At 73.8% G+C, this 228,267-nt stretch carries 195 protein-coding genes, 1 tRNA gene, 1 pseudogene and 1 riboswitch (1 of these 198 only partly in view); of the genes and pseudogenes, 119 read left to right on the top strand and 78 right to left on the bottom strand.

All coding sequences use genetic code 11. The features are described 5' to 3' along the window. Positions 1-852 carry the 3' portion of a cystathionine gamma-synthase gene (locus tag ACWDD9_RS19720; RefSeq protein WP_387968501.1) on the top strand. Its footprint begins 303 nt before the window's first position, so only the last 852 of its 1,155 coding nucleotides appear in the window; its start codon lies beyond the left edge, outside the window; it ends in the stop codon at positions 850-852. Positions 853-875: 23 nt separating this feature from the next. Here ACWDD9_RS19720 and ACWDD9_RS19715 read toward each other — a convergent pair whose 3' ends face one another. Continuing rightward, on the bottom strand, positions 876-1,361 hold the full coding sequence (locus tag ACWDD9_RS19715; protein WP_049654708.1) for a MarR family winged helix-turn-helix transcriptional regulator: 486 nt from the start codon (positions 1,359-1,361) through the stop codon (positions 876-878). A 122-nt stretch (positions 1,362-1,483) separates the two neighbouring features. Between ACWDD9_RS19715 and ilvA the strand changes: the two genes are divergently transcribed. The 3 genes from ilvA (at position 1,484) to ACWDD9_RS19700 (ending at position 4,778) form a co-directional block, all read left to right on the top strand. Beyond that, positions 1,484-2,698: a threonine ammonia-lyase gene (gene ilvA / locus ACWDD9_RS19710; RefSeq protein WP_074001308.1), complete on the top strand. Its 1,215-nt coding sequence runs from the start codon at positions 1,484-1,486 to the stop codon at positions 2,696-2,698. Positions 2,699-2,851: 153 nt separating this feature from the next. Next, the gene (locus ACWDD9_RS19705) at positions 2,852-3,919 is read left to right on the top strand and encodes an ATP-binding cassette domain-containing protein (protein ID WP_079271856.1); all 1,068 of its coding nucleotides are present in this window, start codon (positions 2,852-2,854) and stop codon (positions 3,917-3,919) included. Between the two features lies 1 nt (position 3,920). After that, a complete protein-coding gene (locus ACWDD9_RS19700) occupies positions 3,921-4,778 on the top strand; it encodes an ABC transporter permease (protein ID WP_049654712.1) in 858 nt (285 codons plus the stop codon). Between the two features lie 128 nt (positions 4,779-4,906). Here ACWDD9_RS19700 and greA read toward each other — a convergent pair whose 3' ends face one another. Both greA and ACWDD9_RS19690 read right to left on the bottom strand, forming a co-directional pair. Then, positions 4,907-5,407, bottom strand: a complete 501-nt coding sequence (gene greA / locus ACWDD9_RS19695; RefSeq protein ID WP_049654713.1) for a transcription elongation factor GreA — start codon at positions 5,405-5,407, stop codon at positions 4,907-4,909. A 388-nt stretch (positions 5,408-5,795) separates the two neighbouring features. Continuing rightward, a complete protein-coding gene (locus ACWDD9_RS19690; RefSeq protein WP_049654714.1) occupies positions 5,796-6,209 on the bottom strand; it encodes a DUF4307 domain-containing protein in 414 nt (137 codons plus the stop codon). A gap of 244 nt (positions 6,210-6,453) precedes the next feature. Between ACWDD9_RS19690 and mca the strand changes: the two genes are divergently transcribed. The 4 genes from mca to ACWDD9_RS19670 all read left to right on the top strand — a co-directional run bounded on the left by mca (position 6,454) and on the right by ACWDD9_RS19670 (position 10,345). After that, positions 6,454-7,359 (top strand): mycothiol conjugate amidase Mca, encoded by a 906-nt coding sequence (gene mca / locus ACWDD9_RS19685; RefSeq protein ID WP_449812158.1) that lies wholly within the window; start codon positions 6,454-6,456, stop codon positions 7,357-7,359. A 49-nt stretch (positions 7,360-7,408) separates the two neighbouring features. Continuing rightward, positions 7,409-7,600: a hypothetical protein gene (locus tag ACWDD9_RS19680; RefSeq protein ID WP_049654716.1), complete on the top strand. Its 192-nt coding sequence runs from the start codon at positions 7,409-7,411 to the stop codon at positions 7,598-7,600. A gap of 165 nt (positions 7,601-7,765) precedes the next feature. Further along, positions 7,766-9,112 (top strand): sensor histidine kinase, encoded by a 1,347-nt coding sequence (locus ACWDD9_RS19675; RefSeq protein ID WP_449812157.1) that lies wholly within the window; start codon positions 7,766-7,768, stop codon positions 9,110-9,112. A gap of 315 nt (positions 9,113-9,427) precedes the next feature. Then, entirely contained in the window at positions 9,428-10,345 is a 918-nt protein-coding gene (locus ACWDD9_RS19670) for an ArsR/SmtB family transcription factor (RefSeq protein ID WP_449812156.1), read from the top strand. 41 nt (positions 10,346-10,386) lie between these two features. On the opposite strand, the gene ACWDD9_RS19665 is transcribed toward ACWDD9_RS19670, so the two are convergent. Beyond that, the gene (locus tag ACWDD9_RS19665) at positions 10,387-11,034 is read right to left on the bottom strand and encodes a response regulator (protein ID WP_049659617.1); all 648 of its coding nucleotides are present in this window, start codon (positions 11,032-11,034) and stop codon (positions 10,387-10,389) included. Between the two features lie 214 nt (positions 11,035-11,248). On the opposite strand from ACWDD9_RS19665, the gene lanKC reads away from it, so the two are divergent. The 9 genes from lanKC to ACWDD9_RS19620 all read left to right on the top strand — a co-directional run bounded on the left by lanKC (position 11,249) and on the right by ACWDD9_RS19620 (position 23,668). After that, positions 11,249-13,816: a class III lanthionine synthetase LanKC gene (gene lanKC, locus ACWDD9_RS19660; RefSeq protein WP_380778080.1), complete on the top strand. Its 2,568-nt coding sequence runs from the start codon at positions 11,249-11,251 to the stop codon at positions 13,814-13,816. A gap of 2 nt (positions 13,817-13,818) precedes the next feature. Continuing rightward, entirely contained in the window at positions 13,819-13,908 is a 90-nt protein-coding gene (locus ACWDD9_RS19655; protein WP_220450056.1) for a class III lanthipeptide, read from the top strand. A 51-nt stretch (positions 13,909-13,959) separates the two neighbouring features. Next, complete coding sequence (locus ACWDD9_RS19650) at positions 13,960-14,049, top strand: class III lanthipeptide (RefSeq protein WP_198959315.1); 90 nt, start codon at positions 13,960-13,962, stop codon at positions 14,047-14,049. Positions 14,050-14,440: 391 nt separating this feature from the next. Further along, complete coding sequence (locus tag ACWDD9_RS19645) at positions 14,441-16,390, top strand: FtsX-like permease family protein (protein WP_449812155.1); 1,950 nt, start codon at positions 14,441-14,443, stop codon at positions 16,388-16,390. After that, positions 16,387-17,661 carry an MFS transporter gene (locus tag ACWDD9_RS19640; protein ID WP_449812154.1) on the top strand — a complete coding sequence of 425 codons (1,275 nt, stop codon included), beginning with the start codon at positions 16,387-16,389 and terminating at the stop codon, positions 17,659-17,661. Before ACWDD9_RS19645 ends, ACWDD9_RS19640 begins: the two co-directional genes overlap by 4 nt. After that, positions 17,654-19,750 carry a prolyl oligopeptidase family serine peptidase gene (locus ACWDD9_RS19635; protein ID WP_449812153.1) on the top strand — a complete coding sequence of 699 codons (2,097 nt, stop codon included), beginning with the start codon at positions 17,654-17,656 and terminating at the stop codon, positions 19,748-19,750. Before ACWDD9_RS19640 ends, ACWDD9_RS19635 begins: the two co-directional genes overlap by 8 nt. A gap of 35 nt (positions 19,751-19,785) precedes the next feature. Then, positions 19,786-20,613: an ABC transporter ATP-binding protein gene (locus tag ACWDD9_RS19630; protein WP_079271858.1), complete on the top strand. Its 828-nt coding sequence runs from the start codon at positions 19,786-19,788 to the stop codon at positions 20,611-20,613. A gap of 41 nt (positions 20,614-20,654) precedes the next feature. Beyond that, the gene (locus ACWDD9_RS19625; protein WP_449812152.1) at positions 20,655-22,697 is read left to right on the top strand and encodes a thioredoxin domain-containing protein; all 2,043 of its coding nucleotides are present in this window, start codon (positions 20,655-20,657) and stop codon (positions 22,695-22,697) included. A gap of 110 nt (positions 22,698-22,807) precedes the next feature. Further along, the gene (locus ACWDD9_RS19620; protein ID WP_449812151.1) at positions 22,808-23,668 is read left to right on the top strand and encodes a GNAT family N-acetyltransferase; all 861 of its coding nucleotides are present in this window, start codon (positions 22,808-22,810) and stop codon (positions 23,666-23,668) included. Between the two features lie 5 nt (positions 23,669-23,673). On the opposite strand, the gene ACWDD9_RS19615 is transcribed toward ACWDD9_RS19620, so the two are convergent. Next, positions 23,674-24,003, bottom strand: a complete 330-nt coding sequence (locus tag ACWDD9_RS19615) for a hypothetical protein (protein ID WP_380737559.1) — start codon at positions 24,001-24,003, stop codon at positions 23,674-23,676. 107 nt (positions 24,004-24,110) lie between these two features. On the opposite strand from ACWDD9_RS19615, the gene ACWDD9_RS19610 reads away from it, so the two are divergent. Both ACWDD9_RS19610 and ACWDD9_RS19605 read left to right on the top strand, forming a co-directional pair. Next, positions 24,111-25,838, top strand: a complete 1,728-nt coding sequence (locus ACWDD9_RS19610) for an alpha/beta hydrolase (protein WP_388044454.1) — start codon at positions 24,111-24,113, stop codon at positions 25,836-25,838. Continuing rightward, positions 25,835-26,455, top strand: coding sequence for a hypothetical protein (locus ACWDD9_RS19605; RefSeq protein WP_375874173.1), 621 nt, complete (start codon positions 25,835-25,837; stop codon positions 26,453-26,455). Before ACWDD9_RS19610 ends, ACWDD9_RS19605 begins: the two co-directional genes overlap by 4 nt. Before the next feature lie 12 nt (positions 26,456-26,467). Here the strand turns inward: ACWDD9_RS19605 and ACWDD9_RS19600 are convergent, their stop codons facing one another. Further along, entirely contained in the window at positions 26,468-27,400 is a 933-nt protein-coding gene (locus ACWDD9_RS19600; RefSeq protein ID WP_449812164.1) for a hypothetical protein, read from the bottom strand. Between the two features lie 283 nt (positions 27,401-27,683). On the opposite strand from ACWDD9_RS19600, the gene ACWDD9_RS19595 reads away from it, so the two are divergent. The 3 genes from ACWDD9_RS19595 (at position 27,684) to ACWDD9_RS19585 (ending at position 30,260) form a co-directional block, all read left to right on the top strand. Next, positions 27,684-28,406: a papain-like cysteine protease family protein gene (locus ACWDD9_RS19595; RefSeq protein WP_449812150.1), complete on the top strand. Its 723-nt coding sequence runs from the start codon at positions 27,684-27,686 to the stop codon at positions 28,404-28,406. An 8-nt stretch (positions 28,407-28,414) separates the two neighbouring features. Continuing rightward, entirely contained in the window at positions 28,415-29,335 is a 921-nt protein-coding gene (locus ACWDD9_RS19590) for a hypothetical protein (protein WP_449812149.1), read from the top strand. 283 nt (positions 29,336-29,618) lie between these two features. Next, a complete protein-coding gene (locus ACWDD9_RS19585; protein ID WP_074001321.1) occupies positions 29,619-30,260 on the top strand; it encodes a hypothetical protein in 642 nt (213 codons plus the stop codon). Between the two features lie 90 nt (positions 30,261-30,350). Here ACWDD9_RS19585 and trhA read toward each other — a convergent pair whose 3' ends face one another. Beyond that, positions 30,351-31,025 (bottom strand): PAQR family membrane homeostasis protein TrhA, encoded by a 675-nt coding sequence (gene trhA / locus ACWDD9_RS19580; protein WP_049659028.1) that lies wholly within the window; start codon positions 31,023-31,025, stop codon positions 30,351-30,353. Positions 31,026-31,309: 284 nt separating this feature from the next. On the opposite strand from trhA, the gene ACWDD9_RS19575 reads away from it, so the two are divergent. Further along, complete coding sequence (locus tag ACWDD9_RS19575; protein WP_049659026.1) at positions 31,310-33,136, top strand: phosphoenolpyruvate carboxykinase (GTP); 1,827 nt, start codon at positions 31,310-31,312, stop codon at positions 33,134-33,136. Positions 33,137-33,326: 190 nt separating this feature from the next. On the opposite strand, the gene ACWDD9_RS19570 is transcribed toward ACWDD9_RS19575, so the two are convergent. After that, positions 33,327-34,541, bottom strand: a complete 1,215-nt coding sequence (locus ACWDD9_RS19570; RefSeq protein WP_074001322.1) for a pyridoxal phosphate-dependent aminotransferase — start codon at positions 34,539-34,541, stop codon at positions 33,327-33,329. 249 nt (positions 34,542-34,790) lie between these two features. Here ACWDD9_RS19570 and ACWDD9_RS19565 point away from each other — a divergent pair, with 249 nt between their 5' ends. Continuing rightward, positions 34,791-35,510, top strand: a complete 720-nt coding sequence (locus ACWDD9_RS19565; protein WP_079271861.1) for a hypothetical protein — start codon at positions 34,791-34,793, stop codon at positions 35,508-35,510. A gap of 242 nt (positions 35,511-35,752) precedes the next feature. Here the strand turns inward: ACWDD9_RS19565 and ACWDD9_RS19560 are convergent, their stop codons facing one another. Beyond that, positions 35,753-37,366 (bottom strand): chitinase, encoded by a 1,614-nt coding sequence (locus ACWDD9_RS19560; protein ID WP_449812148.1) that lies wholly within the window; start codon positions 37,364-37,366, stop codon positions 35,753-35,755. Positions 37,367-37,787: 421 nt separating this feature from the next. On the opposite strand from ACWDD9_RS19560, the gene ACWDD9_RS19555 reads away from it, so the two are divergent. From ACWDD9_RS19555 to ACWDD9_RS19540, 4 genes are all read left to right on the top strand, one after another. Then, a complete protein-coding gene (locus ACWDD9_RS19555; protein WP_181970663.1) occupies positions 37,788-38,582 on the top strand; it encodes an isoprenyl transferase in 795 nt (264 codons plus the stop codon). A 309-nt stretch (positions 38,583-38,891) separates the two neighbouring features. Next, positions 38,892-40,226 (top strand): PhoH family protein, encoded by a 1,335-nt coding sequence (locus tag ACWDD9_RS19550; protein ID WP_049657856.1) that lies wholly within the window; start codon positions 38,892-38,894, stop codon positions 40,224-40,226. Positions 40,227-40,675: 449 nt separating this feature from the next. After that, positions 40,676-41,416 (top strand): aggregation-promoting factor C-terminal-like domain-containing protein, encoded by a 741-nt coding sequence (locus ACWDD9_RS19545; RefSeq protein WP_049657857.1) that lies wholly within the window; start codon positions 40,676-40,678, stop codon positions 41,414-41,416. Between the two features lie 495 nt (positions 41,417-41,911). Next, the gene (locus ACWDD9_RS19540) at positions 41,912-43,456 is read left to right on the top strand and encodes an AI-2E family transporter (protein WP_449812147.1); all 1,545 of its coding nucleotides are present in this window, start codon (positions 41,912-41,914) and stop codon (positions 43,454-43,456) included. 95 nt (positions 43,457-43,551) lie between these two features. On the opposite strand, the gene ACWDD9_RS19535 is transcribed toward ACWDD9_RS19540, so the two are convergent. After that, on the bottom strand, positions 43,552-44,094 hold the full coding sequence (locus ACWDD9_RS19535; RefSeq protein ID WP_049659817.1) for an alkyl hydroperoxide reductase: 543 nt from the start codon (positions 44,092-44,094) through the stop codon (positions 43,552-43,554). Between the two features lie 3 nt (positions 44,095-44,097). Next, the gene (locus ACWDD9_RS19530; RefSeq protein WP_074001325.1) at positions 44,098-44,649 is read right to left on the bottom strand and encodes a peroxiredoxin; all 552 of its coding nucleotides are present in this window, start codon (positions 44,647-44,649) and stop codon (positions 44,098-44,100) included. A gap of 191 nt (positions 44,650-44,840) precedes the next feature. On the opposite strand from ACWDD9_RS19530, the gene ACWDD9_RS19525 reads away from it, so the two are divergent. Next, the gene (locus ACWDD9_RS19525; RefSeq protein WP_082346232.1) at positions 44,841-45,791 is read left to right on the top strand and encodes a LysR substrate-binding domain-containing protein; all 951 of its coding nucleotides are present in this window, start codon (positions 44,841-44,843) and stop codon (positions 45,789-45,791) included. A gap of 13 nt (positions 45,792-45,804) precedes the next feature. Here the strand turns inward: ACWDD9_RS19525 and ACWDD9_RS19520 are convergent, their stop codons facing one another. Next, entirely contained in the window at positions 45,805-46,464 is a 660-nt protein-coding gene (locus tag ACWDD9_RS19520) for a TetR/AcrR family transcriptional regulator (RefSeq protein ID WP_449812146.1), read from the bottom strand. Positions 46,465-46,588: 124 nt separating this feature from the next. Here ACWDD9_RS19520 and ACWDD9_RS19515 point away from each other — a divergent pair, with 124 nt between their 5' ends. After that, on the top strand, positions 46,589-48,772 hold the full coding sequence (locus tag ACWDD9_RS19515; protein WP_449812145.1) for an MMPL family transporter: 2,184 nt from the start codon (positions 46,589-46,591) through the stop codon (positions 48,770-48,772). 52 nt (positions 48,773-48,824) lie between these two features. Here the strand turns inward: ACWDD9_RS19515 and ACWDD9_RS19510 are convergent, their stop codons facing one another. The 3 genes from ACWDD9_RS19510 to ACWDD9_RS19500 all read right to left on the bottom strand — a co-directional run bounded on the left by ACWDD9_RS19510 (position 48,825) and on the right by ACWDD9_RS19500 (position 55,018). Beyond that, entirely contained in the window at positions 48,825-50,735 is a 1,911-nt protein-coding gene (locus ACWDD9_RS19510; RefSeq protein ID WP_449812144.1) for a SpoIIE family protein phosphatase, read from the bottom strand. A gap of 83 nt (positions 50,736-50,818) precedes the next feature. Then, positions 50,819-51,490, bottom strand: a complete 672-nt coding sequence (locus ACWDD9_RS19505) for a class I SAM-dependent methyltransferase (RefSeq protein ID WP_380737674.1) — start codon at positions 51,488-51,490, stop codon at positions 50,819-50,821. A gap of 573 nt (positions 51,491-52,063) precedes the next feature. Next, complete coding sequence (locus tag ACWDD9_RS19500; protein WP_380737659.1) at positions 52,064-55,018, bottom strand: AfsR/SARP family transcriptional regulator; 2,955 nt, start codon at positions 55,016-55,018, stop codon at positions 52,064-52,066. A 214-nt stretch (positions 55,019-55,232) separates the two neighbouring features. Here ACWDD9_RS19500 and ACWDD9_RS19495 point away from each other — a divergent pair, with 214 nt between their 5' ends. Next, entirely contained in the window at positions 55,233-55,517 is a 285-nt protein-coding gene (locus ACWDD9_RS19495) for a hypothetical protein (protein ID WP_117489375.1), read from the top strand. A 253-nt stretch (positions 55,518-55,770) separates the two neighbouring features. Here the strand turns inward: ACWDD9_RS19495 and ACWDD9_RS19490 are convergent, their stop codons facing one another. Continuing rightward, positions 55,771-55,974 (bottom strand): hypothetical protein, encoded by a 204-nt coding sequence (locus tag ACWDD9_RS19490; protein ID WP_049651715.1) that lies wholly within the window; start codon positions 55,972-55,974, stop codon positions 55,771-55,773. 137 nt (positions 55,975-56,111) lie between these two features. On the opposite strand from ACWDD9_RS19490, the gene ACWDD9_RS19485 reads away from it, so the two are divergent. After that, positions 56,112-56,870, top strand: a complete 759-nt coding sequence (locus tag ACWDD9_RS19485; RefSeq protein ID WP_049651716.1) for a GntR family transcriptional regulator — start codon at positions 56,112-56,114, stop codon at positions 56,868-56,870. Between the two features lie 24 nt (positions 56,871-56,894). Here the strand turns inward: ACWDD9_RS19485 and ACWDD9_RS19480 are convergent, their stop codons facing one another. The 3 genes from ACWDD9_RS19480 to ACWDD9_RS19470 form a co-directional block, all read right to left on the bottom strand. After that, positions 56,895-57,155: a Txe/YoeB family addiction module toxin gene (locus ACWDD9_RS19480; protein WP_049651717.1), complete on the bottom strand. Its 261-nt coding sequence runs from the start codon at positions 57,153-57,155 to the stop codon at positions 56,895-56,897. Beyond that, on the bottom strand, positions 57,152-57,424 hold the full coding sequence (locus tag ACWDD9_RS19475; RefSeq protein ID WP_387821751.1) for a type II toxin-antitoxin system Phd/YefM family antitoxin: 273 nt from the start codon (positions 57,422-57,424) through the stop codon (positions 57,152-57,154). The genes ACWDD9_RS19480 and ACWDD9_RS19475 overlap by 4 nt, the downstream gene beginning before the upstream one ends. A 150-nt stretch (positions 57,425-57,574) precedes the next feature. Next, positions 57,575-59,242, bottom strand: coding sequence for a fumarate hydratase (locus ACWDD9_RS19470; protein ID WP_049651719.1), 1,668 nt, complete (start codon positions 59,240-59,242; stop codon positions 57,575-57,577). 146 nt (positions 59,243-59,388) lie between these two features. On the opposite strand from ACWDD9_RS19470, the gene ACWDD9_RS19465 reads away from it, so the two are divergent. Both ACWDD9_RS19465 and ACWDD9_RS19460 read left to right on the top strand, forming a co-directional pair. Next, positions 59,389-60,159 carry a DUF1707 SHOCT-like domain-containing protein gene (locus ACWDD9_RS19465; RefSeq protein ID WP_234348375.1) on the top strand — a complete coding sequence of 257 codons (771 nt, stop codon included), beginning with the start codon at positions 59,389-59,391 and terminating at the stop codon, positions 60,157-60,159. A gap of 316 nt (positions 60,160-60,475) precedes the next feature. Beyond that, the gene (locus ACWDD9_RS19460; RefSeq protein WP_049651731.1) at positions 60,476-60,853 is read left to right on the top strand and encodes a WhiB family transcriptional regulator; all 378 of its coding nucleotides are present in this window, start codon (positions 60,476-60,478) and stop codon (positions 60,851-60,853) included. Positions 60,854-60,985: 132 nt separating this feature from the next. Here the strand turns inward: ACWDD9_RS19460 and glpX are convergent, their stop codons facing one another. Continuing rightward, a complete protein-coding gene (glpX, locus tag ACWDD9_RS19455; RefSeq protein WP_049651720.1) occupies positions 60,986-62,026 on the bottom strand; it encodes a class II fructose-bisphosphatase in 1,041 nt (346 codons plus the stop codon). Positions 62,027-62,241: 215 nt separating this feature from the next. Between glpX and ACWDD9_RS19450 the strand changes: the two genes are divergently transcribed. After that, a complete protein-coding gene (locus ACWDD9_RS19450) occupies positions 62,242-62,778 on the top strand; it encodes a DUF4245 domain-containing protein (protein WP_338016246.1) in 537 nt (178 codons plus the stop codon). Positions 62,779-62,883: 105 nt separating this feature from the next. Here ACWDD9_RS19450 and ACWDD9_RS19445 read toward each other — a convergent pair whose 3' ends face one another. The 4 genes from ACWDD9_RS19445 to ACWDD9_RS19430 form a co-directional block, all read right to left on the bottom strand. Next, entirely contained in the window at positions 62,884-63,486 is a 603-nt protein-coding gene (locus tag ACWDD9_RS19445) for a malonic semialdehyde reductase (protein ID WP_380737664.1), read from the bottom strand. A 110-nt stretch (positions 63,487-63,596) separates the two neighbouring features. Further along, entirely contained in the window at positions 63,597-63,854 is a 258-nt protein-coding gene (locus ACWDD9_RS19440) for an exodeoxyribonuclease VII small subunit (RefSeq protein WP_049651723.1), read from the bottom strand. Between the two features lie 32 nt (positions 63,855-63,886). Next, a complete protein-coding gene (xseA, locus tag ACWDD9_RS19435; RefSeq protein ID WP_449812143.1) occupies positions 63,887-65,101 on the bottom strand; it encodes an exodeoxyribonuclease VII large subunit in 1,215 nt (404 codons plus the stop codon). Between the two features lie 69 nt (positions 65,102-65,170). Continuing rightward, positions 65,171-66,547 carry an APC family permease gene (locus ACWDD9_RS19430; RefSeq protein ID WP_449812142.1) on the bottom strand — a complete coding sequence of 459 codons (1,377 nt, stop codon included), beginning with the start codon at positions 66,545-66,547 and terminating at the stop codon, positions 65,171-65,173. Between the two features lie 120 nt (positions 66,548-66,667). Between ACWDD9_RS19430 and ACWDD9_RS19425 the strand changes: the two genes are divergently transcribed. Next, a complete protein-coding gene (locus ACWDD9_RS19425) occupies positions 66,668-67,642 on the top strand; it encodes a 4-hydroxy-3-methylbut-2-enyl diphosphate reductase (RefSeq protein ID WP_049651726.1) in 975 nt (324 codons plus the stop codon). 148 nt (positions 67,643-67,790) lie between these two features. After that, entirely contained in the window at positions 67,791-68,537 is a 747-nt protein-coding gene (ppgK, locus tag ACWDD9_RS19420) for a polyphosphate--glucose phosphotransferase (RefSeq protein ID WP_449812141.1), read from the top strand. 24 nt (positions 68,538-68,561) lie between these two features. Here ppgK and ACWDD9_RS19415 read toward each other — a convergent pair whose 3' ends face one another. After that, entirely contained in the window at positions 68,562-69,227 is a 666-nt protein-coding gene (locus ACWDD9_RS19415) for a DUF6542 domain-containing protein (RefSeq protein ID WP_449812140.1), read from the bottom strand. 164 nt (positions 69,228-69,391) lie between these two features. On the opposite strand from ACWDD9_RS19415, the gene ACWDD9_RS19410 reads away from it, so the two are divergent. Both ACWDD9_RS19410 and ychF read left to right on the top strand, forming a co-directional pair. Further along, the gene (locus tag ACWDD9_RS19410; protein ID WP_375874162.1) at positions 69,392-69,781 is read left to right on the top strand and encodes a VOC family protein; all 390 of its coding nucleotides are present in this window, start codon (positions 69,392-69,394) and stop codon (positions 69,779-69,781) included. 84 nt (positions 69,782-69,865) lie between these two features. Then, positions 69,866-70,939 (top strand): redox-regulated ATPase YchF, encoded by a 1,074-nt coding sequence (gene ychF, locus ACWDD9_RS19405; RefSeq protein WP_049658400.1) that lies wholly within the window; start codon positions 69,866-69,868, stop codon positions 70,937-70,939. 78 nt (positions 70,940-71,017) lie between these two features. Here ychF and ACWDD9_RS19400 read toward each other — a convergent pair whose 3' ends face one another. Both ACWDD9_RS19400 and ACWDD9_RS19395 read right to left on the bottom strand, forming a co-directional pair. Then, a complete protein-coding gene (locus tag ACWDD9_RS19400) occupies positions 71,018-71,680 on the bottom strand; it encodes an HAD-IA family hydrolase (RefSeq protein WP_074001343.1) in 663 nt (220 codons plus the stop codon). 76 nt (positions 71,681-71,756) lie between these two features. Then, positions 71,757-72,898: pseudogene (locus ACWDD9_RS19395) on the bottom strand (dihydrofolate reductase family protein). Positions 72,899-73,063: 165 nt separating this feature from the next. Here ACWDD9_RS19395 and ACWDD9_RS19390 point away from each other — a divergent pair. From ACWDD9_RS19390 to ACWDD9_RS19300, 19 genes are all read left to right on the top strand, one after another. Next, positions 73,064-73,882: a methyltransferase domain-containing protein gene (locus tag ACWDD9_RS19390; RefSeq protein WP_449812139.1), complete on the top strand. Its 819-nt coding sequence runs from the start codon at positions 73,064-73,066 to the stop codon at positions 73,880-73,882. Between the two features lie 171 nt (positions 73,883-74,053). Continuing rightward, the gene (locus tag ACWDD9_RS19385) at positions 74,054-75,604 is read left to right on the top strand and encodes a DUF4190 domain-containing protein (RefSeq protein ID WP_449812138.1); all 1,551 of its coding nucleotides are present in this window, start codon (positions 74,054-74,056) and stop codon (positions 75,602-75,604) included. Positions 75,605-75,772: 168 nt separating this feature from the next. After that, positions 75,773-75,967, top strand: coding sequence for a hypothetical protein (locus ACWDD9_RS19380; RefSeq protein WP_049660479.1), 195 nt, complete (start codon positions 75,773-75,775; stop codon positions 75,965-75,967). Between the two features lie 101 nt (positions 75,968-76,068). Continuing rightward, a complete protein-coding gene (locus ACWDD9_RS19375) occupies positions 76,069-76,560 on the top strand; it encodes an NUDIX domain-containing protein (protein ID WP_449812137.1) in 492 nt (163 codons plus the stop codon). 139 nt (positions 76,561-76,699) lie between these two features. After that, a complete protein-coding gene (locus ACWDD9_RS19370; RefSeq protein WP_380780016.1) occupies positions 76,700-79,459 on the top strand; it encodes a SpoIIE family protein phosphatase in 2,760 nt (919 codons plus the stop codon). Between the two features lie 228 nt (positions 79,460-79,687). Beyond that, positions 79,688-82,288 (top strand): SpoIIE family protein phosphatase, encoded by a 2,601-nt coding sequence (locus ACWDD9_RS19365; protein ID WP_375874154.1) that lies wholly within the window; start codon positions 79,688-79,690, stop codon positions 82,286-82,288. A 93-nt stretch (positions 82,289-82,381) separates the two neighbouring features. Beyond that, a complete protein-coding gene (locus ACWDD9_RS19360) occupies positions 82,382-84,193 on the top strand; it encodes an ABC transporter family substrate-binding protein (RefSeq protein ID WP_449812136.1) in 1,812 nt (603 codons plus the stop codon). A 353-nt stretch (positions 84,194-84,546) separates the two neighbouring features. After that, positions 84,547-86,451 (top strand): translational GTPase TypA, encoded by a 1,905-nt coding sequence (typA, locus tag ACWDD9_RS19355; protein ID WP_049654883.1) that lies wholly within the window; start codon positions 84,547-84,549, stop codon positions 86,449-86,451. A 431-nt stretch (positions 86,452-86,882) separates the two neighbouring features. After that, complete coding sequence (locus ACWDD9_RS19350) at positions 86,883-88,526, top strand: peptide ABC transporter substrate-binding protein (RefSeq protein WP_380777417.1); 1,644 nt, start codon at positions 86,883-86,885, stop codon at positions 88,524-88,526. A gap of 140 nt (positions 88,527-88,666) precedes the next feature. Then, positions 88,667-89,593: an ABC transporter permease gene (locus ACWDD9_RS19345; protein ID WP_049654878.1), complete on the top strand. Its 927-nt coding sequence runs from the start codon at positions 88,667-88,669 to the stop codon at positions 89,591-89,593. Beyond that, positions 89,586-90,530 carry an ABC transporter permease gene (locus ACWDD9_RS19340; RefSeq protein WP_082345928.1) on the top strand — a complete coding sequence of 315 codons (945 nt, stop codon included), beginning with the start codon at positions 89,586-89,588 and terminating at the stop codon, positions 90,528-90,530. The genes ACWDD9_RS19345 and ACWDD9_RS19340 overlap by 8 nt, the downstream gene beginning before the upstream one ends. Positions 90,531-90,550: 20 nt before the next feature. Next, positions 90,551-91,600 carry an ABC transporter ATP-binding protein gene (locus tag ACWDD9_RS19335; protein WP_049654875.1) on the top strand — a complete coding sequence of 350 codons (1,050 nt, stop codon included), beginning with the start codon at positions 90,551-90,553 and terminating at the stop codon, positions 91,598-91,600. Then, complete coding sequence (locus tag ACWDD9_RS19330) at positions 91,593-92,609, top strand: ABC transporter ATP-binding protein (protein ID WP_049654872.1); 1,017 nt, start codon at positions 91,593-91,595, stop codon at positions 92,607-92,609. The genes ACWDD9_RS19335 and ACWDD9_RS19330 overlap by 8 nt, the downstream gene beginning before the upstream one ends. A gap of 203 nt (positions 92,610-92,812) precedes the next feature. After that, positions 92,813-94,438 carry a peptide ABC transporter substrate-binding protein gene (locus ACWDD9_RS19325; RefSeq protein ID WP_049654867.1) on the top strand — a complete coding sequence of 542 codons (1,626 nt, stop codon included), beginning with the start codon at positions 92,813-92,815 and terminating at the stop codon, positions 94,436-94,438. A 115-nt stretch (positions 94,439-94,553) separates the two neighbouring features. Beyond that, entirely contained in the window at positions 94,554-95,480 is a 927-nt protein-coding gene (locus ACWDD9_RS19320) for an ABC transporter permease (RefSeq protein ID WP_049654864.1), read from the top strand. A 76-nt stretch (positions 95,481-95,556) separates the two neighbouring features. Then, positions 95,557-96,471 carry an ABC transporter permease gene (locus ACWDD9_RS19315; RefSeq protein WP_074001556.1) on the top strand — a complete coding sequence of 305 codons (915 nt, stop codon included), beginning with the start codon at positions 95,557-95,559 and terminating at the stop codon, positions 96,469-96,471. 16 nt (positions 96,472-96,487) lie between these two features. Further along, complete coding sequence (locus tag ACWDD9_RS19310; protein ID WP_449812135.1) at positions 96,488-97,540, top strand: ABC transporter ATP-binding protein; 1,053 nt, start codon at positions 96,488-96,490, stop codon at positions 97,538-97,540. Then, the gene (locus ACWDD9_RS19305) at positions 97,530-98,624 is read left to right on the top strand and encodes an ABC transporter ATP-binding protein (protein ID WP_387968442.1); all 1,095 of its coding nucleotides are present in this window, start codon (positions 97,530-97,532) and stop codon (positions 98,622-98,624) included. The genes ACWDD9_RS19310 and ACWDD9_RS19305 overlap by 11 nt, the downstream gene beginning before the upstream one ends. A 157-nt stretch (positions 98,625-98,781) precedes the next feature. Beyond that, a complete protein-coding gene (locus ACWDD9_RS19300) occupies positions 98,782-99,831 on the top strand; it encodes an ABC transporter ATP-binding protein (protein WP_449812134.1) in 1,050 nt (349 codons plus the stop codon). A 13-nt stretch (positions 99,832-99,844) separates the two neighbouring features. Here ACWDD9_RS19300 and ACWDD9_RS19295 read toward each other — a convergent pair whose 3' ends face one another. The 5 genes from ACWDD9_RS19295 to ACWDD9_RS19275 all read right to left on the bottom strand — a co-directional run bounded on the left by ACWDD9_RS19295 (position 99,845) and on the right by ACWDD9_RS19275 (position 106,004). After that, positions 99,845-101,557 (bottom strand): ABC transporter family substrate-binding protein, encoded by a 1,713-nt coding sequence (locus ACWDD9_RS19295; protein ID WP_117489416.1) that lies wholly within the window; start codon positions 101,555-101,557, stop codon positions 99,845-99,847. Between the two features lie 165 nt (positions 101,558-101,722). Beyond that, entirely contained in the window at positions 101,723-104,170 is a 2,448-nt protein-coding gene (locus ACWDD9_RS19290; protein WP_449812133.1) for a peptidoglycan binding domain-containing protein, read from the bottom strand. A 244-nt stretch (positions 104,171-104,414) separates the two neighbouring features. Then, positions 104,415-104,873: a DUF6113 family protein gene (locus ACWDD9_RS19285; RefSeq protein ID WP_220450057.1), complete on the bottom strand. Its 459-nt coding sequence runs from the start codon at positions 104,871-104,873 to the stop codon at positions 104,415-104,417. After that, positions 104,870-105,778: an N-acetyl-1-D-myo-inositol-2-amino-2-deoxy-alpha-D-glucopyranoside deacetylase gene (gene mshB, locus ACWDD9_RS19280; protein ID WP_449812132.1), complete on the bottom strand. Its 909-nt coding sequence runs from the start codon at positions 105,776-105,778 to the stop codon at positions 104,870-104,872. Before mshB ends, ACWDD9_RS19285 begins: the two co-directional genes overlap by 4 nt. Before the next feature lie 31 nt (positions 105,779-105,809). Continuing rightward, positions 105,810-106,004, bottom strand: a complete 195-nt coding sequence (locus tag ACWDD9_RS19275; protein WP_049658010.1) for a DUF2304 family protein — start codon at positions 106,002-106,004, stop codon at positions 105,810-105,812. 313 nt (positions 106,005-106,317) lie between these two features. Between ACWDD9_RS19275 and ACWDD9_RS19270 the strand changes: the two genes are divergently transcribed. The 4 genes from ACWDD9_RS19270 (at position 106,318) to ACWDD9_RS19255 (ending at position 111,646) form a co-directional block, all read left to right on the top strand. Next, positions 106,318-108,471: a prolyl oligopeptidase family serine peptidase gene (locus ACWDD9_RS19270; RefSeq protein WP_449812131.1), complete on the top strand. Its 2,154-nt coding sequence runs from the start codon at positions 106,318-106,320 to the stop codon at positions 108,469-108,471. Between the two features lie 195 nt (positions 108,472-108,666). Then, complete coding sequence (locus ACWDD9_RS19265; protein WP_449812129.1) at positions 108,667-109,656, top strand: ABC transporter ATP-binding protein; 990 nt, start codon at positions 108,667-108,669, stop codon at positions 109,654-109,656. Beyond that, the gene (locus ACWDD9_RS19260; protein ID WP_049658004.1) at positions 109,653-110,375 is read left to right on the top strand and encodes an ABC transporter permease; all 723 of its coding nucleotides are present in this window, start codon (positions 109,653-109,655) and stop codon (positions 110,373-110,375) included. Before ACWDD9_RS19265 ends, ACWDD9_RS19260 begins: the two co-directional genes overlap by 4 nt. 8 nt (positions 110,376-110,383) lie before the next feature. Beyond that, positions 110,384-111,646 (top strand): sensor histidine kinase, encoded by a 1,263-nt coding sequence (locus tag ACWDD9_RS19255; RefSeq protein WP_380741173.1) that lies wholly within the window; start codon positions 110,384-110,386, stop codon positions 111,644-111,646. 17 nt (positions 111,647-111,663) lie between these two features. Here ACWDD9_RS19255 and ACWDD9_RS19250 read toward each other — a convergent pair whose 3' ends face one another. Further along, on the bottom strand, positions 111,664-113,082 hold the full coding sequence (locus ACWDD9_RS19250; protein ID WP_387968430.1) for a sensor histidine kinase: 1,419 nt from the start codon (positions 113,080-113,082) through the stop codon (positions 111,664-111,666). 3 nt (positions 113,083-113,085) lie between these two features. Continuing rightward, positions 113,086-113,751 (bottom strand): response regulator transcription factor, encoded by a 666-nt coding sequence (locus ACWDD9_RS19245; RefSeq protein WP_049657347.1) that lies wholly within the window; start codon positions 113,749-113,751, stop codon positions 113,086-113,088. A gap of 143 nt (positions 113,752-113,894) precedes the next feature. Between ACWDD9_RS19245 and murJ the strand changes: the two genes are divergently transcribed. From murJ to ACWDD9_RS19230, 3 genes are read left to right on the top strand one after another with little or no spacing between them, the layout of a single operon-like run. Continuing rightward, positions 113,895-115,499, top strand: a complete 1,605-nt coding sequence (gene murJ, locus ACWDD9_RS19240; RefSeq protein ID WP_117489426.1) for a murein biosynthesis integral membrane protein MurJ — start codon at positions 113,895-113,897, stop codon at positions 115,497-115,499. Further along, complete coding sequence (locus tag ACWDD9_RS19235; protein ID WP_049657348.1) at positions 115,496-115,816, top strand: hypothetical protein; 321 nt, start codon at positions 115,496-115,498, stop codon at positions 115,814-115,816. The genes murJ and ACWDD9_RS19235 overlap by 4 nt, the downstream gene beginning before the upstream one ends. Positions 115,817-115,830: 14 nt before the next feature. Then, on the top strand, positions 115,831-116,184 hold the full coding sequence (locus tag ACWDD9_RS19230; protein WP_117489428.1) for a hypothetical protein: 354 nt from the start codon (positions 115,831-115,833) through the stop codon (positions 116,182-116,184). 41 nt (positions 116,185-116,225) lie between these two features. Here ACWDD9_RS19230 and ACWDD9_RS19225 read toward each other — a convergent pair whose 3' ends face one another. Further along, positions 116,226-116,717, bottom strand: a complete 492-nt coding sequence (locus tag ACWDD9_RS19225; RefSeq protein WP_074001366.1) for a GNAT family N-acetyltransferase — start codon at positions 116,715-116,717, stop codon at positions 116,226-116,228. Beyond that, positions 116,714-117,655, bottom strand: coding sequence for a MerR family transcriptional regulator (locus ACWDD9_RS19220; RefSeq protein WP_449812128.1), 942 nt, complete (start codon positions 117,653-117,655; stop codon positions 116,714-116,716). Before ACWDD9_RS19220 ends, ACWDD9_RS19225 begins: the two co-directional genes overlap by 4 nt. A gap of 64 nt (positions 117,656-117,719) precedes the next feature. Here ACWDD9_RS19220 and ACWDD9_RS19215 point away from each other — a divergent pair, with 64 nt between their 5' ends. After that, complete coding sequence (locus ACWDD9_RS19215) at positions 117,720-118,349, top strand: response regulator transcription factor (RefSeq protein ID WP_074001368.1); 630 nt, start codon at positions 117,720-117,722, stop codon at positions 118,347-118,349. Positions 118,350-118,390: 41 nt separating this feature from the next. Here ACWDD9_RS19215 and ACWDD9_RS19210 read toward each other — a convergent pair whose 3' ends face one another. Further along, the gene (locus ACWDD9_RS19210) at positions 118,391-119,263 is read right to left on the bottom strand and encodes a transglutaminase family protein (RefSeq protein ID WP_074001369.1); all 873 of its coding nucleotides are present in this window, start codon (positions 119,261-119,263) and stop codon (positions 118,391-118,393) included. A gap of 97 nt (positions 119,264-119,360) precedes the next feature. Continuing rightward, the gene (locus tag ACWDD9_RS19205) at positions 119,361-120,374 is read right to left on the bottom strand and encodes a GNAT family N-acetyltransferase (protein ID WP_449812127.1); all 1,014 of its coding nucleotides are present in this window, start codon (positions 120,372-120,374) and stop codon (positions 119,361-119,363) included. 130 nt (positions 120,375-120,504) lie between these two features. Here ACWDD9_RS19205 and fdxA point away from each other — a divergent pair, with 130 nt between their 5' ends. Both fdxA and dapC read left to right on the top strand, forming a co-directional pair. Next, positions 120,505-120,831 (top strand): ferredoxin, encoded by a 327-nt coding sequence (gene fdxA / locus ACWDD9_RS19200; RefSeq protein WP_030061559.1) that lies wholly within the window; start codon positions 120,505-120,507, stop codon positions 120,829-120,831. Positions 120,832-120,851: 20 nt separating this feature from the next. Next, on the top strand, positions 120,852-122,000 hold the full coding sequence (gene dapC, locus ACWDD9_RS19195; protein ID WP_074001371.1) for a succinyldiaminopimelate transaminase: 1,149 nt from the start codon (positions 120,852-120,854) through the stop codon (positions 121,998-122,000). A gap of 124 nt (positions 122,001-122,124) precedes the next feature. On the opposite strand, the gene ACWDD9_RS19190 is transcribed toward dapC, so the two are convergent. Continuing rightward, positions 122,125-122,943 carry a hypothetical protein gene (locus ACWDD9_RS19190; RefSeq protein ID WP_074001372.1) on the bottom strand — a complete coding sequence of 273 codons (819 nt, stop codon included), beginning with the start codon at positions 122,941-122,943 and terminating at the stop codon, positions 122,125-122,127. 302 nt (positions 122,944-123,245) lie between these two features. Next, entirely contained in the window at positions 123,246-124,238 is a 993-nt protein-coding gene (locus tag ACWDD9_RS19185) for a hypothetical protein (protein ID WP_416875348.1), read from the bottom strand. Positions 124,239-124,508: 270 nt separating this feature from the next. Between ACWDD9_RS19185 and dapE the strand changes: the two genes are divergently transcribed. Both dapE and ACWDD9_RS19175 read left to right on the top strand, forming a co-directional pair. Continuing rightward, positions 124,509-125,585, top strand: a complete 1,077-nt coding sequence (gene dapE / locus ACWDD9_RS19180; protein ID WP_375874138.1) for a succinyl-diaminopimelate desuccinylase — start codon at positions 124,509-124,511, stop codon at positions 125,583-125,585. Between the two features lie 111 nt (positions 125,586-125,696). Next, positions 125,697-126,506 (top strand): LOG family protein, encoded by an 810-nt coding sequence (locus tag ACWDD9_RS19175; RefSeq protein ID WP_449812126.1) that lies wholly within the window; start codon positions 125,697-125,699, stop codon positions 126,504-126,506. 130 nt (positions 126,507-126,636) lie between these two features. Here ACWDD9_RS19175 and folP read toward each other — a convergent pair whose 3' ends face one another. Beyond that, a complete protein-coding gene (folP, locus tag ACWDD9_RS19170) occupies positions 126,637-127,449 on the bottom strand; it encodes a dihydropteroate synthase (RefSeq protein ID WP_449812163.1) in 813 nt (270 codons plus the stop codon). A gap of 181 nt (positions 127,450-127,630) precedes the next feature. On the opposite strand from folP, the gene ACWDD9_RS19165 reads away from it, so the two are divergent. Then, complete coding sequence (locus tag ACWDD9_RS19165) at positions 127,631-128,071, top strand: DivIVA domain-containing protein (protein WP_063780265.1); 441 nt, start codon at positions 127,631-127,633, stop codon at positions 128,069-128,071. After that, the gene (locus tag ACWDD9_RS19160; protein WP_380745398.1) at positions 128,068-128,661 is read left to right on the top strand and encodes a DNA-3-methyladenine glycosylase I; all 594 of its coding nucleotides are present in this window, start codon (positions 128,068-128,070) and stop codon (positions 128,659-128,661) included. The genes ACWDD9_RS19165 and ACWDD9_RS19160 overlap by 4 nt, the downstream gene beginning before the upstream one ends. Before the next feature lie 42 nt (positions 128,662-128,703). Here ACWDD9_RS19160 and ACWDD9_RS19155 read toward each other — a convergent pair whose 3' ends face one another. Continuing rightward, positions 128,704-129,504 carry an enoyl-CoA hydratase-related protein gene (locus ACWDD9_RS19155; RefSeq protein ID WP_074001375.1) on the bottom strand — a complete coding sequence of 267 codons (801 nt, stop codon included), beginning with the start codon at positions 129,502-129,504 and terminating at the stop codon, positions 128,704-128,706. A gap of 297 nt (positions 129,505-129,801) precedes the next feature. Between ACWDD9_RS19155 and ACWDD9_RS19150 the strand changes: the two genes are divergently transcribed. After that, complete coding sequence (locus ACWDD9_RS19150) at positions 129,802-129,969, top strand: DUF3117 domain-containing protein (protein WP_074001376.1); 168 nt, start codon at positions 129,802-129,804, stop codon at positions 129,967-129,969. Positions 129,970-130,109: 140 nt separating this feature from the next. Here the strand turns inward: ACWDD9_RS19150 and ACWDD9_RS19145 are convergent, their stop codons facing one another. Continuing rightward, positions 130,110-130,742, bottom strand: a complete 633-nt coding sequence (locus ACWDD9_RS19145) for an O-methyltransferase (protein WP_049655642.1) — start codon at positions 130,740-130,742, stop codon at positions 130,110-130,112. Between the two features lie 287 nt (positions 130,743-131,029). Here ACWDD9_RS19145 and sigE point away from each other — a divergent pair, with 287 nt between their 5' ends. The 4 genes from sigE (at position 131,030) to ACWDD9_RS19125 (ending at position 134,257) form a co-directional block, all read left to right on the top strand. After that, positions 131,030-131,761: an RNA polymerase sigma factor SigE gene (gene sigE, locus ACWDD9_RS19140; RefSeq protein ID WP_049655634.1), complete on the top strand. Its 732-nt coding sequence runs from the start codon at positions 131,030-131,032 to the stop codon at positions 131,759-131,761. Positions 131,762-131,883: 122 nt separating this feature from the next. After that, complete coding sequence (locus tag ACWDD9_RS19135) at positions 131,884-132,765, top strand: zf-HC2 domain-containing protein (RefSeq protein ID WP_375874135.1); 882 nt, start codon at positions 131,884-131,886, stop codon at positions 132,763-132,765. Positions 132,766-132,925: 160 nt separating this feature from the next. After that, positions 132,926-133,366, top strand: coding sequence for a sec-independent translocase (locus ACWDD9_RS19130; protein ID WP_449812125.1), 441 nt, complete (start codon positions 132,926-132,928; stop codon positions 133,364-133,366). A gap of 222 nt (positions 133,367-133,588) precedes the next feature. After that, positions 133,589-134,257: a hypothetical protein gene (locus ACWDD9_RS19125; RefSeq protein WP_049654115.1), complete on the top strand. Its 669-nt coding sequence runs from the start codon at positions 133,589-133,591 to the stop codon at positions 134,255-134,257. 68 nt (positions 134,258-134,325) lie between these two features. On the opposite strand, the gene ACWDD9_RS19120 is transcribed toward ACWDD9_RS19125, so the two are convergent. The 4 genes from ACWDD9_RS19120 to ACWDD9_RS19105 all read right to left on the bottom strand — a co-directional run bounded on the left by ACWDD9_RS19120 (position 134,326) and on the right by ACWDD9_RS19105 (position 138,155). Further along, the gene (locus ACWDD9_RS19120; protein WP_049654113.1) at positions 134,326-135,486 is read right to left on the bottom strand and encodes an Mrp/NBP35 family ATP-binding protein; all 1,161 of its coding nucleotides are present in this window, start codon (positions 135,484-135,486) and stop codon (positions 134,326-134,328) included. 56 nt (positions 135,487-135,542) lie between these two features. Continuing rightward, positions 135,543-136,199 (bottom strand): DUF1003 domain-containing protein, encoded by a 657-nt coding sequence (locus tag ACWDD9_RS19115; RefSeq protein ID WP_375874133.1) that lies wholly within the window; start codon positions 136,197-136,199, stop codon positions 135,543-135,545. After that, positions 136,189-137,487 (bottom strand): magnesium transporter MgtE N-terminal domain-containing protein, encoded by a 1,299-nt coding sequence (locus tag ACWDD9_RS19110; RefSeq protein ID WP_049654112.1) that lies wholly within the window; start codon positions 137,485-137,487, stop codon positions 136,189-136,191. The genes ACWDD9_RS19115 and ACWDD9_RS19110 overlap by 11 nt, the downstream gene beginning before the upstream one ends. A 128-nt stretch (positions 137,488-137,615) precedes the next feature. Beyond that, positions 137,616-138,155 carry a hypothetical protein gene (locus tag ACWDD9_RS19105; RefSeq protein WP_049654123.1) on the bottom strand — a complete coding sequence of 180 codons (540 nt, stop codon included), beginning with the start codon at positions 138,153-138,155 and terminating at the stop codon, positions 137,616-137,618. A gap of 85 nt (positions 138,156-138,240) precedes the next feature. Between ACWDD9_RS19105 and ACWDD9_RS19100 the strand changes: the two genes are divergently transcribed. Then, positions 138,241-139,209: a DMT family transporter gene (locus ACWDD9_RS19100; protein ID WP_049654111.1), complete on the top strand. Its 969-nt coding sequence runs from the start codon at positions 138,241-138,243 to the stop codon at positions 139,207-139,209. 61 nt (positions 139,210-139,270) lie between these two features. On the opposite strand, the gene corA is transcribed toward ACWDD9_RS19100, so the two are convergent. Further along, the gene (gene corA / locus ACWDD9_RS19095; RefSeq protein ID WP_049654109.1) at positions 139,271-140,392 is read right to left on the bottom strand and encodes a magnesium/cobalt transporter CorA; all 1,122 of its coding nucleotides are present in this window, start codon (positions 140,390-140,392) and stop codon (positions 139,271-139,273) included. A gap of 484 nt (positions 140,393-140,876) precedes the next feature. Here corA and ACWDD9_RS19090 point away from each other — a divergent pair, with 484 nt between their 5' ends. Continuing rightward, positions 140,877-141,518 (top strand): suppressor of fused domain protein, encoded by a 642-nt coding sequence (locus tag ACWDD9_RS19090; RefSeq protein WP_416875332.1) that lies wholly within the window; start codon positions 140,877-140,879, stop codon positions 141,516-141,518. 89 nt (positions 141,519-141,607) lie between these two features. On the opposite strand, the gene ACWDD9_RS19085 is transcribed toward ACWDD9_RS19090, so the two are convergent. From ACWDD9_RS19085 to ACWDD9_RS19065, 5 genes are all read right to left on the bottom strand, one after another. Further along, complete coding sequence (locus ACWDD9_RS19085; protein ID WP_449812124.1) at positions 141,608-142,468, bottom strand: PHP domain-containing protein; 861 nt, start codon at positions 142,466-142,468, stop codon at positions 141,608-141,610. Positions 142,469-142,524: 56 nt separating this feature from the next. Beyond that, positions 142,525-143,163 carry a DUF6758 family protein gene (locus ACWDD9_RS19080; RefSeq protein WP_063780222.1) on the bottom strand — a complete coding sequence of 213 codons (639 nt, stop codon included), beginning with the start codon at positions 143,161-143,163 and terminating at the stop codon, positions 142,525-142,527. Between the two features lie 308 nt (positions 143,164-143,471). Next, the gene (locus ACWDD9_RS19075) at positions 143,472-143,630 is read right to left on the bottom strand and encodes a hypothetical protein (RefSeq protein WP_158077673.1); all 159 of its coding nucleotides are present in this window, start codon (positions 143,628-143,630) and stop codon (positions 143,472-143,474) included. A gap of 396 nt (positions 143,631-144,026) precedes the next feature. Further along, positions 144,027-144,908 (bottom strand): alpha/beta fold hydrolase, encoded by an 882-nt coding sequence (locus ACWDD9_RS19070; RefSeq protein WP_449812123.1) that lies wholly within the window; start codon positions 144,906-144,908, stop codon positions 144,027-144,029. A 128-nt stretch (positions 144,909-145,036) separates the two neighbouring features. After that, positions 145,037-147,124, bottom strand: coding sequence for a DEAD/DEAH box helicase (locus tag ACWDD9_RS19065; RefSeq protein ID WP_449812122.1), 2,088 nt, complete (start codon positions 147,122-147,124; stop codon positions 145,037-145,039). Positions 147,125-147,817: 693 nt separating this feature from the next. Between ACWDD9_RS19065 and ACWDD9_RS19060 the strand changes: the two genes are divergently transcribed. After that, positions 147,818-148,546 (top strand): ferritin-like fold-containing protein, encoded by a 729-nt coding sequence (locus ACWDD9_RS19060; RefSeq protein ID WP_049660234.1) that lies wholly within the window; start codon positions 147,818-147,820, stop codon positions 148,544-148,546. 24 nt (positions 148,547-148,570) lie between these two features. Here ACWDD9_RS19060 and ACWDD9_RS19055 read toward each other — a convergent pair whose 3' ends face one another. The 3 genes from ACWDD9_RS19055 to ACWDD9_RS19045 form a co-directional block, all read right to left on the bottom strand. Next, a complete protein-coding gene (locus ACWDD9_RS19055) occupies positions 148,571-148,897 on the bottom strand; it encodes a hypothetical protein (RefSeq protein ID WP_117489446.1) in 327 nt (108 codons plus the stop codon). Between the two features lie 171 nt (positions 148,898-149,068). Next, positions 149,069-149,296, bottom strand: coding sequence for a DUF3107 domain-containing protein (locus ACWDD9_RS19050; protein ID WP_049660675.1), 228 nt, complete (start codon positions 149,294-149,296; stop codon positions 149,069-149,071). 131 nt (positions 149,297-149,427) lie between these two features. Then, a complete protein-coding gene (locus ACWDD9_RS19045) occupies positions 149,428-150,090 on the bottom strand; it encodes a TetR/AcrR family transcriptional regulator (RefSeq protein ID WP_049660673.1) in 663 nt (220 codons plus the stop codon). 221 nt (positions 150,091-150,311) lie between these two features. Here ACWDD9_RS19045 and ACWDD9_RS19040 point away from each other — a divergent pair, with 221 nt between their 5' ends. From ACWDD9_RS19040 to moeZ, 5 genes are all read left to right on the top strand, one after another. Beyond that, positions 150,312-151,214, top strand: coding sequence for an alpha/beta fold hydrolase (locus ACWDD9_RS19040; protein WP_117489448.1), 903 nt, complete (start codon positions 150,312-150,314; stop codon positions 151,212-151,214). Between the two features lie 526 nt (positions 151,215-151,740). Further along, positions 151,741-153,351: a DUF3492 domain-containing protein gene (locus ACWDD9_RS19035; protein WP_449812120.1), complete on the top strand. Its 1,611-nt coding sequence runs from the start codon at positions 151,741-151,743 to the stop codon at positions 153,349-153,351. Then, complete coding sequence (locus ACWDD9_RS19030) at positions 153,351-154,430, top strand: hypothetical protein (RefSeq protein ID WP_449812119.1); 1,080 nt, start codon at positions 153,351-153,353, stop codon at positions 154,428-154,430. Before ACWDD9_RS19035 ends, ACWDD9_RS19030 begins: the two co-directional genes overlap by 1 nt. A 142-nt stretch (positions 154,431-154,572) precedes the next feature. Next, a complete protein-coding gene (locus ACWDD9_RS19025) occupies positions 154,573-155,562 on the top strand; it encodes an NAD-dependent epimerase/dehydratase family protein (RefSeq protein ID WP_074001385.1) in 990 nt (329 codons plus the stop codon). Between the two features lie 230 nt (positions 155,563-155,792). Further along, positions 155,793-156,971, top strand: coding sequence for an adenylyltransferase/sulfurtransferase MoeZ (moeZ, locus tag ACWDD9_RS19020; protein ID WP_074001386.1), 1,179 nt, complete (start codon positions 155,793-155,795; stop codon positions 156,969-156,971). A gap of 78 nt (positions 156,972-157,049) precedes the next feature. Here moeZ and ACWDD9_RS19015 read toward each other — a convergent pair whose 3' ends face one another. After that, positions 157,050-159,788, bottom strand: a complete 2,739-nt coding sequence (locus ACWDD9_RS19015) for a lysylphosphatidylglycerol synthase transmembrane domain-containing protein (RefSeq protein ID WP_234348593.1) — start codon at positions 159,786-159,788, stop codon at positions 157,050-157,052. 135 nt (positions 159,789-159,923) lie between these two features. Here ACWDD9_RS19015 and ACWDD9_RS19010 point away from each other — a divergent pair, with 135 nt between their 5' ends. The 4 genes from ACWDD9_RS19010 (at position 159,924) to ACWDD9_RS18995 (ending at position 168,455) form a co-directional block, all read left to right on the top strand. After that, on the top strand, positions 159,924-160,277 hold the full coding sequence (locus tag ACWDD9_RS19010) for an MGMT family protein (RefSeq protein WP_049657293.1): 354 nt from the start codon (positions 159,924-159,926) through the stop codon (positions 160,275-160,277). A gap of 92 nt (positions 160,278-160,369) precedes the next feature. Then, positions 160,370-163,786 carry an ATP-dependent helicase gene (locus tag ACWDD9_RS19005; protein WP_449812118.1) on the top strand — a complete coding sequence of 1,139 codons (3,417 nt, stop codon included), beginning with the start codon at positions 160,370-160,372 and terminating at the stop codon, positions 163,784-163,786. Positions 163,787-163,818: 32 nt separating this feature from the next. Further along, positions 163,819-167,052: a UvrD-helicase domain-containing protein gene (locus ACWDD9_RS19000; RefSeq protein WP_449812117.1), complete on the top strand. Its 3,234-nt coding sequence runs from the start codon at positions 163,819-163,821 to the stop codon at positions 167,050-167,052. A 191-nt stretch (positions 167,053-167,243) separates the two neighbouring features. Beyond that, positions 167,244-168,455 carry a PP2C family protein-serine/threonine phosphatase gene (locus ACWDD9_RS18995; RefSeq protein WP_143204490.1) on the top strand — a complete coding sequence of 404 codons (1,212 nt, stop codon included), beginning with the start codon at positions 167,244-167,246 and terminating at the stop codon, positions 168,453-168,455. A 13-nt stretch (positions 168,456-168,468) separates the two neighbouring features. On the opposite strand, the gene ACWDD9_RS18990 is transcribed toward ACWDD9_RS18995, so the two are convergent. Next, the gene (locus tag ACWDD9_RS18990; RefSeq protein WP_375874125.1) at positions 168,469-169,440 is read right to left on the bottom strand and encodes an endonuclease/exonuclease/phosphatase family protein; all 972 of its coding nucleotides are present in this window, start codon (positions 169,438-169,440) and stop codon (positions 168,469-168,471) included. A 79-nt stretch (positions 169,441-169,519) separates the two neighbouring features. Here ACWDD9_RS18990 and ACWDD9_RS18985 point away from each other — a divergent pair, with 79 nt between their 5' ends. From ACWDD9_RS18985 to ACWDD9_RS18960, 6 genes are all read left to right on the top strand, one after another. After that, a complete protein-coding gene (locus ACWDD9_RS18985) occupies positions 169,520-170,146 on the top strand; it encodes a PadR family transcriptional regulator (protein WP_049656855.1) in 627 nt (208 codons plus the stop codon). A gap of 202 nt (positions 170,147-170,348) precedes the next feature. Next, positions 170,349-171,086, top strand: coding sequence for an ABC transporter ATP-binding protein (locus ACWDD9_RS18980; RefSeq protein ID WP_380742220.1), 738 nt, complete (start codon positions 170,349-170,351; stop codon positions 171,084-171,086). Continuing rightward, complete coding sequence (locus ACWDD9_RS18975; RefSeq protein WP_449812116.1) at positions 171,083-173,950, top strand: FtsX-like permease family protein; 2,868 nt, start codon at positions 171,083-171,085, stop codon at positions 173,948-173,950. Before ACWDD9_RS18980 ends, ACWDD9_RS18975 begins: the two co-directional genes overlap by 4 nt. A gap of 134 nt (positions 173,951-174,084) precedes the next feature. Beyond that, the gene (locus ACWDD9_RS18970; protein ID WP_449812115.1) at positions 174,085-175,488 is read left to right on the top strand and encodes a dipeptidase; all 1,404 of its coding nucleotides are present in this window, start codon (positions 174,085-174,087) and stop codon (positions 175,486-175,488) included. A 70-nt stretch (positions 175,489-175,558) separates the two neighbouring features. Then, positions 175,559-176,500, top strand: coding sequence for an NAD(+) diphosphatase (gene nudC / locus ACWDD9_RS18965; RefSeq protein WP_049656848.1), 942 nt, complete (start codon positions 175,559-175,561; stop codon positions 176,498-176,500). 210 nt (positions 176,501-176,710) lie between these two features. After that, on the top strand, positions 176,711-177,550 hold the full coding sequence (locus tag ACWDD9_RS18960; protein ID WP_074001394.1) for a GntR family transcriptional regulator: 840 nt from the start codon (positions 176,711-176,713) through the stop codon (positions 177,548-177,550). A gap of 101 nt (positions 177,551-177,651) precedes the next feature. Here the strand turns inward: ACWDD9_RS18960 and ACWDD9_RS18955 are convergent, their stop codons facing one another. After that, positions 177,652-177,909 carry a mycoredoxin gene (locus tag ACWDD9_RS18955; protein WP_049660517.1) on the bottom strand — a complete coding sequence of 86 codons (258 nt, stop codon included), beginning with the start codon at positions 177,907-177,909 and terminating at the stop codon, positions 177,652-177,654. Between the two features lie 263 nt (positions 177,910-178,172). Here ACWDD9_RS18955 and ACWDD9_RS18950 point away from each other — a divergent pair, with 263 nt between their 5' ends. From ACWDD9_RS18950 to ACWDD9_RS18935, 4 genes are all read left to right on the top strand, one after another. Next, entirely contained in the window at positions 178,173-180,341 is a 2,169-nt protein-coding gene (locus ACWDD9_RS18950) for an ATP-dependent DNA helicase UvrD2 (RefSeq protein WP_259316914.1), read from the top strand. 259 nt (positions 180,342-180,600) lie between these two features. Next, positions 180,601-181,056, top strand: a complete 456-nt coding sequence (locus ACWDD9_RS18945) for a hypothetical protein (protein ID WP_449812114.1) — start codon at positions 180,601-180,603, stop codon at positions 181,054-181,056. Between the two features lie 170 nt (positions 181,057-181,226). Continuing rightward, positions 181,227-181,595 (top strand): WhiB family transcriptional regulator, encoded by a 369-nt coding sequence (locus ACWDD9_RS18940; RefSeq protein ID WP_369808359.1) that lies wholly within the window; start codon positions 181,227-181,229, stop codon positions 181,593-181,595. Continuing rightward, a complete protein-coding gene (locus ACWDD9_RS18935; RefSeq protein WP_063780373.1) occupies positions 181,592-181,990 on the top strand; it encodes a hypothetical protein in 399 nt (132 codons plus the stop codon). Before ACWDD9_RS18940 ends, ACWDD9_RS18935 begins: the two co-directional genes overlap by 4 nt. 194 nt (positions 181,991-182,184) lie before the next feature. Here the strand turns inward: ACWDD9_RS18935 and ACWDD9_RS18930 are convergent, their stop codons facing one another. Continuing rightward, entirely contained in the window at positions 182,185-183,612 is a 1,428-nt protein-coding gene (locus ACWDD9_RS18930) for an ABC1 kinase family protein (protein WP_416875341.1), read from the bottom strand. A gap of 671 nt (positions 183,613-184,283) precedes the next feature. Next, positions 184,284-185,372, bottom strand: a complete 1,089-nt coding sequence (locus tag ACWDD9_RS18925; RefSeq protein ID WP_449812113.1) for a ThiF family adenylyltransferase — start codon at positions 185,370-185,372, stop codon at positions 184,284-184,286. Between the two features lie 255 nt (positions 185,373-185,627). On the opposite strand from ACWDD9_RS18925, the gene ACWDD9_RS18920 reads away from it, so the two are divergent. Continuing rightward, positions 185,628-186,365, top strand: coding sequence for a M48 metallopeptidase family protein (locus ACWDD9_RS18920; protein WP_259316727.1), 738 nt, complete (start codon positions 185,628-185,630; stop codon positions 186,363-186,365). Between the two features lie 136 nt (positions 186,366-186,501). On the opposite strand, the gene ACWDD9_RS18915 is transcribed toward ACWDD9_RS18920, so the two are convergent. Continuing rightward, positions 186,502-187,101, bottom strand: a complete 600-nt coding sequence (locus ACWDD9_RS18915; RefSeq protein WP_449812112.1) for an NUDIX hydrolase — start codon at positions 187,099-187,101, stop codon at positions 186,502-186,504. Beyond that, positions 187,098-188,621, bottom strand: a complete 1,524-nt coding sequence (locus ACWDD9_RS18910) for a zinc-dependent metalloprotease (protein ID WP_449812111.1) — start codon at positions 188,619-188,621, stop codon at positions 187,098-187,100. The genes ACWDD9_RS18915 and ACWDD9_RS18910 overlap by 4 nt, the downstream gene beginning before the upstream one ends. Positions 188,622-188,819: 198 nt before the next feature. On the opposite strand from ACWDD9_RS18910, the gene ACWDD9_RS18905 reads away from it, so the two are divergent. The 4 genes from ACWDD9_RS18905 (at position 188,820) to ACWDD9_RS18890 (ending at position 192,210) form a co-directional block, all read left to right on the top strand. Then, positions 188,820-189,980, top strand: a complete 1,161-nt coding sequence (locus tag ACWDD9_RS18905; RefSeq protein ID WP_107086545.1) for an NAD-dependent epimerase/dehydratase family protein — start codon at positions 188,820-188,822, stop codon at positions 189,978-189,980. A 173-nt stretch (positions 189,981-190,153) separates the two neighbouring features. Beyond that, positions 190,154-190,594, top strand: coding sequence for a molybdenum cofactor biosynthesis protein MoaE (locus tag ACWDD9_RS18900; RefSeq protein WP_259316728.1), 441 nt, complete (start codon positions 190,154-190,156; stop codon positions 190,592-190,594). Between the two features lie 290 nt (positions 190,595-190,884). Next, a complete protein-coding gene (locus ACWDD9_RS18895; RefSeq protein ID WP_234348548.1) occupies positions 190,885-191,058 on the top strand; it encodes a hypothetical protein in 174 nt (57 codons plus the stop codon). A gap of 42 nt (positions 191,059-191,100) precedes the next feature. Then, positions 191,101-192,210, top strand: coding sequence for a YlbL family protein (locus ACWDD9_RS18890; protein WP_449812110.1), 1,110 nt, complete (start codon positions 191,101-191,103; stop codon positions 192,208-192,210). Positions 192,211-192,371: 161 nt separating this feature from the next. Here ACWDD9_RS18890 and ACWDD9_RS18885 read toward each other — a convergent pair whose 3' ends face one another. Further along, the gene (locus tag ACWDD9_RS18885) at positions 192,372-192,944 is read right to left on the bottom strand and encodes a PPA1309 family protein (protein WP_049655907.1); all 573 of its coding nucleotides are present in this window, start codon (positions 192,942-192,944) and stop codon (positions 192,372-192,374) included. Between the two features lie 234 nt (positions 192,945-193,178). On the opposite strand from ACWDD9_RS18885, the gene ACWDD9_RS18880 reads away from it, so the two are divergent. The 3 genes from ACWDD9_RS18880 (at position 193,179) to ACWDD9_RS18870 (ending at position 198,644) form a co-directional block, all read left to right on the top strand. Continuing rightward, positions 193,179-196,139 carry a UPF0182 family membrane protein gene (locus ACWDD9_RS18880; RefSeq protein WP_082345984.1) on the top strand — a complete coding sequence of 987 codons (2,961 nt, stop codon included), beginning with the start codon at positions 193,179-193,181 and terminating at the stop codon, positions 196,137-196,139. Positions 196,140-196,215: 76 nt separating this feature from the next. Then, a tRNA-Met gene (locus ACWDD9_RS18875) sits at positions 196,216-196,289 on the top strand. Between the two features lie 378 nt (positions 196,290-196,667). Continuing rightward, on the top strand, positions 196,668-198,644 hold the full coding sequence (locus ACWDD9_RS18870) for a tetratricopeptide repeat protein (RefSeq protein WP_449812109.1): 1,977 nt from the start codon (positions 196,668-196,670) through the stop codon (positions 198,642-198,644). Between the two features lie 49 nt (positions 198,645-198,693). On the opposite strand, the gene ACWDD9_RS18865 is transcribed toward ACWDD9_RS18870, so the two are convergent. Continuing rightward, positions 198,694-199,107 (bottom strand): Fur family transcriptional regulator, encoded by a 414-nt coding sequence (locus ACWDD9_RS18865; protein WP_049655052.1) that lies wholly within the window; start codon positions 199,105-199,107, stop codon positions 198,694-198,696. Positions 199,108-199,211: 104 nt separating this feature from the next. Between ACWDD9_RS18865 and ACWDD9_RS18860 the strand changes: the two genes are divergently transcribed. Further along, positions 199,212-200,687, top strand: coding sequence for a catalase (locus ACWDD9_RS18860; RefSeq protein WP_074001396.1), 1,476 nt, complete (start codon positions 199,212-199,214; stop codon positions 200,685-200,687). A 90-nt stretch (positions 200,688-200,777) separates the two neighbouring features. Here the strand turns inward: ACWDD9_RS18860 and hisN are convergent, their stop codons facing one another. From hisN to ACWDD9_RS18835, 5 genes are all read right to left on the bottom strand, one after another. Next, the gene (gene hisN / locus ACWDD9_RS18855) at positions 200,778-201,575 is read right to left on the bottom strand and encodes a histidinol-phosphatase (RefSeq protein WP_049655055.1); all 798 of its coding nucleotides are present in this window, start codon (positions 201,573-201,575) and stop codon (positions 200,778-200,780) included. 18 nt (positions 201,576-201,593) lie between these two features. Continuing rightward, a complete protein-coding gene (locus tag ACWDD9_RS18850; protein WP_074001397.1) occupies positions 201,594-201,917 on the bottom strand; it encodes a DMT family transporter in 324 nt (107 codons plus the stop codon). Positions 201,918-202,051: 134 nt separating this feature from the next. Next, positions 202,052-203,104 carry a ribosome small subunit-dependent GTPase A gene (gene rsgA / locus ACWDD9_RS18845; protein ID WP_049655059.1) on the bottom strand — a complete coding sequence of 351 codons (1,053 nt, stop codon included), beginning with the start codon at positions 203,102-203,104 and terminating at the stop codon, positions 202,052-202,054. 15 nt (positions 203,105-203,119) lie between these two features. Continuing rightward, complete coding sequence (aroA, locus tag ACWDD9_RS18840) at positions 203,120-204,460, bottom strand: 3-phosphoshikimate 1-carboxyvinyltransferase (RefSeq protein WP_449812108.1); 1,341 nt, start codon at positions 204,458-204,460, stop codon at positions 203,120-203,122. 68 nt (positions 204,461-204,528) lie between these two features. Beyond that, complete coding sequence (locus tag ACWDD9_RS18835) at positions 204,529-205,254, bottom strand: M50 family metallopeptidase (RefSeq protein ID WP_074001398.1); 726 nt, start codon at positions 205,252-205,254, stop codon at positions 204,529-204,531. Positions 205,255-205,404: 150 nt separating this feature from the next. Between ACWDD9_RS18835 and ACWDD9_RS18830 the strand changes: the two genes are divergently transcribed. The 8 genes from ACWDD9_RS18830 (at position 205,405) to def (ending at position 213,645) form a co-directional block, all read left to right on the top strand. After that, the gene (locus ACWDD9_RS18830) at positions 205,405-206,157 is read left to right on the top strand and encodes an SOS response-associated peptidase (protein WP_380778638.1); all 753 of its coding nucleotides are present in this window, start codon (positions 205,405-205,407) and stop codon (positions 206,155-206,157) included. A 44-nt stretch (positions 206,158-206,201) separates the two neighbouring features. Continuing rightward, positions 206,202-206,855, top strand: a complete 654-nt coding sequence (locus ACWDD9_RS18825; protein WP_074001400.1) for an alpha/beta hydrolase family protein — start codon at positions 206,202-206,204, stop codon at positions 206,853-206,855. 163 nt (positions 206,856-207,018) lie between these two features. Next, on the top strand, positions 207,019-207,924 hold the full coding sequence (locus ACWDD9_RS18820; protein WP_074001401.1) for a sigma-70 family RNA polymerase sigma factor: 906 nt from the start codon (positions 207,019-207,021) through the stop codon (positions 207,922-207,924). Continuing rightward, positions 207,921-208,331, top strand: a complete 411-nt coding sequence (gene rsrA, locus ACWDD9_RS18815; RefSeq protein ID WP_079271878.1) for a mycothiol system anti-sigma-R factor — start codon at positions 207,921-207,923, stop codon at positions 208,329-208,331. Before ACWDD9_RS18820 ends, rsrA begins: the two co-directional genes overlap by 4 nt. A gap of 422 nt (positions 208,332-208,753) precedes the next feature. After that, positions 208,754-210,193: an HD-GYP domain-containing protein gene (locus ACWDD9_RS18810; RefSeq protein ID WP_449812107.1), complete on the top strand. Its 1,440-nt coding sequence runs from the start codon at positions 208,754-208,756 to the stop codon at positions 210,191-210,193. A gap of 125 nt (positions 210,194-210,318) precedes the next feature. Beyond that, positions 210,319-211,641 (top strand): HD-GYP domain-containing protein, encoded by a 1,323-nt coding sequence (locus ACWDD9_RS18805; protein ID WP_449812106.1) that lies wholly within the window; start codon positions 210,319-210,321, stop codon positions 211,639-211,641. 326 nt (positions 211,642-211,967) lie between these two features. Then, entirely contained in the window at positions 211,968-212,960 is a 993-nt protein-coding gene (locus tag ACWDD9_RS18800; RefSeq protein ID WP_049652370.1) for a tetratricopeptide repeat protein, read from the top strand. A 109-nt stretch (positions 212,961-213,069) separates the two neighbouring features. Beyond that, positions 213,070-213,645, top strand: coding sequence for a peptide deformylase (def, locus tag ACWDD9_RS18795; RefSeq protein WP_369808303.1), 576 nt, complete (start codon positions 213,070-213,072; stop codon positions 213,643-213,645). An 84-nt stretch (positions 213,646-213,729) separates the two neighbouring features. On the opposite strand, the gene ACWDD9_RS18790 is transcribed toward def, so the two are convergent. The 3 genes from ACWDD9_RS18790 to ACWDD9_RS18780 form a co-directional block, all read right to left on the bottom strand. Continuing rightward, complete coding sequence (locus ACWDD9_RS18790) at positions 213,730-214,713, bottom strand: NAD-dependent epimerase/dehydratase family protein (RefSeq protein WP_049652368.1); 984 nt, start codon at positions 214,711-214,713, stop codon at positions 213,730-213,732. 71 nt (positions 214,714-214,784) lie between these two features. Continuing rightward, complete coding sequence (locus ACWDD9_RS18785) at positions 214,785-215,702, bottom strand: PaaX family transcriptional regulator C-terminal domain-containing protein (RefSeq protein ID WP_449812105.1); 918 nt, start codon at positions 215,700-215,702, stop codon at positions 214,785-214,787. 77 nt (positions 215,703-215,779) lie between these two features. Then, positions 215,780-216,271, bottom strand: coding sequence for a YqeB family protein (locus ACWDD9_RS18780; RefSeq protein ID WP_143204491.1), 492 nt, complete (start codon positions 216,269-216,271; stop codon positions 215,780-215,782). Between the two features lie 159 nt (positions 216,272-216,430). Between ACWDD9_RS18780 and ACWDD9_RS18775 the strand changes: the two genes are divergently transcribed. Further along, complete coding sequence (locus tag ACWDD9_RS18775) at positions 216,431-216,904, top strand: SRPBCC family protein (protein ID WP_449812162.1); 474 nt, start codon at positions 216,431-216,433, stop codon at positions 216,902-216,904. A 67-nt stretch (positions 216,905-216,971) separates the two neighbouring features. Here ACWDD9_RS18775 and ACWDD9_RS18770 read toward each other — a convergent pair whose 3' ends face one another. The 5 genes from ACWDD9_RS18770 to ACWDD9_RS18750 form a co-directional block, all read right to left on the bottom strand. After that, positions 216,972-217,967, bottom strand: a complete 996-nt coding sequence (locus tag ACWDD9_RS18770) for a ribonucleotide-diphosphate reductase subunit beta (protein WP_074001568.1) — start codon at positions 217,965-217,967, stop codon at positions 216,972-216,974. Between the two features lie 20 nt (positions 217,968-217,987). Further along, a complete protein-coding gene (locus ACWDD9_RS18765; RefSeq protein WP_049652373.1) occupies positions 217,988-220,399 on the bottom strand; it encodes a ribonucleoside-diphosphate reductase subunit alpha in 2,412 nt (803 codons plus the stop codon). 193 nt (positions 220,400-220,592) lie between these two features. After that, a riboswitch (cobalamin riboswitch) is annotated at positions 220,593-220,749 on the bottom strand. A gap of 49 nt (positions 220,750-220,798) precedes the next feature. Next, on the bottom strand, positions 220,799-222,490 hold the full coding sequence (locus tag ACWDD9_RS18760) for a glycosyltransferase family 39 protein (protein ID WP_449812104.1): 1,692 nt from the start codon (positions 222,488-222,490) through the stop codon (positions 220,799-220,801). Beyond that, positions 222,490-223,599, bottom strand: coding sequence for a glycoside hydrolase family 26 protein (locus ACWDD9_RS18755; protein WP_449812103.1), 1,110 nt, complete (start codon positions 223,597-223,599; stop codon positions 222,490-222,492). The genes ACWDD9_RS18760 and ACWDD9_RS18755 overlap by 1 nt, the downstream gene beginning before the upstream one ends. Before the next feature lie 5 nt (positions 223,600-223,604). After that, a complete protein-coding gene (locus ACWDD9_RS18750; RefSeq protein WP_107086463.1) occupies positions 223,605-225,023 on the bottom strand; it encodes a glycosyltransferase family 2 protein in 1,419 nt (472 codons plus the stop codon). A 435-nt stretch (positions 225,024-225,458) separates the two neighbouring features. On the opposite strand from ACWDD9_RS18750, the gene ACWDD9_RS18745 reads away from it, so the two are divergent. Then, positions 225,459-226,679, top strand: a complete 1,221-nt coding sequence (locus ACWDD9_RS18745) for a GH12 family glycosyl hydrolase domain-containing protein (protein WP_449812102.1) — start codon at positions 225,459-225,461, stop codon at positions 226,677-226,679. A 94-nt stretch (positions 226,680-226,773) separates the two neighbouring features. After that, positions 226,774-228,174, top strand: a complete 1,401-nt coding sequence (locus tag ACWDD9_RS18740; RefSeq protein ID WP_449812101.1) for a LamG-like jellyroll fold domain-containing protein — start codon at positions 226,774-226,776, stop codon at positions 228,172-228,174. Positions 228,175-228,267 lie beyond the last annotated feature (93 nt).

The raw sequence follows: 228,267 nt of genomic DNA, 5'->3' as shown, positions 1-228,267 counted from the left end.
ATCCCCAACGACGCCTACGGCGGCACCTTCCGGCTGTTCGCCAAGGTGCTGACCCGCTGGGGCGTCGAGTTCTCCGTCGCCAACACCCAGGACCTGGCCACCGTCCGCGAGGCGCTGCGCCCCAACACCCGCGCGGTGTGGGTGGAGACCCCGTCCAACCCGCTGCTGGGCATCACCGACCTCACCGCGCTCGCCGAGATCGCGCACGGCGCCGGCGCGCTGCTGGTGGTCGACAACACCTTCGCCAGCCCGTACCTCCAGCAGCCGATCGCGCTCGGCGCGGACGCGGTCGTGCACTCCACCACCAAGTACATGGGCGGCCACTCGGACGTGGTCGGCGGTGCGCTGGTGCTGGCCGAGGCGGGCCTCGGCGAGGAGGTCGCGTACCACCAGAACGCGATGGGTGCCGTCTCCGGCCCGTTCGACGCCTGGCTGGTGCTGCGCGGCATCAAGACGCTGGGTGTCCGGATGGACCGGCACAGCGCCAACGCGGAGAAGGTCGCCGAGCTGCTGGCGGGCCACCCGAAGGTCAGCCAGGTGCTCTACCCGGGCCTGCCCGAGCACCCCGGCCACGACATCGCGGCCAAGCAGATGAAGGCCTTCGGCGGCATGGTCTCGTTCCGGGTCGCCGGCGGCGAGGAGGCGGCCGTCGAGGTCTGCAACCGCGCGCAGCTGTTCACCCTCGGCGAGTCGCTCGGCGGCGTCGAGTCGCTGATCGAGCACCCGGGCCGGATGACCCACGCCTCGGTGGCCGGTTCGGCGCTGGAGGTGCCGTCCGACCTGGTGCGCGTCTCGGTCGGCATCGAGTCGATCGACGACCTGCTGGCCGACCTCAAGCAGGCGCTGGGCTGAGCCGGTTGGGGGCCTGAGGCCCCTCACTGCCCCTGCTGGTCCGCCGTGTACGACTCCATCGCGAGGTTGAAGCGGGCCAGCAGGGCGCAGAACGCGCGCTGTTCCTCCGGCGGCCAGCCGGCCACCAGGCGGCGGGTCAACTCGGCCCGGCCGTCCCGGACTTCGGTGAGCCGGCCGACGCCGTGCGAGGTCAGCGCGAGCCGTACGGCACGGCGGTCGGCCGGGTCCTGCACCCGGCCGACCAGCCCGGCCGCGACCAGCGGGGCGACCTGGCGGGTCACCGTGGAGGAGTCCACGCCCAGCGCCTCGGCCAGCGCCTTGACGTTGGCCGGCCCGTGCCGCTCCAGCCGGTCGAGCAGCAGGTAGGCGGCCCGGTCCAGCACCCCGACCCCGCCACCGCCGGAGGTCCGGACCTGTTCCATTCGGCGCGCGAACACCGCGAGCTGGTACTGGAGTTGGGTGTGCACGGGGTCGGTGCGGTCGGTGGCCTGGGGCGAGGTCGTCGTCATCGCGGCTCACGATCGTCGTGCGGTGAGAGAGACTCAGAAGCAGCAGCGTACGCGGGCCGGGCGGGCCCGGGAACAGGCCCGGCATGCCGGATTGCCTCTCCCCGTCCCCGTACCCTGGCGCCATGCACACCTGGCCGATCACCCTCGACGACGTCCGCGGCGCCCAGAAGATGCTCGCCGGGGTCGCCCGGGTGACCCCGATGGAGGGCAGCCGGCACCTCTCCGGGCTGATCGGCGCGCCGGTCCACCTGAAGTGCGAGAACCTCCAGCGCACCGGGTCCTTCAAGCTGCGCGGGGCGTACGTGCGGATCGCGGGACTCTCGCCGGTGCAGCGGGCCGGCGGGGTGGTGGCGGCGAGCGCGGGGAACCACGCCCAGGGGGTGGCGCTGGCGGCCGCGCTGCTGGGCGTGCGCTCCACGGTGTTCATGCCGGTCGCGGCGCCGCTGCCGAAGGTCGCGGCCACCCGGGAGTACGGCGCCGAGGTGCGGCTGCACGGGGCCACCGTGGACGAGGCCCTGCAGGCCGCGCAGCGGTACGCGGAGGCGACCGGCGCGGTGTTCATCCACCCCTTCGACCACTGGGACGTGGTCACCGGCCAGGCGACCGTCGGGCTGGAGATCCTGGAGCAGTGCCCGGAGGTGCGGACCATCCTGGTCGGGGTGGGCGGCGGCGGGCTGCTGGCCGGGATCGCGGCGGCGGTCAAGCCGCTGCGGCCGGACGTGCGGGTGGTCGGGGTGCAGGCGGCCGGCGCCGCCGCGTACCCGCCCTCGCTGGCGGCGGGGCGCCCGGTGTCGCTGGAGCACTTCGCCACCATGGCGGACGGGATCATGGTCGGGCGCCCCGGCGACATCCCGTTCGAGGTGGTCAACACGCTGGCGGACGGCGTCCGGACGGTCTCCGAGGACGCGCTGTCGCGGGCGCTGCTGCTCGGGCTGGAGCGGCTGAAGCTGGTGGTCGAGCCGGCCGGGGCGGCCCCGATCGCGGCGCTGCTGGAGCAGCCGGACTCCTTCGAGGGGCCGGTGGTGGCGGTGCTGTCCGGCGGCAACATCGACCCGCAGCTGATGCAGCGGGTGCTGCGGCACGGGCTGGCGGCGGCCGGGCGCTACCTGTCGCTGCGGGTGCGGCTGGCGGACAAGCCGGGCGCGCTGGCCGACCTGTTGGGCGTGCTGACCAGGGTGGACGCCAACGTGCTGGACGTGGCGCACGTGCGGACCGACCCGCGGCTGGGGCTGACCGAGGTCGAGGTGGACCTGCACCTGGAGACCAAGGGGCCGGAGCACTGCGCGCTGGTGGTCGGGGAGCTGCGGGACGCGGGGTACGTGGTGGTCGCCGGCTGAGCTCCCGCCCTTGACGCGATATATCGCGTGCTGGGAGACTCGCGATACATCGCGTTCGAGTCCCACGGGCCGAGAATCGAGTCGCCTGTGTGCCCAAATTCGGGGCAAAGTGGGACAGATCGCCCCATACGTCCGAGGAGATGAGGCAAGGCCATGGCGCCAGCCATCCAAGCCGAGAACCTGGTGAAGACCTTCGGCGACGTACGAGCCCTGGACGGCGTCAGCCTCGACGTCCCCGAGGGAACGGTGCTCGGGCTGCTCGGCCCGAACGGCGCCGGGAAGACCACCACCGTGCGGGTCCTCACCACCCTGCTCCGCCCCGACTCCGGCCGCGCGGTGGTCGCCGGGGTCGACGTGCTCAAGCACCCCAACCAGGTCCGCAGCCTGATCGGCCTGTCCGGCCAGTACGCGGCGGTCGACGAGTACCTGACCGGCTTCGAGAACCTCACCATGGTCGGCGAGCTGTACCAGATGAGCAACCGCGCCGCGAAGGCCCGCGCGCTGGAGCTGCTGGAGTGGTTCAGCCTCACCGAGGCCAAGGACCGCACCGCCAAGACCTACTCCGGCGGCATGCGCCGACGCCTGGACCTCGCCGCCGCGCTGGTCGTCCGCCCGCCGGTGATGTTCCTGGACGAGCCGACCACCGGCCTCGACCCGCGCAACCGGCTCGCGCTCTGGGAGGTCATCGAGACGCTGGTCGAGCAGGGCACCACGCTGCTGCTCACCACCCAGTACCTGGAGGAGGCCGACCGGCTCGCCCACGACATCGCGGTGGTCAACCACGGCCGGGTGATCGCCCGCGGCACCGCCGACCAGCTCAAGGCGCAGATCGGCGGCGAGCGGATCGTGGTCGTGGTGCACGAGCCGGGCCTGGTCGGTGACGCGGTCGCCGCGCTGTCCCGCTACGCGCTGAGCGAGCCGACGGTGGAGAAGAACACCCGCCGGATCACCGTGCCGGTCAGCGGCGGCGCCCGGGTGCTCGCCGACGCGATCCGCGAACTCGACTCCCGCGGGATCGAGATGGACGACATCGGGCTGCGCCGCCCGACCCTGGACGACGTCTTCCTCACCCTCACCGGCCACGTCGCCGAGGAGCGGCCCGAGGAGGAGGACGGCGCCGACGCCAAGGCGCGCGGCCGGGGCAGGGGGAAGGGCGGCCCGGACGGCCCGGGCGGCCCGGGGCCGGACAAGCGGGCCGTCGCGGCCGGGAAGGAGAGCTGAGATGACCACCGCCACCGAGCACGCCATCGGACCGGCGATACCCAGGCAGCGCCGGGGGATCGCCGCCTCCCTGCACGACTCCTGGGTGGTCGCCAAGCGCAACCTGCGCCGGATGACCCGCATCCCGGAGATCGTGGTCTTCGGGCTGATGCAGCCGGTCATGTTCGTGCTGCTGTTCTCGTACGTGATGGGCGGGGCGATCAAGATCCCCGGCACCGACTCCAGCTCGGACACGTACATCCAGTACCTGATGGCCGGAATCTTCGCCCAGACCGTCACCTTCGCCGTCGCCGGCGCCTCGGCGGGCATCGCGGAGGACATGAGCAAGGGGCTGGTGGACCGGTTCCGCTCGCTGCCGATGGCCCGCTCCGCGGTGCTCGTCGGCCGCACCCTCGCGGACCTGTGCCAGACCGCGTTCACCCTGGTCGTGCTGGCGGTGGTCGCGCTGCTGGTCGGCTGGCGGATCCACGAGGGCGTGCTCAAGGCGCTCGGCGCCTTCGGCCTGCTGCTCCTGCTCGGCTACGCCTTCTCCTGGATCGGCGCGCTGATCGGCCTGTCGGTGCGCAGCCCCGAGGCGGCCACCTCGGCCGGGCTGATCTGGCTGTTCCCGCTGACCTTCGTGTCCAACGCCTTCGTGCCGGTCACCTCGATGCCGGGCTGGCTCCAGGGGATCGCGTACTGGAACCCGTTCAGCGCCACCGTGCAGGCCTGCCGGGTGCTGTTCGGCAACCAGGTCGGGCCGGTGGACAGCGCCTGGCCGATGCAGCACGCGGCGCTGGTGTCGGTGCTGTGGTCGATCGTGATCACCGCGGTGTTCTCCTGGCTGGCGGTGCGCAAGTACCGCTCCTCCACCGCCTGACCGGGCCCCGGGGCTGATCGGGCCCCTGGGTTGATCGGGTCCCGTGCCCGGCCCCGCCCGGAACGCCGGAGGGCGGCCGCGGAAGTCCCTGACTCCCGCGGCCGCCCCCGTGTCGTGGCGCGGCCGGATCAGCCGGCGTGCGGCACGACCTTGACGATCTTCACCATGGCCGGCTTGCCGTTCGGCAGCTCGTAGGTGGCCTCGTCACCGATCCGCTTGCCGTCGATCGCGCGGCCCAGCGGGGACTGCGGCGAGTAGACGTCCAGCTCGTCCGAGCCCGCGACCTCGCGGGAGGCGAGCAGGAACTCCATGAGGTCGTCCTCGTCGCCGTCGAAGGCGACCGTGACGACCATGCCCGGGGCCACCATGCCCGAGTCGGCCGGCGCCTCGCCGACCTTGGCGCGCTCCAGCAGCTGGGTGAGCTGACGGATCCGCAGCTCGTACTTGCCCTGCTCCTCCTTCGCCGCGTGGTAGCCGGCGTTCTCCTTGAGGTCCCCCTCCTCGCGCGCCGCCTCGATCTTCTGGGCGATCTCGATGCGCCAGGGCCCGGTCAGGTGGTCCAGCTCGGCCTTGAGCTGGTCGTAGCCGGCCTGAGTGAGCCAGGTCACGTTCTCACTGGTCTGGGTCACGGGTGCTCCTCGTAGGTGCTGGGGCTGTGCTGAGGGTGTGAGTCGTCAGCAGGGGTCGGTGGTGATATCGGTCTCAACTACAAAGCAACGCCCGCTCCCGTACCATCCGGTGCGGAAGGGGCGAAACCACGAGCCTAACAAGTCCTGCTGACAAGCGGGAGGGGCGTTTGCGCGCCATTGACGGCGGCGTTACGCCGAGGTGTACAGCAACCGGGTGCGGGACCCTCTACGGATGCCCGTTCTCCGGATCGAATATGCGCGCCGCCCCGGTCGGGGTGCGCTGTCCGGCCCGGGCGCGCCGCCCGCCCGGGGCGCGTTGCGCGGTGCGGGTGCGCTGTTCGATCGGGCTGCGCCACCCGGCGCGGGTGCGCTACTCGGCGGGAGTGCGCTACTTGGCGGGGGTGCAGCCCAGCAGTTCGGCGGTGGTGCCGCGCGAGGTGGTACGCAGGGTGACCACCGCGTCGTAGCTGGAGCCGGCCGCCGGGACGGGGAAGTCGGCCACCCCGACCACCCCGTGGTCGTCGCCCTGCGAGCGGACCGTGCAGCTGCCGGCCTGCCCGCTGCTCTTGCGCACGGTGAGGTGCAGCTGGACCTCGGAGTCGGAGAGCACCTCGAAGGTCGGCACCGAGCCGTTGATCTTCGACTCGCGCAGCATGTAGGAGCCGCCCAGCCAGGCGATCAGGCCCAGGCCCAGCACGCCGCAGACCGCGCCGATCACCTTCAGGCGGCGGTCCGAGTCGCGGTCGCCGCCACGGCCGTAGCGCCCCTCGGGCGGTGCGGTGGCGGTGGTGTCTGCACTCATCGGACTCCGTCCTCTCCTGGGGGAGGGGCCGCCCGGGGTGGTGCGGGGGAATGCGACGCTCCTCCAGTCCGTCACTATAGGAGGGGCACGCCCGCGGCCGGTCCGGCGGGGGCAGGGCTCGGCCGCGCCGGCGACGATCCGCGGCCCGGCCCCGCGGCGACGCGGTCCCGGAGTGAGCGGTTCGTACGGTGGGCAGACCCGGACTTCGCGGAACGCCCGACAAGTGTGGAAGGAACGCAAGGCGTTGACTGAGCAGTTGCGACTGATGGCGGTGCACGCCCACCCGGACGACGAGTCCAGCAAGGGCGCGGCCACCATGGCCATGTACGTCGAGCAGGGCGTGGACGTGCTGGTGGCCACCTGCACGGGGGGCGAGCGCGGGTCGGTCCTCAACCCCAAGCTCCAGGGGGACCCGTACATCGAGGAGAACATCCACGAGGTGCGCCGCAAGGAGATGGACGAGGCGCGGGCGATCCTCGGCGTCGACCAGGCCTGGCTGGGCTTCGTCGACTCCGGGCTGCCCGAGGGGGACCCGCTGCCCCCGCTGCCCGAGGGCTGCTTCGCCCTCCAGGACGTCGAGGCGGCGGCGGAGCCGCTGGTCCGGCTGATCCGCGAGTTCAAGCCGCAGGTCATCACGACCTACGACGAGAACGGCGGCTACCCGCACCCGGACCACATCATGACCCACAAGATCACCATGCTGGCCTTCGACGCCGCGGGTGACCCGGACGCCTACCCGGAGGCCGGCGAGCCCTGGCAGCCGCTGAAGCTGTACTACAACCACGGCTTCCCGATGGGCCGCATCCGGGCCCTGCACGAGTACCTCACCGAGCACGGCCACGAGTCGCCGTACGGCGAGTGGATCGAGGGCTGGGAGAAGAGCGGCCGCAAGGAGCGCGAGATCACCACCCGGGTCCGCTGCGGCGACTGGTTCGAGACCCGCGACCGCGCGCTGATCGCCCACGCGACCCAGATCGACCCGGACGGCCCGTGGTTCCGCGTCCCGCTGGAGGTCCAGCGTGAGGTCTGGCCCACCGAGGACTACGAGCTCGCCCGTACCCTGGTCGACGTCGACCTGCCGGAGGACGACCTGTTCGCCGGCCTGCGCACCCCCACGCCGGCGGCCGAGGCCGCCGACACGCGCGACTGAACCACCCCCCGATGGCCCGGCTCCCCGTGAGCCGGGCCACCATAGAGATATGAGCGCCTCCGTGAACCTCGTCAATCTCGCCGCTGACCTCGCCGTCGACGACGCCAAGGTCACCCCCGGCCTCCTCGGCTTCGTCGTCTTCGCCGCCCTCGGCGTCGCGACCTGGTTCCTGGCCAAGTCGATGAACCGGCAGTTCAAGAAGGTCGACTTCGTCGAGGAGCCGGAGGGCCCGAAGGAGTGAGCCGTCGGCCGGTCCCCCGTGGGGGCCGGCCTTCTCCGGAACCGGCTGGGGCCCGTCTGCGGTGAGAGCCGTCCGTTGGGTCCGTCTGCGGTGAGAGCCGTCCGCGGGGCCCGTCTTCGGTGAAGCCGTCCTGGCGGGCCGTCAGGCTTCGTAGGATCCCGAACCATGACGTGGTCGTGGCACACCGTGGTGCGCAGGGCGGGGTACGGAACGGCGGCGGCGGGGGTGCTGGCGGCCGCGCTGGCCGGGTCGGGGGACCCGGGGCCGCTGATCGTCGGCTCCGGCGCGGTGGCGGTGGTGGCCGGGCTGTTCCCGGTGCTCTGGGCCCCGGGGCGGGTCGGCGCGGTGGGCCCCTCGGTGCTGGCCGCCTGCGCGGTGTCGCTGCTGGTGACGGCCGGCTACCGGGGGCCGGCGTCCGGCGGCATCGAGTTGTGGTGGCTGCTGGAGGCCGTCGCGCTGCTCGTGCCGGTCGTCCCCGCGGTGCGCAGGCTGTCCCCGGCCGCCGCCTTCGGCCACGGCACGCTGCTGGTGGCGGCGGTGGCGCTGCTGCCGCTGCGGATCGCCCTCTGGGCCGAGCCGCCGGCCCCGCCCGTGGTGACCGTCAAGCTCTGCCTGGGCTCGGCCCTGCTGGCCTGTGTGGTGGTCGGGGTCGGCCGCTACCTGCGCTCGATGGACACCCGCGCGCGGGCGGCGGTGGTGGCCGAGCGGCGGGCGCAGCGCCTGGACCTGGCCCGTGACCTGCACGACTTCGCCGCGCACGACGTCACCGGGGTGGTGGTGCTGGCCCAGGCCGCGCAGGTGCTGGCCCAGAAGGACCCGGGGCGGGTGGTCGAGCTGCTGGCGGGGATCGAGGCGGCCGGTCGGCAGGCACTGGTCACCATGGACCGGACCGTCCAGGTCTTCACGGCGGACGACGCCGATCCGGAGCCGCGCGGGTCCGGGGCGGTCGCGACGGCCGACCGGGGCGCGGGGCGGGCGGCGGCGGGGGGAGCCGGTGCGCGCAGTCTGCGCCGTGACCTGAGCGAACTGCCCGCGCTGGCCGAGCGGTTCACCCGCAGCGGCTCCGCGCGGGTGCGGCTGGAGGCCCCCGCGGAGGCCGAACTGGCGGCGGTGCCGGCGGCGATCAGCGGGCTCGGTTACCGGCTGGTGGTGGAGGCGCTGACGAACGTCCGACGGCACGCGCCCGGGGCCCGGGAGGTGGCGATCGAGGTCGGCCCGGACCGGTGCGGCGGGCGGCCGGCGTTGCGCGTCACGGTCACCGACGACGGGGCGCCGGACGGGGCCGGGGGCTCCGGCGGTGCGGACGGCGGCGTGGGTGGCACGGGCGGCGCGGGCGGTGTCGGCGTCGGGCTCGGCGGGGCCGAGCGGGAGGGCGGCGGCTTCGGCCTCGCGGGCCTGCGGGAGCGGGTGGAGGCGGCCGGCGGCGAACTGACGGTCGGGCCGGGGCCGGAGGGCGGCTGGCGGGTCGACGCGGTGCTGCCGACGGAGGGTGTGGCGGGCCTCGGGGGCTGATCGGGCGGGGTGGTTCCGTCGGGGCCGTCCGGAGGGCTGATTCGAGCCCGCTGACGGGTCCATCCAGGCCATTCGGCACATCCGGAGGCGCCGATTTCGGCGTTCTCGACGATCAAATGGGCCGATCGGCCGATGGCGACGCGCCTCGCGGGCGGGCAAGGATGTCGGTGCGGCGATCAGGGTGCGGGGTTCCCCTGGGCCGTCCCGATGCATGAACCCCGATCGGGGGATCAGTCTGTGATTCGCATTGCGATGTCCGCCGAGGATCTGGCTCGTGTACGAATTGCTGGAAATGTCGACCAGGAGATGGAGGCGGTGCTGGCACTGGAGGCGTGGCGGAGCGGCGGGGAATTCTTCCGCCCCTGGCAGCGGGCCGTCCGCGGGCAATTGGCGCGGCAGCCGGTGCTGGCCGAGCGGCTGCGGCGCCTTTCGGGAGCCAATGGTGGTTTCCGGGACGTACTGCGGGTGTGGGCGAATGGCCGGATCGTGTCGTCCGGTCGCGGCGCCGAATCGGTGGTCCAGCGGGCCGACGTCGCGGCGGCGGTCCGCGAGTTCCACCGGGTGGCGCTGCAGCCCTGCTGGGCGGACGTCCGGTCCCGGCTGGAGGCGGAGCGGGACGCCCGCCGCCAGATCGCCGGCCGCGGCGGGGTGGACGCGCTGCTCGGCACGCTGCACCCGCGGATCCGCTGGACCGCCCCGGTGCTGGAGATCCCCGCCGAGCGGGACGTCGAACTCACCCTCGACGGGCGGGGGTTGCGGCTGGCCCCGTCGCTCTTCCTGCAGGGCGCCGGGGTGGTGCTCCGGCCCCGGCACGGGGAGCCCGAGGAGGCTCCGACGCTGCTCTTCGCGATGCGTCCCGACCGGATCGGCCTCCCCGTGCCCGTGGGGGCGCGGGAGGCGGCGGAGAGCGCGGGCCGGGGCGGGGAGGAGTCGCTGGCCGCCCTGGTCGGCCGGACCAGGGCCGCGGCCCTGCAGGCCCTGCTGGACGGCTGTACCACCGGCGAGTTGGCGGGGCGGCTCGGAGTGACGGCCTCGGCGGTCAGCCAGCACACCGCCGTGCTGAGGGCGTCCGGGCTGATCGACACCCGGCGCTGCGGCAACGGCGTGCTGCACACCGTCACCCCGCTGGGTCGGGCACTGCTGCGCGGCGAGGCCCCGTCGAGCGGGGAGGGGCGGCCCCTCGGCGGCGCGGCCCCGCGGTGGATCGGGGACCGTCGGCGGGCGCTGCGATGAGCGGCCGGTGCGGCCGGCGGCGGCCGAGCGGGCGGGCCCGCTCAGCCGCGCTCGGTCAGGCCCGACTCCCAGGCCCAGGTGGCGATGCCCACCCGGTTGCGGGCCTTCAACTTGCGCTGGAGGTTGGCCAGGTGGGTCTTGACGGTGCTCAGCGAGATGAACAGCTCGGCGCCGATGTCGGAGTTGGTCAGCCCCTCGGCGACCAGGACGGCGATCTCCTCCTCGCGGCTGGTCAGCGGCTCGACGGGGGAGCGGTCGACCCGGCGCGGGCCGGTGAAGCGGTGCAGCAGGCGGGTGGTGATCTGCGGGCTGATCAGCGAGTCGCCGACCACCGCCGAGCGGATCGCCTCGGCGAGCAGCGCGGGCCCCGAGTGCTTGAGCAGGAAGCCGCAGGCGCCGTTGCGCAGCGCGGTGTGCACGTACTCGTCGAGGTCGAAGGTGGTCACCACCACGACCTTCACCTCCGGGGTGATGCCGGCCAGCCTGCGGGTGACCTCCAGCCCGTCCAGCTCCGGCATCCGGATGTCGACCAGCAGGACGTCCGGCCGCAGGGTGCGGACGGCCTCCAGGGCCTCCAGGCCGTCCGCGGCCTCGGCCACGACCTCCATGTCGGGCTGGGCCGCCAGGATGTGCCGGAACCCCTGGCGGACGCTCGCCTGGTCGTCGGCGATCACGACACGCGTCTTCATGGCGTCATGATCGCACGGGCTTTCGGCGCCCCCGAAGTGAAGGCCGGGATTCCGCCTGGTATGCGCCGGATTCAGTTTCCGCTTAACACCGTTGTCACATGACGGGGAGTCCGGGAAGGATGGTTCCTGTCGGAACGGGGAGTCGGAGCTTCGAAGGTTCCGGCGGAAACCGGAATTCGGTTCAGCGGATATTCGAAAGGGGGCGGACGGCGAAGTGGACGCGAAATACGAGTCGTATGCGATAGCCGACCCGGTGTGGTACGACGCCCTGGAGCGGTGTGACGACCGGGCCTCCCGGTTCACACCGGGCGGGGGCGCGCTGCCCGAGGGCTGGCGCGGCCGCACCCAGGGTGTGTGGGAGGTGCTGGCGCCTTCCGGCGCCCCGCAGCTGCCGGAACAGGGCTGGAAGGTCCACGTCAGCGCCACGCCCGAATCCGCCGAGGAGACGATCGAGACGGCCTGGCGCGTCTGCCGCCGGCTCGGGCTGCCCTGGAAGTACCTGCGCAGCCGGCTGGTGGTCGCGGTGACGAACGCCAAGTACGCCGACCGGTCCGCCAGCGGCAAGGTCGTCACCGTCTACCCGAGGACGGCCGAGGAGCTGGAGACCGTCCTCGCCGAGCTGGAGGAGGCGCTGGGCGGCCGCCCCGGCCCGTACGTCCTGTCCGACCTGCGGTGGAACCAGGGCCCGGTGTCGGTGCGCTACGGGGGCTTCGCCCTGATGTGGTGCGAGCTGCCGGACGGCACCAGGGTGCCCGCGGTGAAGGACCCGGACGGCCGGCTGGTGCCGGACGCCCGGCGCCCGCGCTTCACCGTCCCGGAGTGGGCCTCCACCCCGGACTTCCTGGCCGCGCGGATCGCCGCGGCCGCCGACGACGCGGGAGCCGGCCTCGGCCGCTACCGGGTGGTCAAGGCGCTGCACTTCTCCAACGCCGGCGGGGTCTACCTCGCCGAGGACGAGGGCGGCCGACAGGTCGTCATCAAGGAGGCCCGCCCGCACGCCGGGCTGGACGCCTCGGAGACGGACGCGGTGGCCCGGCTGCTGGTCGAGCGGGACGCCCTGGAGCGGCTCGGCCACCTGCCGTTCGTGCCGGAGCTGTACGAGTACTTCACCAGCTGGGAGCACCACTACCTGGTGATGGAGTACATCCCCGGCGAGTCCTTCAGCGCCTGGCTGGGCCGGGAGTACCCGCTCACCCGGCACCGGCCGGACGCCCGGGCGCTGGCCGACTTCGCGGGGCTCGCGGTCACCCGGCTCGCGCTGGTCGAGGAGTGCGTCGCGGCGCTGCACCGGGAGGGGGTGGCCTTCGGGGACCTCCACCACCGCAACATCATGATCCGCCCGGACGGCACCGTCGCCCTGATCGACTTCGAACTCTCGACGCCGCTGGACACCCCGCGCCGGCGCACCCTCGGGGCGCCCGGCTTCACCGACCCGGAGATCACCGACGCCCGCGAGGCCGACCTGTTCGCGCTCGGCTGCTGCCAGCTCGCCGCCTTCGTCGCGCTGACCACGCTCACCAGGCGCAACCCGGCCGTCGTCGGCGGGCTGCTGGACCTCGTCGCGGAGTGCTTCCCGACGGTGCCCGCCGGCTTCGCCGAACGGATGACGGGGCGGCTCGCCCTCTCCCCGGCACTGCGCCCCCACCTCGGGGCCCGGCCCGCGGCCGGCGCCCGGGCGGAGCTCACCGCCGCGGCCCTGCTGCGCGGCATCGACGCGGCGGCGACCCCGGAGCGGGAGGACCGCCTCCACCCCGGCGACGTGGCCGGGCTGCGCCCCGGCGGCGCGCTCGGGCTGGCGTACGGTTCCTCCGGCGTGCTCCTCGCCCGGCACCTGGCCGGGGCCGCACCGGGCGGGGAACAGCTGGACTGGCTCGCCGCCGCCGTGCGGCGCGCCCCCGCGGACACGCCCGTCGGGCTGTACGACGGGCTGGCCGGAGCCGGCTGGCTGTTCCACCGGCTCGGGCACCCGGACGCCGCGAACGTGGTGGACCGGCTGCTGGCCGGCCCGCCGCCCTCCTCGCTCGGCCTGTACGGCGGCCTGACGGGCGTCGCCCAGCTGCTGCTGGAGGCCGGAGCGACGGACGAGGCGCTCGCCCTGGCCGCCAAGGCCGCCGGGCGGATCGGCGAGGCCGGGCTGCTGGACCGCCCGGGTCTGCTGCGCGGCTGGTCCGGGCCGGCGGTGCTGTTCGCCCGCTGCGCCCGCCTCACCGGCGACACGGCCTGGGCCGAGGCCGCCGAACGCGCCGTCCGCTGCGACCTGCGGCACGGCCGGCTGGTCGACGACATGCTGCAGACGTACAGCTCGGGCCGGCTGCTGCCGTACCTGGCGGAGGGCTCGGCCGGAGTGGCGCTCGCCGTCCTGGCCCTGCCCGCCGCGCAGGCCGAAGCCCTCGACGCCGAGCGGGTGCTGGAGGCCGCGGCCCGGGCCGGCGCGGTCCGCGTGGTCGTCCAGGGCGGGCTGTTCAACGGCCGCGCCGGGCTCGCCTACACCCTGTTCCAGGTCGCCGCCCGCCTGCCGCGCTGGCGGGCCGAGGCGGAGGAGCAACTCCGGCTGGTGGACCTCCACCTGGCCCCCCATCAGGACGGCAGCGTCCTGCACGGGGACCAGCTGATCCGGCTCTCCACCGACCTGGCCACCGGCTCCGCCGGCGCCCTGCTGGCGCTGGCCGCCGCCAAGAGCCCCGGGCAGTGCCTGCTCCCCGGCGCCCACCCCGTCCACGGGTGGACGCCGGAGCGGGCCGAACCCGGTACCCCGTCCCGGCGAGACGACGAGGGGAGGTGACTGTGATGGCCAACATCCTGGCGCTTCAGGAGCTCGACGAGGAGATCGTCGTCGACGCCCCGTTCAGCTCGGTCAGTGCGTTCAGCTGCTGATGTCCGTGGCCCGGTGCCGCGTTCCGGCGAGGCGGTGAGGAGGAGGTGATTGTGATGGCCGACATTCTGGCGCTTCAGGAGCTCGACGAGGAGATCGTCGTCGACGCCCCGTTCAGCTCGCTCAGCTACTGGAGCTGCTGATCCCGGCAGCCCGGTGCCGTGTACCGGCGAGGCGGTGAGGAGGAGGTGATTGTGATGGCCGACATCCTGGCGCTTCAGGAGCTCGACGAGGAGATCGTCGTCGACGCCCCGTTCAGTTCGTACAGCGCGTTCAACTGCTGACCCCCGTGGCCCGGTGCCGCGTTCCGGCGAGACGGTGAGGAGGAGGTGATTGTGATGGCCGACATCCTGGCGCTTCAGGAGCTCGACGAGGAGATCGTCGTCGACGCCCCGTTCAGCTCGTACAGCGTGTTCAGCTGCTGACCCCCTGGGTCCGGCAGTACCGGGTGACAGAGAGGGGAAGGCCGCGGCACATGCGGCCTTCCCCGGCTCTGCATTCTGTTTACCGTTTTGGGGTGAGTTAACCGTGGCCGTGGCATCAGAACCGACTACCCGTCCGAGCGGACCGCTCGGCGCGCTGCGACTGTGCGTCGCCGAGGTACGGGCGTACCCGGGGCGGGTCATAGGTGTCGCGGTCGCCTGCGCGCTCACCGCCACCGGCGTGGGCGCCTGCCTGCTGCTGCTCGCGGCGGTCAGCGGCCCGTCCTACCCGGAGGGTTCGTCCGCCGCGGCGGCGGCCAAGGACGCGCAGAACCTGCTGGGCCTGCTGCTGACGATGCTGCTGATGTCGGCGGTGCTGGTGACGGGGTCGACGGTCGCGCTCTGGACCAACCAGCGGCTCGGGCAGTTCGCCGTGCTGCGCGCCCTCGGGGTGACGGCCGGCCGGCTGCGGGCCCTGGTCGTCGCGGACGTCGCGCTGGTCGCGCTGGCCCCCTCCGCCGTCGCCGCGGTGGCCGGGACGGTCCCGGTGGCCGGGTTCGGCCGGCGCCTGCTGATCGAGCGCGAGCTGTTCCCCGCCGCGGTCGACCTGCCCTCCGCCGGGCAGACCTGGGCGATCGCGGTCGGCGCCTGCCTCGGCACCTGCGCGGTCGCGGTGCTGGCCGCGCTGGCCAGCGTGCTGGCGGCCGGCCGGGTCCAGCCGATCGACCTCCTCAAGGACCAGTCGCTGGCCCTGGCCCCGCCCCGCCGCAACGTCGGCCGGCTGGTGGCGGGCATCGCCATGGTCCTGATGCTCTGCGGGCCGCTCGTGGCCCTGATGGTCGTGATGGACCTGCCGCCGGTGCTCCAGGGCGCGCTGGTGATGGGCCTGGCCACGGCCGTCATCCCCACGCTCGCGGTGCTCGCGCCCTGGTTCGTGCCGCTGCTCGTCGGCCCCTGCTGCGCGGTGCTGCTGCTGCTCGACCGCAAGGCCGGCCGGATCGCCGCCGCGGGGCTGCGGGCCGCGCCCGCCCGGACGGCCGCGATCGCGGTGCCCGTCCTGCTGGCGGTCGGCACCGTGGTCTGCCTGCTCGGTTCGGGGGCCACCATCGGGGCCGCCGTGCAGCAGCAGACCGAGCAGGCGCTGCGGGCCGACGCGGTGGTGACGGCCGAGCCGGGCCACCAGCTGCCCGCCCGGCCCGCCGGCCTGCCCGGCGGGACGGCCGTCGCGCCGATCGCGACCAAGGTGACCGCGCCGCCCAGCTTCTACGACGACAAGCCCAAGCCCACCCGCGCCTGGGGCGTCGACGGGGCGGCCCTGCGGAGCGCCCTGGACCTCGGCGAACAGCAGGGCCGGCTGGACGAGTTGGCTCCCGGCACGTTCGCCGCGGGCAGCACCGAGGCCACCGCGCGCCACTGGAAGCTCGGCCAGGACGTCACCTTCACGCTCGCCGACGGACAGCAGGCGCAGCTGCGGCTCGTCGCCGTCTACCAGCGGGACCTGGCCTTCCCCTCGTACGTCCTCCCCGTCGACCTCGCCCTCGAGCACACCCCGGCCCCGTACGCCGACCGGGTGCTGCTCCGCGGTGACCCGGGCGCCTGGGAGCTCCGGCCCGGCCAGCGGCTCGCCACGCGGGCCGACTACCTGGCCCACCTGCGGCCGCGCAACGTGCAGGACGACATGGCCTCCCGGCTGATCGTCGCCGTGGTGGGCGGGTACGCGCTGCTCGCCCTCGCCAACACCTGTGCCATCGCCCAGCGGGACCGCCGTTCCCAGCGCGCCCACCTGCGGGCCCTCGGCCTCGGCCGCGGGCAGCTGCTGCGCTGCGTGGTGTACGAGGTGCTGGCCTCGGCGCTGGTCGGGACGGTCCTGGCGGTGGCGACGGCCGGGATCTGCCTGGTGCCGCTGGCCCGGGCCGTCGGGCAGGGGGCGCTGCCCGCCCTGGACGTGCCGTGGACGGTCGGCGTCCTGGTCGGGGTGCTGGTCGCCACCGCCGTCCCGGCGGCGCTGGCGGCCCGTCCGCTGCGCGGCATCCGGCGACAGTTCGCGACGGGGTCGGCGTGAGCGCGGCGGCCGCCGGAGGGCTGGGGCGGTCGTTCTGGCTGCTCTACGGCGGCGAGTCCGCCTCGGCCCTGGGCACCGCCGCCTCGGTGATCGCCCTCCCGGTGGTCGCGCTGCGGGCCGGCGGTGACATCCGGCAGGCCGGACTGGCCGGTACGGCGCTCTCCGTCGGGGTGCTGCTGGCCAGGCTGCCGGCCGGCGTCCTCGCCGACCGCCGCGAGCGGCGGACGGTGCTGCTGACCGGCAACGCGGCCGGCGCACTCGTCCTGGCCGCGCTGGCCCTGTCGGCCTCCGGCGGCATGCCGCCGCTGTGGGCGGTGCTGGTCGCCGCCCTGCTGCTCGGCGCGGTGGGCAGCACCCTGGCACCCGCCGAGAACGTGGTGGTGCGGTGCTTCGTGCGGCCCGAGCACCTTCCCCGCGCGGTCGGCCTGCTGCAGAGCAGGCCGGCCGTCGCGGCGATGGCCGGCCCGGTGGCCGGCGGTGCGCTGCTGGCCGTCCACCCGTCCTGGGTGTTCGCCGTCGACGCCGGCAGCTACCTGGCGGCCGTCTGCTGCGTGGCACTGCTGCCGAAGGGGAGGCGGGAGCGCCCCGGGGACGAGCCGGCCGCGCCCGGCGTCCGGGCCGCGCTGGCCGAAGGCGTCCGGTTCATCTGGCGGGTGCCCTTCCTGCGCTACGCGGTGGTCAACGCGGCCGTGCTCAACCTGGTGTTCAACGGGCTGCTGATCGTGGTGGTGGCCTCGGGCGGGGGCGCCGTGCACATCGGGGTGCTGACCGCGGCCCTGGGCACCGGCGGGCTGGCCGGATCGCTGCTCGCACCGGCGCTGGTCCGGCGGCTGCCGCCCGCCCGGGGCATCGCCCTCGGCACGGCCGTGGTCGCGCTCGCCCTGCCCGGCTTCACCCTGGCCCAGGGGCACTGGGCGGCGGTCCTTCCGCTGGCCCTCGCCGCGGCCGCCGGGCCGGTGGTCACCGTGCTGATCGCGGTCACCCAGATGGAGGTGACCCCGCCGGGTCTGCAGGGCCGGGTGCACAGCGGCATCGGCTTCCTCGCCCAACTGGTCGCACCCGCCGGGCCGACCCTCGCGGGCCTGTGCGCCCACGCGTTCGGACTGACCGGCACGGTGGCCGGCGCGGCCGTGGTCGTGGTGGTCCTCGCCGCGGTCGGGCTGGCCGCCACCGCGGGTCGGACCGGCGGCGGGCCCGCCGCCGGTCCGACCGGGGCCGGGGGTGCCCCGGAACGACGGAACGACAACTCCGCGGAGGCCGTCCATGGCTGACCTCGACCACCGGGCCGCGCCCCCCGGGCCGGCGGCGCCGAACCTCACGCCGGCGGACCCGTACCGCTGGCTGGAGGAGGCGGACGCCCCGCGCACCCGGGCCTGGCTCACCGAGCAGCGGCGCCTGCTGGCCGCCCGCCCGCAGCGCTCCGACGAGCCCGCCTGGGCCGCCCTGCTCGACCGGGTGGAACGGGAGGCGCCCGACCGGACGCCCACCCCGCCTGCCGAGGCCGGCGGCCTGCTCTTCCGCCACGAACGCGGCCCGGACGGCGACGTCCTGACCGTCCGGCACCCCGACGGCACCCGCCGGACGCCCACCGAGGGCGTCATCGGCCCCGGCGACCGGATCGCCGGCTGGCAGCCCGAGCCGCACGGCCGGTTCATCGCCGTCCAACTGCACCGGGACGGAGCCGAGAACGGCGGCCTGCACCTGCTCCCCACCCGCCCGGGCGACCGGCCCCACCACCTGCCCGACGCGGCCCCGTACGCCACCCTCGCCTTCACCGGCGAGGCGCTGGTGTACACCGCCGGCACCCGCACCGAGCACACCCTGGCGGCCCGCCACCCGGGCGGCGGCCCGGCCCGCCGGCTCGCCCTGCCGGTGCCCGGCCCGGTCCGGCTCACCCTCCACGGCGGTCCCGGCGGGAACCTGCTGCTGCGCACCCGCCCGCAGCCGTCCGGCCCGGCGCGCTGGTGGGCCACCCGGTGGACCGGCCGGGCGGTGCCCGACTGGCAGCCGCTCGACCTCGACGGGCGGCGGGTCACCGCCCTGGACCTGAACGAGACGGTCTGCTTCCTCGCCGCCGACGAGCTGCTCGCGCTGGACCTGGACGAGCTGGCCCGGGGCGCCACCCGCGGGCCCGCCGTGGTCGCGCCGCTCGCCGTCGGTGAACCGCCCGCTGCCGGTGAAGCCCAGGCGGGCCCGGTCACCGCCCTGCGGGTGCTCGGCCCCGGCCGGAGGCCCGGCCTGGCGTTGCTCCGCCGGCTGGGGACCACCCACCGGCTCGACCTGCACCGGCCGGGCGGGGCGCCGGGCGAGGCACCTGGCGGCGGAGCCACCGCACTGCACTGGCCCGCCCGGCTGCGCCTCGGCGCCACCCCGTACGACCGGCACGGGCGGGTCGGCGGGTCGGTCTGGCTGCTCGCCGACGACCCCCGGTACGGCACCTGGACCAGGAACCTGGACGGCTCCGGCCCGGTCGAACCCCCCGAGCGCCGCGCCGCGCTGCGCACCCTCACCGCCGTCGGCCGGGACGGCGCGCCCGTCCCGGTGACGGTCTGCGACCCCGGGCCGCGGGACCGCGGCCGCCCCGCGCCCACCCTGCTCACCGTCTACGGGGGCTTCGGCCTCCCGCTGGAACCCTCCTGGGACCCGGCCATGGAGGCCTGGCTGCGGGCCGGCGGCCGGATCGCCTGGGTGCACGCGCGCGGCGGCGGCGAGCTCGGCCCCGCCTGGGCGGCCGCCGGCCGGGGCCCCGGCAAGAGCGCCACCGTGGACGACTTCCGGGCCGCCGCCGCGATGCTGGTCGAACGCGGCGAGGCCCCGGCCGGCGGGCTGGGCGCACTGGCCGCCAGCAACGGGGCGCTGGTGGTTGCCGCCGCGCTCACCCGGGAGCCCGGTCTGCTGTCCGCCGCGGTGTGCGTGGCCCCGCTCACCGACCTGGCCCGCTACCAGGTCGGCGGCCTCGGCCGGCTCTGGGCGGAGGAGTACGGCGATCCGGCCGACCCGCGGGCGCTGCGGGCGCTGCTCGACTACTCCCCGTACCACCGGGTGGTGCCCGGGACGGCCTACCCGGCGGTGCTGCTCGCCACCGGGGCGAACGACGCGCGGGTGCCGCCCTGGCACGCCTGGAAGCTCTGCGCGGCGCTCGGACGGGCCTCCACCGGGGCGGCGCCGGTCCTGCTCGACCACCACGACAGCGGCGGCCACCAGGGCCGTCCGGCCGCGGCCGGACGGGAGCTCGCGGTCCGCTCCCTCGCCCTGCTGGCCGCCGGCACCGGCCTGCTGCCACCCGCCGACCTGCCCGCCGGTCCGTGCGGAGCCCCGCCCGCCGGTCCGCCCGGCCCCCGGCCCAGACCGCAGTCCTGACCTCAGCCCGTGTCCAACCGAGGAGAGCACCACCGATGACCGAGCCCCAGTCCCTCGCGGGAGGCCCGTCCCGTCCCGGAGGCCCCCGGGCCGCCGCGAACCACGCCCCGGCCGCCGCGTCGGCCGTCGACCTGACCAAGGTGCACGGGTCGGGCGACGCCCGGGTGGTGGCACTGGAGCGGGTCTCGGTGTCCTTCCGGGAGGGGGAGTTCGCGGCGATCATGGGCCCGTCCGGCTCCGGCAAGTCCACCCTGCTCCAGTGCCTCGCCGGACTGGAGTCCTGCACCTCGGGCGCCGCCCGGATCGGCGACACGGACCTCACCCGGCTGAGCGACGGCCAGCTGACCAGGCTCCGCCGCGACCACGTGGGCTTCGTCTTCCAGGCCTTCCACCTGATCCCCACCCTGACGGTGTCGGAGAACATCGCCCTGCCGCTGACGCTGGCCGGCCGCACCCCCGACCGGCAGTGGCTGGACACCCTGGTCGAGGCGGCCGGCCTCGGCGCCCGGCTCGGCCACCGCCCGGCCCAGCTCTCCGGCGGCCAGCAGCAGCGCGTCGCCTGCGTCCGGGCGCTGGCCGGCCGGCCCCGGATCGTCTTCGCCGACGAACCGACCGGCAACCTGGACTCCCGCTCCGCCGCCGAGATCCTCGCGCTGCTGCGCCGGTGCGTCCGGGAACTCGGCCAGACCGTCGTGATGGTCACCCACGACCCGGTGGCGGCCTCGTACGCCGACCGCGTCGTCTTCCTCGCAGACGGCCGCATCGTCGACGAACTCCTCGGCCCGACCCCCGACCAGGTGCTCGGGCGGATGCGCACCTTCGACGCCAACCTCGGCATCAGCTACTGGTCCGGACCGGCCTGACCTGCCGCGCGCCGACCGCCGGATGCGCGAGGATGGGGGGCATGCCGAACCGTCTCGCGGACGCGACCTCGCCGTACCTGCTCCAGCACGCCGACAACCCCGTGGACTGGTGGCCCTGGACGCCGGAGGCCTTCGAGGAGGCGCGGCGCCGCGGCGTACCCGTTGTGCTGTCGGTCGGTTACGCCGCCTGTCACTGGTGTCATGTCATGGCTCACGAGAGCTTCGAGGACGCCGGGCTCGCCGAGTACCTCAACGAGCGGTTCGTCCCGGTCAAGGTGGACCGGGAGGAGCGGCCGGACGTCGACGCCGTGTACATGGAGGCGGTGCAGGCCGCGACCGGGCAGGGCGGGTGGCCGATGACGGTGTTCCTCACGCCCGACAAGGAGCCGTTCTACTTCGGCACCTACTTCCCGCCGCAGCCCCGGCACGGGATGCCGTCCTTCCGGCAGGTGCTGGAGGGTGTGGAGGCCGCCTGGCGGGACCGGCGGGAGGAGGTCGGCGAGGTCGCCGGACGGATCCGGGCCGACCTCGCCCAGCGGGCCGCCGTGTACTCGGCCGGCGCCCACAACCCGCCCGGCGAGGCGGATCTGCACCAGGCGCTGGTGGCCCTCAGCCGGGACTTCGACCAGAGCCGCGGCGGCTTCGGCGGCGCGCCGAAGTTCCCGCCGGCCATGGTGCTGGAGTTCCTGCTGCGCCACCACGCCCGGACCGGCTCGGAGGCGGCCCTGGAGATGGCCGTCCGCACCGGTGAGGCGATGGCCCGCGGCGGCATCCACGACCAGCTCGGCGGCGGCTTCGCCCGGTACGCGGTGGACGCCGGCTGGGTGGTGCCGCACTTCGAGAAGATGCTGTACGACAACGCCCTGCTGCTGCGCGCCTACCTGCACCTGTGGCGGGCCACCGGATCGGCCCTGGCCCGCCGGGTCGCGCTCTCCACGGCGGACTTCCTGCTGCGCGAACTCCGCACGCCCGAGGGTGCGTTCGCCTCCGCCCTGGACGCCGACAGCCTGGACGAGGAGACCGGGCAGTCCGCCGAGGGCGCGTACTACGTGTGGGAGCCCGGTCAGCTGGTCGACCTGCTCGGCCCCGCCGACGCGGCCACCGCCGCCCGGCTGTTCACCGTCACCGCCGAGGGCACCTTCGAACACGGCACCTCGGTGCTCCAACTCCTCGCCGACCCCGAGGACTTCGCCGAGTACGAGACGATCCGGGCGCGGCTGGCCGAGGCCCGGGCGGCCCGCCCCGCCCCGGCCCGCGACGACAAGGTGGTCGCCGCCTGGAACGGCCTGGCCGTCGCCGCGCTCGCCGAGACCGGCGCGCTGCTGGACCGCCCCGACCTGGTCGAGGCCGCCGAACGCGCCGCCGACCTGCTGCTCGCCGTCCACCTCACGCCCGACGGCCGGCTGCTGCGCACCTCCCGGGACGGCCGGGCCGGTGCCAACGCCGGCGTGCTGGAGGACTACGCGGACACCGCCGAGGGCTTCCTCGCGCTGTACGCCGTCACCGGCGACGCCTCCTGGCTCCAACTGGCGGGCGGCCTGCTCGACACCGTGCTCAAGCACTTCACCGACGAGGCCTCCGGCGCGCTCTACGACACCGCCGACGACGCCGAGGAGCTGATCCGCCGCCCGCAGGACCCGACCGACAACGCCACCCCGTCCGGCTGGACGGCCGCCGCCGGCGCCCTGCTCACGTACGCCGCGTACACCGGCTCCGACCGGCACCGCACGGCCGCCGAACGGGCCCTCGGCGTGGTCGGCGCCCTCGCCGGCCGGGCACCGCGGTTCATCGGCTGGGGACTCGCCGTCGCCGAGGCGTTGCTCGACGGGCCGCGCGAGGTCGCCGTGGTCGGCCCGGACGGCGACCCGGCCACGGCGGCGCTGCGACGGGCCGCGCTGCTCGGGACGGCGCCGGGAGCGGTGGTCGCGGTCGGCGCGCCCGGGGAACCCGAGGTGCCGCTGCTGGCCGACCGGCCGCTGGTCGGCGGCGCCCCCGCGGCGTACGTCTGCCGGCACTTCGCCTGCGACGCCCCGACCACCGATCCGGCGGAACTGGCCGGGAAGCTGGGCACGGCGGTCGAGTAGCGGGCGCCCCGGCGGGGGCGGGCAAGCCGTCGACGGTGGGGGCGGGCAGGGGTTCGACGGCGGCCGGATAATCGTTGGCGAGCGGGGTCCGGCCGGGTCCACCATGGGCCATGACCTGGACTTTCAGCACCTCCCTCGACGAGTTCCGCGACCAGGCGGGCGCCTTCCTGGCCGCCCGCCCCGCCGAGAACACCGTCCTGCTCACCATCGCGCACCGGCTGGCCGAGTCCGGCCTGACGGTGTTCGGCGAGCCGCCGGTCTTCGGCTGGTGGCGGGCCGAGCAGGGAGGTCCGGTCGCGGGCGCCTTCCTCCAGACGCCGCCGTTCGCCCCCCGGCTCTCCTTCATGCCGCCGGCCGCGGCCGCCGAACTGGCGACCGGCCTGGCCGCCGCCGGAGCCGGCTTCACCACGGTGACCGGGGTCGGCGGGGGAGCCGAAGCGGTCCGCGCCTTCGCCGCCGCCTGGACGGCGGCCACCGGCACCGAACAGTCCGTCCGTGTCGACGAACGGCTCTACCGGCTCGGCGAGTTGACCGACCCGCCGCGCCCGCCCGCAGGCCGCCACCGGCTGGCCGAACCGGCCGACCGCGAACTGGCGATCCGCTGGTACCAGGAGTTCCTGGCCGAGGTCGAGGTCGAACTCCCCGACGTCCCAAGGGCGGTGGACGAGCGGACCGCGAACGGCTGCCTGCACCTGTGGGAGGACGACGGCCGCCCGGTCGCCCTGGCCGGCAGCAGCCCGGTGCTCGCCGGCATGTCCCGCATCGGCCCGGTCTACACCCCCGCCGAAAGCCGCGGCCACGGCTACGGCACCGCCGTCACCGCCGCCGTCTCGGCCCACCTCCTCGCCCACGGCGCCACCGAGGTCCTGCTCTACACCGACCTCGCCAACCCGACCAGCAACTCCATCTACCAGCAGATCGGCTACCTGTCGGTGGAGGACTCCCTGATCGTGGACTTCCGGCCCCGGTAACGGAGTTACGCGTCCCTGGTCAGATGCACGCCCGCCACCCCGGCCACCTTCGTGCCGAAGGGATCGGTGGCGGCCGCCGCAGTGGCGGGCGCGGGCAGCCGGTCGGCGCTGAGGTACGTCTGCGCGCAGGTGAGAAGGTTGCCGCCGGCCGACTTCATGTCGCCGGCGAGCCCGTCCAGCAGCGACTTCCAGGCGGTGCCGCACCCCTGCAGCGCCGCCCCGCTCTGCCACCCCGCCAGCCCCCCGGCCGCCTTGTCGCCCGGCTCCGCGAGCTTCGCCGTCTCCTCCGGAACCTTCCCGGCCACTGCCAGCGCGTTGTTCCCGGCGGCGGTCAACTCGCCTGGTTTTACAGTGAATCCCTTGCCGTCACCCATCGCTCTTCCCCCAATGCCGCTGTGGCAGACGTGGGTTATGGTAGCGGTGAGTATCGGGGGGAGCACTCATGGCTGATCCGGATCAGCGGGCCGGCGCGGGCCGGCTCGACTTCGCGAGCCTGAAGAACGCCAGACCGGGGGACCTCCACGCGGCCGGCGACGCGTACGACGCACTCCACAAGGCGTTCGCGCAGCACACCGCCGACTGGAAGCGCGGCACCACCGACCGGGTCCACGGGTCGGGCTGGAGCGGACCGGCAGCCGACGCCGCGATCCCCTCACTGGACGGCACGACCACCCAACTGCACGCCGCCGAAACCGAACTGGCCGCACTCGGCCAGACCCTGCGGGACTACGCCGACCTCTTCGGACTCGCCCAGTCGAAACTCCGGCAGGCCGTCGTCGACGCCGGTGCCAAGGGCCTGACCGTCAGCGACAACGGCACGGTGAGCTGGCCCGCGCCCACCGGCCCGGTGGACGCGAACTGGGAGACCAAGCAGAAGGCGGCGGCCGAGGAGATCGCCAAGCGGATCACCGCCGCCCTCACCGAGGCCGGGACGGCCGACCAGACCCTCGCCGGGCTGCTCAGGGGCTTCACCCAGCACGCCACCAGCAAGTCGGGCCTGACCCTCGCGGTCGCCGAGGCCGACCAGCGGACGGCGAACGAGTCGGGCGCCCCGTACCTGAGGGACATGCCGGCCGCGGGAGCGCCGCCCACCGAGGTCAACAGCTGGTGGAACGGCCTCGACCCGGCGGGCCGGCAGTGGTTCATCGACCACCACCCGGAGAAGGTCGGGAACCTGGACGGGATCCCGGCGGACGTGCGGGACCAGGTCAACCGGAGCTACCTGGACAAGCGGCTGAGCGAGCTCAAGGGCAAGCAGCGGACGAAGGAAGAGGAGGCGGAGCTCAAGAAGCTGCAGCCCATCTGGGACCGCCTCGATCAGGACGGCGGGGCGACGGACGGTCGTCCCCGCACGTATCTGATCGGTATCGGTGCCGAAGGCCAGGGACGCGCGATCCTCTCCTACGGGAACCCGGACACCGCCACCGACATCGCCGCCTATGTTCCCGGCGTCACCACGGATCCCAGTTCTCTCGGCCCGGCCAAGCACGGGGACACGCCGGGCACCAACGAGTCGGAGAACGCGCTGAACGTCTGGCGCGAGGCCAACAAGAAGGTCAAGCCCGGCGGTTCGGTGGCCTCGATCGTCTGGCTGGGCTATGACCCGCCCGGCGAGGACCTGAACGCGGCCGACCCGAAGGCGGCGGTCAAGGGCGCACCCGACTACGCGAGGTTCGTCACCGGGCTCCGGACGACCAACAGCAGCGGCCAGTGCCCGCACATCACCTCGATCGGACACAGCTACGGCTCGGTCGTGGTCGGACTGGCGACGAAGGCGGCCACGCACCAGGGGAACTACACGCCACCGGATGATGTGGTGTTCATCGGAAGCCCCGGCACCGGTGTGGATCGCGCCTCGGAGCTCCGGCTGCCCGGGCACGTCTGGGCCGGCGCGGCGGACAACGACGTCGTCACCCACGCCTCGTCGCCCCGAGGTCTCGTCCCGTGGCCCCTCGGCGCTCACCCGGACGAGAACTGGTACGGACGGGATCCGGCGAGCGAGTCCTTCGGTGGCAAGCGCTTCACGGTCTCCGAGTACAGCCAGGGGGCGAACCTCGTGGGTGCGCACACCAAGTACCTCACCCCGGAGTTCGGTGGCCCCTCGCTGGGCAACATCGCCTCCATCGTCACGGGCAAGGGCGGCGACGTCCATGTGACGGGTGGCCGATGAGGGCCCGCTGGAAGCTGGTCGGATCGGTCGTGCTGGCCTTCGCCGTCGTGGTGACCGCCTGTTCGGTGCTGTTCTTCAACGGGTACGGACCGCTGGCGTTGGCCGATCGGCGGTCGCGGCTGTCACCCGGAGCGGCGAAGGTGCGGATCGACCATGCCCTGCGCACCACGATGGGGGCGGTCTCTCCGTCGTTGGCCTTCGCGGGTGCCTATTTCGAGGTGCGCAGGGAACGGGACCGCTGGGACGGCGAGCCGAGCATGGTGTCGGCGGTCACCGAGGTCGTCGTCGGTCGGACCGCGGTCGCGAGTACGAGGCTGCCGGCCCTGATGGACCAGGTGACCCAGGCCTGGCAGGGACTCGGAAGTACCGTGGTCCATCGGTCGAACCCCTCCGACGAGATCCAGTCCTTGCACGGGGTCGGGGAAGCGGGCGGCGAGACGTTCCTCCTGTTCCTTGCGGCGGCACAGCCGGACTCGACGTACCGGGTGAAGTTCCTGGTGGAGGCCTACGGGGTGCTGTACCAGCCCGCCCACGAATACGAGCCGGTGTCCCCACTCGCCAGGACATCGCTCGCCACGATGGGCGACCCCGTCGACGACCCGTACTGGTCGCACTGACCCCCACCCCCCTCACTCCCAGTCCCACCGGATCCCCAGGAGGCACGGCCGTACCGCCGTCGCCACCAGGTGGACGCAGTGGTGCCCGTCGAGGGTGAGTTCCTCGGTCTCGTACGGGGCGGCGCCCGGCGAGTGCAGTGCGAAGCGGTGGCAGCGGACGGGGAGGGCGGCGGGGTGGAAGGTGACCTGGAGGACGTACTGGCCGGCGCCGGAGTTGAAGCCGCGGACGTATTCGCAGCTGGGGTCGGGGGAGGGGGCGTCGTCGAAGCCGTAGCCGAGCAGGTGGGTGTCGCCGGCGCGTAGGCGGCGGTCGAGGAGGAGTTCGGCGGCGAGCAGGTGGTGGGCCTGGTCGCGGCGGACGCGGCCGGGGCGGCAGTTCTCCTCGGCGCGGACGCCGACGCGGGTGATGTCGCTGCCGGGGTCGCCCTGGTAGAGGGCGAGGTAGCGGTCGATGCCGTCGCGGTGGGCGCGCAGGGCGTGCTGGGAGTCGCGGCGGGCGAGTTGGCGGTCGGGGCCGACGCGGATGCGTTCGATGTGGGTGATGGTGTGCAGTCCGGTGTCGCGCGGGCCGGCGAGGGTGGCGAGCAGGTCGTCGACGGCGACGGCGGGGGAGATGAGGTCGCGGTAGGGGCGGACGGGCGGGCCGGCGGGGGCGGGGCCGGCGGCGCGGCGGGGGCCGAGCAGCCGGGTGAGGGAGTGCTCGGGCAGGTCGAGGACCTCTTCCAGGGCGGCGACGGCGCGCAGTGACTCGGTGCGTTCGGGGCGGCGGCGGCCCTGCTGCCAGTAACTGAGGCTGGTGAGGCCGACGGTGACGCCGCGCAGGGCGAGGTGGCGGCGGATGCGGTGGAGGGCGAGGCCCCGGGCGGAGATCGCGGTGCGCAGGGCGAGGTGGAAGGGGCCGGTGCGCAGGGCGGCGGCGAGGTCGGCTGGGTCGCTCTTGTGGATGGCGGCCTCCTGGGGGACGGGCGGACCGGCGTGCGGGCGGCTCGGACGGAGCGGCGTTTGACCGTGAATATTCACATCGGTGCGGTGGTTTGTCACCGGTCCGGGCCTGCTGCGCGGTGGTTCTCCGGGCGCCGTTCACATCCGCGTCCGCCCGTTCACACCTCGGTCGGGCCCCGCGGAGGGCCGTTGACCTGTCCCTGACGAGGCGCGATGCTCGGGGCGCGATCCGGACCGCGCCCCCACACAGCACCTCGCTCCACTCGTGCAAGGAGGCTTTCCCGCCATGCCAGTTCCACGAATACGGCTGCGCCGCGCGGTCTCGCTGCTCGCCCTCGGCGTGCTGGGCCCGGCGCTCACCGCCGCGGTGGCGGCGCCCGCGATCGCTGCCCCGGCCGGGCAGCAGACCCAGGCCCAGTACCAGGACCGGACCCAGGCCCAGACGCAGGCCCAGACGCAGACCCAGGACCGGGCCGCGCACCAGGTCCGCCAAGCCGCCGCGCCCGGCAGCACGGCCGACCTGGCCGGCACCTTCAAGAAGCTCAACATCACCATGCAGCAGCAACAGCAGACCAACTGGTGCTGGGCGGCGAGCGGGAACACCATCGCCACCTGGTTCGGCTACAACTACAGCCAGAACCAGTTCTGCAACGCCGCGTTCGGCCGCTCCGCCAACTCCAGCTGCCCCAACAGCCAGGCCACGCTGGGCGACGTGCAGAACGGGCTGAACTGGGTCGGCATCAACCCGGGCTCGTACGTCAACGGGTACCTGAACTACGGCACCGTGCAGTCCGAGGTGAACGCGGACCGCCCGATCGAGACGCGCATCCAGTGGAGTTCGGGCGGCGGCCACATGCACGTCCTGTACGGCTACGACACGTCGAGCAACTGGGTCTACTGGGGCGATCCGTGGCCCTCCAACTACCGCTACAACTGGGCGGAGTACGGGTACTACGTGAACAACAACACGTTCTCGTGGACCCACTCCCTGTACCGGATCGGCGCGTGAGGGCGGCCATGACCGAGACCAAGAGCCGCCGTCGGGCCGCCACCGCGACCGCCACCGCCCTGCTCGCCGCCGGCCTCGCGCTGGTGCTCGCCCCGGCCGCGCACGCGGACTCCCCGTCCGCCCCGGCCCCGGTGCCCGCCGCCGAGCTGGCGCAGGCCCGCGGCGCGGTCCAGGACCCGGCCGTCCTCGACAAGGTCGGCCACTTCTTCGCCCGCAAGGGCGTCCCGCCGACCCGGCAGCTGACCATCGGCGCCGCCGAGGAGGCCCGGGCGGCGGGCGAGGCCGCGCCGCGGCTGGTCGGCGACACCGTGCCGGTGTACGTCCTGGACCCCGGCTTCGTGGCCGGTACCCCCGGCGCACCGGTGGCGACGTCGGAGTTCACCGCCAGCAAGGTGGTCGCGGCGGACGGGCAGAGCGCCTCGGTCTGGACCGTCCGACAGGGCGGCGGCTGGAAGGTGGTGAACATCGCCTCGGGCGGTGACGAGAGCGACTACGCGGCGAAGGCGGCGGGCAGCGGCGGTGGCACCGCCTTCCGCGAGCCGCAGGTCAACGCCTGGTACGTGCTGCGCGACGGCCGGGTGCTGCCGCTGGACGACGAGGCCCGGCGCTCGGTGGGCGCGGGCGGGGTCACGCTGGCCGCGTACCAGCAGCTGGTGCACCAGCGGTACGGGGACAAGCTGCCCGGCTCGGCGTACGACCGGGCGGGCAAGGGCGGCGGCTACGAGGCGGACGCCGCGCCGGAACTCGCGGCCGCGCCGCGGTCCGGGACGGCACCGCAGCCCGGGGAGGGCCCGCAACTCGCGGTCGCACCGCGACCCGCGGGCGGCGGTTCGGCACTGCCGGCCGTGACGGCGGCGGCCGCCCTGGGGGCCACCGCCCTGGTGGGCGCGGGTGCCGTGCTGCGGCGGAGGGGCGTCCGCCGCGGCTGACGGCGGGCGGGGTCGCGAGAGGTTCACAGAGGCGCTCGGCCGGGTTCTCCCGGCCGGGCGCCTTGCCGTGGTCACGTTCCGTGATGTGTCCTGGAAGTGCTGCTTCCGCACAAGGAATTGACGCAACGTTGATCTGTCGTTCGCCGCCTGGGGGCGGTTGGCCATGACTGACGGTAGATACGATGTGGCAATCGGTCAGTGCTGGCCGACGCGTGCCGAGAGCGGAGAAGAGGTGGGGCGGCGGGAGCCGACCACGAGCCCGGCACCGGGAAAGGGGACCGAGGTGGCCGACGCGGACGACAAGCAGATGAGCTCCCAGGTGTGGGGCTCGGCGGTGGTGGTGGGCTCTGCGCTGGCCGTGGTGGCGGCCTATCTGATCAAGGGTGCCCCACTGGTCCTGGCGGTCGCCGGGGTGGAGACCCTGCTGCTGATGGTCTACGTCGCCCGCCGCTGGCGCGCGATGCGCGGCGGGCCGGCCCCGGTGCGGCACCGTCCGCGCCGCGGCATCCCGGACGCCGCGCACTGCGAGCGCTGCCGCCGGGCCCGTGAGGCGCTGGACGCCCGGCAGGCGCGGGGCCGTGCGGTCGGCGCGGTGCGGTGGCCCGAGCCCGAGGCGCTCCCGGCGCCGGCCTGGCCTCCGCGCGAGCCCCACCGGGAGTCGCACGGGGAGCAGCACCACGCGCACGGCGGGCAGCAGCACCACGGGTACGGCGAGCAGCACCACGCGCACGGGCCGCTGCAGGATCCGGGCCCGCAGCCGGAGGCCGGCGCGGCCGACCACGCGGCCTACCCGCGCCGCCCGCAGCTCCGGGCCCCGTACGAGCGGCCCTGGACGGCGGAACGGGCGGCCGTCCGGTCCGTGGACCGTTCGACCGCCCGTCGGGGTGCGCCGGGATCGACCGGCCGTGCCGTGCGCCACCAGTGATCACCCGACCGTGCCGTACGCCACCGGTGGCCGACCGGCCATGGCGTACGGCACCGGTGTTCACCCGGCCGTGCCGTACGGCACCGGTGTTCACCCGGTGGTGCTGTAGGCCACCAGCGAGACGCCGACGTACTGGACGATGAACGCCCCCAGGGTGAAGGCGTGGAACACCTCGTGGAACCCGAACCAGCGCGGTGAGGGGTTGGGCCGCTTGAGCCCGTACACCACGCCGCCGATGCTGTAGAGCACCCCGCCGACGATCATCAGCACCAGGACGGCGACCCCGCCGGCGCGCAGGAAGTCCGGCAGGAAGAAGGCGGCGGCCCAGCCCAGCGCGAGGTACACCGGTGTGTACAGCCAGCGCGGCGCGCCGACCCAGAACACCCGGAACGCGATCCCGGCCAGCGCGCCGCCCCAGGCCACCCAGAGCAGGACCTGCTGGTCGGCGCCCTTGAGCAGCAGCATGGTGAACGGCGTGTAGGTGCCCGCGATGATCAGGAAGATGTTCGCGTGGTCCAGCCGGCGCAGTACGGCGTCCCCGCGCGGCCCCCAGTTGAAGCGGTGGTACACCGCGCTGACCCCGAACAGCAGCCAGGCGCTGACCGAGTAGATCGCGCAGGCGATCTTGGCGGGCGTGGAGTCGGCCAGGCAGATCAGCACGATCCCGGCGGCCACCGTGGCGGGGAACATTCCGGCGTGCAGCCAGCCGCGCCACTTCGGCTTGCTCTCCGTGAGTGCACTCTCCGCGAGCGCAGCAGCAGTCATGCGCAGCATGCTACCCGTTACCTACGGCTCCGTAGGTTACTCGCGCGTAGGAAGTGGCGATCGTCACTCTTAGACGTTTTGGAGTATTTGGAGTGTGGCGCCGCGCACTCCGTCGCGGGGTCGGTCGACATGTTACCGATGGGTAATCATACTGGCTGTAGTAAAGGGTGCGTCAATTTCGACGCTTCGCCGCGTTCCGGCCTTGAGTCCGGAGCTACGCTGCAAGCACCCTCAGACCCCCGCGACGCCATCTCCACGCCGAGATGGCGTGAAACGGAGCGATCGTGTCGTACGAGATCTCTGCTCTCAGCGCATCCGCGCCCACCCGCCACAAGCAGCTGCTCGCTTGGGTGAGCGAGATCGCCGAGCTCACCCAGCCGGACCGCATCGAGTGGTGCGACGGTTCCGACGAGGAGTACCAGCGCCTCGCGGACCTGCTGGTGGCGCAGGGCACCTTCAAGAAGCTCAACGAGGAGAAGCGCCCCAACTCCTACTACGCCGCCTCGGACCCGTCCGACGTGGCGCGCGTGGAGGACCGCACCTTCATCTGCTCCGAGCAGGAGAAGGACGCCGGACCGACCAACCACTGGAAGGCCCCCGCCGAGATGCGGGAGATCTTCCAGGGCGAGCAGGGCCTCTTCCGCGGCGCGATGAAGGGCCGCACGATGTACGTCGTGCCCTTCTCGATGGGCCCGGTCGGTTCCCCGCTGGCCGCGTACGGCGTCGAGATCACCGACTCCGCCTACGTCGCCGTCTCCATGCGTGTGATGACCCGCATGGGTCAGGCCGTGCTGGACCAGCTCGGCGAGGACGGCGACTTCGTCAAGGCCGTGCACACCGTCGGCGCCCCGCTCGCCGAGGGCCAGGCGGACGTGCCGTGGCCGTGCAACAGCACCAAGTTCATCTCGCACTTCCCGGAGACCAAGGAGATCTGGTCCTTCGGCTCGGGCTACGGCGGCAACGCCCTGCTCGGCAAGAAGTGCTACGCGCTGCGCATCGCCTCGACCATGGCCCGCGACGAGGGCTGGCTGGCCGAGCACATGCTCATCCTGAAGCTCACCCCGCCGAGCGGCGAGGTCAAGTACGTCGCGGCGGCCTTCCCCTCGGCCTGCGGCAAGACCAACCTGGCCATGCTCCAGCCGACCGTCCCGGGCTGGAAGGTCGAGACGATCGGCGACGACATCGCCTGGATGCGTTTCGGCGCCGACGGCCGCCTGTACGCCATCAACCCCGAGGCCGGCTTCTTCGGCGTCGCCCCCGGCACCGGCGTGGACACCAACGCCAACGCCATCGAGACCCTCTGGGGCAACACCGTCTTCACCAACGTCGCCCTCACCGACGACGGCGACGTGTGGTGGGAGGGCCTCACCGACGAGCCCCCGGCGCACCTGACCGACTGGCGCGGCAACGACTGGACCCCCGAGTCCGGCACCCCGGCCGCCCACCCGAACGCCCGCTTCGCCGTCCCGGCCGCGCAGTGCCCGACCATCGCCCCGGAGTGGGAGGACCAGGCGGGCGTGCCGATCTCGGCGATCCTGTTCGGCGGCCGCCGCGCCACCGCCGTCCCGCTGGTGACCGAGTCCTTCGACTGGCAGCACGGCGTCTTCCTGGGCGCCAACATCGCCTCCGAGAAGACCGCCGCCGCCGAGGGCACCGTCGGCGAGCTGCGCCGCGACCCGTTCGCGATGCTGCCCTTCTGCGGCTACAACATGGGCGACTACTTCGCCCACTGGCTGAAGGTCGGCGCCCAGGCGGACGCCGCCAAGCTGCCGAAGATCTACTACGTCAACTGGTTCCGCAAGGACGCCGAGGGCAAGTTCGTCTGGCCCGGCTACGGCGAGAACAGCCGCGTGCTCAAGTGGATCGTCGAGCGCCTGGAGGGCACCGGCGAGGGCGTCGAGACCCCGATCGGCGTGCTGCCGACCGTCGAGGGCTTCGACCTCGGCGACCTGGACCTCTCCAAGGAGGACCTCGACCTGCTCTTCACCGTGGACGCCGACATCTGGCGCCAGGAGGCCGCGCTCGTGCCGGCCCACCTGGAGACCTTCGGCGACCACACCCCGAAGGAGCTGTGGGACGAGTACCGGAACCTCGTCGCGCGCCTCGGCTGAGCCTGAGCCTCAGCCGCGGTAGCGGCGGGCGCGCGGCACGAACCGCGCGCCCCGCCGAGCGGCAGGACGGCCGGAGTTCCGCCGGGCGATTTTCCCCCGACCAAGGAGATCGCCCGGGCCGGAACTCCGGCCGTAGTGTTTTCCCGGGAGCCGTCCCAGGAGCCGTCCCGGGTGTCGTCGAGCCCGGTGGCTACGGCTGGACGTAGCCGCTCAGGAAGTCGCCGATCCGGGTCACCGCGTCGGTGATCTCCTCCGGCCGGGGCAGCGTGACCAGCCGGAAGTGGTCCGGCTCGGGCCAGTTGAAGCCGGTGCCCTGGACCAGCAGGATGCGCTGGGAGCGCAGCAGGTCGAGCACCATCCGGGCGTCGTCCTTGATCTTGTGGACCTTGGGGTCCAGCCGGGGGAAGGCGTACAGCGCGCCCTTGGGCTTGACGCAGCTGACCCCGGGGATGTCGTTGAGCAGCTTGTACGCGGCGTCGCGCGAGGCGTGCAGCCGGCCGCCGGGCAGCACCAGGTCGCGGATCGACTGCCGCCCGCCGAGCGCGGCGGCCACCGCGTGCTGGGCCGGCATGTTGGCGCAGAGCCGCATCGAGGCGAGCACGGTCAGGCCCTCGATGTAGCTGCGGGCCCGGTGCCGGTCGCCGGACAGCACCATCCAGCCGGAGCGGAAGCCCGCGACCCGGTACGCCTTGGACAGCCCGTTGAAGGTGACGCAGAAGAGGTCCGGGGCCAGGGTGGCCAGCGGGACGTGCTCGGCGTCGTCGTAGAGGATCTTGTCGTAGATCTCGTCCGCGTAGACCACCAGGTCGTGCCGGCGGGCGATCTCGGCGATGCCCTCCAGCACCTCGCGCGGGTAGACCGCGCCGGTCGGGTTGTTCGGGTTGATCACCACGATGGCCCTGGTGCGATCGGTGACCTTGGCCTCGATGTCGGCGAGGTCCGGGTACCACTCGGACTGCTCGTCGCAGCGGTAGTGCACGGCGGTGCCGCCGGCCAGCGAGACCGAGGCGGTCCACAGCGGGTAGTCCGGGGCCGGGACGAGCACCTCGTCGCCGTCGTCCAGCAGCGCGGTCATGGCCAGCTGGATCAGTTCGGAGACGCCGTTGCCGAGGAAGACGTCGTCGACGGAGAGGCCGTGCAGCCCGCGGTCCTCGTAGTGCATGACCACCGCGCGGCGGGCGGAGAGCAGGCCCTTGGAGTCGCCGTAGCCGTGCGCGGTGGCGAGGTTGCGCAGGATGTCCTGGAGGATCTCCGGGGGCGCCTCGAAACCGAAGGTGGCCGGGTTGCCGGTGTTGAGCTTGAGGATGCGGTGGCCCTGTTCCTCCAGCCGCATCGCCTCGTCGAGTACCGGTCCGCGGATGTCGTAGCAGACATTGGCGAGCTTGCTGGACTGGATGACCTGCATGTCCGCCTACTTTAGGGGTACGGAGGGGCCGTGCGGCGGGTCTCCGTGGGGGTGCTTCGGAGGGTCGGAACGGCCCCCTTGGATCGGCAGGCGGGGGCGGCGGGCGGCCTTGTGAACCGGCAGTCGAATGTCCGGAATGCTCCTGTATGCGAGGAGCGCCGCCGCGCCGTTCCGTGGAACGAGACGGACGGCACACGCCCGGCGCGGGAGGATGTGGCCGGTCGTGTCGGTCGAGGAGGGGGTGCGCCGGTGGTCCCGGTCGTGGTCGCGGCGGTGCTGGTCGGTCTCCTGGCGGCTCCGCCGCTGCGCGGGCGGATCGCCCGCTTCGCGGTGCCGGAGGGCGAACCCTGGTGCGAGGCCTGCCCGTCCTGCGGGCGCGCGGTGCGGCTGCTGCCGCCGACCGGGCGCTGCCCGGGCTGCCGGGAGCGGCTGGGCGCCGGCCCCTGGACGGTGGAGGCGGTCGCGGCGGCGGTCGCGGTCGCGGTGGCGTACGCGGCGGACCGCCTGGTGGTGGTGACCCTGGCCCTGGGCTGGGCGGCGGCGCTCGGCGTGGCGCTCGGCTTCGTCGACGCGCGGGTGCGCCGGCTGCCGTACGGGCTGACCGTGCCGCTGCTCGGCGGGGTGGCGGCGCTGCTGCTGGTCGCGGCGCAGGCCGAGCGGGACCCGGGCGCGCTGCTGCGCTGCCTGCTGGTCGCGCTGGCGGTCGGGGGCGTCCTCGAACTGGCCGTCTGGCTGGGCGCGTTGGGCCCCGGGGACTCCCCGCTCGGGCTCGCCCTGGGCGGGCTGCTCGGCTGGTTCGGCTGGTCGGTGGCGCTCGGCGGGCTGTTCGCCGCGATGGTGCTCGCCGGGCTATGGGGCACCCTGCGGGCCGCCGCCGCGCTGGCCCGCCGCCGCCCGGTGCGCGGGCTCGACCTCCCGGTCGGCCCGTTCCTGCTGCTCGGCGCGCTCACCGCGGTCCTGGCGCGGTGAGCGGAGCCGTACCAGGCGACGACCGGGAGCCGCCCCGGCCTCCGGTCCACCCCGCTCCCGGCCCCCGGAGGACCCCGCCACCGCCCCTTCCGGACCCCGCCCCTAATAGAGGGGACAGGGGAAACGGAAGGGCCCGCCGTACCGGTCGGTACGACGGGCCCCGCCGCCGACGCGCAGGCCCCACCCTCAAGGAGCGGCGCGCCGGGGGAGTTGGGCTCTAGGGGGTCACGGCCTCCCGGCCGTCACGGCATCTTGTGGACGAACGGGCCGACCGTGTTGGAGAACGCGTTGCCGTTGTTGGCGTCCCAGTTGGTCGACCAGGTCATCGCGCCGCGGATGGTCGGCCACTTGGCCGGCGGCACGAAGCTGCCGCAGTTGTTACCGGTGGCCAGGCAGTCCAGCGCGTTGTTCACCACGGTCGGCGAGACGTAGCCGCCGCCCGCCGCCCGGCTGGAGGCCGGGACGCCGATGCCGACCTGGTCCGGCCGCAGGCCGCCCTGGATCTGGGTGCAGACCTGCGCGGTGATGAAGTCGATGGTGCCCTGGTTGTAGACCTTGCCGTCGCAGCCGTTCATGCCGCCCGAGTTGTAGAACTGGGTGTTGACGACGGTGAGGATGTCCTTGGTCTTCAGCGCCAGCTGGAAGTAGGCGCCGGAGGTGTTGTACATCCCGATGGTCTCGGGGGCCATGGTCAGGACGAAGCCGGGGCCGACCTTGGCCTGCAGGGCGTGCAGCGCGTCGCCGAGCGGACCGGCCTGGACGCCGTTCTCCAGGTCGACGTCGATGCCGTCGAAGCCGTAGTCCTTGATGATCGCGTAGGCGCTGTTGGTGAAGTTGGCGCCGGCGGTGGCGTCCCCGACGGTGATCGCGCCGTTCTGGCCGCCGATGGAGAGGATGACCTTCTTGCCGGCCGCCTGCTTGGCCTTGACGTCGGCGCGGAACTGGGCGTCGGTGTAGCCGCCGAGGGCCTTGGACAGGCCCGGGTCCAGGGTGAAGCTGATCGCGCCGGTCCTGGTCGGCACGGCGTCGGCGAAGGAGACCGCGATGATGTCGTACGCGCTCTGGACGTCGCTCAGCCGCTGCGCGGTCGAGCCGTTGTCGAAGTTCTGCCAGTAGCCGGTGACCGCGTGGGCGGGCAGGCCGGTGACCGGCGGGGTGGTGCTGGTCGGCGTGGCGGTGGGGGTCGCCGTCGGGGTCTGGGTGGGCGTCCCGGTGGGGGTCGGGGTCGCCGTCTGGGTGGGCGTCGCGGTGGCCGTGGGGGAGGCGGTGGCCGTCGGCGTCGGGGTCGGCGTGGGGGGCGCGGTCGGCGACGGGGTGCCGGTGCCGCCGGGGCCGACCAGTGCGACGTCGTCGGCCAGGTAGGCGCTCTGGCCGTACCAGCCGTGCAGGTAGACGGTGACGCTGGTGGCGTTCGCCCCGGTGGTGAAGGTGGTGGACAGCTGGTTCCAGCTGTTCTGGTTCGACCACGCGGACGGGTCGGTGCCGCCGGTGCCGCGCGCGCCGAGGTAGACGTACGGGCCCTGGACCCACGCGCTCAGCGTGTAGCTGGTGTTGGGCAGCACGCTGATGGTCTGGGCGCACTCGGCGGTGTCGCCGGCGCCCGGGGTGGCCTGGAGCGCGCCGGTGCCGGAGTGGACCGGGGAGGACACCGTGGTCGCGGCGCCGGTGCAGGTCCAGCCGCCGAGCCCGCCGTCGAAGCCGCCGTTGGCGACCAGGTTGCCGACCGCCGCGCTGGCGCCGCCGGCGAAGAGGGCGAGGCCGCCGCCGGCCAGGGCGAGGGCGGTGGCGCCGGCCGCGACGGCCGGGAGGGGGCTGCGCCGGCGCTTGTGCGAAGGCTGGTTCAGCGTACGGGCCATGGGGTGACGCTCCTGGGGGAGGAGCGGCCGCCGCGGTGGGGGGCGCGGCGGCCGCGTGTGGGGGAGGGGAGGTCCGAAGTGAGCCTGCGGGGCGGAGCAGGAGGATCGTTCCGTCCCGGATCAAAAGCTGGACTAGACCATTGCTGGTCGTCAAGCATCGGAAGAACGGCTTACGGTTCCGTTAAGGATTCGGAGACCGTTCCGTGTCCGCGCCCCGGAGGCCCCGCAGCGACCCCGCGGAGGCCCCGCGGAGGCCCCGCCACCCGTCCGGAGGACCCCCGACACGCCCGTCGGGACAGACTTCGTACAGGACCGTGACCAGACCGCTACCTGCGGCTTTACTGTGCACCTGCGCGCCGGAGTAGGCTGCGCCGGGGGCGGAGACGCACCAGTTGCAACGAGCACGGAGGGGCCGGGAAACATGGGTCTGCGCGATGTCGCCGAACGGACGCCGGGGCTGCGCACCCTGCTCGGCGGGATGTACGGGCTCTACGGGCGACGGGTCGAGGTCCACCTCGCGAGCACCCCGCGCCACATCGGCGTGATCCTGGACGGCAACCGCCGCTGGGCCAAGGCGGCGGGCGGCTCCACCGCGTACGGCCACCAGCGCGGCGCCGACAAGATCAGCGAGTTCCTCGGCTGGTGCGATGAGACCCACGTCAAGGTCGTCACCCTCTGGATGCTCTCCACCGACAACCTGGACCGCCCGGCCGACGAGCTCGTCCCGCTGCTCGGCATCATCGAGGACGCCGTCACCGGCCTGGCCGCCGCCCGCCGCTGGCGGGTCAACCCGGTCGGCGCGCTGGACCTGCTGCCCCAGCACACCGCCGACGTGCTCAAGCGGGCCGCCGACCAGACCGCCGACATCGACGGGATAACGGTCAACGTCGCGGTCGGCTACGGCGGTCGGCACGAGATCGCCGACGCCGTCCGCTCGCTGCTCCAGGAGCAGGCCGGACGCGGCACCTCGATCGAGGAACTGGCCGAGGTCCTGACCGTCGAGCACATCGCCGAGCACCTGTACACCCGCAACCAGCCCGACCCGGACCTGATCATCCGCACCTCGGGCGAGCAGCGGCTGTCCGGCTTCCTGCTCTGGCAGAGCGCGCACAGCGAGTTCTACTTCTGCGAGGCGTACTGGCCGGCCTTCCGCAAGGTCGACTTCCTGCGCGCGCTGCGCGCCTACGAGCAGCGCCACCGGCGGCTGGGGCTGTAGTCCCGGATCGGCCGGTTCCAGCCCGGCGTCCCCGGGGCCGGTGCCCCGCGCCCTCTGGGGCGGTGACCCCGTGTCCGGGGGCCGTCGTCCCAGGTCCGGCCGTCCGGAGGAAATGACCGCCGTAGGCCTGGCCTACCCGGCGCCCGGGCGAGGCCAAACGTTCACCGGCAATGATCCGTCAGTTCGCCGGGGGCGCGAATGCACCGTTCCCCGCCTGGGAATACTCCAGTCAGTCCGGTCCCGAGGCCACCGGGGCAGCGGGGGCCGGCTTGCCGCGGATGACGCAGGGTCATCCGCTCTGGAGGCCTAGTGGTCAGTTCCAAGAGCCGCCGGACACCAGACCGGCGCACGTACGTTCTCGACACCAGCGTGCTCCTGGCGGACCCGCTCGCCATGACCCGCTTCGAGGAGCACGAGGTCGTCCTCCCGGTGGTGGTCGTCACCGAGCTGGAGGCCAAGCGGCACCACCCGGAGCTGGGCTACTTCGCCCGCCAGGCGTTGCGGCTGCTCGACGACTACCGCATCCGGCACGGTCGGCTCGACGAGCCGATCCCGGTCGGCGAGCTCGGCGGCACCATCCGGGTCGAGCTCAACCACTCCGACGTGTCGATACTGCCGGTCGGCTACCGGGCCGGCGGCGGTGAGGCGGACACCCGGATCCTCGCGGTCGCCCGCAACCTCCAGGCCGAGGGCTACGACGTCACCGTCGTGTCCAAGGACCTGCCGCTGCGGATCAAGGCCAGTTCGGTGGGCCTGCTCGCCGAGGAGTACCGGGCCGAGCTGGCGATCACCTCCGGCTGGACGGGCATGACCGAGCTGCACGTCCCGGCCGATCAGGTGGACGCGCTCTTCTCGGTCGGCCACGACGCGGGGGTGGACGTCGACGGGGCCGCCGAGCTGCCGGTCCACACCGGACTGGTGCTGACCTCGGAGCGCGGCCGCGCGCTCGGCCGGGTCACCGGCGACGGCCGGGTGCGGCTGGTGCGCGGGGAGCGCGAGGCGTTCGGGCTGCGCGGGCGCAGCGCCGAGCAGCGGGTGGCGCTGGACCTGCTGCTCGACCCGGAGATCGGGATCGTCTCGATGGGCGGCCGGGCCGGCACCGGGAAGTCGGCGCTGGCGTTGTGCGCGGGGCTGGAAGCGGTGCTGGAGCGGAGGCAGCACCGCAAGGTGATGGTCTTCCGGCCGCTGTACGCGGTCGGCGGGCAGGAGCTGGGCTACCTGCCCGGTTCCGAGGCGGAGAAGATGGGCCCCTGGGCGCAGGCGGTCTTCGACACCCTCTCCGCCGTCACCACCCCGGACGTGATCGAGGAGGTCATCTCCCGCGGGATGCTGGAGGTGCTGCCGCTGACCCACATCCGGGGGCGCTCGCTGCACGACGCCTTCGTGATCGTGGACGAGGCGCAGTCGCTGGAGCGGAACGTCCTGCTGACGGTGCTGTCCCGGATCGGCCAGGGCTCGCGGGTGGTGCTCACCCACGACGTGGCGCAGCGGGACAACCTCCGGGTGGGCCGCTACGACGGCGTGGTGGCGGTGGTGGAGAAGCTGAAGGGTCATCCGCTCTTCGCCCACATCACGCTCACCCGCTCGGAGCGTTCGCCGATCGCGGCGCTGGTCACGGAGATGCTGGAGGACATCCACCCGTGATCCGCCCTCCGAGGGCATAGTCGGACAATACGGTCAACTCATGGCCGGGGGCCCGCTCCTGAGGGAGCGGGCCCCGTCCGTTTCATCACATCGAGTGCTTTCCGTCCGGGGAACTGCCATGCGGTGAATGTGACATGCGCCACGCGGGCGGGAATTGCGTCGACCGTACCCGGTGCGGCATGGTGAGGGTTCTGTCAGGCCCCGCGTACGGCGCGGCAGGGCTTCCGGCCACCGGAGGTCAGGCCCCGGAAGGTCCACCAACTCCGGTCGGTGGACGCACAATTGAAGAACGTTGAGCCGTACGCCGCCCGATTCCAACGCCTGGTCGACTCACCTCGGCCGGACGCCGGGCCAGCACCTCCCGTGACCAGTGCACCGTGCGGAGGTCAGTGTCAAGGGGCATGTTGCGCCCGTACGGTCACGCGTGGGCGATGCTGGAAGGAATCCATGTGACTCGGATCTCGGTCCGGGGAGTCGCTGTGGCCTCCGCCACCGCCGTCACCGCTGTCGGTGCCGTCGTGGGCATGGCCTCGGGCAGCGAGGGCAAGACGACGCAGACGGTCGACGTCGCGGGCGCGACCCTGCTTGCCGAAGTCCCCTCTGGCGCCCAGGCGCAGACCATCAGTGACAACATCGGCCAGCAGGCATCCGCCCAGCAGGCCTCCGCCGACGCAGCCGCCAAGGCCGCCGCGGAGCAGAAGGCCGCCGAGGAGGCCGCGCGCCAGCAGGCCGCCGCGGACGCCCAGGCGAAGGCCGACGCCCAGGCCAAGGCCGACGCGGAGAAGGCCGCCAAGGCCGCGGACGACAAGCGCAAGGCCGACGAGGCCGCCGCGAACCGTTCCAAGTCCCGCTCCGCGATGAGCGCGGTGGAGGACAGCGCGCCGCCCGTCTCGGTCAGCCCCGGCTCGGTCCAGGACCTGGCCCGGCAGATCGTCGGCAACGACGCGCAGTTCCAGTGCTTCAGCCAGATCGTGAAGCGCGAGAGCGGCTGGGACTACACCGCGACCAACAAGAGCTCCGGCGCCTACGGTCTGGTCCAGGCGCTGCCCGGCACCAAGATGGCCTCGGCCGGTGCCGACTGGCGCACCAACCCGGCCACCCAGATCAAGTGGGGCGTCGGCTACATGAACTCCCGCTACGGCAGCCCCTGCGGTGCGTGGTCGTTCTGGCAGGCGCACAACTGGTACTAGGAAACGGCTGCCGCTCCGGCGGCGCGGTTCCACCCGGCCCCCGGCCGTTCGCCCTCCTCGGGCGAGCGACCGGGGGCCGTGGCGTTCTCCGGCCCGGCTGTTCTCTCCGGTTCGCGGCGAGGGGGCGGACCGCGCCGCCCGGGCGGCGCTGACCAGTGCGCCCTCGGGCGGTGCGGCCCCGGTTGCGGACGCGGGGCGCGGGGAGGGGTCCTGGTTGCTCCCCGCACCGGCCGGTCCGCCGGCGGTTGGCCGTGGGGCGACCTCGGCGGCTGGGCTCCGGGGTCTCGTCCCGACTCCTCCCCGGTGAACCGTGTCCGAAACCGCATGGAACCTTGCGTTTTGTCCGGTTCATCGGGATGGACGGTTCGAGTCGAACGGACCGGCGACCGGACTCGCCGCTCCTCCGGCGGGTAGCGTCATCCCTGACGGCCGCGGCAGGACCCGCGGCGTACCGCCGGACACGGCGGGTTCGGCAGGGGAGCGGTGGTAGCGAGGATGGCGCGGGGCGGAAAGGCCTTCAAGGCCGTGGCCAAGGGCATGGCCGTGGTGGCGAGCGCGGCCGCCGTGATCGAACGGCGCCGGCGTGCCGCGATGGCGGCCGACCCGCACGAACCGGCACTGGCCGAAGGGCCGGTGCCGGCGCTCGTGGACGGGCACGTCCCGGCACTCGTCGAGGCGCCGGGCCCCGTCCCGGTCCCGCGGGCCGTTCCGGTGCCGCAGGCCGACCCGGCCCCGGCGGCCGAGCCGGTCCCGCCGTCCGCCGCGCCGGCCCCGACGGCTCCGGTGGCCCAACCGGCCCCGGCCGCCCCGGCCGCGCACGTCGGGCTCGGGCGGGAGTACCACCCCGGCCGCCCGGCCACGCCCGCCGAGGCGGTGCCGTGGGGCCTGCGGGTGGCCGCCGAGTCGACCTGGCGGCTGCTGCTGCTCGGCGCCGCGCTCTACGTCGTCTTCTACGTGGTCGACATGCTGCGGCTGGTGGCCTTCTCGGTGCTGGCCTCGCTGCTGATCACCGCGCTGCTGGAGCCCTCGGTCTCCTGGCTGCGCCGGCACGGGGTGCCGCGCTCGCTGGCGGCGGGCGGGGTCTTCCTGAGCGGTCTGGCCGGGATCGGGCTGGTCGGCTGGTTCGTCGTCTGGCAGGTGTCGACCAACCTCTCGGACGTCACCACCCAGGTGAAGACCGGCGTCAACCAGCTGCGGGACTGGCTGGTCACCGGGCCGTTGCACCTGACCCAGCAGCAGATCACCGACTTCGCCAACCAGATCACCAAGGCCATCACCACCAACACCGATCAGCTCACCTCGGCCTCGATCACCGGCGCGCAGATCGCCGTCGAGGTGCTGACCGCGCTGCTGATGACCTTCTTCACCACCTTCTTCTTCCTCTACGACGGCGCGAAGATCTGGAACTGGGCGCTGCGCGGCCTGCCCCGGCACTCCCGGTTCGCGATGGCCGGGGCCGGCCCGAAGGCCTGGGCGACGCTCACCGCCTACGTGCGCGGCACGGTGTGCGTGGCCTTCATCGACGCGCTCTGCATCGGCATCGGCGTCGACCTGCTGGGCGTGCCGCTGGCGCTGCCGCTGGCCGTGATCATCTTCCTGGGCGCCTTCGTCCCGCTGGTCGGCGCGCTGATCACCGGCACCGTGGCGGTGCTGATCGCGCTGGTCACCCAGGGGCCGTGGACGGCGCTGATGGTGCTGGTGGTGCTGGTCGCGGTGATGCAGGTGGAGAGCCACATCCTCCAGCCGCTGATCCTCGGCCGGGCCGTCCGGGTCCACCCGCTCGGCGTCGTGCTCGGCGTCGCGGCCGGCGGCATCATCGGCGGCATCGGCGGCGCGGTGGTCGCCGTCCCGCTGATCGCCGTCACCAACACCGTGGTCGCCCACCTGCGCCGCCGCAACGAGGCCGGCCAGGCCGTCTTCACAGCACTCGAAGCCGCCCGTGAGGCCGCCGAGCGTACGGCGGGGCGCGCGGCCGAACCCGCCGCCGAGCGCACTGCGGCCGCCCACCCCGCCCCGTCGGCCGCGCCCGCCACCGACTGACCCCCGCCGTGCCGGGGCGACCGGCGCGGGAGAGCGACGACGGGCCCCTCGCGGACATGGTGTCCGGGAGGGGCCCGTCGGGGTGCCGGGGTGCGTCAGGCGGTGACGTCCGCCAGGGCGGCCTCGGAGTCGAGGACGCCGGCCACGGCCTGGAGGACGGCGGCGATCTTCATCGAGGCCTGGACGACCTCGCGCTCGACGCCGGCCTTGCGCAGCACGGCCTCGTGCGAGTCGAGGCACTGGCCGCAGCCGTTGATGGCCGAGACCGCGAAGCACCAGAGCTCGAAGTCGACCTTCTCGACGCCCGGGGTGCCGATGATGTTCATCCGCAGACCGGCCCGCATCGTGCTGTACTCCTTGTCGGAGAGCAGGTGCAGCGTCCGGTAGTAGACGTTGTTCATCCCCATGATCGCGGCCGCGCCCTTGGCGGCGGTGTACGCCTCCGGGGAGAGGTTGGCCTTGGCCTCGGGCTCCAGCTCGCGCAGCAGGCCGGGGCTGCGGGTGGCCATCGCGCAGGACAGCACGGTGCCCCAGAGCTGCTGGGCGGGGAGGTCGGAGTTGCCGATGACCGAACCCAGGTTGAGCTTGAGGTCCTTGGCGTAGTCCGGGAGGGCGGCCTTCAGGTCGTCGAGAGCCATGGGTCAGCCCGCCAGCAGGGCCTGGGCGTCGAGGGTGTCCTCGCCCTTGTTCCAGTTGCACGGGCACAGCTCGTCGGTCTGCAGGGCGTCCAGCACCCGCAGGACCTCCTTGGGGTTACGGCCGACGGAGCCGGCGGTGACCATGACGAACTGGATCTCGTTGTTCGGGTCGACGATGAAGACGGCGCGCTGGGCGGTGCCGTCCTCGCCCTCGACGCCGCAGGCGCGCATCAGCTCGTGCTTGATGTCGGCCAGCATCGGGAAGGGCAGGTCGCGCAGGTCCTTGTGGTCCTTGCGCCAGGCGTGGTGCACGAACTCGGAGTCGCCGGAGACGCCGAGGATCTGGGCGTCGCGGTCGGCGAACTCGTCGTTCAGCTTGCCGAACGCGGCGATCTCGGTCGGGCAGACGAAGGTGAAGTCCATCGGCCAGAAGAAGACGACCTTCCACTTGCCCTCGTAGGACTTGTGGTCGATGTCGGCGAAGGCGCTCGCGGCATCCAGGTCGACACAGGCCTTGAGGTCGAACTCGGGGAACTTGTCACCGATCGTGAGCACGTTCGCTTCTCCTGAAGTGAGATGAGGGGAGCTTTGTCCGGAATCCGGACACCGCTCACAGTTCCACATCGTGGACTGATCAGGGAAATAGCTACACTGGATGTGTCTGATCGGAGATTGTTATCAGTAACGAATCCCCCACGTCGCGGCCGGGTTCCCGCAGGAACGGCGGCACGAAGGCCGACCCGACTGTGGCGAGCGCCACAGTCCGCAGCCCTCGCACCCCGACCGTCGCCCAGCTGCGGGCCTTCGTCGCGGTGGCCGAGCACCGGCACTTCCGGGAGGCCGCCGCCGCCACCGGGACCAGCCAGCCCGCGCTGTCCGGGGCGGTCGCGGCGCTGGAGGAGTCGCTGGGCGCACAACTGGTCGAGCGTACGACGCGCAAGGTGATTGTCACCCCATTGGGGGAGCGCGTGCACCAGCACGCCCGCCGGGTGCTCGCCTCGCTGCAGGCCCTCACCGAGGAGGTCGAGGCCGCCCGCCGCCCGTTCACCGGGCCGCTGCACCTAGGCGTCATCCCGACCGTCGCGCCCTACCTGCTGCCCACCGTGCTGCGGCTGGTCCGCGACCGCTTCCCGGACCTGGAGCCGCACGTCCACGAGGAGCGCACCCCCTCGCTGCTGGAGGGCCTGGCCGCTGGCCGGCTGGACGTCCTGCTGCTCGCGCTGCCGGCCGGCGGGACCTCGCCGACCAGGGACATCCCGCTGTTCGACGAGGACTTCGTCCTGCTCACGCCGCCCACCCACCCGCTCGCCGGGAGGATCGACGTGCCGCGCGACGTGCTGCTCGACCTGGAGGTCCTGCTGCTGGAGGAGGGCCACTGCCTGCGCGACCAGGCGCTCGACATCTGCCGCGAGGTCGGCGCCGACCCGGCGGGCTCGACCACCCGCGCGGCCGGCCTGTCCACCCTGGTCCAGCTGGTCGCCGGCGGCCTCGGGGTGACCCTGCTGCCCGCCACCGCACTGGACGTCGAGGCCGGGCGCACCGACCGGCTGGCCGCCGTCCGCTTCGCCGCCCCGGCGCCCGGCCGCCGGATCGGGCTGGCCGTCCGGCCGGGCTCGGCCCGCAGCGCCGAGTACGAGCGCTTCGCGGCCGCGCTGCGCGAGGTGCTGGTCGAGCTGCCGGTCCGGATCGTGTCCTAGGGCCAGCCCCGGCTCAGAGCCCGTCCCGGTCCCCGTGCCAGCCCGGCTCGGGGTGGGCGGCCGGGGTGCCCAGGCAGAGTCCGACCGTCGTGGCGACCAGCAGCTCCAGCGCCTCCAGGGTGTCCGGGTCGGGCCGGTCGCCGGGGTTGCGCAGGGTCAGGTGGCGGGCCGTCAGGCCGTCGAAGCCGCCGAGGAAGTGGACGGCGATCCGGCGGGCGGGCAGTGCCAGGGTCAGGCCGTGGGCGGCCGCGAGGGCGTCGAGCATCTCGACGGCGGTGCCCTCGATGTCGTGCTGCATCTCCAGCATGATCTCCCGCATGTCCGGGTCGCGCAGCGCCAGCGCCCCGAACTCGCTCAGCAGCACGCAGTGCCCGTGCTCGCCGGTGGCGGCCTCCCAGAGCGCCTGCACCAGGGTGCGGACCTGCTCGCCGAACGCGCCGTCGCCCGGGGAGGCGGCGCGCACCTCGCCGACGAAGTCGGAGGTCAGCCGCTCGACGATCGCCCGGTAGAGGTCCTTCTTGGTGCCGAAGGTGTAGTGCACCGTCGCCTGCGCCACGCCCAGCTCGGCCGCGATCGCGCGGGTGCTGCCGGCCGCGATCCCCTCCCTGGTCATCAGGTCGATGGCGGCCTGGACCAGTTGCGGTCGGCGTTCGGAGGCGGGGACGTGTGCCATCCCGCCAGGGTAGCGCCATGGTCGGGCAACTGCGTCGCACGATCTTGTCGGTCAACTTTGTCACCCGACAAAGTTCGGTCTACGGTGGGACGCGACCTGCCCTGACCGACCCGAGGGACCGCCGATGGCCACGTACCTGTACCGACTGGGCCGCTTCTGCTTCCGGCGACGGCGGGCCGTCGTCGTCGTCTGGATCGCCCTGCTCATCGCCGTCGGTGGGGCCGCGGGCGCCTTCGCCGGCAAGACCACCGACGAGTTCAAGGTCCCGGGCACCGAGGCGCAGGCCACCCTGGACCGGATCAAGGACACCTTCCCGGCGCAGGGCCACGGCTCCGCGCAGGTCGTCTTCGCCGCCGGCGCCCCCGGCGGCATCGGGACGCCCGAGGCGGGCCGGGCGGTCGGCGAGGCCGTCGCCCGGATGGCCCAGGTGCCGGGCGTGGCCGCGGTGCCCGACCCGTACGCCACCGGCGCGCTCTCGCCGGACGGGAAGGTCGCGATCGCCCTGGTCTCCTTCGACCACAAGCTCGCCGACGTCACCGACGGGCAGCGCGAGGCCGTGAAGGCCGCCGCCGAGCCGGCCCGCGCGGCCGGGCTCGAAGTGGCCTTCGGCGGCGACGCCTACAACACCATGGCCCAGATCGAGGGCGCCAGCGAGGCGATCGGCCTGGTGGTGGCCGGGGTGGTCCTGGTGGTCACCCTCGGCACGCTGGTCGCCGCCGGGCTGCCGCTGCTGACCGCGCTGGTCGGCGTCGGCGTGACGATGGCCGGCCTGCTGGCGCTCACCGGCTCCTTCGAGATCATCACCACCGCGCCGGTGCTGGCCCTGATGGTCGGCCTCGCGGTCGGCATCGACTACGCGCTGTTCATCCTCTTCCGGTACCGCCGCCACCTGGACGAGGGCCTGGCGCCGGAGGAGGCCGCCGCCCGGGCCACCGCGACCGCCGGCAGCGCCGTCGTCTTCGCCGGTCTGACCGTGGTCGTCGCGCTCGCCGGGCTCTCCGTCGCGGGCGTCCCCTTCCTCACCGTGATGGGCCTGGCCGCCTCCGCGGCCGTCGTGGTGGCCGTCCTGGTCGCGATCACGCTGCTGCCCGCCGTGCTGGGCTTCACCGGCCGCGCCATCGACCGGCTGCCGGTCTGGAAGCGGGCCCTGACCACCAACAGCCGCACCACCCTGGGAGAGCGCTGGGGCCGCTTCGTGGTCCGCCGCCCGCTGCCCGTCCTGCTGGTCGGGCTGGCCGGACTGGGCGCCCTGGCGGTGCCCGCCGCGAGCCTGAACCTCGGCCTGCCGAGCGGCGGTTCGCAGGCCGCCGGGACGGACGCGCGCAAGGCGTACGACCTGGTGGGCGAGGGCTTCGGGCCGGGCTTCAACGCGCCGCTGGTGGTCGTGGTGGACGCCCACGGCGCGCCGCGGCCCGAGCAGGCGGTGCAGGGCGTGGCCGCGAAGCTCCAGACCCTCGACGGCGTGGCGACGCTGCTGCCGCCGACCGTCGACCAGGCGAGCGGCACCGCGCTGGTGACCGTCATCCCGCGGACCGGCCCGGACCACGAGGACACCAAGGCGCTGGTCAACGAGATCCGCGGCCAGAAGGCGGAGCTCAGGGCGGCGACCGGCGCGGACATCGCCGTCACCGGCACCACCGCCGCCAACATCGACGTCTCCACCAAGCTCGGCCAGGCGCTGCCGCCGTTTCTCGCGGTGATCGTCGGGATCGCGCTGGTGCTGCTGGCGCTGGCGTTCCGCTCGGTGCTCGTCCCGCTCAAGGCGGTGGCCGGCTTCCTGCTCAGCATCACCGCCTCGCTCGGCGCGGTGGTCGCGGTCTACCAGTGGGGCTGGCTGGACGGGCTGATCGACGTGCCCAAGGTCGGGCCGGTGGTGAGCTTCGTGCCGATCCTGCTGATCGGCGTGCTGTTCGGACTGGCGATGGACTACGAGCTGTTCCTGGTCTCCGGGATGAAGGAGCAGCACGTCCACGGGGCGGCGCCGCGCGAGGCGGTCGTCGGCGGGGTGAAGAACGGGGCCCGGGTGGTCACGGCGGCCGCGCTGATCATGGTGGCGGTGTTCGGCTCGTTCGTCTTCGGCCACGACCCGATCGTCCAGCCGATCGGCTTCGCCCTCGCGGTGGGCGTGCTGGTGGACGCCTTCGTGGTGCGGATGGCGCTGGTGCCGGCCGCGATGGCGCTGTTCGGCCGGGCCGCCTGGTGGTTCCCGAAGCGGCTGGAGAAGGTCGTGCCGAAGGTCGACATGGAGGGCGAGCAGCTGATCGCCGAGCTGGAGAAGGGGCCGGCGCGGGAGCCCGCCCGGGTCTGAGACCCGGGGGCAGGTCCGGGCGTCCGGCGGGACCCGTTCCCGCCGGGCGCCGTCAGGTCTGGACGGGCAGCCGCTGCTCGAACCAGACCACCTTGCCGGTGCCCAGCCTGGTCGCGCCCCAGCGGTCCGCGCACCGGGCGACTATCTGCAGCCCGCGCCCGCGTTCGTCCTCCGGCCCGGTGCGGCGCGGGCGCGGCAGCAGCGGGCTGTCGTCGCCGACCTCGCAGCGCAGCCGGGTGGTGCGCACCAGGCTCAGGGTGACCGGCCGGGTCGCGTGCTGGACGGCGTTGGTCACCAGCTCGCTGACCATCAGCTCGGTCGCCTCACTGAGCCCGTCCAGCCCCCAGCGGCGCAGCGTGTGCGCGGCCAGCCGGCGGGCCCGGCCCGGCGTCTCGTTGCGCGGCTGGAGGTACCAGTGCGCGACGTCCCCGGCCGGGATGCCGTCGAAGCAGGCGCCGAGCAGCGCGATGTCGTCGCCCCGGTCGCCGGGCGGCAGGATCCGCAGCGCCTCCTGGCACAGCTGCTCGGGGGACTGCCAGCGGGCGGCGGCGATCCGGGCGCGCAGCACCTCCAGGCCGTCGCTGATCGGGCGGGTGCGGGTCTCCACCAGGCCGTCGGTGAACAGCAGCAGCGCCGAGCCGGGCGGCGCGGGCAGTTCGACGGAGTTGAAGTCCACCCCGCCGACGCCGATCGGCGCCCCGGAGTCCAGCTCGACCAGCTCGGCGGTGCCGTCCGGGCGGACCAGCACCGGCGGGACGTGCCCGGCGTTGGCCATCACCACCCGGTTGGCGATCGGGTCGTACACCGCGTAGACGCAGGTGGCCAGGTGCTGTTCGCGGCCGAGCCGCTGGGCCTGCTCGTCCAGGTGGTAGAGCACCTCGTGCGGCGGCAGGTCGAGGGCGGCCAGGGTCTGGGCGCTGGTGCGCAGCTGGCCCATGATGGCGGCCGAGGTGAGCGAGTGGCCCATCACGTCGCCGACGATCAGGGCGACCCGGTTGCCGGGCAGCGGGACGGCGTCGTACCAGTCCCCGCCGACCTGCGCGCCGCGCTCACCGGGCAGGTAGCGCTGGGCGATCCGGACGCCGTGCGACTGCGGCAGGCGCAGCGGCAGCATGCTGCGCTGGAGCTCGTTGGCGATCTCCCACTCGCGGGCGTAGCGCAGCGCGGTGTCCACGGCCAGCCCGGCCTGGGTGGCGAGGTGCGCCGCGGTCGCGGTGTCCGCGGCGTCGAAGACCGGGCGGCCGGTGCGTTCGGGAGGGCGGCGGATCAGTATCAGCAGCCCGAGCACGGCCTTGCGGCCGCGCAGCGGCAGGGCGAGGACGGAGGTGCCGGCGGCCAGCCGGGCCACCCCGCGGGTGCCGTACAGCTCGCGCAGCAGCGTCTCGGCGCGCTCGGCGGAGGGGGTGCCGAGGACGGCGGGGTCGGCGGGGCGGCGGCTCAGCAGGGCGTGGGCGAGCGCCCCGCCGCGGGTCACCGGGGTGGCCGGGCCGCCGTCGGCGGTCGAGCGGGCGCCGTAGCGGGAGCGGCGCCGGTCGTCCATGCCGCTCGGGCGGCCGCGGCGGCCGATCCGGGTGCCGGTGCTGTGGTGTATCCGCAGCTCCTCCGGGAACCCGGGTTCGCGTTCGACGTTGGGCAGCGGGTCGCGCAGGTGGATGACGGCGGCGTCGGCGAGCGTCGGGACCAGCACCCGGCCGATGTTGCGCAGCGTCGCGGCGAGGTCGAGGGCGCTGTTGATCCGCCGGGTCGCCGAGTCGAGGTACGCCAGGCGGTCCGCCATCTCGGTGCGCTCCGGTCGTGCGCCCGTCCGTCGCGCGGCGGCCGGGGCCACTGCCAGGGCCGGGACCGGGGCCGCCGTCAGGCCCGGGGCCGGCGGTGTCGGGCCCGCTGTCGCGGCCGGGACCTGGCGGCGCTGGCCCGGGACGGCGGGCGGCTGCTCCGCCTCGGTCTTGAGCTGGTCGCGCACGGCTGCCTGTCCTGGATTCGGTGTGGTCGGTGAGCTGTTCTGTTGCGTCGGCCACGGGTGCGGCCGGTCCTGTCCCGGTTCGATCAGCCGACGCGTCGACAGCACAGGAACAGCTGTTCCTCCGGCGGCAGCGAGGTACTGGCCGGTGCGTACGGATGCCCCGAGCACTCCTCGACGGCGAAGCCGGCCGAGACCAGAACCCGCTCCAGATCCTCCCTCAGATACCCACTGATCCGCAGCTCTCTGCCAAGGAACGGAAGCGGAACGTGATCCAGGTCCGCCTCGACCATACCGAGCGCCAGCAGTCCGGCCGGCCGCAGGAGTTCGCGCAGCTGCCCCAGCACGGTCGGGATCTCGTCCTGCGGCAGCAGGATCAGCGAGAAGAACGCGGTGATCGCGGCGAAGCGGCCCCGGCCCTCCGACCCCAGGTCGGGGGCGTTCCAGACCCGGTCCGCCCGCTCGGTGGCCAGATCGTACAGGTCGATCCGATGGAACACTGGCGCAAACCCGCCCGGGAAGACGGTCCGCCGGGCCAGCGTCAGCATCCCGTCGGAGAGGTCCGCGCCGGTCACCCGCAGACCGGCCGCGGCCAGCTGGCGGACGGTCGGGTCACCGGTGCCGCAGCCGACGTCCAGCACCCGGGCGCCCGGTTCGAGCTCAGCGACCAGCCGACGGCCGCAGGCCAGCTGGCCGTCCTTGGCCGGGAAGGCCTCGCCGTACCCGGCGCCGATGGTGTCGAAGGCGACCGCCTGCAGCGCCCGGGCCGCCCGCCGCCGCCGTACCTCGGGCTCGTCGTCGCCGGCGTCCTCGCCGACGGGGAACGGGTCGGATATCTGTCCGGTCGTCACGTTGCGAGGCACCCTTCCACCCGTGGCCTCCGGTGGCTCCTCCGCGGCCCCGGGGGCCGCTGCCGGTGGCGGTACGTCACGCTCTCCGCACCACACGGACGGACTGCACCCCGACGCGTTTCCGGCCGACACTCGTGTGCGTACTGGCATCTGAGAATATGCGTGATCACTGCGCCATGGGGTCCGTTTCCGGCCAACTCGCCGTGCTTGGGCCGTTGTGGCCCGGGTTGCGGAAGCACGAGGGTGCGGACGGGGTTGTGCGCGCGGCCCCGCACGCCGGACGATGCGCCCGGGGAAGGTCGATGACCTGCGGTTTTGTCCATCCGCGGGCTGACTATCGGACGTTTATCGAACGTCAATCGGCACGGTGCACAGTGGAGTCCAGCGCCGGGGAAGCGTTGAGGGCGCTCCCGCAGCCGGGGGGCTGCGGGGGCGCCGACGCGCGGAACGGGGGAGGTTGTCCGTGGGGGAGCGGAAGCCTTACGGCGCGGGGGGAGAGAAGGGCTCGGTGTGCTGCTGGGAGATGAGGTCCGCCACGGGGGAGGCCTCAGGCACACCGAGCCGTGTGAAGATCGCATGGGCCTCTTGGAGGCAGGCGAGTCCACGAGCCGGCTGGGCGAGCGCCAACAGGGCCTCGCCCAGTGCGGCGTTCGCCAGGCCCTGGCAGTAGGCGGAGTCCATCTCCTGCCCGAGCGCCAGTGACTCGCCGGCCGCCGAGGCCGCCTCGGCGTGCTGGTCGGCGACGAGCAGGGCAGAGGCCAGCCGGGCCAGGGTGAAGCCCTCCCAGAGGGGGTTCTGCTGCGACCGGTAGAGCCGGTGCGCCTCCCGCAGGTGCGGGACGGCCTCGCCGCCGGCGAGCACCACGCCCAGCTGGTAGAGGGTCTGGGCGAGCAGCGGGCCGCTGTTGGACTGCCGCGCGGCGGCGACGCCCTCGCCGGCCGACCGGATCGCCGTCTCGGTCATGCCGAGCCGGTGCTGCACCCGGGCCATGTTGCTGACGACCCGGGCCTCCAGGATCGGCGCGGCCACGGCCCGGCTGGTGGCACGGGCCTGTTCGAGGAACTGCAGGGCCTCGGCCGGCCGGTTGCCGAGGTTCAGGATCACGCCCAGCATGTTGGCGGTGGCCAGCAGCAGGAAGGTCGGCTCGTCCGGGGCCTGGTGCTCCAGGCTCCGGCGGAAGGACTGCTCGGACCCCTGGAAGTCGCTGGTGACGGACTGCAGGGTGCCGAGGGCGACGTGGACCCGGGCGAGCGCGGCGCGGTCGCCGCAGCGCTCCGCCTCGCCGCCGATGGTCTCCAGGATCTGCCGCCCCTGAGGGCCGTGGGTGGGGTCCGGGCCGAGACCGTACAACAGGATCATCAGGTCCATCGCCGCGTGCCGTGAGGCGCGGGGGCCGTCCGCCGCCGCGGCCGCGGCGCTGAGCAGCAGGGCGCCCTCGGTCCGGAGCCAGTCCTGGGCGGAGCCGCTGGTCGGCAGGCCGATCCCGGCCGAGACGGGGGTGGTGAGCAGCTCGGGCAGCGGGTCGTCCGGCTCGATGAGCTGGGTCGCGGTGCGGAGGGTCGGGATCAGCAGGTCGAGCAGCCGTCGGACGGCGCGCTCCTGCTCCTCGGTGTCGCCGATCCGCTCGTTCTGCCGCTGGGCGTAGAGCCGGAGCAGGTCGTGGTACCGGTAGCGGCCGGGCGTGAAGCACTCCAGCATGTTCGCCTCGACCAGCGCCTCGGCGAGGTCCTCGGCGGTGTACTCGTCCACCCCGAGCAGCGCGGCGGCGGACGCCAGCGGGATGTCGGGGGAGTCGATCAGGGCGAGCAGCCGAAAGGCGCGGGCCTCGGGCACGGACAGCTGTCCGTACCCGAGCCCGATGGTGGTCTCGACGGCGAGGTTGCCGAGCTGGAGCTCGTCCAGGCGACGGCGCTGGTCGGCTAACCGACTGGCCAGGTCGGAGACGCTCCACCGCGGCCGGCTGGCCAGCCGGGCGGCGGCGATGCGGACCGCCAGCGGCAGGAAGCCGCAGGCGGTGACGACCGCCATGGCCGCCTCCGGCTCGGCGGCGACCCGCTGCTCCCCGACGATGGCCGAGAACAGCGCCAGCGCCTCCTGCGGGGTCAGCTCCTCGACGTCGAACAGCTGGGCGCCAGGGATGCCGGCCAGCCGGGACCGGCTGGTGGCGAGCACCGCGCAGCCGGAGACCCCGGGGATGAGCGGTCGGATCTGGTCGGCGTCGCGCGCGTTGTCCAGCAGGATCAGCATCCGCCGGCTGGCGAGCAGCGAGCGGTAGAGGGCGGCGCGCTGCTCCAGCGAGTCGGGGCTCTCGGTGACGCCGAGCGCGTGCAGGAAGTCGCCCAGGACGCCCACCGGGTCGGCGGGCGAGGCACCGGCTCCGCGCAGGTCGACGTACAGCTGCCCGTCCGGGAACTCGGCGCGGACGCGGTGGGCGACGTGCACGGCGAGGGTGGTCTTGCCGACCCCGCCGATCCCGGCCAGCGAGGTCACCACCACGGCCTGGCCGGTGGCGTTCATCAGGACCGTCGAGAGGTCGCCCACCAGCTCGGTGCGACCGCTGAAGTCCGAGACGTCCGCCGGGAGTTGGGCCGGAGGCGCGGCCGGACCCTCCTCGCGGGCGGCCGGAGCGGACACCGCGGGAGGGGCCAGGTCGGGATCGGCGGCGAGGATGCGGGTGTGCATCGCGGACAGCCCCGCGCCGGGCTCGACCCCGAGTTCCTCGATCAGCAGCTTGCGGGTGTCGGTGTAGACGCCGAGCGCCTCGGCCTGGCGGCCGCAGCGGTACAGCGCCAGCATCAGCAGTTCGCGCAGCCGCTCGCGCAGCGGGTGCTCGGCCGTCAGGTTGTTGAGCTCGCCGACGATCTCGGCGTGCAGGCCGATGTCGAGCGCGGCGGCGCACAGTTCCTCCGCGGCGGCCACCTGGCGTTCGGCCAGCCGGAGCCGCTGGGCGTCGGCGTAGGGGCCCGGGATGCCGGTGAGCGGACGGCCGCTGAACAGGTCCAGCGCCCGCACCAGGAGACGGTGCGCCTCGCGCTTGTCGCCGGTGGTCCGGGCGGCCGCGGCCTCGCCGGCGAGCCGCTCGAAGACCGTCAGGTCGAGGGCCTCGCCCGGGATGCGCAGCGCGTAGCCGTCGGCGACCGAGACCAGCAGCTCGGCGGGCCGGCGCACCTCGCGCCGGGGCTCGATGACGGAGCGCAGGCGGGAGACGTACGTGCGCAGCGCCGCCACCGCCTGGGCCGGGGGCCGCTCGCCCCAGAGCGCGTTCACGAGGTCCTGGGTGGTGACCGGGCGTCCGGAGTGCAGCAGGAGCGTGGTCAGAACGGCTTGTTGCTGGGGGGATCCGAGGGACAGGGGTTTCCCGTCGAGCCAGGCCTGGACCGGACCGAGGACTTGGAAGCGCAGCGCAGGGTTCTGCGGCGTCTCCAGAAACTCCATGAAGTCCCCCGATGGCCTGTGGTGTCGATTCCGTGAAAGGGCGCTCGGCGGTCCGCCGCGGTGGTTCAGCTTAGGCGGACGCCCGACTCTGCCGGACGGTGCCGCAAGCCGCACGATGTTTATCGGACATTTAATCAACCCTACGATACTGTCCGCGCGCCCGTGCCACAGAGGTCGGGCTGAAGACAATTGATGACCGAAAGGCGGCCTCCCAATGGCCAACGACCAGAGCGAGACCCCGGCGCCGTCCACGCCCGAGAACGCGGCGAAGACCGAGGCCCCGGCCGCCGCTGTGGAGGCGGGCAAGGCTGTGGAGGGCGCGGTGACCGCGTCCTCGAACCCGACCGAGTACACGGCGCCGACCGACGCGGAGAAGGACGCGTTCGAGAACGCCGCCTTCGGTGACGAGGGCCAGTACATCGAGGAGCCCGACCACCGGGCCGGTGGCAAGCCGGGCGGCCCGTACGAGCCGGAGACCCTCGTCGGCGGCCACCCGTAAGCCGTTCCGACCGTGCGCCCCCGTGCCCCCGTCCGGGCGCGGGGGCGCTGTTGGTTATGCGCGCGCCAATTCGTGTGCGGGTGCATCGCGGTGGCCGATTCCCGCCCATGGTGCACGCATGGTGACCGGCGTTATCCGTAACGTGCCCGGCGTCGGGCGCCGCGCGTTCCGGAATTCCGGATTCACCAGGGGGATTGCCCGGTCCTGATTGTTGTGGTTTGCGTGGATTTTTCCGCAATTCCCGATGCCGATCTCAATCAGCCGAATCGCGGGTCTCGGGGGCGGGGGCGACGTGGTGCGGTTCCGCGGCCCATTCCCGGCCGCCGCCCTCGGGGCGCAGGTAGTGCTCGCCGCCGATGGTGTCCATGTAGATGCCGGTGCGTCCGGTCCTCCGGTCGAGGACGAGTTCACCCACGTGGGGCCGGTAGGCCGGGGCGTTGCGCTGTCGGGTGCTCACCGTGCTGCTCCTCGCTCTGGTCGGCGACTGGCCAGCATCTCTAGAGAAGCTAATATCTCTAGAGATGTCAACGGTCGTATCTCCTTACCGGCGACCGCGGGCACGCCTACGATTTGTCCCAGGCAGAGGGAGCGGCGATGACCGGCAGCAATGGCGACAAGCAGCCCAAGTACCAGCGGATCGCCGAAGCGCTGAAGGAGGCCATCGACACCGGCCGGTACCGCGCGGGCGACCGCCTGCCCGGCGAGAACGACCTCATGGACGAGTACGGCGTGGCCCGGATGACCGCCCGTCAGGCGCTGGGCGTGCTGCAGAGCGAGGGCATCGCCGAGGCGCGGCGCGGCGCCGGGGTGTTCGTCCGGGACTTCCGGCCGCTGCGCCGGCGCGGCATCCAGCGGCTGGCGCAGGGGCAGTGGGGGTCCGGCCGGTCGATATGGTCGGCGGACATCGACAACCGCAGCCTGGTGGTCGACCAGGTGTCCGTCACCGAGCGGGGCGCGCCCGAGCACGTGGCCCGGGTGCTCGGGGTCGACCCGGGCGCCCCGATGTGCGTGCGGCACCGCCGCTTCGTCCTGGACGGCAAGCCGGTGCTGCTCTCGACCTCCTACCTGCCCGCCGTGCTGGTCTCCGGCACCGCCATCACCCGCGAGGACACCGGCCCCGGCGGCACCTACGCCCGGCTCGCCGAGATCGGCGCCAAGCCCGTGCACTTCCGCGAGGAGGTCCGCTCCCGGATGCCCGGCGCCGACGAGTCCGCCCGCCTGGAGCTGTCCGCCGGCACCCCGGTCATCCTGATCTGCCGCACCGCCTTCGCCGACGAGGGCCAGGTCGTCGAGCTCAACGAGATGATCCTGGACGCCGCCTCCTACGTCCTGGAGTACGACTTCGACGCCTGAGCCGGGTGGGTCGGCCCGCGGTTGCTACTGGTAGTGGTAGCGGGCCTTGAGGATCTTCACCTCCTTCTCGTCCGCCCGGTACACCAGCCGGTGTTCGTCGTCGATCCGCCGCGACCAGTAGCCCGCCAGGTCGCCCTTCAGCGGCTCGGGCTTCCCGATGCCGTCGAAGGGGTCCCGCTGGATCTCGCCGATCAGGCGGGTGATCCGCTGGGCCATCTTCCGGTTCGACCCGAGCCAGAACAGGAAGTCCTCCCAGCCGTCGGGGTCGAAATGGACGCTCCTCACACCTCACCCGCCAGCGCTTCCAGTTCCTCCATGGTCCTGGTGACGCCGGAGTGGCCGGCCTTGTCGCGGGCGACGGCCTCCATGAGCCGCTGCGCGTTGGCGGGGGAGCGCAGGAGGTGGATCGTCTCCTGCCAGGAGTCGTAGTCCTCCGCGGACATCAGCACGGCGTCCCCGCCCTTGGAGGTGATCCTTATCGGCGCGTGGTCGTCGTTGACCTTCTTGATCAACGGGAAGAGCTGCGTGCGCGCCTCGCTCGCACTGATCGCCATGGGACGGCCTTCCACTCGGGTACCGGATGTCCGTACCGCAATGGTACGAGTCTCCGGTACCGGATGCCATGCGACAGGCGAACGAAGACCGCCCCGGGCGCGGGGCGGCCGGGGCGGTTCGGGGGCGTGCGGGGTTGGTCCCGCGCGGGGCTACTCCTTGGAGCGGACGCGCAGGCTGGTGATCAGCGGGCCCTCGGTGGTCTCGCGGAAGAAGTCGTTGCCCTTGTCGTCGACGACGATGAAGGCCGGGAAGTCCTCGACCTCGATGCGCCAGACCGCCTCCATGCCGAGCTCGGCGTACTCCAGCACCTCGACCTTCTTGATGCAGTCCTGGGCGAGGCGGGCGGCCGGGCCGCCGATCGAGCCGAGGTAGAAGCCGCCGTGCTGGGCGCAGGCGTCGGTGACCTGCTTGCTGCGGTTGCCCTTGGCGAGCATGACCATCGAGCCGCCGGCCGCCTGGAACTGGTCGACGTAGGAGTCCATCCGGCCGGCCGTGGTGGGGCCGAAGGAGCCGGAGGCGTAGCCCTCGGGGGTCTTGGCCGGGCCCGCGTAGTAGACCGGGTGGTCCTGGAGGTACTTGGGCATGCCCTGGCCGGCGTCCAGGCGCTCCTTGATCTTGGCGTGGGCGATGTCGCGGGCGACCACCAGGGTGCCGGTGAGCGAGAGCCGGGTCTTCACCGGGTACTTGGAGAGTTCGGCGCGGATCGCGGACATCGGCTGGTCGAGGTCGACGCGCACCACGTCGTCGTCCAGGTGCTCGTCGGTGGTGTCCGGCAGGTACTTCGCCGGGTCGGTCTCCAGCTGCTCCAGGAAGACGCCCTCGGCGGTGATCTTGCCGAGCGCCTGGCGGTCGGCGGAGCAGGAGACCGCCATCGCGACCGGCAGCGAGGCGCCGTGGCGGGGCAGGCGGACCACGCGCACGTCGTGGCAGAAGTACTTGCCGCCGAACTGGGCGCCGATGCCGATCTTCTGGGTCAGCTCGGTGACCTTGGCCTCCAGCTCCAGGTCGCGGAAGCCGTGGCCGGTCTTGGCGTCGCCCGAGGTCGGCAGGTTGTCCAGGTAGTGCGCCGAGGCGTACTTGGCGGTCTTCAGCGCGAACTCGGCGCTGGTGCCGCCGATCACGATGGCCAGGTGGTACGGCGGGCAGGCCGCGGTGCCCAGCGAGCGGATCTTCTGCTCCAGGAACGAGAGCATGCTCGCCTCGTTCAGGATGGCCTTGGTCTCCTGGTACAGGTACGACTTGTTGGCGGAGCCGCCGCCCTTGGCCATGAACAGGAACTTGTACGCGTCGCCGTCGGTGGCGTACAGCTCGATCTGGGCCGGCAGGTTGTTGCCGGTGTTCTTCTCGTCCCACATGGTCACCGGGGCCATCTGGGAGTACCGCAGGTTGAGCTTGGTGTAGGCGTCGTACACGCCGCGCGCGATGGCGGAGTCGTCGCCGCCGGAGGTCAGCACGTTCTGGCCGCGCTTGCCCATGACGATCGCGGTGCCGGTGTCCTGGCACATCGGGAGGATGCCGCCGGCCGAGATGTTGACGTTCTTCAGCAGGTCGAGCGCGACGAAGCGGTCGTTGGGGCTGGCCTCCGGGTCGTCCAGGATGCGGCGCAGCTGGGCGAGGTGGGCGGGGCGCAGGTAGTGCGAGATGTCGTGCATCGCCTCGGCCGTCAGCAGCCGCAGCGCCTCGGGCTCGACCTGGAGGAAGGTGCGACCGCCGGCCTCGAAGGTGGAGACGCCCTCGGAGGTGAGCTTGCGGTACGGGGTCGGGTCAGCGCCCAGGGGGAGCAGGTCGCTGTACTCGAAGTCTGGCGTGGGAGCCATCGGGGCGGTCCTTAGGGGTCCAGTGGTGCGGCTGCGTCGGCGAAGCACCATCCAGGGTAGGACCCGCCGGAAGTCGGCATGCGGACAGGGCAGCCTTGCGTGACCGGGCTCACTCGCGCAGGAGTGCGAGCGACTAGGCTGACCCCGTGGACAACTCGCCGTCGCACGACGATTCGGGGCAGCCGCCGGTGCCGGCGCCCGTACCGATGACCAAACCCGAACCCAAGTCAGAGAGCAGACCCGAACTCAGGCCCGAGGCCGGGGCCGCGGCGCGGCCGCACGCGCCGGCCGCGGAGGCGGAGCTGCGCGTCTCCGACGCCGACCGCGAGAAGGTCGCGGAGCTGCTGCGCGACGCCTACGCCGAGGGGCGCCTGGACGCGGACGAGCACGCCGAGCGGATCGAGGCCGCGTACGCCTCGAAGACCTTCGGCGACCTCGCGCCGCTGACCCGGGACCTGCCGGCCCGCCCGCTGTCCTTCGAGAAGCAGCCGTTGAGCGCCCCGCAGGGGCCGCCGCCGCAGCAGCCGGCGCGCCAGGAGGCCCCGACGGTGGTGGCGATCTTCGGCGGCGCGTCCCGCAAGGGCCGCTGGCGGGTGGGCTCGCACCTGAGCGCCTTCACCGCGTTCGGTGGCGTGGACATCGACCTGAGCGACGCCGTGTTCGAGTCCCCCGAGGTGGAGATCACGGTGACGGCGATCTTCGGCGGGGTCCAGATCCGGGTCCCGGAGAACGTGAGCCTCCAGGGGTCCGGCATCGGCATCTTCGGCGGTTTCGACGTCCGCGAGCAGACCGCGGCGGACCCGTACGCTCCGGTTGTCCGGGTCAAGGGCCTTGCGCTGTTCGGCGGTTGCGAGGCCAAGCCGCGCCGCGGCAAGAAGCTGAAGGAGTGGGTGCGCCGTCAACTCGGCACCGACTGACCGCCGTTGACCTGCACAGTGCCCGGCCGGGAGCCAACTCCCGGCCGGGCACTCGGCGTTGCGGCCAGTGCTCTGCGTAGTCGATTGCGTGCAGTGTGCATGAATCGCGGCCGAGCGGGGTAGTTCCTTCCGCACATCGCTTCTTGGACGGCTGCGCACCGGAGGCGGCCGAGCGGCCGTGCCGGGGTTGGACAGCGGGGGCTCGCAGCCGGCGGGGGAGCGAGGGGTCCCCGTGTCCGAGAGCCTCGTCAGGAGTACGGCCGTGCTGCATCCGATCGAGTCCCGCACCACCTCGCCAGTCGCCGCCGCGCAGGTCCTGGAGCGCCGCCCCGGCGTCCGGCCGCAGCCGCAGCCCCCGGGCGGCCCGGCGGGTTCCCCCGCGGGCGAGGACAATCCCTGGCACACCGGTGCCGCGTGTCGGCGGGACGAGGTGGGGCTGTTCTTCGCGCCCTCCAAGGAGCCGACGGCGGCCCGGCTGTCGCGCGAGGAGCAGGCCAAGCAGGTCTGCGCCCGCTGCCCGGTGCTGCTGGAGTGCCGCGAGCACGCGCTGGCCCAGCCGGAGCCGTACGGGGTCTGGGGCGGGCTGACGGCCGCCGAGCGGCGGGTGGTGCTGGCCCGGCGCCGCCGCCGGGACGCGGAGCTGCGCGAGGCGGCCCGGGTGACGGCGGCCGGTCGGCGCCGGATAGCCGGGTGAGGGCGGGCCCGAGAGCGGGAGGACGGTGCGCCGCGGCCCCGGCGGAGGGGGATTCCGCCGGGGCCGCGAAGCGCGTCGCCGTGGGGCCCGGTAGGCGGTAGCCCGGCGGACCGGGCTACCGCCTGCCCGGGCTCAGTTGGCGCGGTCGAAGTCGATCGCGCTGTACGCCCGCAGCTTCGAGAGCTTGTGGGTGGAGTTGATCTCGCGGATGGTGCCGCTCTTGGAGCGCATCACCAGCGAGCTGGTGGTGGCGGTCTCCGAGCGGTAGTGCACGCCGCGCAGCAGCTCGCCGTCGGTGATGCCGGTGGCGACGAAGAACACGTTCTCGCCGCTGACCAGGTCGTCCGTGGTGAGCACCCGGTCCAGGTCGTGGCCGGCGTCCAGGGCCTTCTGCCGCTCGGCGTCGTCCTTGGGCCACAGCCGGCCCTGGATCACGCCGCCCATGCACTTCATCGCGCAGGCCGCGATGATGCCCTCCGGGGTGCCGCCGACGCCCATCAGCAGGTCGACGCCGGTGCCCTCGCGGGCGGCCATGATGGCGCCGGCCACGTCGCCGTCCGAGATGAACTTGATCCGGGCGCCCGCCTCGCGGATCTCCCGGACCAGGCCGTCGTGGCGCGGGCGGTCGAGCACCACGACGGTGACGTCCTCGACGGCGCTGCCCTTGGCCTTGGCGACCCGGCGGATGTTGACCGCCGCCGGGGCGGTGATGTCGACGAACTCGGCCGCCTCCGGCCCGGCCACCAGCTTGTCCATGTAGAACACGGCGCTGGGGTCGAACATGGTGCCGCGGTCGGCGACGGCCAGTACGGCCACCGCGTTGTTCATGCCCTTGGCGGTCAGCGTGGTGCCGTCCACCGGGTCGACCGCGACGTCGCACTCGGCGCCGGTGCCGTCGCCGACCCGCTCGCCGTTGTAGAGCATCGGGGCTTCGTCCTTCTCGCCCTCGCCGATGACGACGACGCCGTTCATCGAGACGGTCGAGACGAGGGTGCGCATCGCCTTCACGGCGGCGCCGTCCGCGCCGTTCTTGTCACCCCGGCCGACCCACCGGCCGGCGGCCATCGCGGCCGCCTCGGTGACCCGGACGAGTTCGAGCGCGAGGTTCCGGTCCGGAGCCTCGGGCGCGACCTCCAGGGCACTGGGAAGCTGGTGCGGGTACTGCGTGGACATCGTCGTTACCTCTCTGTACGCGACGACCAGTGAGCGCCCGACTACTGCCAGGTCGAACGCCGTGGTGAGGGTATTGCGATCGTATCTGCCCACGAGATGACTGTCTGTGGCGCGGGTCGCTGCTCTGTGGCGGAAAACGCCTGTTCATCCCGTTTCACCCGGACGTGAATACCCCTGGTGACCGCCCCGGGATGTGGATGAGTCACCATGTGGGGGTGGCAGCAGACAACAAGGGCATGAGGGGCCGGCAGACCGTACGGGACATGGTCCTGTCGATGCTGGTGGTCGGTTTCGTCGTCTGGATCGGGTACCTGTTCCTCCCGCACGACGCCAACGGCGACCCGGTGCACGAGGTCGCGTACAAGGTGGAGACCTCCACCGCCAGGCGTGCGGCGCCGTACCCGGTGCTCTCCCCGGAGGGGCTGTCCGACAAGTGGCGGGCCACCTCGGTCAGCTACAAGCCGGCCGACCAGAACAACGGCAGGGGCAACGCCTGGCACCTGGGCTTCGTGACCCCCTCCGGCCAGTACGCGGCGGTCGAGCAGAGCGACGTGCCGCGCGACTCCCTGCTGGCCGCCTACGTGACGGGCGCCAAGCCGGACGGCACCGCCGAGGTGGCCGGCCGCGCCTGGGAGCGCGTGCAGGGCGACAAGGCCCGCGCGCTGACCGTGCAGACCGGCCCCGGGACCACCCTGCTCACCGGCACCGCCTCCTACGAGGAGCTGGCCGAACTGGCGCAGGCGCTCAAGTAGCCCGCCCCCGCTCCACCCCGCCCGGCACGCGCCGGAGCACCCTGGACGACGCCGAAGGGCCCCGCACCGGACGAACCGGTGCGGGGCCCTTGCGCGCGGGGCGGATCAGACGGTGGTGACGACCTCGTCGTAGGCCAGGCGCGGCGAACGCGGGAACCAGGCGTCGTCGCCCGGCTTGCCGATGTTGACCACGGCCAGCACCGAGTGCTCGCCGTCGCCGAAGAACTCCTTGTTGATGCCCTCGGCGTCGTAGCCGGTCATCGGGCCGGCGGCCAGGCCGGCGGCGCGCACGCCGATGATGAAGTACGCGGCCTGCAGGGCGCCGTTCAGCTTGGCGGACTGCTCACGGACGCTGCGCTCCGAGAAGAAGACGTCCTTGGCCTGCGGGAAGTGCGGGAACTGGGTCGGCAGCTCCTCGTGGAACTCGTTGTCCGCGGCGAGGACGGCGACCAGCGGGGCGGCGGCGGTCTTGGCCTTGTTGCCGTCCGCGAGGTGCTGGACGAGGCGCTCGCGGCCCTCGGCCGAGCGGACCAGGACGACGCGCAGCGGCTGCTGGTTGAAGGCGGTCGGGCCGTACTTGACCAGCTCGTAGATGGCCTGGACCTGCTCCTCGGTGACCGGCTCGTCGGTGAAGGTGTTCGCGGTGCGGGCCTCGCGGAACAGCAGGTCCTGGGCGGCGGCGTCGAGTACCAGGGCGTCGGTGGTCATGCTTCTGCACCTCATGCGAAAGGGGGTTCGTCGGTATGATCGGCCGCAGCCGGTCACTTCATCCAACATAGGTGAAGTTTCAACGATTCCCCAAGCGAATGTGACCTGCCTCACTCCCCGCCCGGGCCCGCGCCCTCCTCGGCGGCCAGGGCGGCGTCCAGCCGGGCCCGGGCGCCGTCCAGCCAGCGCTGGCACACCTTCGCCAGCTGCTCGCCGCGCTCCCACAGGGCCAGCGACTCCTCCAGCGACGTCCCGCCGTTCTCCAGCTGCCGGACGACGTCCAGCAGCGCGTCCCGGGCGTGCTCGTAGCCCAGCGCGTCGTCCGGGTTCGGCGCCGCCGCGTCCTGCTGCTCCTGCTGCTCTGCCATGCGTGCCAGCGTAGGGGGTGCGGGTGACAGCGTCAGCCTCCGTCGGCCGCCGTGACGTCGAAGCCGCCGCCCGCCACCCGGGCGTGCAGCCCCTCGCCGGGCGCGACCTGCGCCGGGTCGGTCACCACCGTGCCGTCCGCCCGCTGGAGCACCGCGTAGCCGCGCTCCAGGGTGGCCGCCGGGGAGAGCGCCACCACCCGGGCCAGGGTGTGGCCGAGGTCGCTCTGCGCGTGGTCCAGCCGGTGCCGCAGGGTGCGCCGGGCCCGCTCCAGCAGGCCGTCCACCTCCTGCCCGCGCCCGTCCAGCATCCGGTGCGGGGCGGCCAGCGCCGGGCGGCTGCGCACCCCGTCCAGTCCGTGCTGCTCGCGGTCGACCCGGGACAGCACGTGCCGGCGGGCGCGGTCGCGCAGCTGACGGACCTTGGCCAGCTCCTCGCCGACGTCCGGAACCACCCGTTTGGCCGCATCGGTCGGGGTGGAGGCGCGCAGGTCGGCCACGAAGTCCAGCAGCGGCTGGTCCGGCTCGTGCCCGATCGCGCTCACCACCGGCGTACGGGCGGCCGCGACCAGCCGCACCAGCCCCTCGTCCGAGAACGGCAGCAGGTCCTCCACGCTGCCGCCGCCGCGGGCCACGATGATCACGTCCACCTCGGGGTGCTCGTCCAGCTCCCGCACCGCCGCGCTCACCCGCTCCACCGCGCTGACCCCCTGCACCGGGACGTTGCGCACCTCGAAGCGGACGGCCGGCCAGCGCCGCCGGGCGTTCTCCAGCACGTCCCGCTCGGCGGCCGAGTCGCGCCCGGTGACCAGCCCGACGCACTGCGGCAGGAACGGCAGCGGCCGCTTGCGCTCGGCCGCGAACAGGCCCTCCCCGGCGAGCCGCCGCTTCAGCTGCTCCAGCCGGGCCAGCAGCTCGCCGAGGCCCACCGGGCGGATCTCCGAGGCGCGCAGCGACAGCTGCCCGCGCGCCGCGTACCACTCCGGCTTGGCGTGCACGACGACCCGCGCGCCCTCCTGCACCACCTCCGCGACCTGGTCGAACACCGAGCGGAAGCAGGTCACCGTGAGCGACACGTCGGCCTGCGGGTCGCGCAGGGTCAGGAACACCACGCCCGCGCCGGGGCGCCGGCTGAGCTGGGTGATCTGCCCCTCCACCCAGACCGCGCCGAGCCGGTCGACCCAGCCGCCGATCAGCGCGGAGACCTTGCCGACCGGGAGCGGCGCTTCGGGGGAGCTGGTGTTGGCCATGCGTACGAGGCTAGCGGCGCGGGCCGACACGGCCGAGACCGCGCCCGGCCCCGCGCGGTCCGACGGCGGTCACCGGGGAAGCCGGGGCGGCCGGCGCCCGTCGGCCCCGCCGCGGGCGGCGCCCTGGACGGCGAGCACCACCAGGCCGACCGCCAGCCAGACCAGCCCGACGATCTGCGCGGTGGTCGAGGCCTCGTACACCACCGCCCCGATCACCGCGATCCCCAGCGCGGGGACGACCACGTGCCGCAGCCACCGCCGCGAGCCGTGCCGCACCGCGTACCAGCCGATCACCGAGGCGTGCAGCAGCGCGAAGGCGGTCAGCGCGCCCACGTTGACCACCGAGGTGAGCTGGTCCAGCCCGTCGTCCCGGTCGGCCGCCCAGACCGCCGCCGCCATCGTGATCACCGCGGCCGCCAGCAGCGCCCGGCGCGGCACCGCGCTGCCCGGGTCGACGGAGCCGAGCAGCCGCGGCAGTCGGCCCTCCCGGCCCATCGCGAAGACCAGCCGCCCGGCCGCGGCCTGCCCGGCCAGGGCCGCGAAGGCCGCGCCGACCGCCTTGCTGGCCGCCACCAGCACGTGCAGCCAGTGCCCGACGCCGCTCTCCACGGTGTCGTAGAAGGCCGAGCCCTGCGCCGCCGGGTCGGCGGCCAGCTGCTGCGGGCCCAGCGGCTCCAGCAGCGCCGCCAGGTAGGTCTGGGCGACGAACAGCACCCCGGCCAGCGCCAGGCACCAGAGCACCGCCCGGGCCACCGCCGCCGAGGCGCCGACCGCCTCCTCGACGAAGGTGGCGATGGCGTCGAAGCCCAGGTAGGAGAGCACCGCGACGGACACCGCGGAGACCACCGCGGTCATCGAGAAGGCCCCGACGGCGGTGAACGGGGTGTCCCAGCCGCGCTGGGCCCCGCCCTGGGCCAGCGCCACCACGGCCGCGGCCACGAACACCGCCAGCACCGCGATCTCCATCGCGAGCACCGCGAAGCCGACCACCGCCGCCGTCCGCACCCCGACCAGGTTGAGCGCGGTGGTCACCACCACCGCGAGCGCCGTCCAGACCCAGCGCGAGACGTCCGGCACCAGGGAGTTCAGCGCGATCCCGGAGAACAGGTAGGCCACCGCGGGGATCAGGAGGTAGTCGAGCATCGCCATCCACCCGGCGATGAAGCCCGGCCCCTCGCCCAGCCCGGCCCGGGCGTAGGCGAACACCGAGCCGGTCTGCGGCACGGCGCGCACCATCTGGGCGTACGAGAAGGCGGTGAAGCCCATCGCCACCGTCGCGGCCAGGTACACCGTGGCGACGGCGCCGTGGCTCTTGGCGTCCAGCACGCCGAAGACGCCGACCGGGGCCATCGGGGCGATGAACAGCAGTCCGTAGACCATCAGATCGCGGACGCCCAGGCTGCGGCGCAGGCCGCTCGGCGTCACCTGCTCGCTCACAGAGCTCATAGACACCATATTTTGAGCGCTGTTGACCGGGTCTGCACGGAATGTGTCCGCCGTCGGCGCGGCTTCGCGCCGGGGGCCCGGCGGGCGGGCGCCGCTCGCGGCCGCCCGTACGATGGAGCCATGTCCAAGACCGCGCAGCGCCGTGTCCTGCTCGCCGCCCCCCGGGGCTACTGCGCGGGAGTCGACCGCGCCGTGATCGCCGTGGAGAAGGCCCTGGAGCAGTACGGGGCGCCCATCTACGTCCGCAAGCAGATCGTCCACAACAAGTACGTGGTGCAGACCCTGGAGAAGAAGGGCGCGATCTTCGTCGACGAGACGGAGGAGGTGCCCGAGGGCTCGATCGTCGTCTTCTCGGCGCACGGCGTCGCCCCGGCCGTCCACGACGAGGCGCGGGCCGGCCGGCTGGCCACCATCGACGCGACCTGCCCGCTGGTCACCAAGGTGCACAAGGAGGCCGTGCGCTTCGCCGACGAGGGCTTCGACATCCTGCTGGTGGGCCACGAGGGCCACGAGGAGGTCATCGGCACCATGGGCGAGGCCCCGGACCGGATCCACCTGGTGGACGGTGCCGAGGACGTCGCCAACGTGCAGGTCCGGGACGAGTCCAAGGTCGTCTGGCTGTCCCAGACCACCCTGTCCGTGGACGAGACCATGGCCACCGTCGGCGAGCTGAAGAAGCGCTTCCCGGGGCTGGTCAGCCCGCCCAGCGACGACATCTGCTACGCCACCCAGAACCGCCAGGTCGCGGTCAAGCAGCTGGCCCCGGAGACCGACCTGCTGATCGTGGTCGGCTCCAAGAACTCCTCCAACTCCGTCCGCCTGGTCGAGGTCGGCCTGGAGTACGGCGCCAAGGCCGCCCACCTGGTGGACTTCGCCGAGGAGATCCGCGAGGAGTGGCTGGAGGGCGTCACCACGGTCGGCCTGACCAGCGGCGCCTCGGTGCCGGAGATCCTGGTCGACGGCGTGCTGGAGTTCCTGGCCACGCGCGGTTACGACACGGTCGAGACGGTCAAGACCGCCGAGGAGCACCTGACCTTCTCGCTGCCCAAGGAACTGCGCCGTGACCTGCGCGCCGAGGCGGCGGGCAAGCTCTGACCCCACCCGGAAGGCCCGGTACCCCGCGCGGGGTACCGGGCCTTCCGCTGTGCGCGCCCGGGCGCGCTCTCGTAGCTTTGTGCACAGGCTGTGGACAAGGCACCGGCCGCGGACGCCCGTCCGCGGCCGACGGCGGAGGGCGGACGTGATGACGGCGGTATTCGGCGTGGACATCGGCGGCTCGGGGATCAAGGGCGCGCCCGTCGACCTCGCCCGGGGCGTGCTCGCCGAGGAGCGCCGGAAGGTGCTCACCCCGCAGCCGTCCGCCCCCGAGGCCGTGGTCGCCGCCGTCTGCGAGGTGGTCCGCCACTTCGACCACCAGGGCCCGGTCGGGCTGACCTTCCCCGGCGTGGTCGTCGACGGCCGTACCAGGACGGCCGCCAACGTGGACAAGGGCTGGATCGGCCTGGACGCGGCGGGCCTCTTCCGCCAGGCGCTCGGCATGCCCGCGACCGTCCTGAACGACGCGGACGCGGCCGGGCTGGCCGAGCTGACCCACGGCGCCGGGCGGGGCGAGTCGGGCGTGGTCCTGGTGCTCACCTTCGGCACCGGCATCGGCAGCGCCCTGTTCGTCGACGGGACGCTGGTGCCCAACACCGAGCTGGGCCACCTGGAGCTGCGCGGCAAGGACGCCGAGCGCCGGGCCTCCTCGGCCGCCAAGGAGCGGCACGGGCTGGACTGGGAGCAGTGGGCCGGGCGGGTCGACGAGTACCTGGACCTGGTGGAGATGCTCTTCTCGCCAGGGCTGATCGTGATCGGCGGCGGGGTGAGCCGCAAGCACGAGAAGTTCCTGCCACTGCTGAAGGACCGCCGGGCACGGGTGGTGCCGGCGGAGCTGCGCAACGACGCGGGCATCGTCGGGGCCGCCATGGCGGCGGCCCGGGCCGGGGGCTGAGGGGCGCTCGCGCGGCGCCGCCGCTCAGCGGGAGCGCTGGATCCGGCGCTGGGCGACGAACCGGGCGAGCACGATCAGCGCGGCCAGCCCGGTGCCGGAGAACAGCCAGCCGGCCCGCAGCGCCAGCCCGGTCGCCAGCGAAACCACCTGGGCGGTGACGCCCGGGGAGCCCACCGGTTCGAGCAGCAGCAGCGCGAGGGCGAAGGCGATCGGCCCGCTGATCGGTGCGGCCAGCAGGTCGGCGTAGCGCACCCGGACGGCGAGCTGGAAGCAGACCACCAGGTAGCCGAGGCCGAACAGCCAGCCCAGGCCGTCGAACAGCAGCCGGTCCACGCCCGCCACCGCGAGCGTCGCCAGGACGGCGACCAGCCCGGTGCCGATGGCCGTCAGCCGGGTCGGCCGGCCGGTGCGCCGCCGCCCGTACAGCGGCTCGTCGCCGCGCCCGCGCAGCGGCAGGCGCAGGCGCGGCCGGGGGGCGGTCGGGCGCGCAGCCGGGCGCGCGGCGGACGGGCCGGCCGAAGGGCGCGGGCGGGAGCCGGGGGCGGGTCCGGAGGGGGCTCCGGCGGTCTCGGGAGCCCGGCCTGGACCGGGGACGGCGGCTGCGGCCGCGCCGGTCGGCGGACGGCGTCTGGGCCCTGGCGGCTGGGTACGGATGCTCTGCTCCACCCGCCCAACGTACGGTCCGATCATCGCCACACTGTGTAATGGACCGTTCAGGTCTTGTCCCGTGTCTCCGGACGGAGTACTGATGTGATCGTCACTCAGGTCGTCACGCAGGTCGGCTGACCTGCCCGATCGAGTCGGCGCACGACGACCACCGGATCCGTTCACGGGTCTCTCCACGGGGGAACAGCATGACCGATTTCACCTTCGAACGGCTCGACCACGTCCAGCTCGACATCCCGGCCGGCGCCGAGGACGAGTGCCGCGCCTTCTGGTCCGGAGTGCTCGGCATGACCGAGCTGGCGAAGCCGCCGGTGCTGGCCGCCCGCGGCGGCTGCTGGTTCCGCGGCGGCGGGGTCGAGGTGCACCTGGGCGTGGCCCCGGACTTCCGCCCGTCCCGCAAGGGGCACCCGGGCATCCTGGTCCGTTCGCTGGACGCCCTCGCCGACCGCCTCGCCGCGCACGGCCACCCGGTGACCTGGGACGACAACCTGCCCGGCCACCGGCGCTTCTACGCCGACGACAAGCTGGGCAACCGGCTGGAGTTCCTGGAGCCCCGGGCGGCGCCGACCGAGGAGTGAGGCGGAGTGGGGGCTGCCCGTAGACTTGGGGGTCGGCCCGTACGGTGCCGACCCAACTCCTCCAAGCCCACGGGACTGCGCTTCATGTCGCTCACGATCGGAATCGTCGGCCTGCCGAACGTCGGCAAGTCGACCCTGTTCAACGCCCTGACCAAGAACGACGTGCTGGCGGCCAACTACCCGTTCGCCACCATCGAGCCGAACGTCGGCGTGGTGGGCGTCCCGGACGCGCGGCTGGCCAAGCTCGCCGAGATCTTCGGCTCCCAGCGCATCCTCCCGGCCACCGTCGACTTCGTCGACATCGCCGGCATCGTGCGCGGCGCCAGCGAGGGCGAGGGCCTGGGCAACAAGTTCCTCGCCAACATCCGCGAGTCCGACGCGATCTGCCAGGTCGTGCGCGCCTTCACCGACCCGGACGTGGTGCACGTGGACGGCAAGGTGTCGCCCAAGGACGACATCGAGACCATCCACACCGAGCTGATCCTGGCCGACCTCCAGACCATCGAGAAGGTCCTGCCGCGACTCCAGAAGGAGGCGCGCCTCAAGAAGGACACCGCCCCCGTGCTGGCCGCCGCCGAGGCCGCGCAGGCGATCCTGGAGACCGGCAAGACCCTCTTCGAGGCCGGCTTCGACACCGCCCCGATCCGCGACCTCCACCTGCTGACCGCCAAGCCCTTCCTCTACGTCTTCAACGTGGACGAGGCCGAGCTGGCCGACGAGGACTTCAAGGACGCCCAGCGCGAGCTGGTCGCCCCGGCCGAGGCGATCTTCCTGAACGCCAAGATCGAGTCCGAGCTGATCGAGCTGGACGACGCCGAGGCCCTGGAACTCCTCCAGTCCATGGGTCAGGAGGAGCCCGGCCTCGCCACCCTCGCCCGGGTCGGCTTCAACACCCTCGGCCTCCAGACCTACCTGACGGCCGGCCCCAAGGAAACCCGCGCCTGGACCATCAAGAAGGGCGCCACCGCCCCCGAGGCCGCCGGAGTCATCCACACCGACTTCCAGAAGGGCTTCATCAAGGCCGAGGTGATCTCCTTCGCCGACCTGGTCGAGACCGGCTCCATCGCCGAGGCCCGCGCCAAGGGCAAGGCCCGCATCGAGGGCAAGGAGTACGTCATGCAGGACGGCGACGTCGTGGAGTTCCGCTTCAACGTCTGACGGCCGGCCGCCGCCGCGCACCCGGACCGCCCGGGCCCCGTGTTCGTACGGGGCCCGGGCGGTGCGGTGTTTCCGGGGTCAGCCGACGGTGACGGTGAGGAGGCCGTCGGGGGCGGCGGTGACGGTGACGGTGGTGAGGGTGTCGGCGTGGGCGTCCGGGTGGTGGGGGAGGGCGCGCGGGCCGACGCCGACGACGCGGACGCCGGCGGCCTTGGCGGCGGCGATGCCGGCGCCGGAGTCCTCGAAGGCGAGGCAGTCGGCGGGGGCGAAGCCGAGGTCGGCGGCGCCCTTGAGGAAGCCCTCGGGGTCGGGCTTGCTGGCGCCGACGGACTCGGCGGTGACCAGGACGGACGGCATCGGGAGCCCGGCGGCGGTCATCCGGATCCGGGCGAGCGGCAGGTCGGCGGAGGTGACCAGGGCGTGCGGGAGGCCGGTCAGCGAGGCGAGGAAGGCGGCGGCGCCGGGCACCGGGACGACGCCCTCGGTGTCGGCGCGCTCCTCGGCGAGGATCCGCTCGTTGTCGGCCAGGTTGAGCTCGGCCGGGCGGTCGGGCAGCAGGAGGGCCATGGTCGCGTGGCCCTGGCGGCCGTGGGCGACGGCGAGCACCTCGGCGGGGTCCAGGCCGTTCCGCTCGGCCCAGCGGCTGAAGCAGCGCTCGACCACGGCGTCGGAGTTGACGAGGGTGCCGTCCATGTCCAGGAGGAGGGCGCGGGCGGTCAGCCGGACGGGGGCAGCGGTCATGGGGCGGCTCCTCGGGGAGTGTGGCGACGGGAGAGCCGGAGAATGCGAGCTCTTTGTTTCTCGATGATACAAAAGATCATCCGAGCAGGTGGGCATTGACCGCCCGGGCCTCCTCGGCCAGCTCCGACAGCTCCACCACCTCGACCCCGGCCGCCGTCAGCAGCGCGGTGCCCTGGCAGTCGGTGACGAACAGGTCCGGCTCGCGCCAGGCGACCACCACCCGCGGCACGCCCGCAGCGAGGAGCAGCCGGGCGCACGGCATCGGCCGCGAGGCGCGCTGCCCGCAGGGCTCCAGCGAGCTGTAGACGGTCGCCCCGCGCAGCCGCGGGTCGCCCGTCGGGAGCTTGGCCAGCGCCGCCTCCTCGGCGTGGTCGTGCGGGTCCGCCTCCCGGCTGTAGCCCTCCGCCAGCACCGTGCCGTCGGCGCCGACGATCACCGCGCCGACCGAGAAGGCCGTCTCGGACGGCGGGCAGCGGCGGGAGAGCTCGACGGCCCGGCGCAGGTGGTCGAGGTCGGTGGAGGCGGACTGGGTCACGGCGCGGGCTCCTTCGGGGCGTACCTGAGCAGGACGACGTCGCCCACGGTACGTGCCTCCAGCAGTCGCATCCGTCGGGCCGGACCGCCCGGGAACGCGGCCGGGCGGACGAACCGGGGCGCGTCGGCCTGGCCGACCAGCAGCGGGGCGACGGCCAGTTGGAGCTCGTCCGCCAGGCCCTGGGCCAGGAACTGGGTGTGCACGCCCCCGCCGCCCTCGACCATCAGCCGGCGCACCCCGCGGGCGCCCAGGTCGTCCAGCACCGCGCCGAGGTCCACCGCGTGGCCCAGCGCGACCACCTCGGCCAGCCCGTCCAGCCGGGGGCGCAGCACCGCCGCCCCGGCCTCCGTGGTGTAGGCGAGCCGGGCGCCGCCGGTGTGCCAGAACCGCAGGCCGGCGTCGAGTTCGCCGCTCGCGCTGAGCGTCACCTTCAGCGGGTACTCGGGCCGGCCGGCCGCCAGTCGGGCGGCCCGGCGCCCGGGGTCGTTGACCAGCAGCCGGGGGTTGTCGGCACGCAGCGTGTTGCCGCCGACCAGGACGGCGTCGGCGGCGGCGCGCTCCTCGTCGACCCGGTCGAAGTCGGCGGCGTTGGAGAGCAGCAGCCGGTCGGGGGAGGCGTCGTCGAGGTGGCCGTCGAGCGAGACGGCGGCGCTCAGCAGGACGTAGGGGCGCGGGCCGGGCATGGGCGGGGACCGTTCTGTCGGGGGCGCCTCCACGGTACGGCGGCCGGGTGCGGCCCCGGCCTGCGGTGACCGGAATGCGAGACGGATCTTCTCGCCATCCGGGACGAGGAGTAGCGTCGGAGGTGTCGCGGAGCACCGCGGCCGACCGCACCCAGGGGGGACCTCATGACCGGACCGCAGCCCGCCGCCGTCTACACCCACGGCCACCAGGAGGCCGTGCTGCGCTCGCACCGCTCCCGCACCGCCGCCGACTCGGCCGGCTACCTGCTGCCCGAACTGCGGCCCGGCCAGGCCCTGTTGGACGTCGGCTGCGGTCCCGGCACGATCACCGCGGACCTGGCCGCGCTGGTCGGCCCGCAGGGGCGGGTGGTCGCGGTGGACGCCTCCGCCGAGGTGCTGGAGCAGGCCGCCGGACACGCCGCCGGGCGGGGGCTGTCCAACGTCGCCTTCGAGTGCGCCGACGTGCACCGGCTGCCGTACCGGGACGGCGAGTTCGACGTGGTGCACGCCCACCAGGTGCTCCAGCACGTGGCCGACCCGGTGGCCGCGCTGCGCGAGCTGCGGAGGGTGACGGCGCCGGGCGGCGTGGTCGCGGTCCGCGATGTCGACTACGCCTCGATGACCTGGTTCCCGGAGGCGCCCGCGCTGGACCGGTGGCTGGAGCTGTACCGGCGGACCGCCCGCGCCAACGGCGGCGAGCCGGACGCCGGCCGGCGGCTGCTGTCCTGGGCCCGCGCCGCCGGCTTCACCGAGGTCACCGCGAGCTCCTCCACCTGGATGTTCGCGACGCCCGAGCAGCGCGCCTGGTGGGGCGGGATGTGGGCGGACCGGGTGACGGGCACCGTGCTGGGCCGGACGGCGGTCGGGCTGGGCTTCGCGGAGCAGGACGAGCCGGAGCGGATCGCAGACGGCTGGCGGGAGTGGAGCGCCGCCGGGGACGGCTGGTTCTCGATGCTGCACGGGGAGGTCCTGGCCCGCGGCTGAGCGGGCGGAGGGCGGCCCGGAAAGGTCGGGCAGGTGTTCGGAAAGATCGGGTAAAGTCGCGCGACCGTTCAGATCGGGCCCGTGAGGGTCCGTTCGGGTCCGAGCCGTGGCGCGGAGCCATGGTGCCGAGCGCCGAGCCGATGCCCGCCCCGGTGGGTTGGGGGAGTCCACGTGTCCAAGCCTGAGTCCGAGCCGCCCGTCCCGGGGCCGGAGCCGGAGCCGTCCGCGGCCACGGGAACCGACGCGGGTACGGGCGCGGATGCTGGCGCGGGTGGTACGGACGCGACGGAGGCGCCGACGGCCGGTCAGGACCCCCGGGTGGACTTCCGCAAGGCCGCCGCCGAGCCAACGGTGCCGGTCGAGCCCACGAGCCCGGCCGAGCCGACGAACCCGGCCGAGCCCGCGAGCGCCGCCGAGCCGGTGGCCCCCACCGCCCCCACAGACCCCTGGGCCGCCCCCGACCTCTCCGCCGGCCCGTCCGCCGCCCCGGCCCCGGCCCCGCAGGCCGTCCCGCCGTCGGTCGCCCCGCCCCAGCCGCCGCACCCGCTGCCCGCCGGGGGCTGGGCCTCCGTCACCCCCGCCGCCCAGTCCGGCTTCCAGCCCGGCCACCCGTACGCCCCGGCCCCCGGCCAGGGCCCGGTCGGCGCGCCCGGCCCCGGGTTCGTCGGCCCCGGGTTCGTCCCCGGCCCCGCCCCGACCAACGGCTTCGCCGTCGGCTCCCTGGTCACCGGCCTGCTCCTGGTGGCCCCGGTGGCCCTGGTGTTCGGCGTCCTCGCGCTGGTCCAGATCAACCGCCGCAAGGAGCGCGGCTCCGGCATGGCGGTGACCGGCCTGGTGCTCGGCACGATCGGCACGGTGCTGATGGCCCTGCTGCTCGGCGCGGCCGACTTCAGCTCGGCGCGGGCCGGCCGCTCCGGCCTGCCCCCGAAGGCGCCGGCCGGTTCGGTGCACTGGTCCGACCTCAAGGCCGGCGACTGCTACGACTCCCCCCAGGGCGGGTCGACGGCGGACGGGGGCGGCGACGAGACGGTGTACTGGGTGCACCGGGTGGCCTGCACCGAGCCGCACCACGGCGAGGTGGCGGGCACCGCCGACCTCCTGCTCGGCGCCGGCGCCTACCCGGGCGAGCGCGCGGCCCGCGAGTCGGCCGGCCGGCTGTGCCGCCAGGTGCTGAGCGGCTACGCGCTCGACCAGTGGGCCGTCCCCGACGGCATGGAGGACGTCTACCTCTACCCGACCGAGAAGAACTGGGCGTCCGGCTCGCGGTACGTGACCTGCGCCTACGAGGACCGCGAGGACCGGCACCGGGGCACCGTCCGCACCGACCGCAGCCACCTGACCGCGCCCCAGCTGGCCTACCTGGAGGCCGCCCGGACCTTCAACGACGACTACCTGGACCAGCCGGAGCGGGAGGTCGCCGAGGCCGAGGCCGACTACCGGGCCTGGGCGCGCCGGGTGGCCTCCGCCTCCCGCACCCAGGCGGCGGTGCTGGCCAGGACGGGGGTGGCCTGGCCGGCCGACGTCCAGCCGAGGATCGCCAAGCTGGCCGAGGCCAAGTCGCAGGCGGCCGCCGCCTGGGACGCCGCGGCCTCCGGCACCGACCTGGCGGGCGACCTCCGCAAGGCCAGGGCGCTGGAGGCCAGGACGACGCCGACGGCCCTGGAGATCCGCCGCGGGCTGGACCTGTCGACCGGGGAGCAGGCGCCCGACCTGCGGGTCTGAGCCGTCCGGAGGCGCGGTTACCGGCCGTTGACCGGGCCCGTACCTGCCGGTAACCCGCCGGCCGTACGGTCGTGGGCACGTCCCCGGCCCGACCCCCACGCGAGCCGGGGACCAGCCCGTCCGCCCCGGGGCGGGCCGGCCCGCGGGAGCCCCCGGTACCCTCCGGCCATGGGTACCCACCGGGTGATGCGGCAGGACGACAACGGCAACCGCTTCCTGGTCGCCAAGGACCTCGACCGGGCGGAGGCCCGGCGGCTGGCCGCCGAGTTCGAGGCCCGCGGCCACAAGCAGCTGTACTGGGTCGAGGAGGACGGGGAGGCGGCCCGGCCCGAACCGGCGGACGGGACGGTCCGCAACGCCTGAGCCCTCCGCGACGCCTGGGCCCTCCGTACTCCTGAGTCCTCCGCAGCGCCCGAGCCCTCTGCGGACGCCCGGGCCCGACGGCAGACCGTAGGGTCGGGCCCATGGACGCGACCCACGACCCCACCCCCGCCGACGCCCCCGCCGCCCCGCCCCGGATCGTGGTCGGCGGTGCGCTGGTCCACCGCGGCCGGGTGCTCGCCGCCCGGCGCAGCGCGCCCGAGGCGGTGGCCGGCCGGTGGGAGTTCCCCGGCGGGAAGGCCGAGCCGGGGGAGACCGAGGCGCAGGCGCTGGAGCGGGAGCTGCTGGAGGAGCTCGGCGTCCGGGCGCGTGCGCTGGTCCGGCTGCCGGGCGCGTGGGCCGTGCGCCCCGGCCTGGAGCTGCGCTTCTGGGCCGCCGAATTGCTGTCCGGCGAGCCGCGCGCACTGCAGGACCACGACGCGCTGCGCTGGCTGGGCCCGGACGAGCTGGACGCCGTGGACTGGATCGACCACGACCGTGACGTGCTGCCGCACGTCGCCCGGCTGCTCGCGGGCGCCCCGGCGGGCGCCGCCGACAGCGCGTCGGCGGTGGGCGACGCGCAGTCCGCCGGGTAGGTCAATCGGACAAGACGACCCGGGGGCCGGGATAGCCTGGATGCTGCTGGGTATGTCACTTTTCGGCACTATTCGTCACCATCGGTGAGCCGTCCCCAGCCGGCGACGCCGATCCCGACCAGAGCCGGAGGCCCCGTCGGTGTCGAGTACCGGGAACGGCGGCGGGGGAGAGCGGCGGGCAGGCTCCGCGGGGAGCGCCGCCGCCCGCGCCCGACTGCGCCGCGCCGCCCGTCCGGCCGCCCCCCAGTCGCCGGCCGCCCGCCGCCGGGGCACCGTCGAGGCCCCCGACACCGCGCGGCCCGACACCGTACGGCCCGACCAGCCGGCGCCGACCCTGGCGGTGGCCGAGCCGGGCACCCGGGGCGGCCTGCGCGGACGCCCCGCCCGGCCCTTCCCCGGCGGTCCGGCCGATGCCACGGGCACCCCCGGCACGCCCGCCGGCGGCAGCCTGCTGGACATGCTCAAGGTCGCCATCGCGATCCTGGACACCGCGGGCCGGGTGGTGCTCTGGAGCCCCGCCGCCGAGGAGCTGCTCGGCTGGCCGAACGAGCTGCTGGTCGGCCGCCGGATCGAGGAGCTGATCCCCGACCGGGAGCAGGTCGCCCGGATCCGGGGCGCGATCCAGGACACCCTGCGGCACGGCCGCTGGGCCGGCTACGCCGAGCTGCGCGACCGGGACGGCGCCCCGGTCGCCGTGGACGCCCGGATCTCCCTCCTGGTGGACGGCGACGGCACCCCGTTCCTCCAGGTCAACATGGCCGAGGCGGCCGCCGTCCAGGCCGTCGAACGGGACCTCGCGGTGCGCGACGCGCTGTTCGAGCAGTCCCCGCTGGGCATCGCCATCATGGACACCGGCCTGCGCTACACGGCCGTCAACCGGACCCTCGCCGAGATGAACGGCGTCGCCCCGGACGACCACGTCGGCCGCACCACCGGCGAGACCCTGCCGGAGCGGGCCGCCGACGAGATCACCGCCATCCAGCGCCAGGTGCTGGCCACCGGCGAGCCGGTCATCGACGTCACCCTGGCCTCCCCGGTCACCACCCGGGCCGGCTACCGCTCGATCTCCTACAGCCGGATGACGGACCGCTCCGGCCGGGTGCTCGGCATCTCCGGCACCGTGATGGACGTGACCGAGCGCTACCGGGCGGTCGCCAAGGTCGAGCACGCCCGGCGCCGGCTCTCGCTGCTCAACGAGTTCGGCTCCCGGGTCGGCGACCTGCTGGACGCCTCCCGGATCGCCCAGGAGCTGGCCGGCTCGGTCGTCCCCCGGCTGACCGACCACTCGGCGGTGGTCCTGCTCCAGGCCGTCGCGCACGGTGACGACCTGCCCCGGCACGGCCACGACCGGCGCACCTCGCTGCTCCAGCTCGGCACCGCCTCCGTCCAGGACGGCCCCGAGGTGGACGTGATGCTGCGCCGCGGCGCCCGGATCACCTTCGCCGAGGAGTCGGTCTGCGGCCGGGTGCTGCGCACCGGCGTGCCCGAGCTGCTGTCCGGCGCCGACCAGCTGGACGACGTCACCTACCCCGGAGACCCGAAGATGCAGGCCGCCCGGGACCTGGGCGTGCACTCGATGCTGGTCGTGCCGCTGCGCGCCCGCGGCATCGTGATCGGCCTGCTGCTGGTCAGCCGGGCCGGCTACCGCGAGGGCTTCGACCGGGACGACCTGGCCTTCACCGTCGAACTGGCCGACCGGGCCGGCAGCTCGCTGGACAACGCCCGCCTCTACGCCCGCGAGCGCACCGCCGCGCTCACCCTCCAGCGCACCCTGCTCCCGCAGCAGGTCCCGCAGCCCACCGGCGTCGAGGTCGCCTACCGGTACGTGCCCGGCAGCAGCGGCACCGAGGTCGGCGGCGACTGGTTCGACGTCATCCCGCTGCCCGGCGACCGCACCGCGCTGGTGGTCGGCGACGTGATGGGCCACGGCCTGCGGGCCGCCGCCACGATGGGACGGCTGCGCACCGCCGTCCGGGTGCTGGCCGCCCTCGACCTGCCGCCGGACGTCCTGCTGCGGCACGTCCACGAGCTGGCCGACGACCTCGCCCAGGGCCCGGACGAGGCGCTGCTGGCCACCTGCGTCTACGCGGTCTTCGACCCGGCGACGGCCCGGCTCACCGTCGCGAAGGCCGGGCACATCCCGCCGGTGCTGGTGGTGCCGGGCGAGGACGCCGCGGAGCCGACCCGCACCGGCGGCCCGCTGCCCGGCGGCGCCGGCCGCATCCTCGACCTGCCCTCCGGTGCCCCGCTCGGGGTGGGCGGAGTCCCGTTCGAGTCGGTCGAACTGAAGATCCCCGAGGGCAGCCTGCTGGCGCTGTGCACCGACGGCCTGGTCGAGTCCCGGGACAAGGACCTGGACGTCGGCCTCGGCCGGCTGGTCACCGTGCTCCAGGGGCCGCACGCCTCCATCCAGGCCGCCTGCGAGGCGGTGCTGGACACCATGGAGCAGGGCCGGGAGCCGGACGACGTCGCGCTGCTGCTGGCCCGGCTCGGCCACGGCCAGGCCGGCACCCCGACGGTGGGCTGGACCCTGCCGGCCGAGCCCACCGCCGTCTCCCGGGCCCGCCGGCTGGTCCGCGCCACCCTCGTCGAGTGGGGCGTCGAGGAGCTCACCGACACCGCCGAGCTGCTGGTCAGTGAGCTGGTCACGAACGCCATCCGGTACGCCAGCGCCCCCATCGGGGTGCGGCTGACGCTCGGTGAGACGCTGCTGGTCGAGATCTCCGACCCGCTGCCCGACCCGCCCCGGGAGCGGCACGCGGCCGAGGCCGACGAGGGCGGGCGCGGTCTGGAGCTGGTCCACCGGCTGGCACTGCGCTGGGGCGCCCGGGCCGAGGGCATCGGCAAGGTGGTCTGGTTCGAGCAGGCGCTGCCGGGTAGTGAGCCCGATGGATCGTGAGCGGAACGAACAGCAGGGGAGCGGGGTCGCATATGCCATCGGGCGCTCAGGGGGAGCGCGCGCTCCGGAAGGGGGCGCGAGCGTGGCATTGTGGTTGCGCGGGCGGTAGGACAAAAACCTTCGCCCGATCTGATGTTGTGATGTTGAGGGCGTGTGAACGTACCCCTCGATGATGAATACTCGGTCTTCTCGACATCCGGACGGTCGCGGGTTGGAGGGGTCGGTCCGTTGAACAGCACTCCGGCGCGGAGCGTGTCGCCGAGCAGCAGCGGTCATGCCGCTGTACCCGGGCAGGCCGGTTCCGCGCACCTGTCCGTACCGGACGGCGCGGTCGCCGGGCGCGGCCACCACCCCGTCGCCGAGGACCGCGCCTGGGGCGCCGGCGACCCCGGCTCGATCTACGACTACATCCGGGTCGCCACCTTCGCGATCGGCCCCGACGGGCGGATCAGCCAGTGGAGCGAGCGCGCCGCCGAGTTCTTCGGCATCCCGGCCGCCGAGGCCGTCGGCGCCGACCCGGTCACCACCTTCGTCCCCCGCGAGCTCTGGCAGCGCGGCCGGGCCCGGCTGGAGCGCACCCTGGCGGGCGAGGAGTGGGTCGGCACCACCCCGTACCGGGACGCCGACGGCGGCGAGGGCCTCGCCGAGCTCTACCTGATGCCCGACAGCGCCCTGCCCACCGCGGGCGCCACCTGCCTGGCCGTCGACCTCGGGCGGCTGCGCCGGATCGAGACCGACCTGGCCGCCTCCGAGGCCGTCTTCGGGCAGACGCCCACCGGCTTCGTGCTGTTCGACGACCGGCTGCGGCTGCAGCGGGTCAACGACGCCTTCGCCTCCGGGATGGGACTGGTCCCCACCGACCTGGAGGGCCTCACCCCGCACGACCTCTTCCCGCCGTCCGAGGCGGACCGGCTCACCGCCGCCCTGCGCAAGGTCGTGGCCACCGGCGAGCCCGTCTTCGACCTGCGCTTCCACGGCGCCGTCCCGACCCGCGAGGGCAACCGGCTCTGGGCCGTCTCGCTGTACCGCCTGAACGGCTCCGCCGGGCAGACCATGGGCGTCGCCGGGCAGGTCTCCGACGTCACCAGCCGGCACGTCGCCGAGCGCGAGGCCGACGGGGTGCGCCGCAACCTGGCCCTGCTCAACGAGGCCAGCGCGCACATCGGCTCCACGCTCGACCTGGAGACCACCGCCAAGGAACTGCTGGACGTCGTCGTCCCGCCGTTCTGCGACCTCGCGACCGTCGACCTCTACACCGCGCTGCTCTCCGGCGAGACCGTGCCCAGCGCCGGCCGGCTCGGCGACACCGTGCTCACCGACGGCAGCGGCGAACTGCGCCGGGTCGCCGTCTCCAGCGTGGTCGGCGGCGCCTCCTCGGTGCTCGGCTCGGTCACCGGCCTGCCGATCGCCGAGGCCGGCGGCACCCTCTGCTACCCGCGCCGCTCCCCGCACGCCCGGGCGCTGCGCACCGGCCGCAGCGTCGTCCCCGAGCCCGGGCGCGACCCGCTGCTGCGCTCCACCCTGATCGTCCCGCTGGTCGCCCGCGACCAGGTGCTCGGCCTCGTCCAGCTCTCCCGGGCGATCGGCAGCGAGCCCTTCGACGCCCGCGACGTCGCGATCGCCGAGGAACTGGTCGCCCGCGCCGCAGTCTGCATCGACAACGCCCGGCTCTACCGGCGCGAGCACGAGCGGGCGCTGATCCTCCAGCGCAGCCTGCTGCCCCCGGGCAACCCGGCCGCCAGCGGCCTGGAGATCGCCTGCCGCTACCTGCCCAGCAACAACAACACCGAGGTCGGCGGCGACTGGTTCGACGTCATCCCGCTGCCCGGCAACCGCACCGCGCTGGTCATCGGCGACGTGATGGGCCGCGGACTGCGCGCCGCCGTCGCGATGGGCCAGCTGCGCACCGCCGTCCGCACCCTGGCGATGCTCGACCTCGACCCCGCCGAGGTGCTCGGCGCCCTGGACGAGATCGCCCGCGGCCTCGGCGACGACTCGGTGCCGGCCGGCCCGCCCACCCCGTACGGGCGGCTCACCTCGACGGCCGACGAGGAGGCCCGCGAGGTCTACCTGGCGACCTGCGTCTACGCGGTCTACGACGCCGTCACCCGCCGCTGCGTCTTCGCCAACGCCGGCCACCTGCCGCCCGTCCTGCTCAGCCCCGGCGAGAGCTCCCGGATGCTCGACGTGCCGCCCGGTCTGCCGCTCGGCGTCGGCGGCGAGCCCTTCGAGGAGGTCGAGCTGACCCTCCCGGACGGAGCCGTGCTCGCGCTCTACACCGACGGCCTGGTGGAGAGCCGCAAGCACCAGCTGGACGAGGGCCTGCGGGCCTTCCGCTCCGCGCTCTCCGACGGGGGCAAGGGGCTGGAGGACCTCTGCGACCACGTGCTCGGCGAGCTCAACCCGCACCACGGCGAGGACGACATCGCCCTGCTGATGGCCAAGGTGCACGCCTTCCCCGAGGACGCCGTCGGCAACTGGTTCCTGCCGCCCGAGCCCACCTCGGTGGCCAAGGCCCGCGAGCTGGCGTGCAGCTGGCTGCTCGCCCGGGGGCTGGACGAGCTGGTCGACACCACCGAGCTGCTGGTCAGCGAGCTGGTCACCAACGCGCTCAAGCACGGGCGGGGCGAGATCCGGCTGCGGCTGCTGCGCGAGCGCGGCCTGGTCTGCGAGGTCTGGGACGACGGCTACGCGCAGCCCCGGCAGCGGCGCGCGCAGGAGACCGACGAGGGCGGGCGCGGCCTGCAGTTGGTCAGCCTGCTGGCCGAGCGCTGGGGCAGTCGGCGCACGCCCAAGGGCAAGATCGTCTGGTTCGAGCTCGGGCTGTAACGGCCCGGAGCGGTGGGCCGGACGGGTGCAGTCGCCCGGCCGCCCGCCGTGTCGGCACGGGCCGGGCGCCCTGCGCGGCGTTCGATGGCCGCCATGCGCGTCCGCCAGCTCACCGCCGCAGCCGCCGCGCTGCTGCTCGCCGCCGGTCTCGGCGGCTGCTCCGACGACCCGGGCCCCGCCCGCACCCCCGCCGCCGTGCCCGCCCCGGCCGAACCCACCGCCACCACCGGGGGCGTCGGGCCGGTCGACCGCGCCGCCGTCCGGGACGGCGGCACGCTGCGCTGGGCCCTCGACCGCGTCCCGGCCACGCTGAACGTCTACCAGGGCGCGGCGACCGCCGACTCGGCGCTGCTCGCCCACGCGCTGTACCCCTCGCTGTTCCGGCCCGACGAGCACGGCCGGCTCGCCCCCGACCCGGACTACCTGGAGGGCGCCGAGTCCACCCCGCCCGGGCAGTCGCCACAGGTGGTGACGTACCGGCTGAACCCGCGCGCCGTCTGGAGCGACGGCACCCCGGTCTCGGCCGCCGACCTCGACGCCCAGCGGACCGCGCTGTCCGGCCTGGACCCCGCGTACCGGGGCGGGCGGGCGGCCGGCTACGACGCCGTCGAGTCGGTCGCCCCGGGCGCCGACCCGCACGAGGTGCGGGTGACCTTCCGGCGGCCGTACGCGGAGTGGCGCTCGTTGTTCGGGCCGCTCTACCCGGCCGCCGAGACGGCCACCCCGGCCGACTTCGACCGGGCGCTGACCGGCGGCGACCGGCCGAGCGCCGGGCCGTACACCCTCTCCCGGTACGACGCCGAGGGCGGGACGGTCACCGTGGTGCGCAACCCGCTCTGGTGGGGCGAGCCGGCGAAGGCCGACCGGATCGACTTCCTCGCCTCGCCGCCCGAGCAGCGGCTGGACGCGCTGGACCAGGACCGGCTGGACGTCGCCCCGCTCACCGCGGCGGTGGACCGGGCGGTGCCGGCCCCGGCCGCCGATGCCTCCACCGCTCCCGCCTCCGCCTCACCCTCCGTCGCGCCGCCGCCCGAGGCCGCGCCCGAGTCGGCGGCGCTGGCGCTGCGGCGGGCCGAGTCGCTGCCCGGCGTCACCGTGCACCGGGCCGCCGCAGCCTCGCTCACCCAGCTCACCCTCAACGCCGAGCGCGCCCCGCTGACCGACCCGCTGGTGCGCCGGGCCCTCACCCGGGCCGTCGACCGGCAGCGGATCGCCGCCGCCGCGCTCACTCCGCTCGGCCTGCCCGCCGCACCGCTGGGCAGCCACCTGCTCGCCGGCGACCAGGAGGGCTACCGGGACAACAGCGGCGCGGTCGACCAGGCGGACCCGGGCCTGCTGCTGGACGAGGCGGGCTGGATGCGGCCCACCGGCGGGGGCGTCCGGAGCAGGGGCGGCAAGCCGCTCTCCCTCTCGCTGCTGCTCCCGGCCGGTTCGGCGACCGCCAAGCGCACCGCCGACGCGCTCACCGCCGGCCTCGGGGACGCCGGGATCGCGGTGCGGCAGGTGCCCGTGCCCGCCGAGTCCTTCGTCGGGGAGCACCTGGCGGCCGGGGACTACGACCTCGCGCTCTTCTCCCGGCCGGTCGGCCCCAGCCCGGCGAGCGAACAGCGCCCCGCCTACGCCAAGCCCCGGCCGGATCCCGACGGCGTGCCGGACCCGGGCGGCAACTTCGGCCGCGGCGGCACCGAGGAGATCGACCGGCTGTTCGACCGGGCGGCCGCCGAACCGGACCCGGCGGCCCGGCTCGACCTGCTCCAGGAGGCGGACGTACGGATCTGGCAGCTCGGGCACTCGGTGCCGCTCTACCAGCGGCCGGAGCTGGTCGGGGTCCGGACCGGGGTGGTCGGCGCGGGCGCGTACGGCTTCGGGTGGCCGCGCTTCCAGGACGTGGGCTGGGGCGGGTAGGGCTTCCCCGGCGGGGCGGCGCACGGCGTCGGCGGACGCCTCCCGGAGACCGCTCCGGGGGCGTCCGCCCGGTGCGTGGGCCGGGCCGTCGGAGCACGAACGGAAGGGGGCCGGAGCCCGGTCGCCGGGTGGCCGCCGTGTGATCCGCCTGTGATCTTGATCCCCTGCGACCTGCTCGTTTCTGCTCACCTGGGCGCTTCCCCGTACGATAGGAGGAAGCCGAGGCATGTCGATATGCCCGGCGGGTGGACCGGTAGTAGCAGGCGGAACGGGTGGCAGCGGCCGAAAGGGCCGCAAGTGCGCGTCTCGCGGCCGGGCGCCGTAACCCACGATTCCGGGAGAATCCGCTAGGCATGCCCACGCGCAACGACATCCGTAACGTCGCCATCGTCGCCCACGTCGACCACGGCAAGACCACGCTGGTCGACGCCATGCTCAAGCAGGCCGGCGCCTTCGCAGCCCACCAGCAGCTCGATGACCGGATGATGGACTCCAACGACCTGGAGCGCGAGAAGGGCATCACCATTCTCGCGAAGAACACCGCGGTCAAGTACCACCCCAAGGATGGTGGCGCGCCGATCACCATCAACATCATCGACACCCCGGGCCACGCCGACTTCGGTGGCGAGGTCGAGCGCGGTCTGTCGATGGTGGACGCGGTCGTCCTCCTGGTCGACGCCTCCGAAGGCCCGCTGCCGCAGACCCGGTTCGTGCTCCGCAAGGCGCTCACCGCCCGCCTGCCCGTCATCCTCTGCATCAACAAGACCGACCGTCCGGACTCCCGGATCGACGAGGTCATCAACGAGACCTACGACCTGTTCCTGGACCTGGACGCGGACGAGGACCAGATCGAGTTCCCGATCGTCTACGCCTGCGCCCGTGACGGCGTCGCCTCGCTGACCAAGCCGGAGAACGGCACCGTCCCGGCCGACAGCACCAGCCTGGAGCCCTTCTTCTCCACCCTGCTGGAGCACGTCCCGGCCCCCAGCTACGACGAGGACGCCCCGCTCCAGGCCCACGTCACCAACCTGGACGCCGACAACTTCCTCGGCCGCATCGCGCTGCTCCGCGTCGAGCAGGGCGAGCTGCGCAAGGGCCAGACCGTGGCCTGGATCAAGCGTGACGGCTCGATCCAGAACGTCCGCATCTCCGAGCTGCTGATGACCGAGGCGCTCACCCGCAAGCCGGCCGAGGTGGCCGGCCCCGGTGACATCTGCGCCGTCGCCGGCATCGGCGAGATCATGATCGGCGAGACCCTGGCCGACCCGGAGAACCCGATCGCGCTGCCGCTGATCACGGTGGACGAGCCGGCCATCTCGATGACCATCGGCACCAACACCTCGCCGCTGGTCGGCCGTGGCGGCAGCGGCAAGGGCGCGGACGCCAAGGCCGGCGTCAAGGTGGACCGCAAGGTCACCGCCCGCCAGGTGAAGGACCGCCTGGACCGCGAGCTGATCGGCAACGTCTCGCTGCGCGTGCTCGACACCGAGCGTCCGGACGCCTGGGAGGTGCAGGGCCGCGGTGAGCTGGCGCTGGCCATCCTGATCGAGACCATGCGCCGCGAGGGCTTCGAGCTGACCGTCGGCAAGCCGCAGGTGGTCACCAAGCAGGTCAACGGCAAGACCCACGAGCCCGTCGAGCGCCTCACGGTGGACGTGCCCGAGGAGCACATGGGTGCCGTCACCCAGCTCATGGGCATCCGCAAGGGCCGGATGGACAACATGTCCAACCACGGCTCGGGCTGGGTCCGGATGGAGTTCGTCGTGCCGTCCCGCGGCCTGATCGGCTTCCGTACCGAGTTCCTCACCAACACCCGCGGCACCGGCATCGCGCACTCGATCCACGAGGGTCACGAGCCGTGGTTCGGCAACCTGACCACCCGCAACAACGGTTCGCTGGTCGCCGACCGGGCCGGTGTGGTCACCGCCTTCGCGATGACCAACCTGCAGGAGCGCGGCGTGCTCTTCTGCGAGCCGGGCACCGAGGTGTACGAGGGCATGATCGTCGGTGAGAACTCGCGTGCCGACGACATGGACGTGAACATCACCAAGGAGAAGAAGCTCACCAACATGCGCTCGGCGAACGCCGACGTGGCCGAGTCGATCGTCCCGCCGCGCAAGCTCTCGCTGGAGCAGTCGCTGGAGTTCTGCCGCGAGGACGAGTGCATCGAGGTGACCCCGGAGACGGTTCGCATCCGTAAGGTCGTCCTCGACCAGAAGGACCGCGGTCGCACCGCCTCGCGCGCCAAGAAGGCGTGATCCGGACGCACTGAACGGCCATTGGCCGGAATGATTCGCCCCCCTTTCCCATGGAGAGGGGGGCGAACTTTTTCAACTACTCCAAGTTGTCGGGGCCGCTATTCACGGAATAGCGCTCATCACACCCAGGTGTCCGCTGAGCGGACGTGACAGTTCGTCATCCGTGACGACTGTCCGTTTGGTGCCTGTCTGGCTATGTCTCAAATGTCCGGTTTTCGAAACTTACCGACTGTTCATGTGACCTAATTGAGATCGTCACTGGTCACTTTCGTGTCCGTGCGTGACGGATAGTGGGTGCAGTCAGGCTCGGGTCAAGGGTGAACGCGCAGGGGTGCGCGCCGAAACCACGAGCGCGGACGGCACAGCGGGTCCGGTGGGAACCGTTCCGCAGTGCCCTCCTCGTTGCAACGTCGAATTCAGGAGGCACACCGATGCGCGGTGCGAGCCAGGCCAAGTGGGTTGTCGCAGCTGTTGCTGTCGCCCTCGCTGCGACTGCGTGCAGCAGCAGCGACTCCTCCGGGGGCAGCTCCGACAGCGCTGCGGTCGACCCGGGCGCCAGCTTCAGCTACCAGAGCGCGGAGCCGCAGCGCCCGCTCCAGCCGGCCAACGCCATGGAGAACCAGGGCGGCCGTATCGTCAAGCAGCTCTTCAAGGGCCTCGTCGACTACGACCCCGCGACCGGTGCGCTGCGCAACCAGGTGGCCGACAAGATCGAGACCACCGACGCCAAGAACTACACCGTCACGCTGAAGTCCGGTTGGACCTTCCACGACGGCACCCCGGTCACCGCCAAGTCCTTCGTGAGCTCCTGGAACTGGTCGGCCAACCCGAAGAACAACCAGATCAACTCGGACTGGTTCTCCGACATCGTCGGCTACGACGCGGTCCACCCGGACAAGGACAAGGGTGACCCGACGGCCACCGAGATGTCCGGTCTGAAGGTCGTCGACGACACCCACTTCACGATCGAACTGTCCACCCCGGTCTCGTACTTCACGTACAAGCTCGGCTACTCGGCCTTCTTCCCGCTGCCCGAGGGCTTCTTCACCGACCCGGCCGGCTACGGCCAGAAGCCGGTCGGCAACGGCCCCTACAAGTTCGTCTCGTGGGAGCACAACAAGGCCATCACGCTGGCCGCCTACGACAAGTACACGGGCATCGACAAGCCGAAGAACGGCGGCGTCGTCTTCCGGAACTACACCGCCGGTGAGGCCGCGTACAAGGACCTGATGTCCGACACCCTGGACGTCCTGGACCAGGTCGACTCGACCGACCTGCCGAAGTACAAGGACGACCTGGGCAAGCGCGCGGTCGACCAGCCGCAGGGCGCCATCCAGAACATCTCCTTCGCGCTGTACCAGGGCGACTGGAACGCCCCGGGCAAGGAGAAGGTCCGTCAGGGCCTCTCGATGGCGATCGACCGCGACACCATCACCAAGACCGTGCTGAACGGCAACCGCATCCCCGCCGACTCGTTCGTGGCGCCCGGCGTCATGGGCTACAAGGCCGGCACCTGCGGCGACGCCTGCAAGTTCAACCCGGAGAAGGCCAAGCAGCTCATCACCGAGGGCGGCGGCGTTCCCGGCGGCAAGATCACCATCCTGTACAACTCCGACGGCAGCCACAAGGAGTGGGTGGACGCGGTCTGCAACTCGATCCGCCAGTCGGTCGGCGTCGAGTGCCTCGGTGACCCGAAGCCGGACTTCAAGACCTCGCGTGACCTGGTCACCAGCAAGCAGGTCCAGAGCATGATGCGTACCGGCTGGGTGCAGGACTACCCGCTGAACGCCAACTTCCTGCGCGACGTCTACGGCACCGGTGCCGCGGCCAACGACGGCAGCTACTCCAGCTCCGAGTTCGACAAGCTGTCGAAGGAGGCGGACGCCGCCACCACGGTCGAGAAGACCGCGGAGTACTACCAGCAGGCCGAGGCCGTCCTGGCCAAGGACATGCCGGCCATCCCGCTCTGGTACTACAAGACCAGCTCCGGCTACTCCAAGAACGTCCAGAACGTGAAGTTCAACTCCTTCGGCGACCCGGTCTACACCGACGTCGAGGTCAAGAAGAAGAAGTAATCGGTCGGCACCGCCTGACCCGGTGACAACGGCCGGTGCCCGTCCATCCCCACAAGGGCGAGGACTGGCACCGGCCGTTGGCACGCCGACTTATCTCTTGCCGGGTTGACGGGCCCGGCAGAGTCATACATGGAGGCACGATGGGGCGCTTTGTCGCAAGGCGACTGCTCCAGATGATCCCGGTGTTCCTCGGAACGACCGCACTCATCTTTTTCATGGTGCACTTGTTGCCCGGTGACCCGCTGGCAGCGCTGTGGGGCGACAAGGCGCCGGACCCGGTGCAGCTCGCCGCGCTGAGGCACCAGCAAGGCTTCGACAAGCCGCTGGTCCAGCAGTACCTCGACTACATGGGGAAGCTGTTCACCGGTGACTTCGGCACCGGCCTGGACGGACGCCCGGTGCTCGACAAGATCACCGAGGCGCTGCCGGTCACGGTCCAGCTGGCGCTGTTCGCGTTCGCCATCGAGATCGTGCTCGGCATCGGGATCGGCCTGTACGCCGGTCTGCGCCGCGGCAAGCTCTTCGACAAGGGCGCCCTGGTCATGACCCTGCTGCTGATCTCGATCCCGGTCCCGGTGCTGGGCTTCATCGTTCAGACGGTCTTCGGGCAGAACCTGAAGTGGGTCACCCCGACCGTCCAGGACAGCAACGACATCACCCAGATGGTGCTGCCGGCCGTCGTGCTCGGCTCGCTCTCGCTGGCCTACGTCGCGCGCCTCACCCGCACCTCCATCGCCGAGAACATCAAGGCCGACTACGTCCGCACCGCGGTGGCCAAGGGCCTGCCGCGGCGCAAGGTGATCGGCACCCACCTGCTGCGCAACTCGATGATCCCGGTGGTCACCTTCCTCGGTACCGACCTCGGCGCCCTGATGGGCGGCGCCATCGTCACCGAGGGCATCTTCAACGTCCAGGGTGTGGGCCACGCGCTCTACCAAGCGATCAACATGAAGGAGGGCTCGACGGTCTCCGGCTTCGTGGCCTTCCTGGTGATCGTCTACCTGGCCGCCGGCCTGATCGTCGACCTGCTTTACGCGGTCCTGGACCCGAGGATCCGTTATGCCTGACCTGACCGAGAAGAAGACCGCCGGGAAGATCCCGGCCCAGGGCGGCGCCGCCACCGCGGCCGCCAAGCCCGAGAAGCCCCGCAGCCTCGGCTCCGACGCCTGGCACGACCTGCGGCGCAAGCCGATCTTCGTGATCTCCGCGCTGCTGATCCTGCTGCTGATCGTCATCGCGATCGCGCCCGGTCTGTTCACCTCGGTGGACCCGCGGGCCGGCGACCTGCGCAACCACTACCTGACGAAGCCGAACTACGGCCACCTCTTCCAGGCGGACTGGTTCGGCTACGACCTCCAGGGCCGCAGCATCTACGCCCGCGTCGTCCACGGCGCCCGCGCCTCGATCATCGTCGGCATCTGCGTCACCGCCGGTGTGACCGTCATCGGCGGCCTCACCGGCATGCTGGCCGGCTACTTCGGCGGCTGGGTCGACACGATCATCTCCCGGATCACCGACATCTTCTTCGGCATCCCGCTGCTGCTCGGCTCGCTGGTGGTCCTGAACGCCTTCACCTCGCGCACCGTCTGGAGCGTGGTCTTCGCGCTGGTCGCCCTGGGCTGGACCCAGATGACCCGTGTCATGCGCGGTTCGGTGATCACGGTCAAGCAGGCCGACTTCGTGACGGCCGCCAAGGCGCTCGGCGCCGGCACCTGGCGGATCATGTTCAAGCACATCCTGCCGAACGCGGTCGCCCCGGTGATCGTCGTCGCCACCATCGCGCTCGGCGGCTACATCGCCGCCGAGGCGACGCTGAGCTTCCTCGGCATCGGTCTGCAGGACCCGACCATCTCCTGGGGCATCGACATCTCCTCCGCCCAGAAGGTGATCCGGACGGCGCCGTTCGCGCTGTTCTTCCCCGCCGGAATGCTGAGCCTCACCGTTCTGGCGTTCATCATGCTCGGCGACGCGGTGCGCGACGCCCTCGACCCGAAGCTCCGTTGAGAGAAGAGGTGACGACCCCGATGACCACCGTGATCGAGAACGACCAGAAGAACGACCGTCTCGAAGTTGGCACTCCTCTCCTCGAGGTGAAGGACCTCCACGTGGAGTTCCACACCCGGGACGGTGTCGCCAAGGCCGTGAACGGCGTCAACTACTCCGTCGCGGCCGGCGAGACGCTCGCCGTGCTCGGCGAGTCCGGCTCCGGCAAGTCCGTGACGGCGCAGACCATCATGGGCATCCTGGACATGCCCCCGGGCAAGGTGACCCAGGGCGAGATCCTGTACCGCGGCCAGGACATGCTCACGATGAGCAACGAGGAGCGGCGGCGGATCCGCGGCCAGAAGATCGCGATGATCTTCCAGGACGCGCTGTCCGCGCTGAACCCGGTGCTCTCCGTCGGCTACCAGCTCGGCGAGATGTTCCGCGTGCACCAGGGCGCCTCCCGCAAGGAGGCGAAGGAGAAGGCCATCGAGCTGATGGACCGGGTGCGCATCCCCGCCGCCCGGCAGCGGGTGAACGACTACCCGCACCAGTTCTCCGGCGGTATGCGCCAGCGCATCATGATCGCGATGGCGCTGTCGCTCCAGCCCGACCTGATCATCGCGGACGAGCCCACCACCGCCCTGGACGTGACCGTCCAGGCCCAGGTGATGGACCTGCTGGCCGAGCTGCAGGCCGAGTACAACATGGGCCTGATCCTGATCACCCACGACCTCGGCGTGGTCGCCGACGTCGCGGACAAGATCGCCGTGATGTACGCGGGCCGGATCGTGGAGACCGCCCCGGTGCACGAGCTGTACGCGAACCCCGCGCACCCGTACACCAAGGGCCTGCTCCGCTCCATCCCGCGCCTGGACCAGAAGGGCCAGGAGCTGTACGCGATCAAGGGCCTGCCCCCGAACCTGCTGAAGGTTCCGACCGGCTGCGCGTTCAACCCCCGCTGCGACGTCGCCACCGACCTGTGCCGCACCGAGATCCCGGCGCTGCACCACGTCACGGACAAGGACGGCAAGGAGCTCACCGGCCGCCGCAGCGCGTGCCACCTCTGGAAGGAGACCCTCCATGGCTGAGAACATCCTGGAGGTCAAGGACCTGGTCAAGCACTACCCGCTGAGCCAGGGCATCCTCTTCAAGAAGCAGGTCGGCGCGGTCAAGGCGGTCGACGGCATCTCCTTCGAGCTGAAGAAGGGCGAGACGCTCGGGATCGTCGGCGAGTCCGGCTGTGGCAAGTCCACGCTGGCCAAGGTGCTGATGAACCTGGAGCGGGCCACCTCCGGCCAGGTGCTGTTCAAGGGCGAGGACATCTCCACCCTGCAGGGCGCCGCCCTGAAGGCCGTCCGCCGGAACATCCAGATGGTGTTCCAGGACCCCTACACCTCGCTCAACCCGCGCATGACGGTCGGCGACATCATCGGCGAGCCGTTCGAGATCCACCCCGAGGTGGCGCCCAAGGGCGACCGCCGCAAGGCCGTCCAGGACCTGCTGGACGTCGTGGGTCTGAACCCGGAGTACATCAACCGGTACCCGCACCAGTTCTCCGGCGGCCAGCGCCAGCGCATCGGCATCGCCCGCGGCCTCGCGCTCAAGCCCGAGATCATCATCTGCGACGAGCCGGTCTCCGCGCTGGACGTGTCCGTCCAGGCGCAGGTGATCAACCTGCTGGAGCAGCTGCAGGGCGAGTTCGGCCTCTCCTACATGTTCATCGCGCACGACCTCTCCATCGTCCGGCACATCTCCGACCGCGTCGGCGTGATGTACCTGGGCAAGATGGTCGAGATCGGCTCGGACGAGGAGATCTACGAGAACGCCACCCACCCGTACACCCAGGCGCTGCTCTCCGCGGTGCCGGTGCCGGACCCGACGGCGCGCGAGTCCCGCGAGCGGATCATCCTCACCGGGGACATCCCCTCGCCGGCCAACCCGCCGTCCGGCTGCCGCTTCCGCACCCGCTGCTGGAAGGCGGAGGAGCGGTGCTCCGAGGAGGTCCCGCTGCTCGCGGTCCCCTCGCTGCTGGAGGGCGCGGCCGCCCACGAGTCGGCCTGCCACTTCCCCGAGGTCCGGGAGCAGGCCGCGGCCTGATCCCCCGGTAGTCGCAGGAAGGGCCCGTGGCGTTCGCGCCGCGGGCCCTTCCCGCGTTCCGCCGGTCCCACGCCGCGTCGTCCGGCGCCGCGTCAACTCGGCAGGGGGTCACCGCACCCGTCCGGGTGCACCTGACGCGCGCCGTCGCCGGGGCGCGCTTCTCATGGGGTGTGATGCGAAACACACCCTGAGGAGGGACCTCCATGCCCGTAGCCGCCCGTGCTCGTTGGGTCCTCGCCGTTGCGACCTCCGTGGCCCTGGTGGCCACCGGCTGCAGCAGCAGTAGCGGCGGAGGGGGCAGCGGTTCGTCGGACGCCGGCAAGTCCTTCAGCTACCAGAGCAACGAGCCGCAGAACCCGTTGCAGCCGGCCAACGCGAACGAGGTCGGCGGCGGTCGCATCATCCAGAACCTCTTCAAGGGGCTGGTCGACTACGACCCGAGCAACGCCAAGATCCGGATGCAGGTCGCCGACAAGATCGACACCAGTGACTCGCAGACCTTCGACATCACGCTGAAGGACGGCTGGAAGTTCCACGACGGCACCCCGGTGCACGCCCAGAACTTCGTCGACGCCTGGAACTGGGGCGCCAGCCCGGCCAACAACCAGATCAACAGCTCCTGGTTCTCCGACATCGAGGGCTACCAGGACGTCCACCCGACCTCCGGCCAGCCCACCGCGGACAAGATGTCCGGGCTGACCGTCACCGACGAGCTGCACTTCACCGTCAAGCTGAGCCACAAGGTCTCGTACTTCGAGTACAAGCTCGGCTACATCGCCTTCTCCCCGCTGCCCGAGGGCTTCTTCAAGGACCCGGCCGGGTACGGGCAGAAGCCGGTGGGCAACGGCCCGTACCAGTTCGTCAGCTGGTCGCACAACAACAACGTGGTGACCAAGTCCTTCCCGGACTACCAGGGCGTGGACAAGCCGAAGAACGGCGGCATCGTCTTCAAGATGTACACCACGTCCGAGGCCGCCTACGCGGACCTCCAGTCCAACAACCTGGACGTGATGGACCAGGTGCCGCCGTCCGCGCTGGCCACCTACAAGAGCGACCTCGGGGACCGGGCGGTGGACGCTCCGCAGGGCGCCATCCAGAACATCGGCTTCACGCTCTACCAGGCCGACTGGGCGTCGCCGGACAAGGCGAAGGTGCGCCAGGGCCTGTCGATGGCGATCGACCGCGCCACCATCACCAAGACGGTGCTCCAGGGCTCCCGCAAGCCCGCCACCGCCTGGGTGGCCGAGGGCGTCGAGGGCTACAAGGACGGCGCCTGCGGCGAGTTCTGCACGTTCGACGCGGCCAAGGCCAAGCAGCTGATCCAGGAGGGCGGCGGCGTCCCCGGCAACAAGCTGCTGATCACCTACAACGCGGACGGCGGCCACAAGGAGTGGGTCGACGCGGTCTGCAACTCGATCCGGCAGAACACCGGCGTCGACTGCCTGGGCGACCCGAAGCCCGACTTCAAGACCGCGCGGGCCGCGATCACCGGGCACACCCTCAACGGCGCCTTCCGCACCGGCTGGGTGCAGGACTACCCGCTGAACGCCAACTTCCTGGCCGACGTCTACCGCACCGGTGCCGCGTCCAACGACTTCGGCTACAGCAACCCGCAGTTCGACGACGCGGCCACCAGGGCCGACGAGGCCGCCAGCGTCGCCGACACGGTGACCGGCTACCAGCAGGCCGAGGCGGTGCTGCCGAGCGGGATGCCCGCCATCCCGCTCTGGTACTACCGCACCAACTCGGGCTACTCGACCAAGGTGCAGAACGTGAAGTTCGACTCCTTCGGCAACCCGGCCTGGACCCAGGTCGAGGTCAAGGGCTGAGCCCCGAGCCCTCGCGCCGGCCCCGCCCTCCCCGCACGGAGGGCGGGGCGCGGTCTCTCGGCCGACCGGTCCGGTCGGCCGGGCACCCAGTCGGACACCTAGGAAGGAGGCTCGGATGGGCAGTTACGTGCTGCGTCGGGTGCTGCAGATGATCCCGGTGTTCTTCGGCACCACGCTGCTGATCTTCCTGATGGTCTACACGCTGCCCGGCGACCCGGTGGCGGCGCTGTTCGGGGAGAAGGCCGCCGACCCGGCCGTGGTCGCCAGCATCAAGCACACGTACTACCTGGACCAGCCGCTCTGGAAGCAGTACCTGCACTACATGGGGAACCTCTTCCAGGGGGACTTCGGCACCAGCTTCACCGGCCGTCCGGTCACCGACATCATGGCGGACGCCTTCCCGGTCACCATCCGGCTCGCCCTGATGGCCTTCGTCTTCGAGATGATCGCGGGCCTGGCCCTCGGCCTGGTCTCCGGCCTGCGGCGCGGCAGCGTCGCGGACACCCTGGTGCTGGTCTTCACCCTGGTGGTGATCTCGATCCCGGTCTTCGTGCTGGCCTACATCGCCCAGACGGTGTTCGCCACCAACCTGGGCTGGGTCACCCCGACGGTGCAGGACAGCTACGACCTGACCCAACTGGTGCTGCCGGCCGTCGTCCTGGGTTCGCTCTCGCTCGCGTACGTGGCCCGGCTCACCCGGACGTCGATCGGCGAGAACCTGCGGGCCGACTACATGCGCACCGCGGTCGCCAAGGGCCTGCCCCGGCGCACCATCATCTCCCGCCACCTGCTGCGCAACTCGCTGATCCCGGTGATCACCTTCCTCGGCACCGACCTCGGCGCGCTGATGGGCGGGGCGATCGTCACCGAAGGCGTCTTCAACGTGCAGGGCATCGGCAACGTCCTGTACCGGGCGGTCAACCAGAAGGAGGGCCCCACCGTGGTCGGCATCGTGACCGTCCTGGTGATCATCTACCTGGTCGCCAGCCTGCTCGTCGACCTGCTCTACGCGGTCCTGGACCCGAGGATCCGCTATGCCTGACATCCACGACGAGGACTCGTACGAGCCGCACCCCAAGCCCGGGGTCTCGCGCCTCGACTACGCCGGCGAGCAGGGCATGGCGGTCGAGCAGGAGACGTTAGTCGAACCGGACGTGGTGAAGCGGGAGGAGGCCCGCAGCCTGTGGGCCGACGCCTGGCGGGACCTGCGCCGGCGGCCGATCTTCCTGATCTCGGCGGTGCTGATCGTGCTGCTGGTGGTGATGGCGGTCTTCCCCTGGGCGTTCACCTCCGCGGACCCGCGCAAGGCCGACCTGGTGAACGACTACCTCAGGCGGCCGAACTGGGGCGACGTCTTCGGGGCCGGCTGGTTCGGGTACGACGCCCAGGGCCGGTCCATCTACGCCCGGGTGGTGTACGGCGCCCGCGCCTCGATCACCGTCGGCATCTTCGTGACCGCCGCCGTCACCCTGCTCGGCGGGCTGACCGGGATGGTGGCCGGCTTCTTCGGCGGCTGGGTCGACGCGCTGCTCTCCCGGATCACCGACATCTTCTTCGGCATCCCGCTGCTGCTCGGCGCGCTGGTGCTGCTGAACGCCTTCGCCACCCGCACGGTGTGGAGCGTGGTCATCGCGCTGGGCGTGCTCGGCTGGACCCAGATCGCCCGCGTGATGCGCGGGGCGGTGCTGACCGTCAAGCAGGCCGACTACGTGGTGGCCGGCCGGGCGCTCGGCGCCGGGACGGGCCGGCTGATGTTCCGGCACATCCTGCCGAACGCGATCGCCCCGGTGATCGTGGTGGCGACGATCGCGCTCGGCGGTTACATCGCCACCGAGGCGACGCTGAGCTTCCTCGGCATCGGTCTGCAGGACCCGACCATCTCCTGGGGCATCGACATCTCCTCCGCCCAGAAGGTGATCCGGACGGCGCCGTACGTGCTGTTCTTCCCGGCCGCGGCGCTCTCGATCACCGTGCTGGCCTTCATCATGCTGGGCGACGCGGTGCGCGACGCCCTCGATCCGAAGCTTCGCTGAGCGAGGGGAGCGCATCGTGAGTACAGCGGTGGACACCGCCGGGCACGAGCGGAAGGCGCCGTACCAGGGGCCGCTGCTCGACGTCCGGGACCTGCACGTGGAGTTCCACACCCGGGACGGGGTCGCCAAGGCGGTGAACGGGGTGAGCTACTCCGTCGCGGCGGGGGAGACGCTGGCGGTGCTGGGGGAGTCCGGCTCGGGCAAGTCGGTGACGGCGCAGGCGGTCATGGGCATCCTGGACATGCCGCCGGCCCGGATCCCGCGCGGCGAGATCCTCTACCGGGGCCAGGACATGCTCAGGATGGGCAAGGAGGAGCGGCGGCGGATCCGCGGCCAGAAGATCGCGATGATCTTCCAGGACGCGCTGTCGGCGCTGAACCCGGTGCTCAGCGTGGGCTACCAGCTCGGCGAGATGTTCCGGGCGCACCGGGGGGTGTCCCGCAAGGAGGCGCGGGACAAGGCCGTCGAGCTGATGGACCGGGTGCGCATCCCGGCCGCCAAGGAGCGGGTGAACGACTATCCGCACCAGTTCTCCGGGGGCATGCGGCAGCGGATCATGATCGCGATGGCGCTGGCGCTGGAGCCGGACCTGATCATCGCGGACGAGCCGACCACGGCACTGGACGTGACGGTACAGGCGCAGGTGATGGACCTGCTCGCCGAGCTGCAGGCCGAGTACAACATGGGCCTGATCCTGATCACCCACGACCTCGGTGTGGTCGCCGACGTCGCGGACAAGATCGCGGTGATGTACGCGGGCCGGATCGTGGAGACCGCCCCGGTGCACGAGCTGTACGCCCGGCCCGCGCACCCGTACACCCGGGGCCTGCTGGACTCGATCCCCCGGCTCGACCAGAAGGGCCAGGAGCTCTACGCGATCAAGGGCCTGCCGCCCAACCTGCTGCGCATCCCCCCGGGCTGCGCCTTCAACCCGCGCTGCCCGCGCGCCCAGGACGTCTGCCGGGCCGAGGTGCCGGAGCTGTTCCCGGTCGCCGAGGAGGACGGGACGCCGTTGGAGGGGCGCGGCAGCGCCTGCTTCTTCTGGAAGGAGACCCTCCATGACCGTTAACGGGTCCAGCGCACTGGGCGCGGTGGTGCCGGAGGAGGTCGCCCTCGCGCGGGAGGTGCCGCGCGGCGAGCCGATCCTCGAAGTCCGGGACCTGGTCAAGCACTTCCCGCTCACCAAGGGCATCATCCTCCGGCGGCAGGTCGGGGCGGTGAAGGCGGTCGACGGGGTCACCTTCGACCTGATGCACGGTGAGACGCTCGGCATCGTCGGCGAGTCCGGCTGCGGGAAGTCCACGCTGGCCAAGGTGCTGATGAACCTGGAGCCGGCCACCTCGGGATCGGTCCGCTACAAGGGGGAGGAGATCTCCCGGCTCTCCGGGGCGGGGCTGAAGGCCGTCCGGCGGAACATCCAGATGGTGTTCCAGGACCCGTACACCTCGCTCAACCCGCGCATGACGGTCGGCGACATCATCGGCGAACCGTTCGAGATCCACCCCGAGGTGGCGCCCAAGGGGGACCGCCGCAAGGCCGTCCAGGACCTGCTGGACGTGGTCGGGCTCAACCCCGAGTACATCAACCGCTACCCGCACCAGTTCTCCGGCGGGCAGCGTCAACGCATCGGCATCGCCCGGGGGTTGGCGCTCAAGCCGGAGGTCATCATCTGCGACGAGCCAGTGTCCGCGCTGGACGTCTCGGTGCAGGCGCAGGTGATCAACCTGCTGGAGCAGCTGCAGGGCGACTTCAACCTGTCGTACATGTTCATCGCGCACGACCTCTCCATCGTCCGGCACATCTCCGACCGGGTCGGGGTGATGTACCTGGGGAAGATGGTCGAGATCGGCAGCGACGCGGAGATCTACGACCACGCCACCCACCCGTACACCCAGGCGCTGCTCTCGGCGGTGCCGGTGCCGGACCCGACGGCGCGCGAGACGCGGGACCGGATCGTGCTCACCGGCGACGTGCCCTCGCCGGCCAACCCGCCGTCCGGCTGCCGCTTCCGCACCCGCTGCTGGAAGGCGCAGCAGCGGTGCGAGGTCGAGGAGCCGCTGCTGGTCGCGCCGTCCTGGCTGGGCGACGCGGCGCGGCACGACTCGGCGTGCCACTTCGCCGCGGAGCGGGGTGCCGAGCGGGAGACCGGCTGACACCGGCCCCCTACCAGGGCGCGTCCTCGCAGGTGGGGGCGCGCCCTTTCCCGTGACGGAAAAGAGATCTGCCGCGGGCTCGCCAAGTACCCTCCCTTCCCTGATAGTTGCTCTGCGCCCAGCGGTGGGTGCCGCGGTGCTGAGGAGGGCGGCTCTGATGGACGCGGTGGAGGTGATCGGCGGTGGCCGGGGGAGCGTGGAGCCCGGAACGCCGCTGCTGGAGGTCGACGACCTGCACGTGGAGTTCCACACCCGGGACGGGGTCGCCCGGGCGGTGAACGGGGTGAGCTACTCCGTCGCGGCGGGGGAGACACTGGCGGTGCTGGGGGAGTCCGGCTCGGGCAAGTCGGTGACGGCGCAGGCGGTCATGGGCATCCTGGACATGCCGCCGGGGCGGATCACCGCGGGGCGGATCCTGTTCCGCGGCGAGGACCTGCTGACCATGGGCACGGCCGCCCGGCGGTCCATCCGGGGCGGGCACATCGCGATGATCTTCCAGGACGCGCTGTCGGCGCTGAACCCGGTGCTCAGCGTGGGCTACCAGCTCGGCGAGATGTTCCGGGCGCACCGGGGGGTGTCCCGCAAGGAGGCGAAGGAGAAGGCCGTCGAGCTGATGGACCGGGTGCGCATCCCGGCCGCCAGGCAGCGCGTCGGGGACTTCCCGCACCAGTTCTCCGGCGGGATGCGGCAGCGGATCATGATCGCGATGGCGCTGGCGCTGGAGCCGGACCTGATCATCGCGGACGAGCCGACCACGGCGCTGGACGTGACGGTGCAGGCGCAGGTGATGGACCTGCTCGCCGAGCTGCAGGCCGAGTACAACATGGGGCTGATCCTGATCACCCACGACCTCGGTGTGGTCGCCGACGTCGCGGACAAGATCGCCGTGATGTACGCGGGCCGGATCGTGGAGACCGCCCCCGTAAGGGAGTTGTACGCCCGGCCCGCGCACCCGTACACCCGGGGCCTGCTGGACTCGATCCCCCGGCTCGACCAGAAGGGCCAGAACCTGCACGCCATCAAGGGCCTGCCGCCGAGCCTGCTGAGCCTGCCGGAGGGCTGCGCGTTCAACCCGCGCTGCGACCGGGCGCAGGACCGCTGCCGCACCGAACTCCCGGCGCTGACACCGGTCGCCAGCGAGTACGGGACGGAGCTGGCGGGCCGCCGCAGCGCCTGCCACTACTGGCGCGAGACGCTGCACGGCTGAGCCCGTCCACCCGCTACTTCACGAAGCCGACGTTCTCCCAGACGATGTCGGACAGGCCCTGCGCGCCGATGTTGGCGAGGTCGGCGCGGGCCCCGTACAGCTGTGGGCGCTGGTAGAGCGGCAGGACGCCGGCCACCTTCCAGAGCTCGCCGTCGGCCTGGTTGATCGCCTCGGAGGCGGTGCCCGCGTCGGCCGCGGCGGCGGCCCGGTCGAGCGCGGCGTCCACCGCCGGGCTGCCCGCGCCGACGTGGTTGGTGCCGCCGCTCTGGACGAAGTTGGCGCGGTTGCCGCTGGCCGGGAAGGGGGTGCCGATCAGCGAGTAGGCGGCGATGTCGAAGTCGTCGCGGTTGACGTACCGGTCGAAGAACTCGTTGGCGGGGGCGGTCACCGTGGTCACCTTGATGCCGACGTCCTTGAGCATGGCGGTGGCGTTGGCGGCCTCGCTCTGGGCCGGGGTGACGCCGGCCGGGACGACCATCCGCAGGTTCAGCTCGCGGCCGTCCTTCTTCCGTACGTCGCCGTCCAGCTTCCAGCCGGCCGCGTCCAGCTTGCGGGCGGCCTCGGCGGGGTCGTAGCGGGCCAGGCCCAGGGAGTTGTCGCGGTAGCCGTTCTGGTTGGTGACCAGCAGGTGGTTGTTGAGCGGGACGGCGGGCCAGTCCAGGCCGTTGAGGTCGGCGCGGATCACCACGTCCCGGTTGATCGCCTGGAAGACGGCCTGGCGCACGGTCGCGTCGCTGAGCGCCGGGGTGCGGGCGTTCAGGGTGAGCTGGCGGAAGTCCGGGCCGCCGGCCCGGCGCACCACGGCGCCCTTGGTGTTCCTGATGACCTGGTAACCGGCCACGTCCGGGCCGTTGTTGACGAGGTCGATCCGGCCCTGGGCGAAGGCGGCGGGCATCGCGTCGGGCAGCATCGCGTGGAAGACGATCCGGTCCAGCACGGGCTTGTCGCCCCACCAGGAGGGGTCGGCGACCAGCGTGACGGTCTGGGTGGCGCGGTCCAGCTGCTCGACCTTGAACGGGCCGGCGCTGACCGGGAACCCGTCCAGGTAGGAGCTGTTGAACAGCTCCGGGGTGGAGACCCTACTGGCCGGCAGCAGCGGGGCGTTGCCGGCGCTGTTGAACATCGACTGCCACTCGGAGAACGGGCGGTCGAAGGTCATCACGGCCTGGTAGTCGTCCTTGCCGCGCTCGACCGCCGAGACCAGCTCGAAGCCGGTGCTGCTGGAGGCCTTGTAGGCCGGGTCCTTCCCGTTCAGGGCACGCCAGTTGGCCTCGATGTCGCGCCAGGTGATCGGGGTGCCGTCGGACCAGTGGGCCTTCGGGTTGAGCGTCCAGGTGACCACCTGCCGGCCGTCCCTGAGCTCCGCGTGCGCCTCCTGCAGGTAGGCGGGGTTGGGCGTCTGGGTGCCGGCGGCGTCCGAGCGGAAGAAGGTCGGCAGCAGCGGCTTGCTGACCATGACGGTCGAGGACTCGCTGCCGTCGGCGTGGATCGGCGACCACTGGCGGGAGAACTGGGCGATCGCCAGGTTCAGGGTGCCGCCCTGGCGCAGTCGGGCCCGGTCGTGCGGGTTGATGTCGATCGCGGTCAGCTTGGGCGCTGTGGTGCCGGAGGGCAGCGCGTCGCCGCCGCCCTGGCCGGCGGTGCAGGAGCAGAGCGCCAGCGAGAGCGTGAGGGCGGTGAGACCGGCGAGCAGGGCCGTCCCGTGGCGCTGGAGGCGGCGGTGCATCGGCGTGCTCCCGGGGTGGATGTGGCGGATGGTGTGGCGTCACATCTTGCTGACCGGGAGGGGGCGTTGTCGAGGGGCGGGCCCGGATGCGGGCCCGCCCCCCGTGGGCGCGGGTTCGTCGGGAGCGGACGCGCCCGACCGTGCGGGTGTCCGACCGCGGACGGGTCAGACCACGAACTTGAAGGTGCGGTCCTTGTCGCCGGTCTTGTCGAACACCGAGGTGATGCCGTCCGCGACGTCCTGCGGGGTGATCGCGGCGACCTGGCCGTTCTTCTTGACCTTCACCTTGTCGAACGCGGTGCCCAGCTGGGCGGCGAGCGCGTCGAGGTCCCACTTGGGCACGATCTTGCCGGAGGCGTCCGGGACGAGCGTGAGCGCCTTGGCCGCGGTCTTGGGGCCGAAGTCCCAGGTCTTCGCGCCGGCCACGACGTGCACCTTGCCCGCGGCGATCTGCTTGCCGAGGCTGTCGGCGGCGGCCTGGAGGGCCTGGGTGGAGATCTTCGGCTGGGCGGCCGTGACGGCGAGGGCGATCGGCTGGTCGGGCTTGCCGTCGGCGCGGTCACGGTAGGCCTGCTCGATCGCCTCCAGGGCGCTCGCCGACTCCACCGCCTGCCCGGCCCGGCCGGGCACGACGATCGGCTCGCCGTTGACGTCGCCGAACTTGATGTAGCCCTCCTGGAGGCCCTGGCCGGAGCCGGCCGCGAGGGTGTCCAGGGCGGCCCGGAGCTTGGCCTTGTCGACCTTGACCTCCGGGGCGACGGCCTTGGTGCCGCCCTGGAGCGACTTGATGACGTCGACCGGGTTGTAGCTGTGCTGGGCCAGGCCGTCCACGGTGGCGGTGGTGTCGAAGCTCAGCCCGGCGACCGCCGGGTCGAGGTCCACGGCCTGGTCGCCGATCTTCAGCTTGAGCGGCTGCTGGCCGGCCTTGCCGACCGACTCGTCCAGCTGGTGGATCGCCTGGTCGCGGCTGCTGCCGCCGATCTCGGCGCCGAGCACCACGGTGCCCTTGGGGACGTCGGACTGGTTGAGCATCAGGCCGGTGCCGTACGCGGCCGCGCCGAGGAACAGCACCGCGACGCCGCCGTAGACGCCCAGCTTGACCAGCTTCTTGCCGGCTCCGCCGCGCTTGGCCTTGGCGGGGGCGGCGGGCTCGGCCTTCGCCTTGGCGGGGGCCGGCGCGGGGGCGGCCTTGTCGCCCTTGGCGTCCTTGGTGCCCTTTCCACCCTTGCCGCCCTTGCCCTTGCCGCCCTTGGTGTCCGTGGCGGCCTCGGGCCGGGGGCCGGGGGCCGGGGCCGGCAGCGGGGTGACCGCGGTGGCCTCCGGGCCGCCGGGCTGCGGGGCGCCGCCGGGAGCGCCCGGGAAGAGGGCGCCGGGGCCCGCCGGGGTGGCGGGGGCGTCCTGGCCGGGAGCGGTCGGGCGCTGGGCGGCGAACGGGTCGGTGCCGGTCGGGGCCGAGGCGAACAGGCCCGGCTGCGGACGGCCGTCGGCGCCGTGCGGGGCGCCGTTCCGGGGCAGGCCGGGTATCGCGGCGGGCGGCGGGGTGGTGTCGCGGATCGGCGCGAAGCCGTCGACCGAGGTGTCCTCCGGGCCCGGCTCGCCGGCCGGTCCGGCCTGCGGGTGCGGTGCGGGGGCCGGGTGGCCGTTCGCCTGGAAGTCGTTGCGCGGACCGGACTGGCGCGGGCCGCCCGCCCGGTCGTCGAGCTGCTGCCCGCCCGGCTGCTGACGGTTCCGCTGGCCGCCGCCCCGCCGGGGGAGGCCGCCCTGCTGGCCGGCGTCGGGGACGGAGGTGCCGAACGGGTCGGCGACCGGTGCGACGAACGGGTCGGCGACCGGGGCGAAGGGATCGGCGACCGGCGTGAAGGGGGCGGCGGCCTCGTACACGCCGGGCTCCTCCACCGGGGCCTCGGCCTGGAACGGCGCGGCGGGCGCGGCCGGGCGCGGCTGCTTGCCCTGGGCGGGCACCGGGCGGCCGTTCGGGGCGCCGTTGGCGCGGGCGGCCTGGCCCGCGGCCGGGTGGGCACCCTGCGGGCGCGGCTCGGCGACGGCGCCCGGCACGGCCAGGGCCTCCGCCGCTCCGCCGGCACCGGCCGGCACGGCCGCGGGCACGGCGGCCGGGGCGGGCTCAGCGACCGGGGCCTTCTTCTGACGCGGCCGGAACCAGGCGCCGGTGGACTCCGACTCGGAGGTGGCCGGCGGGATCGGCGGGATCTGCCACTCCGGCGGCAGGTTCGGCGGGGCGGCCTGGCGGCCGCCGTCCTCCATCACACCGAGGACGGGCGAGGTCGGCGCGGACCGGTGCCGCGGGCCGCCCGGTTCGGCGGCGGCCGCCGCCGGGGCGTCATCGCCGGGGCCGTCCTCGTTCTTGACGGCGCTGCGGACGACGACCGGCGGGATCGGACGCGAGCCGGGGATGTTGATCCGGACCCGGGTGGTCAGGGTGGTCTCGGTCTTCGGACCGTCGTCCTCGCCGCCCGACGCGGCGCCCGGTCCGGCGTCCGCCCGGTCGCCGCCGGGGAGCCCCGGTGTGCCGTAGGGCGGGGTGCCCGACGGGTAGGCGTCCGGACCCGTGCGCCGGGGCGTCGGGTGGGCGTTGTCAGATTCGCGGCTGCTCAATGCTGCTCTGCTCCGGGTTCGCGGGCGGGCCGTGCGGCGCGACCGCGGTTCGTGGTCGCCGGGCCTTGACGGGGGCGGGCGGCGGTCGGGTACGGCGTTCTGCGGGACCACCATACTGGGAAGAACAGAGCGGCGAACGGCTTCGGACAGATCCTGATACGTCCGGTTCCTCCGGTATGAGAGTAAGGCCGTACGCTCCTGACTGCGCGTCGTACGCGGTACGGTACGCCGTGCACGACCGGGGTCAGCGCGGGGGGCCGGGCACCCCGGGGAACCAGCTGGTGCGGGTGGGCAGGGTGGCGCAGATCACGCCCAGCACCGAGCCGGCGAACAGCCAGGCCAGCGAGGTGGCGTTGGACCACAGCACGTTGTCGCCCTCGGGCCGGGGCACCATCAGCAGCAGCATCGCCAGGAACCAGCCGGCCGCGGGCGCGCCCGCGCCGAGCCGGGTGCCGGTGACCCGCAGACCGGCGTAGAAGGTGGCGGCGGTCGCGGCGAGCGCCAACAGGACCCCCACCGGCGGCCACAGGGCCTGCACAAAGGATCCGCAGACCGACACCGCGACGCCCAGCAGGAAGAACAGGGCGTAGGCGGCGATCCGGGCGGCGCGCGGGGGCTGGGGCTCGGCCAGCCGCTCCTCGCGGGTGCCGAGCACGGCGGCGGCGAGCGGGCGGCGGGTCGGCCGGGCGGCGGGCTTGCTCATCGGGTGCCCTCCTCGGCGGGCGCGGCGTCGGGCGCGAGGCCGGCGAACAGGTCGTCCTCCGGCTCGCCCGGCCCGGCCTGGCCGCGCACCAACTGGTAGTACTCGGTGGTGAACAGCGGCTGGGCCAGGTCGTTGGAGAGCGCGAAGAAGGCGCCGTCCACGGTGATCTGGGTGGCGTGGGCGGTCATCGCGGCGGTCTTGCGCCCCGCCTGCGCGGCGCCGTCCAGCACGGTGGTGACCACCCCGTCGTCGACCACGCCGGGGACGTCGGCGGGCTGCGCGACACCCGGGAAGGACGCCTTGGCGGCGGCCTCGGCGAGCCCGGCCTCGATCACCGAGCAGGGCATCCGGTTCCAGTACACCTTGGCGATCCGCCAGGCCGGGCCCAGCTCCGGCCGGTGCGCCGGGTCGGCGGCCAGCTCGTACGCGCGCATCGCGACCCGGTGCGCCTGGATGTGGTCCGGGTGCCCGTAGCCGCCGTCCGGGTCGTACGTGACCAGCACCTGCGGGCGCACCTCGCGGACCACCGCGACCAGGTGGCCGGCCGCCTCGTCGACGTCCGCCTGCCAGAAGCAGCCGGGCACGTCGTTCTCGGGCACGCCCATCATCCCGGAGTCGCGGTAGCGCCCCGGGCCGCCGAGGAAGCGGAAGTCGGACACGCCGAGGGCGCTCATCGCCTCGGTCAGCTCGCCGATCCGGTACGCGCCGAGGGTGTCGTCCCGATCGGCCGTCAGGTGGGCCAGCTCCGGGGGGATCACCTCGCCGCCCTCGCCGAGGGTGCAGGTCACCAGCGTGACCCGGGCGCCCTCGGCGGCGTACCGGGCCATGGTGGCCCCGTTGCCGATCGACTCGTCGTCGGGGTGCGCGTGGACCAGGAGGAGGCGGCGGCCGGTAGTCGCGGTCATGGGAGGAAGCCTAACCACCGGCCGGTGGGGGTCAGAGCCTCAGGCCGTTGATCATTCCGGCGAGGTTGCTGGTGACCTGGCTGATCGACGGGGCGATCGAGCTGGAGGCCAGGTAGAAGCCGAGCAGCGCGCAGACGATCGCGTGCGCCAGCTTCAGGCCGGACCGGCGGATCAGGATCACCACGATGACCAGCATCAGCACGGCGGCGGAGATGTTCATGGCCATGTCGGCTCACACCCCTTCTCGGGCACGCCGCCTCCGGGGAGGCGGCGAGGGACGGTGCGGGACTGGGGGCTGCGGGCGACCGCGGTCCGGGACGGGGCCGGACGGCCGCTCGCGCGACAAGTCATACCCGATGGGTAAGGGTGGCATTACCCTCGGTGAGGCCACGCGCGCCGGGGCATCGTGGCATCCGAGGGGCGCATGGGCCGGTCGGAGGCGGTTTGGACCCCTTTGGGGCGTACTTGCCGACGATGCTCCGAACGAGTGATCAGTGCACGCCCGGGGGTGGTGGTCCGGCGTCATAAGGTCTGGTGCCATGACCTCCCACACCCCTGCCGACACCTTCCCACGGCAGTACGCGCGGACCCTGCGCTACACCGTCGGCGCGCCCCGCTCCTTCTCCGTCGCGCCCGACGGCTCGCGGGTCGTCTTCCTCCGCTCCGGCTCGGGTCGCGACCGGGCCAACCTGCTCTGGACCCTCGACACCGCCACCGGCGAGGAGCGGGTCGCCGCCGACCCGGCCGCGCTGCTCGGCGGCGGCGGGGAGGACCTGTCGCCGGCCGAGAAGGCCCGCCGCGAGCGCAGCCGCGAGGGCTCGGCCGGCATCGTCGGCTACGCCCTGGACGCGGCCGGCGCGCTGGCCGCCTTCGCCCTCTCCGGCCGGCTGTTCACCGCCGACCTCGGCACCGGCGCCACCGCCGAACTGCCCGCCGAGGGCCCGCTGCTGGACCCGCGCCCGGCTCCGGACGGCGCCCACGTCGCGTACGCCAACGCCGCCGGCGAGCTGCGGCTGACCCGCACCGACGGCGGCGGCGACCGGGTGCTGGCCGAGCCGGACGGCCCGAACGTCACCTGGGGCCAGGCCGAGTTCATCGCCCAGGAGGAGATGGACCGCGACCGCGGCTTCTGGTGGTCCCCGGACAGCGACCGGCTGCTGGTCGAGCGCGCCGACGACAGCCCGGTGCGCCGCTGGTGGATCGCCGACCCGGCGAACCCGGACCGCGAGCCCGCCGAGGTCGCCTACCCGGCGGCCGGTGGCGCCAACGCGGAGGTCGGGCTCTGGCTGCTCGACCTGCACGGCGGGCGCACCGAGGTGGTCTGGGACCGCGAGGCCTACCCGTACCTGGGCCGGGTGCACTGGTCGAAGGGCGGCGTGCCGCTGCTCCTGGTCCAGACCCGCGACCAGCGCGGCCAGCGGATCCTCGGCCTGGACACGGCCACCGGCGCCACCGAGGTGCTGCACGAGGAGAAGGACGGCGCCTGGCTGGAGCTGTTCCAGGGCGCACCGGCCTGGACCCCGGACGGCAAGCTGGTCCGGATCTCCGACGAGGGGGGAGTGCGGGCGCTGGTGATCGGCGACCGCGCCGTGACCGGGGCCGACCTGCACGTCCGCTCGGTCGTCGCGGTCACCGAGCGGGAGGTGTTCTTCAGCGCCGCCGGCGGCGCCGAGGAGACCGACCCCGAGCCGGGCTGGATCGGCGTCGGCCGGATCAGCCACGACGGCACGCGGCTGGGCTGGGAGTCCGCCAACGGCCGGCCGTTCACCTCCGTCACCAGCGCGGTGCACGGCGGCGGGATCACCGTCCGGGCCACCGCCGAGCCCGACCTGCCCGGCACCCTGGTCACCGTCGCCCGGGACCTGCCCGAGGGCCTGGCGGTCGACGACGTCGCCACCATCGCCTCGTACGCCGAGACCCCGGCCATCACCGCCCGCCCGGTCTTCCGCTTCGCCGGCGAGCGCCGCATCCCGTCCGCCGTCTTCCTGCCCACCGGCTACGACCGCGAGCGGGACGGCCTGCTGCCCGTCCTGATGGACCCGTACGGCGGCCCGCACGGCCAGCGCGTCCTCCAGGCGCACAACCCGCACCTCAACTCGCAGTGGTTCGCCGACCAGGGCTTCGCGGTGGTGGTCGCCGACGGGCGCGGCACCCCCGGGCGCGGGCCGGCCTGGGAGAAGTCGATCGCCTTCGACTTCGCCGGGGCCACCCTGGACGACCAGGTGGAGGCGCTGCGGGCGCTCGCCGAGGAGTTCCCGCTGGACCTCGACCGGGTCGCCGTCCGCGGCTGGTCGTACGGCGGCTACCTCTCCGCGCTCGCCGTGCTGCGCCGCCCGGACGTCTTCCACGCGGCGGTGGCCGGGGCGCCGGTGACCGACTGGGAGCTGTACGACACCCACTACACCGAGCGCTACCTGGGCGACCCGGCCGAGCGGCCCGAGGTGTACGCCGCCAACTCGCTGAGCGGGTACGCGGCCGGGCTGGAGCGCCCGCTGATGATCATCCACGGGCTGGCGGACGACAACGTGGTGGCCGCGCACACCCTGCGGCTGTCCTCGGCGCTGCTCGCCGCCGGGCGTCCGCACACCGTGCTGCCGCTGTCCGGCGTCACCCACATGACCCCGCAGGAGGAGGTCGCGGAGAACCTGCTGCTGCTCCAGGTCGACTTCGTGAAGCGCTCGCTGGGCGTGTGACACCCGTCTGACCAGCGCTTTCGGCGGCCGGTGCCCCTGACGGGGGTACCGGCCGCCGGCATGACATCCGTCATGCCGAAGGCACGACGGCGGACACTGCCGCCGCCACCCGCCCGCGCGGGACTCTGAGGTGGTGCGAACAGCACCGGTCGTGACACCACGAGCGTGACACCCTCAGGGAAGAGGAGCCGGGCAATGGTTACCGAGGTGGCCGCCTTCCGCGGCGTGGGCAAGAGCTACGGGCGGGTGCGCGCCGTGGACGGACTGGACCTCGTGCTCCGACCGGGCGAGACCGTCGCCCTGCTCGGGCCGAACGGCGCCGGGAAGTCCACCAGCCTGGACCTGCTGCTCGGCCTGCGCGAGCCCGACCGGGGCAGCGTGACCCTGTTCGGCGGCGCCCCGCGGGCGGCGATCGAGGACGGCCGGGTCGGCGCGATGCTGCAGAGCGGCGGGCTGATGTCCGACGTCAAGGTGCGCGAGCTGGTGCAGCTCGCCTGCGACGTGCACCCGCGCGGCCGGTCGGTCACGGAGGTGCTGACCGACGCCGGGATCACCGAGTTCGCGGAGCGCCGGGTCGACAAGCTGTCCGGCGGCCAGGAGCAGCGGGTCCGCTTCGCCCTGGCCATCGCGGGCGACAACGACCTGATCGTGCTGGACGAGCCCACCACCGGCATGGACGTCAGCGTGCGGCAGTCGTTCTGGGCGAGCATGCGCGCCCAGGCCGACGCCGGGCGCACGGTGCTGTTCGCCACCCACTACCTGGAGGAGGCCGACTCGATCGCCGACCGCGTCCTGGTGCTGCACCGCGGCCGGCTGATCGCCGACGGCAGCTCGGCGGAGATCAAGGCGCGGGCCGGCGCCCGCCGGATCGCCTTCGAACTCCACGACGCGGACGGCGGGTTCGAGGAGTCCGTGCTGCGCACCCTGCCCGGCGTGCAGTCGCTGGACGTCACCGCGCGGGTCCCGGGGGTGCGGACGGTGCGGATCCGGACCGCGGACGCCGACGCCACCGCGGCCGGGATCTACCGGGCGGGGCTGTACCCGCGCGGGCTGGAGGTGGCCGGCGTGGGCCTGGAGCAGGCCTTCCTGACCATCACCGGCGAACTGGACCGCCAGGACGGCGCCCGGCGCGCCGACGAGCAGAGCACCGACGAGCGGAGCACCGACAAGGAGAGCGTGCGATGACCACCCTGATCAAGCTGGAGATCCTGCGGACCCTGCGCAACCGGCGCTACCTGCTCTTCACCATCGCCTACCCGGCGCTGATGTACTTCTTCTTCATCAACGCCTACGGCTCCACCCAGCTGGCCGGCGGCCTGCCGGTGAAGACCTACTTCATGGTCTCGATGGCCACCTTCGGCGCCGTCGGCGCGGTGCTGACCGGCAGCGCGCAGCGGATCTCGCTGGAGCGCAAGAGCGGCTGGGTGCGCCAGCTGCGGCTGACCGCGCTGCCCGGCCGGGCGTACACCGTCGGCAAGATCGCGGCGACGGCGGTCACCACGCTGCCGGCGATCCTGGTGGTCTTCGCGGTCGGCGCGAGCCAGGGGGTCTCGCTGACCGTGCCGCAGTGGGCCGGACTGACGGCCGCGCTCTGGCTGGGCAGCTTCGTCTTCGCCGCGCTCGGGGTGGCGCTCGGGTACGCGGCCGCGCCGGACGCGGTGCAGCCGATCGTGATGATCACCTACATGGCGATGGCCCTGCTCGGCGGCACCTGGTTCCCGGTGAGCGGCTCGCTGGAGAAGTTCGCCCGGTTCAACCCGGTGTACCTGTACAACCAACTGGCCGGCTTCACCCGGCCCGGGCACTCCCTGGACACCGTCGCGGTCGCCGGGCTGGCCGGCTTCCTCGTGGTGTTCGCCGCCGCCGCGGCGGCGCTGTACCGCCGCGACACCCGCCAGGCATGATGACCGGCATGAGTGACGCGCGCCGGACCCACCGCACCGACGAACCGCCGGAGGCGGGAGCGGCGCGCGCCTCCTTCATGAACGTGCCCGGCTCCCCGGTGGAGACCAGGCGGCAGCTGCTGGTCAAGGTCGCCTGGATGCTGCTGTGGATGCTCTACCTGGCCTACCCGGCCGGCGACCTGCTGAGCGGCGCCCACACCACGGCCGGGACGGTGCTCGGCTGGTGCTGCCTGGCCGGGTTCGTGGGCGCCTACGTGCTGCTGGTGATCTTCCGCTCGCAGGCCGGGATGCGGCCGCGGGCCTGCCTGGCGATCGTCACGACGATGGTCGCGCTGGCCGTCGCCACCTCGGTCGTCCTCGGCTCCGCCTTCCTGACGCTGTTCATCTACGCCTCGGTGTGCGTCGCCATCATCACGCCGGCCCGGTACGCGCTGCGGGTGCTGATCGCCATGGCCGTGCTCACCGCCGTGGTCGGGGCGGCGATCGGGGCGGGCAACGACAACATCACCACCTTCGCGCTCAGCGCCTTCCTCTCCGGCGTCGCGATGACCGGGCTGCAGCGGCTGGTCGCCACCATGAAGGAGCTGCGCGAGGCCCGGGCCGCCGTCGCGCACCTGGCCGCCTCCGAGGAGCGGCTGCGGATGGCCCGCGACCTGCACGACCTGCTCGGGCACTCGCTGTCGCTGATCACCCTGAAGAGCGAGCTGGCCGGGCGGTTCATGGACGCGGGCAAGGACGAGGCGGCGCGGGCGCAGGTCGCCGACATCGAGCAGGTCGCCCGGCAGTCGCTGATCGACGTCCGGGAGGCGGTGACCGGCTTCCGCCGGCCGACCCTGCCGGTCGAACTGGCCGCCGCCCGTACCGCGCTGGCCGCCGCGCAGGTCCGGCTGGAGGCCGCGCCGGAGCTGGTGGACGCCTGGCCGTCGCTGGCCGAGGAGGAGACGGGCGCGCTGGCCTGGGCGCTGCGCGAGGCCGTGACCAACGTCGTCCGGCACGGCGAGGGCGCCACCGTCTGCACGGTCACGGCGGACGAGAGCTGGGAGGCGAGCGGCGAGCGCTACGCCGTCCTGGAGATCGTCGACAACGGGCGCGGGCCGGGCAAGTCCCAGCCGGGCAACGGGCTGTCCGGGCTGGAGGAGCGGCTGGCGCTGGTCGGCGGGCGGCTGGAGACCGGGCCGGGGGAGCGCGGGCGGGGCTTCCGGCTGCGGGCCTCGGTGCCGCTGCGGACGGCGCCCACTGCGGCGCCGGCGCCCGTGTCGAAGCCTCTTTAGGGCTGCCGCGCAGGCCCTCAGGCCAGGGGGAGCTCCAGCACGAAGCGGGCGCCGCGCGGGGCGTGGGCGACCCGCAGGGTGCCGCCGTGCCGCGTGGCGATGTCCGCGGCGATGGCCAGGCCCAGGCCGCTGCCGCCGGAGTCCCGGCTGCGGGCCTCGTCGAGCCGGGTGAACGGCTCGAAGATCCGCTCGCGGTCCTCCGGCGGCACGCCCGGGCCGTCGTCCCGGACCTCCAGGACGCAGCCGTGCGCGGTCCGCCGCGCGGACAGCACCACCTCGGCGGACGCGTGCCGCCGGGCGTTGTCCAGCAGGTTGCGCACCAGCCGGTGCAGCCGGATGCGGCTGCCGCGCACCGGCACCGCCTCGGGCGCGTCCACCCGCAGGGCGAGCCGGGCGCCGAGGCCGGGGCGGTACTGGTCGGCGAGCTCGCGCAGCACGGCGGACAGGTCGACGGTGGTGAGCCGGCCGGCCGTCGCCGGGTGCGCTCCCCGGGCCAGGAACAGCAGGTCCTCGGTGAGCTGCTGGAGCCGCTCGACCGAGGTGAGCGCCTCCCGGGTGGTGGCCGGCCAGTCGGTGCGGTCGGGGTGCGCCAGCGACACCTCCAGATTGGTGCGCAGCGCGGCGATCGGGCTGCGCAGCTCGTGCGAGGCGTCCGCGACGAAGCGCTGCTGCTGCACGGCCGAGCGTTCCAGCCGGTCCAGGGTGGCGTTGGTGGTCCGGGCCATCCGGGTGAGCTCGTCGCCGGCGGGCGGCACCGGGACGCGCCGGTCCAGCCGGTGCTCGCCGATCTCGGCCAGTTCGGCGCGGATCGCCTCGACCGGGCGCAGCGCCCGGCTGGTCGCCGCCCAGGCCGTCAGCGCGACCAGCAGCGCGGCGGCCGGCACGCCCACCTGCAGCACCGGGTCGATGGTGTGCAGCGAGGCCTCGGCGGCGAACGGCGTGGCCAGCACGTACACGGTGAACGGGCCGACCACCGGCTTGACCGGCTGGCCGTTCTCGTCGTTCTGCCGCAGCAGCGGGCTCCAGCTGCCCAGCGCGGTGAAGGTGCGCCCCGAGTAGCGGTTGGCGGCGGCCTCCCCGGCCGGGCCGATGGCGACCCGCTGGACCGACTGCCAGTCGTCCGGCGCGAGCTTCGGTACGGCGGCGGGCGGGTCCCCGGCCAGGTGCTGGGTGGTCAGCGGGCCGCCCATGGTCAGCACCCGGCCGTCGCTGTCCAGGACGAGGTACGGCAGCCGCCCGTAGTCCGCGAGCTGCTGGCCGTGCTTGTAGCCGCTGCTGATTTCGCGGGCCTGGGCCTGGGCGTCCGCCTCGGCCGCCTCCAGCTGGGCGTCGTACATGTGGCCGCGCAGCCACCAGGCGCCGACGCCGAGCAGCAGCAGCGCGGCCAGGCCGGCCGCCAGCGAGGTGCGCAGCCGGGTGGAGAGCCTGCCGGGCACCGGTCAGGCCTCCAGCCGGTAGCCGACGCCGCGCACGGTGGTGATCGAACGGACGCCGAACGGCGCGTCCACCTTGCGGCGCAGCATGCTGACGTACACCTCGACGATGGACTCCTCGCCGTCGAAGGCGATGTCCCACACCTCGTCGACGATCCGGCGCTTGGACAGTACCTCGCCGGGGTGCTCGGCCAGGCAGCGCAGGACGGCGAACTCCCGCTCGGTGAGGGTGATCTCGGCGCCGCCCCGGCCGCAGCGGCGGCCCGCAGGGTCCAGCCAGAGGTCGCCGACCCGCAGCAGCGGGCCCGGCGTCTGGCTGCGGCGGATCAGCGCGCGCAGCCGGGCCAGGAAGACCAGGTAGGAGAACGGCTTGGTGAGGTAGTCGTCGGCGCCGGTGTCCAGGCCCTCGGCCTCGTCGTACTCGCCGTCCTTGGCGGTCAGCATCAGGATCGGGGTGGTGACGCCGTCGGCGCGCAGTGCCTCGCACACCTTGTAGCCGTTCAGGCCGGGCAGCATGATGTCGAGCACGATCGCCCGGTAGGCGTGCCGCTGGGCCAGCCGCAGGCCGGTGAGGCCGTCCGGGGCGAGGTCGACGGTGTAGCCCTCGACCTCCAGGCCGCGCCGTACGGCCGCCGCGACCTGGGCGTCGTCCTCCACCACCAGAATCTCCATGCGGATCAGGATGCCACCGGCGCCGGATCCGTTCCTTAAGCCGTCTTCAGCTTTCTCAGCCCCGCTTCAGGGGCGCGGGTGCATGCTCTCGCCGTTTCCGCCGATCAGTTCGAGTCGGTGCCTGACACGGGAGGTGCCGGCGGATGACCGTACTGGAGGGTCCTCCGTTGCCCCGCCCTCCGCTGCCCGGTCCGCCGCGGCCCGCCCGCCACCGGCGGCCGCGCCGCACGCCGCCGCCCAGCCTGGTGATGGCGGCCGGGACGGTGGTCTCCCGGGCCACCGGCTTCGTCCGCTCGGCACTGCTGGTGGCGGTCCTCGGCTCGGGGCTGCTCGCGGACGGGTACAACGTGGCCAACACGGTGCCCAACCTGCTGTTCGTGCTGCTGATCGGCGGCGCCCTGAACACCGCGCTGGTGCCCCACCTGGTGCGCGCCGCCAAGGAGTCGGCGGACGGCGGGGCGGCGCACGTCGACCGGCTGGTGACGGTGCTGGTGGTCACCCTGCTGGTGCTGACGGCGGTGGTGGTGCCGGGCGCGCCGTACCTCGTGCGGGCCTACACCGCGTACGGCGGTGCGCAGTTGGACCGGACGGTGCTGCTGGCGTACCTGTGCCTGCCGCAGGTGTTCTTCTACGGGCTGTTCACGGTGCTCGGCCAACTCCTCAACGCCCGGCAGCGGTTCGCGCCGATGGCCTGGGCGCCGGTGCTCAACAACCTGGTGGTGATCGGGGTGTTCGCCGGATACCTCGGCCAACGGTCCTTCTCCACGGCCGACGTGACCGTGCTCGGGGCCGGCACCACGGCCGGGGTGGTGGCGCAGAGCCTGGTGCTGCTGCCCTGCCTGCGGGCCGCCGGGGTGCGGCCCCGGCCGCGCTGGGACTGGCGGCAGGCCGGGCTCGGCGAGCCGCTGCGGGCCGCCGGGTGGACGCTGCTGCTGGTGCTCGGCGACCAGGTGGGCTACTGGGTGGTGACCCGGCTGTCGACCTCCGTCGGCGCGCGGGCCGCCGAGGCCGGGCTGCCGGGCGTCGGGTACACCGCGTACAGCAGTGCGTACCTGCTGTGGATCGTGCCGCACGGGGTGGTCACGGTGTCGGTGGTGACGGCGGTCGTTCCCGCGCTCACCGCCGCCGCCGACTCCCCGCGGGCCGTCCGCGCGCTGCTCGCCCGCACCGTCCGCACCATCGCGGTGGTCACCGTCCCGGCGGCCTGCGCGTTCGCGGTCCTCGCGCCGCAGCTGTGCGCGCTCGCCTTCGGGCACGGGAGCACCGGCGCCGACGACGTGCGGGCCATCGCCGGGATGCTGACCGCCTTCGCGCCCGGCCTGGTCCTGTACTCCGCCGGCTACGCGCTGACCCGCGTCTTCTACGCGCTCGGCGACAGCCGTACGCCCTTCCTGCTCAACCTGCTGCCGGTCGCCGCCACGGCGCTGGGGGCGGTGCTCTGCCACCGGCTGCTGCCGCTGCGCTGGGCCGTCACCGGGATGGCCGGCTGCTACGGGGCGTCGTTCCTGCTCACCTGCGCGGCCGCCGCCCTGCTGCTGCGCCGGCGGCTCGGGCCGCTGCGGGTCCTGGGAGCCCACGGGAAGCCGCTGCTGGCGGCCCTGCCGGCCGCCGCGGGCGCCTGGTGGGCCACCCGGTACGGCCTCCTGCCGGCCGCCGCCGCCCTCGCCGTCGGCTACCTCCTGCTCGCCCACCTCCTCCGGATCGAAGAACTGTCCGTCCTCACCACACGATTGCGCAGGCGCCCATGACCCTCCTCCCCAGCGACGTCGCCCGGGTCCTCGACTTCCTCCTCCCCGAGGGCCACCCCCTGCGCGCCCAGGTCCCGCACCTGCGCGTCGAGTCCCGCTGCCGGTGCGGCTGCAGCACCGCCCTGTTCGCCGGCGTCCAGGACGGCGCCCGCTCGGAGGTGGTCGCCGAGGCGGCGATCGGCTCCGACGGCGAGATCCTGCTCTTCGCCGAGGACGGCCGGCTCTCCTGGCTGGAGGTCTGCTCCTGGACCGACCCCAAGCTCACCCTCGTCGACGCCGCCCGCTACCTCGGCGGGGAACCCGGGCGGCCGGAGTGAGCGTCGTACCGGGCATGCCCACCGTTCTCATCCTCGGCTTCGACCCGCACACCGTCCCCGGCGTGGACGGCGACGCGGTGCGGGCCCTCCTCGACGCCGAACTCGCCCGCTTCACCGAGCACGGCATCGACGCCGCCGTGACCCTGGTCGCCCCCGACGACACCGCCGAACCCGCCGTCGTGGCGGCCCTCGCCGGGCGCCGCTGGGACGTCGTCGTCATCGGCGGCGGCATCCGCAAGCCCGAACCGGCGCTGCCGTTCTTCGAGGCGGTCGTCAACCTGGTCCGCCGTCACGCCCCGCAGGCGGCCGTCGCCTTCAACACCAGCCCCGCCGACAGCGTCGAGGCCGCCCGCCGCTGGCTGCCGTAGCGGGACGCCGGCCCGGCCTTCAGCCCGCGCCGGGCCCGCGCTCAGCCGAGGTCGCCCAGGGGACGGCGGTAGGCGAGGGCGGGGCGGTCGGCGAGGAGGAACCGGTGGCTGAGCGCGAAGCCGTTGCGGGCGAGGACGGCCTGGGAGGCGGGGTTGTCGACGGTGGTGACGGCGGTCAGGACGGTCAGGCCGTAGGCGGTGGCCGCGAGGCGGCAGGCCTCGGCGACGGCGGCCTTCGCGACGCCGCGGCCGGCGGCCGACTCGGCGATCCGGTAGCCGAGTTCGGCGCTGCCGTCGGCGAGGTCGACGAGGTTGGCGCGGCCGACCAGCCCGCCGGCCGCGTCGAGCACCACGTGGAACCGGCAGGTGCCCTCGGCCTGTTCGGCGAGGAGGGCGGCGTGGCGGTCCGCGAAGCCGGCGAAGTAGGCGTCGCCGCGGTCCGGGATGCTGCGGGCGAAGTACGCGCGGTTGGCGCGTTCGAAGGCCAGCAGGGCCTCGGCGTGGTCGGGGCGCAGGGGTTCCAGGGTGATCATTGCGCCAGTCTGGCCCGCAGCGCCCCGGTGAACCACCGGAATACCCCGGCGAGGCTCTCCGGGACGGGCCAGCCGTTGATGACCGCCAGCAGCTGCCAGTAGCGCTCGGCGCGCGGGTCGTCGGCGGTCTCCAGGCGGTCGAGCAGCCAGCGCCGCAACCCGGCGTCGTCGGGACGGCCGAAGGTCTCGGCGTAGGCGGCGGTGAGGGCGTCGAGGACGGGGCCGGCCGCGGGGGAGGCGGGGTCGGTGCCGGCGGCCAGCGCCGCACCGACCAGGGACCGTACGGTCTCGGTGAGCGCGTGGTGCAGCCCGCCGCGGTCGCCCTCGGCCCGTTCGGCGGCCTGCTGTTCGGCCATCCGCCGGACGGCCGCGCGGAAGTCCGGGTCCTGGACGAGTTCACCGAGTTCGACCCAGGCCTCGACCTGCTCCGTCCGTGGCTCGTCCGGCAGTTCGGGCATGGCGGAGCGCATCATGGCGACGAACTCGGGGTTGGCGTCCAGGCCGCCGAAGGCCTCGTCGACGAAGTCCTGGACCAGTCGCCGGCGTTCGGCGTCGGAGAGTTTGGCGAGTTTGTGCATGAGTCCCATCTCCTCGGGTGTGGAAGCGCGTTGGGCGACGGCGAGCAGCACCGCCCGGCGCAGCCGGAGGGTGCGGATCTGCACCTCCAGCGCCTCGGCGTGTGCGGCGGCCACCTCGTGCAGCGGGGCCTCCCGTTCCAGCACCCGGCGGATCGCGGGCAGGTCGAGCCCGAGTTCGCGCAGGGTGCGGACGAGGTCCAGCCGGGCGAGGGCGTGCACGTCGTACAGCCGGTAGCCGGCGGCGCTGCGCCCGGTGGGCGGGACGAGGCCGGTGTCGGCGTAGAACCGGATGGTCTTGACGGTGAGTCCGGTGCGCCGGGCGAGGTCGCCGATCGGGTAGAGCGTTTCGCTGCCGTCCATGGGGACCACTCTGGACTCTCCCCTTACCGGAGACGCAAGCCCGCGGCCCTCTAAGGTCGTGGCCATGAACGACACTGACAGCGGGGCCTCGATCCGCGTGCTGCTCGCCGAGGACCAGGGGATGGTCCGGGAGGCGCTGGCCGCGCTGCTCGGGCTGGAGGGGGACATCGACGTCGTCGCGCAGGTCGGCCGCGGGGACGAGGTGGTGGCGGCGGTGCTCGCGAACGACGTGCAGGTCGCCGTGCTGGACATCGAGATGCCGGGGATGACGGGCATCGAGGCGGCCGCCGAGCTGCGCGACCGGGCGCCCCGGACCAAGGTGGTCATCGCGACGACCTTCGGCCGGCCCGGCTACCTGCGCCGGGCGATGGAGTCGGGCGCGGACGCGTTCCTGGTGAAGGACGCGCCGGCCGCCGAGCTGGCGGAGGCGATCCGCCGGGTGCTGCGCGGCGAGCGGGTGATCGACCCGGTGCTGGCCGCCGCCGCGCTGGCCGAGGGCGCCAACCCGCTGACCCCGCGCGAGCGGGACGTGCTGGGCGCGGCCGCCGACGGCGCGGTGAACGCGGACATCGCCCGGCGGCTGCACCTGTCCGAGGGGACGGTGCGCAACTACCTGTCGATGGCGATCCAGAAGACCGAGGCCCGCAACCGCACCGAGGCGGTCCGGATCGCCCGGGAGAAGGGCTGGCTGTAGGGCCCGTCTTCAAGCCCCCGGCGTCGGCCCGCAGACGGGGGTCAGTTGAGCCGGTGCCGGGCCGCCCGGGCCTCCTGCCGGACCTTGGCGGCGGTGTCCGGGTCGAAGGCGTCGAGGATCTGCGCGTAGGCGTCCATCTCCGCCGAGCCGCCGAGGAAGTCCCCGGTGCGGACGAGGAGTTCGGCCCGTTCCAGGCGCAGCTGGGCGGGGTGCCGGGGCAGCAGCAGGGCGAGTTCGGTGGCCCAGAGCTGGGTGCGGGCGTGCTCGGGGCGGTCGGCGGCCCAGAGCCGGATGTTGCCGAGCACCCGCAGCACGACCTCCAGCGGCTGGGCCGGGGTGAGCAGGGCGGGGGTGAACTCCGCCCCGGCGGCGGCGACCAGCCGTTCGACGTCCGCCGGGTCGAGCAGCCGCCCGCCGTGGAACGGGTCGGCCAGGACGTAGTCCTCGCCGCCGGCCGGGCCGCCCACCGCGACGATGAAGTGGCCGGGCAGCGCGATGCCGTGGACGGTCAGCCCGGCCCGCCGGCCGACCGCCATCCACACCAGGGAGAGCGTGATCGGCAGCCCGCGCCGGCGCCGCAGCACCTCGGGCAGCAGCGAGGACTCCAGCCGCCGGTAGTCCGACTGCCGCCCGTGGAAGCGCTCCCGCCCGCCGAGCACCGCGGCGAGCAGGGCGGCGGTCTCCTCCGGCCCGGTCGGCGCCCGCTCGGCGACGGCCGTCCGGACCGCCGCCGCGTGCCGCTCGAACGCGGCCTCGCAGGCGGCGAGCAGCGCGTCCACGCCCGGCGGTTCGCCGGGGTCGCCGGGGTCGGGCACCATGCCGTGCTCGGCGGCGGCGAGCAGGCACAGCAGCACCGGGTCGGGCTGCTCGGCGCGGGCGGCGGTCCGGAAGCGGTCTCTGCTCTGCTCGGTCACGGTGACGGCGACGGCTTTCGTACGGCGGACGGACAAGGCGGCGGACGGACGATCGGGCGGGCGATCGGACGAACGGACGGACGGTACGGCCTGGCGGCTACCCCTGGGGGAGGAGCGCGTAGTGGTAAGTGTGACTGGTCGTGAAGCCGAGTCCGTCATAGAGCGCGATCGCCCCCGCGTTCTCCGCCTCGACCTGGAGGTAGCCGCCGCTCGCCCCCTCCTCGGCCGCGCGCGAGGCGAGCACCGCCATGACCGTCGTCGCCAGTCCGGCCCGCCGGGCGTACGGCTGGACCTCGATCGCGCCGAAGCAGGCCCAGGCGCCCTCGATGACGCAGCGTCCGATCGCCAGCGGCGGCTGCCCGGGGGCGCCCGGCACGGTGGCGAACCAGACCGAGGGCCCGCCGTGCAGCACCCGCCGGGCCGCCTCCTCCACCGCCGGGTCGCCGCTCACCCGCCGGTACACCGACAGCCACCGGTCGTCCGCGGTCCGCGCGAGGCGCACCCTGTCGTGCCCGGCGCCGGCCCGGGCGAGCCCGGCCAGCGGGGCGGTGCGGACCAGGGTGGGCGCGTACCCGGCGCCGAGCCGGTCGAGTTCGGCGACCAGCGCCGGGGGCGAGCCGGGGGAGATCACCTCGACGTACGCGGGCAGTCCGCGCGCCGCGTACCAGGCGCGGACGGCCGCCAGCGCCCGGGGCAGCGGCAGTCCCGGGTCCCCGAGCGCCTGGACGGAGTTGGCCCGCCGGGTGAACCCGGCCGCGGCGCGCAGCGTCCACTCGCCGAGCGGCTCCTGCTCGACGGCCGGCCAGCCGCGGCCCGCGATCCGCTGCAGTTCGACCGGCTCGGTGACCGGCAACGGGACGCGCCGGGCCGGGAACGGCGGCACGGTCTTGCCTGCGACCAGCAGCTTCTCCGGCAAGAACACCGGATCGCCGGTTCGAGGGGCGATCGTCAACCCATGATCGTCCCACGATGTGAGCACGCCGATCGAATCCCGGAACACCGGCCGGTCGTCCACGAACTCCGCGAGGCGGCGGACGGACACGCGTCGTCCCACGTCAGAGCGGTCTATCCGGACTTCCGGACGGTCGCCGACCGGGTCGTGCGTCGCCATCTGGCCACCTCCTGTGCATTTGCGGTCTCCGACCCGCGATACTAGGGGCGGGCATCGACGACGCCGCGCTCACCGCGCACGGCAGCAGAACAGAACGGGCCACCAGGCCCTTCCGAGGAGGAACGACAGCGTGACCTACGTCATCGCGCAGCCTTGTGTCGACGTGAAGGACAAGGCGTGCATCGAAGAGTGCCCGGTTGACTGCATCTACGAGGGCGAGCGATCGCTCTACATCCACCCGGATGAGTGTGTCGACTGTGGCGCGTGCGAGCCGGTCTGCCCGGTCGAGGCGATCTTCTACGAGGACGACACTCCGGAGGAGTGGAAGGACTACTACAAGGCGAACGTCGAGTTCTTCGACGACCTGGGTTCCCCCGGCGGCGCCTCCAAGCTCGGTCTGATCGAGCGTGACCACCCGTTCATCGCCGCTCTGCCGCCGCAGAACGCCGACCACTGACGATCGGTGGCACAACAGCTGTGAGTACCAACAGCACGCGCGCGCCGTTCCCGGGTCACCCGGGGGCGGCGCGCCGCGTTTCGGACAAGCTCCCCGTCTTCCCCTGGGACAAGCTGGAGCCGTACAAGGCGACCGCCCTGGCCCACCCCGGCGGGCTCTGCGACTTCTCCGTCGGCACCCCGGTGGACCCGGTCCCCGAGGTGATCCAGAAGGCGCTGGCCGCGCACACCGACACCCCCGGCTACCCGACCGTCTGGGGCCCGCTGGAGCTGCGCGAGGCGATCGCCGGCTGGCTGCACCGCCGCCTCGGCGCGGAGACCGGCCCGCAGGCCGTGCTCCCGACCGTCGGCTCCAAGGAGCTGGTGGCCTGGCTGCCGACCCAGCTCGGCCTCGGCCCCGGCGACCAGGTCGCCTACCCGCGCCTGGCCTACCCGACCTACGAGGTGGGCGCCCGGCTGTGCGGCGCCGAGCCGGTCGAGTACGACTCGGTGGACGAGCTGGACGGCTCCCGGGTGCGCCTGCTCTGGGTGAACTCGCCGTCCAACCCGACCGGTCGGGTGCTGGGCGCGGACGAGCTGCGCCGGGCCGTCGAGTGGGCCAGGGAGCACGGGGCGCTGCTGGTCAGCGACGAGTGCTACCTGGAGCTGGGCTGGGAGGCCGAGCCGGTCTCCGTCCTGCACCCGGACGTCTGCGGCGACGGCCACGAGGGCCTGCTGGCCGTCCACTCGCTCTCCAAGCGCTCCAACCTGGCCGGCTACCGCGCCTCCTTCGTGGCGGGCGACCCGGTGGTGGTCAGGGAGCTGCTGGAGGTGCGCAAGCACGGCGGCATGATCGTGCCGGCGCCGGTCCAGGCGGCGACGGTCGCCGCGCTCGCGGACGACGCCCACGTGGCCGAGCAGCGCGAGCGGTACGCGGCCCGGCGCTCGGCGCTGCGGGCGGCGCTGGAGGCGTACGGCTTCCGGATCGAGCACTCCGAGGCGAGCCTCTACCTGTGGGCGACCCAGGACCGCCCGTGCTGGGAGACCGTGGCCGAACTGGCCGGGCTGGGCATCCTGGTGGCGCCCGGCGACTTCTACGGGCCGGCCGGCGACCGCTTCGTGCGGGTCGCGTTCACGGCGACCGACGAGCGGGTCGCCGCGGCCGTGGAGCGGCTGGGCGCGGCGAGCTGACGACGGTGCGCTGATCGCGGCGCGCCGACCGTAGCGGGCGACCGTACGGCGAAGGGGGCCGGTGTCACGGACACCGGCCCCCTTCGGGGTTCTCCCCGAGCCGGGGGTTGTGCGGCGGCGTCGGTTACAGCGGCAGGCCGCTGAGGCTGCCGCCGCTCAGGTTGCCGCCGCCCAGGCCGCCCAGCAGGCCGCCGAGCGGGCCGAGCGCGCCGGTGAGGCCGGACAGCGGGCTGTTCGCGCCGAGGTCGGCACCGCCGAGGCGGTTGGCCGACCCGTGCTCGGCCAGGCCGAGCACGTCGGTGGCGGGCAGGTCGGCGGGCAGGGCGTGCTCGACCGAGCCGAGCGGCAGCGCGCGCTGCACCGCGCCGACCGGCAGCGCGTCGGCGACGGCGGTGCCGCCGGGGACGGCGCCGGTGAGCGTCTCGGCGCCGGGCACGGCCTGGGTGACCGAGCCCGCCTGGGTGAGTCCGCCGAGCGGGCCGGTGCCGGCGGTGGCGCTGCGGGTCTCCGCGCTCTTGCCGGTGACGGCCTCGCCGAGCTTGCCGGCCAGGGACGAGGCGACCTTCGGGGTGACCGAGGAGAGCTGGCCCGCGGTCGCCGCGGTCTGGTCGACCGGGGCGGTCAGCGAGCCGGCCTTCTCGTTGGCCTCGGGCAGCTGCTGGGCGACGATGTTTCCGGCGGCGTCGGCGGAGGCCGGTACGCCGGCGGCGACGGTGGCCGCACCCGTGGTCCCGGCGGCCTGGCCGAGCTGGTGGGTGGTGTGCTGGAGGGTGGAACCGGTGTCGGTGTTGGCCAGCTGGCCCAGCGGTGCCGCGAGGTCGCTCTTGGGCAGCAGGGCGTCCCCGCCCAGGGCGGACGCGGAGCCGGCCGCGAGAAGCGGGGTCGCTCCGGCGGCCACGACGAGCGCGGCCTGGGCGATCCGGCGCGTGAGGGGGTGAGACATGGGGCTCCTCGAAGGGGTCTGGGTCCGTCCCGTCCGCCAAAGGACCGGGCGTGGACGACCGGGCGGACGACGTTGTTACCGCTTGAGAAGCCAGAAGGTTTCGGCCGACGCAAGGAATCTTCCTGGCCGACCATCGGATCGTACGACCACGGCAGCGCTGCCCGACCGGCCCGGTCGGACGCCGTCGAACCGCCCCGGTCAAGGGGAGTGACGGTTCTCCAACCGGGTTCGCCGGAGCGGGCGGCCGGTCCATCGGGGTTGACCGGAATCACCCGTCCGGCGGCAACCCGAACACCAGTGCGTCAACTCTTGTCGGCCGGGGCCAGCGTGACCTGGACGAGCTTGGTCGAGGTGCCCGAGGTCTGGTTCTGCCAGCCGTCCTCGGACTTGGACTTGCGCCAGATCTTCCCGTCGTAGGCGACCGTCGCGATGCCCAGCTGCTGGGCCTGGGCGACCGCCCAGTGGGCGACCTCCCAGCCGCTCGCCCGCTCGGCGCTCACCCCGCCGTCCGCCGCCCCCGCGTCCGGCGAGGAGGTCAGGGCGGCGGTGGCCGGGTCCGGGGTCAGCGAGACGGCGTTCTCGGCGCCCTTGATGGTCGAGGTGTAGCCGGTCGCCGGGGTCACCGTGCGGCCGAACTCCCGGCGCACCCGGTCGGACAGCACCTGGGCCCGGTCCGGCGCGGCGGCCGGGGCCGCGGTGGCGCCCGGGGTGGCGCCCGGCGCGGCCGAGGCGGAGTCCGCCGGGTCCGGCTTGGCGTAGTCGTGCACCACGCAGGAGAACGAGGCGGGCTCCCGGCCGGCCAGCGCCGAGGTGAGCAGGGTCGCCTTGGTCTCGTGCTTGGCGTAGGCCTGCGGGTAGCCGCTCTTCTGCACCGTCTGCGCGGCGTCGGTCAGCGGCATCCGGGTGTAGCCCGGGACCTTGACCAGGCCGTCCAGGAACTTGTTGGTCGCGTACACCGGGTCCGAGATCTGCGCCGGGGTGCCCCAGCCCATCGACGGCCGCTGCTGGAAGAGGCCGATCGAGTCCCGGTCGCCGCCCGCGAGGTTGCGCAGCTTGGACTCCTGCATGGCGGTCGCCAGCGAGATCGTGGTGGCCCGGTCCGGCAGCCCGCGCGAACGCGCCACCGCGGCGATCGTCGCGGCGTTGGCGGCCTGCGGCAGCTCCAGCGTGCCGTTCCCGGCCGCCGTCTTCACCGAGCACTCCTCGGACGCGCCGGGCTTGAAACCGAACCACCAGATCCCGACCACGGCCAGGCCGGCGACCATGGCCAGGCCGAGCAGCCCGACGATCACCATCAGCAGGGCGCGAAGCGGCCCGCGGCGGCGAGTGGGCTCCTCTTCGTCGCCCAGCTCTTCGCTGCTCCTTCTCCTGGCCACCGTCGCCCCTCTCGCGCCTGCACCTTGATCCGACACCGTACCCACTCGGACGGATGTGCGGCGCCTTCCGGTTGCCGTCACCCGCCCACTCGCCTCCGGGAGCCGAGGGGCGCGCCGACCGAGGCGGCCCCGGTCCGCGTCGCGGACCGCCGCACCGGCCGGACCGGGCCGCGGATTAGGCTGGCTCCCATGAGCAGCTCGAACCCGACGCCCCTGGACCTCACTCTCGACGGCGGCACGCTGACCGCCCGGCTCGTCGACATCCCCTCGGTGAGCGGCGACGAGCAGGCGCTCGCCGACGCCATCGAGACCGCGCTGCGCGGCTACCCGCACCTCACCGTGGACCGCCACGGCAACAACGTGGTGGCCCGGACGAACCTGGGCCGGGCCGAGCGCGTCGTCCTGGCCGGCCACCTGGACACCGTGCCGATCGCCGACAACCTCCCCTCGTGGGTCGAGGGCGACCTGCTCCACGGCTGCGGCACCACGGACATGAAGTCCGGCGTGGCCGTGCAGCTGCGCCTCGCCGCCACGGTGCCCGAGCCCAACCGCGACCTCACCTTCGTCTTCTACGACTGCGAGGAGGTGGAGGCCTCCCGCAACGGCCTCGGCCACCTGGCCAAGGACCACCCGGAGTGGCTGGCCGGCGACTTCGCGGTGCTGATGGAGCCCAGCGGCGGCATGGTCGAGGGCGGCTGCCAGGGCACCCTGCGGGCGCAGGTGCGGCTGACCGGCGTGCGCGCCCACTCGGCCCGCAGCTGGCTCGGGGACAACGCCATCCACCACGCCGCCGAGGTGCTCACCCGGCTGGAGAACTACCAGCCGCGCCGGGTGGAGATCGACGGCCTGGAGTACCGCGAGGGCCTGAACGCGGTCCGGATCGACGGCGGCGTGGCCGGCAACGTGATCCCGGACGAGTGCGTCGTCACGGTCAACTTCCGCTACGCGCCGGACCGCGACGAGGTGGACGCGGAGAAGCACGTGCGCGAGGTCTTCGACGGCTTCGAGCTGACCGTCACCGACTTCGCCGTGGGCGCCCTGCCCGGGCTCTCCCAGCCGGCCGCCCAGGCCTTCCTGGAGGCCACCGGCGGCCAGGCCCGGGCCAAGTTCGGCTGGACCGACGTCGCCCGGTTCAGCGCGCTCGGCGTCCCGGCGGTCAACTACGGCCCCGGCGACCCGAACCTGGCGCACAAGCGCGAGGAGTACTGCTCGCTGAGCGCCATCGCCGAGGTCGAGGACCGGATGCGCGCCTGGCTGACCAGCTGAGCCGCTGCCGGCGACGCTCGTCCGATCAGCAGTCGAACGCCACCTTCCGGATGCTCAACCGACCTTCCCCCGTTGCCTGAAAACGGGGGAGGGCGGGCGTAGGGTTCCGTCATGACAGGCACAGGAGACGAGAAGCACTACGGCCACGGCCCCGAGCAGGTCGGTGCGCCGCGGAAGAAGAAGGCCTGGCCCGAGAAGCAGAAGGGCCCGGTGCTGGTGCGCCGGGACCAGGTCGGTACGAGCACCACGGACCAGCGCCTGCTGGACACCACCGGTCCGACCGACTGGCTGCACACCGACCCGTGGCGGGTCCTGCGGATCACCTCGGAGTTCGTCGAGGGCTTCGGCGCCCTCGCCGAACTCCCGCCCGCGATCAGTGTCTTCGGCTCCGCCCGGACCCCGGTCGACTCGCCCGAGTACCAGGCGGGCGTGGCCATCGGCCGGGCCCTCGCCGAGGCCGGCTACGCGGTGATCACCGGCGGCGGCCCGGGCGCGATGGAGGCCGCCAACCGCGGCGCCTCCGAGGCGGGCGGCCTCAGCGTCGGGCTCGGCATCGAGCTGCCCTTCGAGCAGGGCCTCAACGAGTTCGTCGACCTCGGGCTGAACTTCCGCTACTTCTTCGTCCGCAAGACGATGTTCGTGAAGTACGCGCAGGGCTTCGTGGTCCTGCCCGGCGGCCTCGGCACGCTGGACGAGCTGTTCGAGGCGCTCACCCTGGTGCAGACGAAGAAGGTCACCCGCTTCCCGGTGGTCCTCTACGGCAGCGCCTACTGGGGCGGCCTGTACGAGTGGCTGAAGGACACCCTGGTCGCGCAGGGCAAGGCGGCCCCGCACGACCTGGAGCTGTTCCACATCACCGACGAGATCGACGAGGTCATGAAGATCCTCGCCGACGCCCGCCGGCCCGCGAACGAGATCTAGCGCGAGCGAGCCGAAGGGTCGCGCCGGTGCCGAAAGCGAGGAGCGACAAGCGAGGGACGAGCGCCGGAGCGACGAACGTCGGCACCGGGTCCGAGCGCCCCGGAGGCGAGCCGAGCGCCTACAGGAGGGTTCACGCCAGCCCCCGGCGGGTGACCGCCGGGGGGCGGGTGCCCCGGATCGAGGCGACCATGTCCAGCACCTGGCGGGTCTCCGCGACCTGGTGCACCCGGTAGACCCGCGCGCCCAGCCAGGCCGAGACGGCGGTGGTGGCCAGGGTGCCGAGCAGCCGCTCGTTCACCGGCCGGTCCAGGGTCTCGCCGACGAAGTCCTTGTTGGAGAGCGAGACCAGCACCGGGAAGCCGGTCGCGGTCATCTCCGGCAGCCGCCGGGTGGCCTCCAGCGAGTGCCGGGTGTTCTTGCCGAAGTCGTGCCCCGGGTCGATGACCACCGCGTCCCGCCGCACGCCCAGCTCCACCGCGCGCTCGGCGAGCCCCACGGTCACCCGCAGGATGTCCGCCATCACGTCCTCGTACCCGACCCGGTGCGGCCGGGTACGGGGCTCGGCGCCGCCCGCGTGGGTGCAGACCAGCCCGGCGTCGTACCGGGCGGCCACCTCGGCGAGCCTCGGGTCCACGCCGCCCCAGGCGTCGTTCAGCAGGTCCGCGCCCACCTCGCAGACCGCCTCGCCGACCTCGTGCCGCCAGGTGTCCACGCTGATCACCGCCTCGGGGTGGCGCTTGCGCAGCTCGGCCACGAAGGGCACGGTGCGCCGCAGCTCCTCCTCGACCGTGACCTCGTCGCCGGGCCCGGCCTTCACCCCGCCGATGTCCAGGATCGCCGCGCCCTCGGCCATCGCGCGGTCCGCGGCGGCGAAGGCGGCCTCGTCGGCGAAGGTCGCGCCCTTGTCGAAGAACGAGTCCGGCGTCCGGTTGACGATCGCCATGATCACCAGCTCGTCGTCACCGAATTCCCGCGGTCCCAGGCGCAGTGCCACCGATGTCTCCTCCAGAGCTCCTGCGGGTGCGATGATGGCCCCCGGCCTCACTAAGGGACCATGCTGTCATGATCAGTGTGGTTGCCTGCCACCACATAGCGGACCGGCCGGGAGTTCGGGAGGACAGCTCGTGTTCTGGGTGATCGTGGTCGCCATGGCCGTGGTGGTCGGCGGTGCCGCCCTGGTGGCGCTCGGCGGGGGCGGCTCGATGCCGGAGGCGGCACCGGACCGGATCTCCGCGCGGCTGCCGCAGGACCGCCCGCTGGGCCGGGCGGACGTGGACGAGCTGCGCCTGCCGATGGCGCTGCGCGGCTACCGGATGGACGAGGTGGACGACGTCCTGGACCGCCTCGGCGCCGAACTCGCCTACCGCGACGCGCGGATCGCCGAGCTGGAGGCCGCCGCCCACCTGCGCGGCGCCGTCGAGGCGACCAGCGCCCCCGACCCGGCGGCCGAACCGCTGCCCGGCCTGGAGCAGTTCGCCCAGGTGGTCGAGCCGGCCGTGGTGCTCGCCAAGCAGCCGGCCGGGGAGCACGCCCCCGAGGACGCGAAGCCGGGGACGGAGAAGTGACCGACCCGGCCGGGGGCGCGGTGCTCGGCGCGGACGGCCTGCGCCGCTGCGGCTGGGGCGACTCCACCGACGACTACCGGGTCTACCACGACACCGAGTGGGGCCGCCCGGTGCACGGCGACGACGCGCTGTTCGAGCGGGTCTGCCTGGAGGCCTTCCAGTCCGGCCTGTCCTGGCTGACCATCCTGCGCCGCCGCGAGGGCTTCCGGGCCGCGTTCGCGGGCTTCCGGATCGCCGAGGTCGCCGAGTTCGGCGAGGCGGACAAGGAGCGCCTGCTCGCCGACGCCGGCATCATCCGCAACCGGGCCAAGATCGAGGCGGCGATCGCCAACGCGCGGGTCGCCCGCGACCTGGCGGGCGGCCTGGACGCGCTGATCTGGCAGTTCGCCGCCGAACCGGGCCGGCCGGCCCCCCGCACGATGGGCGAGGTGCCGGCCGTCACGCCGGAGTCGACGGCGCTGGCGAAGGCGCTGAAGAAGGCGGGCTTCCGCTTCGTCGGCCCGACCACCGCGTACGCCCTGATGCAGGCCTGCGGGCTGGTCGACGACCACCTGGCGGACTGCCACGTCCGCACCGGCGCCAAGGGCTGACTGGCGGGTCCGGGCCGGCCGGCCCGGACCCGTGGACAGGCCCTAGCGGCCCAGGTACGTCGGCTTCTCCTTGGCGATGAAGGCGCGCACCGCGATCCGGTGGTCCTCGCTGTCGCCGGCCAGCGTCTGCAACTCGTCCTCCTTGTCGAGGAGTTCGTCCAGCGAGTGGGAGGCGCCGTAGGCCAGCGACTCCTTGATGGCGCCGTAGGCGACGGTCGGGCCCTCGGCCAGCTCGCGGGCGAAGGCCCGTGCGGTGGCGGCGAGTTCCCCGGCCGGCACCACCCTGGTGGCCAGGCCCAGCTCGGCGGCCTCGGCGGCCTTGACCGTGCGGGGCAGCATCAGCAGCTCGGTGGCCCTGGCGTGCCCGACCAGCCGGGGCAGCGTCCAGGAGGCGCCCGAGTCGGCCGTCAGCCCGATCCCGGCGAAGGCGGTGTTGAAGCCGGCCCGGTCGGACAGGACGCGGAAGTCGCAGGCGAAGGCGAGCGAGGCGCCGGCCCCGGCCGCGACCCCGCCGACCGCGGCGACGGTCGGCTTGCGCATCCCGGCCAGCGCCCGCACCAGCGGGTTGTAGTGCTCGCCGACGGTCCGCAGCGCGCCCTCGCCGGTCTCCTCGGCCCGCTTCAGCATGGCCAGGTGCTCGTTCAGGTCCTGTCCGACGCAGAACGCCCGCTCGCCCGCTCCGGTGAGCAGGACGGCCCGCACCGCCGGGTCCGCGGCCGCGGCGGTCACGGCGTCGCGCAGCGCGACCTTGGTGGCGACGTCGAGCGCGTTCATCGCCTCCGGGCGGTTGATGGTGATGACGGCCAGGCCGCCGTCCAGCTCGTACAGCACGGAATCGGACATGGGTGAGGGCTCCCGGGATCGAGGCGTTGTCGGTCGTGTGTGTCAGGATGCCGGAGCACGCGGGGGCCTGGGGAGTGTGAGGTATCGCACCTTCGGGCGGTGTCCGCACCACCGCCACGCCGGGGCTTATGACGTGGTTTGCGGCGGTTGGGGGCGGTCCGGTCGTGGTTGCACCGAGAGTGATGTTGGTCATCAGCCCGTGGCATGCGGGATAATGGCTTCCGATCAATGCGTTCGATACCGGCGGTGGACGGACTGCCGGTGCGTAGCTGAGCGGTTGCAGGAAGGGGAACGAGCATGGCGGCCATGAAGCCGCGGACGGGTGACGGCCCGCTCGAAGTCACCAAAGAGGGACGGGGCATCATCATGCGCGTTCCGCTCGAAGGCGGCGGACGCCTTGTGGTGGAGCTCACGCCGGACGAGGCCCAGGCCCTCGGCGAGGCCCTGAAGAAGGCCTGCGGCTGACCGCAGCAGGTGCTCGCCATCTCCTGGAGATGTGCTGCCGGGCCCGGGTTCGACGTCATGTCGGCCCGGGTCCGCACGTTTTCCCGGGCCCGGGCCCGAAGGGGCGCCGGGCTCGGCGCGTGACGCTCAGCGCTTGATGTTCAGCGCTTGACGGCGCAGAGCAGCCCGTCCGACACCGGCAGCAGCGCCGGCAGCAGGGCCTCGCTCTCCCGCACGTCCCGGACCAGGTCCCGGACCGCGCCGGTCTGCGGGTCCTGGAGCTCCGGCTCGGCCAGCCGGCCCTCCTGGAAGACGCCCTCGAAGCAGACCATCCCGCCCGGCCGCAGCAGCCGCAGCGCCTCCCGCAGGTACTCGCAGGACTCGACCGGGTCGCCGTCGCAGAACACCAGGTCGTACTGGCCGTCGGCGAGCCGGGGCAGCACCTCCAGCGCCCGGCCCGGTATGAACCGGGAGCGGTTGGCCGCGAACCCGGCCGCCTGGTACGCCTCGCGGGCCAGCTGCTGGCGCACCGGCTCGGAGTCGACCGTGGTGAGCACGCCGTCCGGCCGCATTCCGCGCAGCAGGTAGACCCCGGACACCCCGGTGCCGGTGCCGATCTCGGCCACCGCCTTGGCGTCCAGCGCGGCGGCCAGCAGCCGCAGGCAGGCCCCGCCGCTCGGTCCGATCGCCCGTATCCCGGTCCGCGCGGACTGCGCCCGGGCGTAGGTCAGCACGGCGTCCTCGCTCACATAGGTGTCGGCGAGGGCCGCGTGCGCGGGCCCGAACTCGCTGATGGCTGCCTCTTTCGGAGCCCCGGGCGAGGCCCGGTGCCGAAGGATGTCGATATTTCCTGGCACAGATTACTGGCCGACCGGGAACCGCGTACGGCGGCGGGCCGTTGTCAGGACGGACCGGGTGCGGAAGACCTCCCGGGCACTTTTATCCGGGCTTGACGGGTGAGGTGGATATGGTGGTGGCCCTGCTGGGCAGAAGAGCCGACCGAGGAGGTGTGGCCGAGGGCGACGTCCCTGTGCGGCGGCACTTCCGCGGCACCGCGTCAGCCCGTACGCCGAAGCCCGTGATGAACCAGCCTGCGCACTCCGACCTGGACCAGCCCGTGGCCGCGACGCCGGCCGGCGGCGCCACCGAGGCCCCCGCCCTCGCGACCTTCACCGAGGGTCCCGACGCGCAGACCTGGACTCCGCCCAGCTGGGAGGAGATCGTCGAGGCGCACAGCGCCCGCGTCTACCGGCTCGCCTACCGCCTGACGGGCAACCAGCACGACGCCGAGGACCTCACCCAGGAGGTCTTCGTCCGGGTGTTCCGTTCGCTGTCCACGTACACCCCCGGCACGTTCGAGGGCTGGCTGCACCGGATCACCACCAACCTCTTCCTGGACATGGTCCGCCGCCGCCAGCGCATCCGCTTCGACGCGCTCGGCGAGGACGCGGCCGAGCGGCTCGCCTCCCGCGAGCCGAGCCCGGCCCAGCACTTCAGCGACACCCACTTCGACGCCGACGTGCAGCAGGCGCTGGACACCCTGGCGCCGGAGTTCCGCGCCGCGGTGGTGCTCTGCGACATCGAGGGCCTGTCCTACGAGGAGATCGCCGCCACGCTGGGCGTCAAGCTCGGCACCGTCCGCAGCCGCATCCACCGCGGCCGCTCGCACCTGCGCGCCGCGCTCAAGCACCGCGCCCCCGGCTCGGCCCCCGGCCGGGAGCGCCGCGGCGGCTCGGAGGAGCCGGTGCCGGTCGGCGTCGGAGCGGTCGAGGCCGCGGTCGCGCCCGGTGGGCGCGGACGGAGGCGGTCGTGAGCGGAACCAGCCGGTCCGGTTCGGGTCGGTCGGACGCCTCCGACCGGTCCCCGAACCGACGGGGCTGGGCCCTGCCGGGCCGTCGCGGAGGCGACGAACCCGGTGAGCCCGTGCTGCCCGCGGTGGCACTGCCCGCGGACACGGCGCTGCACGCGCTTCCCGTCCGCCCCGCCGCACCCGCCGAGGACCACCACCTCGGCGAGCGCCTCTCCGCCTTCCTGGACGGCGAGCTCGGCCACGACTCGCGCGACCGCGTCCAGGCCCACCTGGCGACCTGCCCGCACTGCCTCGCCGAGGTCGACGAGGCCCGCGCCGTCAAGCACATGCTGACCCGCACCGGCACGCCCGGCCCGTCCTCCGCGCTGATGGCCCGCCTGATGGCCGTCGGCGGCCTTCCCGAGGACGCCCCGGCGGACGGCGACTGGCCGGCCGGCCGCGGCCGCCGCGATGACGACGACGACCTGCCCGGCGGCGGGGTCGCCGCCGCCGGGACGCTCGGCGGCAGCCGGCTCGACGGCGGCTCCTTCGGCCGCGGTGCCGGGGCCTCCTTCGGCGCCGGCGCGCTCGGCGCGGACACGCCGCTGCCCGGGGTGGACCCGCGCGCCTTCGGGCGCGGCGCGGTGCTGCGGCCGCTGATGGGCCGGCGCTCCGCCCGCCCCGAGCCCACCGCCGCCCCCGCCCGTCCGCAGTCCTCCGCGGCCGTCGTCCGCCCGCCCGCGCGGGGCCGCCGGCTGGTGTTCGCCGCCGCGGGCGCCTTCTCCGTCGCCGCGGTGACGCTCGGCGGTGTCGGCGGGCTCAGCACGCAGGGCGAGGAGCGCCACGGCACCACCGTCAGCCCGCCCGGCTCCGGCACCGGACGCGGCGGCGGCCTCGTCCCGATGAACGCCCAGGTCCCGGTGGACTTCCCCGGCCGCCCGGTCGCCGCGACCCGCGACGCGACCCCGCCGGGCTCCCCGGAGCGCTACCCCGGGGGCGCCGTGGCACAGCGCCAGCAGACCCGCTAGAACAACCCTCGACGGACCCGGGACGCACGCTCGATCCCCCGTCCGGACGGCCTCGGCCACCGGCAGGTCTTTACCACGGCTTCATCCCAGCGTGGACCAGGGACTCGCCGGTGGCCATTACCCTGTAGGAACCGTCGTCCGACGAGCTAGGGAGCCAAAGGTGTTCAGCGACGTGAGCGGGCTGGAGGTGCTGACCCTCGTCGTGATGGCCATCATCATCTTCGGTCCGGACAAACTGCCGAAGCTGATCCAGGACACCATGAACGTCGTCCGGAAGATCCGTTCCTTCGCCGACAACGCGAAGGAGGACATCCGCAGCGAGCTGGGCCCCGATTTCCAGGACTTCGAGTTCGAGGACCTGAACCCCAAGACCTTCGTCCGCAAGCAGCTCATGGGCGGCGAGGAGGACCCGCTGGGCCTCAAGGGGATGAAGGACTCGCTGGACATCCGCTCCGTCCTGGACGACAAGCCCGCGGCCCCGGTCAACGGCCGCAGCGGCAGCGTCAGCTTCGAGAAGTCCGCGCCGGCCCCCGCCCCCGCCTCGACCGGCGCCCCGCTGGCCCCCGGCGAGCGCCCCCCGTTCGACCCCGACGCCACCTGACCGACCCCGCGTACGGCGCCCCGGCGCCGCGCCACCGCCCCGCCCGGCCACCCGGCTGAGCGGGGCGGTGGCGTGTGCGCCGCTATTGTGCTGATTGCTCCCGCTGAGCCGTCCGTCACACCGCGCCCCGTCGCGGACCGGTAACGGCCCCGGGGAGCGCCGCGGTACGCCACCATGGGAGCGCGCCACGGCAGGCAAACGTGTGTTTGAGGAGGCCCGGGGATGGACGCGACGAGTCAGGCGGGAGGGGCGACGGCCACGGCCGGCGGCCCGGTGGTCGGCGGACAGGCGGGCCCGGCGGACCCGCTGGTGCCCTACCTGTCCGCAGACTTCCCCTGGTACGGGCTGGACGAGGGCTGGACCGGCCGTCGCTTCCTGGTGCAGGCCGGCGCCGGCCCCCGCACCGCGGGCAGCGTCGACTACGGCTCGCTCGGCCACGGCGAGGAGCCGGCCCAGCGGTACGAGCCGCGCGACGTGCGGAAGTTCGCCGTCGTGGTCACCGTGGCCCGCCGGGACAGCCGCCGCAGCGCCGACAACACCGGCACCCTGGAGGCGACCTCCGCCTCCTCCGCCGCCTGGCTGGCCGGCTCCGGCCTGCTCGCCGGCACCTGGCCCGGGCAGCTGGACCGGGCGCTGCGCCAGGACTGGCTGGACCAGCAGAGCAGCCTCGCCTGGGACCTCGCCGACGACCTGGCCGGCCCGGGCTGGTCCACCCTCAGCCTGCCGGTCAACGGCCTGCCGCAGCCCTTCCGCTACCGCGAGTCCGAGTACGGCTGGGTGCTGGCCGGCGAGGCCCCCGGCGTCCTGCTCGGCGCCTACGGCCGCGGCGTCAGCGCGTACGGCCTCGGCTTCTCCACCGTCCCGGACCTGACCGCCTACACCCGGCCGTAGGGCCCGCGGCGGTACGGCGAAGGGCCGGGTGGTCTGGTCCGACCACCCGGCCCTTCGCCGTCACCGTCTCAGAACTTGTTCCTGGGCGTCAGGCCCAGCGACATCCCGGACAGCCCGCGCTGGCGGCCGCCGAGCTTGCCGGCCACCGCGCGCAGGGCGACGCCGGCCGGGGAGTCGGGCGCGGCGAGCACGACCGGGCGGCCGTCGTCGCCGCCCTCGCGCAGCCGCACGTCGATCGGGATCGAGCCGAGCACCGGGACGGTCGCGCCGACGGTGCGGGTGAGCGCGTCCGCGACGGTCTGGCCGCCGCCGGTGCCGAAGACGTCGATCATCTCGTCGCAGTGCGGGCACGGCATGCCGGACATGTTCTCGATCACGCCGACGATCTTCTGGTGGGTCTGCACCGCGATGGTGCCGGCCCGCTCGGCCACCTCGGCGGCGGCCATCTGCGGGGTGGTGACGATCAGGATCTCCGCGTTGGGGACCAGCTGGGCCACCGAGATGGCGATGTCGCCGGTGCCGGGCGGCAGGTCCAGCAGCAGCACGTCCAGGTCGCCCCAGTACACGTCGGCGAGGAACTGCTGGAGCGCGCGGTGCAGCATCGGGCCGCGCCAGACCACCGGGGCGTTGCCCGGGGTGAACATGCCGATCGAGATGACCTTCACGCCGTTCGCCTGCGGCGGCATGATCATGTCCTGGACCTGGGTCGGCCGGCCCTCGACGCCCAGCATGCGCGGCACGCTGTGGCCGTAGATGTCGGCGTCCACCACGGCGACCTTCAGGCCGTCGGCGGCCATCGCGGCCGCCAGGTTGACGGTCACCGAGGACTTGCCGACGCCGCCCTTGCCGGAGGCGACGGCGTAGACCCGGGTCAGCGTGCCCGGCTTGGCGAACGGGATCTCCCGCTCGGGGGCGCCGCCGCGCAGCAGCTGGGACAGCTCCTTGCGCTGCTCGTCGCTCATCACGTCGAGCTCGACCTCGACGCCGGTCACGCCGGGGACCTTCCCGACCGCCTCGCGCACCCGGGTGACGATGGTGTCGCGCATCGGGCAGCCGGAGACCGTCAGGTAGACCGCGACGCTCACCACGCCGCCCTCGGCGATCCCGACCGATTTCACCATGCCGATCTCGGTGATCGGGCGGTTGATCTCCGGGTCGTTGACGGTCGCCAGCGCCTGGCGTACGGACTCCTCCGTGACGCCGGCCGCGACCTCTGTCTCGTTGGCCATGCCTTGATGGTACGGCGCCCGGCGAAGTCGTTAACCGGTCGGTAGCGTGCCGCGGGTCACAGCGGCTCGGGGGCCTCCCGGCGTTCGTCGATCTCCTTGAGCAGGGACTGGAGTTCGGACCGGATGCTGCCCAGTTCAGAAGTGATGAAGGCCCGGGTGGCGACCTCGCCGAGCCCGTGCCGGAGGGCCGCGACCTCGCGGGTCAGGTACTCGGTGTCGGCGATGTTGCGGTCGCTGCGGGCGCGGTCCTGCTCCATGTTGACGCGGTCCCGGTTGTCCTGCCGGTTCTGCGCCAGCAGGATCAGCGGGGCCGCGTACGAGGCCTGCAGGGACAGCGCCAGGGTCAGGAAGATGAACGGGTACTCGTCGAAGCGCACGGACATCGGCAGCAGGGTGTTCCACGCTATCCAGACGACCACCACCACCGTCATCCAGACGATGAATCGCCCGGTGCCGAGGAAGCGGGCGATCCGCTCGGACAGGACGCCGAAGGCCTCCGGGTCGTAGGAGGGCAGCGTGAGCAGGCCGGGCCGGGCGGTGCGCGGCTGGTCGAGCCGGGCGCGGCCGGTGCCGGTGATCGGCGCGGTCTCCGCGCGCCGGTCCCGGGCGCCCTCGCGGGTGCGCAGCTCGCGCAGCTGCCGCAGCTGGCGCAGTTCGCCCTGGAGGCGCCGGCGTGCGGAGTCGTTCGACCGTCCGCTGCGGTCACCGTCCATCGGTCACCCCTTCCGTCTCGTCGTCGCGGACCTCGTCGTGGGCGTGCAGCGCGGCGTCGCGCCAGTCGTCCGGCAGCAGGTGGTCGAGCACGTCGTCGACGGTCACCGCGCCGAGCAGGTGGTCCGCGTCGTCGACGACCGGCGCGGCGACCAGGTTGTAGGTCGCCAGGTAGCTGGTGATCAGCGACAGCGGGGTGTCCGGCGGCAGCGGGTCCAGGTCGTCGTCCACCAGCGAGCCGACCAGGACGTACGGGGGCTCGCGCAGCAGCCGCTGGAAGTGCACGGTGCCCAGGTAGCGGCCGGTCGGGGTCTCGTTCGGCGGGCGGCAGACGAAGACCTGCGCGGCCAGCGCGGGCTTGTGGTCGCTGACCCGGACCCGGGCCAGCGCCTCGGCGACCGTCGCGTCCGGCTCCAGCACGATCGGCTCGGTGGTCATCAGACCGCCGGCGGTGTCCTCCTCGTACGTCAGCAGGCGGCGCACCGGCGCGGCCTCGTCCGGCTCCATCAGCTGGAGCAGCCGCTCGGCCTCGTCGCCGGGCAGCTCGGAGAGCAGGTCGGCGGCGTCGTCCGGGTCCATCGCCTCCAGGACGTCGGCGGCGCGCTCCTCCTGGAGCTTGCCGATGATCTCGACCTGGTCGTCCTCGGGCAGCTCCTCCAGGACGTCGGCCAGCCGCTCGTCGTCGAGGGCGGCGGCGACCTCGGCCCGGCGCTTGGCGGACAGGTGGTGCAGCACGCTGGCGAGGTCGGCGGGGCGCAGCTGCTCGAAGGTGGCGAGCAGGTTGGCCGCGCCCTGGTCCTGCTCGGGCAGCGAGAAGCCGGTGACGTCCTGCCAGTCCAGGGTGAGCCGCTCGCCCTTGCCCTTGCGCAGCCGGCCGGCCCGGCCGACCTGGACGAAGACCTTGCTGATCTCCCACTCGCGCAGCCGGGTCTGCACCATGCCGACGTCCAGCACGGTGACGTCCTCGGCGGTCTTGGACCAGGTGACGGTGCGGTCCAGCAGCTCGGCGAGCACCAGGGTCTCGGACGGGCGCTGTTCGAAGCGGCGCAGGTTGATCACGCCGGTGGTGAGCACCTGGCCGGACTCCAGGCTGGTCACCCGGGTCATCGGCAGGAAGATCCGGCGCCGGCCGACCACCTCGACCACCAGGCCGAGCACGCGCGGCGGGCGGCCGCCGAGCCGCAGCGACACGACCACGTCCCGGACCCGCCCGACCTGGTCGCCGTTCGGGTCGAACACCGCGATGGCGGACAGATGGGAGATGAAGACCCGGGTGCCTGGCCCTGCCATGGACTCCCTCGACTCGCTCGACGCCGTACCGGGTGCGCCGGGGGCGCACTCGCGGCCAAGGCTACCCGCGTGTTCCGGGCCCGGCCGGGAGGCACGGTAGCCGCCGGACGCGTCCTGGGCATGAACCTTTAACGGCGCTTGAACAGCAGTTTGGGCAGGCCGGCCGGGATCGGCAGCCGGGTGGTGGCCGGGGTGGGCATCGGCTGGGCGGCGTGCGAGCCGTCCGGCATCGCCCCGGGGTGCTCGGTGAGCGGGCCGGTCGGCTCCAGCCGCAGCACCCGGCACTCGCGGGCCCAGCGCTCGGTGATGGCGTCGGTGTCGGGCGCGTTCAGCCGCTTGCCCTTGAGCTCCTCGACGGCGCCCAGCCAGGCCTCGCTGCCCGGGGCGGGTTCGACCACCCGGGCGCTCCAGCCGGTCAGCCGGCCGCCCTTGTCCTTGCTGCGGACGGTGACCACGGCCCCGGCGCCGGGCTCCAGGCCGTGCAGCGGCTGCTCGGCGCCCCCGCCGACCACCACGACCGCGCCGTCGTGCCACGCGTGCCACAGCGGCCGGGCCTGCTCCTGCCCGTCCGCGCGCACCCAGAGCAGGCCGGACTTCTTCGCGGCCTCCTCCAGCAGGGCCCGGTCGAGGAAGTCGTCGGCGGTCGCGGCGGCGGGCGTACGGTCCATGGCGGACAGCGTACGGCTTTCGGCGTCCACCGGGCGTCTCAGCCTCCGGGCGACAGTTCCATTGCGCCGCCACGGGCCTTACCGTATGACCGCCCCACCCCCGCGACCAGCAAGGAGCGCCGTGCCCGCCGCCCGGCCCGCGACCGCCCCCTCCGCCGCCCCCGCGACCGCCGACCCGGGGCCGGCGCACCCGCTGCCCACCCTCGACCTGCTGCTGCTCGCCGTCTCGATCGGCGGCATCTCGCTGTCCGGCCCGCTGATCAGCGCCACCGCCGCGCCCGCGCTGGCGATCGCCCTCTGGCGCAACGTCATGTCGGTCGGCGTCCTCGGCCCGTACGCGCTGCTGCGCCACCGCGCCGAACTGCGCGGGATCGGCCGGCGGGCGCTGCTGCTCGCGGTGGCCGCCGGGGCGCTGCTCGCCGTGCACTTCGCGCTCTGGATGCCCAGCCTGCGGATGACCTCGGTGGCCTCGGCCACCGCCCTGGTCACCACCACCCCGCTGTGGACCATCCTGCTGATGCGGCTGATGGGCGTCCGGGCGCCGCGGCTGGTCTGGCTCGGCACGGTCGTCGCCTTCGCCGGGGTGCTGGTGCTGACCGGCGTGGACCTCTCGCTCTCCCCGCGCGCGCTGCTCGGCGACGCGCTCGCGCTCGCCGCCGGCCTGGCCGCGGCCGGGTACATGCTGCTGGGCGCCGAGGTCCGCAAGACCGTCAGCACCACCGCGTACACCCTGGTCTGCTACGCCACCACGGCCGTGGTGCTGCTGGGGATCTGCCTGGTCGCCGGCACGCCGCTGGCCGGGTGGCCGGCCGGGGTGTGGTGGCAGATCGTGCTGCTGATGGTCGCCGCCCAGCTGCTCGGCCACTCGCTGAGCAACCGCGTGGTGCGCAGCCTCGGGCCGTCCGTCACCTCGACCGCGATCCTGCTGGAGACGCCGGGCGCGGCGCTGATCGCCGCCCTCTGGCTGGGCCAGTGGCCGCCGGCGGCCGCCTACCCGGCGGTGGTGCTGATCCTGCTCGGGCTGGTCCTGGTGGCCCGCGGCGGGCGGCGCTGACCGCCGGCCCCGGCCGGGGGTACCGCCCTCAGCGGGGGCCAGGGTGCCGACGCCGGCGCGGTCAGAGCCAGCCGTTGCGGCGGAAGCCCCGGTACATCCCGAAGCAGATCAGCACGATCGCGCCGAGCACCGTCGGGTAGCCGTACTTGTGGTGCAGCTCCGGCATGTACTCGAAGTTCATGCCGTAGACGCCGGTGATCATGGTGGGCACCGCGAAGATCGCCGCCCAGGCGGTGATCTTGCGCATGTCCTCGTTCTGCGCCACCGAGACCTGCGCCAGGTTCGCCTGGAGCAGCGAGTTCAGCAGCTCGTCGAAGCCGTGCACCTGCTCGGCGACCCGGGCCAGGTGGTCGGCGACGTCCCGGAAGTACTTCTGGATGTCCGGGTCGACCAGCCGCTGGAGCGGCTCGGACAGCTGCTGCATCGGGCGCAGCAGCGGCGCCACGGCACGCTTGAACTCCAGGACCTCGCGCTTGAGTTGGTAGACCCGGCCGACGTCGGCGCTGCGCCCGCCCTTGGCCGAGAAGACGCCGTACTCGATCTCGTCCACGTCGTTCTGGAGCCGCTCGGCGACCAGCAGGTAGTTGTCCACGACGTGGTCGGCGATCGCGTGCAGCACCGCCGCCGGGCCCTTGGAGAGCAGCCCGGCCTCGTCCGCGTCGGCCTCCAGCCGGTGGCGCAGCTCCTGCAACGAGCCGTGGCCGCCGTGCCGGACGGTGATCACGAAGTCCCGGCCGGCGAAGACCATCAGCTCGCCGGTCTCCACCACCTCGCTGGTGGGCGTTAGCTGGTCGTGCTCGACGTAGCGGATGGTCTTGAAGACGGCGAACAGCACGTCGTCGTAGCGCTCGACCTTGGGCCGCTGGTGCGCGTGCACCGCGTCCTCGACCGCGAGCGGGTGCAGGCCGAAGCGCTGGGCGATCCCCTCGAACTCGGCCTCGGTCGGCTCGTGCAGCCCGATCCAGCTGAACGAGCCCTCGCCCTCGGGGAGTTGGTGGGCGGCCTTGACCCGGTGGGCGGCCTCGCGCGGGCTGCACGTCTCGCCCCTGCGCTTGCCGTGCTGGTAGACCGCGCAGTCCACGACCGCCGAACCGGCGTCCTCGGGCAGGACGGCGTAGACGCCGGCCGCGCCCCGGCGGCGGTTGGTGCGGACGGCGGCGCGCAGGCTGTTGATCATCGACATGGCAGGCTCCCAGAGGCAGGAACCGTCGCGCGGCCGCGCGGAAGGAAAAACGTTCGGCCGCGGTACGACGGCGGAGAACACCGGTGAAACGGGGGATGAAAGTGCTCTCCCGGCCGGTCCGTCCGCCGTGGGGCCTGTGCCCGGGGCTACCGCGGCTGATTCAGCCGGTTGGGCCTGCGGGGCGCGGGGTACGGGGAAGTCGGGGCCGGGCAGAGCTGCCGGTACTGCATGGTCGGCCGGTATCCACCGCAACCACCTCCTTCGCGCCGCCGCCCCGGGACGAACGATCCCGGTGGCCAGTCGCTCACCCTAACATCTGACCGGGCGTCGAGGCCGAGGGGTTCCCGGAGGTTTCCGAAGGCTTTACGGGATCCTTGCCCCGCCCGGCCGTTGCCCCGCCACGGCGCCCCGCCGCACCGCCGTCGCACCGCCTCCGGCCCGCCCGCACGCGGCCCGCGAACCCCCGGGGGTTACGCTCACCGGCATGGCGCACGACTTCCCGCTCTTCGGCGACCCCCACGGCGGCAGCTCCCCGGAGCTCACCCGGGAGGCGGTGCTGGCCGCCGTCGAGGCCCGGCTGATCTCCACCTTCGGCGAACCGGGCGGCCGCGCCGCGGTCACCTTCCTCGGCGCCGACCGGATCGAGGTGCTGCGCTTCGGCCCGGACGCCGAGGGCCTGGTGCGGTACGCGACGCTCGGCATGTCCGCCGCACCGATGGCCGACCCGACCGCGCCGGTCGCCGACCAGGTGCGCGGCCCGCGCGTCGAACTGGTGCTGACGGTCCGGGGCGGGCGCGACAGCGTGCTGCGCACCCTGGCCACCTTCGCCGCCACCCCGCAGGTCGAGGGCCTGGTGGTGGCCCCGGGCGGCTCGCTGGACCTCGGCTCGCCGCTCTGGGACGGCGCGCCCTTCACCTCGGTGCTCGCGGCCGAACCGGGCGGCCTGGTCGAGGACCTGGAGCTGGCCGACCCGGCCGACCCGGTCCGCTTCCTGCCGCTGCTGCCGATGACGCCCAACGAGGCGGGCTGGAAGCGGGTGCACGGCGCGGCCGCGCTCCAGGAGCGCTGGCTCGACCAGGGCGCCGACCTGCGCGACCCGGGCCGACGCGGCGTCCGGCTGGACTGACCGCCGCCCGGCCGTACTCCGAAACTCCGAACGCCGGGCCAAGGGACTCATGATCCCCTGGCCCGGCGTTCGTGTTCGTTCGCGTCCGCTCAGCGCTCGATCGGCTTCGCGCCGGTCGCCTGCGCCAGCAGCGCCCCGTACACCTCCGGGTCGGTGGTGTGCTCGCCGAGCCGTACGGTCTTGCGGGTGCCGTGGTAGTCGCTGGAGCCGGTGGCCAGCAGGCCGAGCTCGCCGGCCAGGCCGCGCAGCCGCTCCCTGGTCTCCTCGTCGTGGTCGGTGTGGTCGACCTCCAGCCCGGCCAGTCCGGCCGCCGCGAGGTCGGCGATCACCTGGTCGGAGACCGTCCGGCCGCGTTTGACCGCGCCCGGGTGGGCGAACACCGGCACCCCGCCGGCCGCCCGGACCAGCCGGACCGCCGTGACCGGGTCGGTCTCGTGCTTGCGGACGTCCGCCCGCCCGTCGTTGGCCAGCCAGTCGGCGGTGAAGGCGTCCGAGACGGTGGCGACCACGCCGGCCTCGACCAGCGCGCTGGCGATGTGCGGCCGGCCGACCGAGCCGGCCCCGGCGATCCGCCGCACCTGCTCCCAGCTGATCTCCGCGCCGAGCTCCCGGCAGCGCTCCACGATCGCCCGCCCGCGCCGGAACCGGTCGGTGCGCACCAGGTCCCGCTCGCGCGCGAACTCCGGCTCCTCCGGGTCGAACAGGTACGCCAGCAGGTGCAGGCTGATGCCGTCCACGGCGCAGGACAGCTCGGCGCCCGGGACGACGGTCAGCCGGCTGCCCGCGGGCAGTGCGCGCACCGCCCCGGCGGCCTCGGCGTGGCCGGCCACGGTGTCGTGGTCGGTCAGCGCCACCACGTCGAGGCCCGCGGCGACGGCCGCCGCGACCAGCTCGGCCGGGCTGTCGGTGCCGTCGGAGGCGTTGCTGTGGGCGTGCAGGTCGATGCGCACGGATCGGGCTCCTGGAGGCTCGTGGGTGCCGCCCAGGATAGGCCTAGGGCCTGTCGTCAGCCGAGGAGCCGGGGGGAGAGCGCCCCGCAGGGCAGCAGGTCCAGTTCGGCGCCGGCCTCGCGCAGGTCGGTCAGCACCAGCTCGTCGTACATCACCAGCGCGGACTGCTCGGGCCAGGCGACCGCCCAGAGCCAGAGCCCGCGGGCCTCGCCGACGAACACCGCGCGGTCGGCCGGGGCGTCCGGGACGTGGAACATCGGGGTGGGCCGCCCGGCGGCCAGCAGCTTGGCGTCGGCGGGCTTGTAGAGGCCGACGGAGTCGCCCGGGTCCGGCCCGGACAGGCCCGCGTAGCGGGCGCCGAGGCCGACCCCCAGCTCCTCGGCGACCAGCACCAGCTCGCCGAAGCCGCCGAGCGGCGCGGGACCGGAGCAGGCGACGGCGGTGGCCCGGGCGCCCGAGACGTCGTCGCCGACGTGGGCGATGCCGGTGTAGAGCCAGCCGACCGGGAGCGGCCAGGGCAGCCAGACCGGGACCTGGGAGCGGGCGACGGCGACGCCGAGGGCCTCCACACTCGGGGGCAGCACGGGCTGCATCGGGTGCACGGCTCCGTGCCGGTCGCACTGCCAGGTGTCTGAGAACAGACCGGGGGCGCGGACCCGACCGGCGCACCTCGGGCAGCTGGGCTCGCCCCTCATAGCCGTCAACGCTCCTCCCTCCGGACCGCCGCGTCAAGGACGATCACCCGTACGGAGGGCTCGGCGGCACCTGTCGGTGGCGGGCGCCCGGACCGGCGCCAGGTGGGCGTGGCACGGGCGGTTCCCGTTGGGGGATGTCCCGTCCCGGGCGGCGGCAAACGTCCGGGGTGCCGACCCCGGAAACACTGACGCCCCGTCATCGGCGAATGCGGTGACGGGGCGTCAGTCGGGTATCGGAACGTCCGGATCGGACGCTCCCGGCTCGTCGGCGGCGGGTGAGGCCTCCCGGTCGGAGGCGCCGCGCCGGGTCAGACGGTCGGGCACGGACGGATGAGCAGGCGCTCGCCGGTGCGGGCGGCGGCCTGGACGACCTCGCGCACGGTGGCGGCGTCGGCGATCTGGCGGTCGGCGGCGGAGCCGTTGGTCTCGTCGAGTCGGACGATCTCGAAGCGCATGGTCTTCGTCATGGGCGTCTCCTTTCCTGGCCCCGCGGGGCGGGGCGGGGGCGGCTGAGTCGGTATCAGCTCTCTCGGGGTCTTGCGGATCCGGAGGTGAGGCCGGATCGGGCGGGTCGTCGCGCGTGTGGCGGTCTGCTGCGGCAAGGGCTCCCCCTGCTTGCCTGGTGCGTCCAGTGCCTCGTGCACCACGGTGTCGTGGCGGTGCTACCGGGCCGTTGCCCGTCCGTAAAGTCCAGGTTTCGGGTGATCGGTGCCGCGGTGGAGGCCGGCGATGATTCCCGGACAGAATCAAAGATTACCGTAACTAACGAATTTTGTCCTGTGTTGAAGCCGATCGAACTTGAAGAAGTGGTACAGACCACTTTCGGCGGACCGGGGGAACCGGCGCGGCCCCGACCGCGTCGGTCAGGCCCAGAACGCGGCCAGCGCCCCGGCCGTGGCGGCCGGCTGCTCGGCGTTGGGGGAGTGGCCGGCGTCCGCGACCACCACCCGGCGGGCGCCCAGGCGCTCGGCCATCGCGGTCTGCTCCGGGACCGGCCAGGCGTGGTCCCGCACCCCGGACAGCACCAGCACCGGCAGCCCGGCGGTGGCGGCGGCCAGCTCCGCCACCCGGTCCGGCGCGGCCACCAGGTGAGCGCCGGTGACGGACAGCGCCCGCGGCACGTTGGCCAGCCAGCGGCGGTGCAGGAACTCCGCGACGGCCGGCTCCAGGCTCGGCCGCGGCTGCCCGCTCTCCGCCTCCAGCTGCCGCATGACCTGCCAGATCTGCTCCAGGTCCATCCCCCGCAGGGCGTCCAGCAGCAGCCCGGTGCGGACCGCCTCGGCCGGGTCGATCGCGCCCGGGCCGGTGGACACCAGGGTCAGCGACCGCCAGGGCAGCGGGCCCTCCGCGGCCGCGGCGAGCACCGCCTCGCGCACCACCTGGCCGCCGAAGGAGTGCCCCAGCAGGTGCGGCGGGGCGCCCCCGGCCTCGGCCGCCAGCACCCCGGTGAGCGCCCGTACGTCCGCGCCGAGCGCCCCGACGGCGTACGGCGCAGGATCGTCCGGACCGCCGGTCTGGTACTGCCCGCGCTGGTCCACGGCCGTCACCCGGTATCCGGCGGCCGCCAGCGGCTCCAGCAGCGCGATGAAGTCCTCCTTGCTGCCGGTGAACCCCGGCACCAGCAGCGCCGAGCCGCGCACCGGCCCGGACGGCTCCGCCCGCAGCGCCGCGAACTCCCCGCGCCCGGTCACCAGCCGCTCGGCCCGCGCGCACCCGGGCAGCGTCAGAAACGGCGGCGTGCTCATGGGCTGCTCTCCCTGCTGTCCTGTCGGCGCTCCCCGACGCCCCCGAGCTTAGGAGGCGGGCGGAACGCCCGAGGGGGCGGGCCGGGCCGGGTGGCCTGGCCCGCCCCCTCGGGGGAGACACGGGGGTGTCAGCTTTCCGGGGTGGCCTCCGCGGGCGCCGCCGCCTTGCGGGTGCGGGTGCGCTTGCGCGGGGCCGGGACCTCGGTGGCGGCCTCGGCGGCCGGGGCCTCCGGGGCGGTCTCGGCGACGGCCTTCGGCTTGCGGGCCCGGGTCGCCTTCTTGGCCGGGGCGGGAGCCTCGGCGGCGGCCTCGGCGGCGGCCTCGGCGACCGGAGCCGCCTCGACGGCCTCGGCCTTCGGCTTCCGGGCGCGGGTGGCCTTCTTCACCGGGGCGGGAGCCTCGGTGGCCTCGGCGGCCGGGGCGGCGGCCTCGACGGCCTCGGCCTTCGGCTTGCGGGCCCGGGTGGCCTTCTTGGCCGGGGCCGGAGCCTCGACGACCGCCTCGGCGACCGGAGCCGCCTCGACGACCGGGGCGGCGGTCTCGACGGCCTCCGCCTTCGGCTTGCGGGTCCGGGTGCGGGTGGCCTTCTTCGCCGGGGCCGGAGCCTCCGCGATCGCCTCGACGGCGGCCTCGACGACCGCCACGGCCTCGGCCACGACGGCCTCCGCGACCGGAGTCGCCTCGACCGCCACGACGGCCTCGGCAGCGGCGGCACCGCCGCGCGAGCGGCGGCGGCGACGGCGCGGCGCGGCCTCGCCCTCGGCGCCCTCGACGGCCGGAGCCGCCGCGGCGGCCTCGGTCACGCCGGCAGCGGCCTCGCCCTCGGTGCCGACCGCCGCGCCCCGACGGGTGCGGCGGCGCTCACGGTTGCGGCGCGGCTTCTGCTCCTCGGCCTCGGCCGCGCCGGAGCCCGGACGGTCGGAGCCCGGACGGTCGGAGCCGGAGCCGGCGCCCGGACGGTCCGAGCCGCCCTGGCCGCCGCGCCCACCGCGACCGCCGCGGGGCGCGCGGGCACCGCGTCCACCGGTCTCGCCGAGGTCCTCGACCTCCTCCGCGTTCAGCCCGGCGCGGGTGCGCTCCGAGCGCGGCAGGATGCCCTTGGTGCCCGGCGCGATCTTCAGCAGCTCGTACAGGTGCGCCGAGGTGGAGTAGGTCTCCTCCGGGTCGTTGAACGACAGGTCCAGCGCCTTGTTGATGAGCTGCCAGCGCGGGATGTCGTCCCAGTCGACCAGGGTGACGGCGGTGCCGGAGGCGCCGGCCCGGCCGGTGCGGCCGATCCGGTGCAGGTAGGTCTTCTCGTCCTCGGGGCACTGGTAGTTGATGACGTGGGTGACGCCCTCGACGTCGATGCCGCGGGCCGCGACGTCGGTGCAGACCAGCACGTCGACCTTGCCGTTGCGGAAGGCCCGCAGGGCCTGCTCGCGGGCGCCCTGGCCGAGGTCGCCGTGGACCGCGCCGGCCGCGAAGCCGCGCTGGGTCAGCTGGTCGGAGACGTCGGCGGCGGTGCGCTTGGTGCGGCAGAAGATCATCGCCAGCCCGCGGCCGTCGGCCTGCAGGATGCGCGAGACCATCTCGACCTTGTCCAGCGAGTGCGCACGGAAGATGTGCTGCTCGATGTTGGCGACGGTCGCGCCGGTGTCGTCCGGGGCGGCGGCCCGGATGTGGGTCGGCTGGCTCATGTACCGGCGGGCGAGGCTGATGACCTGGCCCGGCATGGTGGCCGAGAACAGCAGGGTCTGCCGCTTGGCCGGCAGCATGGTGATGATCTTCTCGACGTCGGGCAGGAAGCCCAGGTCGAGCATCTCGTCGGCCTCGTCCAGGACCAGCGCGCGGACCTTCGAGAGGTTCAGCTTCTTCTGCCCGGCGAGGTCCAGCAGGCGGCCCGGGGTGCCGACCACGATGTCGACGCCCTTGTTGAGCGCCTCGACCTGCGGCTCGTACGCCCGGCCGCCGTAGACCGCGAGCACGCGGACGTTGCGGACCTTGCCGGCGGTCTGGAGGTCGTTGGTGACCTGGGTGCAGAGCTCGCGCGTCGGGACGACGATCAGCGCCTGCGGGAAGTCGGAGAGCTGCTCCTCGGTCGCCCGGCCCGCGTCCACGTCGGCGCGCACGATGGCCCGCTCGATCAGCGGGAGGCCGAAGCCGAGGGTCTTGCCGGTGCCGGTCTTGGCCTGGCCGATGACGTCGTGGCCGGTCAGCGCGACCGGAAGGGTCATCTCCTGGATGGGGAAGGGGTGGACGATGCCGACGGACTCGAGTGCCTCGGCGGTCTCCGGGAGGATCCCCAGGTCCCGGAAGGTCGTCTTGATGGGTTCAGCGGTGGTGGACAGGGTGCTGCCTCTTCCGTTTTCGAAAGGGCCGAGAGCGAGCGGCGGGCGGGCAGCCGCGCGGCTGTCTACGGGCCTGGACGGCCCTGGTACAGCTGCGCGGACGCACAACCGCGCCGGTCCCTGCGGCCGGCCGGTGCGCGCTGCCCGGTGCGGGGCGCGTCGCCGGCGGCGTCGGGGAGGATTCCCGTGAGGGACCTGCGCGGGACCTCCGCCTCGGGGCGTGGTCTCGGCGGCCCTCGCTCGGCCACTGATGCGGTGCCAAGGCTTGAGGTCCAAGCCATGGTCGGAGCCGATCGGCTCTCCGACCGGGCATCCGCGTACGTGAGTACCCGTGCCACCGGTGCGGACACGTCCGGTTGGACGGTGCCGCTACGGAGGGTTCGCGCGGGGTACCGAGACGGCGGTGACACCATGCGAACACGACGGGCTCCGTACCACCATACAGTCAGGCGACGACTCGAACACGTGACGCGTCTGACATTGCCCCCGGCAACTGCCACCGGAGCGGCCGGTCCGGGCGGTCACCCGGGCGTGCCTGGTGGTGGGGCGGACAGGCGGGCGGGACTAAAGTTGCGGGTCATGGAGACCCATGGTGAGACGCAGGACGCGGCGGCCGGCTCGATCGGGGACTGGGCCGCGTGCTCGGCCGACCCCGGCTACCGGGCGGCGGTGCTCGACCTGCTCGGCGCGCTCGCGTACGGCGAGCTGAGCGCCTTCGAGCGGCTCGCCGAGGACGCCAAGCTGGCGCCCGACCTCGCCGACAAGGCGGCGCTGGCCCGGATGGCCTCCGCCGAGTTCCAGCACTACCAGCGGCTGCACGACCGGCTCGCCGAGGTCGGCGCCGACCCGCAGGAGGCGATGCGGCCGTTCGTCGAGCCGCTGGAGCTGTTCCACCGGATGACGGCGCCCTCGGACTGGCTGGAGGGCCTGGTCAAGGCCTACGTCGGCGACGCCATCGCGACCGACTTCTACCGCGAGGTGGCCGTCCGGCTGGACGACGACACCCGCGACCTGGTGCTGAGCGTCATGTCCGACACCGGCCACGCCCAGTTCGCCGTCGACAAGGTCCGCCAGGCGATCGAGGCCGACCCGCGGGCCGGCGGCCGGCTCGCCCTGTGGGGCCGGCGGCTGATGGGCGAGGCGCTCAGCCAGGCCCAGCGGGTGGTCGCCGAGCGTGACGCGCTGTCCAACCTGCTGGTCGGCGGCGTCCAGGTGCAGGGCTTCGACCTGGTCGAGGTCGGCAAGATGTTCAACCGGATCACCGAGGCGCACACCAAGCGGATGGCCGCCCTCGGCCTGGCCTCCTAGCGGCCCGCGACCTACCGGGGGTGCTCAGGCCGCCCGGTGCCGCCGCGCCGCGCGGTGGGCGCCGGGCCGGTGCGGGTGGTGCCGGTGGGCCGGGGCGCGCCCCGCGGCGAGGTCCGGCCGGGCCAGCAGCGAGGTGAGCACGCCCGAGGCCACCGCCGCGGCCGCGACGGACACCGCGGGCTGGCGGCCGTCCACGCTGAAGTGCGCGACCACCCCGCCGACCAGTGCCGCCGCCAGCGCGGTGCCCAGGACCAGGGCCCGGGCGGCCCGGAAGTACGCCGGGCGGGCCAGCAGGGCCGTGCCGCCCGTGACCAGGCCGACGAGGGCGAAGACGATCGACTCGACCAGCAAGGCTGCCTCCCGGGGGGACGGGCGTGCGGCACCGGCGCCGCACCCTCGCCGTACCCCGCCCCACCCGCTCGTACACGCGACGCAGCCCCACGGGCCACAGCGCCCCCGGACACGACGGTGCCCCGCTCCCTCGCGGGAACGGGGCACCGGACGATGCTGTGCTGCGGCGCCTCAGGCGGTGCCGAAACCGACCTTGCGGGCGGCCGACTCGCCGATCTCCACGTACGCCAGGCGCTCGGCCGGGACGATGATGCGACGGCCGTGCTCGTCGGACAGCGCGAAGATCTTCTCCGAGCCCTCCAGCGCCTTCGCGACCGCGCTCTGGACCTCATCGGCAGTCTGCGAGCTCTCGATCACGATCTCGCGGGGCGCGTTCTGCACGCCGATCTTGACCTCCACGGCTTCCGTCCCTCCGGGGTTGCAGCCTCCACGCACGGGCACCGGACCGCCTGGGACAAGCGTTCGCGGCGACCGTGCCGTACGGCTTCACCATAGAGCACCGGATCCCCGGCCCGGCGAAGGTCGGCGGATCAGCCCTGGTGGGCGGTGCCCTCGCCGGACTGCTCGCCCGGGTGCATCGGGAAGCCCTTCAGACCGCGCCAGGACAGGCTGGCGACCAGCCGGACCGCCTCGTCGCGGGGGATCGCCAGGCCCTGCGACAGCCAGTACCGGGCGGTGATCTGGGCCAGGCCGCAGACCCCGGCGGCGAGCAGCTTGGACTCCGCCTCCGGCAGGTCGGTGTCCTCCTGGATCACCTTGCTGACGAGCGTCGCGCTCGCCTCGGAGGCCCGCTCGACCCGCTCGCGCACGGCCGGCTCGTTGGTCAGGTCCGATTCGAAGACCAGCCGGAAGGCGCCGGACTCGCTGGAGACGTAGTTGAAGTACGCCTCCATGGTGTTGGCCACCCGCTGCTTGTTGTCGGTGGTCGCCGACAGCGCCTCGCGGGTCGACTCGACCAGGGCGTCGCAGTGCTTGTCCAGCAGCGCCAGGTACAGCTCCAGCTTCCCGGGGAAGTGCTGGTAGAGCACCGGCTTGCTCACCCCGGCGCGGTCGGCGATGTCGTCCATGGCGGCCGCGTGGTAGCCCTGCGCGACGAACACCTCCTGGGCGGCACCGAGCAGTTGTTCACGGCGGGCGCTTCGCGGCAGGCGGGCACCGCGCGGGCGCTCCTGCGCCTCCTGGATGGCCGTCACGGCGCTCCTCACTTCGGGGTCTGTTCGCGGCTGGCAAGATGGCCGATTCTACTTTTCGGTAACCGCGTCCGCGTTCGGCGAAGGCGAGAAAAGACGATCGGCCTGGTTGTCAGGAGCCCACAATACGGCGCTGACCTCGGCCTCGGCAGTGGTGGAACGGAGGCGGCCGGCGGCCGGACCACCCCGGGGTTCCCGGGGCGGGCTCACTACCATCGTCCACCATGAGCAGCGCTGAGCAGCAGGTACGTACGGTCGAGGTCCCCGGCGCGGTGCTCGCGGTGCACCGACCCGCCGTCGACGGCGCCGCCGACGGGCGCGAGCCCGGGCTCTTCGTGCACGGCCTCGGCGGCTCGGCCGCCAACTGGGAGGCCCTGATGGACCGGCTCGGCGGACAGGTCGACGGCGAGGCCGTGGACCTGCCCGGCTTCGGCCGCTCCCACCCGCCCACCGACGGCAACCTCACCGTCTCCGGCCACGTCCGCGCGGTGATCGGCTACCTGGAGGCCTCCGGCCGCGGCCCGGTCCACCTGTTCGGCAACTCGCTGGGCGGCGCGGTCGCCGTCCGGCTGGCGGCGCTGCGCCCGGACCTGGTGCGCAGCCTCACCCTCGTCTCCCCGGCCCTGCCCGAGCTGCCCCCGCAGCACTCCGCCTGGCCGACCGCTCTGCTCGCGGTGCCCGGGGTGCCCGCGGTGCTGCGCCGGCTGTCCGCGGGCGGGCGCGACGCCGAGGCGGCCACCGAGGACCTGCTGCGGCTGGTCTACGGCGACCCGGGCAGCCTGAGCCCGGCGGCCCGGGCCGAGGCGGTGGCCGAGTACCGGCGCCGGCTGGAGGTGCCGCACGCGATGCAGGCGCTGGTCGGCTCGGCCCGCGGCATCGTCTCGGCGTACACCGAGCGCGGCGACCAGGCGCTGTGGCGGCAGGCCGAGCGGGTCGAGGCGCCGGTGCTGCTGGTGTACGGGCTGCGCGACAAGCTGGTCTCCTACCGCTCGGCCCGCCGCGCCTGCGCGGCCTTCCCGGACGCCCGGCTGCTGGTGCTGCCGGAGTCCGGGCACGTGGCGATGATGGAGCACCCCGACGAGGTCGCCCGCGCGGTGCGGGAGCTGATCGCGCACACCGCGGGCTGAGCGCGGACCACGGCCCGGGCGCACACGGCGGGCCGGGCGCGGACCAGGGGCTGAGCGCGTGCCGTGGCGGGCCGACCGCGCGCCCGGGCGGGGCCGCGCGGGCGGCCGCGCATACCGCCCGGTAACGCCCTGGTCCCGGTCGAGGTCACGTCGGTTCACTCGATCAGGTGGCAGGCAGGCATGTGACCGATGGATCGGCCCGGGCCGGTCCTACCTTTCTGCTGTCGGACCGAACAGGTGTGGGGGAGTCGCGGCCGCCGGAGGAACCGGAGGGCGGTCGCGGCCGAGGTCCCGGCGGGTCGGGCCCGACCGCCGGAGCGGGCGCCCGGGGGAACGGAACGCGGCGCGTCCGCGACCGGGCCGCCCGGAGGCACCGCGGCGCCGGCCCCGGCCGACCGGACTCCCCGGCCCCGACCGTCCCCGCCGCCGTACGGGGGCACCCCGGGCCACTGCCCGGGCCGCCCGGGCACCCGTCGGTCCGTCCGTGGTCCCGCCCAGCGAATCCGCTCTGCCCCGGAGGTCTCCCGTGCGCGTTGCCCTGCTCACCGAGGGTGCCCGTCCGCATCCCCGCCGTGGTACCGGAGGCTGGTGCGACCGGCTCGCCGAGGGCCTGCCGGAGCACGGGTTCGAGCGGTACCTGCTCACCGGCCCGGAACAGCCGGGCACGGCGGAGCGGCTGTCGCCCGCCTGGCGCGGCGCGTACGAGCTGGCGCTGTGGGGGCGCCGGCCGGGCGGCCGGGCACCGCGCGCGCCGCGCAGACGCCGGTACGCCGGGGCGTACGAACAGCTGGTGCGGGCCCTGGTGCTGCCCGGGGAGAGAGCGGGCTTCGGGCCCGGGTTGTACCGGCTCGCCGCGCTCGCCCGGGAGGACGGCACGCTGCCCGCCTTCCTGGCCTCCGCGCACGCCCGCCGGCTGCTGGAGCGGACCTGGCGGCTGCCCGGCGCGGACACCTCGGCCGGGCAGCCGCTGGTCTGCGACGTGCTGGTCGCGGCGGACCTGCTGGAACAGTGCCTGCGCCCGCTGTCCGCGCCCTGGTACGGCACCGGCCCCGGCGGCCTCGGCGCGGTCGACCTGTGCCACGTGGTCGGCGGCGGCCCGGCCGCGCTGCCCGCCCTGGTGGCCCGGCACCTGCACGGGGTGCCGTTCGTGGTCACCGAGCACGGACTGCACCTGCGCGAGCAGTACCTCGGCTACCGCGAGGCGCCGTACCGGTGGCCGGTCCGCGCCCTGCTGCTGTCCTTCTTCCGGGCGCTCACCGAGGAGACGTACCGGCGGGCCGCGATACTCACCCCGGGCAGCGCCCACGACCAGCAGTGGCAGCGCCGCTGCGGGGCCGATCCGGCGCGCACCCGGGTGGTGTACGAGGGCACCCCGGCGGTGGACCGCCCGGCCGCCGGGCCGGAACCCGCGGCGCCGACCCTGGTGTGGGCGGGCGCGCTGGAGCCGGGCCGGGACCCGGAGCTGGCGCTGCACGCCTTCGCCCGGGTCCGCGCCGACCTGCCCGGCGCCCGGCTGGTGGTGTACGGCGAGGAGGCGGCGCCCGGCTACCGGGCGCACTGCGCGGCGGTGGCCGAGCGGCTGGGAGTGGCCCCGGCGGTGGAGTTCGCCGGACGGCCCCGCTCGCTGGCCGGGGCCTGGGAGTCGGGCACGGTGGCGGTCTTCTCGGGACTCTCCCAGCGCAGCCCCCGGCTGCTCGCCGACGCGCTGCTGAGCGGCCGGGCGGTGGTCTCCACCGATGTCGGGGTGGCCCGCGAGGTGGTCGGGCCGACCGGGCTGCTGGTGCCCGCCCGCGATCCGCGCGCCCTGGCCGGCGCCTGCCTGGCGCTGCTGCGCGACGAGGAGCGGCGGGGCCGGCTCGGTCTGGCCGGGCGGCTGCGGGCGCAGGAACGCTTCGCCGTGGAGCCGGTGATCGGCGCCTTCCGGGAGATCTACCTGGAGCTGGTCTCGCAGTACCCGGCCTTCCCCGGCGGCGGGGGCGGCGGCGAGGGCGTCCCGGCGCCGCGCCCCTTCGCCCGCCCCGCCGAGTACTGGCTGGCCGACGGCCCGCGCGGCGGCACTCCGCCGGACGGCGGCGCCCGGGACGCGGACACGGCGGCCGAGGGCGTGCGGCCGGCCGAACTCGCGGAGGCCCGCTGATGTCCGGCGGCCCCCTGCCCGGCGGCAGCGCGGACCCGGTGCGCGAGGTGATGGCGGAGCACCGGGAGCTGTGCGAGCGCGCCGTCGACCCGCTGGAGATCGCCGCCGGGCTGGAGGAGGCCGGGCTCGGCCAGGACGCCGCCGCCCGCTGCCGGCACGCCGACCTGTTCTCGCTGGCCGAGGAGTTGTACGCCCGGGTGCCGCGCCGCCCGCCGCCGCCCGGGCCCGCGCAGCCGCGGTCGGGCGGGGCCGCGGCCCGGGCCGCGCTGACCGCCGCCGCGCTGGCCGCGCTGCCCTGCGCGGGGGCGGCCGCGCTCGGCCCGCGCTGGCCGGTGCTGCTGCCCGCCGCCGTCCCGCTGGTGCTGCTGCCCGCGCTGACCGCACCGGCCCCGGCCGAGCCCGGCCCGCCCTGTGCCGGGCCCGGGGTGCTGGGGCCCGGGCCGGCGCCCCGGCCGTACCCCGGCTCCCGGCTGCGGCCGGCGGCGCTGGGCCACGGGCTGGGCCTGGCCGCGCTGCTGCTGCTCCCGCCGGCCGTGCCGGGCGGGGACCGCCCGCTGGCCGTCGCGCTGGTGCTGGCGGCGGCGGTGTCGGCCGGGTCGGCCGAGCGGACGGCCCGCTGGTACCGGCAGCTCGGCCGCGGCCACCTGGGCGCGGCGGGCACCCTGGCGGAGTTCCGGGCCCGGATGCGGCCGGTGCTCCCGGTCGCGCTGGCCCTGCACCTGGCGGTGCTCGGGGTGCTGAGCTTCGCCGCGCTGGCGGTGCTGGCCGTCGTCGCCCCGCGTCCCGGGCCGGGCCACGGCGGAGGGCTGCTGCACCTGGCGGCCGAGCGGGCCGGCCCCGCCCAGTGGGCGGCGCAGGGCGTGCTGGGCCTGCTGGTGGTGCTGCCGGTGCTGCTGGCGCGGTGCGGCCGGCCGGCGGCGGCCGCGGCGGGGGCGTCGGCCGGGGCCGCCGCGGTGCTCGGCCCGCTCGCCCTGGGGCGCTCCGCCCCGGAGGCCTGGCTGCTCGGCGGCGGCACCGTCGCGGCGGCGCTGCTGGCGTACGCCGGGGCGGTGCTCGGCCGGGCCGGCTCGCACCGGTGAGCGCCGTCCGCCCGTTCGCCACCCCCCGTTCGACGTTTGTCGGGGCCCGGTTCACGGTTCCCGCTCCCGTCCCGTTCGTTGAACTTCGTTGAATCCGTTCCGCCAGGTCGTCCCGAGCTGGCTTCGTGGAAGGACGCCCCCGATGAGGGTGCTGCTGCTGGGCGCCGACGGCTTCATCGGCCGCCGGGTCACCGATCGTCTGCTGATGGACCAGGAGTTGCAGGTGACGGTGCTCGGCCGACGCGACTCGGCCGACATCCGCTTCGACCTGACCACCGGGAGCCCGGGCGCGCTGGCCCGGTTCCTGGACGCGGTCGCGCCGCAGGTGGTGATCAACTGCGCGGGCGCCACCTACGGCAGCTCGCGCACCCTGATCCGGTCGAACACGCTGGCCGTCGCGACGGTCTGCGAGGCCATCCGGCGCTGCCGGGAGCCGGCCAGGCTAGTGCACGTCGGCTCGGCCGCCGAGTACGGGCCGGTGCCCGGCGGGGTGCCGGTCTCCGAGCAGGCCGAGCCGCGGCCGGTCGGCCCGTACGGGGTGTCCAAGCTGGCCGGGACGGAGCTGGTGCTGGCCTCCGGGCTGGACGCGGCGGTGCTGCGGGTCTTCGACGTGGTGGGCCCGGGGGCGCCGACCGCCTCGCTGTTCGGGCGGCTGGCCGAGGGTCTGCGGCGGGCGCTGGAGCGGGACGAGCACCAGGTGCGGATGCCGGACCTGTCCGGGTTCCGGGACTTCGTGGACGTCCGGGACGTCGCGCGGGCCATCCAGGCGGCCGCGGTGTCGGCCGCCACCGGGGTGGTCAACATCGGCAGCGGGCACGCCGTCCGGGCCCGGGACGCGGCCCAGCTGCTGGTGCGGGCCTCGGGCTTCGAGGGGCAGATCGTCGAGGAGAACCGGCCGGTCCTGCTGCCCGCGCAGGCCGTCGGGGCGGGCGGCGACCACCTGCCGGGCCACCACCTGCCCGGGCACCGGCCGGAGGGGCACCGGCCGGAGGGCCGGCCGGTGCCGGGCGAGCCGGTGCCGTGGCGGCAGGCGGACGTGCGCACCGCCCGGGACCGTCTCGGATGGCGGACGCAGGTGCCGCTGGAGGAGTCGCTGGGCGACGTCTGGCTGGAGACGGCCTGCCGGGTGTGAGCGCCTCCCGCGCGGCGCCCCGGGCCCGTCAACCACGGGTTCGGGGCGCCTTCCGGGGGTCCGGCCGCGGGTTCCACGATCCGGTGCCGCCCGTCTCGCCCATCGGACGGGCTGTCTCGGAATACCGGGGGCGCGTGACACTGTTGGCCTAGACAGCCACCCGAGTGGCGGAGCAGCAACCCGCAGCGAGGCTGGCCCTGGCCACCCGAACAAGACCCATCGGAGTCCCCGTGTCGTTGCCACCCCTGGTCGAGCCGGCCGCCGAGCTCACCGTTGACGAGGTCCGCCGGTACTCCCGCCACCTGATCATCCCGGACGTGGGCATGGCGGGGCAGAAGCGGCTGAAGAACGCCAAGGTGCTGTGCGTCGGCGCCGGCGGACTCGGCTCGCCGGCCCTGCTGTACCTGGCCGCCGCCGGTGTCGGCACGCTGGGCATCGTCGAGTTCGACGTGGTCGACGAGTCGAACCTGCAGCGCCAGGTGATCCACGGGCAGTCGGACGTCGGCCGCTCCAAGGCGGAGTCGGCCCGCGACTCGGTCAAGGAGATCAACCCGTACGTGAACGTGGTGCTGCACGAGGAGCGCCTCGACAACTCCAACGTCATGGAGATCTTCGCCGGCTACGACCTGATCGTCGACGGCACCGACAACTTCGCCACCCGCTACCTGGTGAACGACGCCGCGGTGCTGCTGGGCAAGCCGTACGTGTGGGGCTCGATCTACCGCTTCGACGGCCAGGCCAGCGTGTTCTGGGCCGAGCACGGCCCCTGCTACCGCTGCCTGTACCCGGAGGCCCCGCCGCCGGGCATGGTCCCCTCCTGCGCCGAGGGCGGCGTGCTGGGCGTGCTGTGCGCGTCCATCGGCTCGATCCAGGTCAACGAGGCGATCAAGCTGCTGGCCGGCATCGGCGAGCCGCTGCTCGGCCGGCTGATGATCTACGACGCCCTGGAGATGAACTACCGCCAGGTGAAGGTCCGCAAGGACCCGAACTGCGCCGTCTGCGGTGAGAACCCGACGGTCACCGAGCTGATCGACTACGAGGCCTTCTGCGGCGTCGTGTCGGAGGAGGCGCAGGCCGCCGCCGCCGGTTCGACCATCACCTCGCAGCAGCTCAAGCAGTGGCAGGACGACAAGGAGGACATCTACCTCATCGACGTCCGCGAGCCCGGCGAGTACGAGATCGTCAACATCCCCGGCGCGGTGCTGATCCCGAAGAACGAGTTCCTGATGGGCGACGCGCTGGAGAAGCTGCCGCAGGACCGGAAGATCGTGCTGCACTGCAAGTCGGGCGTGCGCTCGGCCGAGGTGCTGGCCGTGGTCAAGGCCGCGGGCTTCGGCAACGCCGTCCACCTGGGCGGCGGCGTGCTCGGCTGGGTGAACCAGATCGAGCCGCACAAGCCGGTCTACTAGGACGCGCACGGGGAAGGGCCCGCCGCGCCTTGGATTCCCAAGGTGACCGGCGGGCCCTTCCACGTGTCCGGGGGCGGCTCAGAGCGCGTTCCTGCGCTGGAGCACGTTGTAGGAGATCCAGCCCGGCAGCACCGGTAGCCAGAAGGTGAGCGCCCGGTAGAGGAAGACCGCCGGGGTGGCGACCGCGGGGGAGACGTCCGCGACGGTCAGGGCGCCGATCAGGGCGACCTCGACCGGGCCGATGCCGCCGGGGGTGGGGATCGCCGAGCCGGCCGCGTTGGCGGTCAGGAAGACCACCGCGACGGCCGAGAAGCTGACGTCGCCGCCGAAGGCCTGCACCGAGAAGTCCAGGCAGGCGGTGAAGGAGAGGGTCAGCAGCAGGATGCCGCCGAAGCCGGTGACCAGCTTGCTGGGCGTCTGCATCAGGTCGAGCATCCGCGGCACCACGCCGAAGAACAGCGAGCGCAGCCGGCCCAGCACGAACCGGCGCAGCGGCGCGACGGCGGCCACCACCAGGGCGAGCACGGCGGCGGTCAGCACGCCGATGATCACCGCGCGGGAGGCGGAGAGGTCCCCGTTGGTCTGGCTGCCGGTGATCAGGCCGAAGCTGAACAGCAGCAGCAGGTGCCCGGCCAGGCCGGCCAGCTGGGAGGCGCCGACCGAGGCCACCGCCTGGCCGGAGCGGATGCCGGCCTTCTGCAGGTAGCGGGTGTTGAGCGCGATGCCGCCGATCGCGGCGGGGGCGACCAGCTTGACGAAGGAGCCGGCCAGCTGGGCGGCGACGGTGCGCCGGAACGGCAGCTTCTCGGGCACGAAGCCGGTCAGGCTCATCGCGGCGGCGACGTAGCTGAAGGCGGCGGCGAGCAGGGCGGCCGCGGCCCAGGCCCAGTTCATCTGGGAGAGCTTCAGCTGGGCCGGCTTGATGGTGGTCAGGGCCAGGTAGGCGGCGAAGGTGAGCGCGATCACCATGATCAGGCTCTTCGGCTTCAGCCGTTCCAGCTTGGCCGGGGCCATCGGGGCCTCGGGGGCGATCTGGAGGATCTGGCCGCGGATGCGGCTCAGCAGGTCCTCGCCGGCCGCCGCGATGTCCTCCTCGGCCTGCTCCTGGGTGCGCTCGCCGGCCGCGACCTGCTCCAGCGCCCTGGCCCGGGCGGCGGCCTTGCGCTCCTTGGTGAGCTTGGCGAGGTCGACCCGGGTGGAGCGGCTCATCCCGACCGGCTGGAGCAGCGGCAGCGCCTGCGCCACCCGCTCGGCGCCGAGCACCGCGTTGGCGGTGGCGACGGCGCGCTCCGGGCCGATCCGCAGGGCGAAGGTGGTGAGCAGCTGGGCGACGTCGATCCGCAGGGTCAGGTCGGTGGCGGCGATGTCGCCGCCGGAGAGGTTGACCAGGCAGCCGGTCCGCCCGTCCACCACCAGCAGGGACTCGCCGGTGAGCCGGCGGTGGGCGATCCGGCGCTCGTGCAGGGCGGTCACCGACTGCCAGATCGAGGCCATCACCGGGTCGGTGACCTCCTCGTCGGCCAGCTCGTCCAGGGTGCGGCCCTCGACGTTCTCGTACACCAGGATCGCGGCGTCCGGGCCGAGCTCGGAGGTGGCGACCAGCTGCGGCGCGCGGGCGCCCGAGGCGGCCGCCGCGTACGCGATCAGGGCCTCCTGCTCCAGCGCCTGGCGCAGCGACTGGGGGCTGCGGCGCACCGCCACCGAGCGCAGCCGCAGCCGGCGCCAGGCCCGGTAGAAGAAGCCGGAGGCCTGCTGCTCGCGGTCGATGATGTGCACGTCCAGCGGGGGGCCGCCCTGCTGGGTGACCTGGTAGCGGCGGGTGCCGCCGGGGGCGTCGGGGGCGCGCATGGCACCGGCCGGGGTGAAGCCGACCTTGCGCAGGCCGATCATCAGGTGCTGGCCGGTGGGCCGGATGTTGGGCGAGCCGATCGCGTACAGCGTGCCGTACGCGACGGACCAGCCGGTCAGCACGGTGAGCAGCAGCGACAGCGGGGTGGTGTAGCCGCCGAGCAGCTCGGTGACTCCGCTGAAGACCACCACCACCCACAGGGCGACCCGCCAGCGCGGTCTGCTCGACATGCCGACGGCGGTCATGTAGGCGATCACCGGGGCGAGGTAGCCGTGCACCGGGTCGGTGAGGGTGCCGGTGCTGTCCAGCGGCAGCTGGGTCAGCGCGTCCCGGATGTGGTCGGAGGCGCCTTCGGCCACCCACCAGTCGATGCCGAGCGAGACGCCGTACGCCAGCACCGAGGCGAGCACGCCGTCGGCGACCCGCAGGCCGTCGCGTTTGATCAGCCGCTCGACCGCGAAGGCCAGCGGCACGGCGAGCACCGCGACGCTGGAGAGCAGGCCGGTGATGGTGGAGAACACCGCGGAGAAGTGCGGTGCGTTGGAGGCGATGTCCTGCTCGATGCCGGTGGTGGTCGAGGTGGCGATGCCGGCCAGCACGAAGACGGCGACGATCCCGAGGACGCCGGCCAGGAAGCGGATCAGGTCGGACGGGCGGTGCGCGCGGGCGGCGAGCAGCGGCTCGTCGACGTCCAGGTGCGGGGCCTCGTCCGGCGGCTCGGGCTCCCCGGGCGGGGCGGCGGGGGCCGCGGGCGCCGGGGCGCCGGTGGTCTCGGCCGGGGGCGGGCCGGGCTGCTCGGGGGTCTTCGCGGGTGCGGGGGTCTTGATCGTCCGGTCCTTGATCAGGGAGACTTCCGGCGTCGGCCCGGGTTCGGGCCGACCCTCGCCCCCGCTCCCGGGCGCCGACGGCACGGCGGCAGCGGACTCGTCGGAGTCCTTGTCCACGCCCACGTCAGCCGTCCCGGTCATCTGGTCTTGTCCTCGTATCACCACTCACCGCCCCGGAAGATGGTGGCATGCCCCGGCGCCCCGTGCGGGACAGGGGGCGGATCGGGCGCGGCGGATCGTACGGACGGGGCCGCGGGCGCGCCCCCGTAGGGAAGAATGCCGCAGGTGACGGACGCAACACACGACGGCCCTCCGGATGCCCTGCCGCCGTTCGCCGAACTGGTGCTCGACCTGACCGAGCGGATTCCACCCGGCCGGGTGATGACCTACGGCGACGTCGCCGAGTACCTCGGCCAGGGCGGCCCCCGACAGGTCGGCCGGGTGATGGCCCTGTACGGCGGCCCGGTGCCCTGGTGGCGGGTCGTCCGCGCGGACGGCCGGCTGCTGCCCGGGCACGAGCACCGCGCCCTCGACCACTACGGCGAGGAGGGCACCCCGCTGCGCGAACTCGCCGACCCGCCCCGGGTCGACCTCAAGCGGGCCCGCTGGGACGGTCGGCCGATTCCCTAGGGGGGCTTGACCGACGGCCGCCGCACGGACCGGACTGACAGCGCGGGACCGTAGGCTCGATACGGGCGGGCCCGACGCGGGCCCGCCCCGCCATGCCCCCTGTTCGACCCCAGGACCCGTTCGTGACCTCCCCGTACCGGCTCGTGCGCAGCCCGCTCGTCCAGCCCGACCCACCCGTGCTGGACGCCTACCAGCGCGCCGTGGTCGAGCACCCCGGCGGGCCGCTGCTGGTGCTGGCCGGGCCGGGCACCGGCAAGACCACCACCCTGGTCGAGGCGGTCGCCCGGCGGATCGAGGACGGCACCGACCCCGAGCGGATCCTCGTCCTCACCTTCAGCCGCAAGGCCGCGACGGAACTGCGCGACCGGATGTCCGGACGGCTCGGCGGCACCGCCGCCGCCCCCCAGGCCACCACCTTCCACTCCTACTGCTACGCCCTGCTGCGCGCCCACCAGGACCCGGAGGACTACGCCGAGCCGCTGCGGCTGCTCTCCGGCCCCGAACAGGACGTCATGGTCCGCGAACTGCTGGCCGGCGGCGCCGAGGACGCCAAGCTCGGCCTCGGCCGGATCGCCTGGCCGCTGGACCTGCGGGCCTGCCTGACCACCCGCGGCTTCGCCGACGAGGTCCGCGCCGTCCTCGCCCGCAGCCGCGAACTCGGCCTCGGCGAGGCCGAACTCGAGCGCTTCGCCCAGGGCGTCCAGCGCCCCGACTGGGCCGCCGCCGCGCACTTCCTCGCCGACTACCTCGACGTGCTCGACCTGCGCGGCGTCCTCGACTACGCCGAACTCGTCCACCGCGCCGTGCTGCTCGCCGAGCGCCCCGACGTCGCCGAGCAGCTGCGGCGGCGCTACGACGTCGTCTTCGTCGACGAGTACCAGGACACCGACCCCTCCCAGGTCCGGCTGCTGCGCCGGCTCGCCGGCGGCGGACGCGACCTCGTCGCGGTCGGCGACCCGGACCAGTCGATCTACGCCTTCCGCGGCGCCGACATCAACGGCATCCTCGACTTCCCGCAGACCTTCCGGCAGGCCGACGGCAGCCCCGCCGAGGTCAAGGTGCTGCGGGTCTCCCGCCGCTCCGGCGCCCTGCTGCTCGCCGCCTCCCGGGAGGTCGCCCGCCGGATGCCGATGGGCCGGCTGCCCGCCGACAAGCTCGCCCAGCACCGCGCCCTGCTGCCCTCCCGCGAAGGCGGCAGGGTCGAGGTCTACACCTACCCGACCCCCGGCGCCGAACTCGACTCGATCGCCGACCTGCTGCGCCGCGCCCACCTGGAGGACGGCGTGCCCTGGGGCGAGATGGCCGTGCTCGTCCGGGCCGGCGCCCGCTCCATCCCCGGCGTACGGCGGGCCCTCGGCGCGGCCGGCGTCCCGCTGGAGATCGACGGCGACGACCTGCCGCTGCGCGAGGAGCCGGCCGTCGCCCAGCTGCTGCTCGCCCTGCGGGTCTGCGCCGAACAGGCCGCCCGCGACAAGCAGGCCGACCCGGACGCCCCCGACCCGCTCACCACCGACCTGGCGCACGCCCTGCTCACCGGCCCGCTCGGCGGCCTCGACGGCTCCGACCTGCGCCGCCTCGGCCGCGCCCTGCGCGAGGAGGAACGCGCCGCGCTGCGCGCCGAGGCCAGGGCCCGCCTCCGGACCCCCGAGGGCGGGGCGGACGACGGGAGCGCGACGACCGACCCCGGCCCCGGCCCCGCCGCCGCCCCCCGCCCGGCCGGCGAACTGATCCGCGAGGCCCTCGCCGAACCCGAGCGCCTCGTCGCCCTCGACCCCGCGCACGCCCGCCGCGCCCGCGACCTCGGCACCCTGCTGCGCAAGGTCCGCGAACTGCTGGCCGGCGGCTGCACCGCCGAGGAGGCGCTCTGGGAGCTGTGGGACGGCAGCCGCCGCTGGCGCGAGCGACTGGAACGGGCCGCCCTGCGCGGCGGCGCGGCCGGCCGCAACGCCGACCGCGACCTGGACGCGCTCTGCGCCCTGTTCGAGACCGCCGCCCGCGCCGAGGAACAGGTCACCGGCCACCGCAGCGCCCTCGACCTGCTCGCCGAACTCGAAGCCCAGGACATCGCCGCCGACACCCTCACCGTCCGGACCGTGCGCCCCGAGGCGGTGCGGCTGATGACCGCCCACCGCTCCAAGGGCCTGGAGTGGCGCCTGGTCGTGGTGGCCGGCGTCCAGGACGGCCTCTGGCCCGACCTGCGCCGCCGCGGCTCCCTGCTGGAGGCCGACCGGATCGGCCGCGACGGCCTCGCCGAACCGCTCTCCCCGGGCGCGCTGCTCGGCGAGGAGCGCCGGCTCTTCTACGTCGCCGCGACCCGCGCCAAGGAACGGCTGATCGTCACCGCCGTCAAGGCCCCCGCCGACGACGGCGACGAACCGTCCCGCTTCCTGCGCGAGCTCTACCGCGAGGACGTCGACCCCAGGACCGGCAGGGTCGTCCGCCGCACCCCGCCGGTCACCGTCGAGGACGTCACCCACCGGCCGCGCCGCCCGCTGTCCGTTGCCGCGCTGGTCGCCGAACTGCGCGCCGTCACCGTCGACCCCGCCCGCTCGCCCGAACTGCGCCGCGCCGCCGCCGAACGCCTCGCCACCCTCGCCGCCGCCACCGACGAGGAGGGGCAGCCGCTGGTGCCCGCCGCCCGCCCCGAGCGCTGGTGGGGCCTGGACGACCCGACCGCCGCCGCCGAGCCGCTGCGCAGCGCCGACGCGCCCGTCCGGCTGTCCGGCAGCGGGCTGGAACAGCTGGAGAGCTGCTCCCTGCAGTGGTTCCTGGACAAGGAGGTCAAGGCGCGCGGCGCCGGCTCGGCCGCCCAGGGCTTCGGCAACGTGGTGCACGCCCTCGCCGACGAGGTCGGCTCCGGCCGCACCCCCGCCGACCTCGCCGTGCTCATGGAGCGGCTGGACACCGTCTGGGACGCGCTGGCCTTCGACGCGCCCTGGAAGTCCCAGCAGGAGAAGACCGAGGCCCGCGCAGCCCTGGAGCGCTTCCTCAACTGGCACGTCCTGGAGCGCGGCCGGGACCTCGTCGCCACCGAGCACGGCTTCGACGTCACCCTCGACGTCGGCGGCGTCTCGGTGCGCATCCGCGGCTCGATGGACCGGGTGGAGAAGGACGCCGCCGGGCGCGCCTACGTGGTCGACTTCAAGACCGGCAAGCAGATACCCACCGACAGGTCGCTGCCCGAGCACAAGCAGCTCGCCGTCTACCAGCTCGCCGTCCGGGCCGGCGCCCTCAACGAGCTGCCCGGCTTCCCCGGGCACCCGCCGGACACCGGCGGCGCCGAACTCGTCCACCTGCGCGAGCCCGCCGCCAAGGCCGCCCAGGACACCCCCAAGGTGCAGCACCAGGAGCCGCCGCAGGGCGAGCCCTGGATCGAGAACCTGCTCGCCGAGGCGGCCGGGAAGGTCCTCGCCGAGCGCTTCGTCCCGCAGACCGGCGGCGGCTGCGACCGCTGCACCTTCCGCCGCAGCTGCTCCGCCCAGCGCGACGGGGCGCAGCTCGTGGAGTGAATCCTGTCCGACGCTCCGGTTACGGTTGCGGGGTGACCGCCGTGCTCAGCCATCCCGACCAGCTCAAGGAGCTGCTCGGCATCCCGTTCAACCGGGAGCAGATGGCGGCCGTCGGAGCCCCCCTGGAGCCGGCCGTGATCGTCGCCGGCGCGGGCTCCGGCAAGACCACGGTGATGGCCGCCCGGGTGGTCTGGCTGGTCGGCTCCGGCGCGGTCCGGCCCGAGGAGGTGCTCGGCCTCACCTTCACCAACAAGGCCGCCGGCGAGCTCTCCGAGCGGGTGCGCGCCTCCCTCCTGCGGGCCGGGGTCGTCGACCGGGACGGCGCCGAGCCGCTCGGAGACCCGGAGATCTCCACCTACCACGCCTTCGCCGGGCGCCTGCTCAAGGAGCACGGCCTGCGGATCGGCATCGAACCGGACGTCCGGCTGCTCGCCGACGCCACCCGCTTCCAGCTCGCCGCCAAGGTGCTGCGCACCGCCCGCGGCCCGTTCCCCGCCCTCACCGGCACCTTCGCCAACCTGGTCGCCGACCTGACCGCACTGGACGGCGAGCTCGCCGAGCACCTGGTCGAGCCGCAGGCCCTGCGCGAGTTCGACGAGCGGCTGCTGGACACCCTCGCCACCGTCAAGCTCACCAACGACGACCTGCGGGCCGTCCCGGCCACCGCCCGGGCCCGGCTGGAGCTGCTGCGCCTCGTCGAGGACTACCGGCGCCGCAAGCGCTCCGCCGGGCTGATGGACTTCGGCGACCAGATCGCCGCCGCCGCCCGCCTCGCCCAGCAGCGCCCGGAGGTCGGCGAGCTGCTGCGCGGCCAGTTCAAGGTGGTGCTGCTGGACGAGTACCAGGACACCTCGGTCGCCCAGCGGCTGATGCTCGCCGGCCTGTTCGGCGCCCCCTCCGACGGCGCCGGCACCGGCAGCGGCCACCCGGTGACCGCCGTCGGCGACCCCTGCCAGGCGATCTACGGCTGGCGCGGCGCCTCGGTGGCCAACCTCGACGAGTTCCCCCGGCACTTCCCGAAGGCCGACGGCCGCCCCGCCGACCGCTACGCGCTCAGCGAGAACCGCCGCAGCGGCGGCCGCCTGCTCGCCTTCGCCAACGAACTCGCCGCCCCGCTGCGGGAGATGCACGAGGGCGTGGAGGCGCTGCGCCCGGCCCCCGGCGCCGAGCGGGACGGCTACGTGCGCGCGGCGCTGCTGCCCACCCACGCCGAGGAGGTCGACTGGCTGGCCGACTCGATCGCCCACCTGGTGCGCACCGGCACCGCGCCCGGCCGGATCGCCGTGCTGTGCCGCGGCGGCGCGGCCTTCCCGGACATCCACGCCGCGCTGGTCGCCCGGGAGGTGCCGGTCGAGGTGGTCGGCCTCGGCGGGCTGCTGCAGCTGCCCGAGGTGGCCGACCTGGTGGCGGTCTGCGAGGTGCTGCAGGACCCGACCGCCAACGCCGCACTGGTGCGCCTGCTGATCGGCCCGCGCTGGCGGATCGGCCCGCGCGACCTCGCCCTGCTCGGCCGCCGGGCCGCCGACCTGGTGCGCACCGACCACCCCGAGGGCGTCGAGGCGCTGGCCGCGGCCGTCGCCGAGGCCGACCCGACCGAGGTGGTCTCGCTGGCCGACGCGGTGGAGACCTTCCTCGACGCCTCGGCCGGTGACGAGGGGAAGCCCGACGACCTGCCGTTCTCCGCCGAGGCGCGGGTGCGCTTCGCCCGGCTCGCCGCCGAGCTGCGCGACCTGCGCCGCTCGCTCGCCGACCCGCTGATGGACGTGCTGCACCGGGTGCTGTCCGTCACCGGCCTGGAGGTCGAACTCGCCGCCTCCCCGCAGGCCCTGGCCGCCCGGCGGCGGGAGACCCTGCACGCCTTCCTGGACGTCGCCGCCTCCTTCGCCGACCTCGACGGCGACCCGGGCCTCGCCGCCTTCCTCGGCTTCCTGCGCGCCGCCCAGGAGTACGAGCGCGGCCTGGACAGCAGCCTGCCCGGCGGCGAGGACACCGTGAAGGTGCTCACCGCGCACAAGTCCAAGGGCCTGGAGTGGGACGTGGTCGCCGTCCCCGGCCTGGTACGGGGCGCGTTCCCGTCGTCCAGCCCGCGCGAACGCTGGACGAGCACCAAGCGCGTGCTCCCACACGCCCTGCGCGGCGACGCCGAAACGCTGCCCGACGTGCGCGGCGGGTGGAACGGGAAGTCGATGACGGCCTTCAAGAAGGAGCTGGCCGACCACTCCGCCGTCGAGGAACTGCGCCTGGGCTACGTGGCGTTCACCCGCCCCCGGTCGCTGCTGCTGGCCTCCGGGCACTGGTGGGGGCCGAGCCAGAAGACCGTCCGCGGCCCGTCCGACTTCCTGGAGCGGCTGCGCGAGCACTGCGAGCGGCCCGGCGCCGGCGAGGTCGAGCACTGGGCCGAGCAGCCGGAGAAGGGCGCCGAGAACCCGGCGCTGGCCTCCCCGGTCGAGCGCCCCTGGCCGCTGCCGCTGGACCCGGCCGCCCAGCACGCCCGCCGCCGGGTCGCCGAGGTGGTGCGCGCGCGGGTGGCGGGCGCGACGGCCCCCGAGGCCGAGGAGCTGACCTCCGAGGACCAGCGCCAGGTCGCCTCCTGGGACCGCGATCTGACCGCGCTGCTGGGCGAGTTGGAGCGCTCCCGGCGCACCGCGCGGGACGTTCCGCTGCCCGCCTCGCTGTCCGCCACCCAGCTGCTGCGCCTCGCCGCCGACCCGGACGGCTTCGCGCACGAGCTGGCCCGTCCGATGCCGCGCCCCCCGCAGCCGGCGGCCCGGCGCGGCACCCGCTTCCACGCCTGGGTGCAGTCCCGGATCGAGCCGCTGCTGCTGGTCGAGCCCGGCGCGCTGCCCGGCGCCGACGACGACGGCATCGAGGACGAGCAGGACCTGGAGCGGCTCAAGGAGGCGTTCCTGCGCACCCCGTACGCGCAGCGCAAGCCCCACCGGGTGGAGGCGCCGTTCCAGCTGGTGCTGGCGGGACGGGTGGTGCGGGGACGGATCGACGCGGTCTACCGGGAAGATGACGCGTTGTCGGAATCCGGTGGTGCGTCACGCTACGAAGTGGTGGACTGGAAGACCCACCGGGAGGAGACCGCCGACCCGTTGCAGCTCGCGGTCTACCGGCTGGCCTGGGCCGAGCACGCGGGCGTCGATCCCGAGCAGGTCACGGCTTCCTTCCTGTACGTCCGCAGCGGACGAATCGTCCGTCCCGCAGGACTTCCCGACCGAAAAGAGTTGGAACGGCTCCTGATCGGGAACAGTGACTATTGAGTCACACAGAGCATCCAAGTCATCACGCCAGTGCCCGAAACCTGTGCGTCATGCACGTTTCGCGCCTATTGTGGGGTCGGTAACCGGTCAACCCCCGTGCTCCGGCCGCCAGCGAGGCCCGTATTCCCTGACCCTCAGTCATCACCGCAGGTGCCCTCGGGCATCGGCGTCTTCTGCTGGAGAGACCGAAGTTGAGCGCGACCGGATGGATCAGAGAGCGGTTCACCGGGCCGACACCGGGGCCCGCTCCGCGCGCGACCGGCACCTGGCCGAGGACGGCGCTGGCGCTGCCGTTCATCGGCATGGTGCTGATCGTCGCCCTCGACTACCTCAGCGGCACCGAGGTGACGGTCGAACCGGCCCTCACCGCCGTACCCGCGCTGGCCGCCGTGGTCAGCCGCCGAACCTGGTACCCGCTCGCCATCGGTCTGGGCACCGAGGCGGCGGCCTTCCTGATGGCCTTCCGCAGCGACACGCTCGGCGAATCCGTGCACGCCGCCAGCGTCTTCGCGATCCTGCTCGTCGCCGCGATCGGCTGGGTCAGCGCCACCCTGAGACTGCGCCAGGAACAGGCGTTGGCCGACGCCCAGCTGGTCGCCTCGATCGCCCGCCGGGTGCTGCTGCGGCCCGTCCCCGAACGGGTCGGCACCGTCCGGGCGGCCGTCCACTACGAGGCCGCCGCCGCGCACGCCCGGATCGGCGGCGACCTCTACGAGGTGGTCAACACCCGGCACGGGGTGCGGGCCGTGGTCGGGGACGTCCGCGGCAAGGGCCTCGGCGCGGTGGAGACGGCCGCCGCCGTGCTCGGCGCCTTCCGCGAGGCGGCCCACCAGGAGGCCGCCCTGGACCGGGTGGCCGGCTGGCTGGCCGTCAGCCTCGACCGCGCCCTGCACGAGAACGACCACCCGGGCGTGGAGGAGGAGTTCGTCACCCTGGTGCTGATCGGCGTCCGCCCCGACGGCGCCGCGGAGATCGTCAACTGCGGCCACCCGGCCCCGCTGCTGCTGCGCGGCGGCGAGGTCAGCCCGCTCGAACTCGCCGAGACCGTACCGCCGCTGGGCGTCCTCGACCCGGCCGACGTCCGCCCGCCGGTGCACCGGCTGCTGCTCCAGGGCGAGGACCGGGTGCTGCTGTTCACCGACGGGGTGATCGAGGCCCGCGACCGGGCCGGCGTCTTCTACCCGCTCGCCGAACGCCTCCCGCGCTGCGCCGCCGGCCGCCCGGCCGACGTGCTGCAGCGCCTGCACGAGGACGTGGTGCGCCACGTCGGGCGCCAGCTCGGCGACGACGCGGCCATGCTGCTGCTCCAGTTCGACCCGCCGCCCGCGCTCGGGCCCGGAGCACCCCGGGGCGCGGCCACCGTCCACCTCCCGCAGCAGGCCGGGGTCCTGGCGCGCCACTGAGGATCCAGAGGCCTTACAGGGACACCTCGACCAGCAGCGGGCGGTGGTCCGACACCACCGCGCGCGGCGCCGCCGCCGGGCCGACCGCCGTGCGCGGCACACCGATCGCCAGCACGTGGTCGAACTGCACCGCGGGCCGGTGCGAGGGGTAGGTCGGCGTGCGCGCCAGGTCGTACCAGCCCTGCAGGCGCGGCCGCGGCTCGCGCACCCGGCGCCGGCGCGGCTCGGCCAGCGCGGGCCGGGCCCGCCGGGCCGCCCGCAGCTCGCGCACCCGCGCCCGCGGCGCGGTGCGCTCCAGCGCCGTCGCCCCGCCGAGCACCGTCCGCGGCACGGCGCCGACCAGGTTGAAGTCGCCCAGCACCAGGTACGGCCGGGGCAGGTCGGCGATCCAGCGCCGGATGCCGGCCAGCTGCGCCATGTTCCAGCCGGGGACGAAGGACAGGTGTGCCGCCACCACGGTGAACGGCCCGTGCTCGCCCTCCAGGACGGCCGCCAGCGCCGCCCGCGGCTCGTCCGGCACCGGGGTCAGCCCGCGCCGCCCGGCCACCCGCAGCGGCAGCCCGAACGGGGCCGGGGCGAACCGGCGGGCCCGCCAGTGCCGCACCGGAAGCCTCGTCAGCAGCGCCGTCCCGTACGAGGGCGCGGCGCCGTCGCCGACCTCGTCCGGCCCGTACACCCGCAGGCCGACCGGACCGGACGGCTCCGGCACCCAGCCCGCGACCGGCGCCGGGCGGCCGTGCAGCGCGGCGGCGAAGCGCCAGTCCTTGGCGCCCATCGCCGCGGCGGCCACCGCCGCCTGGTCGGTGAGGCCGGAGCGCGCCTGGTGGCGGTCCACCTCCTGGAGCGCCAGCACGTCGGCGTCCAGCGCGGCCACCGCCTCGGCCAACGGCCCGCCGGGGTCGGACGGGTAGGGCCGCGGCGCGCCGTCCGGGGCGAGCGGCTGTCCGTGCAACAGGTTGAAGGTGGCGATGCGCAACTGGCTCACACCGCACGACGGTACCCGGTCCCCGGGGGAGGGGGGCCCGGCTTGAGGTGGTAGGGCATACCGGGTATACATACTCGGTATGTCCATCCGTCACGGTCTGCTCGCCCTGCTCGACCAGGGCCCGCGCTACGGCTACCAGCTGCGCACCGAGTTCGAGGCGCGCACCGGCGCCACCTGGCCGCTCAACGTCGGGCAGGTCTACACCACGCTGTCGCGACTGGAGCGCGACGGGCTGGTCGAGCCCGCGGGGGAGGACGGCGAGGGCCACCAGTTCTACGCCGCCACCGACGCCGGCCGGGAGGAGCTGCGGTCCTGGTTCGACACCCCGGTGCCCCGGACCAACCCCCCGCGCGACGAACTGGCGATCAAGCTCGCCATGGCGGTCACCGTCCCCGGAGTGGACGTCTCCGCCGTCGTCCAGGGCCAGCGCCGGCACAGCATCAAGGCGCTCCAGGACTACACCCGGCTCAAGGGCCGGGCCCTCGCCGGGGAGAAGCGCCCCGGCGTGGTGCCCTCCGCCAGCAACGACCTCGCCTGGCTGCTCGTCCTCGACCAGCTGATCTTCCAGACCGAAGCGGAGATCCGCTGGCTCGACCACTGCGAGACCCGGCTCGCCCAGCAGGCCGAGCTCCTGCAGGCCCGCACCGCCGAGGCCGCCCGCGACGACGGCGCGCCCGCGAAACGCGGCCGCCGCCTGCGGGCCTGAGCCCACCGCTCGAGTCCACCGCTCGAGTCCACCGCCCGAGCGCATCGCTCGAGCCCACCGCTCGAGTCCACCGCTCGAGTCCACCGCCTGATTCCGCGCGTGTGAGTCCGCGCGCCACCCGAACCACCAGGCTCGGCCCGACTCCGAGCCCACACCCAGCACAAGGGGGGAATTCGTGTCCCACACCCAAGAGGCCCGGCAGATGCCGGTGCTCCACCTGGAGAACGTCACCCGGGTCCACGGCCACGGCGCCGCCGAGGTCCAGGCCCTGCGCGGCGTCGACCTCAAGGTCCACCCCGGCGAGTTCGTCGCCGTCATGGGCCCCTCCGGGTCCGGCAAGTCGACCCTGCTCACCCTGGCCGGCGGCCTGGACACCCCGAGCGGCGGCCAGGTCCTGGTCGAGGGCGTCGCCCTCGGCGGCCTCAACCGCAAGAAGCTCGCCCAGGTCCGCCGCCGTTCCGTCGGCTACGTCTTCCAGGACTACAACCTGATCCCGGCGCTGACCGCCGCCGAGAACATCTCGCTGCCGCGCGAACTCGACGGGCTGTCCACCCGCGCCGCCCGCCGCGAGGCCCTCGTCGCCCTGGAGGAGCTCGGCATCCCCGAGCTCGCCGACCGCTTCCCCGACGACATGTCCGGCGGCCAGCAGCAGCGCGTCGCCATCGCCCGCGCCCTGATCGGCGACCGCCGCCTCGTCCTCGCCGACGAGCCCACCGGCGCCCTCGACTCCACCACCGGCGAAGCCGTGCTCGCCGTCCTGCGCGCCCGCTGCGACGCCGGCGCCGCCGCCATGATGGTCACCCACGAGGCCCGGCACGCCGCCTGGGCCGACCGGGTCGTCTTCCTGCGCGACGGCCGGATGGTCGACGAGTCCGTCAGCCAGGACGCCGCCAGCCTGCTCGTCACCGCCGCCGGCAACGCCCTGAAGGTGGACGAGTGAAGCTCAGCGCCTGGCGGGTCGCCCTGCGCATAGCCCGCCGCGACGCCCTGCGCGCCAAGGGCCGCAGCGCCCTCGTCATCGCCATGGTCGCCCTGCCCGTCCTGGGCGTCACCGGCGCCGACGTCGTCTTCCGCAGCGCCGAGCTCACGCCCACCGAACACGTGGCGAGGCTCGTCGGCCAGTCCGCCGGCGAACTGAGCCTGGTCCAAGCCGGCTCCACCGTCAAGCAGGCGCCGGACCCCGACAAGGGCTTCACCGTCAAGGACCCCAAGGACGACGCCAAGGAGGGCGAAGCCCCCGCGTACACCCCCGTCCAGCGGCGCTCCCTGGACACCGCCCCCGCCGAGCTGGCCCGCCAGCTGCTCCCGGCCGGCGCCGTCCTGGTGCCGGAGCTCTCGGGCCCGTACACCGCCGCGAGCAGCGCCCAGGGCCTGCTCAGCACCCGGGTCGGCGAGGCCGACCTGACCGACCCGGTCTGGCGGGGCCGGGTGAACCTGGTCCAGGGCCGCGCCCCGGCCGCCGACACCGAGGCCGCCGTCACCACGGACTTCCTCAAGCGCTCCGGCCTCAAGGTCGGCGACAAGACCGCCGTCCGCGGCCTGGAGTCCGCCCCCTTCACCATCAGCGGCGCCTACGAGTACCCCGGTGAGCTGCGGGCCACCGAACTGACCGCCCGCCCCGGCACCCTGCTGGAGCGGCTCGCCAAGGCCACCAAGGCGGACAACCCCCGCGAGGCCGGCACCGAGACCTCCCGCTGGCTGGTCAAGCTCCCGGCCGGGGCCGCGCTCGACTGGAACAAGGTCAAGGAGGTCAACGAGTACGGCTTCATCCTGGCCTCCCGCGCCGTCCTGCTCGACCCGCCGGCCCGCGCCGAGGTCCCCTACTACGTCGAGCAGAAGTCGAGCGGCGGCGAGGAGACCTCCTACCTCAACCGGACCGACGTCGTCATCCTCGCCACCGTCGTCGGCATGGCCCTGCTGGAGATCGTCCTCCTCGCGGGCCCCGCCTTCGCCGTCGGCGCACGGCGCTCGCGGCGGCAGCTCGGGCTGCTGGCCGCGGCCGGCGGTGAACGCGCCAACGTCCGCTCGGTCGTGCTCGGCGGCGGCATCGTCCTCGGCGTCACCGGCGCCCTGGTCGGCCTCGGCCTGGGCGTCGGCCTGGTCGCCCTGCTGCGCACCAGTGCCGAGGACTACTCCGGCAAGCGCTTCGGCCACTTCAACCTGCAGCCGCTCGACCTGCTCGGCATCCTCCTGGTCGGCCTCGTCACCGGCCTGCTGGCCGCCGTCGTGCCCGCCGTCCAGGCCTCCCGCCAGGACGTCGTCGCCGCGCTGACCGGCCGCGACACGCTCAAGCCGCCGAGCCGCAAGCTCGCCGTCCTCGGTCTGCTGATGCTCGGCGGCGGCGCCGCCCTCGCCCTGTTCGGCGCGACCAGCGGCATCGGCAACCGCAGCGTCGCCGTCCTCGGCGGCTCGGTCGTCGCGGAGCTCGGCATGGTCGTCCTGACGCCCTACCTGGTCGGGCTCTTCGGCCGGCTCGGCCGCTGGCTCTCGCTCGGCCCCCGGCTCGCCCTGCGCGACTCGGTGCGCCACCGCGGCCGCACCGCGCCCGCCGTGGCCGCCGTGATGGCCGCCGTCGCCGGCTCCGTCGCGGTCAGCGTCTACATGGCCAGCTACGAGGAGCAGAACCGGCGCGACTACGTCGCCTCCGGGCCCTCCAAGGCCGTCATGCTCGGCAGCGGCTGGATGACCGACGCCGACAGCAAGCTGCTGCCGCAGGCGCGCGAGGCCGTCGAACGCAGCATCCCCGACCTCGGCCAGCGCGCCGACGTCCAGCGCGTCGAGCCCAAGGGCAACTGCCCCGACGGCAGCTTCTGCGGCTACATCAGGGTCGAGGTGCCCAAGGCGGACCGCTGCCCCGCCCTCGACCCGACCAACGAGCTCGACCCCGCGGAGCACTACCGGATCATGGGGACGGACCCGCGCTGCAAGTCGGACAACCGCCGCAGCACCCCGTACACCGCGCTGGTCGCCGGCGACGCCACCCTGCTGCGCAACCTCTACGGCGTCACCGACCAGGGGGCCGGCCAGGCCCTCGCGGCCGGCAAGGCCGTGGTGTTCGACCCCCGGTACCTCAAGGACGGCAAGCTCGCCCTCCAGTACACCCTTCCGGTCCACCCCGATTCGAGCGGCAACTCCCGGGAGAAGCCGGTCACCACCGAGATCGCCGTGGACGCCGTCCTCGTCGACTCCTCGGAGCCCGCCCCGGGCCAGGCCGTGGTCAGCCCGGCCACCGCGGCCCGGCTCGGCTTCGCCACCGCTCCGGCCGGCTCGGTCTGGCTGCCCGCCGCGATGCCCTCCGACGGCGCCCAGCAGAAGGCCGACGGCGCGATCGCCAAGCTCACCGACCACACGATGCTCAAGATCGAACGCGGCTACGAGTCCCGGGCCGGACTGATCCAGCTCGGCCTGAACGTCTTCGCCGCGATCGTCGCCCTCGGCGCGGCCGGCATCGCCACCGGACTGGCCGCCGCCGACTCCCAGCGCGACCTGACCACCCTCGCGGCGGTCGGCGCCGAACCCCGCATCCGGCGCTCGCTGTCCGGCTTCCAGTGCGGGGTGATCGCCGCCATGGGCGCCCTGCTCGGCGCGGTCTGCGGCGTGGTGCCGGGGGTGGCGCTGCGCAAGGTCGAGGCCGCGACGGGCGGCTACCCCGGGATGAGCGCCGCCGAGCTGGCCAACAAGGCGATCGTGGTCTTCCCGTGGCCCACCATCGCCGCCACCGTGGTGCTGCTGCCGCTGCTCGCGGCCGGCCTGGCGGCCGTGATGACCCGCTCGCGGATCACCCTGCTGCGCCGCTCGGGCTGAGCCCGGCGCACCCGTCCGTCACCCCCGTCGCGCACCCCTGCCGCGGCGGGGGTGACGCATGTTACAGAGCCGGGAGCGCCCGGCAGCCGGACGGCCGGGGCGGGCACCCGCACGGGCGAACTACAGTCGTCGGTATGACGAGAACCCCGGACAGCGTCGTCCGCTCCTACATCGACCAGCACCAGGCCGCGTTCCTCGCCGACCTCTCCGAGTGGCTGGCCATCCCCTCCGTCTCCGCCGACCCGGCCCGGGCCGGCGAGGTGCGGCGCTCGGCCGAGTGGCTGGCCGCCAAGCTGGGGGAGACCGGCTTCCCGGTCGCCGAGGTGTGGGAGACCGACGGACTGCCGGCGGTGTTCGCCGAGTGGCCCTCCGGGGACCCGTCCGCGCCGACCGTCCTGGTCTACGGGCACCACGACGTGCAGCCCGCGGCCCGGGAGGACGGCTGGGAGACCGAGCCGTTCACCCCGACCGTGGTCGACGGCCGGCTGTACGCGCGCGGCGCCGCCGACGACAAGGGCCAGGTGTTCTTCCACACCCTGGGGGTGCGCGCCCACCTGGCCGCCACCGGCCGCACCGCGCCGGCCGTCAACCTCAAGCTGCTGATCGAGGGCGAGGAGGAGTCCGGCTCGCCGAACTTCGCCGACCTGGTCCGGCGCGAGGCCGGGCGGCTGGCCGCCGACGTGGTCGTCATCTCGGACACCGGCATGTGGTCCGCGACCACGCCGACCGTCTGCACCGGCATGCGCGGCCTGGCCGACGCCCAGATCGACCTGTACGGGCCGGACACCGACATCCACTCCGGCTCCTTCGGCGGCGCCGTCCCCAACCCGGCCCAGGTCGCGGCCGAGCTGGCCGCCGCCCTGCACGACGCCGACCGCAGGGTCGCGATCCCGGGCTTCTACGACGGCGTCGTCGAGCTGACCGGGACCGAGCGCGAGCTGTTCGCCGAGCTGCCCTTCGACGAGGAGCAGTGGCTGCGGGTCGCCAAGTCGTACGGCACCCGCGGCGAGGCCGGCTACTCCACCCTGGAGCGGATCTGGGCCCGCCCGACCGCCGAGGTCAACGGCATCTGGGGCGGCTACACCGGCCCCGGCGGCAAGACCATCGTCCCCGCCTCGGCGCACCTCAAGCTGTCCTTCCGGCTGGTCGCCGGGCAGGAGGTGGAGCAGGTCCGCGAGGCGGTGCGGGACTGGGTGGCCGGGCGGGTGCCCGAGGGCGTCCGGTACGAGCTGGTCTTCCCCGGCGCGACCCGGCCCTGCCTGACCCCGCTGGACCACCCGGCGCTCCAGTCCACCGTCCGGGCGATGGGGCGGGCCTTCGAGCAGAAGATCCTCTTCACCCGCGAGGGCGGCTCCGGCCCGGCCGCCGACCTCCAGGACGCGCTGGGCGCGCCGGTGCTGTTCCTCGGCATCTCGGTGCCCTCGGACGGCTGGCACTCGGTCAACGAGAAGGTCGAGCTGGACCTGCTGGCCAAGGGCGTGGAGACGGCCGCGTACCTCTGGGGCGACCTGGCCGAGAACTTCCGGCCGGGGGCATGACGCCCACCGCGCGCACCATGGCAGCCAGATCACTCATCCGGATGATTCACCACGTGGGGATGGAACAGACGTGAGCACCGTGCCTGAGACCGAGCGCCCGCTGCCCCTGGCCCTGGCCCGGTCCGGGGTGGACCGGGCGGCCGAGCACCGCCTCGACGAGCCCTGGCTGGCGGCCGCCTGGAGCCACCCGAACACCCGGGTGCTGCCGATCGCCGGCGGCGAGGCGTTCGTGGTCGACACCGCGCAGGGCACCGAACTCGTGCTGATGCCCTCCTTCGAGGCCCCGCAGACCGGCGACCGGTACTTCCTCGGCACCGACCAGGACGGCGTCTCGTACTTCGCGCTGGCCGGCGAGAGCCTGCCCGGGCGGCTGGACGGCGACGCCCGGCCGGCCGGGCTGCGCGAGGTCGGCGGGCTGCTGTCCGACCGGGACGCCGGGCTGCTGGTGCACGCCGTGGCGCTGGAGCACTGGCACCGGCTGCACAGCTTCTGCTCGCGCTGCGGGCACCCGACCGAGAAGGCCGGCGCCGGGCACGTGCGGCGCTGCACCTCCTGCGCGGCCGAGCACTACCCGCGCACCGACCCGGCGGTGATCATGGTGATCACCGACGAGCAGGACCGCTGCCTGCTCGGCCGCCAGGCGCTGTGGCCGGAGGGCCGCTGGTCGACGCTGGCCGGCTTCGTCGAGCCGGGGGAGTCGATCGAGCAGGCGGTGGCCCGCGAGGTGCACGAGGAGGCGGGCGTCAAGGTCGGCGAGGTGCGCTACGTGGCCAGCCAGCCCTGGCCGTTCCCGTCCAGCCTGATGCTCGGCTTCCTGGGCCGGGCGCTGCCCGGCGGCACCGAGATCACCGTGGACGGCGAGGAGCTGGCCGAGGCGCGCTGGTTCTCCCGCGAGGAGCTGCGCGCCGGGATGGAGGCGGGCGAGATCCTGCCGCCGTCCGGCATCTCGATCGCCCGGCACCTGGTCGAGCTCTGGTACGGGGAGCCGCTGCCCTCGGCGGCGCGCTGGTAATCCAGGACGAAAGGGGGGCGCGTGGTCAATTCCATGCGCCCCCCTTTTCCTCTCCAACCCCTTCCCGAATTCACCACGACCAGCTGTTCGTATCCGGACGGGCCAGTTCTGCTACCGGGAGGGGTCGGCGCGGGGGCGCATTCAACCCGCTCGGACGATATTGCCGGAAACGGCTGATACCGGCTCACCGCGCTCGCTACATTCACGAGGGTGACAATCCCCCGGGGCACCGCCCAATCCCCCAAATACCAGCGCCTCGCCGCCGACCTGCGCCGCCGGATCGCCGAGGGCGAGTTCACCGCCGACGCCGCCCTGCCGGTCGAGAGCGAACTGGAGCGCCAGTACGGCGTCGCCCGCAACACCGTCCGGCTCGCCGTCGACGTCCTGGTCAACGAGGGCCGCCTGGTCCGCCTCCAGGGCAAGGGCACGTACCTGCGCGAACACCCCGTCCTGGACCACCGCGCCTACGGTCCCGGCCTGACCCCCGCGCCGCGCGACTGCCTCGCCGCGCCCTCCGACGTCTACCTCGGCGAGGCCGCCGAAGCCGGGCGGGAACTCGGCACCGACTTCGAGATGATGATCGTCCGGGCCCGGGTGGACATCGCCGAACGGCTCGGGCTGCGCCCCGGCGAGGCCATCGTGGTCCGCCGCCAGCTGCGGCTGCTCGACCGCGAGCCGTACTCCATCGAGGAGAGCCACTACCGGGCCGGCCTCGCCGCCGGCACCCCGCTGATGGAGCCCGACCCCGTCGAGGGCGGCGACGAGGCGGTGCTCGCCACCCTCGGACGCACCGAGATCGGCGCGGTGGACCACCTGGTCGCGCGGATGCCGGGCCCCGAGGAGGCCCAGTGGTTCCAGGGCGGCCCCGGCGTGCCGCTGATGGTGCAGACCCGCGTCACCTACGACCGGCGCGGGCCGGTGCGGGTCATCGAGACCCGCTACTCGGCCGACCGCAGCCGGCTCGTCTACGGCGTCGGCGACCTCGGCGCCCGCACCACCCTGCCCGCGCCCGCCGCGCCCGTCGACCCGGCCCGGGCCGACGCGCCGTGACGCGCGCCGGCCCCGGCGGCCCGGGCCCCGCGGGCCCGGGTCGGGGCCGGTCGGGCCCGGGCCCGGCGGGTTCGCGCCCGGCGGGTGTGGACCCGGTGAGGTCAGGACGCCAGGGCCTTCTTGACCTGCAGCAGGCTCGGGTTGGTCATCACAACCCGCTCGCCGCCGCCCACCGGCGTCACCAGCACCGTCGGGACGGTCTGGTTCCCGTTGTTCACCGACTCGACGAAGGACGCCGACGCCGGGTCCTCCTCGATGTTGATCTCGGTGTAGCCGATGCCTTCACGGTCCAGCTGGCTCTTGAGTCGGTTGCAGTACCCACACCAGGTCGTGCTGTACATCGTCACGGTGCCGGACATCGAGGGGGCTCCTTCGAAAGAGGGGGGCGTACGGTCTCCGGCAGGAACGTCCACCGGGCGGCGGACATTCCGGAGCGCCGTCGACCGTCGCGCGGAGTGATCATCCTGCGATCGCACCGGGCCTGTGGACAACCCCGTCCGCGATGTCCCCCCGGGCTGAGAGGATGGAACGCATGCAGGAAGACCTCTTGAGCGGCAGCCCCTACGACGGCCCCCACGGCTCCCCCTGGGCCGACCCCGGTGCCGACACGGGCCCGGACGCGGTGCTCGCCGGGCTCGACCCCGAGCAGCGCGCCGTCGCCACCGCCCTGCACGGTCCCGTCTGCGTCCTGGCCGGCGCCGGCACCGGCAAGACCCGCGCCATCACCCACCGGATCGCCTACGGCGTGCGCAGCGGCGTCTACCACCCCCAGCAGGTCCTCGCCGTCACCTTCACCGCCCGCGCCGCCGGCGAGATGCGCGGCCGGCTGCGCCAGCTCGGCGCCGACGGCGTCCAGGCCCGCACCTTCCACGCCGCCGCGCTGCGCCAGCTCCAGTACTTCTGGCCGCGCGCCGTCGGCGGCCCCGTCCCCCAACTCCTGGAACGCAAGGTCCAGCTCGTCGCCGAGGCCGCCGGCCGCTGCGGCCTGCGCGTCCAGCGCACCGAACTGCGCGACCTCACCGCCGAGATCGAATGGGCCAAGGTCACCCAGATCGCCCCCGAGGACTACCCCGCGGCCGTCGCCAAGTCCGGCCGCGAGGCCCCCCGCGACCCGGCCGAGACCGCCCAGGTCTACCGCGTCTACGAGGAGGCCAAGAGCCGCCGCGGCAGCATGGACTTCGAGGACGTCCTGCTGCTCACCGCCGCCATCCTGGAGGACCGCCCGGACATCGCCGACCAGGTCCGCTCCCAGTACCGGCACTTCACCGTCGACGAGTACCAGGACGTCTCCCCGCTCCAGCAGCGCCTGCTCGACCGGTGGACCGGCCCCGACGGCGGCGCCAGCCTCTGCGTCGTCGGCGACGCCAGCCAGACCATCTACTCCTTCACCGGCGCCACCCCCGACTACCTGCTCAACTTCCGCACCCGGCACCCCGAGGCGACGGTGGTCAAGCTGGTCCGCGACTACCGCTCCACCCCCCAGGTCGTCCACCTCGCCAACGGACTGCTCGCCCAGGCGCGCGGCGAGGCCGCCCGGCACCGCCTGGAGCTCGTCTCCCAGCGCGAGGCCGGCCCCGAGCCGGTCTACACCGAGTACGAGGACGAGCCCACCGAGGCCGAGACCACCGGCCGCCGGATCAAGGACCTGCTCGCCGCCGGGGTGCGCGCCAGCGAGATCGCCGTGCTGTTCCGCACCAACGGCCAGTCCGAGGTCTACGAGCAGGCCCTCGCCGACCTCGGCGTGCCCTACCAGCTCAAGGGCGCGGAACGGTTCTTCGAGCGCCCCGAGGTCCGGGACGCCGGCGTGCTGCTGCGCGGCGCCGCCCGGGCCGCCTCCGACCCGCTCACCGACGACGCCCCCGACCTGGCCGGCCAGGTCCGCGCGGTCCTGGCCACCCGCGGCTTCACCGCCGAGCCCCCGGCCGGCTCCGGCGCCGTCCGGGACCGCTGGGAGTCGCTGGCCGCCCTGGTCCGGCTGGCCGAGGAGTTCGAGCGCACCCGCACCGCGGCCGGCCAGACCACCGACCTCGCCGCCTACGTCGCCGAGCTGGACGCCCGGGCCGCGGCCCAGCACGCCCCGGCCGTCGAGGGCGTCACGCTCGCCTCGCTGCACGCCGCCAAGGGCCTCGAATGGGACGCCGTCTTCCTGGTCGGCCTCACCGAGGGCACCCTGCCGATCATCTACGCCAAGACCGACGAGCAGGTCGAGGAGGAACGCCGCCTCCTCTACGTCGGCGTCACCCGGGCCCGCAAGCACCTCAGCCTCTCCTGGGCGCTCTCCCGCTCCCCGGGCGGCCGGGCCAGCCGCAAGCCGACCCGCTTCCTGGACGGGCTGCGCCCCGGCTCCGCCGCCCCGGGCGCGCGCACCGGCGCGCGCGGCGGGCGGGGGGGCGTCGAGCCCGGCGAGCGCTCCGCCGGGCGGCGGGCCCGCGGACCGGTCAAGTGCCGGGTCTGCGACAAGGTGCTCACCGAGGCCGTCGAGCGCAAGCTGCGCCGCTGCGAGAGCTGCCCGTCCACGATGGACGAGGGGCTGTACGAGCGGCTGCGCGAGTGGCGGGCCCGGCAGGCGAAGAAGCAGGGCGCGCCGGCCTACGTGGTGTTCACCGACGCCACGCTGATGGCGATCGCCGAGGACGTGCCCGCCGGCCGCGGTGAGCTGGCGGCCATCTCCGGGGTCGGCGCGATGAAGCTGGACAAGTACGGGGCCGCCGTGCTCTCGTTGTGTGCGGGGGAGGAGCCCGAGGAGGATCCGGACGACGTCGAGGACGGCGGTCCGGCCGATCAGGCCTGAGCAGGTCCGAGCGCGGTCCCAGGGGCCGCTCCGAGGGTTTCGGAACCCGTCGTGTGACGTGCCGAAGAACTCGCGTGAAAAATAGTTTGCGCCGCGTACCGGGAGCGCAATAGCCTGCCGGAGCGGTCAAGGGGACGCGGTCGCACGGGGTGAAACCTGTGCCGATGCCCCTCGCCCGAGAGCTTTACCGAGACAGACATCCGAACATTCGGAGCCAGGGAGACCAGGCTCCGCGAGACGCCGAGAGGAGGCGAAGACAGTGGGAAACATCATGATCACCAAAATGACTGGCCAGACCGTTGTCGCTGCCTCCCTGCGTGACGCCCGTCTGCGGGCGCTCGCCGAGCTCGGTGGAACCGGTCTGGGTCTCGACACCACCGGTGTCTCCGCTCCCGTTGTCAGTGGTCTTGGACACACTGATCTGTGCCTCACGGGCGGCAGGAGCTTCGAAGGCACCTTTGTCGAGACCGGTCTGTCCCGTGACTGGGCGTCGTTCGGTACGTCGTGCTCCCTGCGCGACGAGCGACCGACCCAGGCACCGAAGGCAGCAGTAGCCGCCGCCATGCATGGCGGCTATGCGCAGGTCGTCGGTGCCGGAAACGCCCAGAAGCAGAACGAGCAGCAGATTAACCAGGCCATGGCCGCCTTCACGGGCGCCGAGGCCATCCGGATGCAGGCCTTCCGCGGCCCTGAACCCTGGAGAGAACGAACCTGAGCCAGCCTCAGGTCGGCACCTCCAGGGCCGCGGAACCCGTCACACCGGGATCCGCGGCCCTTCTGTTTTGTCCGGTACGCAAGACCACCCAGGCCCTCCGGGGCCTCCGGCCCAGCACCACCAGTCACCTGGGCCGGAACCACTGAGAAAAGACGAGGAAGACGCCCACAGTGTCCACGGTCATCACACCGCCCACCCCGTCCGTACCGCCGACAAGCCAGATCACCAAGGCCGACCAGGCCGACCCCCCGGAGGTTCCTTCCATGCAGCTCAGCTCGATCGAGCAGGCCGAGTCCCTCGGTCTCCCCATCCCCTGCCGCGCCTTCGACCCCGAGGTCTTCTTCGCGGAGACGCCGGCCGACGTCGAGTACGCGAAGTCGCTCTGCGGCACCTGCCCGGTGAAGGAGGCCTGCCTGGCCGGCGCCCTGGAGCGGCGCGAGCCGTGGGGCGTCTGGGGTGGCGAGCTGTTCGTCCAGGGCGTCGTGGTGGCGCGCAAGCGTCCCCGTGGCCGTCCGCGCAAGACCGAGGTCATGGCATGAACCCCGCCCACGAGGCCAGGGTCGTCCGCCGGGGAGAGCAGCCCCCGCTGGACAGCGCCCTCCGCCGATCCGTGCGGATCGCCGCCGCCAAGGCCGACGCCGCAGCCCGCATCACGTCCCCGAGCAAGCACCACGAGCAGGACCACGACATGAACCCCGCCGCCGTCGATCCCACCGCCCGCGCCGAGCAGGCCACCGAACGTCAGACCCAGAACAGGATCCTCGAGATGCAACTCCTCCACGAATCCCTGGCCCGTGCCCATATGCAAGACAGGCTGCACGAGGCCGAGAACCAACGGCTCGTCAGCCGGGTGGCCCGGGCCCGCAAGCTCAGGCAGCGGGCCGAGCGGGCCTCGATGCGCGCCCGCAAGGCGCTCGCCGTCGCGCTGATGTAGCGCTGATGTAGCGCTGATACAGCGCTGATGCAGGGCCCCGCCGGCCCGGAGGGCCCGTCCTCGACAGGCCCCCGCCGGCTCCGGTCCACGGCCGGCCGCCGGTTCGCCGTCGGACCTTGAACCACCCCCGTCGTGCCGCAGGCCGCTCCCCGTCGTCGGGGGAGCGGCCTGCGGCCGTTGTCGCGGTGTGGGGGTCAGTCCTTGCGGACCCGGGCGGGTTCGGCGGTCCTGGCGGGCTTCACGGGCTTCGTGGGGGTGGCGGGGTTGGCGGGTTCCGCGCGCTCTGCCGACGGCCGCCCGGCGAACTCGGGCAGCCACTCCAGCATCTCCGCGCGGAACGGCGCCTTGGCGCCCAGCTGGCAGAGCACCCCGATGGTGCTCAGCGTCACCCGGTGGATCAGCAGGTACGCGGGCGGCAGGTTCAGCTGCTTGCCCAGGTTGTAGGCGGGCGAGCGCGGGTCGGCGATCCGGGCCGCCTGGGCCCGCATCCAGGTCCGGGTGAAGTGGAAGTTCTCCACCGCGGCCGGCTCGATGATCGGCAGCAGGTAGTCCAGCACCGCGTCCGGGTCCAGCCGGACCGAGGGCTTCACGAAGCCCTCCTCGCGCAGCATCCGGAGCACGCCCGCCGCGTCCCCGGCCAGCGCCATCCGCAGCGAGGCCCCGATCGGCGCCGGCAGCCCGCCGGGCAGCCGGTCCACCGTGCCGAAGTCCAGCACGCCCAGCCGCCAGCCCGACACCGGGCCGTCGTCCTTCAGCAGCCGGAAGTTGCCCGGGTGCGGGTCCGCGTGCAGCAGGCCGGTCCGGGACGGGCCGGCGAACAGGAACCGGGCCAGCAGCTGCCCGGCGCGGTCGCGCTCCTCCTGGGTGCCGCCTGCGATCACCTCGGCCAGCGGGGTGCCGCCCATCCACTCGGTGACCAGCACCTGGTCGGCCTGGGCCACCACACCTGGCACCACGATGTCCGGGTCGTCCGTGAACTCCTCGGCGTGGCGGCGCTGGGCCTGCGCCTCCAGCTCGTAGTCCAGCTCCTCCGAGACGCGCTCGCGCAGCTCGGTGATCAGCGGCTTGATGTCCAGCCCGGGGATCAGCGGGCCCAGCAGCCAGGCCACCCGGCTCAGCTGCGAGAGGTCCGCGAGCAGCGCCTCCCCCGCACCCGGGTACTGCACCTTGACGGCGACCGTGCGGCCGTCGTGCCAGACCGCCTTGTGCACCTGGCCGATCGAGGCGGCGGCCGCGGGCCGGTCGTCGAACTCCCGGAACAGCCCGCGCCAGTCGTCACCGAGCCGCTGGGCGAGCGCGGTGTGCACCTTGGCGGCGGGCATCGGGGGAGCGGCGTCCTGGAGCTTGGTGAGCGCCGCCCGGTACGGCCCGGCGACCTCCTCGGGCAGCGCGGCCTCGAAGACGGACAGCACCTGCCCGAACTTCATCGCCCCGCCCTTGAGTTCGCCGAGGACCTTGAACAGCTGGTCCGCGGTGGCCTGTTGGAGCTCGGCGGTGACCACCTCGGCGGAGCGGCCGCCGATCCGCTTGCCCAGGCCGAGCGTGGCGCGACCGGCTATCCCCAGCGGCAGGGCGGCGAGCCGTGCCGTGCGGGTCACTGCCTTGCGCGGAAGATCGCTCACCCCGGGCCTCCATTCCCTGGCCCCCCGGTTCCGGACGGCCGACCATCTCTACGCCATTGTGCCCGCTCCCTGCTGCGTGCCCCTCGGAATTCCGTGGGGCGGGGCGGAGAGTGGCCTCCCTTTGCGGGGAGTTGGGCGGCTTGGTCCGGGGAGGGCGGGGGGTGGGGGCAGGTGGTTGCCGCGCAGGAAGTCGGCTCGGCCGACTTCCTGCGCAGTGTTGTGATGCTGCTCGCTTCCCTCTTCCCCGGGGCCCCTCCCCCCTCCCCCCTCCCCCCACCCCACCCACCACCCACCACCCACCGCACCCACAGCCCACCCACCTCGTACCCCGAGCGGTGGCGCCCCGTCCTCTCTGCCGGTCTGTGCCCGTGCCCGGTCCGTGCCCGTGCCCGGTCTGTGCCCGTGCCCGGTCTGTGCCCGTGCCCGTGCCCGTGCCGTGCCATGGCCTGTGCCTTGCCCGGGGCATGGCACGGCAATGGGAGGCCTCGCACCCGCCCGTGGGGCTTGTCGGCCCCGGCCGGGGGCTCGTCGGGACGGTGGGCCCACCCCGGCCATCGGCTCGTACGGCCGGGTGGGTGCCCGTGGTCCCGTGGGGAGGCCGGAGGCTGCCGAGCCGTGCAGCCGCCGGGCCTGCTCCCGTCAGACTCGTTCTTCTTCTCCTCCTCCGTTCCTCACCCCGGGGGCAGCGGCTGCCAGAGGCAGCCGCAGTCCGGGTGCCCGCGCAGCCGCAGGCGCCGTGGCATGCCGTCCCCGGCCGAGACCTCGCACCAGCCGTCCACGCTCGGTGGGCGCCCGCCGTCCAGGAACACCTGGATGTGCAGGGCCGCCAGGCCGGCGACCGCCGTCGCGAGCGCCGTGTCGCAGGCCGGGGTACGGGCCCGGCCGGGCCCTCCGTCGGCCAGCTGGGCCAGGACCCTCGGCCAGGCGGCGTCCTCGTCCTCCCGCCGCAGCACCAGGCAGTGCCCGCAGGCCGACATCCCGGGGATCACCAGTGGCCCGATGACGCCGAACTCCTCGACCACGCCCACGTAGAGGTGCGGCACCCCGGCCCGCAGCAGCAGCCGGGCCTCGTACGTCCCGCCCGCGAAGGCGGCACTGCCGTCCCGGGGCGCGAGGACCACGAAGTCCGGTGGTGGGTCCCCGGGCCGGCGGCGGGGCACGGGCGCCGGTGGCCGCCCCGCCGCGCGCTGCACGGCCTCCCGGGCCGCCGTCGAGCGCAGCCGGCCGACGTCCCCGGGCGGCAGCCCGGTGGGGGAGCAGTCGCCGGGTTTCACCCGGCCGGTGTCCGCGACCGTGACCGTGCCGGTGCCGCCCGCCGCGAGCACCGCCGCCACGGCGGCGCCGACCCGGCCCGCGCCGCGCACCTCGATCCGCGCGTCGGCCCGGCGGCCCAGGACCGCCGGTGCGGCGCCCGGCCCGGAGTGGACCAGGGAGAGCGAGGCGAGGTCCGGTTCGAGCAGGTCCCGCTGCTGCGCGGGGAAGCGGGCCAGCGCGCGGCGGCCGGCCTCCGCGTCGTCCAGCAGGCCGGTCTCCTCCAGGCCGGTGAGCAGGGTGTCGGCCGGTTCGCGGCCGAGCCCGATGCGTTCTCCCTCGTTCAGGAGCTCCGGTCGGTCGCGCGTCCCGTCGAGCAGCGCGAGGAAGTCGCAGAGGGTCTTGTCGGCGTTGCCGAGCACCCCGGCGAACCGGGTGACGGTGCCGAACTGCAGGGTCTCCGAGTCCCGCCAGCTGCGGGACAGCGCGGGCTTGAGGGCGAGGCGCACGACGATCTTCCTTCCGATCGTTTCCGGACGGCTGACCGCAGCTTGCCCCATCACGCCGATGTCGTGCGCAGAGTTATCCACAGGTCTGTGCTTATGATCACCCCATCCGTTCGCACGCCCTGTGGATAACTGGCCATCCTCCCCGAGGTCGCTTTCCGGACACCCCCCGTCGACTTTTCGTTCCCGATCGCTCCATGAAAGATTCCGGCCATGGCAGCGGACTTCTGTCCGTGGTACCGGGTAACGTCGTGTGCCATGGCAGCCGAGCGGGACTCCCATCCACCGGCGTCGCGTCGGCGTGCCCCCGCAGCGTCCGGGTCGCAGGTCGCGGCGCCGAACACGCGCGGGCGCCCGGACCAGCGGCAGCAGCCGGGGCCGGCCCCGTCGCAGCCGCCGCCCGCCGGTGCCACGGCCCCCGAGGCGCACGACCGCAGCCGGGTCGAGGTGCGCCGCAGCGCCCGCCGCAGCCGTACCGTCTCCGCCTACCGCGAGGGCGACCGCACCATCGTGCTGATCCCGGCCCGGATGTCGCACGCCGAGGAGCAGCGCTGGGTCGCGCAGATGCTGGAGAAGCTCGCCGCCCAGGAGTCCCGGCGGATCCCCGGGGATGAGGCCCTGATGGCCCGGGCCCGCGAGCTGTCGGCCTCCTACCTGGACGACCGCGCCCGGCCCAGCCAGGTCCGCTGGGTCACCAACCAGAATTCCCGCTGGGGCTCCTGCACCCCCAGCGAGGGGACGATCCGCCTCTCCCACCGTCTTCAGGGCATGCCGGAGTACGTGCTGGACTACGTGCTGCTGCACGAGCTGGCGCACCTGCTGGTGCCGGACCACGGCCCGGCGTTCTGGGCGCTGCTGGAGGCCTACCCGCGGACCGAGCGGGCCCGCGGTTACCTGGAGGGCGTGGTCTCCGCGGCCCGGCTGCCGCACATCCCAGGCGCCCGGCACGCCGCCCCGGGCCCGACCGGGCCCGATCAGGCGGCCTCCTGCGACTGACGCCGCGGCGGAGCGGGAGTCGCGGTGGTGTCAGGGTCGGGGCAGCGCGGGAGCCACGGGCGGGCCGGTCCGACCGTAGGAACGACGGAAGGGGGCGCGGGCCGATGTGGCCCGCGCCCCCTTCCGGTGTCGCACCTCAGCCGGTCAGCTGCCGTGCCCGGGCCACCAGGTCGCGCACCGAGTGGTCGGTGAGCTCCGGCATCCGGTCGTAGTCGAACCAGCGCAGGTCCAGCGACTCCTCGCTGATCAGCGCCTGGGCACCGGCCGGGGCCAGCGCGATGTACTGGACGTCCAGGTGGGTGTTCTCCGGCCGGTCCTTGCCGGCGCAGCGCACCAGGTGCCGGTCCAGCTTGGCCGGCACCGGGGTGCCGCCGCTCTCCAGCAGCACCAGGTCGGGGATGCCGGACTCCTCGACGGCCTCGCGCAGCGCGGCCGAGGCGAGGTCGCGGTCGCCGGGCTCGCAGTGCCCGCCCATCTGGAGCCACATGCCGACCTTGGGGTGCAGGGTCAGCAGCACCCGCCCGGCGGCCGGGTCGACGACCGCCGCGCTCGCGGTGATGTGCGCGGGCAGGCAGGAGCGGTACAGGCCGTCGGGCCGCGCGGCGAGGTGCTCCAGGTAGTCGAGCCGCAGCCGCTCCTGGTCCTGGTCGGCGGGCCGCCACCCGCTCAGCGCGCGGACGGCGTCCGCGTGCAGGCCGGAGGAGGTCTCGGTGGCGGGCGTCTCGGTGGCCGTCATGCGGTGGGCTCGCCCTTCCCGTCGGTGCCGTCCTCGTCGGTCTTCGGCTGCTCGTCCTTCTTGGTGAGGTCGGGCTTGCCGGCCGCGGCCTCGCCGAGCAGCTTGTCGAGCGCGTCGAAGTCGATGCCGCCCTCCAGGTCGTCGGCGGAGCCCCGGTGGACGAAGGCGTCCGGGTCGTCCAGGTCGGCGGCGGTGGGCAGCATGTCCGGGTGCTCCCAGAGCGCGTCGCGGCCCTCGATGCCGCGGGCGTCGGCGAGCAGTGCCCAGAGCCGGGAGGCGTCGCGCAGCCGGCGCGGGCGCAGCTCCAGGCCGACCAGGGTGGCGAAGGTCTGCTCGGCGGGCCCGCCGGCCGCGCGGCGGCGGCGGACGGTCTCGCGCAGCGCGCCGGACTGCGGCAGGTGCGGCTCGGCGGCGGCGTGCACGACGGCGTCGACCCAGCCCTCGACCAGCGCGAGCGCCGTCTCCAGGCGGGCGAGCGCGGCCTTCTGCTCGGGGGTGTCCTCGGGCTGGAGCAGGCCGCCGGCCAGTGCCTCCTGGAGCGCCTCCGGGTTGGTGGGGTCGAGCTGGCCGACCAGCTCCTCCATCCGGGAGGTGTCGACCTTGATGCCGCGCGCGTAGGCCTCGACGGCGCCCAGCAGGTGGGCCCGCAGCCACGGCACGTGGGCGAAGAGCCGCTGGTGGGCGGCCTCGCGCAGGGCGAGGTAGAGCCGGACCTCGTCGGCGGGCACGCTCAGGCCCTCGCCGAACTCGGCGACGTTCTGCGGCAGCAGCGCGGCCTTGCCGGCCGGGGCCAGCGGCAGGCCGACGTCGGCGGAGCCGACCACCTCGCCGGCGAGCGCGCCGAGCGCCTGGCCGATCTGGGTGCCGAACATGGCGCCGCCCATCGAGCGCATCACGCCCATCAGCGGGCCGGCCATGGCCTGCATCTCCTCGGGCAGGACGCCGCCCATGGCGTTGCCGACCCGCTCGGCGACCGGGTCCACCAGGTCCTTCCAGACCGGGAGGGTGGCCTCGATCCACTCGGCGCGGCTCCAGGCGACGGCGGTGCCGGCGCCGGAGGGGAACTCGGTGGAGCCGTCGAGCCACAGGTCGGCCAGGCGGACGGCCTCGGCGACGGCGGAGCGCTCGGCCGCGCTGACCGAGCGGTCCTTGCTCTTGCCCTCGGCGGGCTCGGCGACGACGGTCTGGCGGGCGATGTTCGTGGCGAGGTCCCAGTTCACCGGGCCGCCCTCGAAGGAGAGCATCTGGCCGAGCTGCTGGAAGGCGGCGCCGAGGTCGCCCGGGTTCATGCCGCCGAACATCGCGGCGAAGGGGTTGTCGGCACCGGCGCCGCCGGGGCCGCCCGGGGCGCCGGGCATGCCGAAGAGCGCGCCGAAGGGGTTGCCGCTCCCGAAGCCGAACGGCTGCGGGCCGCTGTCGGACTGCTCCTGGTCCTTCTTCTTCTGCGCGTCGTCGGGCTTGGCCTTGCCGTCCTCGGGCTCCTCTGGCGGAACGCCGAATCCGAAGGGAAGGTCGCTCACGGGGTCCTCGATCCGGTCGGCCGTCATGCGGGTGTGGCGGGAAAGTCTGCGCCCGGGGCGGCGGCGGAGTGGGGGACTCGGGGCGGCTCCCGCGCGGCAGGCCCGCGCCGGGTGCACCACCGGGCCTTCGCCTCGGGCAGGATGGACGTACGTGACACACGTCCGTACGCACATAAAGCTAACCGTGGAGGATGGCCGGTGAGTTCCCCGCCCTCGGACGTTCGCTCTGGGCTGACCGGAGGAGAGACCGGAGGAGAGGACGCGTCGGACACCACGGCGTCGCCGCCTCCAGCCTACGGCGGACGGCCGCTGACCGTGGCGGTCACGGGCGCCGCGGGGGTGCTGGGCGAGCGGGTCGCCGCCCGGCTGGTGGCCTCGCCGCACGTGCGGAAGGTCCTCGCGGTGGACGACCGGCGCGGCGACGTGCCGGGCGTGCAGTGGCGGGTCCTCGACGTGCGCGACCCGGCGGTGGCCGAGCGGCTGGCCGGGGTCGACGTGGTGGTGCACCTGGCGATGGACTTCGGCATGGAGTCGGACGCCCGGGCCCGCAGCGCCTACAACGTGCGCGGCGCCCAGACGGTGCTGACCGCGGCCGCGGCGGCCGGGGTGCACCGCGTGGTGCTGTGCACCTCGGCGATGGTCTACGGCGCGCTGGCCGACAACGAGGTGCCGCTGGCCGAGGACTCCGAGCTGCGGGCCACCGAGGAGGCCTCGCTGGTCGGGGACCTGCTGGAGATCGAGCGGCTGGCCCGCCGGGCGCCGCGCGCCCACCCGGGCCTGCAGGTGACGGTGCTGCGCCCGGCCGTGGTGGTGGGCCCCGGCGTGGACACCGTGCTGACCCGGCACTTCGAGGCGCCCAGGCTGCTGGTGGTGGCCGGCTCCCGGCCGTGCTGGCAGTTCTGTCACGTGGACGACCTGGCGGCGGCGCTGGAGTACGCGGCGCTGGGCCTGGTCGAGGGCGAGGTGACGGTCGGCTGCGACGGCTGGCTGGAGCAGGAGGACGTGGAGCGGCTGTCCGGGATCCGGCGGATGGAGCTGCCGGCCTCGCTGGCGCTCGGTACGGCCGCGCGGCTGCACCGGCTGGGCCTGACCCCGGCCCCGGCCGGGGACCTGGCGTACACGATGTACCCGTGGGTGGTGTCCGGCAGCCGGCTGCACGAGGCGGGCTGGCGCCCGGCGCACACCAACGAGCAGGTGCTGGCCGAGCTGCTGGAGCAGGTGTCCGGCAAGCACGCGGTGGCCGGGCGCCGGCTGGGCGGCAAGGAGGCGGCGACCAGCCTGGGGGCGGCCGGGGCGACGGTGGCGCTGGTCGGTACGGCGGCGCTGGTGCGCCGGGCCCGCAAGCGGCGGCGGTTCTGAGCGGCCGGTCCCGATCGGCCGGTCCTGAGCGCCGGTTCCGATCGGCCGGTGCCGGACGGCGGGGCCCGGCCGGCGGGCGGTGCTCTCCCGCGATTTCTCACGATGCGAAATTCCGGAACCGTGATGCGGAAAGCACTTGCCCCGGAGCGTCCCGGATGGGGAATCATGGGGTCATGTCCGACAACCACGACCCCATCCGCCTGCTCGCCATCCGCGACACCCCGCTCTCGCTGGACGAGGTGTACGAGGCGGTCGGCGACGACGCGGCCGGCGGCACCACCGTCTTCGTCGGGACGGTCCGGGACCACGACGGCGGCAAGTCGGTCTCCGCGCTGGAGTACAGCTGCCACCCCACCGCCGAGCAGGAGCTGCGCCGGGTCGCCGAGAAGGTGGCCGCGGACTTCCCGGTCCGGGCGCTGGCCGCGGTCCACCGGGTGGGCCGGCTGGAGATCACCGACAAGGCCGTGATCGTCGCCGTCTCCTGCGCCCACCGCGGCGAGGCCTTCGCGGCCGCCCGCCGGCTGATCGACGACCTCAAGCACGAGGTGCCGATCTGGAAGCACCAGGTCTTCTCCGACGGCGCGGAGGAGTGGGTCGGCGCCGGCAACTGCTGAGGCCGGCCCGGGCGCGACGGAACCGGACCGGACGGCACGGCACGGCACGGAACCGGACGCGGGGGCACCGAGCCGGTCGGAACCGAACGGCACACCTCGCGCGTCCGTCGGGTCAGGCGCGCCGCGGTCTCACTCCAACGGGTCCGTGCCGGCGCTCCGGATACTCCCTGGAAGTGAGCCGATCGGCCGTCCCGTAACCCGGACGGCGCCGGCCGCGTTGTCCGCCGGAGTGGTTAATCTGCTCATAGACACGACGAGCTGGGAGTGCTGGTATGGGTGTGCTCGCCTGGTTGATCATTCCGGTTGTCGCCGTCCTGGTCGCCGCCCTCTGGGCGGGGTGGGCCCAGCGGGCCCCGCGGGCCACCGGCGATCCGGCCTCACTCGCCGAACACCGGCGCTTCATGGCCGCGATGGAACGCACCACCGCGGGCGCCGCCGCCCCGGGTGAGGGCTCCGGCCGGTAGCCCGGCGGGCGCCGCTTCAGGCACGTCCCGTACTGTCGAGGCATGCCACGCCGCTCCGCGACGATGCTCGCTGCCACCCTGCTGCTCATAGCGCTGCTCTGCGTCTCGGTGCTGATGAAGGTGCCGTACACGGAGATGAGCCCGGGGCCGACGTACAACACGCTCGGCAACCAGGGCGGCAAGCCGGTGATCAGCATCAGCGGGCACGAGTCGTACCCGACGACCGGGCGCCTCAACATGACCACCGTCCAGGTCACCGGGGCCAAGTACGAGCCCAGCCTGGTCAACGCGGTGGTCGGCTGGCTGCGGGACGACGTGCTGGTGGTGCCGCACGACAACGTCTACCCCAAGGGGCAGTCGGACGCGGACGCCAAGAAGCAGAACGCCGAGGAGTTCGCCTCCTCCGAGGACAGCGCCCGCACCGCGGCGCTCAAGCAGCTGGGCGTGCCGGTCGGCAGCGAGCTGATCGTGAAGTCGGTCACCGCGGGCGCCCCGGCCGAGGGCCGGCTGCACGCGGGCGACCAGATCGTGGCCGTGGACGGCGTCCCGGCCGGCTCGGTCGAGCAGGTGGTCGCGGCGGTCACCAAGCACAAGCCGGGCGAGTCGGCGGTCTTCACCGTCGTGCCGCGGGTCAAGGACGCGAACGGCGTCGCCACGGCGGGCGGGAAGACCGACGTCACCGTCCCGACCGTCCGGGCCAAGGACCTCGACCCGAAGGCCCCCGCCGAGCGGGCGGAGCTCGCGGTGGTGGGCATCGGCACCGGGATCCGGCACACCTACCCGTTCCAGATCGACATCGGGCTGCAGGACGTCGGCGGCCCGAGCGCCGGGCTGATGTTCTCGCTCGGCATCATCGACAAGCTCACCCCGGGCGGCGACCTCACCGGCGGCAAGTTCGTGGCCGGCACCGGGACCATCGACGACGACGGCAAGGTCGGGCCGATCGGCGGCATCTCGATGAAGCTGATCGCCGCCCGGGATGCCGGGGCCGAGTACTTCTTCACCCCGTCCTCGAACTGCGCCGAGGCGACCAAGAACGTCCCGTCCGGGCTGACCCTGATCAAGACGGACACGCTGGACAGCGCGCTGAAGTCGCTGGAGCAGGTCCGCTCCGGGCAGACCTCCGCGCTGCCGTCCTGCGCCGCCAAGTAGCGGCCGGGCAGTCGCCGAGCAGCGGCCGGGTAGTCACCGGGCAGTCGGCGAGCAGCGGCCAGGTAGTCACCGGGTAGCCGCCGGGCAGCGGTCGGGCCGTCGGCACGGGGCCTGCCGGGCAGCCGCCGGGGCGGCCGCCCGGGAACGTCGGCGGGAAGGCGTCAGGCGAAGGTCGCCAGCAGCGCGTCGGTCAGGCCGGGCACCAGGTCGGGGCCGGTCAGCACCTCGCGGGCGACGTCCTTGGAGCGCAGCCGCAGCGCGATCTCCTTCTTGCCGCCGCGGAGCACCGCGGCGGTGATCCGCACCTCCTCGCGCTTGGGGTGGTTGGCCACCCACTCGGCGAGCTGGGCGTCGGAGGCGCCGCGCGGGCGGGACTGCTCGGCGCCCGGGGGCAGCATGAGGCGCTCGACGACCAGGGCGCAGCCGGCCACGGAGTCGGGCCAGGCGATGGTGCCGAGGAACTTGTCGAGCTCCATGCCGGCCGGCAGCTCGTCCTGCTCGATCGGGGTCAGGCCGGGCTCGTCGCCGTCGGCGAGGCCGAGCTGCTTGGCGATCTTCGGGTTGGCCTTGCGCAGGGCGGCGCTGTCCACCAGGGCGAACAGCCGGGCCGGGAGGTCCCAGCCGAGGGTGGAGGCGTACTCGTCGATCTCCAGCGCGGCCCGGGTCAGCGGGGTGGCGGCCGGGAGCTTGGAGACGTCGTCGGGGGAGTTGTTCAGATCAGACGCGTCGGACATGCCTCAATCCTCACACGCCGGGCGGGGCGCGCTCGCCGGAAGGCCGCCGGGGGCGGTCGGGGGGTCGTCGCGGGCCGTCGGGAGGGCCGGGGGAGCCGTGGCGGGGACGGCCGGCGGCGGGCGGTCGTCGTAACCGTCTGCTAACGGTGGGAACTCGGCCAAAGCCTGGTTAAGTTGCTCTGACGACCGACCCCATTCAGACGACACAGCCGAGGTGCCACCGTGGTCTTCCAGATGCCCGAACGCTCAGGGCCGGGTTTCCGGCGCAGGGTAGGCCCGCCCTCCCGGCGGGCGCGGGTGGCCCTGCTGACCCTGGGCGTGCTCGCGGTGCTCTTCCTGCTGTTCGTCATGTTCGCGGGCTTCTGGACGGACTGGCTGTGGTTCAGGTCGGTCCACTTCTCCTCGGTGTTCACCACCCAGCTGTGGACGAAGATCGGCCTGTTCGGGGTGTTCGGCCTGCTGATGGCGGTGATCGTCGGCTTCAACATCTGGCTGGCGCACCGGCTGAGGCCGCCGCTGTCGGCGATGTCGGTGGAGCAGCAGAGCCTGGACCGCTACCGGTCGGGCCTGGCGCCGTTCAAGCGCTGGGCGCTGATCGGGGTCTCGCTGGTGATCGGCCTGGTGGCCGGCGCCGCGGCCTCGGGCCAGTGGCGGACCTGGCTGATGTGGACGAACGCGACGTCCTTCGGTGAGAAGGACTCGCAGTTCGGCATGGACGTCTCGTTCTACGCCTTCGACCTGCCGTTCTACGAGTTCGTGCTGGGCTTCGCGTTCAGCGCGGTGATCGTCTCGCTGCTGACCTCGGCGCTGGTGCACTACCTGTACGGCGGGCTGCGGCTGCAGGGCCCGGGGCGCCGGGCGAGCGCGGGCGCGCAGGGGCACCTGGCGGTGCTGCTGGGCGTGTTCGTGCTGCTGAAGGCCGTCGCGTACTGGCTGGACCGGTACGCGCTGGCGGTGAAGACCGGCTCGTACAAGGGCGTCTCGGGCTGGACGGGTCTGCGCTACGTGGACGCCAACGCGTTCCTGCCGGCCAAGACCATCCTGTTCTTCGTCGCGATCATCTGCGCGGTGCTGTTCTTCCTGACCCCGATCCGCCGCACCTGGGCCCCGGCCCTGATCGGCCTGGGGCTGATGGTGCTGTCGGCGGTGCTGATCGGCGGGCTGTACCCGGCGATCGTGCAGCAGTTCCAGGTCAAGCCGAACGAGCAGGCCAAGGAGACGCCGTACATCCAGAAGAACATCGACGCCACCCGCCAGGCGTACGGGATCGCGGACGCGCAGACCACCCAGTACACCCCGCAGGGCACGACCAACGCCGACGCGCTCAAGCCGGACGCGCAGACCATCGCGGACATCCGGCTGCTGGACCCGAACGTCGTCTCGCCGGCGTTCCAGTCGCTGGAGCAGCAGCGCAACTACTACGCCTTCCCGAACACGCTGGACGTGGACCGCTACGGCACCGGGCAGGACAAGCAGGACAGCGTGATCGGCCTGCGCGAGCTCGACCTCAACGGCGTGCAGCGCAACTGGATCAACGACCACTTCAAGTACACCCACGGCTACGGCGCGGTGGTCGCCAAGGGCAACCAGGTCGACGACAAGGGCCAGCCGGTGTTCACCGAGTCGGGCCTGCCGGCCACCGGCACGCTGGGCGACTACCAGCAGCGGATCTACTACGGCGAGAAGACCACCACGTACTCGATCGTCGGCGGCGCCAACAAGGAGATCGACTACACCGATCCCAAGACCGGCCAGAACGCCGAGTACACCTACTCCGGCGGCAGCGGCGTCTCGCTGGACAACCCGCTGACCCGGGCCGCGTACGCGGTGCGCTTCACGGAGCCGCAGATCCTCTACGCGGGGGCCATCACCGACGGCGCCAAGGTGATCTACAACCGCACGCCGAAGGAGCGGGTGGAGAAGGTCGCGCCGTGGCTGTCGATCGACGCCGACCCGTACCCGGTGGTGCAGGACGGCCGCGTGGTCTGGGTGCTGGACGGCTACACCACCTCGGACGGCTTCCCGTTCTCCTCGAAGACGACGCTGGGCGCCGCCACCAAGGACTCGCTGACCAACCAGCGCGGTGAGCTGCTGACCGCCGCCAACCAGGTCAACTACATCCGCAACTCGGTCAAGGCCACGGTGGACGCCTACACCGGCGAGGTGAAGCTCTACCAGTGGGACGACAAGGACCCGGTCCTGAAGACCTGGATGAAGGCCTTCCCGGGCACCGTCGAGCCGAAGGCGGACATCCCGCAGACGCTGCTGCCGCACCTGCGCTACCCGCAGGACATGTTCAAGGTGCAGCGCGACCTGCTCGGCCAGTACCACGTCACCGACGCCAACTCCTTCTTCAACGGCAGTGACATCTGGCAGGTCCCGGTGGACCCGAGCAGCGACACCAAGCAGGTCCAGCCGCCGTACTACGTGACGGTGCGGATGCCGGACACGAACACCGCGAACTTCTCGCTCACCAGCACCTTCGTGCCCAACCAGCGGCCCAACCTGGCGGCCTTCATGGCCGTCAACGCGGACCCGGGGGACGACTACGGGAAGATCCGCATCCTGAAGATGACGGGCGAGAGCGGCGCCCCCGGCCCCGGCCTGGTGCAGTCGAAGTTCAACTCCCGCCAGGAGGTGGCCAACCAGATCTTCGCCCTGAAGAGCGGCGGGGACGCCGAGCTGGAGTACGGCAACCTGCTGACCCTGCCGGTCGGCGGCGGGCTGCTCAACATCGAGCCGGTGTACGTGCGCGGTCGCGGTGCCAAGTACCCGACGATGCAGAAGGTCCTGGCGGTGTACGGGGACGACAACGTGGCGTTCGAGGACACCCTGGAGGCCGCGCTGAAGAAGGTGTTCGGCGGGGCGCCCCCGTCGACCACCCCGATCGTGCCGTCCACGCCGGGCACCGGGACCGCTCCGACCACCACCCCGACGGCGCCCGCGACGCCGGCGCCGGGCGGGACGATCTCGCCGGAGCTCCAGAAGGCGCTCTCGGACGCGGAGAAGGCGTACGGCGACAGCCAGACCGCGTTCAAGAACGGCGACTGGGTGGCCTACGGCAACGCCCAGAAGGCGCTCGGCGACGCCCTGAAGGCCGCGGAGGCCGCCCGTGGCGGCAGCCCGGCGCCGGCCCCGGCCGGCACTCCCGCCCCGGGCGCCACCGGCGGCGGATCGCCCAGCCCGCAGCCGTAGTCCGCGGAGGCGGCCGCTGAGCTGCGGTAACCGTTTTCCGTTCCACCCCGCGCCCGTGCTATGGTTTAACCACCGACGCGGGGTGGAGCAGCTCGGTAGCTCGCTGGGCTCATAACCCAGAGGTCGCAGGTTCAAATCCTGTCCCCGCTACAAAGGCCAGAGGCCCGGAGGATTCTTCCTCCGGGCCTCTGGTGTTTCCCGCGCCGCTCCCGGGCCATTCTCGTCCGGAAGTGGCGGGAACCGCTCCGGTACTATCGACCGTCGCCAAGGAGGACGGCAGCGGGGTTTGTGGGGTTGACGTGTCGGGAAATCGACAAAGCGCCGAAGCAATTTCGTCGGCTTCGGGTCGGCCCCGCCGGAATTCGGCCGGGGCAGGTGTACGCGGGTACTGGGTGATGCGACGATGGGACACATGGGGGACGGTGCGCGGCCGCTGACCGGCCGTCGGGTCCGGCGCCTCCCCTGGGAGTCCCCCCGGACGCACGCCGGGGCACGATGCCGCGACACTCTGGGGGAGCGGGAGTCGGCATGAGGCTGATCGGCAAGTCAGGCGCCAGGTCCTCGGCGGCCGCCGAGGCGGACACCGACGCCTGGGCGGAGAGCGCCGAGCGTACGGCCAACCACCCCGGAGCCCTGCCCGCCCAGCGCACCAGCGGACTGTCCGAGCGCCCCCCGACCCAGGGCTACGGGCCCGACAGCCTCGTCCACGTGTCGACCCGTCAGTTCGCCGCCGCCGTCGGCGCGTACGGGGAGCAGCCCGGCGGGGAGCCGGGCGCCGGCGCCGCGATCGACCCGGCCGGCCTCGACTCGACCAGCTTCGAGACCGCCCTCGCCGCCCGCGAGTCCGCCGCGCTGGAGGCCCGCCACCGACAGGCCGCCGACGGCGGCGACCCGGACGCCGCCTGCCGGCTCGGCACCCTGCTGCTGCGCCGCGGCGAACTGGAGGACGCCGAGCCCTACCTGCGCGCCGCCGCGGCCGCCGGGATGCGCGCCGCCGCCAACAACCTCGGCGTGCTGCTGCACCAGCAGGGCCACCGCGCCGAGGCCGGGCAGTGGTGGCGCCAGGCCGCCGTGGCCGGCAGCGCGCCGGCCGCGCACGCGCTCGGGCTGCAACTGCGCGACCAGGGCGAGGAGGAGGCCGCCGAGTACTGGCTGCACTACGCCGCCGACCACGGCCACCCGCTGGGCGCCTACGCCCTGGGCGACCTGATGGAGCACCGGCGGGACGTGCGCGCCGAGCGCTGGTTCAAGGTCTCCGCCGACGCCGGGCACCGGGAGGCCTCCTACCGGCTGGCCCGGATGCGCGAGGCCGCCGGGGACAAGGAGACCGCCGAGACCTGGTACCGCACCGCCGCCGCCCGCAGCCACGCCCGCGCCGCGCTGCGCCTGGGCGTGCTGCTGGAGGAGCGGGCCCGCACCGACCGGTCGCTGCTGGACGAGGCGGCCCGCTGGTACCGGCAGGCCGCGCAGAACGGGGAGCCGCGCGCGGCCTGCGCGCTGGGCTTCCTGCTGCGCGACTCCGGGGACCTGGCGGCCGCCGCCGAGTGGTGGCAGGAGGCCGCCGAGGCCGGGGACGGCAACGCCGCCAACGCGCTGGGGGCGCTGCACGCGAGCCGCGGCGAGGCCGCCGCGGCCGAGCGCTGGTACCGGGCCGCGCTGGACGCGGGCGACCAGAACGGCGCCTTCAACCTCGGCCTGCTCTGCGCCGGCACCGGCCGCGAGCAGCAGGCCGAGCAGTGGTACCGCCGGGCGGCGTACGCCGGGCACCGGGAGGCCTGCAACGCGCTGGCCGTGGTGCTGCTGCAGCGCGGCGACGAGTCCGGCGCCCAGCCCTGGTTCTCCAAGGCGGCCGAGGCCGGCAGCGTGGACGGGGCGTTCAACCTCGGCGTGCTGCACGCCGGGCGCGGCGAGCAGCAGCAGGCCCAGGAGTGGTACGCGCGGGCCGCGGCCGAGGGGCACGGCGAGGCGGCCCTGCAGCTCGCGGTCGTCCAGGAGCAGCGCGGCAACCTGGGCGGGGCGCTGGAGCGCTACCGGCAGGCGGCGGCCGGTGGCTCGGCCGAGGGCGCGTTCCGGCTGGCCTCGCTGCTGGACCGGCGCGGGGACGCGGACGCCGAGGCCGAGCACTGGTACGCGCTGGCGGCCGACGCCGGGCACCGCCGGGCGCAGGTGCGGATGGGCGTGCGGGCGGCCGAGCGCGGGGCGCTGGAGATCGCCGAGAGCTGGTACCGGCGGGCCGCCGAGGCGGGCAGCCGCAGCGCCGCGTTCAACCTGGGGCTGCTGCTGGCCCGGCAGGACAGCGAGGCCGAGGCGATGCTCTGGTACACCCGGGCCGCCGACGCCGGGCACGGCCGGGCGGCGCTGCGCCTGGCACTGCTGGCGCTGCGCCGCGGGGAGCCGATGCAGGCGGAGAACTGGTGCCGGCGGGCGATCGACTCCGGGCCGGCCGAGGTGGCGGAGCGGGCCGGGCGGCTGCTGGGCGCGCTGAACGCGGAGTTGAGCGCGTAGCCGGACGCCGGGCAACCGGACGGTCGGGCTGCTGCGGACAACCGGCGGGCTAGGGGCGGCAGTTCGGGCACAGGCCGCGGTAGGTGACCTCGGCGGCGGTGACGGTGAAGCCGAAGCGCTCGGCGGCGGGGAGGGCGGCGAGCGGGTCGCCCTGCGGCTGGACGTCGCGGATCGCGCCGCAGCCCGAGCAGATCAGGTGCTGGTGGGCGCGGTGGGCGTTGGGGTCGTAGCGCTTGGCGCGGCCGTCGGCGGCGACCTCCAGGACCTCGCCGAGGGCGACGAGTTCGCCGAGCGTGTTGTAGACGGTGGCGCGGCTGATCTCCGGCAGTCGGGTCGTCGCGCGGGCGTGCACCTCGTCCGCGGTGAGGTGGACGTGTTCGCCGTCCAGGACCTCGGCCACGACCCGGCGCTGCGAGGTCAGCCGCCAGCCTCTCGCGCGCAGTCTCTCCAGCAGGTCGCTCATGCCCTCCAGAGTAGGTCACCCTCCGAGATTGGTTCCAGTATTGACTTGGACAAAGTCCAAGTTAGGATCGTGTCATCACGACCGGATACCGCGGAGGCACTCCCATGACGACCCAGGACGAGCTGCGCCCGACCCTGACCACGGAGGCGGGTGCCCCCGTCGCCGACAACCAGAACACCGAGACGGCGGGCCCCGGGGGCCCGGCGCTCATCCAGGACCAGCTGCTGTTCGAGAAGCTCGCGCACTTCAACCGCGAGCGGATCCCGGAGCGCGTGGTGCACGCCCGCGGCGCCGGCGCGTACGGCACCTTCACCGTGACCGCCGACCTGACGCCCTGGACCCGGGCGGCGTTCCTCTCCGAGGTCGGCAAGCAGACCGAGACGTTCCTGCGCTTCTCCACGGTGGCGGGCAACCTCGGCGCGGCCGACGCGGTGCGCGACCCGCGCGGCTTCGCGCTGAAGTTCTACACCGAGGAGGGCAACTACGACCTCGTCGGCAACAACACCCCGGTGTTCTTCATCAAGGACGCCATCAAGTTCCCCGACTTCATCCACACCCAGAAGCGCGACCCGTACACCGGCTCGCAGGAGGCGGACAACGTCTGGGACTTCTGGGGCCTGTCGCCCGAGGCCACCCACCAGGTGACCTGGCTGTTCGGCGACCGCGGCATCCCGGCCTCGTACCGGCACATGAACGGCTACGGCTCGCACACCTACCAGTGGCAGAACGAGGCCGGCGAGCACTTCTGGGTCAAGTACCACTTCAAGACCGACCAGGGCATCCGCAACCTCACCCAGGCCGAGGCCAACACCCTCGCCGGCGAGGACCCGGACAGCCACCAGCGCGACCTGCGCGAGTCGATCGAGCGCGGCGAGTTCCCCAGCTGGACGGTGCAGGTCCAGATCATGCCGGCGGCCGACGCGGCGAACTACCGCTTCAACCCCTTCGACCTGACCAAGGTCTGGCCGCACGCCGACTACCCGCCGATCGAGATCGGGAAGCTGGAGCTCAACCGCAACCCCGACAACGTCTTCGCCGAGGTCGAGCAGTCGGTCTTCTCCCCGGCGCACTTCGTGCCCGGCATCGGCCCGTCCCCGGACAAGATGCTCCAGGGCCGCCTGTTCGCGTACGCCGACGCCCACCGCTACCGGGTCGGCATCAACGCCGACCACCTGCCGGTGAACCGTCCGCACGCCACCGAGGCCCGCACCAACAGCCGGGACGGCTACCTGTACGACGGCCGCCACGGCCGGCAGAAGAACTACGAGCCGAACAGCTTCGGCGGCCCGGTGCAGACCGGCCGTCCGCTGTGGGCCGCGACCGCCGTCGACGGCCTCACCGGCAACCACGTCGCGCCCTCGCACGCCGAGGACGACGACTTCGTGCAGGCCGGCGACCTCTACCGGCTGTTCTCCGAGGAGGAGAAGCAGCGCCTGGTCGCCAACCTGGCGGGCTTCATCGCCAAGGTCTCGGCCGACCGCGAGGACATCGTGGAGCGGGCGGTCGACAACTTCCGCAAGGCCGACGCCGACTTCGGGCAGCGGCTGGACGCGGCGGTCCGGGAGCTGCGCAAGCAGTAGCCCCGCGCACCCGGGCGAGAACGGCGGGCCCCGGTGACCTGCTCCCACAGGTCACCGGGGCCCGCGCACGCCTCGGCCCGAGGATCCGGCTCAGACGCCCAGCCGGCGCAGGGCCTCCTCGTGCAGCAGGCCGTTGGAGGCGACGGCGTCGGCGCCGCCGGGGCCGGGGACGCCGTCCAGACCGGTGAAGCGGCCGCCGGCCTCCTCGACGATGATGCAGTTGGCCGCCATGTCCCACAGCGACAGCTCGGGCTCGGCGGCGATGTCGACGGCGCCCTCGGCGACCATCATGTAGGACCAGAAGTCGCCGTAGGCGCGGGTGCGCCAGCAGGCGCGGGTGAGGTCCAGGAACGGGTCGAGGCGCCCGCGCTCCTCCCAGCCGGTGAGCGAGGAGTAGGAGAAGGACGCGTCCTCGATCCGGGAGACGCCGGAGACGTGCAGCCGGGAGGCCTTGGCCAGGCTGCGGCCGCCGAACGCCCCGAGGCCCTTGGCCGCCCACCAGCGGCGCTGGAGCGCGGGGGCGGAGACCATGCCGACCACCGGGCGCTCGACGCCGTCCGGGCCGTCCTCCAGCAGGGCGATCAGGGTGGCCCAGACCGGGACGCCGCGGATGTAGTTCTTGGTGCCGTCGATCGGGTCGATCACCCAGCGGCGCGGGCCCGAGCCCTGGAGGCCGAACTCCTCGCCGAGGACGGCGTCGCGCGGGCGGGCGCGCTGGAGCACGCTCCGCACCAGCTCCTCGGCGGCCTTGTCGGCGTCGCTCACCGGGGTGAGGTCGGGCTTGGTCTCGACCTTCAGGTCGAGGGCGCGGAAGCGCTCCAGGGTGACCGAGTCGGCCGAGTCGGCGAGGACATGGGCGAGTCGGAGGTCGTCGTGGTAATCGGCCATGCCCGAAACCCTAGCCGCTCAGTGGGCCGTGCCGCTGAGCTGGAGGCCGATGACGCCGGCGATCACCAGCGAGATCGAGACCAGCTTGAGGACCGAACTGGTCTCGTCCAGGAAGACCATGCCGTAGATCGCGGTGCCGGCCGCGCCGATGCCCGTCCACACCGCGTAGGCGGGGCCGACCGGCAGGGTCTTCAGCGAGAGGGTGAGCAGGCCGAAGCTGCCGAGGGCGAACACGCAGAAGCTGATGGTGGGCCAGAGCCTGGTGAAACCCTCGCTGAGCTTGAGGTTGATCGCGAAGCCGGTCTCCAGCAGGCCGGCCAGGACCACCAGGGCCCATGCCATCGCGTGCCCTCCCTGTCGATCGGGGGTCGGACCGGGTACGGTCCGACCTTCCTATGATCGCCAGGTGAGCCCGCTCCGACACCTCGAACGGGCCACCGGCGCCGAACCCGGGGACGGGCCCGGCGCCGCCGGGCTCAGTCGAGCTCGCCCTCCTTGCTGGCCAGCAGCCGGCGCAGCGAGTAGAGCCGGGCGGCCTCGGCGTGGCCCTCGGCGACCCAGGCGTCCAGCGCGCAGTCCGGCTCGTCGTGGCTGCACGCGCGCGGGCAGTCGACGGTGCCGGGCTCCAGGTCGGGGAAGGCGAGGATGACCCGGGACGGGTCGATGTGCGAGAGGCCGAAGGAGCGGAAGCCGGGCGTGTCGATCACCCAGCCGGGGTTCAGCGCCTTCTTCGAGCCCGGCTTGGCGCCGGGCGGCGGGGGCAGCCGCAGCGCCAGGGCGGAGACGGTGGTGTGCCGGCCGCGGCCGGTCACCGCGTTGACGCGCCCGGTCTGCCGCTGGCGGTCCGGGACGAGCGCGTTGACCAGGGTGGTCTTGCCGACGCCCGAGTGGCCGATGAACACCGTGGACAGCCCGCGCAGGTGCTCGCGGACGGCCTCGGCGCCGGTGGTCTCCAGCTCGTCGCGGCGGGTGACCACGTACGTGATGCCCAGCGGGGCGTACGAGTCCAGCAGCGTCGAGGCCGGCGCGAGGTCGGACTTGGTGAGCACCAGCAGCGGCTCCATGCCCGCGTCGTAGGCCGCCACCAGGCAGCGGTCGATCAGCCGGGGGCGCGGCTCCGGGTCGGCCAGGGCGGTGACGATCGCCAGCTGCTGGGCGTTGGCGACCACGATCCGCTCGTACGGGTCGTCGTCGTCCGCCGTGCGCCGCAGCACCGAGCCGCGCTCCTCGACCCGGACGATCCGGGCCAGGGTGTCGGCGTCCCCGGAGAGGTCCCCGACCAGGTTGACCATGTCGCCGACGACGACGCCCTTGCGGCCCAGCTCGCGGGCCTTCATGGCGACGACCTCGCGCTCCTGCTTCGTCCCAGGGTCGACCAGGCAGGTGACCCGGCCGCGGTCGACGGTCAGCACCATCGCCTCGGCGGCGTCCTCGTGCTTGGGCCGGATCCGGGTCCGCGGCCGGGACCCCCGGCGGGCGGGGCGGTTGCGGATGTCGTCCTCGTCGGCGTCCTTGCCGTAGCGGCGCATGTGCTCAGTCTCCGCTCAGACGCCCGCCGTCGCTTCCGCCGCTTCGCCGAGCAGTTCGGCCCACATCCCCGGGAAGTCGGGCAGGGTCTTGGCGGTGGTGGCCACGTTCTCGACCTCCACGCCGGGGACGGCGAGGCCGAGGACGGCGGCGGCGGTGGCGAGGCGGTGGTCCTCGTAGGTGTGGAAGACGCCCCCGTGCAGCGGGCGCGGGCGGATCCGCAGACCGTCCTCGGTCTCCGTGACGTCGCCGCCCAGGTCGTTGATCTCCTTGGCGAGCGCGGCGAGCCGGTCCGTCTCGTGCAGGCGCAGGTGCGCGATGCCGTACAGGTGGGACTCGGAGTCGGCGAGCGCGGCGACGGCGGCGATCACCGGGGTGAGCTCGCCGACGTCGTGCAGGTCGGCCTCGATGCCGTGGATCCGGCCGGTGCCGGTGAACTGCAGGCCCTCGTCGGTGAAGTCGCAGGCGCCACCCATCCGGGTGTAGATCTCGCGCAGCTGGTCACCGGGCTGGGAGGTGTGCTTGGGCCAGTCCCGCACGGTGACCCGGCCACCGGTGACCAGCGCGGCGCCGAAGAACGGCGCGGCGTTGGAGAGGTCCGGCTCGACCACCAGGTCGCGGCCGATCACGGCGCCCGGGGTGACCCGCCAGACGTCCTTCTCGCCGCCGTCCTCGGGGGCGTCGACCTGGGCGCCGGCCAGCCGCAGCATCTCCACGGTCATCCGGATGTGCGGCAGCGACGGGACCGGGCCGCCGACGTGGCGGACCTCGATGCCGTGGTTGTAGCGGGCGCCGGAGAGCAGCAGGGCGGAGACGAACTGGGACGAGGAGGAGGCGTCCAGCTCGACCGGGCCGCCGTCCAGCGAGCCGGTGCCGTGCACCGTCAGCGGGAAGGCACCGCGGCCGCCGTCCTCGATCCGGGCGCCGAGCGCGCGCAGGGCGTTGATCACGCCGTGCTGGGGGCGCTCGTAGCAGCGCGGGTCGCCGTCGAAGTGCACCGGGCCGTCGGCCAGGACGGCCAGCGGGGGCAGGAAGCGCATCACGGTGCCGGCGTTGCCGACGTCGACCGAGGCGGGGCCGAGCAGCGCGGGGGCGGGGATGATCCGCCAGGCCTCGCCGCCGCCGGTGCCGCCGGAGTCGTTGTTGACCTTCTCCTCGATGGTGACCCCGAGGGCGCGCAGGCCGTCGGCCATCAGCTGGGAGTCGCGGCTGCGCAGCGGGCGCCGCACCCAGCCCGGCCCGTCGGCGAGGGCCGCCAGCACCAGGGCCCGGTTGGTGACCGACTTGGAGCCGGGGATGGTGACGGTGGCGTCGACGGGGCTGGTCGCGACGGGGGCGGGCCACAGGGTCTCGGTCATGGGGCAAGTCTAGGGGCCGTACGGAAACGTTCTCGGCGCGCGGCCGGGCGGCGGGAGGCCCGGTGGGCTCACTGCAGGGGCTGGAGCAGCCAGGCGGCGCCGAGGGCGAGGCAGGCGAGGGCGACGAGCAGGAAGACGGTGACCCAGGCGAGGGCGGGGACGTGGGTGAGCCGGGCGAGCTGGTCGGCGTCGGAGTCGCGGGCCCAGCCGATCCGCCGCTGGTGCTGGAGCTCCAGGACGGGGCGGACGGCGCCGAGGAGCAGGAACCAGCAGCCGAGGTAGGCGAAGCCGGCCTGGACCTCGGCGCTGCCGAACCAGGAGACCAGGAAGAAGGCGCCGCCGGCGACCAGCACGGTGAGGAAGCCGAAGGCGTTGCGGATGCGCAGGAGCAGGGCGAGCAGCAGCACGATCGCCAGCCAGAGCAGCAGGGTGATCCGGTCGGCGGCGAGCAGGGCGGCGCAGCCGAGGCCGAGCAGGGCGGGGGCGGTGTAGCCGGCGGCGGCGGTGAGGACCATGCCGGGGCCGGTGGGGCGGCCGTAGGAGAGGGTGAGTCCGGAGGTGTCCGAGTGCAGCCGGATGCCGGCCAGTTTGCGGCCGGTGACCAGGGCGATCAGGCCGTGGCCGCCCTCGTGGGCGATGGTCACGGCGTTGCGGGCGACGTGCCAGAGCGGGCGGGCCAGGACGGTGAGCAGGGCGGCGGCGCCGGTGGCCAGGACCAGCCAGCCGGGCGGGGCGGCCTGGGTGCCGGTCACCTGGTTCCACAGGTCGCCGAGGGTCTGGTCGTTCGCGTTCATCGGGGTCTCTCCGCCTCCGTCCGTCGTACCGGGCCGCCGTGTGGGCCGTTCGGGGCAGCCTCCCATGCGGGGACGGGCGGGAGGCAGGGGGTGGTTCTGGTCCGTGGATGAACAGGTCCTGAGGAGCGGCGGCATGGCAAGCTGGCCCGCATGTGCGGTCGGTTCGCAGCGAGCAGCAAGCCCGGGGACGTCGTCGAGCTGTTCGGCGTCGAGCACTGGGACCCCGAGGAGACCCTGGACCCGAACTGGAACGTCGCGCCGACCAACAGCGCGTTCGTGGTGCTGGAGCGGCTGGGCCGGGAGCGGCCGCGGCCGGTGCGCCAGCTGCGGGTGCTGCGCTGGGGGCTGGTGCCGCAGTGGTCGAACTCCGCCGAGACGGCGGTGAAGATGATCAACGCCCGGTCGGACACGGTGCACGAGAAGCCCTCGTACCGGCAGGCCTTCGCCGCCCGCCGGTGCATCCTGCCGGTGGACGGCTACTACGAGTGGCAGACGGTCCCGGGGGAGCGCGGCAAGGCCCGCAAGAAGCCGTACTTCGTGTCCCGGGCGGACGGTGCCCCGCTGGCGCTGGCCGGGCTGTACGAGTTCTGGCGCAACCGGGCGGTGCCGCCGGGGCACCCGGAGGCCTGGCTGGTGACGTTCACGATCGTCACCACGGACGCCGAGGAGCTGCTGGCGCCGATCCACGAGCGGATGCCGCTGTTCCTGGACCGGGGGGACTGGGACGAGTGGCTGGACCCGCGGCTGACCGACCCGGACGGGCTGCGCCGGCTGCTGATACCCCCGCCGCCGGGCGCGCTGGTGGCCACCCCGGTGTCGCCGGCGGTCGGCAGCATCCGCAACAACGGCCCGGAGCTCAAGGAGCCGTGGGCCGAGCCCGAGTACGAGACCACCCTGTTCTGAACCGCCTGTTCCGACCTTTTGCGAACGTTCCGGGAGACGTCGAGATGAGCACCACCGAACCGGTCCGCACCGAAGCGGTCCCCACCGGGGCCGGGGAGGCCCGGATCACCTACCACCGGGCCGCGAAGCCGGTGGCCGTCCTGGCCCTCGGCCACGGCGCGGGCGGCGGGATCGAGGCCAGGGACCTGGTGGCGCTGGCCGCGAAGCTGCCGGCCCGGGGGATCACCGTGGCGCTGGTCGAGCAGCCCTGGCGGGTGGCGGGCCGGAGGCTGGGCCCGGCGCCGAAGACGCTGGACGTGGGCTGGCGGCCGGTGGCCGAGCGGCTGGCCGGGCAGGGGCTGCCGCTGGTGGTCGGCGGGCGCAGCGCGGGGGCGCGGGTGGCCTGCCGGACGGGCGCGGCGACCGGGGCGGTCGGGGTGGTGGCGCTGGCGTTCCCGCTGCACCCGCCGGGCCGGCCGGAGAAGAGCCGGGCGGAGGAGCTGCTGGGGTCCGGGCTGCCGACGCTGGTGGTGCAGAGCGCGGCGGACCCGTTCGGCGGGCCGGTGGAGTTCCCGGAGCTGCCGCAGGGGCACGAGCTGGTGGCGGTGCCGTACGGCAGCCACGGCTTCGAGGTGCCCAAGCGGGCGCCGGTGGGGCAGGACGAGGTGCTGGACCTGATCTGCTCGGCGGTGGGGGACTGGGTGCTGCGGCTGGTGTGAGGCCGTGGGGCGGTCCGGCTCCGGCTCCGGCTTCGGGGCCGTGAGCAGGGAGTTTCCATTCGCTCACTCGTGCGAGTGAATGGCGCCCGGGGACGGGAATGCGGGCGGGGCGCGTGTGGTTGTCGTCTCCGTCAGCAGGAGTCACCGGTGAGAGGCAGGGCAGATGGGTTCGATCGCGTGCCCCGAACGGCCTGAGGAGCGCGAGGCCACCGCGGCGTTCGCCCCCTCCTGGTCGGACTGGATCGACGCGGGCGAGAAGCCCGTCAGCCCGATATCCTCCATTTCTGGGCGGCCCGCCGTGGGCCGTGCCCGTCATGCCGAGGAGGTGGGTCCGGTCGTCGGGACCGAGCACGAGGCCGATCCGGGCCGTGGCCCGGGCGACGCCCTGCCCGCGGGCGAGGCGCTCACCGGTGAGGAGCTGGCCGAGGCGATCGGTGAGGACACCTACCGGGTGTCGGCGGAGGAGAGCGAGGAGGCCCGGCGGGAGCGCTTCGAGCGCGACGCCCTGGGCTACCTGGATCCGATGTACTCGGCGGCGCTGCGCATGACGCGCAACCCGGCCGACGCGGAGGACCTGCTCCAGGAGGCGTTCGCCAAGGCGTACGCGTCCTTCCACCAGTTCCGTGAGGGGACGAACCTCAAGGCCTGGCTGTACCGCATCCTCACCAACACGTTCATCAACTCGTACCGCAAGAAGCAGCGGGAGCCCCAGCGCACCGCGGCGGAGGAGATCGAGGACTGGCAGCTGGCCCGGGCCGAGTCGCACATGTCGACCGGTCTGCGCTCGGCCGAGACCCAGGCGCTCGACCACCTCCCCGACAGCGATGTGAAGGACGCGCTCCAGGCCATCCCGGAGGAATTCCGGATCGCCGTCTATCTCGCGGACGTAGAAGGCTTTGCGTACAAGGAGATCGCGGACATCATGGGTACTCCCATCGGTACGGTGATGTCCCGGCTGCACCGCGGCCGCCGTCAGCTGCGCGGCATGCTGGAGGATTACGCCCGTGAGCGCGGGCTCGTCCCGGCCGGCAGCGGGGCAGGGCAGGAAGCGAAGGGCTCGGGCTCATGAGCTGCGGCGATCCGCACGAAACCGAGTGTGGCGAGGTCCTCGACCACCTCTATGAATTCCTCGACAACGAGATGGCCGAGGGTGACTGCGCCAAGTTGCGGGTGCACTTCGAGGAGTGCTCACCCTGCCTGAAGCAGTACGGGCTGGAGCAGGCGATCAAGGCGTTGATCAAGCGTTCCTGCGGGTGCGACGACACCCCGACCGACCTGCGCAGCAAGGTGCTGGCCAGGATCGACTCGATCCGGGCCGGGCAGCGCTCGGGCGAGCAGGTGGTGGTCGCCGTGGAGACCACCGTCGAGCTGCACGTCGAGTCGGCCCGGCCGGCGCCCAGGCCGGGCGGGGCGGGCGAGGCGGAGACGGCCGGGCGCTCGGGCGCTCCGGTCGAGGCCGGCGCCCCCGCGGAGTGACGACCCGTCGGGCGAACGCCCGTACGGCGGCCGACTCCTTGGTCGACCGCCGGGGGCGGTAGCCCCGCGGCCCGCCGGTGAGGGCGGGCCGGACGGTTCGGGCACGTCCGGGCGGGTGTCGGGCGGGTTCAGGGCAAGGGCAACAGCGGCCCCGGGAGTACACACTCCCGGGGCCGCTCCCGTTCTGCTCGCATGCGCCGTCACTCGTTCGAGTGAGCTGGCGGTGCGCCAACTGCGCCATTGCGCCATCATGCGTCCCCATGTCCGGAGGGCGGCCTATTCTCCTGACGGACACTCACCGTCGGTCCGCCCGACGCGCTGAGGCAACACGGGGTCCGTACGGCGGGGAGGTCGAGATCGCTACCGACTGTGGAGGCTCGACCCTGCCGCGAGGGGCGGCGCGCTACCTGGTGGTGGTGCCGGTGGCGGCGCTGTGCTGCCTGGTGCCGCTGCTGCCCGCCGCGGCCGCCCCCGGGGGGCCGCACTGGCTCGGCGCACCGGTGGACTGGCCCAAGGTCGCGCTGCTGGCCTTCCTGCACGGCTGCTGGGAGTCCCTGGCCCAGGGCCTGCCCACGCCCTGCCTGGTGCTGGTGCGCCGGCTGCTGCGCCAGCCGGCGCTGCCCGAGCGGACGCCCGCCCGGCCCGGGGTGAACACCTTCTTCCCGGTGCTGTTCGCCGGGGTGCTGATGCTCCCGCCGGCCGCCGCCGCCCTGGTCGCCGCCCCGGCCGCGCTGCTCGGCGGGCCGAGCGGGCGCGGCTGCCGCCCGCGCCAGCTGTTCAACGGCTCCCAGCTCGCGCTGTGCGCCTTCGCCTCCTCCGTCGCCTTCCACCTGCTGCACGGCCCGCAGCTGCTGCTCGGCTCCCGCTTCCCGGCCGCACTGCTGCCCGGATTCGCCGCCGTCGCGGTGTTCTGCCTGGTCAACGGGGTGGTGGTGGGCGTCATGCTGATGCTCAGCGAGGGCCGCCGGCCCGGGGTGCTGCTGAGCGGGGCGCACGCGTCCTGCGGGCTGCCGGTGCTGGTGCACGCGGCCGGCGGGCTGATGGTCGCGGTGCTCTGGCAGGGCCCGTACGGCGCGTTCGCGGCGCTGCTCGCGCTGCTGCCGCTGTCCATCTCGGCCTGGGTGTTCGCCCAGGGCCAGCGCGAGCGGGACGCCCACCAGGCCACCGTGCAGTCGCTGGTGCAGGCCGTGGAGATCAAGGACTCCTACACCCGGGGCCACAGCGAACGGGTAGGCCGGGCCTCGGTGCTGATCGCCACTCAGCTCGGCATGGAGGCCGAGCGGCTGCGCACCCTGCGCTTCGCGGGCATCCTGCACGACGTCGGCAAGCTCGGCGTGGCCACCGAGCTGCTGCGCAGAAACGGTCCCCTGACCGAGGCCGAGCGCCGGGCGGTGGAGATCCACCCGGTGTACGGGTACGAGCTGGTACGCGGGATCGACTTCCTCGGCGAGGCGCACGCCGGGATCCTGCACCACCACGAGCGGCTGGACGGCCGGGGCTACCCGAGCGGGCTGGCCGGCGAGCAGATCCCCGAGTTCGCCCGGATCATCTCGGTCGCCGACGCCTTCGACTCGATGACCTCCACCCGCTCCTACCGGCGCGGCCGCCCGGTCGGCGAGGCGGTCGCGGAGCTGGAGCGCTGCTCGGGCAGCCAGTTCGACCCGGTGATGGTGCGGGCGCTGATCGACGCGCTGGCCGGGTACGACTGGCAGCCGGTGGTGCACTCCGAGGACTCCATCGAGGCGGTTCCGGACATCCCGCTCGGGGTGCCCGAGCCGGTCCGGGCCGCCCCGGGCCAGGCCGTCCCGGGCCGGGTGCCGCCCCAGGGCGGCGGGACCGTCCCCGCGGCCGGGCAGCCGTGAGGGCCCCCGGGCGGGCGGCTGCCGGGCGGGCGGCCTCCGGTGGCGCGGCCTCCGGTGGTGCCGGTGCCGCCGCCGGGCGGGAGCTGTTCGGGCCCGGGGTGTCCGGGCCCCGGGCACTGCGGCGCGTGGTCCTCGGCCGCGCGCCCTGCGGGCGCACCGCGCGAGCGGTGCACGCGGCGGCCGCCGCGCTGCTGGCGCTCGCGCTGGGCGCGGTCGCGCTGCGTGGGGTCGCGGAGCCCCGGGTCGCGCTGGCGTTCACCGTGCTGATCGCGCTCGGCGAATGCGTCCGCATCACCCTTCCGGGGGATCGGGAACAGGCGCCGATCGGCGCGGCCGGTGCGCTGGCGTACGCCCTGCTCGGGCCGCTGCGCGGGGTGCCGACCGCGCACGGGACGCTCCAGGTGGTCGCGGTGACCGGGGCCGGCCTGCTGCTGGGCCGGCTGGCCGGCCTCGTCCTGCCGGACCGGGCCCTGCCGGACGGCCCCGGGCGCCCGCACCGCCGTCCGCCCTGGGCCGATCCGGCCCGCCGTGACGGCGCCGCCCGCCGGGTGCTCGCCGTCGGCTTCGCGGGCGCCGTCTTCCAGCCGCTCTACAACGGCGGCATGGTCGACCGCTTCTCGCCCGAGGGCCCGGCGTACGGGGTGTTCCTGACCGCCGTCGCCGCGCTGGCCGCGCTCTGCGACGCGACCCTGGCGGCGCTGCTGCGCCGCTCCGGCGGCGGGCTGCGGTTCCCGGCGGCGCTGGAGGACGAGCTGCGCTCGCTGTTCGGCATCGGCTCGGCGATCGTCGCCACCGGGATGCTGGTCAGCCTCGCGGCCGGCGAGGTCGGGCTGTGGGCGCTGCCGCTGTTCTGCACCCCGCTGCTGCTCGCCCAGGTGTCCTTCCGGCGCGCCGCCGCCGTGCGGGCCACCACCGGACAGACCATCGCCAGCCTCGCCCGGGCCACCGAGGTGGCCGGGTACACCCCGCACGGGCACGCGCGCCGGGTCGCGGACACGGCGTGCGCGCTGGGCCGCGAGCTGGGTCTGGGCACCCGCGAGCTCGCCCTGCTGGAGTACGCCGCGCTGATGCACGACGTCGGCCAGCTGTCCCTGGTCGAACCGGTGCCGGACGGCGCCACCGCGCTGCTGCCCGAGGCCGAGCAGCAGCGGATCGCCCGCCTCGGCAGCGAGGTGATCAGCCGCACCGGGGTGCCCCGGCAGGTCGCCGAGCAGGTCGCCCGGCTGGCCGACCCGTGCACCGGGCCCGCCTCCGGCGACGGCCCGGTGCCGCTCGCCTCCCGGATCATCCGGGTCGCCAACGCCCACGACGACCTGCTCACGGCGGCCCGCGGCCGGGGCGTCGGCGAGGCCGTCGGGCGGCTGGAGGCGCTGGAGGCCCTGCGGCTGGGCCGGGGCCGGGTCTACAACGCCCGCGTGGTGGACGCCCTGGCCAGGGTGGGCGGCTAGCGCCCGTCCTCGAACTCGGGTCCGCGGGGCCCGTACGGCCGGGCGGAGCAGGGTCTGCGGGCCCGTACGGCCCGGGCCGTCGGCCGCCGCCGCGGGGCCCGGGATGCGGGTTCCGGCCGTCAGGGGTTGAGCGGGCGGCATCGGACAGGCAGGCTGGGGAGGGGCGGGCCCCAACCTCGGCGGTGGGGAGCGCGGGCGGGGGCGGGCGTGGTTGGATGCGGTCGTAGCGTGGAACACCGACCCGGGGCACCGGGCCCGGGCGCCCTCCGAGGCGGTACGGGCACGGTGGCACGGGACTTGAGCGGACGACGACGGCAGGGACGAACGTGAGGATCTTCCACCGGGCACGGCACCGGCCGTCCGCCACCTGGCGGCAGACGACCGACCGGGCCTTCACGCTGATCGGCGACGGCCGCTACGAGGACGCCGGCGCCCTGCTGGTGATGGCCGCCGACCTGGAGCCGTGGCTCTCCGACTCCTGGTTCAACCTCGCCCTGCTGCACAAGTTCCGCCGGGACTGGGAGCAGGCCCGCTCGGCCGGCCTGCGCGCCGTCGCCCTGCTGGACCGCGAGCACGGCGCCCCGGACTGGTGGAACCTCGGCATCACCGCCACCGCCCTCCAGGACTGGCCGCTGGCCCGCCGCGCCTGGCAGGCGTACGGGCTGAAGCTGTCCGGCGGCCCCGGCGCGCAGCCGGACGGCCCGGTCAGCCTGGACCTCGGCACCACCCCGGTGCGGCTGTCCCCGGACGGCGAGTCCGAGGTGGTCTGGGGCCGCCGGCTGGACCCGGCCCGGATCGAGGTGCTGTCCATCCCGCTGCCCTCCTCCGGCCGCCGCTGGGGCGAGGTGGTGCTGCACGACGGCGCCCCGCACGGCGAGCGGGTCACCGACGGCGTCGCCTACCCGGTGTTCGACGAGATCGAGCTGTGGGCGCCCTCCCCGGTGCCGACGTACGTGGTGCTGCTGCAGGCCGCCACCGCCGGGGACCGGGACGCGCTGGAGCGGCTGGTCGCCGACGCCGGCTACGCGGCCGAGGACTGGACCTCCTCGGTGCGGCTGCTGTGCCGTGCCTGCTCGGAGAGCCGGATGGCCTCCGACGACGGGGTCGCCGCCCACCACGACCCGCACGACGACGGTGACGCCGCCCACCCCGGCCACCTCAGCCACCTCAGCCAGGGCGGTGCGGCCGGGATGTCCTGGCTGGTCGAGCGCGAGTGCGGGATCGCCGCCCCGGCCCACCTGGTGCGCACCCTGCTGGACCGCTGGGTCGCGTCCGCCCCGGGAAGCCGGGCGTACCGGGACCTCGAAGAAGTGTGCTGAGTACCCTGGTGAGGTAACGCGTACACCGACGGAAGCGGAAGACATGGCGGAGCAGGCCGAGCAGCACGAGCACGAGCACGACGTGGAGGGGACGGCGGCCGAGGCGCCCGTGAAGGTGATCGGTGAGGAGCCCGACCTCAGCAAGGGCACCGCCCGTCCGATCACCGTCGTCGGCAACCCGGTGCTGCACCGCGAGGTCAAGGACGTCACCGTCTTCGACGGCGAGCTGTCCGCGCTGATCGACGACATGTTCCAGTCGATGTACGCCGCCGAGGGTGTCGGCCTCGCCGCCAACCAGATCGGCGTCGACCTCAAGGTCTTCGTCTACGACTGCCCGGACGACGAGGGCGTGCGCCACATCGGCCACGTGATCAACCCCGTGCTGGAGGAGTACCCGGCCGACCGCCGCCGCGTCCTAGACGACGGCAACGAGGGCTGCCTCTCCGTCCCGACCGCCTACGCCGAGCTGGCCCGCCCGGACTACGCCGCGGTCACCGGCGTCGACAAGGACGGTCAGCCGATCCGCGTCGAGGGCACCGGCTTCTTCTCGCGCTGCCTCCAGCACGAGACCGACCACCTCTACGGCACCCTCTACATCGACAAGCTGTCGAAGCGGGACCGCAAGGACGCCCTGAAGCAGATGGCCGAGGGCACCCCGAAGTACGCGACCGTGGCGAACGACTGACGGTCCGTCGCACGCGAGGGCCGGGACACCGCTGGTGTCCCGGCCCTCGGCGTTCCGTGGGGCGGTTTCGTGCGGGGGAGCGGCTCAGGACTCGCCGTGCTGGCCGCGGGAGAAGATGGTCGGGCTGCCGGGGAGCTCCGGGTTCGCGCCGAGGTGGTCGGCCAGGTCGCGCACCCCCTCGGCGAGCGAGACCGCCGGCCGGTAGCCGAGGCCCTGGAGCTTGGAGATGTCGCCGACCAGCCGGTAGGTGTCGTCCTCGATCTCCGGGATCACGCTGACCTCGGGGGTGACGCCGGTGGCCTCGCCGATCGTGTTGACGAGGTCGCGCATCGAGACCTCCGTACCGGAGCCGATGTTGAACACCTCGCCCAGCTCGGCCCGGTCGGCGATCGTCAGCAGCCCCTGGACCAGGTCGGTGACGTGGACGAAGTCGCGGGTCTTCCGGTCGATGTCGCCCACGATCTGGATGGGCTGGTGGTTGAGGTGCCAGCGCAGGAACCGGCCGACCTCGACCATCGCCTCGTGCGGGTTCTCACCCGGCCCGTAGACGCAGAACGGGCGGCCGACCACCACCGGCAGACCGCAGGCGCGGTGGAGCGCCAGGCAGGTGATCTCGCCGCTGAGCTTCGACGCGCCGTACGGGACGAAGGGGCGGGTCGGGTGGTCCTCGTCCATGGGGAATTTCCGCGGAGTTCCGTAGACGGACGCGGACGAGACGTAGACGACCCGGCGGACGGACGCCTTGAGGAGGGCCTCGGCGAAGATCAGGGTGCCGAGTGCGTTGATCTCGAAGTCGAGGCGCGGCTGCGTCACCGACAGCGTGCCGTTCGCGTTCGCGGCGACATGGAAGACCAGGTCGGCGTCGTCCACGGCCTCGGCGACGGCGTCGACCTCGCGGATGTCCAGCAGGTGCAGGGTGGTCCCGGACGGCGCCGAGATGCTCGTCGCGGTGCGGGCGTTGTCGATGATCGCCACCTCTTTCCCGAGAAAGAGAAGGGCGCTGGTCAGGTGCCTTCCGACGAAACCCAATCCGCCCGACACCAATACCTTGTCGTATTCTTCGAGCATATTATCGATATATCAAGCCTCGAACATATTCGCGATCCGGGAATTCGGAATCGCGTCCGTCCGGGTGAAAATCAGGCGGACAGGTGTTGTCCCGGTTCGTGTTGTCCCGGTTCCTGGCGCTCCGGCTCGGGGTGTTCCGGCTCGTGGTGCTCCGGCTCCGTGTCGAAGGCGCGGAAGAGCGAGAGGTCGGGGGTGCGGCCGCGGATCGCGGTCCAGGCCTCGTCGAAGTCGCGCCGGACCCCGGACGGCGGCCACGGGGCGGGCCGCAGCTCCGGGGGGAGGAGCGGGTCGAGCTCCAGGGCGTGGGTGAAGGCCTCGGCCAGGCGCAGCGCGGTGGCGACGAGTTCGACGGAGCCGCGGTCGGGGCCGAGGGGCTCCTCGGCCAGTGCGTCGGCGAGGGGCCGGTAGGCCTCGACCGTCCCGGCCGCGGGCCAGAGGTGCTCGGCGGTGGCGGCGGGGCCGGTGAAGCCCCGGCCGGTCAGGCGGGTGGCCTCCGCCGTGACCAGGTAGGCGTCGACGGTCGCCGCCGAGGCCTCGGCGGCGAGTTCGTCGAGCAGGTCGTGCGGGCTGACGTAGGCGCCAGGGGCGAGCGGGGCGGCGCCGAGCCGGGTCAGCGCGGTGCGCAGGGCGTCGCGTTCCGCCCGGTGCCGCTCGGGGACGGAGAAGGTGTAGAGGCGCCACAGTCCGTCCCAGGGGGCGCGCCCGGCGTCCTGGGTGTAGGCGAGCGCGACGAGCCGGACGTCCAGGTCCGAGCGGAGCCGGCCCGCGTCGGTCAGGACGAGCCGGCCCTTGCGGCCCCGCCCCTCCTGCCGCAGGACGCCCGCCGCCTCCAGCCGCCGTACGGCCAGCCGTACCGGCTGGTCCGACAGGCCGGCCGCCGCGGCGACGTCGTAGACGTAGTCGAGCGGGGCCGCGCCCTGCGGGTCGAAGCAGGCCTCGACGACCGTGCGCGGCGCGGGTCGGTACGGCGCGGCGTTGTCTGCGGACACGGGAGACCTCGGTTCTCGATCACGGGGCCCGGGGCTGGGGCCGTCCGGTCAATGTGCCACATCCGGCACGCGGGGCCTCAGGCGCCTTCCCAGGGGTAGCCGTGGCGGCGGAAGGCCGAGGCGATGGCCGCCTTCCCGCCCTCGACGTCGTCGTCGAAGAGGACCCGGCCGACCGGTGACTCGATCCGCACCTTGCCGCCGTGGCGGAAGACGCCGCCGACCTGGTCCCGGGTGATCACCCGGCTGTCGTCGCCCTCGACGACGGTGATGCTCTCGTCCGAGATGCGCAGCGTGGCGGCGTGGTAGGTGACGAACATCCCGACCACGAGCCCGACGGCGGCGAGCGCCACCGGTCGGCCGATCACCATGGCCGGGGAGGTGAACGAGCCCAGGAAGCGCACGGTGTCCGCGTAGGGGATCGGGTGCCGGGCGGCGAACTGGAGGAGCCACGGGACGGCGAAGCCGAGGCCGGCGCCGACCGCGCCGCAGAAGGCCCAGATGACCACCTTGGTGTCGAGGGGCATCCGGAGCTCGGTCACGGCGGACTGGGCGCCGGTATCTTTCGTCATGCGTACGACCGTAGCAGATTCGATAGGTTCGGGGGTGTGGCCGGAGGCGCTCCGGGGCGGGGCGGCGGCCCCGGTGTCACGTTTCCGACGGCTCCCCGGTCCATCTGTCGGGCGCGGTGGCCGCAGTCCGCGCCGCCGACCGAGAGAGGGGACATGACCATGGAGACCCTGACCGTCCGACGCGTCATCGCCGCACCGATCGAGGACGTGTTCGACTGGTGCGCCACCACCACCAACTACACCCGCTTCCCGCTCATCCTCCGGGCCCGCCTGGCCCGGCCGGGCGCCGGTGCGCCGTACGGCGTGGGGGCGGTGCGGGTGCACACCTGGGCGATCGGCTGGTTCCGCGAGCGGGTCACCGCGTACAACCGGCCGTACGGCTTCGACTACACGGTCGAGCGCAGCCTGCCGCCGTCCCGGCACGAACTCGGCCGGATGACCTTCACCGAGGTCCCCGGCGGGACCGAGGTCGCGTGGACGACCACCTTCCAGGTCCGCCTGCCCTTCGGCGCGGCCCTCACCCGGGCCCTGGCCAAGCCGGTCATCGCCCACACCTTCGGCCGCATCCTCGCCGCCGCCGACGCCGACCTCACCGCCGGCCGCCGGCGGGCCGGGAACGGCGACGCCGGGTGACGGCGCGCAACGACAGAGGTGCCCCGCACGGCCGAGCCGTGCGGGGCACCTCTGTCGTATCTGTGGCTTAGAAGTCGTCGTCGAAGGCGACGGAGCCCTCGACGGCGACCTGGTACGCCGAGACGCGGCGCTCGAAGAAGTTGGTCAGCTCCTGGACGTTCTGGAGCTCCATGAAGCCGAACGGGTTCGTCGACCCGTAGCGGATCGGCAGGCCCAGGCGGGCCAGGCGCTGGTCCGCCACGGCCTGCAGGTACTCGCGCATCGAGGCGGTGTTCATGCCGGGCAGGCCGTCGCCGCACAGGTCCTGGGCGAACTGGAGCTCGGCCTCGACGGCCTCCTCCAGCATCTCCGTGACCTGCTTGGCCATCTCGTCGTCGAAGAGGTCGGGCTCCTCCTCGCGGACGGTGTCGACCACCGACATCGCGAAGTCCATGTGCATGGACTCGTCGCGGAACACCCAGTTGGTGCCCGTGGCCAGGCCGTGCAGCAGGCCGCGCGAACGGAACCAGTACACGTAGGCGAAGGCGCCGTAGAAGAACAGGCCCTCCACACAAGCCGCGAAGCAGATCAGGTTCAGGAGGAACGCGCGGCGGTCCTCCTTGGTCTGCAGCGAGTCGATGTGGTCGACCGCGTTCATGTACTTGAAGCAGAACTGCGCCTTCTGGCGGATGGAGGGGATGTTCTCCACCGCGGCGAAGGCCGCGTTGCGGTCCTCCGGGTCGGGCAGGTAGGTGTCCAGCAGCGTCAGGTAGAACTGGACGTGCACGGCCTCTTCGAACAGCTGCCGCGAGAGGTACAGGCGCGCCTCGGGCGAGTTGATGTGCTTGTAGAGGCTCAGCACCACGTTGTTGGAGACGATCGAGTCGCCCGTCGCGAAGAACGCGACCAGCCGGCCGATGAGGTGGCGCTCGCCCTCGCTGAGCTTCGCCAGGTCGGCGACGTCGGAGTGCAGGTCCACCTCCTCGACGGTCCAGGTGTTCTTGATCGCGTCCCGGTACCGGTCGTAGAACGACGGGTAGCGCATCGGGCGCAGGGTCAGCTCGAAGCCGGGGTCGAGCAGCATCTTGCGGTCTTCGGGGGTGGTCACTGGCAGGCCTCGCAGGACTCGGGGTTCTCCAGGGAGCAGGCGATGGCGGCTTCCTGCTCCGGGGTGAGGGAGGGGGTGTTCACGGGCACCGGCGCCGGCGCGGCGGCACGGGCGGTGCCGGACGCGGCCTGGGCGATGCGGGTGGCCGGGCGCGAACGCAGGTAGTAGGTGGTCTTCAGACCCACCTTCCACGCGTAGGCGTACATCGAGCTGAGCTTGCCGATGGTCGGCGCCGCCATGAACAGGTTCAGGGACTGGCTCTGGTCCAGGTACGGCATACGGGCCGCGGCCAGGTCGATCAGCGCGCGCTGCGGCAGCTCCCAGGCCGTCCGGTACAGCGAACGGACCCCGGCGGGCAGCCAGTTCAGGTCCTGGACGGAGCCGTTGGCGTCGCGCAGGGCGTCGCGGGTCTGCTGGTCCCAGACGCCGAGCTCCTTGAGCTCGCGCACCAGGTACGGGTTGACCTGGAGGAACTCGCCGGACAGCGTCTCGCGCTTGAACAGGTTGGACACCTGCGGCTCGATGCACTCGTACACGCCGGCGATGGACGCGATGGTCGCGGTCGGCGCGATGGCCAGCAGCAGCGAGTTGCGCAGGCCGGTCTCGGCGATCCGGGCGCGCAGCGCCGTCCAGCGGTCGGCCCACTGCGGGGCGGCCGTCGGGAAGTGGTCGATGTGCAGCTCGCCGCGGGCGGCGCGGGTCTCGCCGTACGCCTCGTGGCGGCCGAGCTGCTCGGCCAGGTCGGCGGAGCGCTCGTACGCGGTGAGCATGATGCGCTCGGCGATCAGCGTGGACAGGCGGGCGGCCTCGGCGGAGTCGAAGTCGATCCGCAGCTTGAAGAAGACGTCCTGGAGGCCCATCACGCCGAGGCCGACCGGCCGCCAGCGGGAGTTGGAGGTGCCGGCCTCGGTGGTCGGGTAGAAGTTGATGTCCACCACGCGGTCGAGGAACGTCACGGCCGTGCGGACGGTGGCGTCGAGGCGCTCCCAGTCCATGGCGCCGAGCAGGTCGTCGACCGTGGCACCGGGGGCCACGTGGGCGCCGAGGTTGACCGAGCCGAGGTTGCAGACGGCGGTCTCGGAGTCGTCCGTGACCTCCAGGATCTCCGTGCACAGGTTGGAGGAGTGCACGGTGCGGCCCGGCAGGGCGGTCTGGTTGGCGGCGCGGTTGGAGGCGTCCTTGAAGGTCATCCAGCCGTTGCCGGTCTGCGCCAGGGTGCGCATCATGCGGGCGTACAGGGTCTGCGCCGGGATGGTGCGGACGGCCTTGCCGGCCAGCTCGGCCTTGCGGTAGGCCTCGTCGAAGTCGGCGCCCCACAGGTCGACCAGCTCCGGCACGTCGGCCGGGGAGAACAGCGACCAGTCCTGGTTGGCGTTGACCCGGCGCATGAACTCGTCCGGGATCCAGTGCGCCAGGTTGAGGTTGTGGGTGCGGCGGGCCTCTTCGCCGGTGTTGTCGCGGAGCTCCAGGAACTCCTCGATGTCGGCGTGCCAGGTCTCCAGGTAGACGCAGGCCGCGCCCTTGCGGCGGCCGCCCTGGTTGACGGCGGCGACCGAGGAGTCGAGGGTGCGCAGGAACGGCACGATGCCGTTGGACTTGCCGTTGGTGCCGCGGATCAGGCTGCCGCGCGAGCGGATGCGCGAGTAGGACAGGCCGATGCCGCCGGCGTGCTTGGACAGGCGGGCGATCTGCGCGTAGCGGTTGTAGATCGAGTCCAGGTTGTCCAGCGGCGAGTCGAGCAGGTAGCAGCTCGACATCTGCGGGTGCCGGGTGCCGGAGTTGAACAGCGTCGGCGAGGAGGTCAGGTACTCCAGGCGGCTCATCAGGCCGTACAGCTCGGCCACCTCGCGCACCGACTGCTCGCTGTCGCCGACCGCCAGGCCGCAGGCGACGCGGAGCAGGAAGTGCTGCGGGGTCTCGATCACCTTGCGGGTGATCGGGTGGCGCAGCAGGTAGCGGGACTGCACGGTGCGCAGGCCGAAGTACTCGAAGCGGTCGTCGCCGGCGGTGTCGATCAGCGCGTCCAGGGCGGCGGCGTGCTTGGCGACGAAGTCCGCGGTGGTGTCGCCGATCAGGCCCTCGGTGTGGCCGACGGCGATCGAGGCGGAGAAGGACACCGAGCCCTGGCTGTTCGCCTCGTCGACGATCTCCAGCGCGAGCAGGCGGGCGGCCAGCTTCGAGTACTGGGGGTCCTCGGCGATCATCGACGCGGCGGCGTCCACGGCCAGCCCGCGCAGCTCGGCGAAGTCCGAGCCGGCGTGGCGGCCGCGCAGCGCGGCGGCGGCGACATGGCCGGGGTCGACCTCGGTGAGGTCGGTGCTGCGGTCGGTGAGCAGCCGCAGCAGCGCGCCCCCGGGGTCGGAGACCGTCGGGTCGGTGAAGGCGGTACCGGAGCCCTGGGCGGGCAGGGTGGCTGAGGCAGCGGTGGTCAAGGCGCTCTCTCCTGGCGGCGATCGGCGGCGGTGCTCGGGGGGCCACCGGGCCGATCTGGGCAGGGGAGCACGGCGCGAACGCAAAAAAGCGTCGCGCGAGGTGACTCCCCGGCCCGCCCGCGAGGCCCGGAGGGGTACTGCTGGTGCCGGCGCGGCCTCTGCGGGAGGGCCGTGGCGCACGCCGTCGGCAGGTACTCGGACTCGCGGGGTGCGGCTGCTGGAGCCGCCCGCTCACCGCTGCGGGGCAGTCCCGGATTCGCACCGGGTTCCCCTGCATCGACAGCAGAAGCGAGCATACATGTTGTGCCGCCGGACTGCGGCGGCACCATATGTTGTGCCTGTCGTGTCGCGGATGTGCGTGGGCCGGGCGGCCGGTCAGTGCTTCAGATAGACCTTGTACGTGCTCGAATCGCCGGTCGGCGAGGTGAATTGGGCGACCAGCCGGTAGTGTCCGGCGGCGCCCAGGGCCTCGCCCAGGGCCCGGTCGGTGGCCCTCGGCGCGGTGCTGTCGAGGACGACCATGGTGAACCAGCCGTCCCGGATCGCGGCGACGCTGCCGTCGTCGCCGTGGTGCTCGACGCCGGCCCCGTCGCGGTAGTCCGTGCCGGCGCGCGCGGAGACCCACTGCTCGGGCTTGGAGACGCCGCCGAGGTAGTACTCGGCGAGTCCGTCGACCTCGGTGAGGTAGCGGCCCTGGGGCTCCGTGTGGACCCGCAGGACGGCCAGCAGGCGGCCGGAGTCGGGCCCGTTCTGGTAGCGCAGCGCGGACTGCTCCAGGCCGAGGGCGAGCAGGGCGACCCAGACCAGGATGCCGAGCTGGGGGTGGCGGAAGTGGGCGCCGACCAGCCGGGTCAGGCCGACCCCGGCGAGCGGGGCGGCCAGCAGCATGCCGTAGCCGAGATGGCGGAACAGCGCGCCGGAGGTGCCGGTCCACAGGTGGGCGGCGGGGACCAGCAGGGCGGTGGCGGTCAGGACGGCCCCGAGCAGGGCGCGCCGGCCCCGGGTGGTGGGGAGGGGCTCCTTCTCCGGCGCGTCGTGCTCGGGCATCTGTTCGCGGCGCGCGTAGGCGATGGTGCCGGCCACCGCGAGGACGGTGAACAGGCCGGCCCACTGGAGCGTGCCGAGCAGGACCGAGCCGGCCGAGCCGGGGGCGTTGCCGCGCGAGGGCGACCACCCGGCGACCTTGCCGAGGGTGCCGTACGGGAGCAGCAGGACGAGGGTGCCGAGGGCCGTCAGCAGTGAGCGCAGGGCGGCCGGGCCCACCCGGTGGTACGGCCGGGCGCAGGCGAAGGCGAGGGCCACCAGGGCGGGGACGGCGAAGGCCGCGGAGTAGGCCGTGGCGCAGGCCAGCGCCGTGGGCGGGGCGGCGAGCAGGGCCAGGGCCGGATGGCGGCCTGCCGTGAACACCGTGGTCCAGGCCGCGAGGGCGACCAGCAGGACGGCGAGGGACTCGGGCGCGGCGTAGAAGCCGACCACCACGGTGGACTGGAGGACGGCGTACCCGGCGATGGCGCAGATGGCGACCCGCTCGTTGAACAGCCGCCGGGTCAGCGAGTACAGCAGGACCGTGGTGAGCAGCGCGAAGCCGAGGCTGAGCAGCCGGGTGCCCCAGATGCCGTTGGCGTCGGCGGCGGCGCCGGCCAGCGGCGGGTAGAGCCAGGGCGAGCCGTGCACCCGGTCGACCAGGTCGGTGGTGACCGGGGTGCCGTGCAGCAGGTGGGCCAGCTGCTGGCGGCCGGCGACCATGGCGGCGGCCTCGTCGGGGTGCGCGGCGGCCAGCAGGCGCAGCGAGAGGGCGGCCTGGACGGTGAGGACGGCGCCCAGCAGCCCGCGGGCGATCCAGCGGCGCCGGGGGCTGGTGCCCGGGTCCCAGCCGATCGCGGGGACCCGCGGGATGGTGTACGGGGCCAGCTCGACGCCGTCGGGGTTGTCGACCGCCACGGCGGGGCGCGGACCGTCGGGGCTGTCCACCGCCACGGCGCCGGGCCCGTCCGGGTCCGGCTCGGCGGCCGGGTCGTGGGCGGAGCGGCCGTGCGGGACGGGGGAGAACTCGGACTCAGTGCTCATCAGGGGTTCCGGATGTCGAAGCCGTAACGGGGGTCGGACACGCGCTGCTTGAACGCGGCGAGGGTGTCCGGCACGGCCTCGACCCGCCAGTCCGCCCGCTTGACGATGTTGAACCAGACGAAGCCGACGATGTCGTCGTGCGCCTCCAGCCCGGAGAACAGCTGGTCGATGTCCGCGTGCTGGCGCTTGCCCTGCTCGGAGGCGGTCTCGCTGATGAAGAAGGGCTTCTGGGAGAAGCCGCGGATCTCGGCCATGGTCGGGCCGTAGAGCGCGTCGAAGGTCTTGGGCCCGGTCTTGGTGAAGTAGCCGGTCATGCCGGCCCAGTCGACGTAGGTGTCGCCGGGGTAGTACGGCTCCAGGCGGGTGTTGGGCGCGGGGTCGGTGATGTTGGGGCTCCAGACCCAGATCACGTTGGTGGCGCCGGCCTGGTCGAAGAGGTCGTGGACGTGGCGCCAGGCGGCCACGAAGTCCTCGGGGGTGGCGGCCTGACGGCCCCACGGGTACCAGTCGCCGTTCATCTCGTGGGCGATGCTGACGGCGATCGGCAGGTTGAACTTGGCCACGGCCTTGGCGACGCCGCGCACGTAGTCGTCGGTGTCGCCGGCCGCGATCGAGGCGAGCGAGCGGTCGTGCGGCTCCCAGGCCATGAAGGGCAGCGCCCCGGCGTCGTGGATCCGGCGGGCGCCCGCGGTGTCGAAGCCGCCCTTCCAGTGGGCGTAGAACTCCAGGACGTTGGGCTGCTTGCCGATCGCGTCGCGGTAGCCGGGCAGCGCGTCCATCGTGGCGGGGACGTCGGGCAGGGCGGCGCCGAGGTACTTGTGGCTCGGCCTGAGCAGTGGCGTGACGTCGTACGGGACGCCGGCCGGCAGGGCCTTGGGCGTGGCGGGCGCGGCCGGTGCGGTGCCCCCCGCGGCGGGGGTCGCGCCCGGAGCGCCGGGGGCGCCGGGGGCCGGGGTGGCGGCCGGGGCGGCCTGGGCGAGGTCCTTCTGCATCGCGAAGCCGGGGTCCTCGGGGCCGCACGCGGTGGTGAGCAGCAGGCCGGCGGCGGCCAGCAGCGGGAGCGCCAGCCGGTGACGGAGCCGGCCGGCCCGTCTCGGGTGGGCGGTCATGGCGATCACACTGCTTCCGTCGGGCGGGGCTGGACGAGGACCCGGCCCACGATGGTGGCGTAGAAGAGGCCGGAGGCGAGGACGAGGGCGAAGTTCAGCGGGCCCATGGTGAGCATCCGCCAGATGCTCAGCAGCACCCAGAGCAGGGCGGTTCCGCCGCCCCAGGCGATGACGCCGATCCAGAACCGCCGGGTCCTGTTCCGCTTGGCGCCGCTGGAGCCGGTCGGCTGCCAGGCCATCCGGTTGCGGCGCACGATGTCCCAGATGGCGAAGACGTGCGCCCAGCCGTACATCATGCGGGCGGCCCAGGCCTCCAGCCGGTAGGGGTTGCGGTGCCAGAGCGGGAAGATGACCGTCGCGTAGAGCAGGCCGGGCAGCACCAGCGCGGTGTTCTCCCAGCGGATCAGGTCGGGGCGGGCGAGCAGCAGGACGATCGGGATGAGCGGTGAGACGACGGTGAACAGCGCCGTGTGGATGTAGTAGAAGAAGCCGGACAGGTAGCAGGCCCGGGTGATCGGCCGCAGCTTGGTCTGCCAGAACTTCTTGCTGCCGAGCAGGCTCATCGAGCCGGTGCACCAGCGGTACTGCTGGTTGAAGAAGCCGCCGACGTTGTCCGGGCAGACGCCGGTGGCCAGCGCGACGGGTATGTACTGGAGGTCCCAGCCGAGGCGGCGCAGGTCGAACCCGGTGTGCACGTCCTCGGAGTGGCCGATCAGCGTGGTGCCGCCGTTCTCCTCCAGCGCCGCGCGCCGGTACACCGCGCAACTGCCCACGCAGATGGCGCCGTCGCTGCGCTGCCGGGAGACCTGGACGGTCCGGTAGAACAGCTCCTGGACGGCGCCGGCGCCGCGCTCGATCCAGTTCTGCGAGTCCAGGATGCGGAAGAACTGCGGGGACTGGACGATGCCGAGGCGGGGGTCGGCCTCCATGTAGGGGAGCATCTCGTTCAGCAGGTCCGGCCGGGGCGCGAAGTCGGCGTCCAGGATGAGGATGTAGTCGCTGTCGGAGTTGCGGAAGCCGAACTGGAGGTTGCCGGCCTTCTTGAACCAGCCGAGCTTGTCGCGGGTGCCGTACACGAACCCGAAGTCGACGGCCATCTGCGCGAGTTGCGGGCTGTTGCTGTCGTCGAGGACGTACGGGGTGACGTCGCCCGGGTACTGGTCGCGGAGCCGGGCGACGTGCGTCCAGGTGTTGTGCAGGACCTCGATCGGCTCGCCGGCGACCGGGAGGAAGATGTCGACGGTCGGATGGTGCTCGGGCTGCCAGGACTTGACCAGGGCCCGGTGGGCGGAGAGGTCGAAGGTCTCGTTGAAGCCGTGCACCCAGCGGGATATCAGGTAGTAGACGATGGTGAAGGCGAGCGGCGGTATGAAGAAGAGGAACCACGGCGTCGCGCTCAGCAGCCCGATCTCGCTGGCCACCATGCAGGCGAAGCTGATGAGGGAGAAGCAGGTCAGCACCCACAGGTTGGTGCGGGCGTAGAGGTACTTCTCGGTGTTGTCCGGGGGTTGGGGGAGCAGCCCCCACCGGTTGCGGGCGGCCGGGCCGCGCCGGCTGCGGCGTCGTGAGACCGGCGGCTGACCGCTTCCCGCGAGTCGCGCGCTCTCGGTGACAGTCACGTGCTCTACTCCCCCGAAGCCGTACTGAGTCTGAACCGTCCCCGGGTGGTGGCCGTTGTCGCTCGGGCACCAGGGGACGCCAGGATCGTACGGGACCGATCGCTCTGCGTCCGCTTCCCCCTGTTCGACCGGCCGCCCGGAACCGATATCGAGCTCCGATCGTGATGTGAACGGGGGTGCGGCCGGAGCGCCTGTGTACGGTTGTCCGTTCGACGGGCGAGGACGGTTCGGGGGAGAGCGATGGGCATCGAGGACGGCGCGGCCGGGCGCGTGGCGCGGGGCCTGCGGGCGGTCGCCGCCTTCGGTGCGGTCGCCGCGCTGCTGGCCGGGTGCAGCGGCGACGTCGGGGCGGTGGAGCCGCCGGCCGGCCCGGCGACGGCGCTGTCCGGGCCGGGCATCTGCTCGACCGCGCAGGAGCCGTTCCCCAAGCTGGCGATGGACGGCGGCGCCAAGATCCTCGAACCGAACCCGTGGAACACCGCGGGCACGGTCTGCGTGGACCCGGTCGGGGACAGCGGGTTCACGGTGTCCCGGATCAACGACTTCGTCCCGAAGAACCCGCTCGCCCCGGGCGCCTACCCCAACGTCTCGACCGCCCCGGGCGCGAGCGGACTGCCGGTGCCGGTCAGCGCGCTCGGCGACGCCACCGCCGACTGGGACGCCAACGGCCGGGTGAGCGGCTCCTTCAACCTCTCCTTCGACCTCTGGTACGGCTCCAGCCCGGACAACTGCCTGCCGGGGGAGAGCGCCGAGGTGATGATCTGGCTGGACGCCACCGACAACGTGCGGCCCGCCGGCGACAAGGTGGCGGACGCCCTGCCGTTCGGGGACGCGAGCTACCACGTCTACCAGGCGCCGATCACCGGCCCGCACAGCGTGATCAGCTACGTCCGCACGGCACCCACCCACACCACCCGCGGCCTCGACCTGCGGCTGTTCACCGCCGACGCGATGGCGCGCGGCTACGTCCCGAAGAGCTCCTACCTCTGCCGGGTGCAGGCGGGGTTCGAGGTCTGGAGCGGCGGGACCGGCCTGCGCAGCAACTCCTTCGCCTTCCACAACCGGGTCGGCCTGCCGGCCGGCGAGGTCCCGGCGGGCGCCCCGGGGATCTGCCTGCGGCACGGCGGCGGCGGGACCGCCGGCAGCCCGGTGACCGTCGGATCCTGCGGCGACCAGGCCGTCTTGACCGGGTGGACGGTGGGCAACGACGGCTCGCTGCGCGGCGGGGCGGCCTGCCTGGCGCCGGGCGCCGACCGCTCCTCGGTGACCCTGGCCGAGTGCACCGGCGGCTCGGCCCAGCGCTGGGTCACCGCCCCCGGGCAGCGGCTGAAGCACCCGGACACCGGGCTGTGCCTGGGCACCGCGGGCGGGGCGCTCGCGGACGGCACGGCGGTGCTCCTGCGCCCGTGCGCGGACACCGTCTCGCAGCGCTGGAAGCTGCCCTACAACGGGGTCGCGTGAGCCGGCGTCGCACCCGGGAAACCCCGGCCGTGCTGACGTTTCGTCCGCGCACCCCCCATGGGCGTGTCGGGGTGGATGCCCTAGCATTCGGGCCATGAGCGATCGACCGGTACCGAGTGGCGAGCCGGGCCAGCCCGCCACGCCACCGCAGCAGGCACCGGCCGGGGGGCCCGCTCCGGCCACCGGTGTGCCACCGCAGTTCCCGAGCGGAGCCTTCGGCCCCGCGTCCGGCTACGGGCCGCCGCCCGCACCCGCGCAGCCCCAGCAGATGACGCCGCATCCGGTCGCGCAGCCGGTGCCGCCGGTGCCGCACCAGGGCGGCGGACCCGCCCCGGTGGCGCCGGGGCCGGTGCAGCCCGGTCCGGTGGCGCCGCAGCCCGGCCCGGTGGCACCACAACCCGTCCAGCCGCAGGCGGTTCAGCCGCAGCCGCAGGCACCGATGCCGCAGCCCGGGCCGGCCGTCGGGCAGCCCTTCCCGCCGGGCCCGCAGCCGGGCCAGCCGCAGCCGGGCCAGCCCGTGGCGCACTGGCAGCAGCAGGGCGGCTTCCAGCCGCCCGTCCCCCCGCCCGGCCCGGCGGTCTCCCCGGCCGGCACGCCGAACTGGGAGGCGCTGGCCGAGCAGAACGAGCAGTCCGCCAAGCGCGGCCGCAGGCTCAAGCTGATCGGCGTGGTGACCGCGGTGGTCGTGGTGGCCGCCGCCGGTGGCGGCGGGTACTGGTACTACCAGCACGGCAAGGAGAAGACGCCGGTGCCCCACGGCGCCGGCTCGCCGACCCCGACGGTCACCGGCCCCTCGAACACGACGAGCGCGCCGCCGCTCAAGGGCATCGACAGCCCGCCGACCGTCGGCTCGCTGCCCGCCAAGAAGGGCGCGGCCGCGCTCAACCTGGGGGCGGACGCCAAGCAGGGGACGATGGCCGGGTTCTCCGGACAGGTCCTCAAACTGCCCAGCGGCCAGGACTCGTTCGCCTCGACCTCCACGTCGGTCGTCGAGGTCAACAAGAGCTTCACCGTCTCCGCGCGGGTGCTGGTCGACGTGCCCAACGGCAACCGCAGCGCGGTCAGCCAGGGCGACGGCCAGTACTACTCGTTCGCGCTGGGCCGGGCCGGCAACAACGGGCACGACCAGTGGTACTTCAAGGTCCAGGTGCCGGGCGGCGGTTCGGCGATCGCCTGGTCCAAGGGCGACGCGACGGTCAATCAGTGGGTGCTGCTGACCGGCGTGTACGACGACCCGTCGGGCCAGCTCACCCTGTACGTCAACGGCGCTCCGCAGTCCTCGGCCAAGTCGGCCGGGGTGCAGCCGAGCGGCAGCAACTCCCTCCAGGTCGGCCGGCTGAGCTCCAACTCGCAGTGGGCCGACCCCTGGCACGGCGCCGTCGCCGACATCCAGGTGTGGGACCAGGTGCTGCCCGAGGCCGACATCGTCAAGATCGTGGCCGGCCCGAGCTCGCCGCCGTCCATCGCGCCGACCGGCGCCTGGCTCGGCGGCTAGGGCCTGTCTTCGAACTCCCGTCGTCCGCCCGGAGGGCGGGCGGGGCGGCGTTGGGGTGCGTGCATCGCAAGGCGGAGGAGGGAGCCACTGCGG

The sequence above is a fragment of the Kitasatospora sp. NPDC001119 genome (assembly GCF_053598475.1).
This window is presented reverse-complemented; position numbering and strand designations above follow the sequence as displayed.

Bases quoted from the DNA above. Each gene is read 5' to 3' on its own strand.
- ACWDD9_RS19275 (WP_049658010.1), bottom strand. From the start codon at position 106,004: ATGGCCATGAACATCTCCGCCGCCGTGCTGATGCTGGTCATCGTGGTG.
- ACWDD9_RS18935 (WP_063780373.1), top strand. From the start codon at position 181,592: ATGAACCCCGCCCACGAGGCCAGGGTCGTCCGCCGGGGAGAGCAGCCC.
- ACWDD9_RS19560 (WP_449812148.1), bottom strand. From the start codon at position 37,366: ATGGCCCGTACGCTGAACCAGCCTTCGCACAAGCGCCGGCGCAGCCCC.
- ACWDD9_RS18890 (WP_449812110.1), top strand. From the start codon at position 191,101: ATGCCACGCCGCTCCGCGACGATGCTCGCTGCCACCCTGCTGCTCATA.
- corA (WP_049654109.1), bottom strand. From the start codon at position 140,392: ATGTCGATGATCAACAGCCTGCGCGCCGCCGTCCGCACCAACCGCCGC.
- ACWDD9_RS18775 (WP_449812162.1), top strand. From the start codon at position 216,431: ATGGAGACCCTGACCGTCCGACGCGTCATCGCCGCACCGATCGAGGAC.
- ACWDD9_RS19225 (WP_074001366.1), bottom strand. From the start codon at position 116,717: ATGATCACCCTGGAACCCCTGCGCCCCGACCACGCCGAGGCCCTGCTG.
- ACWDD9_RS19230 (WP_117489428.1), top strand. From the start codon at position 115,831: ATGCCCACCGTTCTCATCCTCGGCTTCGACCCGCACACCGTCCCCGGC.
- ACWDD9_RS19410 (WP_375874162.1), top strand. From the start codon at position 69,392: ATGACCGATTTCACCTTCGAACGGCTCGACCACGTCCAGCTCGACATC.
- ACWDD9_RS19590 (WP_449812149.1), top strand. From the start codon at position 28,415: ATGACCGAGACCAAGAGCCGCCGTCGGGCCGCCACCGCGACCGCCACC.
- ACWDD9_RS19625 (WP_449812152.1), top strand. From the start codon at position 20,655: ATGCCGAACCGTCTCGCGGACGCGACCTCGCCGTACCTGCTCCAGCAC.
- ACWDD9_RS19285 (WP_220450057.1), bottom strand. From the start codon at position 104,873: ATGAGCAAGCCCGCCGCCCGGCCGACCCGCCGCCCGCTCGCCGCCGCC.
- ACWDD9_RS18900 (WP_259316728.1), top strand. From the start codon at position 190,154: ATGTCCGACAACCACGACCCCATCCGCCTGCTCGCCATCCGCGACACC.
- ACWDD9_RS19690 (WP_049654714.1), bottom strand. From the start codon at position 6,209: ATGAGTGCAGACACCACCGCCACCGCACCGCCCGAGGGGCGCTACGGC.
- ACWDD9_RS19445 (WP_380737664.1), bottom strand. From the start codon at position 63,486: ATGACCACCGACGCCCTGGTACTCGACGCCGCCGCCCAGGACCTGCTG.
- ACWDD9_RS18970 (WP_449812115.1), top strand. From the start codon at position 174,085: ATGACGAGAACCCCGGACAGCGTCGTCCGCTCCTACATCGACCAGCAC.
- ACWDD9_RS18825 (WP_074001400.1), top strand. From the start codon at position 206,202: ATGAGCACCACCGAACCGGTCCGCACCGAAGCGGTCCCCACCGGGGCC.
- ACWDD9_RS19475 (WP_387821751.1), bottom strand. From the start codon at position 57,424: ATGGCGATCAGTGCGAGCGAGGCGCGCACGCAGCTCTTCCCGTTGATC.
- ACWDD9_RS18780 (WP_143204491.1), bottom strand. From the start codon at position 216,271: ATGACGAAAGATACCGGCGCCCAGTCCGCCGTGACCGAGCTCCGGATG.
- ACWDD9_RS19265 (WP_449812129.1), top strand. From the start codon at position 108,667: ATGGTTACCGAGGTGGCCGCCTTCCGCGGCGTGGGCAAGAGCTACGGG.
- ACWDD9_RS19715 (WP_049654708.1), bottom strand. From the start codon at position 1,361: ATGACGACGACCTCGCCCCAGGCCACCGACCGCACCGACCCCGTGCAC.
- ACWDD9_RS19360 (WP_449812136.1), top strand. From the start codon at position 82,382: ATGCGCGTCCGCCAGCTCACCGCCGCAGCCGCCGCGCTGCTGCTCGCC.
- ychF (WP_049658400.1), top strand. From the start codon at position 69,866: ATGTCGCTCACGATCGGAATCGTCGGCCTGCCGAACGTCGGCAAGTCG.
- folP (WP_449812163.1), bottom strand. From the start codon at position 127,449: ATGGCGATCGTCAACCGGACGCCGGACTCGTTCTTCGACAAGGGCGCG.
- murJ (WP_117489426.1), top strand. From the start codon at position 113,895: ATGACCGTACTGGAGGGTCCTCCGTTGCCCCGCCCTCCGCTGCCCGGT.
- sigE (WP_049655634.1), top strand. From the start codon at position 131,030: ATGAACCAGCCTGCGCACTCCGACCTGGACCAGCCCGTGGCCGCGACG.
- ACWDD9_RS19495 (WP_117489375.1), top strand. From the start codon at position 55,233: ATGGCCAACGACCAGAGCGAGACCCCGGCGCCGTCCACGCCCGAGAAC.
- ACWDD9_RS18760 (WP_449812104.1), bottom strand. From the start codon at position 222,490: ATGAGCACTGAGTCCGAGTTCTCCCCCGTCCCGCACGGCCGCTCCGCC.
- ACWDD9_RS19380 (WP_049660479.1), top strand. From the start codon at position 75,773: ATGGGTACCCACCGGGTGATGCGGCAGGACGACAACGGCAACCGCTTC.
- ACWDD9_RS18750 (WP_107086463.1), bottom strand. From the start codon at position 225,023: ATGGTGGCCAGCGAGATCGGGCTGCTGAGCGCGACGCCGTGGTTCCTC.
- ACWDD9_RS19125 (WP_049654115.1), top strand. From the start codon at position 133,589: ATGGACGCGACGAGTCAGGCGGGAGGGGCGACGGCCACGGCCGGCGGC.
- aroA (WP_449812108.1), bottom strand. From the start codon at position 204,460: ATGACCGAGACCCTGTGGCCCGCCCCCGTCGCGACCAGCCCCGTCGAC.
- ACWDD9_RS19535 (WP_049659817.1), bottom strand. From the start codon at position 44,094: ATGGCTCTCGACGACCTGAAGGCCGCCCTCCCGGACTACGCCAAGGAC.
- ACWDD9_RS19665 (WP_049659617.1), bottom strand. From the start codon at position 11,034: ATGAAGACGCGTGTCGTGATCGCCGACGACCAGGCGAGCGTCCGCCAG.
- ACWDD9_RS19515 (WP_449812145.1), top strand. From the start codon at position 46,589: ATGGCCACGTACCTGTACCGACTGGGCCGCTTCTGCTTCCGGCGACGG.
- ACWDD9_RS19595 (WP_449812150.1), top strand. From the start codon at position 27,684: ATGCCAGTTCCACGAATACGGCTGCGCCGCGCGGTCTCGCTGCTCGCC.
- ACWDD9_RS18985 (WP_049656855.1), top strand. From the start codon at position 169,520: ATGTCCATCCGTCACGGTCTGCTCGCCCTGCTCGACCAGGGCCCGCGC.
- ACWDD9_RS19630 (WP_079271858.1), top strand. From the start codon at position 19,786: ATGACCGAGCCCCAGTCCCTCGCGGGAGGCCCGTCCCGTCCCGGAGGC.
- ACWDD9_RS19350 (WP_380777417.1), top strand. From the start codon at position 86,883: ATGCGCGGTGCGAGCCAGGCCAAGTGGGTTGTCGCAGCTGTTGCTGTC.
- ACWDD9_RS19325 (WP_049654867.1), top strand. From the start codon at position 92,813: ATGCCCGTAGCCGCCCGTGCTCGTTGGGTCCTCGCCGTTGCGACCTCC.
- ACWDD9_RS19105 (WP_049654123.1), bottom strand. From the start codon at position 138,155: ATGGACCGTACGCCCGCCGCCGCGACCGCCGACGACTTCCTCGACCGG.
- ACWDD9_RS19335 (WP_049654875.1), top strand. From the start codon at position 90,551: ATGACCACCGTGATCGAGAACGACCAGAAGAACGACCGTCTCGAAGTT.
- ACWDD9_RS18820 (WP_074001401.1), top strand. From the start codon at position 207,019: ATGGGTTCGATCGCGTGCCCCGAACGGCCTGAGGAGCGCGAGGCCACC.
- typA (WP_049654883.1), top strand. From the start codon at position 84,547: ATGCCCACGCGCAACGACATCCGTAACGTCGCCATCGTCGCCCACGTC.
- ppgK (WP_449812141.1), top strand. From the start codon at position 67,791: ATGACGGCGGTATTCGGCGTGGACATCGGCGGCTCGGGGATCAAGGGC.
- ACWDD9_RS19320 (WP_049654864.1), top strand. From the start codon at position 94,554: ATGGGCAGTTACGTGCTGCGTCGGGTGCTGCAGATGATCCCGGTGTTC.
- ACWDD9_RS19705 (WP_079271856.1), top strand. From the start codon at position 2,852: ATGGCGCCAGCCATCCAAGCCGAGAACCTGGTGAAGACCTTCGGCGAC.
- ACWDD9_RS19065 (WP_449812122.1), bottom strand. From the start codon at position 147,124: ATGACCCTTCCGGTCGCGCTGACCGGCCACGACGTCATCGGCCAGGCC.
- ACWDD9_RS19680 (WP_049654716.1), top strand. From the start codon at position 7,409: ATGAGCGCCTCCGTGAACCTCGTCAATCTCGCCGCTGACCTCGCCGTC.
- ACWDD9_RS18920 (WP_259316727.1), top strand. From the start codon at position 185,628: ATGGCAGCCGAGCGGGACTCCCATCCACCGGCGTCGCGTCGGCGTGCC.
- ACWDD9_RS19635 (WP_449812153.1), top strand. From the start codon at position 17,654: ATGGCTGACCTCGACCACCGGGCCGCGCCCCCCGGGCCGGCGGCGCCG.
- ACWDD9_RS19340 (WP_082345928.1), top strand. From the start codon at position 89,586: ATGCCTGACCTGACCGAGAAGAAGACCGCCGGGAAGATCCCGGCCCAG.
- ACWDD9_RS18860 (WP_074001396.1), top strand. From the start codon at position 199,212: ATGACGACCCAGGACGAGCTGCGCCCGACCCTGACCACGGAGGCGGGT.
- ACWDD9_RS19175 (WP_449812126.1), top strand. From the start codon at position 125,697: ATGACAGGCACAGGAGACGAGAAGCACTACGGCCACGGCCCCGAGCAG.
- ACWDD9_RS18770 (WP_074001568.1), bottom strand. From the start codon at position 217,967: ATGCTGCTCGACCCCGGCTTCGAGCTGACCCTGCGCCCGATGCGCTAC.
- ACWDD9_RS19100 (WP_049654111.1), top strand. From the start codon at position 138,241: ATGACCGCCCCACCCCCGCGACCAGCAAGGAGCGCCGTGCCCGCCGCC.
- ACWDD9_RS19030 (WP_449812119.1), top strand. From the start codon at position 153,351: ATGTCCGGCGGCCCCCTGCCCGGCGGCAGCGCGGACCCGGTGCGCGAG.
- ACWDD9_RS19080 (WP_063780222.1), bottom strand. From the start codon at position 143,163: ATGAGGGGCGAGCCCAGCTGCCCGAGGTGCGCCGGTCGGGTCCGCGCC.
- ilvA (WP_074001308.1), top strand. From the start codon at position 1,484: ATGCACACCTGGCCGATCACCCTCGACGACGTCCGCGGCGCCCAGAAG.
- ACWDD9_RS19115 (WP_375874133.1), bottom strand. From the start codon at position 136,199: ATGGACGGTGACCGCAGCGGACGGTCGAACGACTCCGCACGCCGGCGC.
- ACWDD9_RS18880 (WP_082345984.1), top strand. From the start codon at position 193,179: ATGCCCGAACGCTCAGGGCCGGGTTTCCGGCGCAGGGTAGGCCCGCCC.
- ACWDD9_RS19675 (WP_449812157.1), top strand. From the start codon at position 7,766: ATGACGTGGTCGTGGCACACCGTGGTGCGCAGGGCGGGGTACGGAACG.
- ACWDD9_RS19060 (WP_049660234.1), top strand. From the start codon at position 147,818: ATGGAGACCCATGGTGAGACGCAGGACGCGGCGGCCGGCTCGATCGGG.
- ACWDD9_RS19005 (WP_449812118.1), top strand. From the start codon at position 160,370: ATGCCCCCTGTTCGACCCCAGGACCCGTTCGTGACCTCCCCGTACCGG.
- rsrA (WP_079271878.1), top strand. From the start codon at position 207,921: ATGAGCTGCGGCGATCCGCACGAAACCGAGTGTGGCGAGGTCCTCGAC.
- ACWDD9_RS19520 (WP_449812146.1), bottom strand. From the start codon at position 46,464: ATGGCACACGTCCCCGCCTCCGAACGCCGACCGCAACTGGTCCAGGCC.
- ACWDD9_RS18830 (WP_380778638.1), top strand. From the start codon at position 205,405: ATGTGCGGTCGGTTCGCAGCGAGCAGCAAGCCCGGGGACGTCGTCGAG.
- ACWDD9_RS19555 (WP_181970663.1), top strand. From the start codon at position 37,788: ATGGGTCTGCGCGATGTCGCCGAACGGACGCCGGGGCTGCGCACCCTG.
- ACWDD9_RS19500 (WP_380737659.1), bottom strand. From the start codon at position 55,018: ATGGAGTTTCTGGAGACGCCGCAGAACCCTGCGCTGCGCTTCCAAGTC.
- glpX (WP_049651720.1), bottom strand. From the start codon at position 62,026: ATGTCCACGCAGTACCCGCACCAGCTTCCCAGTGCCCTGGAGGTCGCG.
- ACWDD9_RS19190 (WP_074001372.1), bottom strand. From the start codon at position 122,943: ATGTCTCACCCCCTCACGCGCCGGATCGCCCAGGCCGCGCTCGTCGTG.
- ACWDD9_RS19070 (WP_449812123.1), bottom strand. From the start codon at position 144,908: ATGAGCACGCCGCCGTTTCTGACGCTGCCCGGGTGCGCGCGGGCCGAG.
- ACWDD9_RS19155 (WP_074001375.1), bottom strand. From the start codon at position 129,504: ATGTCCGATTCCGTGCTGTACGAGCTGGACGGCGGCCTGGCCGTCATC.
- ACWDD9_RS19110 (WP_049654112.1), bottom strand. From the start codon at position 137,487: ATGGCAGGGCCAGGCACCCGGGTCTTCATCTCCCATCTGTCCGCCATC.
- ACWDD9_RS19345 (WP_049654878.1), top strand. From the start codon at position 88,667: ATGGGGCGCTTTGTCGCAAGGCGACTGCTCCAGATGATCCCGGTGTTC.
- ACWDD9_RS19485 (WP_049651716.1), top strand. From the start codon at position 56,112: ATGACCGGCAGCAATGGCGACAAGCAGCCCAAGTACCAGCGGATCGCC.
- ACWDD9_RS19610 (WP_388044454.1), top strand. From the start codon at position 24,111: ATGGCTGATCCGGATCAGCGGGCCGGCGCGGGCCGGCTCGACTTCGCG.
- xseA (WP_449812143.1), bottom strand. From the start codon at position 65,101: ATGGCCAACACCAGCTCCCCCGAAGCGCCGCTCCCGGTCGGCAAGGTC.
- ACWDD9_RS19400 (WP_074001343.1), bottom strand. From the start codon at position 71,680: ATGACCGCTGCCCCCGTCCGGCTGACCGCCCGCGCCCTCCTCCTGGAC.
- trhA (WP_049659028.1), bottom strand. From the start codon at position 31,025: ATGACTGCTGCTGCGCTCGCGGAGAGTGCACTCACGGAGAGCAAGCCG.
- ACWDD9_RS18745 (WP_449812102.1), top strand. From the start codon at position 225,459: ATGGGCATCGAGGACGGCGCGGCCGGGCGCGTGGCGCGGGGCCTGCGG.
- ACWDD9_RS19270 (WP_449812131.1), top strand. From the start codon at position 106,318: ATGACCTCCCACACCCCTGCCGACACCTTCCCACGGCAGTACGCGCGG.
- ACWDD9_RS18865 (WP_049655052.1), bottom strand. From the start codon at position 199,107: ATGAGCGACCTGCTGGAGAGACTGCGCGCGAGAGGCTGGCGGCTGACC.
- ACWDD9_RS19440 (WP_049651723.1), bottom strand. From the start codon at position 63,854: ATGGCAGAGCAGCAGGAGCAGCAGGACGCGGCGGCGCCGAACCCGGAC.
- ACWDD9_RS18850 (WP_074001397.1), bottom strand. From the start codon at position 201,917: ATGGCATGGGCCCTGGTGGTCCTGGCCGGCCTGCTGGAGACCGGCTTC.
- ACWDD9_RS19430 (WP_449812142.1), bottom strand. From the start codon at position 66,547: ATGAGCTCTGTGAGCGAGCAGGTGACGCCGAGCGGCCTGCGCCGCAGC.
- ACWDD9_RS18835 (WP_074001398.1), bottom strand. From the start codon at position 205,254: ATGAACGCGAACGACCAGACCCTCGGCGACCTGTGGAACCAGGTGACC.
- ACWDD9_RS18790 (WP_049652368.1), bottom strand. From the start codon at position 214,713: ATGCTCGAAGAATACGACAAGGTATTGGTGTCGGGCGGATTGGGTTTC.
- ACWDD9_RS19570 (WP_074001322.1), bottom strand. From the start codon at position 34,541: ATGCAGGTCATCCAGTCCAGCAAGCTCGCCAATGTCTGCTACGACATC.
- ACWDD9_RS19185 (WP_416875348.1), bottom strand. From the start codon at position 124,238: ATGGTGATCGTCGGGCTGCTCGGCCTGGCCATGGTCGCCGGCCTGGCC.
- ACWDD9_RS19260 (WP_049658004.1), top strand. From the start codon at position 109,653: ATGACCACCCTGATCAAGCTGGAGATCCTGCGGACCCTGCGCAACCGG.
- ACWDD9_RS19415 (WP_449812140.1), bottom strand. From the start codon at position 69,227: ATGATCGGACCGTACGTTGGGCGGGTGGAGCAGAGCATCCGTACCCAG.
- ACWDD9_RS19120 (WP_049654113.1), bottom strand. From the start codon at position 135,486: ATGGCCAACGAGACAGAGGTCGCGGCCGGCGTCACGGAGGAGTCCGTA.
- ACWDD9_RS19605 (WP_375874173.1), top strand. From the start codon at position 25,835: ATGAGGGCCCGCTGGAAGCTGGTCGGATCGGTCGTGCTGGCCTTCGCC.
- ACWDD9_RS19205 (WP_449812127.1), bottom strand. From the start codon at position 120,374: ATGGCGACGCACGACCCGGTCGGCGACCGTCCGGAAGTCCGGATAGAC.
- ACWDD9_RS18755 (WP_449812103.1), bottom strand. From the start codon at position 223,599: ATGACCGCCCACCCGAGACGGGCCGGCCGGCTCCGTCACCGGCTGGCG.
- ACWDD9_RS19090 (WP_416875332.1), top strand. From the start codon at position 140,877: ATGGCGCACGACTTCCCGCTCTTCGGCGACCCCCACGGCGGCAGCTCC.
- ACWDD9_RS19305 (WP_387968442.1), top strand. From the start codon at position 97,530: ATGACCGTTAACGGGTCCAGCGCACTGGGCGCGGTGGTGCCGGAGGAG.
- ACWDD9_RS19300 (WP_449812134.1), top strand. From the start codon at position 98,782: ATGGACGCGGTGGAGGTGATCGGCGGTGGCCGGGGGAGCGTGGAGCCC.
- ACWDD9_RS19540 (WP_449812147.1), top strand. From the start codon at position 41,912: ATGGCGCGGGGCGGAAAGGCCTTCAAGGCCGTGGCCAAGGGCATGGCC.
- ACWDD9_RS19425 (WP_049651726.1), top strand. From the start codon at position 66,668: ATGTCCAAGACCGCGCAGCGCCGTGTCCTGCTCGCCGCCCCCCGGGGC.
- ACWDD9_RS19025 (WP_074001385.1), top strand. From the start codon at position 154,573: ATGAGGGTGCTGCTGCTGGGCGCCGACGGCTTCATCGGCCGCCGGGTC.
- ACWDD9_RS19075 (WP_158077673.1), bottom strand. From the start codon at position 143,630: ATGACGAAGACCATGCGCTTCGAGATCGTCCGACTCGACGAGACCAAC.
- ACWDD9_RS19150 (WP_074001376.1), top strand. From the start codon at position 129,802: ATGGCGGCCATGAAGCCGCGGACGGGTGACGGCCCGCTCGAAGTCACC.
- ACWDD9_RS19700 (WP_049654712.1), top strand. From the start codon at position 3,921: ATGACCACCGCCACCGAGCACGCCATCGGACCGGCGATACCCAGGCAG.
- ACWDD9_RS19620 (WP_449812151.1), top strand. From the start codon at position 22,808: ATGACCTGGACTTTCAGCACCTCCCTCGACGAGTTCCGCGACCAGGCG.
- ACWDD9_RS18955 (WP_049660517.1), bottom strand. From the start codon at position 177,909: ATGTCCGGCACCGTGACGATGTACAGCACGACCTGGTGTGGGTACTGC.
- ACWDD9_RS19220 (WP_449812128.1), bottom strand. From the start codon at position 117,655: ATGGACGGCAGCGAAACGCTCTACCCGATCGGCGACCTCGCCCGGCGC.
- ACWDD9_RS19015 (WP_234348593.1), bottom strand. From the start codon at position 159,788: ATGACCGGGACGGCTGACGTGGGCGTGGACAAGGACTCCGACGAGTCC.
- ACWDD9_RS18740 (WP_449812101.1), top strand. From the start codon at position 226,774: ATGAGCGATCGACCGGTACCGAGTGGCGAGCCGGGCCAGCCCGCCACG.
- ACWDD9_RS19295 (WP_117489416.1), bottom strand. From the start codon at position 101,557: ATGCACCGCCGCCTCCAGCGCCACGGGACGGCCCTGCTCGCCGGTCTC.
- ACWDD9_RS18980 (WP_380742220.1), top strand. From the start codon at position 170,349: ATGCCGGTGCTCCACCTGGAGAACGTCACCCGGGTCCACGGCCACGGC.
- ACWDD9_RS19330 (WP_049654872.1), top strand. From the start codon at position 91,593: ATGGCTGAGAACATCCTGGAGGTCAAGGACCTGGTCAAGCACTACCCG.
- ACWDD9_RS19315 (WP_074001556.1), top strand. From the start codon at position 95,557: ATGGCGGTCGAGCAGGAGACGTTAGTCGAACCGGACGTGGTGAAGCGG.
- ACWDD9_RS18870 (WP_449812109.1), top strand. From the start codon at position 196,668: ATGAGGCTGATCGGCAAGTCAGGCGCCAGGTCCTCGGCGGCCGCCGAG.
- ACWDD9_RS19040 (WP_117489448.1), top strand. From the start codon at position 150,312: ATGAGCAGCGCTGAGCAGCAGGTACGTACGGTCGAGGTCCCCGGCGCG.
- ACWDD9_RS19215 (WP_074001368.1), top strand. From the start codon at position 117,720: ATGAACGACACTGACAGCGGGGCCTCGATCCGCGTGCTGCTCGCCGAG.
- mshB (WP_449812132.1), bottom strand. From the start codon at position 105,778: ATGACCGCGACTACCGGCCGCCGCCTCCTCCTGGTCCACGCGCACCCC.
- ACWDD9_RS18885 (WP_049655907.1), bottom strand. From the start codon at position 192,944: ATGTCCGACGCGTCTGATCTGAACAACTCCCCCGACGACGTCTCCAAG.
- ACWDD9_RS19010 (WP_049657293.1), top strand. From the start codon at position 159,924: ATGCCGCAGGTGACGGACGCAACACACGACGGCCCTCCGGATGCCCTG.
- dapE (WP_375874138.1), top strand. From the start codon at position 124,509: ATGAGCAGCTCGAACCCGACGCCCCTGGACCTCACTCTCGACGGCGGC.
- ACWDD9_RS19245 (WP_049657347.1), bottom strand. From the start codon at position 113,751: ATGGAGATTCTGGTGGTGGAGGACGACGCCCAGGTCGCGGCGGCCGTA.
- ACWDD9_RS19235 (WP_049657348.1), top strand. From the start codon at position 115,496: ATGACCCTCCTCCCCAGCGACGTCGCCCGGGTCCTCGACTTCCTCCTC.
- ACWDD9_RS19390 (WP_449812139.1), top strand. From the start codon at position 73,064: ATGACCGGACCGCAGCCCGCCGCCGTCTACACCCACGGCCACCAGGAG.
- hisN (WP_049655055.1), bottom strand. From the start codon at position 201,575: ATGGCCGATTACCACGACGACCTCCGACTCGCCCATGTCCTCGCCGAC.
- ACWDD9_RS19470 (WP_049651719.1), bottom strand. From the start codon at position 59,242: ATGGCTCCCACGCCAGACTTCGAGTACAGCGACCTGCTCCCCCTGGGC.
- ACWDD9_RS19375 (WP_449812137.1), top strand. From the start codon at position 76,069: ATGGACGCGACCCACGACCCCACCCCCGCCGACGCCCCCGCCGCCCCG.
- ACWDD9_RS18915 (WP_449812112.1), bottom strand. From the start codon at position 187,101: ATGACGGCCACCGAGACGCCCGCCACCGAGACCTCCTCCGGCCTGCAC.
- ACWDD9_RS19255 (WP_380741173.1), top strand. From the start codon at position 110,384: ATGAGTGACGCGCGCCGGACCCACCGCACCGACGAACCGCCGGAGGCG.
- rsgA (WP_049655059.1), bottom strand. From the start codon at position 203,104: ATGCGCCGCTACGGCAAGGACGCCGACGAGGACGACATCCGCAACCGC.